Below are 226,137 nucleotides of genomic sequence, written 5' to 3'. Positions count from 1 at the left end.
CCCCAGCTCGGCGCCGAGAAGATCGCCGAGGTCCTCGCGACACGGTGGAAGGCCTGAAATCATGTTCAAGCTCGCGATGCGCCTGCTGCGCCAGCGTCCCGGCACCTCGATCGCCACCCTGGTGGCGCTGGCCGGCGGCGTGATGATCCTGATGTCCCTGGCCGTCTTCGTGCAGTCCGGCCTCCAGTTCGAGCCCGAGCCGAAGCAGTTCGCGGCGGCCGACGTCGTGGTCGCCCACCGGCACATCACCGTGTCCACCAAGGAGTTCGACGGCGGAACGACGACGAGTGAGGTGCCGCTGCCCGAGGGCACCGTCCCGGCCGATCTGGCCGACCAGATCCGTACAGTGCCCGGCGTCACCGACGTGCAGGCCGTGGACGTCCGGGACGGCCGGGCCGGCGCCATCGCGGTCAAGGCGCCGGCCGGTGCGCACGAGGCCATCGAGAAGCTGGCCGAGCAGGCCGGAGTCGAGGCGTACGCCGGCGACGAGCGCGGCTGGGCCGAGCGGTCCACCTCGATCGAGGCGCGGTCGCTGCTGGTCCAGGCCGGCTCGGCCTTCGGCGGCTACGTGGTGTTGCTGATCGTCTTCGTGGTCGCCGGCACGGTCGGCCTGTCCGTCCGGCACCGCCGTCGCGACCTGGCCCTGCTGCGGGCCATCGCCGCCACTCCCGCCCAGGTGCGCCGCCTCGTGGTGGCCGAGGCGGCAGTGGTGGGCCTGGCCTCCGCCGTGATCGGTGTGCCGGCCGGCCTCTGGTCCACCCACCGGGTGCACGACCAACTGGTCACCCGGGGCTTCCTGCCGGCTGACTTCCCGATCGCCAACCCCGCCCCGGCTGCCGTCCTCGCCATCGTGGTGACCCTGTTGGTCGCGGTGCTGTCGGCCCGGATCGCGGCCCGGCGGGTCGCCCGCATCCGGCCGGCCGAGGCGCTGGGCGAGGCCGCGGTGGAGCCGGCCCGGGGCGGACGCATCCGCCTCGCTTCCGGCCTGATCACGCTGGCCGGCGCCACGGTGTCGCTGTTCTTCGCGGCCGGACTGTCGGGCACTGCGGCGCTCGCGGCGGCGGTCGGCATGCTCTACCTGTTCGTGCTGGCGGTCGCGCTGCTCGCGCCGTGGGTCAACGGGTTCGCGGCCCGGGTGCTGGCGCCGGTTCTGCGTACGGTGTGGGGTGTCTCGGGCGATCTGGCGGCGGCCAACCTGCGGGCCAACGCGCGAGGGATGTCGGCGGTGCTGAGCGCGCTCGTGCTGTCGGTCGGGTTCGGCGGCTCGGTCTGGTTCCTGCAGGACAATCTGCAGCGCCAGAGCGTGGCCCAGAGCCGTGACGGCATGCTGGCCGACCGGGTGGTGACCGCGCCGACCGGCTTGACGCCGGCTGCCGTGGCGAAGGTGCGGCAGATCCCCGGGGTCGAGGCGGCCACGGGCGTCCGGCGTACGTCGGTGGTGGTCCGCGTCTTCGACGGCGCCGAGCCGGCCGTGGCCCGCGCGGTCGACCCGGCCCAACTGTCGTCCACGATGGACCTCAAGGTGCGCGAGGGCAGCCTGGCCGGCCTCACCGATGGCACTATCGCCGTCTCGGCCCTGCAGGCGTCGTCGTCCAGTTGGAAGGTCGGCGACACGGCCGACATGTGGCTGGCCGACGGCACCCCGGTCCAGCCGCGGGTGGTCGCGATCTACGACCGCGGCCTCGGCTTCGGCGACGTTCTGCTGCCGCAGCAGGGCGGCACGTACGACGAGGTGCTCGTCCGCAGCCAGGGCACCGCCGACCGGCAGCTCGCCGCGTTCGGCACGGTGGCCACCGCCGATCAGCTCACCGGTCAGCTCAGCCGGGACCTGGCCGTCAGCGCCTGGCTCAACAAGCTGCTCATCACCGTCATGGTCGCCTACGCGGCCCTGGCCGCCGGCAACACGATGGTCATGGCGGCGCTGGCCCGGGGCCGCGAGCTGGCGGTGCTGCGGCTGGCCGGCGTCACTCGGCGCCAGGTGCGCCGGATGGTCAACGCGGAGCAGGTGGGCCTGCTCGGAACGGCGCTCACAGTGGGTGCGGTGATCGCCGGAGCCACCCTGGTCGCCGTGGTGCACGCGCTGACCGGCACGTTCCTGCCCTACATCCCGCCGCTGGGCTGGGTGATCGTGCTGGGCGGCACGACCGTGCTGGCCCTGGTCACCACGATCCTGCCGGTGGGCCGCCTGCTGCGGGTTCCGCCGGTGCGAGCGGCCGGCGCCAAGGAGTAGCGGGGAAGATGGCCGGGTGGACAACCTTCCCGCCTGGCTCCTCGCCGAGATCGAGACCGTGCCGGCCTACGAGGCCTTCGCCGGGGTCGACGACCTGCACGCCGGGCTCCGGCGGATCGCGGACCGTCACCCCGGCGTCGCGTCGTTGCGCCGGTGCGGCAGTTCCCGTCAGGGCAACCCGCTCTGGTGCCTGACCATCGCGTCGGATGCTCCGGACGCACCGGAGGCGCTGGCCTTCGGACTGCCGCACCCGAACGAGCCGATCGGCGGCCTGACCGCCCTGCATCTGGCCGAACGGCTCTGCGCCGACCCCTCGTTGCGCGAGCGGCTGGGGCACACGTGGCGGATCGTGGACTGCGCCGACCCGGACGGGCTGCGGCTCAACGAGGGCTGGCTGGGCGGCCCGTTCACCCGGGCCCACTACGCCGAGCACTTCTACCGCCCGGCCGGGCGCGACCAGGTCGAGTGGACGTTCCCGGTCAACCACGGGGACGCGTACTTCGACGAGCCGATCCCCGAGACGCAGGCGCTGATGCGGCTGATCGACACGCACCGGCCGGCGCTGATCGCCTCGCTGCACAACAGTGAGCTGGGTGGCGCGTACTACTGGCTGAGCCGGGCCGAACCCGCGTTGCACCCGGTGCTGCAGCGGGTGCCCGAGCATCTGGGCATCCCGCTCGACCGCGGTGAGCCGGAGGCGCCCGACCTGGTGCTGCTCGACGACGCCATCTACGAGGCGACGCCGTTGGCCACCGTGTACGAACGCACGATGGCGCGCAACGAACCGTGGATCTTCGAGGGCGGCAGCACCACCTGGTACGCCGGCCAGTGGGGCTCGCTCATGCTGGTCAGCGAGCTGCCGTACTGGCTCGACGCGCGCGCCGGCGACACCACGCCGGCCGGGATGGGCTATGCCGAGGCGCTGGCCGCCAACGCGGTCGCGATCACCGACCTGGCCGAGCTCCTGACCCGCACGCTGGCCCGGGTCGAGAGCCACCTGCTGGCCCCTGCCTCGCCGTTCTGGCGGGCCGCGCGCTTCTACGCGGCCATGCTCGAAAGCACCGGCCCGGCCCGGCTGGCCCGCAGCAAGCAAGCCGACTCCGACCGGCCGGCCACAGTGGCCGAGGCCAACTCGCTGGCACTCAATGTGCACGAGTACCGCCTTCGCTACGGCGGGATCCTGCGGCGCGCGCTCCGCGGCGAGGCTGCGGTGGGCAACGTACGCGGGACGATCCGGGAGGCACTGGCCGAGGTGGAGCAGCGGTACGGGGAGTGGCTGGCCGAGGACGCCCGCGTCGCCGAGCTCGAACCGATCGAGATCCGTCGGCTCGTCGGAGTGCAGTACGCGGCGACCGTGGCCACCGCGGCCCATTTGGCGGGCCGTTTGGAATTGTGACCTGAATGGCTCTGACTTGCGGATATGGTGTTTGTCGTTAGGTTAGGCTCACCTTTGAGTCTTGATGGAGCCTTCATGCGTCTGCCATTTTCCCGCGCTCGCCGGCTGTTTCCGGTCGCCGTTCTCGGCGCCGTCGTCGCCCTCTCGGGATGTTCGACGAGCGGCACCGAGGACGACAACGCGGCCCCCGGCCCGGCCTCCTCGGCCGCGTCCCAGTTCCCGGTCACGATCACCACGGCGTTCGGCGACGTGACGGTCGGCAAGCAGCCGGAGCGGGTGGTCGCTCTCGGATGGAGCGACGCCGACGTCGCCCTCTCGCTCGGTGTCCAGCCGGTGGGTGCGGCCGACTGGCTGGCGTTCGGCGGCGACGGGCAGGGCCCGTGGAACGCGGGCAAGTACACGACCGCGCCCGAGATCCTGGGCACGCTGGAACTCGACATGGAGAAGGTGGCGGCCCTCAAGCCCGACCTGATCCTCGACACCCGCTCGAGCGGCGACAAGGCGCGCCACGACCAGCTGGCCAAGCTCGGCGTCCCGGTGGTCGACGTCCCCAAGGGCGGCGAGATGTACCTGACCACCTGGGAGCAGCAGCTCGACATGATCGGCGCCGCGCTCGGCAAGAAGACCGAGGCGGCCGAGCTCAAGAGCGGCCTGGACGCGAAGTTCACCACTGCCGCGGCCGCGAACCCGAAGTTCAAGGACGCGACGGTGGCCGCGGTCGCCCGCACCGGCGACGGCTGGGGCGCCTACGTCACCGGCGACGGCCGGGTCGACTTCCTGACCAAGCTCGGCTTCAAGAACGCGCCGGCGATCGAGGCGCTGAAGAAGGACTCGTTCTACATCCCGCTCTCCAACGAGCAGCTCGACCTGGCCGACGCCGACCTGACCGTCGTGTTCCTGATCCAGTCGACGCTCGCCCAGGTCAAGGGGGACAAGCTTTTCCAGGCGGTGCCGTCGGTGAAGGCCGGGCACGTGGCCTACATGGACAACAAGGACATCTCGAACGCGTTCTCCAGCGCGTCGGTCGGCGGTCTCTCGTACGCCGTCGACCAGGTGACGCCGCTGCTGGCCAGTTCACTCGGCTGACCACCGGTGCCGGACACGGACACCCGGCGCCGCAGGGCTGCCGTGCTCACCGCCGGACTGGTGGTGATCGCGGCGGCCCTCGCCGGCGCCGCGCTGCTGAGCCTCGCCGTCGGCGCCCGGGACGTGCCCTTCGGCACGGTGCTTCACGCCCTCGTGAACCCGGACCCGGACTCCACCGAACACCTGATCATCACCCAGTCCCGCCTGCCCCGGACGATCGTCGGCCTGCTCGCCGGGGCCGCGTTCGGGCTGGCCGGCGCCGTGATCCAGGGCGTCACCCGGAACCCGCTGGCCGACCCCGGAATCCTGGGCGTCAACGCCGGGGCCGGGCTCTTCATCGTCGTCGCGATCAGCTTGCTCGGCATCACCAACCTCACCGGGTACGTCTGGTTCGGCTTCCTCGGCGCGGCGATCACCTCGGTCCTCGTCTACACGGTCGGCTCGATCGGGCGCGGCGGCGCGACCCCGGTCAAGCTCGCCCTGGCCGGCGCCGCGGTAACGGCGGCGCTCACCTCGTTCACCACCGCCGTGCTCATCACCGACGTCGACGCCTTCGACCAGTTCCGGTTCTGGCAGGTCGGCTCGCTGGCCGGGCGGGGCACCGACATCGCCGTCCAGAGCCTGCCGTTCCTGGTCGTGGGCGCGTTGCTGGCGTTCTACTCGGCCCGCGCGCTCAACGCCCTCGCCCTCGGCGACGACGTCGCCACCTCGTTCGGGCAGAACGTGCTCGTGGCCCGGCTCATCGCGGCCGGCGCGGTGGTGCTGCTGTGCGGCACGGCCACCTCGATGGCCGGCCCGCTCGTCTTCATCGGCCTGGTCATCCCGCACATCGCCCGGTCCATCACCGGGCCCGACCACCGCTGGCTGCTGCCCTACTCGATGCTGCTGGCGCCGTTGCTGCTGCTGATCGCGGACGTGATCGGCCGGGTCGTGGCCCGTCCCGGCGAGGTGCAGGTCGGCATCGTCACCGCGATCATCGGCGCGCCCATCTTCGTGGCCCTGGCCCGCCGGGAAAGGCTGGCCGAGCTGTGAGCGCCGGCGTGGTCGAGACGACCCGGCGCCGCGAGAGCGCTCGCGCCCGTGCGGTGGCGACGGCCCTGCTGGTGGCGGCGATCGCGATGTTCGCGCTCACGCTGTCGTACGGCGACTTCCAGATCTCGCTGCCCGATGTGGTGCGCTCGCTGCTGGGGCAGCCCACCCCGCCCGGCGTCGACTACATCATGCACGACCTGCGTCTGCCCCGGGCTTCCGTCTCGGTGCTGGCCGGGCTGGCCTTCGGGCTGGCCGGGGCGATCTTCCAGCAGCTGCTGCGCAACCCGCTGGCCAGCCCCGACGTGATCGGCGTGAGCCAGGGCGCGACCACCGCGGCGGTGGTCGCGGTGCTGGTCCTCGGGGTCGAGGGCGGCATCGTTGCGGCCGTGGCGCTGGCCGGCGCGCTGGTCACGGCCCTCGTCATCTATGCGCTCTCATGGCGCAAGGGCGTGGGCGGCTATCGCTTCATCCTGGTCGGCATCGGCATCGGCACGGTGCTGACCAGCATCACCTCGTACATCTTGACCCGTTCGGACGTCAAGGTGGCGGCCGAGGCGATGATCTGGCTGACCGGCAGCGTCAGCGGCCGCACGTGGCCGCAGATCGTCCCGCTCGCCGTCGCCGTGCTGATCCTGGCGCCGATGGCGCTGACCCTCGGGCGGGTGCTGACCGGCATGCAACTCGGCGACGACCTGGCCACGGCCTTCGGCGTACGCGTGCAGCGGAGCCGCTTCGCGCTGCTGATCACGGCCGTCGGCCTGGCCGGCATGGCGACCTCGGCGGCCGGGCCGATCGCGTTCGTCGCCTTCATGTCCGGGCCGATCGCCGTCCGCCTGGTCGGCGGGGGCCGTCCCGTGCTGATCCAGGCCGCGCTGGTCGGCGCCCTGCTGGTGCTCGTCTCCGACTTCATCGGGTCGCACCTGCTCGGCTCGCGCCAGTTCCCCGTCGGCGTCGTCACCGGTGTCATCGGGGCCCCCTACCTGCTGTGGCTGCTGGCCACGGCGAACCGCTCCGGCCGAGGAGGATGACCGTGCCCGTGGATCTGAAGGCCGACCGGCTGTCGCTGGGATACGGCGAGCGGACCGTCGTCCATGAGCTCAGCATGCACGTGCCGACGGGCAAGGTGACCATCATCGTCGGTCCCAACGCGTGCGGGAAGTCGACGTTCCTGCGCGGGCTGGCCCGCCTGCTGCCGGCCTCGTCGGGCGAGGTGCTGCTGGACGGCAAGTCGATCCATGCCACGCCCAGCCGCGAGGTCGCGCTCCGCCTCGGCATCCTGCCCCAGGGCCCGATCGCGCCCGACGGCATCACGGTGACCGACCTGGTCAGCCGGGGCCGGCACGTGCACCAGGGCTGGTTCCGGCGGTGGAGCAGCCAGGACGACGACGCCGTGACCCAGGCGCTGACCGCGACCGGGACGCTGCCGCTGGCCGCCCGGCCGGTCGACGAGCTCTCCGGCGGGCAGCGGCAGCGGGTGTGGATCGCGATGGCGCTGGCCCAGCGCACCGGCATCCTGCTGCTCGACGAGCCGACCACCTACCTCGACATCAGCCACCAGGTCGAGGTGCTCGACCTGCTGACCGACCTCAACGAGGCCGAGGGCACGACCGTGGTGATCGTCCTGCACGAGCTCAACCTGGCCTTCCGCTACGCCGACCACCTGGTGGTGATGAAGGACGGCGCCGTGGTGACCGCGGGCAACCCCAACGAGGTGCTCAGCGAACAGATCATCGAGGACGTGTTCGGCATGCGCTGCCGGCTCGTCGACGACCCGATCTCGAACACGCCGATGATCGTCCCGATCGGCCGCCACCGCACCGCCAATGGGGAAGTAGATCGTCCGGAATAGGGCTTAGCCTGCGAACATGCCTGACTTCGAGCATGCGGATCTGAGCGGTTCCCGGTTCAGCTTCGTCGACCTGCGCCGGTCCGTCTTTCGCGACACCGACTTCTTCGACTCGGTGATGCGGGGCGTCTACCTGGGCAACGTCAGCATCGACGGCGAGGTCGAGAACCTGGTGATCAACGGCGTCGACGTGGCGCCGTTGATCGAGGCCGAGCTGGACCGGCGCGATCCGGACCGGCCGAGGATGCGACCGGCCGACCCGGCGGGGTTCCGCGAGGCGTGGGACATCGTCGAGCGGCTGTGGGCGGGCACGGTCGAGCGGGCCCGCAAGCTGCCACCCGATCAGTTGCACGTGTCGGTGGACGGCGAGTGGTCGTTCATCGAGACGCTGCGGCACCTGGCCTTCGCCACCGAGTCGTGGGTGAACCGCGCCATCCTGGGCGATCCGGCGCCGTGGCATCCGCTGTCACTGCCGTGGGACGGCATGCCGGACACGCCGGGGGTGCCTCGCGACCGCGAGGTGCGGCCGTCGCTCGACGAAGCCCTGGCCGTTCGGCTCGACCGGATGGCGACCGTGCGCCGGGTGCTGGACGGGCTCACCGACGAGTCGCTGGCGGCCGACACGACGCCGGTCGAGGGAACCGGTTGGCCGCCGCCGCGGGCTTTTGCCGTACGGGAATGCCTGTTGACCGTCCTCAACGAGGAGTGGCAGCACCGGCTCTACGCCGAGCGCGACCTGGACGTGCTCTTCTCCCGTTGAAAGTGCCACATGATCGCCACGGGGGAGGTGGCCGACGCCGCGTGGAAGGCCTCGGGCGCCTGGCCGATCAGGCTCCACGGCCAGGTATCCCACTCCGCGATCGGAAATCGGCTGCCGGCCGTGCCTCCGGCGCGAGGCTCGGCACACGCCCGCACTTCGAGGCCGAGGGGCAGGGCCGCAGCGAGGTAGTCGCTCGCCCGGTGCTGGTACGAGTAGATGAGCCGGGGTTCACCCGCCTCGGTGCGCACGTGCGGCATCGAACCGAGCAGCACCCGCTCGTGGTGGATGTCGGTGACGATCAGATGGCCGCCCGGCTTGAGCACGCGCGCCAGTTCGGCGAAGGCCGGCTTCAGGTCGGGCAGATGGGCGAGGGCGAGCGCACAGACCACGAGGTCGGCGTGCACGTCCGGCAGCGGCAACGCATCCAGGTCACCCTCGTGGAAAGCCGCCTGCGGCACGCGTACGCGGGCGCGCGCCAGCATGTCGGCCGAGCTGTCCACTCCGGACACCTGGAATCCACGTGCCGCCAAGAACGCGGTGTGCCGCCCCGTGCCGCAGGCGGCATCCACCGCGACCCCCGGCTCGAGTCGCTCGACGATCTCGTTGACGAACGGTTCCTCGTACGCGAAGAGGTCGTTCCCCGGTTGGTCGTAGGTCTCGGCCCACACCCGATAGCCGGTGACGGTATCGACAGCGTGAGCCTCGACCCCGTCGCCCAGTGCCGGGTCGTCGAGCAGCTTGCGGATCTCGGCCACGCGCTGCTCGGCGAAGGCCCGGTCGTGCTCACCGCCGTACGCCCGGAGCAGTGACAAGCCCTCGACGCCGAGCAGATAGTGCAGCGGGTGCTGGTAGATCACGCCCCGACGCTAGGGCGACTCCTCGGCCGCCGCTACTTCTTTATCAGCGGCGCGGTCGGAGTGGCCGAGCGAGCGGCCGGGCGCGATCCGGTCGCGCACCAGCCGCTTCAGCTCGGTCAGCTCCGGGTGGCCGCTCTCTTTGCGTGACCAGAGCAGCTCGTCGTCGAGGCGGATGTCGAACACCCCGCCGGTGCCGGGCACCAGGGCCACCTCACCCAGCTCCTTCTGGAACGTGGTGAGCAGTTCCTGCGCCGTCCACGCGGCTCGCAGCAGCCAGCGGCACTGCGTGCAGTATTCAATCTCCAACCGCGGTGTTCTCGTCACAGTTCACGAGTATCCCCCGCGACGATGTTGTGGTTGATCCGGAACGTGTTCGCCGGGTCGAAACGGTGCTTCAGGTCGCGGAGGCGGCGGAAGGAGTCATCGGGGTAGGCGAGTGCCACCGTCTCCGGGTCGGTGTCCCCGGCGAACATGAAGTTGGCGTAGCGGCGCCCGGTCGACCACGGCTTCAGAGCGTTGACGAAGGCTTCCTCGTAAGCGTGGAGCCGGGGAGCGTCTTCGGGCCCACCGACCGCGGCCGCGAAGACGGTGAACGCTGCCTCCCGGTTGCCGACCGCGTTCGGGATCGCGGGCGGGCGGCCCAGCGCCCCGCCGAGGTGCCGCAGCTCGGCCATCACCAGCGGCGAGCGCTCGTCGGCGGCGAACCGCAGGAACGTGTCCACGGCCTCGGCCGGCAGTTCCCGCAGCAGCGTCGCCTGCTCGACGATGGGCATCGGGTCGACCGGGTCGTTGTGGACCGCGGCGACCGCGGCGTACGGAAGCTCGGTGACCGCGTCGATGATCGGCTCGCCCAGCCGGCGGAACGGCTCGACCAGGCGCGCGCCCTCGGCCGCGTCACCCAGGTAGGCGAAGCGGAGGTGCACGACCCGCCGGCCGCGAAGCGGTTCCGGCACGAACGGCGCCGGCGGCAGGCTGAGCAGGCACACCGAGGCCGTCATCTCCTCGGGCAACCCGGCCACCCACTCGCGGAACAGGTGCAGAGCCTTGGCCGCGAGCTCGCCCGGCAGGAACAGCCCGCCGCCGTAGAACGACGCGATCGGGAAGAGGGTGAACTCCATGGCGACGACCACGCCGAAGTTGCCCTTCGCTCCCCGTAGCGCCCAGAAGAGGTCGGGGTCGCCGTCCGCAGTGACGTGTCGCAACTCTCCGTCAGCGGTGACGACGTCCAGTGACCACACGTGGTCGGCGGCATAGCCGTACCTGCGGCCGAACGGGCCGAGTCCGCCGCCGAGCGTGTAACCGATCACCGACACGGTCGGCGAGGAGCCGTTGAGGGCGCCCAGACCCAGCTTGCCGGTCCGCTCGATCAGCTCGGCCCAGCGCACGCCGGCCTCGACCCGCGCGGTGCGGGCGTTCTCGTCGACGGTCAGGCCGGACAGCCGGCGGGTGGTGATCAACACCGAACCGGCGGACGAGACGCTGCTGCCGTGGCCCGCGCTCAGCACGGCTACCGGCAGGTTGTGCGCGGTGGCGAAGCGGACGGCGGCCTGCACGTCGGCCGGGCTCTGAGCGCCGACCGCGACGAGCGGTGCGTGCGTGACGGCCAGGTTGAAGGTGGACAGTTCCTGCGTGTAGCCGGCGTCGTCCGGGGTGAGGACGGGACCGGCGACTTCCGAGCGCAGACCGGCGAGGTCGGCCGGCGAGATCGCGTTCACGGTGGTGACCCTTTCTGCATGGATGCTTCCGGGCACCAGTGAGCCGCACGGCGATCGACGGAGAGTTGACAAAACATAGGCGTGCAGGCGAGGAGCGGGTTTGATGGTCCGGTGACTGAGGTTCTGCGGTATTCGTTGCTGGGTCCGGTGCGTGCCTGGCGTGGGGGCGGGGAGCTCGACCTCGGATCGCCGCAGCAGCGGGCGGTGCTCGCTGTCCTGCTCATGCGCGAGGGGCGACCGGCATCGGCCGACGCGCTGGTCGACGCCGTGTGGGGCGACGACCCGCCGCGTACGGCCGTGCTGACTCTGCGGACGTACGTGTTCCGGCTGCGCAAGGTGCTGGGCGACGAAACCATCCGCACCACCGGTGGTGGTTACGCGCTGCTACTCGCGGCAGACGCTCTCGATGTGGCTGTCTTCGCCCGTGCGGTCGCGGCGGCCCGGGATGGACGCGACCCGGCCGCGTTCGCCGCGGCGGAGGCGTTGTGGCACGGGGACGCGCTGGCTGATGTCCCCGGCGCCTGGGCCGATCGTCAACGGGTGCGGTTGCAGAGCGAGCGGCAGGCCGCCGTGCGGGAACGGATAGCTCTCGACCTCGACCAGGGACGCGCCGAGACCGCCGTGGCCGAGCTGACCGGCGAGGTCGGCGCTCACCCGCTCGACGAGGGTCTGCGTGGCCTGCTGATGACGGCGCTGGCGCGATCGGGCCGCGCCGCCCTGGCTGTCACGCACTACCAGCAGATCCGCGCGCTGCTGGCCGACGAGCTGGGCCTCGATCCTGGCCCCGAGCTCCAGCGGACGTATCGCGGTCTGCTCGACGGCACGTCCGCGACCCCTGTCCCAGCCGTGACGCCGCCCGCTCCCGTCGTCCCGGCTCAGCTGCCCGCCGGCATCCGCGACTTCGTCGGGCGGGTCGAGGTGCTCGACCGTCTCGCCACTGTGCTCACTCAGGCCGGCGGCGCCGCGCCCGTCGTGGGCCTCGTCGGCCTGGGCGGGGTGGGCACCAGCACTCTGGCGATCCGGCTGGCCCACGACGTCCGGGCCTGTTTCCCGGACGGTCAGCTCTACGCCGACCTGCGCGGGGCCGGTCCGGCCGAGGTGCTCGGCCGTTTCCTGCGCGCGTTCGGTGTCGGCTGCGCCGAGATCCCGGACGACCTGACCGAGCGGGCGGCGCTCTGGCGCAGCGTGGTCAGCGGCCGCCGGATCCTGCTGCTGCTCGACCACGCGCCGGATGCCCGGCAGTTGACGCTGCTGCTGCCCGTGACCGGCGGCGCCGCCGCGATCGTCACGGGCAGCCGGCGGATGCCGGACCTGGCCGTCGACGAGTGGATCTCCCTGCCCCCGTTCACCCCGGCCGAATCGTTGGCGCTGCTCGGCCACGTGGCCGGCGCCGAACGGGTGCGGGCGGAGGCCGCCGCCGCGCAACAGGTCGCCGGCATGTGCTCGCACGTCGCGATCGGGGTTCGGCTGATCGCCGAACGCCTGCGCGCCCGTCCGCAGTGGACGATCGCCGAGGGCGCCGACCGGCTGCGGGAGGAGTTGCGGCAGCCGGTGGTGGTGCACGACGACTGCCGGCGCGCGTACCGCCCGATCGAACGCCGCCTGGCCGAGGTGCGCGCCGCCGAGCCGCTGGCCGCCGAGGCCTTCGTCCTGGCCGCCCGGGCCGACGGACCCGAGGCCGTGCTCGCCGACGTGGCCGGGCCGCTCGGCCTCGGTGAGCTGGAGGCCGAGCGGCTGATGGAGTACCTGGCCGACGTGCACCTGCTGGAGCCGGCCGGCTTCCGGCGCTACCGCTACCTCGACATCGTGCGCCGCCTGGCCCACCGCGAGGCGCCGGCCCTGTCGGCCTAGGGTCAGGCCGGCTCGAGCACCTTCTCGTCCGGTGCGGCCTCGGCCGGGCGCACCGAGCGCAGCGACCACAGCGCGATGGGGATGCCCACCGCGACCAGCGCCCCCGCCACCACCAGCGAGAACTGGTAGCCGACGAGGTAACGGTGCAGTTCGGTGCCGGTGGCCGCGTTCGAGCGGTTGGTCAGGATGGCGCCAGGCCGGGCAGATCGAGGCCCCGGCTCGTGCCGCGCCGGCCGGCCGGGATCGTCAGGCCCGCGAGCCGGCGTCCGAGGGGCAGGAGTGGCGGCGGCAGCGGCGGGTCGCGCTCGAGTGCCTGCCCGCCGACAAGTTCCCGATGATGGTGCGGTTCGGGGCCACCTACGCCGAGGAGCCCGACGTCGAGCGCTACTACGCGTTCGGCAGCGAGCTCCTGATCAACGGGGTTGAGGCGTCGGTCCGGCCTACCTCGTGAAGGTGAAGTACTTGTAGGCGCCGTAGGTCGTGGTGTTCACCGTGTCGCCCGACTTGCCGTACATGTAGGACGCCCGTACGCGATATTTGAGCCCGACCGTGTGGGTGCCGGTCAGCTCGTTGTACGCCTTGCCGTCGGTGAGCCTGGACCACGCGGACTTCCACGGCCGCCACTGCTTGCCGTCGTGGTACTGGATCTCGAGGAGGGCTGACCGGCCCGGGTAAGGCGACATGCTCGTGATGAACCGGGGATCCACCGTCGACCGCAGGAAGTGGTACGACACCGAGCCGATGTTGCCGGTGCCGTAGTGCCGGTCGAGGGCCACCGAGACGCTGACCTTGGTGGCGACCGTCGACCGGGCGGTGCGGGCCGAGGTGAAGTTGTCGCCGCGGAAGATCGCCGACATGGTCGTGGTGCGGGTCAGCTTGAACGCCGCCGTCACGACGCCCTTGCTGTTCGCGGTGGCCTTGCGCACCAGGCGGTTCGGCTGGTCGGAGCCGTACGGGTCGGCCCAGATCTCGACCGAGCGGTTCGACGAGGTGGCGCCGAGCTTGGCCGTGAAGGTCACCGTCGACCCGGCGGCGAAGGTGCTGCCGTTGCGGTCGAGGGTCAGCGTCGTCGCCTTGATCGTGCCGACCTGGAAGGACTTCGTGGCGTTGGCCGGGGAGTAGTCAGCGTTGCCGGCCAGCGCGACCGTGTAGCTGACCGTGCCGCTGCGGGCCGGCTTGTCGCTGATCGAGAACCGACCGTTCGCGGGTACGGTCTGTGGCCCGACCCGGCGACTGCCGGCCGAGTCCTTGCGGGTGATGACTACGGGCAGCCCGGCCGGAACGGGCGCGCCGAAGACGCCGGTGATCGTGGCCGTTCTGCCCAGTTCCACCTTGGCCGGCACGGTCAGCTGCACCGAGGTGGCGAGCTTGGACGGATCACCGAAGATCTGCAGGGTGTAGCTGCTGCCGCTGCTCGAGACACCGAACAGGCGCGGGCCGCCGGGCTCCCAGACCAGGCCGCCGGACTGCAGCGAGCCGCCGCCCTGCACGGTGAACTGCTTGGTGGGCGTGGCCGAACCGGGCGTGAAGACCGAGACGGCCTTGCCGGCCGTGCCGCCGATGCCGACGGCCAGGGTGCCGTCCGCCTTGACGGCCACGGCGTTGCCGTCGACGCCGGCGCTGTAGCTCTGGACCGTGGTCAGGTCGGCCGGTTTCACCGCGCGGGCGAGGCTCTGCGGGCCGGCCACCAGCAGGCGGCTGCCGTCGGCGTCGAAGACCAGGTCCCGCGTACGGCCGAGGCTCTTGGCGACGGCGACGGACGGGGTGGCGGTCGAGGCGTCGAAGACGGTGACGTCGGCGGTGGTGACCGAGGGGTCGACGGCGGCGATCAGGTTGCCGGCGGACGAGAGGGCCGGCGCCTCGTCGAACGTGGTGGTGGTGACGTCCGGGATCAGGTCGGGCTCGTCGTCGCCGCCGCGTTGCAGCCGGCCCAGCCCGCCGTCGGCCTCGCCGAACCACAGTTTGCCGCCGGCCTCGGCGAGCGTGACGGGACGCACGTCCGTGGACGCCTCGTAGGTCGCGATCCGGGTGCCGACCTCGTTGAAGGCGGTGATCGCCTTCAACCCGGGGACTGCGGCGTAGACGTCGCCGTCCTTGGCCAGCAGGAGCCCGCTCACGCCGGTCAGGCCGGTGGCGGTCGACAGGACCCGCCCCGCGTAGTCGGTGATGATCACCTTCCCGGCCGCCGGGTCGGTGATGTAGATCCGTTTGTTCGCGCCGTCGGCGAGGATGTCGCCGAACGAGGTGAGGGGCAGGGCGACCTTGAGGTCGACGGCCGAGGCCGGGCCGGGGGCGCTCAGGGCGAACGCGGTCGAGCCCGCGACGAGGGCGGCCGACAACGCTGCTCGCGTGATCCGATGAGACACGTCGGGGATCGTACGGGCGCGGGCGGCGGGCGTTGATCGGCCGAACGGATCGACGCCCGCCACCCTTTGACCAGCACCGGCCCGGCCGTTACTCCGCTGCGGCGTTGCTTTCGAGCACCCGCTCGTCACGCCGGTCGGCGGTGGTGATGGCGATGCGCCGCGGCTTGGCGGCCTCAGCCACCGGGATGGTCAGCGTCAGCACACCGTCCTGCCAGGTGGCGGCGATGTTGTCGAGGTCGAGGCCGTCGCCCAGGGTCAGCCGGCGCTCGAAGGTGCCGGTCGCCCGCTCGCGGCGCAGCCACTGCACGTCGGTGTCGGTGCGCTGCGACCGCTCGGCCCGGATCGTCAGCACGCGGCCGTCGACGCCCACGTCGACCGAGCCGGGGTCGATGCCCGCGAGGTCGCAGTGCAGGACGAAGTGGTCACCGGAGCGGTAGAGGTCGATCGGCATCGCGATCGGGGCGACGCCGCCACTGCTGGAGGCGCCCAGCATCTGTCCCGCCAGGCGGTCGAACTCACGGAACGGATCAAAAGTCAGCACCACGGGATCCACCTCCTGTTGACGGCCCGCCGGCCTTTCCGGCGGTGCACGTGGCGCTCGGCTCAGATCAATGCGCCGAGGTCGTGCGGCTCGTTCCGAGGTGTCTGATCACCGCAGTGAGCAGCAGCGACAAGTAATTTTTTAGCACTCCTGCCGAGCGAGTGCCAAGCCCTTTCGGCAAGATTTCTGTCGGTCCCGGCCGGTAGCGTCGGGGCATGAGTCGTACGCGGGCCTGGATCGCTCTGGCGGCTTTGTCGCTCGGCGCTTTCCTGTACGTCACGGTCGAGACGCTGCCCATCGGCCTGCTCGCCGCGATGGCGTCCGACCTGGGCGTCAGCGAGTCGTCGATCGGCCTGCTGGTGACGGCGTACGGCCTGGTCGTCGTGGTCGTCACGATCCCGCTGACCCGGCTCACCGCGTCCTGGCCGCGCCGTCGCCTGCTGGTCGTGCTCCTGGCCGTCTTCGCCGTCGCGACCGCCCTCTCGGCCCTGGCCGTGAACTACCCGTCCCTGCTGGCGGCCCGGGTGGCGGTCGCCGTCAGCCAGTCCGTCTTCTGGGCGGTCGTCACCCCGGCCGCCGCCGGCCTGTTCCCCCGGCATCTGCGCGGCCGCGCTCTGTCCATGGTGTTCGCCGGCAGCTCCACCGCGCCCCTGGTCGGCGTGCCGTTGGGCACGTGGCTGGGCCAGCAGGGCGGGTGGCGCCTGCCCTTCCTGGCCCTGGGTCTGCTCGGCGTCGTCGTCCTGGTCGTGGTGCTGGCCCTGCTGCCCGAGTCCCCGCCGGGCGCCGGCGATGCCGACCGCGGCACGTCCCCCGACGCCGGGCGCTACCGCACGCTCGTCGTGGCCACCGCGATCATGGTGGCCGGGGCGTTCGTCGCCTTCACCTACATCGACCCCTTCCTGACCCGGGTGAGCGGCTTCGATCCCTCGGCCCTGGGCCCGATCCTGCTGCTGCGCGGTGTGGCCGGGCTGCTCGGCGTTCTGGCCGCCGGCCTGGTCGTGAGCCGCTGGGGCTGGCCGAGCTGGCTGGCCGTCACCGCGATCCAGGCTGTGGCCCTGGGCGCCCTGTTCGCCTTCGGCACCGGTCAGGCGGCCGCGGTCGCCGCCACCGCCCTGGCCGGGTTCGCCCTCTCCGGCGCCGCGTCGATTCTGGGCGTCCGGGTTCTCGAGGTCGCACCGGGCGCGACCGACATGGCCTCGGCCGGCACGTCCACGGCCTTCAACGTCGGCATCACCGGGGGCGCCCTGCTGGGCAGCGCCCTGCTGACCACGAGCGGCCCGCGCGGCCTGACCCTGGCCGGTGCCCTGCTGACCGTCCTGGCGCTGCTGGTCGTGCTGGCCGAGCCCTGCCTGGCCTCCCAACGGCGTTCGCGATCCGCCCCGGGCGAGCCGGCCGGTACGCCGCAGCCGGACGCGGTTCTGTCGCGGCCTGATCCCGGTCAGGCCTGACCGTCTGCCCGACCCGCCCGGGTGTTGGCGGCATCACGGTCGGCGGCCCGGCCGGCGCGGCAGACTGTGAGGCATGCGCGCATTCGTGATCACCGGGCCCGGGCGGTCCGAGGTCGTCGACGTCGAACCGCCGGTGGCCGGGGACGGCGAGGTGGTCGTGGATGTGGAACGGGCCGGCGTCTGCGGCACCGACATGGAGTTCCTGGGCGGCGAGATGGCCTATCTGGCCAGCGGCGACGCCTCGTACCCGGTGCGGATCGGGCATGAGTGGAGCGGCATGGTGTCGGCGGTCGGGTCCGGGGTCGACCCGTCGTGGCTCGGCCGCCGGGTCACCGGCGACACCATGCTCGGCTGCGGCAAGTGCGCCCGCTGCACCAACGGGCGCCAGCACCTCTGCGCCGACCGCTACGAGATCGGGGTTCGCAGGGGCTGGCCCGGTGCGCTGGCGGAACAGTTGCCGGTGCCGGCGAGGGCGCTTTTCGCGTTGCCGGGCGAGGTCGACGCCACCCTGGGGGCGCTGGTCGAGCCGGGCGGCAACGCGCTGCGCGCGGTCCGGGCGGCCCAGCCCGCGCCGGGCCGGACGGTGCTGGTCATGGGGCCGGGCACGATCGGTCTGCTGGCCGCGATGTTCGCCCGGGCCGGTGGGGCCGACGTGCACCTGCTGGGCGCGACGGACGAGTCGCTCACGTTCGCCCGCACTCTCGGCTTCAATCACGCCTGGACCCGCGACGAACTGCCGTCCGGGCCGTACGACTCGATCATCGACGCCACCAACGCGGTGTCGCTGCCGGCGTTCGCACTCGACCGCGTCGAGCCCGGCGGGCGCGTCGTCTGCATCGGGCTCGCCCCCGAACCGTCCTTGGTGGACACTCGTCAGGCCGTGCTGAAGGACGTCACTGTGACGGGCATTCTGAGCGCTTCCGGCGGCCTGGCCGCGACCATCGAGGCGTACGCTTCCGGGGCTGTCGACCCGCGGCCGCTGGTCGCCGAGACGGTCGGGCTCGACCAGGCGGCCGAGGTGCTGGCCGGCCGGCGCAGCGGAACAGCACCCAAAATTCACATCGACCCCCGAGGGTGAAGCTATGAGCTACGTGGTGGTGGGTGGCGGACTGGCGGCCGCCAAAGCGGTGGAAACCCTGCGTGGCGAGGGCTACGGCGGTCCGATCACGCTGATCGGGTCCGAGACCGACCGGCCGTACGAGCGTCCGCCGCTCTCCAAGGGTCTGCTGCTCGGCACCGACGAGCCGGCGAGCGTGTTCGTGCACCCGCTCGCCTGGTACGACGAGCACAACGTCGACCTGCGGCTGGGCGCCACCGCCACCGCCGTCGACCGGAACGCCAAGGTCGTCCGGCTGGCCGGCGGCGAAGCGATCGCCTACGAGCGCCTGCTGCTGGCGACCGGGTCGAGCCCGCGGCCGCTGCCCGTGCCGGGCGGCGATCGTGCCTTGCTGCTGCGTACCCTGGCCGACTCGCACCGAATCTCCGAGGCGGTCACCGCGACCACCCGCCTCGTGGTGATCGGCGCCGGCTGGATCGGCCTCGAGGTCGCCGCGGCCATGCGTGGCCGCGGCGCGCAGGTGACCGTGGTCGGCTCGACGGCGTTGCCCCTGCAGAAGGTTCTCGGCGACGAGATGGCTTCGGTCTTCGCCGACCTGCACCGGGCCCACGGCGTCGACCTGCGTCTCGGCACGCACGTCACCGAGGTCACCGCGACCGAGGTCGTGCTGGCCGACGGCACGCGCCTGGCGGCCGACGTGGTGGTCGCGGGCATCGGTGTGACCCCGAACGTCGCGCTCGCGGCCGAGGCCGGCCTGGCTGTCGACGACGGTGTGCTCGTCTCGTCGAGCCTGGCCACCAGCGACCCCGACATCTTCGCCGCGGGTGACATCGCCAATCTCGAGCACGCCTACCTCGGGCGCCGGATCCGGGTCGAGCACTGGGACGTCGCCATCCACACCGGCCGGGCCGCGGGCCGCGCGATGCTGGGCCGCGAGGTCGCGTACGACCGCCTGCCGTACTTCTTCACCGACCAGTACGACCTGGGCATGGAGTACACCGGATCCGCTCCGCCGGAGGCCGAGGTGCTCGTCCGCGGTGATGTCGCGGCCCGCGAGTTCATCGCCTTCTGGGTGGTCGACGGGCGGGTGGTGGCCGGCATGAACGTCAACACCTGGGACGTGGCCGAGCAGATCGGCGACCTCATCCGCTCCCGCGCGGTGGTCGACCGCAAGCGCCTGACCGACCCGGCCGTCGACCTGACCGCCCTGCTCGCCTGACCCGCCGGCGGGCTGCGCACCAGGGCGCTTCGCGCAGCCGGCATGTCGCACACGTTGTCCGCCGCGCACCGGGCAGATCGTCGACGCTGACCGTGAACTCCCATGGACCGACGTCGGAGGGCAAAGGGGTGTCGACCGACTGGTGGCCGGCCGAGGTGGTGCAGCACGACCGCCGCAGCCCCGACATCGCCGTGTTCCGATGCCGGACGTTTCAGCCCCTGCCGTTCCGGGCCGGGCAGCACGTGCCGATCGAGTGCCCGTACCTGCCGTGGCGCTCGGCCTCGTACTCCATAGCCAACGCCCCGCGTCTCGACCGGGTGCTCGAGTTCCACGTGCGCGCGCCGGCCGGCCCCCTTCCGGGTCCGGACGGCCACGTCGGCCCGGTGGATCCTCGCGTGTCGGCCGCGCTGGTCCATCGGCTCAAGCTGGGCGACACGCTGCGGCTGGGCGCACCGCGGGGATCGCTGACACTGGATCCGTACTCGCGTCGTGACCTGGTTTTCGTCACGGCGGGAACGGGGCTGGCCCCGGCCAAGGCGCTGATCGAGGAGTTGTCCCGCTTCAACCGGACGCGCTGGATCCACCTCTTCCGCGGCGAGCGCGACGACCGGGACTTCTATGACCGCCGGGCGCTGGACCTGCTCGCCGGGCGTCACCCGTGGCTGACCATCGTGCGGGCCAAGACCGACGTGGCCGACCTGGTGACCGCCCACGGCCCCTGGCCCGACCACGACTTCTACGTCACCGGCCCGCCCGCGACGGTCGCCGAGATCGTCCGCCGCCTGGAATCCTGCCGGGTGCCCACTGCGCGCATCCGCTACGACGACGCCCTCAGCCGAAGGCTCGGCGCAGGTGGGGGAGCAGGGCTGCCACCACGGGGCTGAGGCGGGGCCGCCAGACGAGAGCGAGCAGCGCGGCGACGCCTACGCCGTCGATCGCGACCGCCCTGAGCCGGGGAAAAGCCGTGGCCATGGACTCGCTCAGCGCGGCCAGGCCGAGGCCCCGCGACGCCACCAGACCCTCGCTCACGATGATCTGCGACTCCAGGTTCGGCGGGGGCTCGCCGGCAACGCCGACCAGAGCGACGTCCACTGTGCTCACCCGGACGCCGGCCACCAGACGGTCGGAATTGTCCTCGACGAGATCCAATTCGATCGCCGGATGGTCGCGATGGAAGTCCGCCAACGCAGCGAAGAGCGGCTTCACCTCGCAGCCCGTCACCATCCCGACCGTGAGTTGCCCGCGGACCAGCCCGCGCACCTCGTCGACCGCCTGTCGCAGGTCGGCGACAGCGTCCAGAGCCGCTCGTGCGTGCGGGAGAGCCGCGGCGCCCGCCTCGGTCAGCCGGGCCGTCCGCCCGGAGCGGTCGAAAAGAGTCGTCCCGAGCTCGTGTTCCAGCGCCTTGACCTGCGAGCTCACGCCGGATTGGCTGATGCGCAAGATGCCGAAGGCTTGGCGCTGCTCTATGAGGAAGATGCGGTCATGGCCTATCCGCCCGGCCGGCAGACGGTGGGCCGGGCGGCAATCGAACGCTTGTGGGCAGAGGCGTTGCCCCACATGCCGGCCTTCACGCCGGAAAAGCCTCTGCCCACGTTGATCAGCGGTGATCTGGCCCTGACGTCCACCCCGCCGAGCGACGGCGCGGGGGCCCGGGCCCAGGTGGTGCGCCGCCAGCCGGACGGCAGTTGGCTGCGCGTTCTCGACCAGCCCGAATTCGTCACCCCGGCCCGGTGATGGCCGGTCTCAGAATCTGAGCCGCTGACCGGGGAAGATCCGGTGCGGGCTCGAAAGAGCGCCGCTGTTGAGGCGGTAGAGGGAGCGCCAGCCACCGGCGATGTCGGTTCGCTCGGCGATCACGGCGAGCGTGTCGCCCGGGCGTACGACATAGGTGCGCCCGGCTGGCTGAGCCCGGCTCGAGGTGATTCCGGCCGATGGCGCCAGGGTGCTCGCACGGGCCCTGCGTCCGCAGGTCGGCCAGGCGCCGATGCCCTGCCCGTCCAGCACCCGTTCGGCGATCTGGATCTGCTCGGCGCGGGTCGCCCGGTCGGCGGTGGCCGCGAAGCGCGACCCGCCGTAGGCCCGCCACGTGCGGCGGCTGAACTGCAGGCCGCCGTAGTAGCCGTTGCCGGTGTTGATGCTCCAGTTGCCCCGTGATTCACAGTGGGCGATGGCATCCCAGTTGACGTCGGCCTGAGCCGCCGTTGCGGGCATTCCCACCAGGGCGCCGGTGACCACGGCGAGAACCGCCACGAGGCGATGGAGCGGGCCAGACTTGTGGATTTGTGGCATGACAGAAAGACCCTCCACGCCTACGAGGTCAGCTGTCGGGTTCGGGCTGAGGTGCCCGGCCGCGCGAAGTGGCGGCTTCACCCCGAGGCGCGCGAGCGCGCCGAGGAACCTGGGTCCCCCGCTCCATGCCGTGAGTTGGGTGTCCGACGGGCGGCGGCAGGACTCGGCGTTCCGCCCGCGGGGTCGATCGCACATCTGTGCAGGTCATCGACCAAATGGGTACGACTGCAAACGGATCGAGACTAAACCCGCCGAGCGGCTTCGGGGGTGCTGATGGAGAATCCACCACCATGAGCGACCGCGTTCGGGATCATGAAATCGTCGTCTACGGTGCCTCCGGGTTCGTCGGCGCCTTGACCGCCCGCTACCTCGCCGAGCACGCCCCGGCGGGCACCCGGATCGCGCTGGCCGGACGGTCCGAGACCAAGCTGGCAGCCGTGCGCGACCAGCTCGGCGTCGACTGGCCCACCCTCGTGGCCGACGCCGCCGACACCGGCGCGGTCGCTCGGCTGGCCGCCTCGACCCAGGTCGTGATCAGCACCGTGGGGCCCTACCTGAAGTACGGCGCGGCGCTGACCCGGGCCTGCGCCGAGGCCGGCACCGACTACGTCGACCTGACCGGCGAGGTCGTCTTCGCTCGGCAGAGCATCGACGCCAACCACGACCGGGCCCGCACGACCGGCGCCCGGATCGTGCACTCGTGCGGCTTCGACTCGATCCCGTCCGACATCGGCGTGCACGTGCTGGCGCAGCAGGTGGCGGCGGACGGCGCGGGGGAGCTCACCGACACCACCATGGTCGTGACCAGCCTGCGGGGCGGGGTCAGCGGCGGCACGATCGACACCCTGCGCCACCAGCTCGACGTGGTCAAGAACGATCGCCGCCTGCGGCGCGTAGCTGCCGGCCCTTATTCGCTGAGCCCCGACCGCGAGAGCGAACCCGATCTGGGCCGGCAGGGCGACATGGCCACGGTGAGCGGTTCCGACGTGCACCCCTCGCTGCGCGGCACCCTGGCGCCGTTTGTCATGGCGTCGTACAACACCCGGGTCGTGCGCCGCAGCAACGCCCTGCACAACCATCGGTACGGCCGGCGCTTCCGCTACCGCGAGACCATGAGTGTCGGCCGGTCGCCGCTCTCGCCGCTGATCGCCAACGGCCTCAAGCTCGGCCTCGGCGCGTTGGTCGCCGGGATGATGCTGCCGCCGACCAGGTTCGTGCTCGACCGGGTGCTCCCGAAGCCCGGCAGCGGCCCCAGCCCGCAGGTACAGCGCGACGGCCACTTCACCTTCGACTTCTTCACCACCACGACGACCGGTGCCCACTACACGGCACGTTTTCGCGCTCAGGGCGACCCGGGCTACGCGGCCACCGCCGTCATGCTCGCCGAGTCGGCGCTGGTGCTGGTCCACGACCGCGAGTCGCTGCCGCCGTCGCCGGGCGGTGTGCTGACTCCGGCCACGGCTTTGGGTGACGCGCTGGTCAACCGCCTGCGGGCGGCCGGAATGGAGATCACCGCGCGCAAACTCTGACGCCGGCTTCGCCGTCCTCGTTGCTTGTCGGTGAGCCGGGCCGCCTGGTTGCTTGTCGGTGAGCCGGGCCGCCTGGTTGCTTGGCGGTGAGCCGGGCCGTCTCGCTGCTTGTCGGTGAGCCCGGCCGTGTCGGCGCTAGAGGTCGGCTGCGCTGGCGGTGAGGGCCAGGGCGATGCCGGTCAGGTGCTCGGCCAGGTGCTCGGAGTCGCCGGCCATGTCGTGCGAGATCCAGTCGATCAGCACTTCGCTGAGGCCGGCCACCAGCGCCAGCAACGTCCGCTCGTACCCGATCTGGTCTTTGGGCGTGCCCACCGCCCGCCTCAGCACGGCCGCGACGAACTGGGCGTCCTCGCGCAGCACCCCGCGTCGCCGGGTCTCCATGCGGGGCGCGTTCACATAGATCACGCGGGCGCTTTCCGGGTGGTTCCGCAGCATGGTGACCAGGGTGTGCAGGGCCGGCCGGAACAGCTCCGCGAGATTCGCCGGCTTCTCGGGGACGGACGCCGCGACACCACGGAGCAGCCACTCGTTCTGTTCGCGGTTGACCTTCAACAGCAGGTCGGCCCGGTCGTCGAAGTGTTCGTAGAAGTACCGTTTGGACACCTTGGCGCCGGTGCAGACGTCGGCGACAGTGACATCCTCGTAGTCGCGGGTGCCGAAGAGGTGCACCGCCGACGCCAAGATCCGAGCCCGCCTCTCGCTGGCTCGTTGCTCGCGTGAACGCCCGGCATAGGTCTCACCCCGCCGGGTCGCCGCCGTGGTTTGTTCCTCCACAGCAACTACGTTACGACTAGTCGGATCAACCCACCCGCCCACCCTCCACATTGGTCAGAGATCCTTCGATGAGGGCGGGATCCGGGCATCATCTTGCGGATCCATCGCGCAGGGTAGCGGATATCCGACGTTCCGGGCATGACCAATCACTCATCGCTTTCATATCCTGCACTACTGGCCGGAACCGGTCCTTACAGGCAGGATTCAGTGATGGCCGGAAGCCGTCTCCCTTTCCCGCTCACACTGACGGGGGATGGCATCACCCTGCGCGAATGGCGATCCGAAGACCTCGACGACCTGGTCCGCATGCTCGACGAGCCCGAGATCGCCCGGTGGTCGCCGATGCCGTCGCCGTTCGACGTCGAGGCCGGCATCGCCTATCTGAAACGCTGTTATCAGAATCGCGTCAGTGGTCAGCGGATCCAGCTCGCGATCGTCGCCGACAGCGGGCGACCGGTCGGCGAGGTCCTGCTCTTCGGTGTCGACCTCGGCCTCAAGGAGGCCGAACTGGGCTATCTGGTCGACGTCCGGGAGCGGCGGCGCGGGCTCGCGTCGGGCGCCTTGTCACTTCTTTCGGCGTACGCCCAGAACAGCCTCCACCTGGGCCGCCTTCTACTGCGGATAGATCCGCGCAACGTGAGCAGCACGGCCGTGGCCCGGCGCTGCGGCTACCGGCTCACCGGTGAGGCGCCGATCCTGCAGGAGGGCCCGCACGGTTCGAGCCGGCTGGACACGTGGGAACTGCTCGAAGGGCAGGCCGACAGCCGCCGCGATCGGCAGAAGAATGTCGCATCCCGGCGGTACGGTCGTCGCACGTAAGCATTCGAGGGGGTTGCCGTGGTCAACGTCGACCGTGCGCAAGCAATGGCCTACCGGGTGGCCGCGCTGGGCCTGGCCGAACGCAGTTCCGCCCGCCCGGCCGACCTGCCGATTCTCGATCTCGGCGTGCAGGAATACACGCCCGGGTCGGCCGAGGTCGCGCTGTCCGCGCGCACCAGCGCCGACCCGGCCGACAACCGCCTGATCACCGTCTGGGCGGCCCGCGGCGCGCCCCATCGCCATCGCCGGGCCGACCTGGCCGCCCTGGTGAAACAGCTGTGGCCGATCAGTGACGCCGACGCCTCGGCGCGCATCAAGAGCGGCCAGATTCCCGAGGGCATGAAGCTCGGCATCGAGGCGTTCCGCGTCACCGCCGAGGCGTTCCGCGCTGTCGTGCACGAGCCGATGCCCCGCGGCGAGGTGAGCACCCAGGTGAGCAAGCGGGTGCCGCGCTCCCTGACGTACGACTGCCGCAGCTGCGGGGCCCGGCACATCGCCGGCAACGTCTGGCAGCATGCCGGCCTGGCCGGCGGCGTCGAGGTCCAGTCCCGCGGCCGCGACGCGATGCTGGGCCCGATTCCCGACGCGCCACCGCGCCCGGCGGCCAACGAGGGCATCACCGATTTGATCCTTGTGTACCTGCGCTTTCTGGGCCCGGCCGGCCCGCTCGAGGTCGGAAAATACCTGGGCAGCTCCACCGCCGAGATGAAGTCCGTCTGGCCCGCCGACCAGTTGACCGAGGTCACCGTCGAGGGGCGCCGGGCCTGGCTCCCGACCGACGCGGTCAAGGCCCTGAAGTCGGCGTCCCCGCAGACCGGCGCCCGTTTCGTCCCGCCGATGGACCCTCTGCTTCAGGCGCGCGACCGCGACCTCCTGGTGCCCGACCGCGCACAGCAGAAAGAGGTCTGGCGCATTCTCGGCAATCCCGGCGCCCTCCTGCTCGACGGCGAGATCGCGGGCGTGTGGCGGGCCAAGATCTCCGGCCGCAAACGGCTTGCCCTGACCGTCACGGCGTTCGGCTCACTTCCCGCCCCGCGCCGCAAACAGATCGAAAACGAAGCGGCCGAGGTGGCCCGCGCCCGAGACGTCCCCGACGCCACGGTCACCTTCGAATAGCCGCGCCGCTCCCCGGTCCATCTGGTGGGATCGGGCGGTGCTGGTCGGGGACGTCCGGGCGGATTTGTCCCGTCCAGTGGGCGGCCCGGAATTCTGGTGGTATCCGGAAGGCAACGTGTGAGTAACAATGGCATTGATCGGAGGCGTGTCGTCCGATTGAGTGTGGCCGCGGCCCGACCAGAGGTGGCGACATGTTGAGCAGGGAAGACAGCCGACGCCTGGCGCAGCTCGAGCGCCAGCTCCGCCGTGACGACCCCGAGTTCTGCGCCCGCATGACCAGCGGCCGCCTGGAGCCCCCGCGTCCCAGACGCCCGTCTCTGTCCCTGATCCTCACCGCCACCGTCATCTGGATCGCCGCCCTGATCCTCGGCGTCCTCGGCTGGTGGATAGCAGCGGCCGCAGCCGCCTTCTTCGCCACGGTAGTCATCACGGCCGCCTTCCTCCGCCGCCCACCCGGCCGCCCGCGCCGCATCACCCCCGACCAGCTCCCGCCGGAGCTGTGACGCCGCTCCGCTGAGACTTCGCGCCGCCCGGCCGGCGTGATCAGCCGCAGGCCTCGCCGTCCGCAAGGCCAGGGCAGCGGCGTCGTGTTCGCGTGGTCCGGGTGGTATCGGCTGTGGGTTGCTGATTCGCGGATGCGGCCGGATGGCTTGTGGGAAGGCGGAAAGGCGGCGCCGGACGGGGTGGCGGCGCCGCCTTTCCTGAGGGCCGGTGCCGAGGATGCCCTCGGTCGCGGGCGCGACCTCGGCGGCAACCGGGCCTCGATCTGGGACGTTCGACGCGATGATGGTTTTTCGCGGTGCACGAGGTCAGGGCAAGTCCCCCGGCCGAGGTGGTGGACGTCGGCGGCGCGATGGTGCGGCTCAGGCCGGGTGGCGTGAGCGGAAGACCCAGATGCGGAGCAGCAGGAAGCGGACTGCCGTGGCCAGCAGATTGGCTGTCACCAGGACGGCCAGTTCCACCGGCTTGGCCGGGGCGGAGTGCAGGGCGTCCAGGATGGCCAGGGCTCCGCTGGTCAGGGCGAGGCCCACGCCGAAGACGATCAGGCCCTGGGTCTGGTGACGCCAGGCGCCGGCATTGCCTCGTACGCCGAAGGTCAGACGGCGGTTGGCTGCGGTGTTGGCGACCGCGGTCAGCAGCAGGGCTACGAAGTTCGCCCATTGTGGACCGAGCCCCAGCCTCAGCGACGCGTAGAGAGCCAGGTAAGCGAGGGTGCTGGCGACACCCACGGCGGCAAAGCGGATCAGCTGGCCGGTCAGGCCGGCGGGCACTCCGGCCATGGGCAGCGGGTCGCGGCCCAACTGGTCGCGCAGGGCGGCCAGCGGCAGCTTGCCCGAGCCGAAGGCGCGCAACAGCCGCACGATGCCCTTGAGGTCGGCCAGGGCGGTGGCGACGATGTCGACCCGGCTGTCGGGGTCGTCCACCCAGTCGACCGGGACCTCGTGGATGCGCAGTCCGGCCCGCTCGGCCAGCACCAGCATCTCGGTGTCGAAGAACCAGCCGGTGTCCTCCACCATCGGCAGCAGGCGGGCCGCCACGTCCGAGCGGATCGCCTTGAAGCCGCACTGGGCGTCGGTGAAGCGGGCGGCCAGGGTGCCGCGCAGGATCAGGTTGTAGCTGCGTGAGATGAACTCGCGCTTCGCACCTCGGACGACCCGGGATCCGCGGGCCAGGCGGGATCCGATGGCCAGGTCGGAGTGGCCGCTGATCAGGGGCGCCACCAACGGGAGCAGCGCGCCCAGGTCGGTCGACAGGTCCACGTCCATGTAGGCCAGCACGGTCGCGTCGGACTGGGTCCACACGTACTTGAGGGCGCGGCCCCGGCCCTTCTCGGTCAGGCGCACCGACGCCACCTCGGGCAGGTCGTACGCGAGCCGGCCGGCCACCGCGGGCGTCGAGTCGGTGCTCGCGTTGTCCGCGATCGTGATGCGGAAGCGGTAGGGGAACGAGGCGCTCAGGTACGCATGCAGGCGCCGCACGCACGGCTCGAGGTCGACCTCTTCGTTGTGGACCGGAACGACCACGTCGAGCACCGGGGAGTCGAATCGGATCGGGGCCGCGGCGTGCGCCGGCTGCGTCGAAAGGCTCATGCCGCAACAGTGATCTCGCCGGATAAGCGCGCTTTGTGACCACCCTGTGCCGCGCCTGTGAACCCGGCGGGCGGCGGAGGTGTGGCGCGACCTGCGAGGGGACGCGCGTTTGCGGCGGCATGAGGTTCGGGTGGCGTGTCCGAGGGCGAAAGTGGGTCGGGGCGAAGTGATCGGCCGGCTCCCGTAAGGAAGCCGGCCGATTTGGGTGATGCACATGGGGGTGGTGTGCGACCGATGAGGCGGCCGGATCCCGGGGTGCGCTGTGGGTGGTGGTCAGGCGGTTCCTGTTTGCTGGGTCAGGTCGTAGACCGTGGTTGTGCCTACGGTCTGGGCGGTGAAGTTCTCGGCGACCCAGGTCGCGATCTCGGCGCTGGCGCTGCTGCCGCCCGAGTCGCTGCGGCCGCCGGCGAAACCGCCGCCGCCGATGAAGTAGTGGATTTTGCCCTCGGCCACGTACTGCTGGAACTGGGTCAGCGTGGGGGAGGGGTCGCTGCCGTTGAAGCCGCCGACCGCCATCACCGGGTCGCCGGTCGCCAGCTGGTAGCCCGACGCGCTCTGGGATCCGACTGCGGCCGCCACCCAGGTGTACTGGTCGGCGTTCGACTCCAGCAAGGCTTTCATCTCATCGCTGACCGTCGCGGCGTCGAGCAGACCGCCACCACCGCGCATCCCGCCGCCGTTACCGCGGCCGCCGAACACGCCGCCCTGCGTACCACCGGTGCCGTTCTGGGCGCCGCCGGGGAAGCCGCCCGGGAAGCCACCCTGGAAGCCGCCCGGGAAGCCGCCCTGACCGCCCCCGGGGAAGCCACCGCGACCACCGCGGCCGGGCCCGCCGCCGAAGCCGCCCGACACCGCCGGGCCGGCCGAGGGGATGGAGCCCGTGTGCGCCTCCGACGCGGTCTGCACCGCGTACGCGGTGGGACCCGCAAGCACCGCGGCCAGCGAGATCCCCGCCGCCAGCGCGGCGAGCCGAGCCGGCAGGCGAAGGGTGCCCAGCAGCGCCGCCGCGCCAACCAGCCCGCCGATGAGCACCACCCACCGCAGCCACGGCAGGAAGTCGGCACTACGCGTGAGCAGGTGATACGACCACCATGCGGTAACCGCCACGGCCACCGCCAGCGTCACCCGGCCCAGGAAACGGCTGCGCCAGAGCAGTGCCGCCCCCATGCCGACCACGGCGCCGATCGCCGGGGCCAGGGCAACGGTGTAGTACGCGTGGAAGATGCCCTGCATGAAGCTGAACACCAGGCCGGTGATCAGCAGCCAGCCACCCCACAGCACGAGCCCGGCCCGCTGCCGGTCCGTTCGCGCCCGCCGGGCCGTGACGACCAGCCCGGCCACCAGCAGGATCAGCGCTGCCGGCAGCAACCATGAGATCTGGCCACCCTGCGAGGAGTCGAACATGCGGGTCAGCCCGGTCGAGCCCCACATCCCGCCGCCGGCCATGCCGCCGCCCCCGCCGACGCTGCCGGTCTCGTCGCCGTTGAGCCGGCCCAGTCCGTTGTAGCCCAGCGTGAGCTCGAGGAGGCTGTTGTTCTGCGAGCCGCCGATGTAGGGCCGCATCGAGGCGGGCACCAGTTCGACGATCGCGATGTACCAGCCGGCCGAGACAACGAGCGCGACGCCCGAGAGCAGCAGCTGCCCGATGCGCTTGCCCAGCTTGGGTGGCCCCGCGATCAGGTAGGCCAGCGCGAACGCCGGCACCACGAGCAGGGCCTGCAGCATCTTGGCCAGGAAGCCGAAGCCGACGAAGGCGCCGGCCAACATGATCCACTTGGTCGAGCCGTTCTCGACGGCCCGTACGGTCGCGTAGGCGCCCGCCACCATGAGCAGCACGAGCAAGGCGTCCGGGTTGTTGAACCGGAACATCAGCACGGCGATCGGGGTCAGCGCGAGGACCGCGCCCGCGATCAGTCCGGCGACCGGGCCGTACCAGCGGCGCACCGTGGCGAAGAGCACGCCCACACTGGCCACGCCCATCAGCGCCTGCGGCACCAGGATGCTCCAGGCGTTGACCCCGAAGACCCGGGCCGACAGCGCCATCACCCACAGCGCGGCCGGCGTCTTGTCCACCGTGATCGAGTTGGCGGCGTCGGACGAGCCGAAGAAGAACGCCTTCCAGCTCTCCGAACCGGCCTGCACGGCGGCCGAGTAGAAGGCGTTGGCCCAGCCGTTCCGGTTCAGGCCCCAGATGTAGAGCACGCCGGTGACCAGCAGCAATGCCAGCAGCGCGGGGCGGGCCCAGGCGGGATCGGCCGCGCGCCGGGCCGGCGGGGGCACCGGCCGGTCGGGCGCGACCGGCGGCGGGACGGGCAACGTCGTCGTCATCGAGGCTCTCCACAGAAAAGCGGACCTTTATCTCGACAAGACTCGACGCCGGCCCTGTCCCGCCGTTATGCCGACCCTGTGCCCCGGCTGTGAATCCCGGGGCCAGTCAAAGGGATCCGGCTCAGCTGAGCAGTGCGCGCCTCTTGGCCGAGGCAGTCGCAAGCCGCTCCAGCACCTCGACGGTCGGGTCCCAGCCCATGCAGGCGTCGGTCACGGACTGCCCGTACGTGAGCTCGCCGCCCAGGTTCTGCCGTCCGGGCACGAGGAAACTCTCGAGCATGACGCCGCTGATGCCACGCTGACCGGCTTCCATCTGGCCCGCGACGTCATCGGCGACCACGGGCTGGCGCAGGTGGTCCTTGCCGCTGTTGCCGTGCGAGCAGTCGATCACGAGCCGCTCCGGCAGGCCGGCCTGGCGCAGCAGGTCGAGCGCGCCGGCCACGTCGGCCGCGCTGTAGTTGGGCCGGCCGCCGCCTCCGCGCAGCACCAGGTGGGTGTCGGGGTTGCCGGCAGTGTGCAGGATCGCCGGGGTGCCCGAGTAGTCGATGCCGGGGAAGACATGCGGCACCTCGGCCGCCTGGATGGCGTCGATGGCGGTGGCGATGCTGCCGTCGGGGCGGTTCTTCATGCCGATCGGCATCGAGAGGCCGGACGCGAGCTGCCGGTGGACCTGCGACTCGACCGTCCGGGCGCCGATCGCACCCCAGGCCACGGTGTCCGCGATGTACTGCGGGGTGATCGGGTCGAGGAACTCGACGGCGGTCGGCAGGCCACGACCGACGATCTCGAGCAGCAGCTTGCGGGCGATGCGCAGGCCGGCGCCGACGTCGCCGGTGCCGTCCAGCGCGGGGTCGTTGATCAGGCCCTTCCAGCCGACGGTGGAGCGCGGCTTCTCGAAGTACACCCGCATCACGATCAGCAGGTCGTCCGCGAAGCGCTCGGCGGCGGACGACAGCAGCGAGGCGTACTCGCCGGCGGCGGCCGGGTCGTGCACCGAGCACGGTCCGACGACGACCAGCAGCCGCGGATCTCGGTGGTTGAGCACGTCTTCGACCTGGCGCCGGCCGTCGAGCACGGTGTCGTGCAACTCGCTGGTCAGCGGCAGCTCGTGGTGCAGCAGGGCCGGGCTCATCAGCGGCACGACTTTCTCGATGCGCTGGTCGCGGACGCGCTGGACCTCGGGGGCAGTCACGGTGGGTCTCCACTCCTGACGCCGGCGCCCACGGTGAGAGCCGGCGGCAAACAAAAAGGCAGCGACATCATGTCGCTGCCCGGGCCGGCTCTGGCGGGGTGTCTCAGGTCATGGCTGAGGCACCGGCGGGAGCCGGCCCACTAAACCACGAATACCAGCGAGACATGTCGGCCAGCATAGCGCCTCAGTTCGGCGGCGGAGCGATTTGCGCGAACTGCTCAGCTGGTGGGACACCGGTGGAGGGACCCGACGGCAGCTCGACGGTGAAGGTCGTACGGCCGGGCCGGCTCTCGACCGAGACGCGTCCGCCGTGCGCGGTGACCACCGCGTGCACGATCGACAGGCCCAGCCCGGTGCTGCCGGCGGCCCGGGATCGCGAGCTGTCGCCGCGGGCGAAACGCTCGAAGATGTGCGGTTGCAGCTCGGCGGGGATTCCCGGCCCGGCGTCGGTGACCCGCAGCACGGCCGCGCCGCCGGTCGAGGCGACCCCGACCGTGACCGTCGTGCCCTCGGGGGTGTGCGTGCGCGCGTTGGCCAGCAGGTTCGCCAGCACCTGGTGCAGCCGGGCGCCGTCGCCGATCACGATGACCGGTTCCTCGGGCAGGTCGAGCTGCCAGTAGTGGCGGGGGCCGGTGGCGTGCGCGTCGCTGACCGTGTCGACGACCAGCATGCTGAGGTCGACCGGGTCGTGCGCGAGCGGCCGGCCGGCGTCGAGGCGGGCCAGCAGCAGCAGGTCCTCGACGAGCCCGGTCATCCGTCGGGCCTCGGACTCGACGCGGCCGAGCACGTGGGCGATCTCGTCGGGGATCGGGGCCCGGCTGCGGCGGCTGAGTTCGGCGTACCCGCGAATGGCGGCCAAGGGCGTGCGGAGCTCGTGGCTGGCGTCGGCGACGAACTGGCGCACCTGCATCTCGCTGGCGTGCCGGGCCTCGAGCGCGTTGCCGACGTGGTCGAGCATCCGGTTGAGCGCGACGCCGACCTGGCCCACCTCGGTGCGCGGGTCGGTGTCGCGCTCGGGCACGCGCTGGGCCAGCCGCACCTCGCCGCGGTCGAGCCGCAGCTCGGAGACCTTGGTCGCGGTGGCGGCCACCCGGTCCAGCGGGGCCAGCGTACGACGGACGATCAGCGCACCGGCCCAGCCGGCGATCCCGAGCGCGATGAGCACGGCGCCCCCGGTGACCAGCGCGACGCGCAGCAGGGTGAAGTTGGTGTTCTTGAGCGACAGCGCCACGACCCGGATGTCGCCGCTGGACGTGGTCAGCGCGACGACCCGGAACGAGCCGTAGCCGTCGAGGGTGATGTCGTTCTTGGCGCCGTCGGCCGGGATGGCGGTGAGCTCGGCTGTGGCGGTGGTGCTGAGCTCCTCGTACGCGATCTCGGCGTAGCCGTCGTCCTCGATCGTGACGATCAGGCCGCCGTGCACGTCGGCCGGGTCGGAGTAGGTGACGATGATCGAGCCCTGTTCCGCGCCGCCGAACGGCTTGTCGCGGTCGAAGGACGGTGGCGGGCCACCGTTGCCGCGGTTGTGGAACGGGTTGCCGGTCTGGTCGAGCTTGGCGTCGAGCTGCGTGTAGAGCGTGTTGCGCAGGAAGAAGTAGGCCGTGCCGCCGACCGCGAGCCCGAGGACCGTGAGCAGGACGATGATGATCGCCACGATCCGGGTCCGCAGCGGCCAGCCGGCCGGACTGCGCCAGCGGGCCGGGTGCTTCTCAGTCCGCGGGCTTGAGGACATAGCCGGCTCCGCGCATTGTGTGGATCATCGGCGAGCGGCCCGCGTCGATCTTCTTCCGCAGGTACGAGATGTACAGCTCGACCACGTTGGCCTGGCCGCCGAAGTCGTAGTTCCAGACCCGGTCGAGGATCTGGCTCTTGCTCAGCACCCGGCGCGGGTTGCGCATCAGATAGCGCAGCAGCTCGAACTCGGTGGCGGTGAGGGTGACCAGGTCGCCGCCGCGGCGCACCTCGTGGCTGTCCTCGTCGAGGGTGAGGTCGCCGACGATCAGCTCCGAGTCGGTGCGAAGGGGGGAGTGGCCCATCCGGCGCATCAGGCCGCGCAGCCGGGCCACCACCTCCTCCAGGCTGAACGGCTTGGTGACGTAGTCGTCGCCGCCGGCGGTCAGGCCGGTGACCCGGTCTTCCACCGAGTCCTTGGCCGTCAGGAAGAGCACCGGCACCTCGGGCGTCTCGCCGCGCAGCCGGCGCAGCACCTCGAGACCGTCGATGTCGGGCAGCATCATGTCGAGGACGACGGCGTCCGGGCGGAAGTCGCGGGCGGTGCGCACGGCGGTCTGCCCGTCGCCCGCGCTCTTGACGTCCCAGCCCTCGTAGCGCAAAGCCATCGAGAGCAGCTCGGCCAGCGTCGGCTCGTCGTCGACCACGAGGACCCGGACGGGACCCCCGTCGGGCCGGCGGAGGTCGGCGCCGGAGTCTGAGTTCGCCATCGTCATGCCCCAACTGTCGCGGGCAACGCTATGCGCTTGCTTTCCCGTCCCTGTGTACCAGCTGTGACTCGCGCTCACCGAAAGCGCTGAGAATCAGCAGAGCCTCCGGCCCGGTGCGGGCGCGTGTCGAAGACCCGAAAGCGTATAAAACGCCCATAATGCTTGCATGGCGATCATGCGACGGGTAATGGCGATCTTGGCCGTCGTGGTGACGTCGGTCCTGGTGGCCGCGCCGGCCCGGGCCGATGACGGGCTCGTCGAGGTGGGCCTCGGCCAGAAGGTCGTTCAACTGGTGGCCGACGGCGACAGCACCTGCGCGCTGACCGAGTCGGGCGAGGTCTTCTGCTGGGGCGCGGGCTACCCGCAGCCGTACCGGCCGGGCCGGAGTCCCGTCATGCTGATCGCGCTGGGCGCACTGCTGATCGCCGGCGGGACGACGATCCTGAGCCTCAGCCGCCGCTCGCCACCACGAGCGCCGCGTCCCGAAGATCCGCCGCCCCCTGCTTGAGGCGCTCGGTGTAGTACGGCCGGGTCCAGGCCGGCCACCGCACCGGCCCGATCGCCTGATCGGTGCCCGAGGCGGTCAGCGACACCGTCACACCCGGACTGACCTGGGTGGTGAGCCTGCCGTCCTTCGGCACACCGACCCGCCGGGCCGACGGGTCGGCGAACCCGAGCATCGCCCACGGCACCCGGACGGTCAGATCGTCGCCGTCGAGCTGCCACAGCGCCCGGCTGTCCGCCTCGTCGTCGCGGGGATCCCAGGCGCCGTGCCGCAACTGGCCGGCGTTCTGCAGCTCGACCGGCAGCTTCACGCCCGTCCGGGGCATGGTCAGCGCCCGGTTGACGACCAGTTCCACGGGCTTCCAGCCGTTCGGGGCGGGGCCACGGTCGGCCGCCGGCACCTTGAAGTCCAGCTTCATCGGGTCCAGCTGATTTCGTACGTACGCCTGACCGCTGTGTCCCACCAGGTTGAGCGCGAAGACAGCGTCGGGCCGGCGGTCGCTGCTGCCCGGCATCGGCGCGCCGGTCATCCCCGGCAGCACGTCGAACATGACCATCATCGAGCCCGGCGCCGAGTCCGCCAGCTTCGCCTTCAGGTGCAGGTACTCCTCGTCGACCCGGGCCGTGACGGCGCGCGCCGGCCATCCGTCGGAGTCCAGCAACCGCTGCTCGCCGGCGTCGGGCGCGCCTTGGGCGTCCATCGCCAGCAGCCCGAAATGCTGTTCGTTGGTGAGCGGATCGTGCCAGAGCTGCCGCCGGGCCGGGTCCTGCTGACCGGCCGTGTTCCAGGTGTACCGGTACCACTCGTCGGCCCAGCTGAAGACGAACCCGCCGCCCAGGCCCTGGTCCTTGATCATGCGCAGCAACGCGGCGTTGATCCGCATCGCGTCCTGCTCGCTGTGGCCACCCTGCGACCGGCCCAGCGGCGCGTTGTGGGCCGACCCGATCGAGGACGGCACGCCGAACTCGGTGATCAGGGTGGGCATGGTGGCGTGATGCCGGCGCAGGTCGGCCAGGTAGCCGGCGTACGGGTCGGCATGCCCCGCGTACTCGTAATTGATCAGGTCCGGCTCGTGCCGCAGGAAGTCCGGATAGAACGGGTACGCGTGGTAGCTCGCGAACGTCCCGGCCGGCCAGTCCGCCGTGGGCAGCACGTGGTTGGCGTCGATCGGCAGCAGATCCTCCTGCGGGAGCGGCTCCTGCGGGTGGCGCAGCGGATCAGTCGTCGGCCAGTTCACGAACGCGATCGGCTGGCTCACCCCGTGCTGGGCGACGTACCCGGCCAGGTCGTTCATGCGCGCGGCCAGCCAGCGCTCGGTCGGCGTCGACTTGGGCGTGTTCCGGAAGTAGCGGCCGGTGAAGCGCGGCACCGAAGCGTTGCGCTGGTCGGACGCGCCCGCCGCGCCCGGGTCGATCTCGCGGCCGATGATCCAGCCGGCCAGCCACGGCGTGACGTCCGTGGTCCAGGCGCCGCCGACCTGACCGAAGGTCGCGTCCCGGGTCAGTTCGCCGGTCACCGCCTGCGCGGCCGCCCGCAGCTCGCGGCGGAAGGCGTCGGTGAACGGCTTGTCGAACAGGTTGCGCTTCTTGACGTACGTCTCGTCGGGCAGCCGGACACCCTGGACGAGGTAGAGCGGGCGGTCGGGGTTGGCCTGGTTCCAGGCGGCGAGCTGCTCGTAGAACGCGGGCGGGTGGATCTCGTAGATCCGCACGACGCGCAGGCCCAGCCAGCCCATCGCGGCAAACCAGGCCCGGTACTGCGCGGCCGCGATCGCTCCCTCGCCGGGCAGGTGACCGGGCGTGGTGTCGCCCAGGTCGACGCCGGGCAGGAAGGTCCGGTCGCCGCCCGCCGTGTGCAGCTGGAACTCCTGGCCGTCGGTGCTGGCAACCATCCGCAGCCCGTCGGCCGTGCGGGGCGACGGCGCCCACGAGGTGCCCTGCGGCGGCGACGGGATCTCCCGCACCCCTGAGATCAGAAACGCCGGCGAGGTCAGCGCCGGCGCGGCCGTGCCCCCGGCCAGCAGCAGGCACAGGCCGAACACGAAGACACCGATCACGGTCGCCCTGAATCGCCCGGATCGTGGACGGGCCGGCGCGGTCACGAGATGGCTCGGAAAGTCCCCCACATCAGGCATTGTCTGCTGGCTGGGTTGCTGTATGAGCCGTTTTGTCGGGAAGCTTGGATCATCGGAACACTCGCCGTCGGCGCGTTGTTGTGCCAGCGTTAGAGAGGCCGCCGAGGTGAGGAGCGCGCACGTGGATCTTCTCGAGGAGTACCGCCGAGCCACCTTCTTCTTCGAGTCCGGGGATCCGCTGGGCGCCGCCCGCCTGCTCGAGCCGATAGTCGAGGCCGAACCGCACAACGCGGCCGTGCGCCAGTTGCTGGCTCGCGCCTACTTCAACTCGGCCCAGCTCACCAAGGCCGAGGAACAGCTGCGGCACCTGGTCGAGCACGACCCCTCCGACCACTACGCGCACCACGTGCTCGGCCGCACCCTGGAGCGGGGCGGCCGCTTCCGCGAGGCGCTACCGCATCTGCGCCTGGCCGCCGCGATGAACCAGCAGGCCGACTACCAGGACGCCCTACGGCGGGCCGAGGAATGGCTCGGCAAGTCCGAGAACGCTTAAGGTCGAAGACGTGAAACTGAAGCTTGACCTGCACGACATCTTCAACCGGGGCCAGGAGATCGACCGTGCGCTGCGCGGGATCATCGACGAGGCGGTGCAGAAGAAGGCCAGCATGGTCGAGATCATCCCGGGCAAGGGCAGCGGCGCGCTGAAGAAGAAGGTGCTGCGCTTCCTCGACCAGAAGGAGATCAAGCAGCTCTACCACCGGGTCGAGAAGGACGGCGACAACTGGGGCCGGCTCTTCGTCCACTTCCGCCACAACGAGTCGACCGGCCGCCGCGGCCGAGGTCGCTAGTAGGTGTAGCTCTTGGCGACCGCCAGCATCTCGCTGGTGTGCGAGCCGACGATGCCGACGCCGGCCGGGCGGGGCCGGAAGCCGGGCAGCGCGCTCAGGCCGTCGCTGGCGTCCATGGCCCGGAACCGCACCGGGCCGGCCCCGCGCAGGGTCAGCTCGACCTCGATGCCGTCGGCCGGTGGGGCGTGGAAGGCGAAGCCGAAGCCGGGTGTGTGCACCGGCACCGGCCGGCCCTCGACCGTGGCCGACTCGACCTTGACGTCGCCCGGCACGTGCAGGGTGACCAGCCGGGCCGGACGCTGCGGCCGCAGGCGGAGCGTCAGGTTGCGGGTCTCGCCCGAGCGGGAGTCCGACTCGACGGTGAGCTGGGGTGCGGGCAGGTCGGCGGACTGCGCGTCGCCCGTGCGCACCTGCTCGGGACCGAAGGCGGGCATCGTGTCGTCGATCCGGTGCGGGTCGCCCGAGACGTACTGCCCGGTCCACTGCTGGACGTCGGTCTCGTCGCTGATCCAACGGGCCGCGCCGGTGTCGGCGTCCATCGCGTACATCAGCTGGGTCAGGGCGGGACGGTCGTCGTCGAACCGGTCGGTGGCGAGGCCGGCGCCGGCACACAGCAGCACCGCTACGAAGGCTGCGACCGACGGCAATGCGCCGAGCCTGCGGGCGCGCAGCGCCGCGAGGCCGAACTGACCGCCGGCCGCCACCGGGTGGAGCAGGTCGATCACCGGCAGCAGAGCGAGCCCGAGCAACACGGTGAGGAAGGCGCCGGCCGCGCCCAGGCCCATGCCGAGCGCCGGGAAAAGCATGAGGATGGTGGGCGCCAGGACGAGGGTCGCCACCGCGCCGCCGACGGTCACCGCGATCACCGGCAGCCAGCCTCGGGTGGCCACCGCGACCAGCCCGGCCAGCCCACCGGCCAGGGCGGGCAGGGCGGCCAGGTAGGAACCGCCGGGCACGAACGCGGCCAGCACCACGCCGAGCACAGCGAGCCAGCCCAGCCCGGCGACGGCCAGCGCGGCCGGGCCCAGGCGCCGGCGCAGCAGTCCGAACCAGGCGATCACCACCGCCGCGGCCAGCAGGACGACGGCCAGCCGGAAGAAGCCCGGCCGGTACGGATCGATCGGCATCGCCGAGTACTCGGGCCGGATCAGCGTGAGCAGGAACCAGAGCACCTGGGCCAGCACCGGGGCGAGCACGATCGGCGCCAGCGCCAGGACTCCTGCGCCGGCCGCGCGCCGCGCGGTGATCAGGCCCCGGCGGCGGGCCAGCCAGGCCAGCGCCGCGACCGCCAGCACGGCCAGGACGGCGATCGGCCAGACCAGCGAGCCCGGATAACGCACCAGCATGCCGGGCGCGGGAAAGTAGGTGGCGTCCTCGCCGCCGGTGACCTTCAGCGCGGCGATGTCGCGCCCGCCCAGCTCGCGCACCACCGCGAGGGTGTTGTCGCCGTGGTGCTGCAGGCTGTCGCGGTCCATGGCCGAGGGCAGGTCAGTCGGCCCGTGATAGACCGCCGCGCCGTCGATGTAGGCCGCGTTCAGCCCCGCGAAGCCGGACTTGCGGAACGCCGTGAAGTCGGTGTCGTTCGTCATGATCCGGTAGATCTCGACCGCGAACGACGTGCCGACCGGCTTGGCCGCGTGGCTGTACGCCTCGACCAGCTTCCCGTTGCCGGCCGACGTCTCGAACATGATCGCCGGGCCGCTGCTGCCGCGCGCCTCGAGATTGAGCACCACCCCGCCGTCGCGCGCCAGCGGGTGCTGGTCGACGAAGGCCTTGGCCCCGCAGAGGCAAGCCTCCTCGCCGTCGGTCAGCACCAGCACCACGTCGTTGCGCAGGCGTGGGGCCGCGAGCAGGGCCCGGGCCGTCTCGAGGATCGCCGAGGTGCCGGCCGCGTCGTCGTTGCCGCCCGGCCCGACCTGCACCGAGTCGTAGTGGGCGACCAGGAAGATGCGGCCGGTGGAGCCGGTGCCCGGGATCGTGGCGACCACGTTGCGGACCCGGGCCAGGCTCGAGCCGCCCGCGCTGGCCGAGAGCCCGGCGCCTTCGATCGACACCGTGTCCTGCACCTCGGGTGTCAGGCCCAGGCCGCGCAGGGTCGTGATCAGGTGTTCGCGCACCGCATCCTGCGCGGGGCTGCCGACCGGGTGGGGCCGGGTGGCGATCGCCTCGACCTGCTGGAAGGCGCGCTCGGCGCTGAACTCGCTGGCCGGCGCCGAGGTGGGGCGCGCGGACGGCGGCTCGACGGCCCACAGACCGGCCAGCCCGGCCAGGACGAGCACCACGACGGCGAGGAGAGCAGCCGGGGCCCGGCGGGCCGGGTCGGTGATCGCAGGAGCGCGCATGGGTGACATCTAAGCGGTTGGGTACGGCGCCGGGTAGTGGGAAGATCGTTTCCGGCGTGCCCTAGCGTTGTCCCGGTGAGCACGCCCATCGACCCCGCCGCTGTCATGGCGGCGTTCATCGACGCCGTCGAGCCGTACGACCCGTCTCCGGACGCCGACCCGGTCGCGTTGATCGGCGTGCGCACCGCGCTGGGCGAGGCCACCTTCGCGGTGGGCGACCACGTGATCCGTGCCATGTGCAAGGCCCTCGCGGCCTACCGCGACCCGGAGGACAGGGGCACCTGCGTCCAGTGCGGGGGCCGCCACCTCGACGAGAATCTGCACTGCAACGAATGCGGACGGCTGCACGGCATCCTCGGCGAGGTCATCGCCCAGCATGCCCGCCGGGTCGCCGCCGAGGACGCCCCGTGAGACCGGCCCGGTGTTGTGCGCCGCCCCTGGGTGGGGAACTATCAGCGGGTCAGCGCCGGGTGGGACGAGTGGGGGGTCGGCATGACTGAGCGCTCGGTCGCGCCGCGCGCCCGATCCGGCGCCCCGGTCTATCAGGAACGCCTGCGCGTCCTGCTGGTCGAGGACGACGAGGGCGACGCGTTCCTGGTCCGCGAGCTGCTGCACGAGGCCGACGCGCCGTTCGACCTGCGGGTCGCGACCAGCCTGCGCGAGGCCCGCGGCCTGCTGTCCGGCATCCACTGCGTCCTGCTCGACCTCGGCCTGCCCGACGCCGAGGGCCTCGACGGCCTGCGCAAGCTCCTCGCGGTGGCCGGCAGCGCCGCCGTGTGCGTGCTCACCGGCCGCTCCGACGAGCACCTGGGCGTCGCCTCGGTCGCCGAGGGCGCGCAGGACTACCTGGTCAAGGGTCAGGTCGACGGAGTTCTGCTCACCCGCTCGCTGCGCTACGCGGTCGAGCGCAAGCGCGCCGACGAGAACGCCCAGCGGCTGCGCGAGGTCGAGCTGCGCCAGGCCGAGTCGGCCCGCCTCGAACGAGGCCTGCTGCCTCAGCCGCTCATGTCCACCGAACGGGTGGCGGTGCACACGTTCTACCGCTCGGGCCGGGCCCTGGGCCTGCTCGGCGGCGACTTCTTCGACGTCGTCCAGGTCGGCTCGGACAAACTGCACGTGATCGTGGGCGACGTCTGCGGTCACGGCGTCGACGAGGCCGCGCTCGGGGTCGAGCTCCGGGTCGCCTGGCGGGCGCTGGTGCTGGCCGGGGTGCCCGACGACCGGATCCTCGGCTCGCTCGAGCAGGTGCTGATGAGCGAGCGCCGCGCCCGCGAGGTCTTCGCGACCGTCGCCTCGGTGGTGCTCGACCTGGCCGCCAAGAAGGCCGTCTTCCGGCTGGCCGGGCACCCGCCCCCGGTGCTGCTCCAGGGCGGGCTGGTCACACCGGTCGAGGCGCGCCGGGGCATCGTCCTGGGCGTGCGACCCACCCCCACCCCGGCCACCGAGGTCGACTTCCCGACGGATGACTGGTCTCTGCTGATGTATACCGACGGCCTGATCGAGGGCCACACCGGCGTGAGCAACGAGCGGCTCGACGTCGACGGCCTGTGCGGCCTGCTCGACGAGCCCGCGGCCCGCTCGGTGCCGCTCGCGGCGCTGCCCGCCTGGCTGGTCGGCCGGGCCGAACAGGCCAACGGCGGCCCGCTCGCCGACGACGTGGCGATGCTGCTCATCTCGCGTGGGAGCGGCCGGTGAGCGTCTTCTCCGTCCGCTCCTGGACCCTGCGCCGGCGAATCGTCGCGCTCTGCATCACGGTCGGTGTGGTGCTCAGCGCTCTCGGTGTGTTCGCCGCGATCACCGCTGCCGAGAACAACCGCCAGCTCGACGACGTGCTCAACCGGGCCAGCCCGATGCGGGCCGCGGGCGAGGCGCTCAACACGGCGTACGTCGACCAGGAGACCGGCATCCGCGGCTTCGCCATCATCGGCGACGAGGCCAACCTCAAGCCGTTCACCCAGGGTCGGGCCGACGAGCAGCGGCTGGTCAGCCGCATCGAAGGGCTGCTGCACCCGGAGGACACCGACATCCGCGCCGAGCTGACCGAGGTGCGGGCGCGGGCCGCCGACTGGCGCCGCGAGGTGGCCGAGCCGGTGATCGCCGTCATCAGGGCCGAGGGCACCCAGGCCGGCCAGGACAGGCTCAAGGCGACCTCGACCGAGCAGTTCGACGCCCTGCGGGTGGCCATCGCCGACATGCAGGACGACATCCAGGTGCTCCGCACGCGCTCGGCCGACGCCGCGAAACAGAGCAGCCGCACGATGGTGGCGATCCAGATCTCCGCCGCGGCGATCATCATCCTGGCCGGTTCGGCCCTGTTGCTGCTGCTCGACCGCATGGTCAGCCGCCCCGTGACCGAGCTGGCCGAGCAGGTCCGCGAGGTGGCCGGGGGCGACTACGACAAGCGCATCAGCAGCACCGGTTCGCCCGAGCTGGCCGGCCTGGCCGGGGACGTCGACGGCATGCGGCGGAAGATCGCGGCCGAGCTGGCCGAGGTGCGCGAGGCCCGCAGCCAGATCGAGTGGGTCAACGACCAGCTCAAGGTGCAGGCCGAGGAGCTCACCCGGTCCAACCGCGACCTCGAGCAGTTCGCCTACGTCGCGTCGCACGACCTCCAGGAGCCGCTGCGCAAGGTGGCGAGCTTCTGCCAGCTGCTCCAGCGCCGCTACTCCGGCCAGCTCGACGAGCGCGCCGACCAGTACATCGGCTTCGCCGTCGACGGCGCCCAGCGCATGCAGCGGCTGATCAACGACCTGCTGGCCTTCTCCCGGATCGGCCGGCTCACGGCCGGCTTCGCCGAGGTCGACCTGAACGGGGTGCTGGCCGAGGTCCGGTCGCAGCTCGAGGGCCGGGCCGGCGAGGACGCCGAGATCAGCTGGGCCGGCCTGCCGATTGTCGAGGGCGAGGAGCCGCTGCTCACCACGCTCTTCGTCAACCTGATCGGCAACTCGCTGAAGTTCCGCCGGCCCGACGTGGCCCCGGTCATCCGGGTGAGCGCCGAGCGCGCGGACGGCGAGTGGCGGATCAACGTGCGCGACAACGGCATCGGCATCGAGGCCGAGTTCGCCGACAAGGTCTTCGTGATCTTCCAGCGCCTGCACGCCCGCGACGCCTACGAGGGCACGGGGATCGGTCTGGCCATCGTCAAGAAGATCGTCGAATATCATGGCGGACGGATCTGGCTCGACCTCGACGTCGAGGACGGCACGTCGATCTGGTTCACCCTCCCGGTGCTGCCGGGCGCTCCGGGCGACGAGACTGTGGCGCCGGCACAAGAGGCGAGAGATGAGGTCACGGCATGACGGCTCCGACACGGGCCGACGGCACCCCCATCGAGGTGTTGCTGGTCGAGGACGACCCGGGCGACGTGCTGATGACCCAGGAGGCGTTCGAGGAGCACAAGGTCCGCAACCGGCTCAACGTCGTCTCCGACGGGGCCGAGGCGCTCGCCTACCTGCGGCGTGAGGGTGAGTACGCGAACGCCGTCCGCCCCGACCTGATTCTGCTCGACCTCAACCTGCCCCGGCGGGACGGCCGCGAGGTGCTGGAAGAGATCAAGAAGGATGGCGAGCTGGGCCGCATCCCGGTGGTCGTGCTCACCACGTCGGCCGCCGACGAGGACATCCTGCGCAGCTATGAGTTGCACGCCAACGCGTACGTGACCAAGCCGGTCGACTTCGATCGGTTCATCACGGTCATCCGGCAGATCGACGAGTTCTTCGTCAGCGTCGTGAAGTTGCCGCCCCGTGCTTGAGCAGGTCGGCGAGCTGATCCGGGAGGTCGCGGCCACGATCGTGCTGCCCCGGTTCCGGCATCTGGCATCGGACGAGATCGTTCAGAAGGCGCCCGGTGACCTGGTCACCGTGGCCGACAAGGAGTCGGAACAGGCGCTGACCCGCGGCCTGACCGCCCTGCTGCCCGGCTCCACCGTGGTCGGCGAAGAGGCGGTGGCGGCCGACCCGCGAGTGCTCGAGCGGGTCGGTGACGCGGGGGCGGTCTGGATCGTCGACCCGGTCGACGGCACGAACAACTTCGCCGCCGGCAAGACCCCGTTCGCGGTGATGGTGGCGCTGCTGCACGACGGTGAGCCGGCCGCCTCGTGGATTCTCGACGTGGTCGGTGACAACCTGACCGTGGCCGAGCGCGGCTCGGGGGCCTACCGGGACGGCGTACGGGTCAAGTCCCGCACCGACGACCCCGGCGCGGCCGCCCTGAGCGGCGCGGTGGCCAGCAAATACCTGCCGGAACACCTGCGCTCGGTGGCGCTCGCCCACACCTCGGCCTTCCGCGAGGTCACCAACGGGCGGCACTGCGCGGGGTGGGAGTACCCGGCCGTCGCCCTCGACGAGCAGCAGTTCGCGCTCTTCTGGCGGATCCTGCCCTGGGACCACGTGCCGGGCTCCCTGATCATCCGCGAGGCCGGTGGCACGGTGCTGCACCTGGACGGCACGCCCTACCGGCCGACGGACAGCGAGCGGGGCATGCTCGTCGCCGCGAACGACGACATCTGGCGTACGGTCCGCGACACCCTCTTCCCCGACACCTCGATCCTGTAGCCCCGTGGCGTCGTACCTGGAAAGCGTCTTCGGTCTGACCGGCCGCACGGCGATGGTGACCGGTGGCAGTTCGGGCATCGGCCGGGCCATGGCTGTCGCGCTCGGACGGGCCGGGGCGCGCATCGTGCTGGTGGCCCGCCGTTCTGAGCCGATGGCCGAGGTGATCGACGAGCTGCGCGGTTTCGGCGCCGAGGGGCAGGCGATCTCGGCCGACCTGGCCGATCGGGCAGCCGTCGCGCGGGTCGTCTCCTCCGTCGAGGCTCCGGACATCCTGGTCAACTCGGCCGCGGTCAACCGGCGTCCGCCCCTCAGTGAGCTCACCGAGGACGACTGGGACGTGACGATGGCGGCCAATTTGACCGCCCCGTTCCTGCTCGGTCAGGCCTTCGGTCCGCGGATGGCCGAGCGCGGCTGGGGACGGATCATCAACGTCGTCTCGCAGCAGGCTTTCCGCGCGTACGGCAACAGCGGCGCCTACGGTGCGTCCAAGGCCGGCCTGGTCGGGCTGACCCGGTCGCAGGCCGAGGCGTGGTCGGCCCAGGGCGTCTGCTGCAACGCGATCGCCCCCGGGGTCGTCCGCACTCCGCTGACCGAGCCCGTCTTCGCGGATCCGGCCATTGTCGCGAAACACGCGGCCCGCACGATGATCGGCAGAAACGGCGTACCCGCTGATTTCGGGGCTTGTGCTGTCTTTCTGGCCGGTGACGCAGCCGTCGCCGTCACGGGCCAGACACTCTTCGTCGACGGCGGTTACTCGGCCAGTTGATCGATCTGCCCTTCCCGTACGTATCACGGTAGAGTCTGCCCGCGCTCAACCTGGGGAGGTATTCCGTGGCGGCGGTTTTCCAGCGCCGGCTCAGCATCGTGCTCGCGGTGGTCGTGGCGTTTCTGCTGGTGGCACCCGTGGCCGCCCACGCCGACCCCGACGAGGGCGACGACAAGACGCTGCGCAACGCGCTCGAGTCCGCGGCCAAGGGCCAGGCGACGGCGATCCAGAAACTGGCCGCGTCGAAGAAGCGGGCCGTGCAGCTCCAGACGACGGTCAAGCAGGCACAGGCCGGGGCCAAGGCGATGGAGAAGCAGGTGGCCGAGATCGCCACCCGCTCGTACCGCCTGGGCCGGCCCAACACCATGTCGATGCTGCTCGACTCGACCTCGCCCGACGCCTTCCTCGAGCGCATCGAGCAACTCGACATGATGGCCCAGTTCGACTCCAAGGTCCTGATCCGCTACCGCGAGACCCTCGACAAGGCCGAGGCGGCCAAGGCGGCCATCGACAAAGAGGTGCGCGAACAGAGCAAGCAGGTCGCGGCGCTCACCAAGAAGAAGAAAGAGGCCGAGCTCGCCCTGGCCAGCGTGGGCGGGGGCGCGGTCGCGGGCGGTTTTGTCTCGGGCAACTCGCCGCTGGCCAAGCCGGCGCCACGCAACTCCGACGGCTCCTGGCCCGACGAGAGGTGCACGATCAAGGACCCGACCAGCTCGGGCTGTCTGACGCCGCGCACGCTGAACGCCTACAAGGAAGCCAAGGCGGACGGCTTCACCCGCTACACGGTCTGCTGGAGCCAGCGGAACTCCGGTGAGCATCCCAAGGGCCGGGCCTGCGACATGTCGTCCAACGCGACCACCTACAAGAACTCACCGGCAACCGGCGGGGACAGAGCGTACGGCGACCGGCTGGCCAATTACTTCGTGAAGAATGCCAACCGGCTCGGCGTGATGTACGTGATCTGGTTCCGGCAGATCTGGTTCCCGGGCGACGGGTGGCGAAGTTACAGCGGCAGCGGCGGGGCGTCGGCCGAGCACACCAACCACGTCCACGTGTCGATGCTGTAAGTCGGGTCCCAGGCGACTGCCAGGTTCGGGCGGCTAGCATCCGGCGGATGGGAAACCCGCCGCCGCGCGCTCTGCCGTCCGGCCTCGCCACCGCCCTCGTCTTCGGGTCGAGCGGGGCGGTGCTCGTCCTGGAGATTCTCGCGCTGCGCCTCGTGGGGCCCTACGTCGGCGTGACGCTGCAGGTGAGCAGCTCGGTCATCGGCATCTCGCTGGCCGCCATCGCGTACGGCTCGTGGCTGGGCGGCCGGCTCGCCGACCGCTACGACCCGCGGGTGCTGCTCGCCCCGGCGTTCCTGCTCGGCGCGATCGGCACGGCCGTGACCCTGCCGCTGGTGCGGTTCGGCGGTGAGGTGCTGCGCGGCGGGGCCGCCCCGGCGGTATTGCTGCTGGCGGCCCTGGCCGTCTTCCTGCCGGCGTTCATCCTGTCGACGATCACGCCGCTGGTGGTCAAGCTTCAGCTGAGCGACCTGAACCGGACGGGCTCGGTGGTGGGGCGGCTGTCCAGCATCGGCACCCTGGGCGCGATCACGGCCACGCTGGCCACCGGCTTCATCTTCGTGGCGGCGGTGCCGTCGAGCTGGATCATCATCTCGCTGGCGGTGCTGCTCGCGGTCGCGGGCGGTCTGCTCGGGTGGTGGCTGCGCCGGACGGGGGCGGTTCTTCCTGGCAACCCCCGGACGCGAGCCGTCCTGGCCTCGGTCGGCCTGGTCGGGGCCGGTCTGGGCGTGGCGTCGCCCAACCCGTGCGACGTCGAGACGGCCTACCACTGCGCGCAGGTGCGGACCGATGACTCCGAGCCCGGCGGCCGCGATTTGATCCTGAACTCGGCGCGGCACTCCTACGTCGACCTCGACGACCCGCGAAACCTCGAATTCGCTTACATCCAGTGGATCGGCGCGGTGGCCGACGTGCTGCCGACCGGGCCGGTGGCCGCGTTGCACCTGGGCGGCGGGGGCTTCACCATGCCCGGCTATCTGCGCGCCACCCGTCCCGGCAGCGATCAGCTGGCGATCGAACTGGATGGCGGACTGGTCGGCCTCGACCGCTCGAAGCTCGGCCTGCGGACCGGTCCCGACCTTCGCGTGAGGGTGGGGGACGCCCGTGTCGGCGTGGCCGAGCAGGCGACGGAATCCTTCGACTTCGTGGTAGGTGACGCGTTCGGTCACCTGACCGTCCCGTGGCACCTGGCCACGAAGGAGATGGCGACCGACATCGCGCGGGTGCTGCGGCCCGGCGGCATCTACGTGCAGAACGTGATCGACTACCCGCCCGACCGTTTCATCCGGGCCGAGCTGGCGACGGTGGCGGCCGCGTTTCCGCACGTGGCCGTGATCAGCAGTGCGGAGGCACTGGCGGGCGAGGTGGGTGCCAACTTCGTCATCATGGCGTCGAAGTCACCGCTGCCCGAGGCCGACGTCAGCCGACGCGTGGCCAAGGTCGCCGACCCGGCGGTGGTGCTGACCGGTGAGCCCCTGGCCGAGTTCATCGACGACGCCCGCATCCTGACCGACGACTACGCGCCGGTCGACCAGCTCCTGGCCGGATAGTTCGGCGTCGCCAGCCGGCTCACGGGGCCTGTCCCGGCGGCTGGCCGGTATGTTCGCCGTTACCTCGGCCCGGCATTCGATGCCGTCGAGGGCGAAGGCGAGCGGCAACGGGTTGTAGTCGCGATACTTGCCACGCAGCGTGAAGGACTGGAGCTTGCCGTGACCCCTCGCGGTCACCTTCCGGCCCTTCTGCGTGACAGTCTTCGAGGTGCCGGTGAGCTTCTGGGTGCCCGGGTACGAGAACTGCACCCGCCACGAGCCCGGCGCCGAGGTCGCGACCGTCAGCTGGGCCTCGTAGCGGCGCCCCGAATCCTGCCGCAGCTGATAGCGGACCGCGCACCGGCTCTCGTCGCCTGGCCCACCGGCCACCACCGCGCTGCCCGCGGCCTGCGCTCCCGGCACCTCCGTAGTTTCCCGGCTCACTGCCCAACCGACGCCGGCCGCTGCCATCACGGCCAGGGTCACCAGCGCGGCCTGGGCCCGGTGCCGCCGACGGAAGAAGCCCAGCGTGTCCCCGGTGAGCAGGCCGCCGCCGACGTGCCCACCCTCGAACAGTCCGCCGCCCAGCGGCCGCGCCCCGCGCAGCCGCAGGGCCGCCCCGACCTTCAGACCGGCCCGCAGGCGCAGCATCCGGACGGCGGGCCGCGGCCCCGGCGTACCGCCCGGCAAGCCCAGGTAGGTGAGCAGCGAGCGACCGAGTCCCGGGCGTCGCCGCGGCACCACCGCCGGCGGCCCGGCCGAGCCCCGGACGCAGGCGGGAGCGTCGGCGGCCCGCTCGACCACCGTCGGGATGATCGGCCGGACGCCGACGGTGGCTGCGAGGTCGCGGGCCACCTCGGCGGCGCCGGGACGATCAGCGGGGTCCTTGGCCAGGCAGCGCAGGCACAGCTCGGCGACGGCCGGCGGCAGCCCGGGGATGGCGGGCAGCGGATCCGGGTCGGCGTACAGGTGGGCACGCAGTGCCTCGGCGGTGTTCTCGGCCGGCCACGGGTGATGGCCGCACAGGGTGCGATAGAGCAGCAACCCGAGCGCGTAGACGTCGGTGGCCGTGGCCACCTGTGACCCACCGAGCCGCTCCGGGGCCAGGTAGGCCGGGGTGCCGAGCAGGCTGCCGTCGGGGGCGGCGTCGCGCTGGCCGACGATCGCCGAGATACCGAAGTCGACCACCTTGGCGCCGCCGCCGGTGAGCATCACGTTGGCCGGGGTGACATCACGGTGCACCACCCCGCGGGCGTGCGCCGTGGCCAGGGCCGAGGCCACCTCGACGGCGACTGTGACCGCGTCCCGCCACGGCAGCGGTCCCTGCCGCATGATCCGGGCCGACACCGACTCGCCGTCGTTCAGCTCCATCACCACGTACGGGACGGTCAGCCGATCGTCGAGCGGTGACTCGCCGAAGTCGAAGATCCCCGTGATGTGCGGGTGGCAGAGCCGGGCGGCGGCGAGCGCCTCCTGCCGCAGCCGGTCGCGGAAACTCCGGTCGTCGGCCAGCCGGGGCGAGAGCACCTTGACCGCCACGGAACGCCCGAGCGTCTCGTCGTAGCCGCGCCACACCTCGGACATGCCGCCCGTGCCGAGCTTCTCGACCAGTCGGTACCGCCCACCGATACGAAGGGAGCCGAACTGACCGTTTCGCTCCGTCCGCCCCATGTGCCGATTGTGACCCGAGGGGCGGGCCGCACGATGCCGGTCCGCCGAAACCCGTTCCGCTCGTGCCTGATTGCCGGATTCCGGCTAGGCTCGGCGCGATCAGTCCCTGCCGGACGGAGGGTTCGCATGCAGCACACCTCGGTGACGGTCTTCGCCTCGACGCGAGGGCGTCTCTCGGCCCGCTAAGTCCGCCGGCGGGCTCAAACGCTTCTCCTCGCCTCGGGGCGGTCGCTTCCGACCGTTTCTTCGCTCGAGGAGTTCCTTTTGCGTGCCCCTTTCGCCGCACCCCTGGGTGCGGATTTCTGGAAGCTCTGGACGTCGTCCGCCGTCGCCAACCTCGGTGACGGCATCACCATGGTGGCGGGCCCCCTGCTCGTCGCCTCGATCACCACCAACCCGGCCGCCGTCGCCGGCGCGGTCCTCGCCCAGCAGCTGCCATGGCTGCTGTTCGCGCTGATCAGCGGGGCCTGGGCCGATCGCCTGGACCGCCGCCGCCTGGTCGTGTCGGTCAATGCCCTGCGGGCCGGCGCCATGGCCGTACTGGCCCTGGCCGTGGGTTTCGACGTGGCCACCGTGCCGCTCATCCTGACCGTGTTCTTTCTGCTCGGCACGGGTGAGACCCTGGCCGACACGGCTTCGGCGGCGTTCGTTCCCGCGATCGTGGCCGAGCCGCAGCGGCCGCGGGCCAATTCCCTGCTGTACGCCAGTTTCAACGTCCTCAACCAGTTCGCCGCCAAGCCCCTGGGCGGTTGGTTGTTCGTCGTGGCGGGCGCGGTGCCGTTCGCCGTCAACGCCCTGACGTTCGCGCTGTCCGCCGCCCTCATCGCCACCATCCGAGCCATCACCCCGGCGCGCTCCCGACCGTCGCCGGTGGACGCGGATGCGGCGCTTGCGGCGGCCGAGCCGGACGGTGTGCGCCGGCCCGGTCTGTGGTCCGAGATCGTCGAAGGCATGCGGTGGTTGCTGAAGCACCGCCTGCTGCGCACGCTGGCGGTCACCATGGCGGTCGGCAACGTGGTGTTCTGCGCCGCCTTCGCCGTCTTCGTTCTCTACGCGACGCGCGTTCTCGGCCTCAGCGACGTCGGCTACGGCGTGCTGCTCGTGGCCTTCGCCGCCGGTGGTCTGCTCGGCACGCTGGTGGCGCCGGCCCTGATCCGCCGGGTCGCCACCCCGCTCCTGCTGCGGACCGGTCTGGCCGTCGAGTGCGCCCTGCATGCGACGCTGGCACTGAGCCGCGAGCCGTGGGCGGTCGCCGCGATGATCGTCGTCTTCGGCATCCACACCACGGTCTGGGGCGTCGTGGTCACCACGATCCGTCAGCGTGACGTCCCGGCCGCCATGTACGGCCGGGTCACGAGCGTCTATTCGTTCCTGGAACTGGGCGGGGCGGCGCTGGGCTCGCTGCTGGGCGGGGTCGTGGCCACCGCGTACGGCCTGGTGGCGCCCTATTGGCTCGCCACCGTGGCCATGGCTCTGGTGGCCGCAGCCGCCTGGCGTCCCCTCCGGGCCGCCACACTCCGCAGTTCCCCGGAGCCGGAGGCAGCGACCAGTCCCTGACCTCCATCCTCGCGCCGGTGGGCCCGATTTTCCGCTGCCTGTGGACAACGGGCCCACCTGTGGACAACTCCCCGTTCTGTCGGACGGGCCTGATAGACATGGCCCCGTGACCGAGACGATGCCAGCCGCCAGCCCAGCCGACCGAGCCGCCGTGCGCGAGCGGGCCGAGGCGGTGCTGCGCCGCCTCGCCGGCGACCGCGCGGTGCTTCGCGAGGATCAGTGGCGCGCCATCGAGGCGCTCACCGTCGACCGTCGTCGTGTGCTCTGCGTGCAGCGCACCGGTTGGGGCAAGTCCGCCGTCTATTTCGTGGCGACGGCCCTGCTGCGCCAGGGCGCCGCCGACGGCCCGCCCGCCGGCCCCACGGTCATCGTGTCCCCGCTGCTCGCCCTCATGCGCAACCAGGTCGAGGCCGCGGCCCGGGCCGGCATCACGGCCCGCACGATCAACTCGGCCAACCTCGACGAGTGGTCGCTGATCGAGGCCGAGATCCGCGCCGGCGAGGTCGACGTGCTGCTGATCAGCCCCGAGCGGCTCAACAACCCCGACTTCCGCGACAACGTGCTCCCCGGCCTCGCCGCCGAGACCGGCCTGCTCGTGGTCGACGAGGCGCACTGCGTCTCCGACTGGGGTCACGATTTCCGCCCCGACTACCGGCGCCTCCGCACGTTCCTGGCCGGGCTGCCGGGCCGCACGCCGGTGCTCGCCACCACCGCCACGGCCAACGCCCGGGTGACAGCCGACGTGGCCGACCAGCTCGGTGACGCGCTGGTGCTGCGCGGCACGCTCGAGCGCGACTCCCTGCGGCTGGCCGTGCTCGACCTGCCCAACCCGGCCCATCGGCTGGCCTGGCTGGCCGACCATCTCGACCGGCTGCCCGGCTCCGGCATCATCTACACGCTCACGGTCGCGGGCGCCACCGAGACGGCCGACTTCCTGCGGTCGCGCGGCTTCGCCGTGGCGTCCTACACGGGCCAGGTCGAGGACGCCGAGCGCCGCGCCGCCGAGCAGGACCTCCTCGACAACAAGATCAAGGCGCTGGTGGCGACGTCCGCGCTGGGCATGGGCTTCGACAAGCCCGACCTCGGCTTCGTCGTGCACCTGGGCGCGCCGCCCTCACCGATCGCGTATTACCAGCAGGTCGGCCGGGCCGGCCGGGCCGTCGAGCACGCCGAGGTGGTGCTCCTGCCGGGCGCGGAGGACGCGGCTATCTGGCGCTACTTCGCCTCGCTGGCCTTCCCTCCGGAAGATCAGGTGCGCGCCGTGCTGGCCAACCTCTCCGGCGACCGGCCGATGTCCACCCAGGCCCTCGAGCCGCTGGTCGACCTGCGCCGCAACCGCCTCGAGATGATGCTCAAGGTGCTCGATGTGGACGGTGCCGTCCGGCGGGCACGCGGCGGCTGGCTGGCCACCGGCGAGCCGTGGACGTACGACTCGGCCCGCTTGCGCCGGGTCGCCGAGGCCCGATCGGCCGAGCAGAAGACCATGATCGAGTACGCCTCGACGGATTCCTGCCGCATGGAATACCTGCGCCGGTGCCTCGACGATCCCGAGGCCAAGCCGTGCGGCCGGTGCGACAACTGCGCCACCCCGCTGTTCGACGCCGAGGTGTCGGCCGGCGCGCTGGCCGCCGCCGATGCGTTCCTGGGCCACCCGGGCGTCGTGGTCGCCCCCAAGAAGATGTGGCCGACCGGCCTGGCCGCCGTCGGCGTCGGGCTCAAGGGCAAGATCCCGGCCGGCGAGCAGATCGAGCCCGGTCGCGCCGTCGGCCGGCTCTCCGACCTGGGCTGGGGCAATCGGCTGCGCAGCCTGGTCAGCCCCGAGTCGCCCGACGCCTCGATCCCCGACGAGTTGGCCACCGCCGTGGTCGAGATCCTGAAGGACTGGGCTCACGGCGACGACGCGTGGGCGCAGCGCCCGGCCGCGGTGGTCGCCGTCGCCTCCAGCCGTCGCCCCGAGCTGATCAGCAGCCTGGCCGCCCACATCGCGAAGGTGGGCCGGCTGCCCTTCCTCGGGGCGGTCGCGGTGACCCATGCCGCCGGTTCCGACGCGCGTGGCAACAGCGCCCAGCGTGTCCGCGCCCTGCACGACGCCTTCACGGTCCCGCCCGAGGTGGCCGCCGAACTTCGCGCCGTGTCCGGCCCGGTCCTGCTGGTCGACGACCTGGTCGACTCCGGCTGGACCATGACGTTGGCCGGTCGCGCCCTGCGCCGCGCGGGCGCCGAGGGGGTGCTGCCTCTGGCGCTGGCCGTGGCGGGCTGACACCTCTCGGGCGGCACATACGGGGTGGGGGTATGCTGGCATCATGTCCGACGAGTCCGCACCGCAGCACGGTCCGCATGGTTATTCGGGTGACAAGGCTGCGCTGCTCGGCCGCCTCCGGCGCATCGAGGGGCAGATCCGTGGTCTCCAGCGCATGGTCGACGAGGACACGTACTGCATCGACGTCCTGACCCAGATCTCGGCCGCCAAGAGCGCGCTTCAGGCGGTGGCCGTGGGGCTGCTCGAGGATCACCTGGCCCACTGCGTCGTCGACGCGGCCCGGGCCGGCGACCCGACCGCCAAGGTCAAAGAGGCGTCGGACGCGATTGCCCGGCTCGTCCGTTCCTGAGCCGGAGCCCGTCGGCGAGAACCCCGTTCTGAAAGGCATAACCATGGCTGTGACCAGCACCTACACCGTGACCGGGATGACCTGCGGGCACTGCGTGCAAGCGGTGACCGGCGAACTGTCGGCCCTGCCCGGCGTGGACGACGTGCAGATCGATCTCGCCTCGGGCGCGGTCACCGTGACCAGTGAGGCCCCGCTCGCCGACGACGCGGTGCGCGCGGCGGTGGACGAGGCCGGCTACGAGCTTGCGAATGCCTGACGCCTCCCCGGGCGACGCGGGTCCGGCGGTCTCGGTCGACGAGGCCGTCGCCGCCGAGGGCCCCACCAGCGAGACCCCGGTGGGGGACAAGGCCGGTTTCCGGCTGGCCGCCTTCGGGGCGGTGCTGGTCGTGGTGCTCTTCGCCGGTTACGGGCTGGGCCGGCTGAACAACTCGACGACCTCGGCCTCGGCGCCGCCGGCGGCGGAAACGCAGACCGGGGCGGCCATGCCGGGCATGGCCATGCCCAGCACGGCTGTCGACGAGAACCAGCCGCACGCCCACAACGCGGACGGCAGCTCTGTGCAGGCAGGGGCCGCGATGCCGATGGGGGCGGCCGTGGGCGGGCTCTCGCTCAGCTCGGGCGGGCTCACGCTGGCGCCCGAGGCGACGACCTTCCCGGCCGGGCGGACGCAGCCGCTCCGCTTCCGGGTGGCCGGGGCGGGGGGCGCGCCCGTCACGACGTACGCGGTGGTGCACGACAAGCCCCTGCATCTGATCGTCGTGCGGCGCGACCTGACCGGGTTCCAGCACCTGCACCCGACCATGGCGGCCGACGGCACCTGGGAGACGGACCTCACGCTGGCCGAGCCGGGGATCTACCGGATGATCGCCGACTTCACCGCGATCGTCGGCGGGCAGCAGGTGGCGACCACCCTGGGCAGCGACCTGACTGTGGCCGGGGATTACACGCCGCGGCCGCTGCCCGCTACGGCGCGCAGCGACAACCCGGACGGCTTCACCGTCTCGTACGAGGGCACGCCCGGCACCGAGGCGACGCAGCCGCTGCTGATGACCGTGACCGGGGCCGACGGCAAGACGGCCAAGCTCGACCCTTATCTGGGCGCGTTCGGCCACCTGGTCGTCATGCGCCAGGGCGATCTCGCCTACGTGCACGTCCACCCCGAGGCCACGCTGGTCGACGGCAAGGTGAAGTTCTGGCTCACCGCCCCGAGCAGCGGCAGCTACCGCCTGTTCTTCGACTTCCAGGTGGCCGGCCGGGTCCACACCGCGGAATGGTCGCTGAAGGTCGACTAGGGCCTACCGCAGCATCTTCTCGAGGGCCGGGGTCACGCCCCACTCGCTGGTCAGCGCCTCGTACTCGGCCTGCTGGGCGGCCGTGGGCGGCGTCGATGTGCGCCGGGACCGCAGGAGCAGGTTGCGCGGGGTGTGTGCCGAGTCGATGAACTCGACGACCTCGACCTTGTAGCCGTTCAGGCGCAGCAGCGCGGCCCGCAGCGAGTCGGTCAGCACGTCGGCGAAGCGCTCCCGCATGATCGCGTGCCGGGTCAGCTCGCCGAACGGGGCCGGCGCGGGGTGGCCCTTGAGCTGCGCGGCGATGTCGTGGTGGCAGCACGGCGCGGCCAGCACCCACTGCGCCTGCCACTCCACGGCCCGGGCCAGCGCCTGGTCGGTGGCGGTGTCGCAGGCGTGCAGGGCGAGCACCAGGTCGGGCTCGAACGGCAGTGTGGCCTCCTCGATCGTGCCGGCCACGAAGGTGACGTCGTCGGCGCAGCCGAGGGAGGCGGCGACGGCGGTGTTGCGTACGCGCTGGTCTTCGCGCACATCGACCCCGACGACCTGGACCGGCACACCGCGCCCGGCCAGATAGCGGTAGGCGGCGAACGTCAGATACGCGTTGCCGCAGCCCAGGTCGACCACGCGCAGCGGCGACGGCAGCTCGTCGGGCAGCGTGGCCGCCAGCGCTCGCAGGAAGGCGTCGATCTGCCGCCGCTTGGCGGCGTTGCCGCCGATCACCTCGAACAGCGGGTCACCCGGGTCGAGCAGCCACTGCTTCGGCCGGTCGTGGCCGTCGGCAGGCACGCCCGCCGGGCTCGACGGGGCCGCCCGATGTACCTGAGCGTCACCCTTCTTGGTCACCCGGAGTTGCAGCGTGACCGAGGCGGTCTCGACGTGCCAGTTGCCGAACGGCTCCGCGAGCAGCTCATCGACGGCGGTGGCCGCCTCGTCGCCGGGGGCGACGTTACGGGTGAAGGGTCGTGCGCCGTCGTCCGTCACGATCTGGAGTCGTGGCCCACCCTTGAGTGTCACCGGCCGGATCTCGGCCCGGGTCACCGAAGGGGTGAAACCACGGCGGCGGCCCGCCGCGACGGCACGGGTCAATCCGGGCGTCAGCAGCAGATCTCGGACCTCGGACAGGGCGTCGGCGAGCTGTTGTGGCATGTCTCCATTCTGCCGCGCGCTTTCCGGAAACCCACGCGGCGTAAGATCCCGCCGCACACGCGGCGTGAGGTGCTGTCGGTGGCCGGTGGATCCACGGATAGGCTGACCAGGCCGGGAAAGAGGTGCCTGACCGATGTCGTTGATGGCCGATCCGCCGGGGACCGACCGGCTTTCCGTTCGTGTGCGCCGCAACACAGTCGGTGCGCATGACGCGGCCCAGCGCAGCGGCTTTCTCGACTCGCTGGCCGCGGGTCGGCTGCCGTGGGAGGCGTACGCCGACCTGACCGCGCAGCACTGGTTCATCTACGAGGCGCTCGAGTCGGCCGCCACCACGATGGCCGACGACCCGGTGGTCGCCACGTTCCTCTTCCCCGAACTGCGCCGGCTGCCGTCCCTCGAGGCTGACCTGCAGTTCCTGTACGGGCCGCGGTGGGCCGACCACCTGTTCGCGCTGCCCGCCACCACGACCTACTGCACGCGTCTGCGCGACGTGGCCCACCGCGCGGCCACCGGTTTCGTCGCGCACCAGTACACGCGCTACATCGGCGACCTCTCCGGCGGGCAGTATCTGGGCCCGGCGATCGCCCGGTCCTACGGTCTGCCCGCCACCGACGGCCACCGCTTCTTCGTCTTCGCCGGCGTCGACCCGATGTCGTTCAAAGACCACTACCGCGTCCTGCTCGATTCGGTGCCCTGGTCGCGCCCCGAGCAGGACGAGTTCATCGCCGAGGTCAACGAGGCCTACCGGCTCAACATCGGCGTCCTGAGTGAGCTCCAGAGCCGCTGGTCCCAGGGAGTGCAGACGTGACAGATCCGTTCCCGCCCGAGGTGGCCGAGCAGATCGCCCGGCACATGAACGACGACCACGCCGCCGACAACGTGCTGATCGTGCGCGGGCTCGGTGGCATGCCGTCGGCCACCGCGGCTCGCATGTCCGGCCTGGACGCCGACGCGATGGAGTTCCACGCGGTGGTCGACGGCATCGAGGTGCCGGTGCGCGTCCCGTTCTCCGAGCGCCTCACGGAGCGCCGTCAGGTGCGCGCCGAGGCCGTCCGCATGTACCGCGACGCCTGCGCCGCGCTGGGCCTCGAGCCCAACCATTAGAAAGCCCTCCAACCCGTCAGGGCCGAAGGGCTTTCCCGTACGAACGTCAGGCGGTCGTGCCGACGCCGGCTTCCGATCCGCCGCTCATGTCGGCCGGCGCCGCCTCGGCCGCGGCCGACTCGGAACCGGAGCCACGGCTGCCGCGCCCGCCCCGGCGCCGCCGGCGGCGAGGGGCAGTGGGGTCCGACTCGTCGGACGATTCGGGTGCGTCGCCGGATTCCGCGGAGTCGTCGGAGAACTCCGGGGTCGCCACGCGACGGCGGGACCGCGTACGCGGAGCGGCCGCCGGGGCGTCGCCCTCGGTCTCGCCCTCGGACTTGGCCGGAGCGTCAACAGCCGTCCCCTCGGCGCCGGCCGGGGCGTCCTCGGCGACACGGCGACGGCGCCGCTGCCGCTTGGGCCGCTCGCCGCCCTCGTCGTCGGCGGAGGAGGTGCCGGCGGGCCCGGACGAACCGGAGGACGCGGGTGCGGAACCGCCACGGGGCCTGCCGCCGCGGTCGTTGCGGGTCCGGCCACCGGTCTCGCGGCGACCGCGGCGGCTGGCGCCGCCCAGGTCTTCCTCGATTTCGGCGGACAAGCCCACCCGGCTGCGGTCAGCGGTCGGCAGCGTGCTGGTCACGTCGGTGGGGATGTCGAGGTCGCTGAAGAGCGCCGGGCTCGTGTGGTAGGTCTCGGGCGGCTGCGGCATGCTCAGCCCCATCGACTTGTCGATGAGGACCCAGCGCGGCATGTCCTCCCAGTCGACGAAGGTCACCGCGACGCCGGTCGCGCCGGCCCGGCCGGTGCGGCCGATGCGGTGCGTGTAGGTCTCGGGGTCTTCCGGGCAGTCGTAGTTGATCACGTGGGTGACGCCGGAGACGTCCAGGCCACGGGCCGCGACGTCGGTGGCGACGAGCACGTCGATCTTGCCGCTGCGGAACGCGCGCAGGGCCCGCTCGCGGGCACCCTGGTTGAGGTCGCCGTGCACCGCGGCCACCGCGAAACCGCGGAAGTCGAGATCCTCGGCCAGCCGGTCGGCGGCCCGCTTGGTGCGGGTGAAGATCATCGTGAGGCCGCGGTCGCGCGCCTGCAGGATGCGGGCCACCATCTCGACCTTGTTGAGCGGGTGGGTGCGGTAGACGACCTGCTTGGTCAGCGGCGACGGACCGCTGTCGGTGGTGTGGCCGGCGTGGATCGTCACCGGGTGGCGCAGGAAACGGCGCGACAGGGCGACGATCGGGTCGGGCATGGTCGCCGAGAACAGCATGGTCTGCCGCTCGCCCGGGATCATCGCCAGGATCTTCTCGACGTCCTCGAGGAAGCCCAGGTCGAGCATCCGGTCGGCCTCGTCGAGCACGAGCGTCCGGACCGTGTCGAGCTTGAGCTGCTTCTGCTTGGCCAGGTCGAGCAGGCGGCCGGGCGTGCCGACCAGGATCTCGACGCCCTTCTTGAGCACGTCGACCTGCGGCTCGTAGGCCACGCCGCCGTAGATCGGCAGGACCCGGATGCCGCGGGTGCTGCCGGCGGCGGCGAGGTCGCGGGCCACCTGGAGGCCGAGCTCACGGGTGGGGACGACGATGAGCGCCTGCGGGCGGCCGTCGGCGCCCTCGGAGGGGGCGGTCACGCGCTCGAGCATCGGCAGGCCGAAGCCGAGGGTCTTGCCGGTGCCGGTCGGGGCCTGACCGATCAGGTCGGTGCCGCGCATGGCGATCGGAAGGGCGTATTCCTGGATGGCGAAGGCGTGGGTGATCCCCGCCTTGGCCAGCGCTTCTACGGTCTCGGCGCGGACACCCAGCTCGGCAAAGGTGGGGCTGTCCGGGCGGACCGGCGCGCGGTTGGTCACTGGTACCAGTGCGGGTTCGGTGATCTCGATGTTGTCGGTCATGAAGTTTTACGGGTGCCTCTCGTGGTGCGCCCGTCGAAGTCTTTGGGCGCGGTCTGGATAGGGCGCGGGCCACACGCTCGCTGGAAAAAGCGGGCCGCACGCGCGGGTTGCCGCGGCGATCGGTAGAGATCGACGTCGACGGCAACGGCCCCAGTCTACCCGACCGGGGGATCGCGCACCTCAGAGCGGACTTCGACCGGAAAGCACGCGGAGGGCGCCCCCGATGGGGACGCCCTCCGCGACTGCGGCAACTAACTCAGCGCGTGGTGAATCCGAACGGACGCGGGTTCGAATCGGCGATCTCCACGTAGGCCACCTTGGCGATCGGGATGATCACCTTGCGGCCCTTCTCGTCGGTGAGCGACAGCACGCTGTCCTTGGCCATCGCCTCGGTCACGGCCTGCTCGACCTCCGCCGGGGTCTGCGCGCTCTCGAGCACCAGCTCACGCGGCGTGTGCTGCACGCCGATCTTGACCTCCACGGGGCCCCTCCTTCTCGCGGTACTACCGCTGGCAAGGCTATCCGATTTCGGCCGTGGTGCCGCCCGATGCACCGCCCTGGAGGGGGAAGCTGGCGATTCCCCGCCAGATAAGCGCAGCTACGAGCGCTTCGGCTTCAGCTTTAGGCGTACGCCGCCCGCTCGCCAGCCAGAACTGGGCCGACTGCCCGGCCGCTCCGACCAGGCCCGACGCGAGCAACCGCGCCGCGTCACCCGACAGGTTCGTGTCCGAGATGATGGTGTCGGTGACGGCGGCGATGCAGCCCTGCTCGACCCGTTCGACGCGCTGGCGCACCTGCGGATCGTTGCGCAGGTCGCTCTCGAAGACGAGCCGGAACGCCTCGCTCTCGTGGTCCATGAAGTCGAAGTACGCCCGGACGGCGCCCTTGACCCGTTCCTTGTTGTCGGCCGTGGCCAGCATGGCGTCGCGAACCTTGGCGATTATCGCGTCGCAGTGTGTGTCCAGCAGCGCCAGGTAGAGCTCGAGCTTTCCCGGGAAGTGCTGGTAGAGCACGGGCTTGGAGACGCCGGCACGCTCGGCGATGTCATCCATCGCCGCCGCGTGGTAGCCGTGCGCGACGAAGATCTGCTGAGCCGCCGCGAGCAACTGCTTACGGCGTGCGGAGCGAGGCAGACGGGTGGGACGCGCCGTCTGAGCTCCACCGGACGCAGCGGTCATGTCTCTCGAACCTCCAGGGGGTCGGACCCCATTCGCCGGCGCGGATTGCCCGGATCGGCGCGTGATGCTGTCGATGGGCAATTGTCGCGCCGCTGCAACTTATCGCCACTGCAAGCACACGGTAGCCTCAGCGGGGGCAAGCGAGGAGCGCGCGGTGGATGAATCAGGGCATTCCGGAGACGCCGGAGCCGCAGACAGCGGCAACGGCGCCGATTCGCGTGAGCGCGCTCGGGTGAACGGTTGGGCAACCTCAGACAGTCCCTGGTCCTACCCGGGCTCCACGGTCGACACCGAGGCCGACGTGCCGGCCTGGCGTCGCCCGGGCGCCGAGACGCGCTCGTTTCCGCGTAATCCGGCATTTCCCTCGTCGGCCGTGCCGGTCTCCGCGCTGCCCGCCTCCAGCATTCCGGCGCCCGCCCCGGCCCCGCCCGGTTTTGTCGACGCCCGGAAAAGCGGCGAGATTCCCCCGTCCGTGGAATCCGCAGCGGGCGGTTCCCGGTGGGACAGGTCCCGCTTCTCCGAGCTGCTGAACCCGACCACGCAGCCGGGCGAGCAGCCCCGCCCCGCGTCCCTGCGCCCGGCCGAGCCGGCCCCCGCGCCCGCCCCCGTCTCGCCCCCACAGTCCTCCGCCGCCCCGCGGGAACCCGGGTTGACTACGGGCGACCGCCGCGAACCGGGTTTGAACACCGGCGCCCGCCGCGAGCCCGGTTTGAACACCGGCGCCCGCCGCGAACCCGGCCTGACCACGGGCTCCCGTCGCGAGCCCGGCTTGAGCACCGGTTCCCGTCGCGAGCCCGGCTTGGGCAGCGGCAGCGTGACGCCCGGCCCGGGCAGTGACGACATTCCGCCGGCCCGGCCCGCGTCGCTGCGCGCCTATGACGTCCCGACGCCCAACAGCGCCCCGCCCTACCCGTACGAGGGCGACCTCGACGACGCGCCGCCCGAGCCGGCCTCCCCGGTCGTCCACCAGCGGGCCGCCGTCCCACTGGTGCGCCCGGCCACGCCCGGCGGCCGGCGCGCCGACTGGGGCACGGCCGAGCACTCCACGACCGAGCCGCCCCGCCATGCGCTGAGCGGCGGCACCCCCGTGCAGGGCGTGCCGCGGGTGGCTTCCGACGAGCCCGGCCCGGCCCGGCCGGCCTACGACCCGTCCAGCTTTCCGCGCCGTCTGTCGTACGAGCCGCCGGCGCCCTACGAGTCGCCGAACAGCTTCGACGCCGCCCGGCCGTACGAACCCAAGCCGTACGACCCGGCCGCGCCCTATTCGGGTTTCGGTGAGAGCCCCGCGCGTCTCGACCCCCCGGACGAGCCGAGCACCCTCGGTCTTCCCCAGCGCGTCCCGGCCCAGCCCGACGTGCCCAAGGGCGTCCCCGAGCCGCCGCTGGTGGAAGCCACCGCGGAAACTCCCGCTCTCGCCCGCATCGCCACCCATCTGCGCCGCGGCGACGTGCTGCCGGTCCAGGAAAGGCAGGAAGGTTTCGACGTGCAGGCGATCCTGGCCGCGGTGCGTGAGGTCGAGGGGGTGCGCGACGCGTCGCTGCGCCAGACCCCGACCGGTGCGCACAGCCTGCGGCTGGATCTCTCCGAGGGCGCCGACCCGGCCGAGGTGAGCCGGCGGGTGGCCCGCCTCCTGCAGGACCGCATGGGCCTCGACGCCGCGATGCCCGGCGAGGCTCCGGCCGCGCCCGCCTCCGCGCCGGTTTCGCAGTCGGCCCTCGTGCCCCGCAGCCGTCCGGCCGAACCCGCCCCGGCACCCCCGATCTCGGCCCCGCCCCTGCGGTCGTCGCTCGCCGATCTCTACGCGCCCGCCCAAGACCGGGCGGAAGAGACCGCGGCCCGCGAGCGCGAGGCTCGTGAACAGGAAGCACGCGAGACGGCCGAGCGGGAACGCGAGGCCCGCGAGAAGCGCGAGCGTGAGGCCCGCGAGACCCGCGAGCAGGAAGCCCGGGAGCGTGCCGCCCGCGAGCTCGAGGCCCGGACCCGCGAGCGCGAGACCAGGGAACGCGAGACCCGGGAACGCGAGACGAAGGAGCGCGAGGCTCGCGAGCGTGAGGCTCGCGACCGTCATGCGGCCGCGGCCCGCCTCGTCCCCGAGGCCGAGGAAGCGGCCGAGGTCGTACCCACCGGCTCCGAGTTCGGGCCGCCGCGCCCGCTCTATCCCGGCGAACACCCCGGCCCGCGCATCGTCATCGAGAACGTGCACGTCAACACGTTCGGTTCGGACGCCACGGTCGAGGTCCGGCTCACCGTCGGCGCCCGCACCGCGTCCGGCGTGGCCAGCGGACCCGCCGTCGACGGCTACCTGCTGCGCCTGTGCGCGATGGCGACGGCCGGGGCGGTCGACGAACTGCTGGCCGAGTCCGACCACCCCGACGGCCCGGCCCGCTGCTTCGTCGAGCACGCGGCCGCTGTGCCGTTCGGCGCCGCCCAGGTCGCCGTGGTCGTGCTGCTGCTCTCGTGCGGCGGCTGGGTCGAGCAGCTGGCAGGCTCGGCTGTGGTCACCAGCGACGACCGGCACGCCATGGTCCGGGCCACGCTGGCCGCGGTCAACCGCCGGCTTGAGGCACTCTTGTCTCGATGAGAGGCGCCAACCTGGCCCCCGACAGCTCGCTGCTGCCGGAGGGCGAAGCACCGGATCCCTGGCCCGCGCGACGGGTCACCGTCGGCGGGGCGATGCTCCATGTCCGCGACACCCCGGCCACGCGGCCCGAGGCCGAACCGGCCGTCTACGTGCACGGACTGGGCGGGTCCTCGCAGAATTTCACCGACTTCGCGGGCCTGCTCGCCGACCGGTTCGACGCCCGGGCGGTCGACCTGCCAGGCTTCGGCTACAGCGACCCGAGTCCGCGCTACTCGATCGGCTCGTTCGCGGGCACGCTGATCAGCTATTTCGAGCACGACGGGCGGGGGCCGGTCCACCTGGTCGGCAACTCGCTCGGGGGTTCGATCGCGGTGCGCGTGGCCGGTCTGCGGCCCGACCTCGTGCGTACGCTGACGCTGGTTTCCCCGGCCATGCCGTTTCTCGATCCCCGGCGTACGGCCCAGGCCCGTGCCCTGCCGTTGCTGGCGCTCCCGCGGGCCGACCGCGTGCTCGGGTGGGCGTTCTCGCGCCTGACCGCCGAAGAGATGGCCGAGCAGGTGCTGGCCGCCTGTTTCGGCGACACCCGCAAGGTCTCCCCGCAGCGTCGCGCCGAGGCGATGGAAGAGATCAGGCTGCGCTACACCGTGGAGCACTATCCCAAGGCCTACCTCGGCACGCTGCGCGGGCTGGTCTCCAGCTTCTTGCGTGCCTACCTGCCGGGAGCGAACTCGCAGTGGCGGCTGGCGGCCCGGGTCCAGGCGCCGACGCTGGTCGTCGGCGGGCTGAACGACAAGCTCGTCGACCCGCGGGTGCCGATGCAGGTGGCCCGCGCGATCCCGGACTCCCGCCTGCTGATGCTGCCCGGTGTCGGCCACGTCGCCCAGATGGAGGTCCCCCGCGTGGTGGCCCGGGCCGTGGTGGGCATGCTCGACGAGATCAACTCCCCGGTCGGGCGCTAGGTTCTGTTTCGTAGTTGGGGTGGGAGCGAGGCGCGACGCGGATCTCATAAGATCCAGCAGGGCCGGACACCGTTCAGCCCGATATGCGACGCTGGCGGCGATGATCGACGAAGCCGTTGCGCCACCCGCCCTTCGCCCGCCATCCGGCCCGGACCGGTGGCGTAAATGGTGGCTGGCCGCCTTCGCGCTGATCATCGTGGCCGGGGCCGGTTTCGCGGTGGGCCGGCGCATCGAGCAGGACCCGGCTCCGGTGGCGGTCCCGCCCATTGCCGTGCCGGTCATGTCGTCGCCGCCATCGCTGTCGCCGCCACCCTCGGCTTCGTCGCCGCCACCCTCGGCTTCGCCGTCGAGAACCCCGCCGAAGCCCGTCCTGCAACTGCCGGGCGCGGTGCCCACCCGCGGTTCCGGCCAGTTCGCGTACGCCGCCGGGCGGGGTCCCGTCGTGGGCAGCAAGGGCCAGCTCCGGCGGTTCCGGGTGGCCGTCGAGAAGGGCAGCAACGAGGACGCGGCCGACTTCGCCGGGCAGGTCGCGGCCACCCTCGGGGACCCGCGCAGCTGGACCGGCGGCGGGCAGTGGCGCCTGCAGAAGGTGGGCGGCGCCGACCCGGCCGACTTCACGGTGTATCTCGCCACTCGGGAAACGGCCGGCCGGATGTGCCTGATGGGCGGCACCAACATCCGGGTCGGCGGGCGCCCGTACACGTCGTGCCGGGCCACCGGAAAGGCGATCATCAACCTCGACCGGTGGCGGCTCTCGGCGACCCCGTACGTGACCGCGAAGGTTCCCCTCTCGATCTATCGGCAATATGTGATCAACCACGAGGTCGGCCACGAGCTGGGGCACCACCATCAGGGGTGCCCGCGGGCCGGCGGCCCGGCTCCGGTCATGGTGCAGCAGACCCTCACGCTGCGCGGCTGTCACGCGTACGCGTGGCCGCGCCTCAAGGGAAAGGCGCTGACCGGCCCTTCTCTGTGAACGGCCAGGAAAATTCCCGCGTCCCGCATGCCGGGCCTATGGGTAACGTCATGGCCGATCGCGGCCGTCGCGAGTGACAATGGTGGGCGATCCTTACCGTCAACCCGGGGAGTTAACGTGGCACTGCCCCCGCTCGTCGAGCCGGCCGCAGAGCTGACCGTCGATGAGATCCGCCGTTATTCGCGGCACCTGATCATCCCGGATGTCGGGATGGACGGCCAGAAGCGGCTGAAGAACTCGAAGGTTCTGGTCGTCGGCGCGGGCGGCCTCGGTTCGCCGGCGCTGCTCTACCTCGCCGCCGCCGGCGTGGGCACGCTGGGCATCGTCGACTTCGACACCGTCGACGAGTCCAACCTCCAGCGCCAGATCATCCACGGCGTCTCCGACATCGGCCGGCCCAAGGCCGAGTCCGCCGCCGCGAGCATCCGCGAGGTCAACCCGCTGGTGAACGTGGTCATCCACAACACCGCGCTCGACGTCGACAACGTCAAAGAGATCTTCAGCCAGTACGACCTGATCGTCGACGGCACCGACAACTTCGCGACGCGTTACATGGTCAACGACGCCGCCGTGCTGCTCGGCAAGCCGTACGTCTGGGGGTCGATCTACCGCTTCGACGGCCAGGCCTCCGTCTTCTGGGAGGAGCACGGTCCCTGCTACCGCTGCCTCTACCCCGAGCCCCCGCCGCCCGGCATGGTGCCGAGCTGCGCCGAGGGCGGCGTCCTCGGCGTGCTGTGCGCGTCGATCGGCTCGATCCAGGTCAACGAGGCCATCAAGCTGCTGACCGGCATCGGCGAGCCGCTGGTGGGCCGGCTGATGGTCTACGACGCCCTCGAGATGGAATACCGCAAGATCAAGGTTCGGAAGGACCCGAACTGCGCGCTCTGCGGTGAGAACCCCACCGTCACCGAACTGCTGGAAGACTACGAGGACTTCTGCGGCGCGGTGTCGCCCGAGGCCGAAGAGGCCACGCTCGACGCGACCATCACGGCCCGCGAGCTGAAGGACTGGCAGGACTCGGGCAAGGACCTGTTCCTGGTCGACGTCCGCGAGCCGGCCGAGTGGGAGATCAACCGCATCCCGGGCGCGACGCTGATCCCCAAGGGCGAGATCCTTTCGGGCGAGGCGCTGGCGCGCTTCCCGCAGGACAGGCAGATCGTGCTGCACTGCAAGTCGGGTGTGCGCTCGGCCGAGGCGCTGGCGGCGCTCAAGGCCGCCGGCTTCAAGGACGCCGTGCACGTCCAGGGCGGCATCGTCTCGTGGGTCAACACGGTCGACCCTTCGCAGCCGTCGTACTGATTCAGTGACCACATCATCACGCTGAGAAGTCGTGAGTCTGACTTCTCAGCGTGATGGGTGAGTGACGGAACGGACCTATTGGGCATGTGCCCGGACGGCACGGCGAAATGCAGCAACGGGTTGTAGCGTCACCCGGGTGGTAGACATCGACGCTGCGATTGGTTATGTCGTCGCGCACGGCGACCCCGTCGAACGGGCGCGTCTCTCCTACCTGCGCACCGGTCAGCGCCCGGATCCCCAGGTGATCGACCGGATCGTCGAGGGGCAGACCGAGGCCGGCGGCTGGCCCGCCTCGACCGACGGCGCGGTCAGCTCGATCGACGCCACCTGCTTCCGTCTCAACGAGCTCGACGACCTCGGCGGCCTGCGCGGCGAGCCGGTCGACCGGGCGCTGGCCTGGCTGGCCGCTGTGCAGCGTCCGGACGGCACCTGGCAGGAGGCGGAGGAGCTCGCCGCCGAGGCTCCCGCCTGGGCGATGCCCGGCGATCCCGAGGCCACTCTCTATCTCACCACCGTGGCCGGCTTCTGGATGACGCTGGCCGAGTATGAGGCGCACCCCCACTTCGACGTGCCGGCCCGGTACGGGCGCACGCTGGGCGCCGCCGCCACCTGGGTCGTCCACCAGATCCGGCCCGACGGCACCTGGCCCTCGTTCCTGGCCGCCGGCTGGCACGCAGCCGGGCTGCTCTACGGCCAGCAGTACTTCTACGAGTCGGCGCGAGTGCAGCTCGTGCTCGGCGACCGGCTGCCCGACATGGCCCCGGCCGACGTCGCATCGATGGCAGCGGCCCTGCGCCGCGTCAACCTGGGCGACGACTGGCTGCTCCAGAGCGCCCGCAAGCGCCTCGGCGAGACCCAGCGGACCGACGGCGGCTGGGACAGCGCCGAGGGCCCGATCTTCGACGTGAACACCACCCTGACCGTCCTGCGTGCCTGCCGCTGACCATCGCTGACGGTGATCGGCGTCAACGGTTGCAACCGATTTGCACCCTGAAATACCCGATCGGCTATGGTTCGGCTACCTGGACGACGTCACTCTCGGTTACAAAGGCGGTAGAGAGGCCGGGCACAGCTGCGGCACAGTGGGTGCAGGCCCGACGGAGGGCCTGGGCGAGACGAGGATCCGCGGGGCGATGAAGTTGGTCGCCACAGCCCGGCGGGGAGTCAGTGGCGAAACCGGCGCCTCGAAGCATCTACTTCGCCAGGAGCCCACCCATGCGTAAGTCCACCAAGCGCGCCGTCGTCATCGTCTCGACCCTCGCCCTGACCGGTGTCGCCGGCGCGGCCTGGGCCGACTGGCTGGCCAACGGCACCGGCAACGCCGCGGCCAAGGCCGGCGAGGCCCAGCAGCTCGTGGTCAAGACGGTCGAGAGCAGCACCACGCTCTACCCGCAGACCACCGGCGACGCCACCATCACGATCACCAACCCCAACGGGTACGGCGTGGCCGTCAACAAGGTCGTCTGGGCGCCGAACGACGGCGTCACGGCGACCGGCGGCAAGGGCAGCTGCATCAACACCGGCGTCTACTTCGGAGACTTCAGCGCCGGACCGGTCGGCAGCAACGGTGTCCTTTCCGGCCTCCACCTGTTCGTGAAGGGCGGCGAGACGAAGACCTTCACGCTGCCGGACGCGGTCCGCATGATCAACGGTTCCGAGGACGGCTGCCAGGGTGCGACCTTCAGCATCCCGGTCGAGGTGAGCGGTCTCAGCGCCGAGAGCTGAACCGGCTGACGCGGGGCGGGGCGCAGCGATTCGTGCCTCGCCTCACGCGTCCGATGGCACGGGCGGCGCCGGGCGAACTGTGCTTCGCTCCGCGTGTCCGATGTGTACTTCCCCGAAGGCTAAGGCGGGCCATGAGAACTCCGTTTGTGCTGACCATGGCCGGAGCCATGATTCTGGTCGCCTCTCCGGCCGCCTCGGCGTCCTGGGGCGCGACAGCCGGCGGCGCGGCTACGGCCCGAGCCGGTGCTGTGCCCGCCGTTGGCGCGCCCGTCGTCGAAACGCACGGCTCGTCGGTGACGGTCGACTGGCGGGAGAGCCCGATCCCTGTGCGGGGTTACCGGCTGTCCCGGATCAACGCGGCGACCGGTGCGACGGTCACCGTCGAGCGGGGCTGTTCGGGTGTGCTCACCGATACCTCGTGCACCGAGGGTGGCGTTCCGGCGGGCCGTTGGGCGTACGCGGTCGTGGCGCTCGTCGGCAATGACTGGCGCTCCGTGCCGGGTCCCGCCACGCCAGTGACCGTCGGCAAGCCCGATGCCGTCACCGCACCCTCGATTTCACCGACCAGCCCGTCACCCACCGTGCCCGTGCCGACGAGTTCAGCGCCGACGAGTCCAGCACCGACCAGCCCGGCACCGACCGCACCACCTTCGTCCCGCCCGGTTCCGTCGTCGAAGCCGTCCCATCCGGTTCCGTCGTCGAAGCCGACCGACCCGGTTCCGTCGTCGAAGCCGACCGGCCCGGCGCCGACCGTGAGCTCGGCGCCGTCCGCCGAGCCGACCAAGGCGCCGGCTCTGTCCACCCCGGCCGGCGAATGACTCGCACGACCCCTCGGCCCCGGCGAACCCGGGCCTGCCCGCCTCCGTGATCCGGAGAAGGCGTGAGGATCACCGTCGAATGTGGCCGTTGCCCGTCACGACGTACTTCGTCGAGGTGAGCTCGGGCAGCCCCATCGGTCCCCGGGCGTGCAGCTTCTGAGTGCTGATGCCGATCTCAGCGCCGAACCCGAACTCGCCGCCGTCGGTGAACCGGGTGGACGCGTTCACCATCACCGCGGCCGCGTCGACCCGGGCCGTGAAGTGCCGCGTGGCCGTCACCGATTCGCTCACGATGGCCTCGGTGTGGCCCGAACCGTAGCGGCGGATGTGGTCGACCGCGTCGTCGAGCGAGTCGACGATCGCCACCGCCAGGTCGGCCGACAGGTACTCGCGGCCCCAGTCCTCCTCGGTGGCCGGCACGACCGCCGGGTCGTACGCCGCCACCTGCGGATCGCCGTGCACGGTGACCCCGGCGTCGGCCAGTTCGGGCAGCACCAGCGGCAGGAACCGGTCGGCGATGGCCGCGTGCACGAGCAGCGACTCGGCCGTGTTGCAGGTGGACAGCCGCTGGGTCTTCGAGTTGACCGCGACCGCCAGCGCCTTCTCGAGGTCGGCGGCCTCGTCCACATAGACGTGACAGTTGCCGACACCGGTCTCGATCACCGGCACGGTCGACTCCTCGACCACCGTCTTGATCAACGAAGCTCCGCCCCGCGGAATCAGCACGTCGACCAGTCCGCGGGCCCGCATGAGCTCCTTGACCGAGTCGCGGCTGGTCGCGTCGAGCAGCTGAATCGTGTCGGCCGGCAGGCCGCTGTCGGCCACCGCCTTGCGCAGCACCGAGACGATCGCCGCGTTGGAGCTGAGTGCCGAGCCCGAGCCGCGCAGCAGCACCGCGTTGCCCGACTTGAGGCAGATGCCGGCGGCGTCGGCGGTCACGTTGGGCCGGCCCTCGTAGATGATGCCGACCACGCCGAACGGCACCCGCACCTGACGCAGCTCGAGCCCGTTGGCCAGGGTCGAACCCCGCACCACGTCGCCCACCGGATCGGGCAGCGCGGCCAGTTCCCGCAGTCCCTCGGCCATCGCCTCGACCCGCGCCGGGGTGAGCGTGAGCCGGTCGATCATCGCCTCGGACAGGCCGCCGGTGCGCCCGTTGGTCACGTCGACCTCGTTCGCCGCGACGATGTCGGCCGCGCGCTCGACCAGGCGGTCGGCCATCAGCAGCAGCGCCCTGTCTTTGTCGGATCGCGTGGCGGCGGCGAGGTCGATGGCTGCCACGCGTGCGTCGGCGGCCTGCTGCAGGACGGTCGTCATGGCGTACCCCAGAAAGGTTCGGTTTACAGGAGGACGAGGTCGTCGCGGTGCACGACCTCTCGTTCATATCCCGGGCCCAGAGCGGCGGCCAACTCGGGGGTGGAGCGTCCCAGCAGCGCGGGCAGTTCGACCGCGTCGTAGTTGACCAGGCCCCGGGCGACCGGCGCGCCCGACCCCGCGTCGACCAGGTCGACCGGGTCACCGGCGGCGAACGAGCCGTCGACCGCGGTGATGCCCGCGGGCAGCAACGACTTGCGCCGCGCGACGACGGCGGCCACCGCGCCCGGGTCGAGATGCAGCCGGCCCCGCGGCGCGGTCGCGTGCGCGAGCCAGAAGAGCCGGGCCGTGGGCCGGTGCTCGGCCGGACTGAACAGGGTGCCGACCTCGTCTCCGGCGAGCGCCGAACCGGCCAGGGGAGCGGCCGTGAGCACGACCGGGATGCCGAAGCCGGTGGCGATGCGGGCCGCCTCGACCTTGGTGACCATGCCGCCGGTGCCGACCCTGGACCGGCTCGGCGTGGCGATGTTGACGCCCTCGAGGTCGGAGTCGTGCACCACGTACGGGATCTTGCGGGACGACGGGTCGGACGGGTTGCCGGTGTAGAGCGCGTCGACGTCGGACAGCAGCACGAGCAGGTCGGCCTGCACCAGCGCGGCCACCAGGGCGGCGAGGCGGTCGTTGTCGCCGAAGCGGATCTCCTCGGTGGCGACCGTGTCGTTCTCGTTGACGATCGGCAGGGCGCCCAGGTCGAGGAGCTTGCGCAGCGTCCGGTACGCGTTGCGGTAGTGCGCGCGGCGGGTCACGTCGTCGACCGTGAGCAGCACCTGGCCGACGGTCAGGCCGTGCCGGGCCAGGCCCGCCGCGTACCGCCCGATGAGCAGCCCCTGCCCGACCGAGGCGGCTGCCTGCTGGGTGGCCAGGTCGCGCGGCCGGCGCGGCAGGTTCAGCGGGGCCAGGCCGGCGGCGATCGCGCCGCTGGACACCAGCACCACTTCACGCCCGCCCGAGGCGAGCCCGCCCAGCACGTCGACAAGACTGTCGACGCGCTGCTCGTCGATTCCGCCGGCGGCCGTGGTCAGCGAGGAGGAACCCACCTTGACCACGATCCGCCGCGCACCGGTCACCAGTTCGCGCACCGGCCAATTGTGCTCGGCTGTCCCCGCGTACCCGGCCTGAGATCCCATATCGTGGCCCGGGTGACACCGCAGGAGTACGTCGAAGAGGTGCTTTCACTCGTTGAGCGGATCCCGCGGGGCCGGGTGATGTCGTACGGGGCGGTCGCCGATTCCCTGGCCGACCGCTCGGGCCGCAACTCCGCCCGCCTCGTCGGTTCGATCATGGCCCGGCACGGCGGCGGGGTCCCGTGGCACCGGGTCGTGAACAGCGCGGGTCGCATGCCACCCGGGCACGAGCAGGAGGCCCGCCAGCGGTTACTGTCCGAGGGCGTTCCGCTGAAGGGGGAGTACGTGAACATGGCTCTCGCTTCGTGGCAGCCTGGTCTTTCCTGATGGAAAAAGGCCGGCCCAGCCGTACGGCGATGAGTGCGGCCCGCTATCGGGCGGCGCATCAGATCGTCGACGACGGCAAGATCTTCACCGACCCGCTGGCCGTCCGCATCCTCGGCCTGCCCGAGGACGTCCTGCTGGCGGACGCGCCGCGCCGGGCGATGCGCCTGTTCATCGCGGCCCGCACCCGCTTCGCGGAGGACGCGCTGGCCGCGGCGGTGGCCCGGGGCGTCCGGCACCTGGTCGTTCTCGGCGCCGGCCTGGACACCTTCGCCTACCGCAACCCCCATCCGAACCTGCGCGTGACCGAGGTCGACCATCCCGACACCCAGGCTTGGAAGCGCGCGCGGCTGGACGCGTCGGGCATCCAGCCGCCGTCGTCGGTCACGTACCTGGGGGTCGACTTCGAGCGCGAGTCGCCGGCCGACCGCCTCGAGCTGGACGGGCCGGCGTTCTTCCTGTGGCTGGGTGTGGTGCCCTATCTGACGCAAGAGGGCTTCGGGGCGACGCTGCGGGTGGTCGCCTCCCGCGCCGGCAACGAGGTCGTCTTCGACTACGCGCAGTCGCCGGCGCGCATGGAGGGCTCGCGGCGGGAGGCGCTCGAGGCGCGGGCCGCGCGGGTGGCCCGGCTCGGCGAGCCCTGGCTGACGTATTTCGAGCCGGACGAGATCGCCGCCCGGCTGACCGGTTTGGGCTTCAGTGAGATCGAGGATCTGGGGCCGGCGCAGCTGGCGGCCACGTTCTTCGACCGGCCCGACGTCCCGCCCGACACTCCCGGCGGGCACGTGCTGCGGGCTGCTATTCCCAGCCGATGAGGTACGCCGCGCCGCGCATCTGATATTCGAAGAAGCCGCGCCGGTCCTCGTCGACCGAATTGCTGAGCTGCCCGAACAGCTCGGCGCTGATGGCGCCGCTCATCTGCACGAAGGCCGACAGAGAGGCGGCGACCAGTCGTGGCGGCGCGCCCGGGCTGTACCGCTCGGCGACCGCGGCGAACTCCTCGGCGAACCGGCCGGTGATCGGCCGCCGGTCGGCGATGTCGCCGTTCTCGTACGCCGTCTTGACCACGTCCGCGATCAGCAGGATCACGCGCGTGGCCGGCCCGACCGTGTCCTGGGGGGCCTGGTAGCCGGGGACCGGGCTGCCGTAGATCAGGGCCCACTGGTGCGGATCGGCGAGGGCCCAATCCCGTACGGCGTGAGTCAGGGAAAGGAACCGCGCGAGCGCGTTGTCGCCGGTGGCGGCGTTTTCCGCGGTCTCGCCCACGGAGTTGTAGGCGTCGATGATCAGCGCGGTCAGCAACTCGTCGCGGCTCGCGAAGTACCGGTAGACCGCCGACGAGGCCATGCCCATGTCCCGCGCGACCGCGCGCAGCGACAGGTTCGCCCCGTCGGTGGCGAGGTGCCGGCGGGCCACCGCCTTGATCTCCTCGGTCATCTCGGCCCGCACGCGGGCCCGTACTCCGGAAGCGCTCATGCAGACCAGTGTGCCATAACGAGAGCAGTGCTCTTGCTTTCCTCGCATGCGCGTGGCATCGTTGCTCCCATAAGAGAGCAGTGCTCACAAGGGAGAACAGCATGTCGAACCACGTTGTCGTCGGCTCCGGCCCGATCGGTTCCTCGATCGCCCGTCTCCTCGCCGAGCGCGGTGAGCGGGTCCGCATGGTCACCCGCAGCGGTGGCGGCCCGACCCATCCGCTGATCGAGCGGGTTGCCGCGGACGCCGCCGATGCCCGCCGCCTCACCGAGCTCACCCAGGACGCCGTGACGCTCTACAACTGCGCGAACCCGAAGTACACGGAGTGGGAGAAGCTCTGGTTCCCCATGAACGACGCCATGATCGCCGCGACCAAGGCGGCCGGAGCGGTCTACGTCCTCACCGGCAACCTGTACGGCTACGGCCCGCAGCCCGGCGGGCACATGACCGAGAACAGTCCGCTGGCCGCGGTCGGCCGCAAGGGCCGGGTGCGCATCAAGATGTGGCAGGACGCGCTGGCCAGCGGCGTGCGCACGGTCGAGGTGCGCGGCTCGGACTACCTGGGCGCCGGGGCGGTGGGCGTCTTCTCCTCGGTGCTGCTGCCCGCGATCAACGCCGGTCGTGCCGCCTGGGCGCCCGGCGACCCCGACCAGCCGCACAGCTTCACCTACACGGGTGATCAGGCCCGCACGATGGTCGAGCTGTCGCACGACGAGCGCGCCTGGGGCAAGGCCTGGCACACGCCGACCGCCCCCGCGATCAGCATCCGCATCCTGGCCGACCGCTACTGCGCGCTGACCGGCCGGCCGCGGGTAAAGATCAACAAGCTGCCGCGCTTCGTGATGCGCACGGCCGGTCTGGTCCACCCGATGTCGCGCGAGCTGGCCGAGATGGACTACCAGTTCTATGGCCCGTTCCACCTGGACAGCTCGCTCACCGAGCAGACCTTCGGCCTCCATCCCACCAACATCGAGGTCGGCATCCGCGAGACCGTCGAGGACGCCGAGGCCATCGCCACCCGCACGATGTGACCGCGCGGATGGTTCAGAGAAGCAGGCCGACGCCGTCGCGGCGGGGATCGCCCGCCGCGCCGGCCCGGCCGACCGCGGTGACCCCGCCGAAGTAGTGATTGAGCCCAGGCCACTGCTTGATCTGCCACCCGGCCGCGGCCAGCGCGCCCAGTTCGTCCCGCGGGTAGCCCGGCTCGACGTGCACGGTGTCGTCGACGACGTGGAAGCGCGGCCGCCCGGTCGCCTCGGCCATCTCGAGCCCGTCGACCAGCACCCCCAGCAACGTGTCGACCAGGGCGGTGCGGATCCGGCTCGCTCCCGCCGACCCCGCCGCCACCGCGAGTTCCCCTTCCGGGGAAATCACCACCAGCGGGCACATGTTCGAGGACATCCGGCGGCCGGGAATCAGGTCGTCGGTCACGAGCTCACCCTCGCCCAGCATCGAGTTGAGGTTGATGCCGAGCCCCGGGAGCCAGACCCCCGAGCCCAGCCCCAGCGTCGTGGTGATCACGCAGGCGTTACCGTCCGAATCGACCACCGACACATTGGTGGTGTCGCCGATCTTCTGCCGGCCCTGGTCGCGCAGCGCTGCGGCGACTTTCACGGCCCGCCCCGGACGGGACAGGTCAGCCGGCAGCCCCGCGATCGTGTCGACAGTGCGGTTGAGGTCGTGGCGTGCGAGCACCCGGTGCCCGGCCAGCGTCGCGTGGTCGACCGGCGTGTCGAGCACCTGGTACTCCGCCAGATCGCGCCGCCCCAGGCTGCCCCCGGCCGCACGAACCGCGTCGACCATGACCCCGGCGTACTCGCCGGTGTAGAAAACCTGCGGCCCGGCCTCGGCCAGCGTGGTCATCGCCCGGCCCAGTCCATCGTGGAACAGCAGGTCACCGCCCTGGAGCCGGCGGCCGTGGGGCGTGTACACGGAAGCGCCCTCACCCCACGCCAGCGCCGGCGCGCAGGAGTCGAGGGTCAGCGCGTGCGCCGCCGGCACCGGCACGCCGCTGGTCGCCAGTTCGACCGCCGGCTGCACGACCTCGGCCCACGGCAGCCGGCCCCAGCGCCGGTGCACCTCGCCGCACCCGGCCGGCACGCCCGGGACCGCGACGCTGGCGCCCCCGATCGAGTAGACCTGCGGCATCCCGCCGAAGAACACATCGATGGCGACCATGGGACCTGCCTGCCGGTCGCCGTCGGTGCCCGGCACCGAGACGAAGAAGTCGAGGCACGTGGCCCGGCCGGTGCTCGCGTCGAAGTACGTCGCGAACCCGCCGCCGCCCAGTCCGGTGTAGATGGTCTCGGTGGCGCAGCAGGCCAGCACCGCCGCCACGGCCGCGTCGGCCGCCGTGCCCCCGTCCCGCAGAACCCGCAGCCCCGCCCCGGCCGTGGCCGGGTGGCTCGCCGCGACCCCGGCCGCAACCTTTTTCATCTGGCGAAGCGTAGGCGTCATCGCATGATCATGGTTACCATCCGCGGTCATGACGACCGCTGATCCCACTCCCGGTGTACACGCGGTGGCCGTCCTGCCACGTCGTGTTTTGGCGGGATATTCGCTGGGTTCGCTGGTCACGGGCGCCTTCGGCACCGTGCCGGGATTGCTCCTGCTGCCCTATCTGACCGATACGTTAGGTGTGGCGGCTGGCGTGGCCGGGCTGCTCGTACTGCTGCCGAAAGCGTGGGACGTGCTGGTCAACCCGATCGCGGGCCGGATCTCGGACCGCCGTGGCGATCGACGGCCGTTCCTTCTCGTCGCGGGTCTGCTGCTCGCCGTGCTCTTCGCCGCGATCTTCGCCGGGCCGGTGGGCAGCGGGGCCGGAGCCGGCGCGTACGTCGCCCTCGCCTTCCTCGCCGCCGCCACCGCGTACGCGTTCTTCCAGGTGCCCTACGTGGCGATGCCGGCCGAGCTGACCGACGGATACGCGGAGCGCACGCGCCTGATGACCTGGCGGGTCGCCGTGCTGGCGCTGGCCATCCTCATCTCGGGCGCCCTCGCCCCGCTCGTCGTCGAGCAGACCGGCGGCGGCCTCGCCGGCCACCGATGGTCCGGCGTCTTCGTCGGCGCGCTCATCGTCGTGGGCACGCTCGGCGTCTACTTCGGCACGCGCACGGCCGACTCGCGCTCGGTCGAGGCGGTGGAGCCCGACCTGCGGACGCAGATCCGGATCGCGATGGCCAACGGTCCCTTCCGGGCATTGCTGCTCCTCTGGATCATTCAGGCCGTCGGCATCGGCACGATGCTCGCCGGCGTGCAGTACTTCGCCGACCACGTCGTCGGACGCGAGTCGGGCGCCACCTTCCTCTTCGCGGCCTTCGTGGGGCCGGCCCTGCTGGTCATGCCGTTGTGGAGCCGGGTCGGCGGCCGCATCGGCAAGCCCGGCTCGCTGGCCGCCGGGTCGTTGCTCTTCGCCGTCGGCGCCCTCGCGCTGCTGGCCGCGCCGGCGCTGCCCGCCGTGGCCGTCTATTCGCTGGTGGCGGTGGTCGGCGTCGGTTACGCGGGGCAGCAGGTCTTCGCGATGGCGATGCTGCCCGACTGCATCGCCTACGACACCGAGCGCACGGGCCGCCGCCAGGCCGGCGTCTTCACCGGGTTGTGGACGGCGGGGGAGACCCTGGGGCTGGCGCTCGGGCCGGGGCTGTTCGCATTGGTGCTCCAAGTCTTCGGATACGTCTCGTCGTCGAGCGGCGAGGCCGCCCCGCAGGACGACACCGCACGGCTCGGCGTGCTGCTCGGATTCACCGTGTTGCCGGCCGTGCTGGTCGGCTTCGCGGTCGTTCTATTACGCGCCTACCGGGACGTCTCCCGATAGCGTCTTCGGTACCGGCGGGCCAGGCCCGACCCAGTACCTTCGCGGGGGCCCGGCACCGACCGAAGACGCTTATCCCCTCCGTCCGCTTCGACTAGCGTTCTCGCCATGTTCGAGGCGCTGCCCGCAGAGGGCGTTCCGAGTGACCAGATCCTTGCCGAGTTGCGGGGGCTCCGAGTCGCCGACCTGCCCACCCACGGCGGCCGTTTGTTCGCCTACGTCTACGATCCCGCGCTCGACGGTCTCGACGATCTGGCCCGCGCCGCCCACGCCATCTCCGCGCACGTCAACGGCCTCGACCCGACGGCCTTCCCGTCGCTCCTGGCGATGGAGAACGCCCTGGTCGGCGCCGCGGCCCGGCTGCTCGGCGGCGACGAGCACACGGTCGGCAGCATCACCAGCGGCGGCACCGAGTCGCTGATCCTCGCGGTGAAGGCGGCGCGCGACTCCCGGCCCGGTCTCGCGACCCCGCGCCTCGTGATCCCCTCGACCGCGCACGCAGCGTTCACGAAGGCCGCCCACTATCTGCGCGTCGCTCTCGACGTGGTTCCGGTCGGCGACGATCTGCGGGCCGACCCGGGGGCGATGGCCGCGGCCATCAGCCCCGACACCGTGCTGGTGGCGGCGTCCGCGCCCTCCTACGCCCACGGCGTGGTCGACCCGATCGCCGGGATCGCGGCGGCCGCGGCCGAGCGGGGCGTGCGCTTCCACGTCGACGCCTGCTTCGGCGGCTGGGTGCTGCCCTACCTGCGCCGCCTCGGCGCCGACCTGCCGCCCTTCGACTTCGCCGTCCCCGGGGTCACCAGCATCTCGGTCGACCTGCACAAATACGCGTACGCGCCCAAGGGCGTCTCGATCCTGCTGCACCGCGACGAGGCGTTGCGCCTGCCGCAGTATTTCGCGTACGCCGGCTGGCCCGGCTACACCATGATCAATCCGGTCATCTCGTCCACCCGGTCCGGCGGTCCGATCGCCGCGGCCGTGGCCACCCTCCGCCATATCGGCGACGCGGGTTACCTCGAGCTCGCCGCCCGCACCCGCGAGGCCGTGTCCGTCCTGGCCGAGGCGGTGCGCACCACCGAGGGCGTGCGGTTGTTCGCCCCACCCGAGACCAGCGTCGTCTGCCTCGCCTCCGAGGGTGTCGACCTCTTCGTGCTGGCCGACGAGCTGGCCGCCCGCGGCTGGCACACCCAGCCCCAGATGGCCTACGAGAAGATGCCCGCCACCATCCACCTGACGGTGACCGCCTCGGTGGCCGCCACCGCTGCCGAGTTCGGCCCCGACCTGGTCGCCGCGGTGGCCGCGGCACAGGCCTCCGGCCCGGCTGACATCCCGGCGCAGCTGCTCGAAGCGGCGGCCGTGCTCACCCCCGAGATGGTGACCCCCGAGCTGATCGGCGGCCTGGCCGATGGCTTGGGGCTCGGCGCCGGCGACTTCACCCGCATGGCCGCGGTCAACTCGCTGCTCAACGTCGCCCCGCCCGCCCTGCGCGAGGCGCTGCTCACCGGCTTCCTCAGCCTGCTGCAACGCCCGGCGCCGCCGTTGCCGGGCAATCCGCCGGCCGAGCCCCCGCCCGCATCGGGCAGCCCGTTCTTCGGCCATCCGCTGCACGGGCAGCGCTCCGCGACCACACCCCCCGCGGCCGCGGAGTAGGTTGACGTCGTGGCCGGTCTGCCAGGAGTGCTCGGGGAACCCATCAAGTTCGTGCTGAACTGGGGCCGGCGCTACTCCCTCTGGGTGTTCAACTTCGGGCTGGCGTGCTGCGCGATCGAGTTCATCGCGTCCAGCATGAGCCGGCACGACTTCATGCGCATGGGGGTCATCCCGTTCGCGCACGGTCCGCGCCAGGCCGACCTGATGGTCGTGTCGGGCACGGTCACCGACAAGATGGCCCCCGCCATCAAGCGGCTCTACGACCAGATGCCCGAGCCGAAATACGTCATCTCGTTCGGCTCCTGCGCGAACTGCGGCGGCCCCTACTGGGATTCCTACTCGGTGACCAAGGGCGTCGACCAGATCATCCCGGTCGACGTCTATGTGCCGGGCTGCCCGCCGCGGCCCGAGGCGCTGCTGCACGGCATCCTGCGCCTGCAAGAGAAGATCGCCGCCGAGCAGTCCGGTCCGGGCGGAGTGTCCCGACCCGACCCACTTGCCGCGGGCCGAACGGCTGGTGCCGGCCGCGATGCGGCGGCACTGACTTCCCCGTTGGTGGCTCCGCCCGCCCCGATGGTGGCCCCGCCGGCGGCAAGTGGGGACTAGTCTCCGCACTATGAGCGATCAGTCGCGGGCCGACTTCATCATCGACGTTCTGACCAGGGAATTCGGCGAGTTGATCGCCGTCGATCCCCCCGCCTTCCGGCGCAAGTTCCGCAAGATGGCCGCGTCGCCCTTCGCCTTCTACCGGGGCAGCGCCTCGCTCTTCTACGCCGACCTCACCGGCGCGTACGCGGACTCGAGCTTCCTCGACGAGCGGACCAGCCGGGTGTGGATCCACGGCGACCTGCACGCCGAGAACTTCGGCACCTACATGAACTCGTCGGGCCAGCTCGTGTTCAACGTCAACGACTTCGATGAGGCGTACGTCGGACCGTTCTCGTGGGATCTCAAGCGGTTCTCGGCGAGCCTGGCGCTGATCGGCTACCAGAAGGCCCTCTCCGACGACGACATCTCGCAGCTGGTCACCGGCTTCGCCCAGTCCTACCTGACGGAGCTGCGGGCCATCGCGCACGGCGGCGACGACGCGATCGGCTCGATCACCCTCGGCACCGCGGCCGGGGTGTTGCGCCGCGTGCTCCAGCAGGCGCGGCTCAACACCCGCATCGACCTGCTCGCCGCGCAGACCACGATCGAAGACTACGAGCGCCGCTTCGCCCTGGCCGACGGCGTGTTCGAGGTCGACGAGACCACCGGCGCCGCGGTGCGCGAGGCCTTCGACCGCTATCTCGAGACGCTGCCCGCCGTCGGTCGTCCGGTGGCGACCAACATCAAGGACATCAAGCTGCGCAAGGGTGTCGGCATCGGCTCGGCCGGCCTGCCGTCCTACAACCTGCTGCTCGAGGGCCACACCCAGGCGCTCGAGAACGATGTCGTCATCTACATGAAGCAGGCCCAGGTGCCGGCGGTCGCGCGCTGGATCGACGACGACCGGGTGCGGTCGTACTTCAAGCACCAGGGCCACCGCACCGCCGAGTCCCAGCACGCGTTGCAGGCGCACGCCGATCCGTGGGTCGGCTACACCACTCTCGAGGGTGTCGGCCAGCTGGTCGCCGAGGTCTCCCCGTACGCGGCCGACCTCGACTGGTCCGATGTCAACGAGGCCGACGAGCTGCGCGGGGTCATCAACGACCTGGGCCGGGCCGTGGCCCGCATGCATTCGGTGGCCGACGACGAGTCCAGCCACGACCTGGTCGACTTCTCGACCGAGGAGGCGATCGTGGCCGAGATCGACAAGGACGAGCCCGGCTTCGTACGGCACCTGGTCGAGTTCGCCCACCGCTACGGCGACCAGGCCCGCGAGGACCACCAGGACTTCGTCGACGTGTTCCGCAACGGCCGCCTGCCCGGTCTCTGATCCCACACCCCGCTGCGGGGACTGCGGGCGGCCGGTCGGATCATAAGATGAGCCCATGACGCCTGAAGAGGTCGGTGAGCGCCTGGTGGCGTTGCTGACGGACGACTCCCCGGACGCGCCGCCGGGCGAGATCGTCGCCGGCCTCTCCGGTGGCGGCCCCGGGCACGAGCGTGCGGTGGTCGACGTCCCGGTCGCCCGGTGGTGGGAAACTGTGGGGACGGCCAAGCACAACGGCGCTCTGGGCTGCGACTACTTCGACTGGCTCTCGGCCGTCGACGAGCTCGACGAGGGCTTCCGGGTGGTCGCCCACCTCTACTCCACACGCCGCCGGCACGCCCTGCTGCTGCGCACGCTCGTTCCCCGCGACAACCCGGTGATCGAGTCGGTGATCGAGCTGTTCCCCGGGGCCGCGTGGCACGAACGCGAGACGTACGAGATGTTCGGCATCGCGTTCGCCCGCCACCCCGACCTGCGGCCGCTGCTGCTGCCGCCCGGGTTCGAGGGCCACCCGCTGCGTAAGGAGTTCGTGCTCGCCTCCCGAGTGGCCAAGGCCTGGCCCGGCGCCAAGGAGCCCGGCGAGTCCGAGGCCGGCACGACGAAGCGCGCTCCCATGCGCCCACCCGGCGTCCCCGACCCGAACGAGTGGGGTCCCAAGGCCGGGCAGGCGCCACCCGCTCCGGCCCGCCCGCGACGTCCCGGGACTCCGCGCACGCCCACTCCGGCGCCCGACGAGGCCGGGGACGGCGCCTGATGCCGGTCTGGCTCGATCTCATTGTGCGGGTGGTCGCCGTGGTGGCCGCCTTTCTCGTGCTGCCGCTGGTGGTGGGGCAGGCCGAACACAAGGTGATGGCCCACATGCAGGGGCGGCTCGGCCCGATGTACGCGGGGGCCTTCCACGGCTGGGCGCAGCTCGTCGCCGACGGGGTGAAGTTCGTCCAGAAGGAGGACGTCACGCCCGGGGAGGCCGACCGGCGGGTCTTCCGGCTGGCCCCGATCGTGGCCCTGTTCCCGTACCTGCTGGTTCTGCTGGTCATACCGCTCGGCCCGAACGGTCTCGTCGCCCAGGCGCTCGACGTCGGGCTCTTCTTCGTGCTGGCCGTGCTCGGCGTGGGCGTGCTGGCCGTGCTCATGTCGGCCTGGGCCTCCGCCAACAAGTACAGCCTGCTCGGTGGCCTGCGCGGGGCGGCTCAGCTGCTGGGGTACGAGCTTCCCCTCGTGCTCGCCGCGGCCAGTGTCGCCATGGCGGCGGGGACGCTGAGCCTGCCCGGCATCGTCGAGGCGTGGCGCCCGTGGTGGCTGCTCTGGCAGGCCCCGGCGGCGATCGTCTTCTTCATCGCCGGGCTGGCCGAGATCCGCCGCCCGCCGTTCGACATGCCGATCGCCGACTCCGAGCTGGTCTTCGGCTACATGACCGAGTACACCGGGCTGCGGTTCGCGTTCTTCCTGCTCGCCGAGTACGTGGGCATCGTCGTCATCGCCGCCCTGACCACCGTGTTGTTCCTGGGCGGCTGGCACGGCCCGTTCGCCGACCAGCTCGGCTGGCTGTGGACGCTGGTCAAGATCTTCGCCGTCTCGTTCGTGATCATCTGGTTCCGCGTGAGCTACCCCCGGCTCCGCGAGGATCAGCTGCAAAGGCTCTGCTGGCTGGTCCTGGTGCCGGTGGCGCTGGGTCAGCTCGTGCTGACCACGGTGGTCAAGGTGATCATGTGACCGAGGGTCAGAGGAAGCGCGGCGTGAGCTTCTTGATCGAGATGGCGATCGGCCAAGGCTCGGGCACCGCGATCTCGGCCTCGAAGGTTCCGGCCGGACGATAGATCCCGGCGCCGGCGTCGAGCTGGTAGGCCTGCACGGCCAGACCGGGATCGCTCTCGACGATCCAGTAGTGCGGGATGCCCGCGGCGGCGTAGAGCGCGGGTTTGGTGATGCGATCCATGCTCACCGACGTGGGCGACACGATCTCGACCGCGAGCACCACCTCGTGCGGCGCATAGATGCCGGAACGCCGGCGGGCGGCCTGCTCGGTGGCGACCAGCACGTCGGGGATGAAGGACCGCCGTGTGCTCAGGCGGACCTCGACCCCTTGAGTGACCTGGAACTCGGGCGGACAGGAGTCCTCCAGCGCGACGCCGAGGCGCATCGCGATGATCTGATGAACGTCGGTGGGGGAAGGTGACACGAGGAGCACTCCGTCGAGCAACTCGCGACGCACGCCGTCATCCGGCAGGGCATCGAGATCATCGGTGGTCCAGCCGTCCGCGTGCGGCATGTCGCTCATCGCAGCGGTCATCGGATCCTCCAGGGCGCCTCGTGATTTCACCGTACCGGAAGATCCGAATCGCCGAGCCGAGCCTCTGCGTCAGAGGTTGCGCGGCCGAATGGACGTCAGCGGGATCTCGATCTGCCAGGGGCGGTCGAGCCTGATCGTGTCGTCGCCGCTGAACGTCTCCAGCGGCTCGTAGATCCTCTCGTCCGTGTTCAGCTCGTACACGCTCACGGTGATCCCGTCGTTGGTCTCGATCAACCAATAGAACGGGATTCCAGCGTGGGCGTAGAAGGCCGGCTTCGTGAGCGAATCGATGCTCTTGGTGCTGGGCGACACGATCTCGGCCGCCAGCACCACTTCATCGGAAGTAAATTTTCCGGTCTTCGATTTCGCCGCTTCGAAGGTGACCACCAGGAGGTCGGGCACATAGCGCCGCTGCGGACTGAGGATCACGTCGTTGGCCTGGCTGACAAACAGATGGTCGGGGCACGATCTCACCAGAGCCGAGCCCAGCAGCAGGGCGAGCGTCTGGTGGACGCTCGAGGGGGAGGGGGTCACGTGGAGAATTCCATCGATGATCTCGCGACGGACGCCGTCCTCGGGGAGACGATCAAGATCGTCTGAAGTCCAGTCGCCCTGAGGTGGCATGTCGCTGGTGGCAGCGGTCATGAGAGGCCTCCCGGGCGCCGGCTCTCGTACTCGGCTGCAAACCTACCGCAAGATCTGATGGGGGTGTGCTCGCATCAAATGGGGTGACGGGGCAGGATATGCGTTTGTGAGTGACGACGGGGAGCGCGGCATGCCCGGCAAGGGGCTGGTGCAAGGGCTCGCCGTCACGCTCAAGACGATGACCCAGCGGTCGACCACCCAGCAGTACCCGGATGTCGAACCCGAGTTGCCGCCGCGCAGCCGTGGGGTCATCGCCCTCTCCGAGGAGAACTGCACGGTCTGCATGCTGTGCGCCCGCGAGTGCCCGGACTGGTGCATCTACATCGACTCGCACAAGGAAGAAGTCGTCGTCCCCGGCGCGGCGCGGTCGCGGCAGCGCAATGTGCTCGACCGGTTCGACATCGATTTCTCGCTCTGCATGTACTGCGGCATCTGCATCGAGGTCTGCCCGTTCGACGCGCTGCACTGGACGCCCGAGTTCGAGTACGCCGAGACCGACGTCCTCGACCTGCTGCACGACAAGGACAGGCTGGGGGAGTGGATGCGCACCGTGCCTCCGCCGCCGGCCCACGACGTGCTCGGCGAGCCCTCGAAGGAGGAGGCCACGGCGGCGCGCAAGGCAGCCGGTCCAGGTGCGGCCACGGCCGCCAAGACCGCAAGGCCTCCCGTACGCCGCCCCGCCGCTCCCGCCGCTGCCGAGCCGGCCGCGGCTGAGCCTGTTGAAAAGGCGGCGCCGGCCGAGAAGGACGAACCGGAGACGGGCCGGTGACCGTAGCGGACGCGCTGATGCTGGCTCTCGGCGCGATCGCGGTCGGTTCCGCCGTCTTCGTCGTCACCAGCGCGCACCTGGTCCGCGCCGGTTTCTATCTGGTGGTCAGCCTGGGCGCGACCGCCGGCCTCTACCTCGTGCTGGGCGCCGAGTTGGTCGCCTGGGTGCAGATCCTGGTCTACGTCGGCGCGGTGGTCGTGCTGCTGTTGTTCGCCGTCATGCTGACCCGGGCCCCGATCGGCCCGTCCCCGGATCTCGACCGCCCCGCACTGCCGGCCGCCCTGGTCGGCGGCGGCGTAGGGCTCGGCCTGACCGTCCTGCTGATCGACGCGTTCCGCTGGACGGAGTTCGAACTGCCCCCGGCCGGCACCGGCCGCCGCGTCGGCGAGCAGATCTTCGGCGCCTGGGTGCTGCCGTTCGAGGTGCTGTCGATCCTGCTGCTGGCCGCACTGGTCGGCGCGATCGTTCTCTCCCGCCCGGACATCGGGGCCCGTCCCGACCCGAACGCCCCGGCCGACTCGGACGTGCCTCCGCCCGGCCCGGTCGACGAATCGGACGAGGTGAAGGCCCGGCTCGAGCGCATCGCCGCCCGCCAGGCCGCCGCGCAGGATCGGCTCCGGGCTCAGCGCGCGGCCGAGAACGCCGGCGCCCCGCCGACCGAGACCGCCGGTGTGAAGACCCGCGAGGACGTCCTCAGGGAACAGGCCCACGACGTCGTCTTCCGCGCGCGCGAGGCCGGCCCCACCCTGGGTGGCCCACCGGAAAATCCGGAAACATCCCAAGAGGGCCGACCGCGGGTCATCGAGGGCACCAGCCACGAGAACCCGGCCCGCACGCTGCCAACCGGCAACGACCGGGCGCTACCACGAGGCACCGACCGGGCGCTGCCGCGCGGCAACGACCGGGCGCTGCCCGCAAGCGCGGACAAAGGGCCGGCGCTGCCGAAGCCCCCCGCCCAGGACGACGAGGAGACCTGATGCACGCGGTCATCCCGTACGTCATCGCCGGTTTGCTCTTCGCGCTCGGCGTCTACGGCGTCCTGCGCCGGCGCAACGCCATCCTCGTCCTGATGGCCGTCGAGCTCATGCTCAACGCGGTCAACCTGATCCTGGTCGCCGCCGACGCCACCATCAAGTCCGCGCTCGCCGGCGTCCAGCCCGAGGCCTGGGCCTATCCGGTCCCCGAGCCGAGGGCCGGCGCGATCTTCGCCCTCTTCGTCATCGTGCTGGCCGCGGCCGAGGTCGGCGTCGGCCTGGCGATCATCCTCCAGTACTACCGCCTGCGCCGGGACGTGGTGCTCGACGACGTGGCGCTGCACGAGCACGACCACGAGCGGGTGTCCGGGTGAACGCCGCCGTCCTGATTCCCGCCGTACCGCTGCTTCTGGGTCTGGCCGGCCTGCTCCTGCCGCCCGGCGATGACACACAGCGTCGCCGCCCCGCCGCGACCCTCGGTATTGCCGGCGCCGCCGTCTCACTGCTCGTGACGCTCGGCGTCCTACTCTTCGCTACCAAGCCGGTCGAGCTGTCGGCACACTGGGTCAGCCTCGGCGATATCGACCTCACGCTCGGCATCTCGGTCGGGCACGCCGCCCTCTACGTCGCTCTGGCCGTGGCCACGGTGGCTCTCTTCGTGCAGATCTACTCGGTGGCCTACCTGCACGACGACCCGCGCTACGCCCCGTACGCAGCGCAGATCAGCCTGTTCACCGGAGCCATGCTCCTGGTGGTGACCAGCGGCGACCTGATCGGTGTGGTCGTCGGCTGGGAGATCATGGGCGCCTGCTCCTACCTGCTCATCGGCCACGACCGCCGCCTGCCCGAGGCGCCCGCCGCGGCCGTGAAGGCGTTCGTGGTCACCCGTGTCGGCGACATCGGCTTCCTGCTCGGCGTGGCCTTCCTGATCGTCGACGCCGGCAGCAGCCGCCTGGCCGACGTCCTGGCCCAGCCGCCGCACACCGCCGCGCTGCTGCTGATCCTGGCCGGGGTGGCCGGCAAGAGCGCCCAGTTCCCCCTGCACACGTGGCTGCCCGACGCGATGGCCGGCCCCACCCCGATCTCGGCCCTGATCCATGCGGCCACGATGGTCGCGGCCGGCGTCTACGTGGTCTTCCGCCTGTACCCGCTCTTCGAGCAGTCTCCGGCCGCCCTGGCCGTGCTCGGCGTGATGGCCGCGATCACGATCCTGCTCGGCGCGTTCAGCGCGATGGCCCAGGACGACCTGAAGCGTGTTCTCGCCTGGTCGACGGTCAGTCAGATCGGGTACATGACCGGCGCCCTCGCCGTCGGCTCTCCCGCCGCCGCGCTGTTCCACCTGCTGACACACGCGGCGTTCAAGGCTCTGCTCTTCCTCGCGGCCGGTGCGGTCATCCACGCGGTCGGCACCAACTACCTCTCCCGCATGGGCGGCCTGCGCGAGCACATGCCGGTCACGTTCTGGGCGTTCGTCGCCGGGCTGGGCGCGCTGGCCGGCCTCCCGCCGCTGGCCGGCTTCTGGTCGAAGGAGAACGTTCTGACCGCGGCCGCGCACGCCACCGAGGGCGGCGAGACAGCGCCGGTCTGGGTCGGCTGGGTGGTCTGGATCGCCGCGCTCTTCGCCGTCGGGATCACCGCCTGGTACGCGACCCGCCTGCTGCTCTGGGGATTCCTCGGCCACTCCCGCGCGCACGGCGCCGACGGTCCGGACTGGGAGGTGGGCTTCGACGACGCCCGCTACACCCGGCCCGCGGCCCCGCACGATCCGCCGGGCGCGATGCGCTGGCCGATCCTGCTGCTGGTGATCCCCTCGGTGCTGCTCGGCCTGGCCGCGTACGCCCCCGGCTTCCGTACGGCCCTGGAACTGGACGAACCCCATCTCAGCGTGGCCGTCGTCCTGCCGTTGATCCTGCTCGCGGCCGGTGCGACGGCCGCCTGGTGGCTGTGGCGCGCGGTGCCCGGCGTCGATCCCGCGATGGCCCTGGGCCGCACGCGCCCCCTGCTGGCGGCCGGTTTCCGCCTCGATGACATTCAAAATCGTCTTCTTGTACGACCCGTGCGGGCGCTCGCTCGTGCGGTCCTCACCGTCGACACCCGGGTGGTGGACGCCGCCGTCGAGGGCACCGGCACCACCACCTCCCGCGTCGGCGCCGCGCTCGCCTACGCCCACCGCATCCCGCTGCCCGCCGCCGCGGCAGCCGTCCTCGCCGGCGCTCTGCTCCTCGGCGCCGTAGCCGTTCTGTTCGGAGCCGCCGCATGACCGTGGCCCTGCTCGCCGTCCTGCTCGTCCCGGCTGTCGGCGCGGGCGTCCTCGCGCTGTTCCCGGCACGCCTCGACAGCGCGGCCCGCCTCACCGGCACGATCTTCGCCGCGGTCACCCTGATCCCGATCGCGCTGCTGGCGTTCGCCCGCGACGAGGCCTGGTCGGCCTATTCGGCCACCCCTCTCGCCGTACGGCCGTGGGCCGAATTCGACGTGTCCTGGGTCCCCGCGCTGCGCCTCGACTTCCACCTGGGCGTCGACGGCGTCTCGTACCCCCTGGTCGCGCTGACCGGCCTGCTCACGGTGCTCTGCTGCGCGTACACGATGTGGCGGGTCCCGGCCGGCGGCTCCGGTCGTACGCTGGTCGCCCTGTTGCTGGTCCTCGAAGCCGGCATCCTCGGCACCTTCCTGGCCCTCGACCTGATCCTGTTCTTCCTGTTCTTCGAGGTCGTGCTGCTGCCCATGTACGCGGTGATCGCGGGCTGGGGCGGCGAGGACAGACGCCGGGCCGCGCGCAAGTTCGTGCTCTACACGCTGTTCGGCTCGGTGTTGCTGCTGCTCGGCGTCATCACCGTCACCGTCGCGGCCGGCACCGGCGACCTGGCCCGGCTCGCCGGTGGCGCCGATCTCAGCCGTTCGACGCAGTACGCCGCGTTCGCCCTGTTCGCTCTCGCGTTCGCCGTGAAGGCCCCGCTCTGGCCCCTGCACACCTGGCTGCCCGACGCCCACACCCAGGCCCCGACGGTCGGCTCGGTGATCCTGGCCGGCGTCCTGCTCAAGATGGGCACGTACGGCCTGATCCGGGTCGGTGTCGGCGTCGCCCCGCTGGGCGCGGAGTGGGCCGCGCCGCTGCTCGGCATCCTGGCCGTGGCCGCGATCCTGGCCGGAGCGCTGATCTGCCTGCGCCAGACCGAACTGAAGCGCCTGATCGCCTACTCGAGCGTCGGCCACATGGGCTTCGTGCTGCTCGGCATCGCCGCGCTCAACGCGACCGGCCTGCAGGCGGCGCTGCTCGGCAACGTCGCACACGGGCTGATCACCGGCCTGCTGTTCTTCCTGGCCGGCGCGATCAAGGACAGGGCGCACACCGGTGAACTGGCCGACCTCGGCGGCCTGCGCGAGACCGCACCGCGGCTGGCCGGCCTGCTCGGCTTCGCCGCCATCGCGTCGCTGGGCCTGCCCGGCCTGGCCGGCTTCTGGGGCGAGGCGTTCGCCGTGGTCGCGGCCGTGCAGCGCGGCGGCGGCCTGTGGGTGACGCTGGCTGTGCTGGCCGCGATCGGCGGCGCGCTGACCGCGGCGTACTTCCTGCGTCTGCTCCGCAAGGTCACGCACGGCCCGGCGGTGGCGGTGGCGGAGCCGTACGCCGTCACCCGCGCCGAGTGGCTGGCCTGGTCACCTCTCGTGGTCCTCACGCTCGCCGTGGGCGTGGCGCCCAGCCTGGTGCTGGCCGCGACGAGCGCTCCCGTACGAGCCTTGACGGAGGCACTCCGATGAGGGCCCAGACCGTGGATCACATCTCACTGCTGCCGCTGTACGCCGCGGCCGGCACCGCCGTGCTGGTGTTGCTGGCCGACCTGCTGATCGCCCGCCGCGCCGCCACCATCGGCACCCTGACCGCGGGCGGCCTGGCCACCGTGGTCGCCGCGATCGTCACCGGCGCCCGGGCGGGCACGTTCTGCGATCCGAACGGCAGCGCCTGCTCGTGGGTCCCGACCCCGCTGGCAGCCACCTCGGCCGTCGTGTTCGCCCTGCTCACCGTCGGGGTGCTGGCCCTTTCGAGCCCCTCGCTGCGCCTGGGCACGGCGCCGGTCGGCGAGTTCTGCTTCCTGCTGGCCGCCTCGATGACCGGTGGCGTCGTGGTCGCGTACGCCGGAGATCTGATCACCCTGATCGTCGGCCTGGAGACGCTGACCCTGCCGCTCTATCTGCTGGTGGGCCTGCGCCGCTTCGCCCCCGGGGAACGCGTCACGACGTCGGGCGCCTCCGCCTCGGTCACGTTCTTCCTGATCAGCGTCGTCTCCACGGCCATCGCCCTGCTGGGCGCGGCCCTGAACTACGCCGCCACCGGAGCCCTGCACTTCGACCGCCTGATCGAGGGCGCCGGCGTGACCGCCCCCGTGGCCACGGCCGGCGTGGCCCTGCTGGTCATCGGCCTGGCCTTCAAGGTCGCGGCCGTGCCCCTGCACGCCTGGGCCCCGCCCACCTACGAGGGTTCTCCGCTGCCGGTCGCTGCCTACCTCTCCACCGCCTCCAAGCTGGGCGGCGTCCTGGCCCTGGCCGCGATCGTCAGCCGCCTCGACGCGGCCGCCCTGACCGCCTTCCTGGCCCTGCTGACCATGACCGTCGGCAACCTGGTGGCCCTGCGCCAGACCCGCATGGTCCGCCTGCTGGCCTGGTCGTCGATCGCCCAGGCGGGATACATCCTGGCCCCCTTGGCGCTGGGCGCCGACGGCCTGGAGGCAGCGGCCGCGTACACCGTCTTCTTCGTGGTTCTCGAGTTCATCGCCTTCGGCGTGGTCGCGGCGCTGCGCCCGCCCGGCGCCGACGGCGGCGAGATCGCGGCCTACCGCGGAGCCGGCCGTCGTTCCCCCTGGCTGGGCGCGGCCCTGGTGCTGGCCCTGGCTGGTCTGGCCGGACTGCCACCCGGCCTGGCCGGCCTCTTCGCCAAGGTCACCGTGGTCGACGCCCTGATCGAGAACGACCAGACCTGGCTGGCCGTGGCGGTGGCCCTCAACGCGGTGATCGCCCTGGCCTATTACGTACGGGTGGGAGCCCTGCTCTACGCCGCCCCGCCCCGGGTGGGCGTTCCCGTGGCCGACCCCGACCTGCTGGAAGCGGCCCTGCACCCGCGCCTGCCGGTGACCCGCTCCGTGGCCGCGGCCCTGATCACCGCCGCGGCGGCCGCCATCGCCCTCGGCTTCGCTCCGCAACTCCTGTTCAACGCGCTCACCTAGGGCGTGACCACCTGATCGCCTACAGCGAACTCACAGCGCAACCCGGATGAAACCGCAGGCCGGCGACGTTCCATCGATGCGTGGCCCCCACCGGGCCGCAGATCGAAGGAGTTCCTGTTGCACAGCCATCACAACGGTCTCAAAACGGCCGCTCTGCTGGGTCTGCTGACGGCCATCATCCTGGGCGCCGGCTATTGGCTCGGCGGCAGTGGCGGTCTCGTGTTCGCGGTCTTCCTCTCGCTGGCCATGAACGCCGGCTTTTACTTCTTCTCGGACAAGCTGGCTCTGCGGGCGATGCGCGCGCAGCCGGTCAGCGAGGCCGAGGCGCCCTGGCTCCATCAGACGGTGCGCGAGCTGGCGACCAGTGCGGGGCAGCCGATGCCGCGCCTCTACGTCTCGCCGACGATGCAGCCGAACGCGTTCGCGACCGGCCGCAACCCGGAGCACGCGGCGGTCGCCGTGACCACCGGCATCACCCAGCTGCTCAGCCAGCGTGAGCTGCGCGCCGTGATCGGGCACGAGCTGTCGCACGTCTACAACCGCGACATCCTGATCTCGAGCGTGGCCGGCGCCCTGGCCGGCATCGTCACCAGCCTGGCCCACCTGGCGATCTTCCTGCCGCTCGGTGGTTCGGACGACGAGGACAGCCCCAACCCGGCGGCCCTGCTGCTGATGTTGATCCTCGGCCCGCTGGCCGCGACCATCATCCAGCTGGCCATCAGCCGCAACCGCGAGTTCCAGGCGGACGCCGACGGCGCGACGCTGACCGGTGACCCGCTGGCCCTCGCCAGTGCTCTCGAGAAGATCCAGTACGGTGCCCAGCGTCTGCCTCTGCCGGCCGACAACCAGCTGACCAGCGCGGCGCACCTGATGATCGCCAACCCGTTCCGGGCCGGCGGCATCTCGAAGCTGTTCTCGACCCACCCGCCGATGGAACAGCGCGTCGCCCGCCTGCGCGAGCAGGCCGGAGCCATCCAGTACGTCCGCTGACCTCCGTCCAAGAGGGGCCGTCCGACAGGGCGGCCCCTCTCTGTGTTTCCGAACACCACCCCCCGTATTCCGGATGTGTTGCGCGCGGCCCCGGCGTTAAGGTCCGAAGGCCTGTTGACTCATTACCGAGGAGAGTGTGAAGTGACCGCGCTGCGTCAGTACCTGGGCGTTTGGCATCTGCCGGGCGGGCGGGTTCTTCTGAGCGTCGGGATCTTGGCCCGTCTCGGCATCGGCATGACCCCGCTCGCGCTGCTGTTGCTGGTCGAGCAGGCCACCGGCAGCTACGCCGTGGCCGGCCTGGCGGGCGGCCTCTACGCCCTCGCGGGCGCGGCGATCAGCCCGGTCGCGGGCCGGCTGGCCGACCGCATCGGCCCCGCACCGATCCTCGTCACCACCGCGGTGCTGCACCCGCTCGCCCTCATCGCCCTGGTGCTGATCAGCGCGCAGTCCGCGATCTTCGTGGCCGCCGCCGTAGCCGGCGCCACCTACCCGCCCCTGACCGCCGCGATCCGTCGCGCGTGGACAGACATGACCGAGCCGGGCAGCGGTCAGCACCACCTGCGCGGCGCCGCCATCGCCGCCGAGACCTCGCTGTTCGAGCTGGTCTTCGTGCTCGGCCCCATCCTGGTGGCCGGCTTCGTCGTGGTCGCCAGCCCGGCCGCCGCGCTGGTCGGAGCCGCGGTGGCGACCCTGATCGGCACCCTGGTGATCTCACGGCTGCCGGTCATGCGGCGCCACCACCGGCACGCGCACACCAACGAGGCCCGCGGTCTCGGCCCGCTGAAGGTCTCCGGCTTCCCGGCCCTGCTCGTCTGCGTCATCGCGCTGGGCATCGGCTTCGGCGCGGCCGGCGTCATCGTTCCCGCCTACGCGAGCCAGCACGGCGGCGGCGACGGCATGGGCGGCGTACTGCTCGGAATCTGGGGCGTAGGCAGCGCCCTCGGCGGCATCTGGTTCGGCACCCGGCGCCCCGCGATGGCCCTGCCGCGACAGTTCGCCTGGCTGCTGGGCGGCGTGGCGCTGAGCTTCCTGGTGCTGGCCTTCATGCCCAGCCCTCTCTGGCTCGGCATGGCCCTGGTCCTGGGCGGCGCCGTGATCGCTCCGGCCCTGACCGTCGAAACCAACCTGGTCGGCCGCCTGTCCCCGCCCGCGATGCTCAACGAGGCCTACACCTGGGTCGTCACCGTCTCGGTGGCCGGCAGCGCCGCCGGCGGCGCCCTGGCCGGCGCGATCGTCGACCAGCCGGGCGGCCTCAGCTGGGCCTTCGCCCTGGTCGCAGGCGTACTGACGGTGGCTGCCCTGGTCGCCGCGGTGCCCCACGGCTCGATCGCCCGAGCCGACGAGCGCGCCAGCGACCGCCTGCGCGTGGCCCTGGCCGCCGAGTCGATGTAGCCGAATCGGCCACGTTCAGGGACGGCCTTGACGGCTGCTCTGGTCTCATGACAAGGTGCTTGGTGACCAGCGGTGTCGACCGACTGGCTCGGCGAGGTGGCAGGTCAGACCGCAGATGCGGCCGCACAGGTCGCCTGGGTAGCGCTTGACTTGGCGCGCCGGGGGCAACACCCGCCGACAGGTTGGGCGATCCGATGGGCATGGCATTGCTGGAGCATCCGGAACCGTGGAGCGAGGACGAGTTCTTCGCGCTGGGCAAGACCTCGAACCGGGTCGAGCTGGTCGATGGGAGCCTGTGGGCCGGTCCCGCACCGAGCAAGCGTCACCAGCACATCGCTTTCCTGCTGGCGATGGGCCTTTGTGGCGCAGCCGAGCGGGCCGGGCTCCTGGTGCTGCAGGACGTCAACCTGCGGTTGGCCGGCGGTCGCATACTGCAGCCGGACCTACTCGTGGCCGATACGGACGACGTCGGTACGACGGTGGAGGCCGCCGAGACCGAGCTGGTCGTCGAAGTGGTCTCACCGAGTAACGCCGGAACGGATCGGTTGCTCAAGCCTCAGTTGTATGCGGCGGCGCGGATCGGCTGGTACCTGCGGGTGGAACAGCCCCAGGACTCGGTGGAGCTGCACCTTCAACGCCTGGACGGCGACCACTACGCCTCGGTCGAGGTCGTGGGTCCCGGCCAGGTACTGGCCCGCGAGGAGCCATTTCCGTTCCAGCTCGAAGTCGCGTCTCTGCTGCGCCGCCGCATCGGTTGACCGGCCGCTCGACCGCGGCGTGAGCGATCATTTGGCGGGCTGAGCGCCCTGCTGGGGCGATCAGGAACCACCGGTTGACGCGGCGGCCGGCTTGACCAGGGTGAGCGCCTGGAAGCGCAGGTCGGCGGCGTCGTGGATGTGGAAGTCGAGGATTTCGAAGGCGCGCTCGGCGTGCGTCAGCAACTGCTTGTCCGAGCGGAACGAGAAGAACCGCGGCGGCACGTGGACGTCCTCGAGGGCTACGCCCTCCTCGTCCTCGCCGCCGTAGACGCCCAGATAGAACAGCCCGCCCGGCACGAGGACCGTCCGGATCGCCCGGAGCGCGGCGTCGAGGTCCGCGTTCGGGACGTGCAGCAGGGTGTTGAGCGAGTAGACCGCGTCGAAGGTGGACTCCGGAAAGCCGAGATCCAGAACGTCCCGTACGGAAGCCTCGATCCCTTTGGCCCGGGTGCGCTCGACCATCGCGGGCGACACGTCGACGGCCCTGACTTCCAAACCCTCCTGCTGGAAGTAGAGGCTGTCCTGACCGGTTCCGCAGCCCACTTCGAGCAGGGTTCGGGCGCCGGCGGCGCGCAACCGGTCGAGGAAGGCCGCCCGTTCGTCCAGTTTCCAGTGGTCTTTGGTGCGCGTGTCGCGGTCGGCGGCGGCGCTCCGGTCGTATGCGCTCCGATGGCGCTCGACCACATCGCCGTACCTCTGCTGACGAAGGTTTTCGAGGCGCAATCTCATGGTTTTCCCCCTGCCGGGCGCTCGTGCGACTCGGATAGCCTGACGCGATCGACGGGGTGCGTAAAGGAGCGTCCGATGACGAAAGATGTCCGGGCTGACATCGAGACGATGCGCGCCGCCGACACGGATCGGCAGAAGGTCGCCGACCAGTTGAAGACCGCGCTCGACGAGGGCCGCCTGACCCTGCACGAGTACGACGAGCGGGTCGGCCTGGCGTACGCGGCCAAGACCTACCAGGAGCTGCTGATGCTCCTCACCGACCTGCCCCGTCCGGGCCTCAGCGCGCACGAGGTGCGCTCCCGGCACGAGTCCGAGCAGCGTCGCCGCGCCCGCCGGCTGCCCACCGCGATGCTCGTGCTGTGGACCATCTGGGCCGCCCTGGCCGTGGTCAACCTGGTGGTCTACGCGCTGGTCGCGGTGAGCGTCGAGACCGACATCTACCCGTGGCCGGTGTGGCTGGCCGTGCCCGGCGCCGCCCTGGCCGCGGTGACCGTCGGCGTTCAGGTCATCCGCGCCCAGCAGCGCCGCTAGCGGCGGGGGAAGATCGCCCGCTCGACCACCGGGGCGATCGCCTGGGCGTAGGCGACGGTCAGGTGGCTGTTGTCCTTGTAGACCAGCGTGTTGCCCACGATGACCGGGCACTTGCCCTGGCCGCACAGCCACGGCGTCGGGTCGATCACCCGCAGGCCCGAGGCGCGTGCGGCGTCCGCGACCAGGTCGCGCCGGGGCCGCTCGCTGATCGCCCGCGCGATCGGGCGGGCGCACTTCGCGAGACGGCGCGCGTTCACCGCCGCGCACTCGGGGGCGTTGCCCTTCGGCAGCGGCGTGTCCTGCAGCAGCACCATCGGCGTGCCGCTGAACAGGTGCCAGGTCTGCTGCCAGCCGCGCACCCAGAGCGGGTCGGCCGGGCGGGCCATGGTCCGGCCGCCGGGGCCGATCAGGCCGCCGTTGTCGAGGTCGTTGGAGGCCATCACGATCAGGTCGGGCTTGTCCCGCACGATCCGCTGCGCCACCTGGTTCCGCCAGGTCACGCATTCGGTGTAGGGGCGTTTGAGCACCTCGTTCCAGGTCAGCACCTGGGGCAGCTGGCAGGCAGCCTTGGTCAGCGCCACCAGCCGCCAGCCGTGGTTGCGGGCGGCCGCCTCGACGGCCGGGAACCAGTGCGCGGCGTGCGAGTCGCCGATCAGGTACATCGTTCGGGCGCCGTCGGGGTCGCCGTAGACGCAGGGCCGGTTCGGCCGCGCCTGGGTGTAGTTCGAGTGGCACTGGTCCTGATAGATCCGCGGGCTCTGGCTCAGCGCGTCGGCGAGCCGGGGCGTGAGGTTCCGCGGCAGCCGGGTACGGCCGAGCGAGGCGGTGATCAGCTGGGTGAGGCGGGCTTGCGGCTCGTACGCGGTGGCCAGTTCGGCCCGTACGTCGGGCGCAGCGGGCCCGGTCGGCAGGGCGGGGGTGAACTGGCCGGCGATCAGCGCGAGCACGGCGGCCGAGGCCGACAGGATCAGGCCCATGGCCACTCCCCGCCGGGCCCGGCGGCGCAGCCACGGCCGCGTCCGGACCGGGTTCTCGACCAGGTGATAGGTGACCCAGGCCAGTCCGAGGGTGGCCGCGGCGAAAGCCAGGTTGGACTTGACGCCCGGGTCACGCCCGAGGGCGAGCGGCCAGATCATCAGCACCGGCCAGTGCCACAGGTACCAGCCGTACGAAAGCTTGCCGACGAACCGGAACGGGCCGGTCCCGATCACGCGGCTCGCACCCCAGCCGCCGCTCGAGGCGCCACCGGCGATCACCGCGGCGGTGCCGAGGACGGGCAGCAGCGCGGCGTAGCCGGGGAACGGCGTCGACTTGTCGAAGGTGATGGCGGCCGCGACCACAGCCAGTAAGCCGGCCCATGTGAGCAGGGCGGCCACACCCTTGGGCGTACGCCGCAGAAAGCCCCCGGCGATGGCCACGAGCGCGCCGATGCCCAGTTCCCAGGCGCGCGTGTGCGATCCGAAGTAGGCCCACGGCGCGGCGGCCACGGTCTGCTGCACGCTGATCGCCAGCGACACCACGACCAGGACGGTCAGCGCGACCAGCACGCGGCGGCGGGCCCAGAAGGCCAGCAGCAGAAGCGGCCAGAACAGATAGAACTGCTCCTCGACCGCGAGGGACCACAGGTGCTGCAGCGGCGAGGGCGCCGCGGTCGCGTTGAGATAGTCGGTGCCCTCGTACGCGAGCCGCCAGTTGATCCCGTAGAAGGTGCTGAACAGGGCATCGCTCGAGATCGACGCGAACCGGGTGGCCGGCAGCCAGAACCAGGCCGCCACGACCGTCGCCACCAGCACCACGGTCGAGACCGGCAGCAGCCGGATCGCCCGCCGCGCGTAGAAGGCCCGCAACGAGACCGTTCCCGTCCGGTCCAGCTCCTTGACCAGCAGCGTCGTGATCAGGAAGCCCGAGATCACGAAGAAGACGTCCACCCCGACGTACCCGCCGGCGAACCGGTCGATCCCGGCGTGGCTGAGCACCACCAGGATCACCGCGATGGCCCGCAGCCCCTCGATGTCCGGCCGGAAGCCGATGTGCGTCCCCTCGGCGGGACGCGTGCCGGCTCCCTTGCCGTCGAGGCCCGGGGACGGCCGGCGCTGGCCGACGATGGTGGTGTGGACTGAGTAGCTCATGGTCTCCGTCTGTGCTGGCGAGCTGCGCGCTAGGGTCGAGTCGTGACGCCGCCCGACCGTGTCCCCCTGTCCGTTCTCGACCTGGCCACGGTCCGCGAGGGGCACTCCAGTGCCGATGCGCTGCGCGGCACGATCGACATCGCACGCACCGCCGACGAGCTCGGCTACCAGCGCTTCTGGGTCGCCGAGCACCACAACATGCCGGCGGTCGCCTCGACCGCGCCGCCCGTTTTGATGGCATCGGTGGCGGCACAAACTGCAACGATTCGGGTGGGATCGGGTGGCGTGATGCTGCCCAACCACATGCCTTTCGTGGTCGCCGAGCAGTTCGCGTTGCTCGAGGCGCTGCATCCCGGGCGTATCGATCTGGGCATCGGGCGCGCCCCCGGCACCGACCAGGCGACGGCGGCCGCGCTGCGCGGGGTCTCGCCCTATCTGACCGTCGAGCAGTTCCCCGACCACCTGCGGACGGTGCTCGCGCTCCTCGGCGACGACCGGATCGACGTCGGGGCGGCCGCCCGGCTACGCCCCACGCCGGTGGCCGAGAGCTTCCCCGAGGTCTGGATGCTCGGTTCCTCCACGTACGGGGCTCAGGTCGCGGCTGCCCTGGGTCTGCCCTTCTGTTACGCGTATCACTTCGCGACCGGCACCGACGTGGCCGCCGCACTCCAGCTCTACCGGGCCGGGTTCCAGCCGTCGCCGCGCTTCCCGCAGCCCCACGCGATGGTCAGCGCCTCGGTGATCGCGGCCGAGACCACAGAGGAGGCCCACTATCTGGCCGGGCCGAGCCGGGTGATGCTCCAGAGCCTGCGTACGGGCCGTCTGGGCCCCATCGTCTCGCCGGAACAGGCCGCCGCGATGGGCGTCGACGAGACCTTCGGAGGCACCCAGTACGCGGGCACCGCCGAAGAGGTGGTCGCCGACCTCGACGCGCTGGTCGCGCGCACCGGCGTGCAGGAACTGATGCTCGCCGGCACGGTCTACGACCCGGCCACCCGCCAGGAGTCCCTCGCCCGCATAGCCAAGGTGTGGGGCCTTTAAGGGGTCGCGCCTGACGCAAAGCGACGACATGATCGCGCTATGGCATGGCAACTGACCGAGGACGTCGAGACCTTCCACGCCACCGCGGGCCGCTTCCTGCGCGCCCGCCCGATCGAGCACACGAATCTGCTCACGATGGTCGAGGCGCTGCGGCACGACCTGCGTTCGTACGGCCCGGAAGCCCCGATCTTCGGCTGGTGGAGCACGCCCGCCGGTCAGGTCGCCGGAGTGCTGATGCAGACCCCGCCCTATCCGGTGATCTTCAGCGAGCTGCCGACCCCGGCCGTGCCCGCGGCCGTGCTGGCGCTGGCCGGCCGCCCGCTGCCCGGCGCCAACCTGCCCGCCAGCGCGGTCGACGGGTTCTCGGCGGGCTGGCGCAGCCGGGCCCGGGTGCGCGCCCACGTGGTCCGGCGCACCCGCCTCTACCGCCTGGCCACGCTCGTGCTGCCGCCCACACCGCCGCCGGGCAGTGCCCGCTACGCCGGCCCGGACGACCGTGAGCTGCTGCGAGGCTGGCTGCGGGCCTTCCACGACGAGATCGGGGAGCGCCGCTCCGACGATCCGGACCGCTTTCTCGCGTACGGCGGGATCCTGCTCTGGGACGACGGCCGGAGCCCCGTTTCCATGGCGATCCGGTCCCAGCCCGCTGTCGGTACGGTCCGGATCCAGATGGTCTACACGCCGCCCGTGCAGCGCGGCCGCGGCTACGCCGGCGCGGTAACCATCGCCGCGACCCAGGCCGCCCTCGGATCCGGCGCCGAAAGCGTGGTGCTCAACACAGACCTGGCCAACCCGACCAGTAATGCTTTGTATCAGCGACTGGGCTTCCGTCCGGTCGAGGACCGAGTGATCGTGGAGTTCACGGCATGACAGATGGCAAGGTGCTCTCGGTGAACGTCGGCGTGGCCCGGCCCAACCCGGCCAAGCGTTTCGGCGGCAACACCGGCATCGACAAGCTCCCGGTCGAGCACGCGGTCGACGTGCGCGCCCCCGGCCCCAAGACCACCGGCCTGCACAGCGGCGTGGTCGGCGACCCGATCGGCGACGTCAAGCACCACGGCGGCGACGACCAGGCCGTGTACGCCTACTCCCGCGAGGACTACGACTGGTGGGAAGCCGCGCTGGGCCGCCCGCTGGCCAACGGCTGGTTCGGCGAGAACCTCACCACCGAGGGCCTCGACCTCAACGCCACCCGGATCGGCGAGATCTGGCGCATCGGCGACACCCTGGAACTCCAGCCCACGTTCGGCCGCGTCCCCTGCATGACGTTCCAGGCCAAGATGGGCGAGAAGAAGTGGCTGAAGCGCTTCGCCGAGGCCGCCCGCACCGGCACCTACCTGCGAGTGCTCACCCCCGGCCCGCTGCAGGTGGGCGACCCGATCGAGGTCGTACACCGCCCGGCCCGCAGCATCGGCGTCTCCGAGGCCTTCGACATCTACATGCACCGCTCCGAAGACCTGGCCCGCATCCTCGAGGCCGAAGCCCTCCCCGCCGACCTGCGCGAGGAACTGGAACACCGCCTCTCCCGCGGCACGTCCTCCGGCAGCTGATCAGGGCACAAGGGGGCCGCGCAACACCTCGCGAGCGCTCGCCTCATCGCCGGACAGGCTGTCCCACGGGACGGGCCGTCGCCCCCAGAGCATCAGCAGCAGGTCCGCGGCGGTCCCGGACAGCTCGGCGACCGGGTCGCCGTGCCCCAGCAACCAGCACGCTCGCAGGTCGGTGGCGGTCAGCCGGACCGCGGCCCGGAACGGACTCATCCGGCCGAGCCGAATCTGTCTCGGCACGAAACCGTCGACGACCTCAGCGATACCGTCGCCGCTCAACTCGGGGTTCAGCATGCCCGGCCGGTTGAGGGCGTGCTCGGCGTCCCAGCGGTGCACGAGCGTCTCGAGGCAGCGGCGGCGTCGCCAGAAGCCGACCGTGCGCGGCGGGAAGAACGTCCACGCCTCGGTTGCCGGGTCCACAGCGAGCGTGGCGGTGAGCGTGCGGGCCGTGTCGGCGAACCACGACACGACGTTCGCCGGTGGCGGATCCGCGACGTAATCGCCCCGGCGCTCACGGACTGCGGCGGCCGCCCACAGGTTCTCCTGACCCAGATGGACGACCAGGTCGTGCAGTGTCCAGTCACCACAGTGCTCGATGGGTGTGGAAAGGTCGCCGGTCAGACAGTCCTGGAAGGCGGCAAGCTCCTGCTGCAGGAGCGCCAGATGGTCGAGGGCCATGCCGTCGAGGATCTCGCGTGCGGGCTCCCGATCACAACGAGAACGGCCCCGGAGCGCGTTTCCGCGGCTCTCGGGGCCGTTCTGACTGCCTGTGGCGGGTAGAGGATTCGAACCTCTGTAGCTTTCGCGACGGATTTACAGTCCGCTCCTGACGCCGCCACTGAGCAGGTAAAAGACGACTGAGTGACCGCTCCGGGGGACGCATGGGGGAGATTGGCCTCAACGGTGGCTGAAACATTGGGGTTGGCCAGCCACCCTGTTTCAGCCGCTGTTTGTCGGCCCGCCCCTTGGGGCCCGGGGGCAACCGCGTCCGGCCGCATTGGCGCAGGACTAGCTTCGGGAGCACCGCCGCCGGCCGCCTCTACACCCTCGCCCGTGACCTGCCGGTCGCCGAGATGCCCGGCTGGCTCGCCGAACGCCTCGCCCCCGCGCCGCTGCCGCCGCAACGGCCGGTCGTCGATTGAACGTCGCGGAACACGCCGGGGGACAGCTGGCGTGACGGGTGTCCCCCGGCGTGTTCCCTGTTCAGTCGGCTGTGGGGGACGGTAGGGACAGCGGGGACAGGCGCCGCCAGCTCGGGAACCGTACAAAGCCGCGTAGTCCTGCCCACCGTAGGTGAGCCTGAGGAGTTCTCCCCGAAAGCCCATCGGTGGACCGGTCAGGCGGGGGGTACGTCCGGCTCGAATATTGCTCTCAGCGGCGGGCACCTCGACGCTCGGTAGCTGACGATGGTTCAATGAGGACATGCCGACCGTGCTGGTTCCGATCACTGGCTCGGTGCTGGCTTGGGCCATAAGCGAGGCTGGCCTAAGCATCGCTGACGTAGCGAACGAGGTGGGAGTAAGCCAAACCCTGGTCGCAGACTGGATCGCTGGGACGGCACAGCCGAGTAAGACGAAGTTTGATCAACTCAGAAAGACTCTTGATCGACCCGAGTCGTTCTTCTTCCTTGCTGCCCCGCCGCCCCCTTCTGTCAGCACGACCCGGTTCCGCAGCCACAGTGGGCGAACTGGACCCCACACCCCTACCCCGGAAGACCTCAAGGCCATAAAGCTGGCCCAGAACCTTCAGCGCCTCATGCGGTGGCTGGGACAGGAACACGAACGTCCGGTCATACCCCGAGCGTCGATCGGGGACCCTCCGGAAGTCGTTGCCGAGGATGCACGCAAGTGGCTCGCTTGGTCGACTCGTGAGCAGATCAGCGCCAAGGACAATGAGGTAGCGAAGCTGCTCAGAGGGCGGATAGAGGCACAAGGGATCACCGCGCTTAACCTCACCTTGAGCGAAGACGGATTCCGAGGTTTCTCTCTACCTGACGCGATCGCTCCAGTTATAGCTGTCAACACCAGGGATGACATTCGAGCGAGATCATTCTCCTATCTGCACGAATGCTCTCACCTTATGCTCGGTGACGAGTCCATCTGTGACGCACTGCCGGAGAGCGGCACGGAGAGATGGTGCGACAGCGTTGCGGCAGCATTCTTAATGCCTCGCCGTGTCCTTGCAGGGTATGTTGACCGGAGATTCAGGCGGCAGAAGGTTGATAGTTTCGAGCAGGTTCGCTGGGCCGCAAATCAGCTCAACGTAAGTCTTCGTGCGATGGCGCTCCGCTTCGAGTCCGTGGGAATGGCTGCCCCAGGACTTTACGGCAAAGTCAACAAGATTGCCTCGACGATTTCGAGAGGCGGAGGGATAGGCGGACCGCCTCAAACCAGGGCTAGGCGCAAGCTCCAGCGATACGGTGCGGGCGTCGTTGGTCGCCTCATGGTGGCCGAGGAGGAAGGCGAGTTAGACAAGGCTGACCTTACAGACCTGCTTAACCTATCGCGTGCCGAGCTTAAGGAACTGCGCGGTCTGCTTGACGAAAGCGCCCAGTAGTGAGCAGCCCAGTTTATCTGCCGGATGACCGCGCGCTGTTCTCCTTAATCGAGGCAGCTCCGCGAAAGAAGCAAGTTGCGCTTTGCAGTGCCATGACCAAGCTGGTGCGAGGCCGGCTGCTGCGGTTCCCGCCAGAAGTCGCTACCGATGTGGAGCGTCGCGCCGATCCCGAAACGGACACCGAGCTACTGATATGGCTTGAGGCTGTGCAGAGCGGCATGGATTGTGCCGTCTCGTATGGGCATAAGCGTAGGGCGCAGGGCTGGGCGCAGAACAACGGATATGCCGAAGGCTTAGACTTCGTTATTGAAGGCCGTGAGGGCACCTGCATTGTCGCCGTTGTAGGTTACCTGCTAGAACTTCAGGATGCCGGGGTGGCGTGCACTGTAGTTACGAATGACCATCGTCCGAGGCCTGGTCGAGCCCCACTCGGCGAAGTGTGTAAGAAGCTGGCGGTGCCGACCATAAGCCCGCTGGACTTCTTTTCCACCGTTCTCAAGCCTCTGATTCCTCCTCCAGTGTTGCCGGCACGCTGACTATTTTCATATTTGCTCAATGTCGCGGTATGGGGGTCGCAAGTAGTAGGTAAGCGTTGGCATCTTTCTGCCACTACTTTTGACCGTCATTCTGATTAAAGTCTCGCAGAACAGAAGCAAAGCGCGTGAAGGATCGCTTAAGAAAGGTTCGTCGATAAAGTCGACAACGGGAAATAGTGCTCCCTCGTGATGCTGTCTTTGCAGATTGCCGTTAGGGTCAGCTTTGATGTACCGTCCCCGTTCCCTCTCGCCGCTCTCGTTTAGGGCATGCAGTAACGTAACGCCGTAGGCGAAGGCGTCAGAATTGCTGGCAGGGTCTAGTATCCCTTGCGGGCCTGCAATAAAGCCTGGATCGAGGACGCACGTAAGATCGGGTCTGATCTCGGGCGCGAGCGAAACTAAGTGCTCTGCCACCGTGGCCGGTGAAGAGACGGCATCATAGGCGAACAGGGCGAACATCGGACGCTGAAAACCCTCGACCGGTACTAGCTCGTTTATCGATGCACGTTTTTGGCCAGAGTCTTTGACGCCATCCAAGCTCAATCGGCTCTTTACCTCAATCGCCAGTTGAATTTCTTCGACTGGGTGAAGTAGCTGGTTAGTCTGCGCTAGCACCGTTGGTGAATCGATCTGGTCGTAAAGTAATAGATCCATCTGCTTCGAGTATTGGCCAGCCGAATCGAACATTAGCCCGGTTCCCACCCCAAGTCTGCCCGGCAGCAACCTTTCTAGGATCCTGGCTAAGGCCAGTTCGTTTTCGCGGCCGCGCTCTCCTTGGTGGGCAATTAAGCGATTGAAGACCTCGACTTCGGCATGCAGTCGCTGTAGCGCACCCGTCCAGTATTGGTCGATGATTCCCAATCGATGCTCCCTATCCTGGCGTCTGACTGTCCCCTCGCATCTCGCAATTCAATCCCCCTCAGGAGACAGCGGGGACACGGGGGACACGGGGGACAGCGCTTCGGCTATCTCGCCCATCGACGTCACGACGATGTCGGCCGACGCGAAGGCGTCGACCTTCCACACCTTATTGGCGTAGCCGATCGCGGCAACTCCGGCGGCACGAGCAGCCTCGATGTCGGAGAGCGAGTCACCGACCAGCACGCAGTCGCCCGCCTCGACCCCGAGGGCACGTACTGCGTCGAGCACCGGCGCGGGATTCGGCTTCATGAGGCTCGGATCCCCGTATGCCCGACCGACGACTGGCGCGACGTAGGCGGCAAGATCGTGGGCTTTCAAATACGCCTCGACCGCCGCCGCCGAGTTGTTGCTGACCACGGCGACTGGCACTCCGCGGGTGGTCGCGCGGAGGATCACCTCACGCCCGAATGGCGTCGGCGCTGCGACGGCAGCGGCGCGTAACTCAGCCGCGCATAAGGCTTCCTCGACCGCTGCCGTGAGGCCGTACGAGCACGCTTCGCCGACCCAGCGCAGTACGGCGAGGGGATCGCTTTCCTTACGCACTTCCCGCGGCAAGGTCACGCCTTTGACGTCGAGCAGGGCGACCAACTCGGAGGCGACGCGTAGGGCCGGGTATCCGGCAAAGATCGAGCACACTGGCCCGTCGAAGTCCAGTAGTAGCGGCCCGGTGCCGACTAGATCGGCCAGTGTTGGGCCGCTCACGACCGGTACTCGCGCGCGACGCTGTCCCACACGGAGTCGAACCACAAGCGGGCGGACTCTACGAACTGCGTGCCGTGTGACGCCTCGTCGTCGTCGACCGCGTAGTGGAAGAGGGTTGCGTCCCTGCCCATCAGGTCGAAGATCTCGACCGGTTCGCCGCCAATGGTCACCTCACGCTTGATCGCTGGGTAGAAGCCGAAGAACGCCTCTCGGCCGTTCAACATGTAGAGCTTGAAGGTTGGAGCGATGCTGTGCATCCGCACGTCGACCGTCGCAGACTTCACCAGGCCCAGCTCGGCGAGTTCCAGCACTTGGTCAACGATGCCGTCTGCGGCCCGCCGGGTGATGCGTTCTGCCCGCTTCCTGACAGCAGGATCGTCGGCGCCGGTTGCGGCCAGCGCCGGCAGGGCCATGGGCACGGACATGTCGCAGATCAAGAGTCGTACGGCGATCGTCTCCGGCGCGATTCGGCCAGCACGCACCATGTCCAGCGCCTCGGCGATCGCATCGCGCAGAGTCTCGCCTGAGAAGCCCGAGAAGTCGATTGCTACATGTGCGTGCTCGAATGCCGCCTCGATCAGCGGTCGTAGCTCTACGGGGCGTTGGGTTTGAGCGCGTACGTAGATGCCGCTGCCCTGCCGGCTGACGACTAGGCGCTCCGCTCGTAGACCCTCAATCGCACGCTTGATTGTTTCTCGTGCGACGCCGAATCGGTCGGCGAGGTCGCGTTGTGAAGGCAGCTTCTCGCCCGGTGCCAGCTTCCTGGTCAAGATCGCCGCGCGCAACAGGTTCGCGATCTGCTGTGACGCCTGGCGGGAATCGTCGGGGTCGAGGTCGCCAAGAAAGTCCAAGTCAACGGCCATCGGGCCACCTTACACCGGACTAGCCCAGCGCGGTTAGTTCGGGTTTTGGCATTGACTGGACTAGCCCACCTAGCCTACGGTCAGGGCATTGCTACTGGACTAGCCCAGTACATCCAGTCTTGGAGGTTCCGCAGTGCGAACGCACATGCTCCGACTCGCCGAGCCGACGGCGGGCGACCTGTCCGCGATCGAAGCCGAATGGCCGCTGATCGACGCGGAACTGACGGTGTTGGACGCCGAGATCACCCTTATCAACGCCGCCGACCACGGCGGCCCATCGCCGTTGGACTGGCGGCGGCTGCGTCGGGCCGAGGCCCGCGTCACCCGCGTTGCCGCCGAGCTGGCCACGCGTCCCGCCGCCCGGAAGGCGGTCGCGTGATGACTCAGGACCTCGCGAGCCTCAAGCGCGTCAGTTGGGGAGTCCGCGCCGTATTCGTGCTCGGCATCGCGGCGTCGCTGGCGGGCAACGTGCTGCACGCTGCCGACAACGCGATCAGTCAGGCGATCTCCGCGTGGTCGCCGCTCGCGCTGCTGCTGACGGTGGAACTGATCTCCCGGATTCCGGCACAACGTGGCGTGAAGTCGATCGTGCGGCTGGCTGCCGCCGCTGTGATCGCGGGCATCGCGGCGTGGGTGTCGTACTGGCACATGGTGGGCGTCGCCACTCACTACGGCGAGACCGGTGCCTCGCCTTACCTGCTGCCCCTCAGCGTGGACGGCCTGATCGTGGTTGCCTCGATCTGCATGGTCGAGATCGGCGGCCGGATCCGCACTCTCACCGACACCACACCGCAGACCGTGCCAGCCGTGCCACCCGCGCCGGCCGCCACCCCGGCGCCAACTCCCGAGATGCCCGCCGCGCCGGTCGTGGCCGGGGCCCTCGCGCCGACCCCGGCGGTCAAGAAGGCACCCGTCAAGCGCGTCACCCCGCGCCCCGCATCAGCCGAGAAGGTCGCCAAAGTCGCCGCCAAAATGCCCGGCGCGCCGGTCGCCCAGATCGCCGCCAAGGCCGGTGTCTCCCCGTCGACCGCCCGGCGTCACCTCGCCGCCCTGAACGCCACCGACGCGTCACCATCTGCCCCAGTTCCTGCGGAAACGCCCGACCTGATCGCAGCCTAGCTCCGCCCGGCGGCACGGCTCCCAACCACCAAGTCAAGCGCCGTACCGCCGGTCTCCCACCAGTCACGAGAACCGTCAGGAGAGCACCCAGTATGGCAAGCAGTCTCTTCGGCCCCGGCACCAAGGCCGAGCCCAGCGCACAGGACATCAAGGCCGCTCAGGACGCCGCCCGGGCCGCCGACGCGCGACAGGCCATCATCGACTCTCGCCGCGCCGCCGCTGCCACCCGCGACCGCCGCTCGATCGGCACCACGCGATGACCACCACCGACCACACCGCCACCTTCGCCGCCGTCTTCGCCGCCCTGTTCGTCGCCCACCAGGTCGCCGACCACTGGATCCAAACCGACCACCAAGCCCTGACCAAAGGCCGCCCGGGCTGGCCCGGCCGGATCGCCTGTGCCGCGCACGTCGCCAGCTACACGGCAACCGCGATGCTCGCGCTGAACGCCCTGCACTCCGGCCTCGGCCTTCCGCTCAACCCGTGGCAAGTCGCCGCCGGCCTCGGCGTCTCCGCGGTCACGCACTACATCGCCGACCGGCGCACACCACTGACCGCGCTCGCACGGCTGGCCCGGCTGGACGGGTTCCTCGCCCTCGGCCGCCCGCGTCCCGGCCACGACGACAACCCCTGCATGGGCACCGGCACCTACGCCCTCGATCAGTCCTTCCACTACCTGTTCCTGTTCGTCGCCGCCCTCATGATCGCCGCCTGAAGCTCGGAGGACAGACACCGTGAGCACCCAACCGCACCACGACCCCGACGACTTCCACACCACCGCCCGCGACGCCACCGAGGCCGAGGTGCTCGACCTGGAAGCGGCCCGCACCCGCCGCGTCGCCGCGACGCCCGCCCCGGCCGACGACACCGACGGCGAGGACGCCGAGACCGTTGACGACACCCCGGCCGCCGACGGCGGTCCGGTCGACGCGGCCGAGGACATCCCGCACGAGATCCAGCTTCGCCAGCGTGAGCGCCGGCCGATCCTGGCCGACTGGGCACGCTCGTGGCGCGGCATCAAGGCCGCCGCGAAGCACCAGACCAAGGACGCCGGATACGTTGCGGCGTACCACGGCGTGCGGCTGCCCAAGTACGCCGCCAAGACGGCGGTGTGGGCACCGGTCGGCCTGTTCCGCGGCCTCGGTCAGGCTCTGCACTGGGCTACCGCCGAGGAGGGCAACTGGCACCTGCGGCAGGCCGCCGCCGCCCGGGGCGAGGCCGACGTCTGGTTGAAGCTGGACGCCCGGCGCCAGCGTCAGACCGCGTGGCGCTGGTGGGTCCTCGCCCTGGCCGGAGCCCTGATCGTGACGGCCGTCGTGGTGCTCGCCCTCGGTCCGGCCTGGTGGCGGTGGGCGGCGCTGGCCGTGGTGGTGCCGTTCCTGGCCACCCGAGGCCGCCCGGCTGACAAGCCGCTCACCGACCGGGTGAACGAGGGCACCCGCTACCGCAAGCTCACCGCCGAGCTGGTGCGCCGCGCTTTGACCTCGCTGCAGATGGCCGCCATCAACTCGGCGGTGGCCAAGGACGCCAAGGCCATCACGTTCCCGGTGGACATCCACCGCGACGGCCCCGGGCACCTGGCCATCGTGGACCTGCCGTACGGGGTGGAAGCGTCCGAGGTGATCGCCCGCCGGGGCAAGCTCGCCTCAGCGATGCGGCTCCCGCTGGATCAGGTGTGGCCCGAGCCCGCGCCCGGTCACACCGGCCGGCTGGCCCTGTGGGTCGGCTACGAGCCCGCCTCGCAGATGACGGCACCGCCCTGGCCGCTGCTGGCCGAGAGCGCGAAGGTGGACGTGTTCAAGGCGTTCGCGTTCGCCACCACGCCCCGGCTCGACACCGTGAGCGTGGACCTGATGTACCGCAACTTCCTGTTCGGCGGGCAGCCCGGTAGCGGTAAGACGTTCGCCCTGCGCGACCTGGTCCTCGCCGCCGCCCTGGACCCGCGGACCGAGATCCGGGGCTACGAACTCAAGGGCGTCGGTGACTTCGCCGTGCTGGAGTCGGTGATGGCCGAGTACGGCAACGGCTTCGATGACGAGACCCTGGCCAAGGCGTTCGCGTTCATCGAGTGGCTGTACGAAGAGGCCCGGCGCCGGTCCAAGCGGATCGAGCACTACGCCCGGATGGGCAAGGCCCCGGAGAACAAGGTCACGCCCGAGCTGGCCTCGCTCAAGGGATCCGGGCTGCACCCGCTGGTGGCGTGGTTCGACGAGTTGCAGGAGCTGATGACCAGCAAGTACGGCAAGGACGCCGGGGAGATCCTGGAGAAGGTCATCAAGCTCGGCCGGGCGCTGGGGATCATCATCCTGATCGGCACGCAGATCCCCGACAAGGACAGCCTGCCGACCGGGATCACCCGCAACGTCAACTCCCGGTTCTGCCTCAGCGTCGCGGACCAGACCGCCAACGACATGATCCTGGGCACCTCGGCCTACAAGCAGGGTTACCGGGCGACCGTGTTCCGGCCGGTCGATGAGGCCGGGTGGGGCATCCTGCGCGGCTTCGGCCCCGGCGCCACCGCCGTGCGCTCGTACTACGTGGACACCAACGCCGCCGCCCGGATCGTGGCCCGCGCGGTCGCGCTGCGCACGGCGGCCGGCAACATCCCGACCTTCCCGGCCGAGCGGGAGATGGGGCCGCAGCACAGCGTGCTGGACGACCTGGCGCGGGTGTGGCCGGGCGACGAGAAGTCGGCGTGGAACGAGACCTTGTGCGCCGGGCTGGCCGAGCTGCGGCCCGAGACGTACGGCGGGTGGGAGGCCGCGCAGCTCACCGCAGCGCTCAAGCCCCACGGCGCGATCAAGGTCGCCGACGTCGGCCGCCGTGTCGACGGCAAGTCGGTCACCCGGCGCGGGATCAAGCACACCGACCTCCTGACCGCGATCGCGGAGCGTGACCGCAAGCGGTCCGCCGACTGAGCCCGCCAGGGCTGCTAGCGCTAGCACCTCGCCCTGCTAGCGCTAGCAGACCCGCTAGCACCTGATCAAGATTCTGAGCTGCCCGCTAGTGGCTAGCAGCTCACGGCCCCGCACACCCAAAAACTGGCCCTGGAGGCTGTTGTGGACCCCCAGCTCACCGCCACTATCACTCTCACCCTCGCCCTGCTGACCGTCACCCTCGGTTACTCCGCTGCGTGCTGGATCTGGCCGTTCAAGGCGTGCCGCAAGTGCGACGGCACCGGCAAGCGCCGCTCCCCGTCGGGCCGGGCGTTCCGGCTCTGCCGCCGCTGCGACGGCACCGGCCGCCGCCTGCGCGCCGGCCGCTGGATCTACAACCGGCTCAACGGCATCCGCCGGGACGCCCGCTGATGGCCGCCCGGACCATGGCCCGCTTCCACCGCGAGCCCACCGAACACACAACCTGGTGTACCCGCGACCACCGCTGCGGGATCGCTGAGCACCGCTCCGCCGACCTGATCGCCGACGCCATCGGCGGCCGGACCGTCATCACCCGCGTCCGCGCCGGCGACACCGAGTACCTCGAAGTGCGCGCCCGGATCCCGTTGCACCACACCGAAACCGGCGCCCGCTGGCAGCTCGCCACCACGTTGCGGCTCATGCGCGAGCTGCTGACCGCGGTCGCGATCCGGCGCGGCGTGCTGCACGGCCGGACCGAGCGGCCCGCGATCAGGCGGAGGGCCGCGTGATGCGCCCGGTCGCTGCAACGCCGCTGCGCGCCGGGTCGCTGTGCTCGGGTTACGGCGGGCTGGAGCTGGGTGCCGCTCTGGCCCTCGGCCCGATCGAGCCGGCATGGCACGGCGAGTACGACGCAGTGCCGTCGCGGGTGCTCGCGGCGCGCTGGCCGGGCGTGCTGAACCTCGGCGACATCGCCGCCGTCACCGCCGCCGACGGCTGGGCCGGCCTCGGCCCGATCGATCTGCTGCTGGCCGGCTACCCCTGCCAGCCGTTCAGCTTCGCCGGACACCGGAAGGGCTTCGATGACCCCCGCAACCGCTGGTACGACGTCTGGTCAGCCATTCGCGTACTACGACCCCGACTCGTCGTCCTGGAAAACGTCCGCGGGCACCTGGCCCTCGGCTTCGACGTCGTCACCGCCTCACTGGCCGCCATCGGGTACGTGGGACGGTGGAGCTGCGTACGAGCTTCCGACGCCGGAGCGGCCCACCGCCGCGAACGCCTCTTCGTCGCCGCGTGGCCGCAGGAGGAAGCCGCTCCCTGGCTGCGAGGAACCGACCCTGCCGGGCCTGTAGCCGAGCTGCGCGTCCTGCCCACACCGAAGGCCAGCGACGCCCGGCGCAACGGTTCCCCAGGCGAGCAGGCCCGCAAGTCGCCGGGGCTGACAGCCGTCGAGCACCTGCTACCCACGCCGGTCTCCACCCTCGGCCGCGGCTCCGGGTTCCCGTCACCGGCAACGGCCGTCGCCCGGCTCAACAGCCCCGATCGCACGTTCGGGCTGGACGACGCGGTCGCGCTGCTGCCCACGCCGAAGGTGACCGACTCGGGTACCGAGGGCCGCCGTGCTGGCGAGGGCTTCCGGCCGCCGCTGTCGCGGGTTGTGTTCGACCAGGTGGACCGGCTGTTGCCCACCCCTCGGGCGACGGACGGCACCAAGGGCGGCCCGAACCAGCGTGGCAGCGCCGGTGACCTCGCGCTGCCCGCCGCCGTGCAACCCAACCGGTGGGGCGCCTACGCGCCCGCAATCGCCCGCTGGGAGCAGGTCACCGGCCGGGCCGCACCCGAGCCGACCGTGCCCGGCCGTAACCGGCGACAGCTCTCTCCCGTGTTCGTCGAGTGGCTGATGGGCCTGCCTGCCGGCTGGGTCACCGACGTACTCCCCAAGCGCACCGAAGCGCTGAAGGTGCTCGGCAACGGCGTCGTCCCGCAGGCAGCCGGCCTCGCCCTGCGGCTGCTGCTCACCGAGCCGGCCTCGGCGGCACACGCCCAACCTGATCTGTTCTGCCCACGACAGGAGGCCGCCTGATGGCCCTCGCACCCGAATACACCCTCGGCGCCACCCGCAGCTCGCACCGGTGGACCGAGATGCCCGGCAACTGGGATCGGCTCAATATCCGTGCGCTGTTCCCCAGCTCGAACCCGTGGGGAATCCCCGACCTCCCGCCCGCCGCGTGCGAACCTGCACGGTTGCTGCCCTACACCGACCGCCGGGCCGTCGCCGCGGCCGGCCCGGCCGACGCGGTGCATTTCTTCCTGGATGACTACCGGTTCGAGACCGTGTGGACCAAGCCCGAGCGTGGCCTTTCGCGCTGCGCCTCGGTCGGTTCCGCGCTGACCCCGGATTTCAGCCTGTGGACCACGATGCCGCTGGTCATGCAGCAATGGCAGGTCTACCGGTCCCGGTGGTGCGGCGCGTGGCTGCTCGCCCACGGCGTGACCGTCATCCCGACCGTGTCGTGGTCGACGCCGGACAGCTACCCCTTCGCGTTCGCCGGTATCGCGCCCGGCTCGATCGTGGCCGTGTCCACCGTCGGCATCGTCCGTGACCGCGAGGCCAGGACCCTGTTCGCGGACGGCTACGCCGCGATGTGCAACCGGATTCGTCCTTCGCTCGTGCTCGTCTACGGCACCGCGCTGCCAACCTGCACGGTTGGTGACACACCGGTCCGGTCGTACCCGTCGCGATGGGCGGCCCGATGATGGGCGGCCGGGGAAGCCGCGGCAGAGCACTGCCGCAAACCGGCTACGGACCGGGCGCCGAAACCGCCGCAGAAAAGGCCGCACGGGAAGCAGCAAGCGAGCAAGTCGCCACGCCACCGGGCGGACCTGGCGACCGGATCCGTGACGTGTACGCCGAGCTGGCCGAGACCGGTGCCGGGCCGAAGGGCCGGTGGATCGACCTCGCCGACCTGCGTGAGCAGCTTGGTGACCTGCCCCGCGCCGAGGTCGACCAGGCACTCCGGGGCCTGATTGACGACGACCGGGTGCGGCTCGAACCCGAACCGCATCGGCACCGGCTCGGCGACCGCGAACGTGACGCCGCGATCCGCATCGGTGGCGAGGACCGGCACAAGCTCTGGATCGGGCCGGACCGGTCATGACCACCAACCGAGCAGGTCGGCCGGGCGGGAGTCATTGGATCGCCGCGAGCAAGGCCCTCGGCCGGTTCGTGCCGGTCGAAGGACCGTACCCGCACATCTGCGACCGGACCGTCGCCGCCGAGGACACCCTTTCCGGCCAGCCGTTGCAAGTCGCCGGCTGGGAAAAGGCCCGCTACTGCGCTGCCTGCGCCCACGACAACCGCCCGTCCGCACCCGAAATCAGGAGGCCGGAACCCATGTACGACAACGAATTCTTGCGCGATGTGGCCCTCGCCGCCGCCGCGCGCGGCTGGCACGTCTTCCCCCTGCGGCCCGACGACAAGCGGCCCGCCTTCCCCGACCACGCGGCCGACGCCTGCACTCACACGGACCCGCGCTGCCGCGACGGGCACACCGGGTGGGAAGCCCGCGCCACCACCGACCCCGACCGGATCCGGCGCGGGTGGGCCAGCGTGCCGTACGGGGTCGGCATCGCCTGCGGCCCGTCCGGGCTAGCCGTCATCGACCTGGACGTGCGCAAGCCCGACCAGACGCCGCCGCCCGGCTCGCAGGCCCGCCACGGTGCCGAGGTGTTCGCCGCCCTGTGCGAGGCCGCCGGACAGCCCGTGCCCGTCGACACGTACACCGTGATGACCGGCCGGGGCGGCACCCACCTCTACTTCCGGCACCCGACCACCGGTCCCGCCCTGCGCAACACGGCAGGGGAGCGCGGCAACGGCCTCGGCTGGCTGGTCGACACCCGCGCCCACGGCGGCTACGTCGTCGCCGCTGGCAGCACCGCCGCCGGACGGCCCTACACCCTCGCCCGTGACCTGCCGGTCGTCGAGCTGCCCGACTGGCTCGCCGAACGCCTCGCCCCCGCGCCGCTGCCGCCGCAACGCCCGGTCGTCGTCGACCTGCCGACCGGGCGGGCCGGGACCTACCTAGACGCCGCGATCGGTCGCCAGCTCGACCACCTGCGCCGGGCGGGCGAGGGCGAGCGCAATCACACGCTCTACGTCTCCGCGGTGGCCCTCGGCCAGCTCGCCGCCGGGGGAGCCCTGCCGGAAGACCAGGCCGCCGCCGTGCTCGAGGAAACCGCGTTGTCGATCGGCCTCACCCGGTTCGAGACGCTGCGCACGATCCGCTCCGGCCTCGCCGCCGGTGCCCGCCGCCCCCGGACGGTGGCCGCGTGAGCGCCGTGCCGGCCGACCGGCCGAACCTGCGTGTCGCCGGGCCGGACGACGCCGCCGAGATCCTGTCGTCTGAGCAGGAGCGGCCCGCCCGGATCCGCACCTCGTGGTCCGCCGCCGACATCATGGCGATGGAGTTCGCCCCACCCAAGTGGGCCGTACCCGGCGTGCTGTCGGAGGGCTGCAACCTGCTCTGCGGGCCACCCAAGGTCGGCAAGTCCTGGATGTCCCTTGGCCTCGGCGTGGACGTCGCCACCGGCGGCAAGGCGTTCGGCGCGATCGACGTCGACGCCGGGCCGGTGCTCTACCTCGCCCTAGAAGACACCGCCCGCCGCCTGCAAAACCGGCTCCGCAAGGTCCTCGGCCCTCGGCCCGCCCCGGCCGGGCTCACACTGGCCACCGAATGCCCGCCCCTGCCGCAAGGCGGCGACCAGGCCATCGCCGCCTGGCTCGACCGGCACTCCAACGCCCGCATGGTCATCATCGACGTGTTCGCCAAGCTCCGAGGCAACTCCGCCCCCGGGGCCTCGGCCTACGACGCCGACTACGCCGCCGTGGGCCGGGCCAAGAAGGTCGCCGACGACTACGGCGTCGCGTTCGTCCTGGTCCACCACGTCCGCAAGGCAGGATCCGACGACTTCCTCACCGAAGTGTCCGGCACCAACGGCCTCGCCGGGGCCGCCGACGCCACCCTCGTACTTAAGCGGGCACGCAACCAGGGCGACGGGGTGCTGCACGTGACCGGCCGCGACGTCGACGAGAACGAGTACGCCCTCACGTTCGACCCGGCGGCCGGGGCGTGGCAGATGCTCGACGGCCCGGCCGAAGACCACCAGATCGGCGAGACCCGCGCGACCATCCTGCGCTTCCTGCGTACCGCGCCCGGCAGCACACCCAAGGTCATCGCCGACGGGGTCGGCCTCGCCTACGACAACGTCAAGCGCACCTGCCAGCGGATGCTCGCCGACGGGCAACTCGCCGCCGACACCGGCGGCCGGTATCGCGTCCCCGGTGTCCCTGCTGTCCCCGGAGTCCCCCAAACGCCTCTGACCAGCGGAAACGAGGGGGACAGCTCGGGGACAGCGGGACTGCGGTCATGAACGGGACGGACAGGCTGAAACAGGGAGCTAAGTGGCTGTTTCAGCTCAGACTCATACGAAGGCACCAGGTAGCCCGAGATCTTGGCTCAGCGTGGCTCTCAGCGGGCCGCTCTCCGCCTCTCTGCCGAGGCACTGCATCGACTGTCAGCCCGACACGCGCGGACGGCCGTACGGCCAGCACAGCGCCACTCAGACCCGCAGGACCCAGGCCAAGGGAGGCCGGAACCCGTGGCAAGCCGATCACTGACCCTCGCTGAGTTCCTGGAAGAAGAGCAGGTGCCTAGGTCGACCTTTTTCAAGTGGAAGGCGCTCGGCCTGGCACCGGCCACCTACAAGCTGCCGAACGGTCAGATCCGCATCCGTCGAGCCGTCTACGAGGCGTGGCTCGCCACCCTTGAGGAGTCGCAAGCCGCATGAACACCACCTACGACGTGCAGGTCTACAAGATCGAGGATCGGAAGTACGCGCCGACAGCCGGCGGCAAGTCGCGGACCTCGTATCGAGTGCGGTGGGCGGTCGCCGGACGCAAGTTCGGCGACACCTTCAAGACCAAGGCCCTCGCAGAGAGCTTCCGCTCCAAGCTGATCACCGCGCAGCGCGAGGGCACCGCGTTCGACACGGCCACTGGGCTACCCGAGCCGATGGCCCGCGCTCTCAACGCTCGCTCGTGGCACGACCAGGCCATCGCCTATGTGGACCTCAAGTGGCCGCGAGCCTCGGCCAAGCACCGCAAGGACATCGCCGAGGCGCTCACTACCGCGACGATGGCACTGCTGTCCACAAAGCGGGGCGCGCCACCCACCGAGCAGATCCGTGCGGCCCTCTACCGCTGGTCGTACAACAAGGGCCGCCGGGCCGCCGGGCAGCGCCCAGCGGAGCTGGCGAACGCCCTGCTCTGGCTGGAGTCCAACACCGTGGACCTGGCCGCCCTGTCCGATCCAGCGCTGACCCGCAAGTTGCTCGATGCCCTCGCCTTACGGCTGGACGGCAAGGCAGCCTCGGCCAGCACGGTGCATCGGAAGCGAGCGATCGTCAGCGGTGCCCTGCGGTACGGGGTCGAGACCGGGCACATGCCCTCGCATCCGTTCGAGCGGGTGCGGTGGGAGGCCCCGAAGCTCAGCACCGAGGTAGACCGGCGGGCGGTCGTCAACCAGGGGCAGGGCCACCGGCTGCTGATCGGTGTCCGGCAGACCACGCCCGAGCTGGAGGCCCTGTTCGGGACGATGTACTGGGCAGCGCTGCGGCCCGAGGAGAGCCTGAACCTGACCGACTCGGAGTACGAGCGACCACGGAAGAAAGGTGGGTGGGGCCGCCTGCACCTGACCGGAGCGCTCAGCGAAGCGGGCGCCGGGTGGACCGACACCGGGGACTCGATCGAGGAGCGCGGGCTCAAGCACCGGCCCGACAACGCGGTGCGCGACGTGCCAGCCGCGCCGCCGCTGTGCGCCCTGCTGGACCGCCACATCGAGCAGTGGCCGCCCGGACCGACGGGCCGGATCTTCGCCAGTCGCCGCGGGCCGGGCGGCATCTACGTCGCCGCGCGAGGCCGGCCGGTCACCCGCAACGCGATCAGTACGGCGTTCCACAAGGCGAGGGCCGCGGCGTTCACGCCGGCCGAGCAGGCGTCACCGGTGGCGCGCCGGCCGTACGACCTGAGGGCTGCGTGCGTGTCCTACTGGCTCTCCCGCGGGATCTCCCCGGCGCTGGTCGCCCGGTGGGCGGGACACAGCATCAAGGTCCTGTTGGAGATCTATGCAAGCTGGATCTTCGGCGAGGAGGCGGCGGCGATACAGCGCATCGAAGAGGGGTTCGAGACCTTCCCCGACATGGACGACATGGCCGCCTGATCAACCCCAAAGTTCGGGGGACGTATGGGGGACAGATAGCGAGATCAATCGGGACCGACTGAGACCGAGTGAGACACACGAAAGAGGCCCCCGACCGGCATAACGCCTGGTCGGAGGCCTCTTTGTGCCTGTGGTGGCGGGTAGAGGATTCGAACCTCTGTAGCTTTCGCGACGGATTTACAGTCCGCTCCCATTGGCCGCTCGGGCAACCCGCCTGGGCACGCAACCACGGTCTCCCGTGGCAGCGGAGAACAGCTTAACCGTACCGCCGACCGGTTTTGCAACCGGGTACGGTCGGCATGTCAAAGCCCGTTTCAGTGGCCTGACGCCCCATCGACGAGAGCCAGCATCGCAGGAGTTCTGATCATGGCAGCGAGCCCGTCCTTCGACATCGTGAGCAAGGTCGACCAGCAGGAAGTGGACAACGCTTTCCACCAGGCGGAAAAGGAGCTCGGCACCCGGTTCGACTTCCGGGGCACCGGCACCACCGTCGCCAAGTCGGGCGACAACGGGGTCACCATCACCTCCGAGACCGAGGAGCGGGCCACCGCCGCGCTCGACGTCTTCAAGGAGAAGCTGGTCAAGCGGAACATCTCGCTGAAGGCCCTGGACGCGGGGGAGCCCCGGCAGTCCGGCAAGACCTACAAGATCGACTGCAAGGTGATCGAGGGCATCGAGACCGACAAGGCCAAGGCGATCAGCAAGAAGATCCGGGACGAGGGGCCCAAGGGCGTGCAGGCCCAGATCCAGGGCGACCAGCTGCGCGTCACCGGCAAGAAGCGCGACGACCTCCAGGCCGTGATCGCCCTGCTCAAGGCCGAGGACTTCGGGGTCGCCCTCCAGTTCACGAATTACCGCTGACGGGAACCGCCGGAGGCACAGACTGGGGCGATGAGCACCAGTAGCTGGACCATGCTGGCGGGTGGGGTGGCCGGGGCCGTGCTGGCGCTGTACGGCCTGGTCATCCTGGTGACCGGCCGGGCGCCGGAGCCGACCGCGCGGGCCTTCCGCTCGGTGCGGGACGCCGGCTTCTACCACTTCCTCTTCGGCGTGGCCCTGGGTCTCGTGGTGATCGCCACGGGCATCAACCAGGGGGTCGTCACCGTCACGATCACCCTCCTGGCGATCGTCATGGCCGGGGTGGCGCTCGTCCGGTTCCGGCCGCGGGGCCGGCAGCGGCCGGTCAACAGATAGCAGCCCCGCGAGTGCTCCGAGCCGGTCGTCGGCGTCACCGGCCTTCCGGCGGCCACGTCCTGGGCAGCACGTCCTCGGCGCGGGTGGCGCGTTGGAAGCGGTGGTGAAGGCGCATCAAGCACGTGAATTGCCCTCACTTCTCCCACTATTTCGGACATAAAGTCGCCATTCTGCGCTGTTACGTGGGGGTAGGAACTCAACCGTTCGGTCAGGATTTCGGAATGCGCGGTTTCGACCCGCCGATGGACACTGCCAGTCGCACACACCGTGTGGCACCATCATGGAACCCCACCCGGAGCGCGTAACAAAACGCAGGAGTCAAACATGTTCGCAAGGAAGCTGGGCCGTCTCGCGGGCTTGGTTTTCGTGCTCACCGTCGTCTTCGGTGGCGTCGGTGCCGCGGCTGCAAATGCCGCGGAGCCGCAGCCTCAGGCCGCGCGCAGCACCGACTCCAGCCACACGCTGAACATCGGCACTGAGTGGGAGTAGGGCGTTTCGTCCTGCTCGACGTGAGGCGTCGCTAGCACGTTCGAATGACGAGGAGCGCAATGGCCGAGCGTCCCCAAGCGCGGCCGCGCTCCGCGCAATACGCGTGGCTGCTGACCGGCCCGCTGGGCGCTTTTACTCTGGCCTCATTCATCGGCTTCTGGCTCGCCGATCGCGAATGGTACGACGAGTGGCCCGCCGGCCTGCTGGCATTGGCTGGCATCTGCCTCGTCTATGTCGGCGTCTTCCACGTCGTCATCCGCCGCAGCACCTACGGGATCGTCCTGGTCGAGGTCCCGTTCGTCCTGGTGCTCTATTACCTGCCGGCGCCGATGGTGATCTGCGTCGTCGCGCTGGCCACCCTCATCACCCAGGTGCTCCGGTCGGCCGTGATCATGCCGACCAAGCTGTGGTTCAACGTCGCCAAGAACTCGGCCAGCATCACGTTGGCCTCGATGGTCGTCGCGGCGCTGCCCGGTTTCGACGGTGGCGGCCCCCGCACCTGGCTGATCCTCGCCGCGGCCCTGGCCGTCTACACGTTCGCCGACCTGCTCGGCACGGCGGGCGTGATGAGCGTGGTCAACAGTGTGCGCGCGGGTCAGGATGTGTTGCGGGGCGGCGGTCCGGCGCTGATCATCGCCGGCGTCAACGTGGTGATCGGCCTGGTCTTCCTGGTCGCGCTCGAGGCCACCCGCTGGTCGGCCGTCCTGCTGGTCGTGCTCGTCGCCGCGCTGATCCTGATGCTGCGCTCGTTCGCCGAGTTCTTCCGGCAGCACCGCACGCTGGCTGAGGTCTACGAGCTGACCAAGGCGGTGCGGGAGGTCGGCGCCGACTCGGGCCTGCCCGACGTGCTGCTCGGCCGGGTCCAGACCCTGATGCGGTCGGAATACGCGACTCTCTATCTGTCTCCGCAGGGCCGGCACCCCGAGGTGCTGCTCACCGCCCGCGTCGAGAACAAGGGCCTGCTCGACCTCTCGCCGACCCCGCCCGAGATCCGCGAGCGGGCCATCGCCGACGGCGTCAGCATGGCGGTCGGCCCCAGCTTCGGCGGCACCGAGGAACTGCGCAAGCAACTCCGGGCATCCAAGATCAAGGACGTGGTGATCGTTCCGCTGCGGTCGGGGCAGATCACGATCGGCAGCCTCGAGGTGGTCAACCGGCTCGGCGACGCTCGGTCGTTCCGGGCGGCCGACATCCAGGTGCTCGAGACCATCGCCGCGCACGCCGCGGCCGCGGTCGAGAACTCCCGGCTGGTCGACCGCCTGCGCCACGACGCCTACCACGACCGCCTCACGGCGCTGCCCAACCGGCGGCGGATCACCGACGCGCTCGCCGAGTCGGTCAAGGTGCGGGCCGAGGACGAAGTGGTCGTGGTGCTGCTGTTCGACGTCGACGGCCAGCGTGACGTCAACGAGTCGATGGGCCACGCCGCCGGCGACAAACTACTGGCCGAGGTGGCCGGCCGGCTGCGGGCCATCGCCGGGCCGGGCGCGCTGGTCGGCCGCATCGGCGGCGACGAGTTCGTGGTCACCCTGCGGGCCGAGAGCACGGACGCGACCGTCCAGCTGGCCACCGACATGCGCGAACAGCTGCGGGGCTCGATGACGGTCGGCACGCTGACCCTCGACGTCGACACGGCGGTGGGGGTGTCGGTCTATCCCGACCACGGTGGCGACCCCGACACGCTCCTGCAGCGGGCGGAGCTCGCGGCGAACGCGGCCAAGGTCCTTCCGTACGGTGTGCAACTCTTCCACCCCGCACTCGAGTCCCGGGCCGTGCGCCGGCTGGGCATCGCGGCCGACCTGCGGACGGCGCTCGACAACGGCGCCCTCGACGTCTACTTCCAGCCCAAGGTCACGCTGACCGACCGCCACCTGGTCGGCGTGGAGTGCCTCGCCCGCTGGCAGCACCCGGCCCAGGGCGAGGTGCTGCCGGAAGACTTCATCGCGGTCGCCGAGCACACCGGCCAGCTCTCCCGCCTGACCGAGGTGGTGCTCACCGAGGGCCTGCGGCGCTGCCGCGAGTGGGCCGACCAGGAACGCCCGCTCTCGATCGCGGTCAACCTGTCGGTGCGCACACTGCTCGACTCCCGCTTCCCCGACAAGGTGAGCGCGCTGCTCGAGCACTACGGCGTGAACGCGGCCCAGGTGACCTTCGAGATCTCCGAGCCCGGCATGCTCGGCGACATCGAACGCGTGCTGCCCACCCTCTATCGCCTGCGCGACCTCGGGGTGCGGCTCAGCGTCGACGACTTCGGCACCGGCGCGTCCTCGTTGTCCTACCTGCGTCAGTGGCCGGTCCACGAGGTGAAGATCGACGACAGCTTCGTGCAGGGCATGGCGACCGACACCGGCGACATGGCGATCGTCCGCGCGGTGATCAGCCTGGCCCGTGAGTTCGGTCTCACCGTGGTCGCCGAGGGCGTCGAGAGCGAGCTCACTCTCGACCTGCTGGAAGAGATGGGCTGCGAGATCGGCCAGGGTTACCTGTTCAGCCGCCCGCTTCCGTACGAGCGGTTGGAGGCCTGGTTCAACGCTCAGACCGAGCCGGCCACCACCGAGACAGGCGAGGTCCGCAGGCTCCGAGCGGTGATCTGACCTGCCCCGACACGGCTTTGGGGGAGTCGATTTCACCCCCGCCGACGGGCCGTGTAAGCTTTCGACTGCGCAACAAGCGAGAGATCGCGCGCAAGCCCCCTTAGCTCAGTCGGCAGAGCGTCTCCATGGTAAGGAGAAGGTCTACGGTTCGATTCCGTAAGGGGGCTCTACCGGGTTCGTTCCCGCCTCAGGCGCTGGACTTGAGCCTGGCTCTGGCGGTGTAGCTCAGATGGCAGAGCAAGCGGCTCATAATCGCTGTGTCGCCGGTTCAAGTCCGGCCACCGCTACTGGTAACGAGGGATCCCACCCGGGGTCCCACTTTGCATGTCGACGCTCCCAGGGCGTAATCTGGAGCGTCGTTAAGATTTCCCGTTAGCAGGAAGGCAACCCGTCGTGGCCAAGGCGACCGACGTCCGTCCGAAGATCACCCTGGCTTGTACGGAGTGCAAGGAGCGGAACTACATCACCCGGAAGAACCGTCGTAACGACCCCGACCGCGTCGAGCTGAAGAAGTTCTGCCCGCGCGACGGCCGTCACACGCTTCACCGCGAGACCCGCTGACAACACCCCTCAAGCTTTCCGCTCTGCGCCGCCCGGTCACGACCGGGCGGCGCAGAGTCGTTCACGGCTCCAGTAGGTTGGCCTCATGCCCCTCGACCAGTCCTTCGTCGGCCGCAGCTGGCCGGCCACCGAGCCCTACCAGGTCGGCCGCGAGAAGATCCGCGAGTTCGCCCGCGCGATCGGCGCCACCGACGTCGAATATCACGATCCGGCCGCGGCCCGGGCCCTCGGCTACGCCGACGTGGTGGCCCCGCCCACCTTCCCCGTCGTGATCACGATGGCGGCCAGCCGGCAGATCGTCGAGGACCCGGCACTCGGCCTCGACTACAGCCGCGTCGTGCACGGCGACCAGCGGTTCGCCTACTCGCGCCCGGTCGTGGCCGGCGACGAGCTGGTCTGCGTCAACTCGGTCGACGAGATCACCTCGCGGGGCGGGCACGACTTCCTGACCACCCGCACCGAGGTCACCACCGTGGCCGGCGAACCGGTCGTGACGGTCTGGTCCAAGCTCGTGCAGCGAGGGGAGCACTGACATGGGTGACACACTCGAGCCTCAGACGTTCCGGGTCACCCGGGCCGACCTGGTGCGCTACGCGGGCGCCTCGGGCGACTTCAACCCGATCCACTGGAGCGACCGCGTCGCCACCGGTGTCGGGCTGCCCGGCGTGATCGCCCACGGCATGTTCACCATGGCGCTGGTCGGCCGGGCCGTCACCGCCTGGGCCGGCGCCGCCGACGCGGTGGTGGAATACAGCGTGCGGTTCTCCCGCCCGGTGCCGGTGCCCGACACCGACGAGGGCACCGAGGTCGTCGTCACCGCCACGGTCAAGGAGACCACCGACGAGGGCCTGACCAAGCTGGTGCTCACCGCCACGTGTCAGGGCGAGAAGGTGCTCTCCCTCGCCCAGGCGACTGTCCGCAAGCGCTAGGGTCTGTTTCGTAGTTGGGACGGGGCTGCGGCGCGGTCCAACTACGAAACAGACCCTGGGCGAGCCCGGGTTGGGCAAGGCCGGTGTGAACCCGTACACTGGTGCGCCGTGGGGCAATGACCCCTCTGAGGCACGCTGCCTCGGGGGAGTTCACGGCCTCGCACAGGGGTGTAGCTCAATTGGCAGAGCAGCGGTCTCCAAAACCGCAGGCTGCAGGTTCAAGTCCTGTCACCCCTGCGCAAACCTCCTAGACGTGCCCGCCCGGTGCGCGGTCACCACCTCCGCGCCCCGGTCCCGAGCGCCGACGGGGGACCCATCACCACCGATGACGGAAGTAGGGCGCCATGGCCGAGAGGAACCGACCCGGTGACGCCGGCGACCCGGCCGACGACGAGGTGTTCGACGACGACGCCGTCGACAACGACAAGGACGCCGCCGACGACGACGCCGAGCCGGTAGGCCGCGGCGGCACCGCCGTTGCCGAGCGTTCGGCGAAGCCCAAGAACGAGGTCCGCCGCACCGGCTTCTTCGGCCGCATCGGTGGGTTCTTCCGTGAGGTCGTCAGCGAGCTGCGTAAGGTCATCTGGCCGACGCGCAAGGAGCTCCTGACCTACACGATGATCGTGATCGTCTTCGTGGTGGTCGTGACCACCATCGTCGGCCTTCTCGACCTCGGCCTGGGCAAGGTCGTCCTCTGGGCGTTCGGCGGCTGACCCCGCATCTGAGCAAGACTGATCTGGAAGTGAGCGAGCGTGCCTGAGTACGACGACGAGACCGCGCAGGCCGTCGACGAGCAGTCGTCCGTGGCCACGGCGGAAACCGACGAGTCGGTCGAGGCCGCGGCACCCGAGACCACGCCCGAGGCGGCCCCCGAGGTTGAGGCCGAGGCGGCTGCTCCCGCCGAGCCCGACGAGGACTTCGACCCGGTGCAGGAGCTGCGGCAGAAGCTGCGCTACGCCCCCGGCGACTGGTACGTGGTGCACTCCTACGCGGGCTACGAGAACAAGGTCAAGACCAACCTCGAGACCCGCATCACCAGCCTCGACATGGAGGATTTCATCTTCCAGGTCGAGGTCCCGACCCGCGAAGAGGTCGAGGTCAAGAACGGCAAGCGTCTCCAGGTCAACAACAAGGTCTTCCCCGGCTACATCCTGGTCCGGATGGATCTGAGCCCCGAGTCGTACTCCTGCGTCCGCAACACCCCCGGGGTGACCGGCTTCGTGGGTGCGACCGACCGGGTCGACCGTCCGGCCCCGCTCTCGCTCGACGAGGTGCTGAAGTGGCTCGCTCCCGCCGTCGAGCAGGAGGAGAAGAAGGCCAAGCCCGAGATCAAGGTCCTCGACTTCGAGGTCGGCGACTCGGTCACGGTCACGGACGGCGCGTTCGCGTCGCTGCCGGCCTCGATCAGTGAAATTAATGCCGACCAGCAGAAGTTGAAGGTTCTGGTCTCCATCTTCGGCCGTGAGACGCCGGTGGAGCTGAACTTCAACCAGGTCACCAAGATCTGACAAGCACGTCAGTGGGAGGGCCTTCAACCACAGGGCCCGCCATCTACCACAGGAGTTAGTGAACATGCAGCGCAGCAAGGGCTACCGCAAGGGCGCCGAGCAGATCGACCAGAACAAGCTCTACGAGCCGGCCGACGCGATCAAGCTCGCCAAGGACGCCAGCCCCACCAAGTTCGACGCGACCGTCGAGGTCGCGATGCGTCTGGGCGTCGACCCCCGCAAGGCCGACCAGATGGTCCGCGGCACGGTCAACCTGCCCCACGGCACCGGCAAGACGGCCCGCGTGATCGTCTTCGCCCAGGGCGCCAAGGCTGAAGAGGCCGTCGCGGCCGGCGCCGACGAGGTCGGCACGGACGAGCTCGTGGCCCGCATCCAGGGCGGCTGGCTCGACTTCGACGCCGCGATCGCCACCCCCGACCAGATGGCCAAGATCGGTCGGATCGCCCGCATCCTCGGCCCGCGTGGTCTCATGCCCAACCCGAAGACGGGCACGGTGACCATGGACGTCACCAAGGCCATCAACGAGATCAAGGGCGGAAAGATCACCTTCCGCGTCGACAAGCACTCGAACCTGCACCTGATCATCGGCAAGGCCTCGTTCTCCGAGGAGCAGCTGGTGGACAACTACGCGGCGGTGCTCGACGAGGTGCTGCGGTCCAAGCCGTCCGCGGCCAAGGGCAAGTACCTCCGCAAGGTCGTCGTCACCACCACCATGGGCCCCGGCGTGCCGGTCGACCCGAACGTGGTCAAGGGCCTCACCAGCGCCGAGAGCTGAGTCCTCGGCAGAGCACTGCGAACGGCCCCCGGGGTACATCCCCGGGGGCTTTTCTGTGGCAGGCTTCGCCTCGTGCGTTTCGACGGGGTGTGGTTCCGCTACGGCCGCCGGGCCGATTGGACCCTGCGCGAGGTGACCCGTGGCATCGAAGCAGGCCAGACGGTCGTCGTGCTGGGCCGTAACGGCGCCGGCAAGTCCACTCTGCTGCAACTGGCCGCCGGCGTCCTGCGGCCTTCCCGCGGCGCCGTGCTCGACCGGCCGGCGATCGTCGGCTGGGTTCCGGAACGTTTTCCGGCCGACCAGCCCTTCACAGCCGGCGACTACCTCCACCGCATGGCGTCGCTGCGGGGCCGTGCCGCGTCCGAGGCCGACGCCTGGATGGAACGGCTGCTGCTCACCGAGCACACCGGCACGCGTCTGCCCGATCTCTCCAAGGGCACCGCACAGAAGGTCGGGCTGGCCCAGGCGCTGATCGCGCGGCCCGGCCTGCTGATTCTCGACGAGCCCTGGGAAGGTCTGGATTCGGTCGCCCGCACGCTGATCCCCGAGATCGTCGCCGAGGTGACCGCCGCCGGCGGCATGGTCCTGGTCAGCGACCACCGCGGCGAAGTGGCGGGTTTGGCGGATGCCACTCATTGGCAGGTGTCCGACGCGCTCGTGTCGGAGGCGTCGGCGCCCGCCGCGACCGCGCTCGACGAGGTGATCATCGAGGTCAAGGTCCGGCGGGCCGAGTCACCCCGGGTGGTGGCCCAGCTCGAAGCCGAAGGGCATCAAATCTTGGAGGTACGCGGTGTCGCCGCGGCACAACCGCAACAAGGCCGTTCCGGGCCTGGGCTGACTATCGCCCCAGGTGGGTTTTCGGCCCGAGAGGCCGGCGGCGGCTCATGAGAGCGGAGCAGCAGGGGCTCATGAGAGCGGAGCGGCGGGGGTGCCGGCGATGACGTCGTTGGTCCGGATGCGGCTGACGGGTTTTCTGCGGGGTGGGCGGATTCTGGCGCCGGCCATCGCGGTGCTGGTCGTGCTCGGCGTCATCTACGGCGGGGGAGCGTCTCCGGCCGCCATCGCGTACGGATATTCGGCGGCCGCGGTCTTCCCTGTGCTGGCGTGGCAGTCGAAGCTGCTGCTCGACACCGAACCCGACACGCAACGCCGGCTGGCCCGCGTCGCCGTGGGTGGCCGTCGCGAGGCGCTGGCCGGGCTGCTGGCCGCAGGCGTGCTCGCGCTGCTGGTCTGCGCCCTGGCGATGGGCGCGCCCTGGATCTTCAACGGCATCGACACCGGCCAGGCCGTGGTCAGCGGCACGCTGCTGGGCGTGCTGGCCCATCTGCTGGCCGTCCCGCCCGCGGTGGCCCTCGGCGCCCTGGCGAGCCGGGCTGTCACCCGTGGCGCCCGCAACGGCATCGCTGTCCTGGTCACCGCGGCCGTCCTGGTGGTCGTGCTGGGCCTGCAAGGCTCGGTCGCCCCGTGGCTCGTCCCGCCGGTCATGGCCACGGCCCGCGCCCTCAACGACGTCAAGCCGCCGCCTGTGGCCACCGTGGCCGTGCTCGTCGTCTGGGCCGTCCTCTGGTGCGGCGTCGCCTTCGGCGCCTACGCTCGCCTGCGCCGCACGCGCACCTGATTCGGCGCTCGCCTGCGGGTCGCGTACCTGATTTGGCGGTCGCGGGCGGGTCGCGTACAGTTGCTTCTCGAAGTTCCACCCACAGACCGCTGGTCGTCGTGGTGCCGTCGCAAGACGAGCGCCACGTCCGAAGGTCCCGCAAATGCGGGCGACCCGCGCAGGGAAGAACGGTTCGCGATCAGGCCGCCGATCAGTCGTGCTCCTGCTCCGCCCCGTGCGCCCTGCGCCGGGGCGTTTCTCATTCTGCCCCTCCTTCGCTCTCGACCAGTGGTTCGAGCACTGAGAGAGGAGGGACATGGCGGACAAGCCAGTCCGGGCCGACAAGGCCACGGCGGTCGCGGCGCTGACCGACAACTTCCGTAACTCGTCGGCCACCGTGCTGACCGAGTACCGCGGTCTCACGGTCAAGCAGCTCACCGAGCTGCGGCGTTCGCTGGGCGGCGACACCAAGTACGCGGTGTCGAAGAACACCCTCGCGAAGCGCGCAGCCACCGACGCCGGCATCGAAGGCCTCGACACGCTGTTCACCGGTCCTACCGCGCTCGCCTTCATCAACGGCGACCCGGTCGAGGCGGCCAAGAGCCTGCGGGCTTTCGCCAAGGCCAATCCCGCCCTGCAGATCAAGGGCGGCGTTTTCGAGGGCAAGGCGATCTCGGCGGCCGACGTCAACAAGATCGCTGACCTCGAGTCGCGTGAGGTTCTGCTGGCCAAGCTGGCCGGCGCCATGAAGGGCAACCTGACCAAGGCTGCGGGTCTGTTCCAGGCCCCGCTTTCGCAGGTGGCGCGCCTCGCGGCCGCTCTTCAGGAGAAGCGCGAGAAGGACGGTCCCGCGGAGGCCTGAGCCACCGCGCACCAGCACGACTTTTTCATCAGAAGCTAGGAAAGGTTGCCAGATATGGCGAAGCTCAGCACCGACGAGCTGCTCGGCGCGTTCAAGGAAATGACGCTCATCGAGCTGTCGGAGTTCGTGAAGCAGTTCGAGGAGACCTTCGAGGTCACCGCCGCTGCTCCGGTTGCCATCGCGGCCGCCGGCGGCGCTGCGGCCCCGGCCGAGGCCGAGGCCGAGAAGGACTCCTTCGACGTTGTCCTTGAGGGCGACGGTGGCAAGAAGATCCAGGTCATCAAGGTCGTGCGTGAGCTGACCGGCCTGGGCCTCAAGGAGGCCAAGGACGCCGTCGAGTCCGCCCCCAAGGCGATCCTCGAGGGTGTCAACAAGGAGAAGGCCGAGGCCGCCAAGGCCAAGCTCGAGGGCGAAGGCGCCAAGGTCACCCTCAAGTGATCTAACGCTCCACTGCATTCTCTTGCGAATGGCGAGGACCCGTGTGCGGGTCCTCGCCATTTGTATATTTCCACTGTTGTACCTGGTCAGATGGTTCCGGTCCGCTGTCGGACGGCCGACGCACAAAGCGGGTCCAATCGGGCAAGGCGTGGAGTAAGGTCGCTAGGGCGCGCCGGGCAACGGGCGGCGCGGGGCCGACCCGCCTCGCAGCCCTTGACTGTGTGTCCGCTGACAGGCACGCTGACAGCAGCAAGTTTCCGCGCTTGCGACAGCCGCTCCGTGGGTAAGCCGGTGACACCGGTTCCCCGCGGCGGGGCACCGAGGGAGAGTTGCCGCGTTCCGAGCGGCCCCGCACCACAGGCCCTGGCCCTTCGAGGCGCAGGTCAGAGGCCGGCGGGGGCACGTTCCGCAGGCACCCTCAGGTGTGGGCTGGACAGCGGTTAGCCGAGCGGCTACACTGCTAGTTTGCGCTGCCTTCTGTCTTGAGCCCTGCCAGGACATCCATTCGGATGACTTCCTGGGGGCTCGTTGGAGTGCACGCAGACAGTTGCATACCGCAGCTGCAGCCGCATCAGCAGCACCGGTCCTCGGAAGGACGCATCTTGGCAGCTTCCCGCCCTGCGAAGACCAGCCGTACGTCGAGCGCTTACGCACCCCGCCGTGTCTCTTTCGGCAGGATCACCGAGCAACTTGAGGTCCCCAACCTCCTCGCCCTCCAGACGGAGTCCTTCGACTGGCTGGTCGGGAACGAGGCTTGGCAGGCCCGGTCGACGGACGACCCGCACGCCCACTCGGGCCTCGCAGAGATCCTCGAAGAGATCAGTCCCATTGAGGACTTCTCCGGCACTATGTCGCTGTCCTTCTCGTCTCCCCGATTCGACGAGGTCAAGGCCTCGATCGAGGAGTGCAAGGAGAAGGACCTGACCTACTGCGCGCCGCTGTTCGTGACCGCGGAGTTCACCAACAACACCACTGGCGAGATCAAGAGCCAGACCGTGTTCATGGGTGACTTCCCGATGATGACCCCCAAGGGGACGTTCGTCATCAACGGCACGGAGCGCGTCGTGGTGAGTCAGCTCGTCCGCTCGCCGGGCGTGTACTTCACCAAGGAGCCGGACAAGACCTCCGACCGCGACCTCTCCAGCGTCAAGGTCATCCCGAGCCGGGGCGCCTGGCTCGAGTTCGACATCGACAAGCGCGACACCGTGGGTGTCCGGATCGACCGCAAGCGCCGGCAGGCCGTCACCGTCCTGCTCAAGGCCATCGGCTGGTCGGCCGACCAGATCCGTGAGCGGTTCGGCTGGTCCGAGCTCATCATGACCACGCTCGAGAAGGACCACATCGCCGGGCAAGACGAGGCCCTGCTCGACATCTACCGCAAGCTCCGCCCTGGCGAGCCCCCGACCCGGGAGAACGCGCAGACCCTGCTCGACAATCTCTTCTTCAACCCGAAGCGGTATGACGTAGCCAAGGTCGGCCGATACAAGTTCAACAAGAAGCTCGAGATCGACGTCCCGATCGTCCGGGGCACGTTGACCGAGGAAGACATCGTCAAGACCGTGGACTACCTCGCCCGGCTGCACGCCGGTGAGGAGGGCTACGAGGCCGACGACATCGACCACTTCGGCAACCGCCGTCTGCGTACGGTCGGCGAGCTCATCCAGAACCAGGTCCGCGTGGGCCTGTCCCGGATGGAGCGCGTCGTCCGCGAGCGCATGACGACCCAGGACGTCGAGGCGATCACGCCGCAGACCCTGATCAACATCCGTCCCGTGGTGGCGGCGATCAAGGAGTTCTTCGGCACGTCGCAGCTCTCGCAGTTCATGGACCAGACCAACCCGCTGGCTGGTCTGACCCACCGTCGCCGCCTCTCGGCGCTGGGCCCCGGCGGCCTGTCGCGTGAGCGGGCCGGCTTCGAGGTCCGTGACGTGCACCCGTCGCACTACGGCCGGATGTGCCCGATCGAGACGCCGGAAGGCCCGAACATCGGCCTGATCGGCGCCCTTTCGACGTTCGCCCGCGTCAACCCGTTCGGCTTCATCGAGACGCCGTACCGGAAGGTCGAGAACGGCGTCGTCACCGACGAGGTCGACTACCTGACGGCGGACGAGGAAGACCGGTACATCAAGGCGCAGGCGAACGCCACGCTGAAGAGCGACGGCACCTTCGCCGACGATCGCGTCCTGGTCCGCCGTAAGGGCGGTGAGGTCGACTACGTGCCCGGCACCGAGGTCGACTACATGGACGTGTCGCCGCGGCAGATGACGTCGGTCGCGACCGCGATGATCCCGTTCCTCGAGCACGACGACGCCAACCGTGCCCTCATGGGCGCGAACATGCAGCGTCAGGCTGTGCCGCTGGTCAAGGCCGAGGCGCCGCTGGTCGGCACCGGCATGGAGTACCGTGCCGCGGTCGACGCCGGTGACGTGGTCGTCGCCGAGGTCGGCGGCGTGGTCGAAGACCTGTGCGCCGACTACGTGACGGTGCACCAGGACGACGGTCACCGCCGTACGTACCTGCTGCACAAGTTCCGCCGCTCCAACGCCGGCTCCTGCGTCAACCAGAAGCCGGTCGTGTTCGAGGGTGACCGGGTCGAGGCCGGCCAGGTCATCGCCGACGGCCCGTGCACCGACGAGGGGGAGATGGCCCTCGGCCGCAACCTGCTCGTCGCGTTCATGTGCTGGGAGGGTCACAACTACGAGGACGCGATCATCCTGTCGCAGCGCCTCGTCCAGCAGGACGTCCTCACCTCGATCCACATCGAGGAGCACGAGGTCGACGCCCGCGACACCAAGCTCGGCCCGGAAGAGATCACCCGCGACATCCCGAACGTCAGCGAGGAAATGCTCGCCGACCTCGACGAGCGCGGCATCATCCGGATCGGCGCCGAGGTCGTTCCCGGCGACATCCTGGTCGGCAAGGTCACGCCCAAGGGCGAGACCGAGCTGACCCCCGAGGAGCGGCTGCTCCGCGCGATCTTCGGTGAGAAGGCCCGGGAGGTCCGGGACACCTCGCTGAAGGTGCCGCACGGTGAGACCGGCACGGTCATCGGCGTCCGCACGTTCTCGCGTGAGGACGGCGACGAGCTGCCCCCGGGCGTCAACGAGCTGGTCCGGGTGTACGTCGCCCAGAAGCGCAAGATCCAGGACGGTGACAAGCTCGCGGGCCGCCACGGCAACAAGGGCGTCATCTCCAAGATCCTGCCCGTCGAGGACATGCCGTTCCTCGAGGACGGCACCCCCGTCGACATCGTGCTCAACCCGCTCGGTGTGCCCTCGCGCATGAACATCGGCCAGGTTCTGGAGACCCACCTCGGGTGGATCGCCAAGACCGGCTGGTCGGTCGAGGGCGAGGACGAGGAGTGGAAGCGCCAGCTGCGCGCGATCGAGGCGCACGAGTCCGTGGCGGACTCGAACGTCGCGACCCCCGTCTTCGACGGTGCGCAGGAGGAGGAGATCAAGGGCCTCCTCGAGTCGACGCTGGTCAACCGCGACGGTAAGCGGCTGGTCAACGGCGACGGCAAGGCGCAGCTGTTCGACGGCCGCTCCGGCGAGCCGCTGCCGGACCCGATCTCGGTCGGGTACGTCTACATCCTCAAGCTGAACCACCTGGTCGACGACAAGATTCACGCTCGGTCGACCGGCCCGTACTCGATGATCACGCAGCAGCCGCTGGGTGGTAAGGCGCAGTTCGGTGGCCAGCGGTTCGGCGAGATGGAGTGCTGGGCGATGCAGGCCTACGGCGCCGCTTACGCGCTGCAGGAACTGCTCACCATCAAGTCCGATGACGTCCTGGGCCGCGTGAAGGTCTACGAGGCCATCGTCAAGGGCGAGAACATCCCGGAGCCGGGAATCCCGGAGTCCTTCAAGGTGCTCCTCAAGGAGCTGCAGTCGCTGTGCCTGAACGTCGAGGTGCTTTCCAGCGACGGTGTGGCCCTCGAGATGCGCGAGACGGACGACGAGGTCTTCCGGGCCGCGGAGGAACTCGGCATCGACCTGTCCCGGCGCCCGAACGAGGGCGTCAGCAGCGTCGAAGAGATCTGACGGAAAGCGTCCCGCGGGGTCACCCGCGGGACGCTCCCCGCCGGCCTTGAATTCACCCGAGCAACGAAACACGAGGGATAGTCCAAGTGCTCGACGTCAACTTCTTCGACGAGTTGCGCATCGGCCTTGCTACCGCTGACGACATCCGGCAGTGGTCGCACGGCGAGGTCAAGAAGCCCGAGACGATCAACTACCGCACCCTCAAGCCCGAGAAGGACGGACTCTTCTGCGAGAAGATCTTCGGTCCTCAGCGGGACTGGGAGTGCTACTGCGGCAAGTACAAGCGGGTCCGGTTCAAGGGCATCATCTGTGAGCGCTGCGGCGTCGAGGTGACCCGGTCCAAGGTCCGCCGTGAGCGCATGGGTCACATCGAGCTGGCCGCGTCGGTCACGCACATCTGGTACTTCAAGGGTGTGCCGAGCCGGCTGGGCTACCTGCTCGACCTGGCGCCCAAGGACCTCGAGAAGATCATCTACTTCGCCTCGTACGTCGTGACGAGCGTGGACGCCGAAGCTCGGCACCGCGACCTCTCGACCATCGAGAACGAGATCTTCGCCGAGAAGCGCCAGTCGGAGAACAGCCGCGACTCGGAGATCGAGAAGCGCGCTGCCAAGCTCGAGCAGGACCTGTCCGAGCTCGAGGCCGAGGGTGCCAAGGCCGACGTTCGCCGCAAGGTCAAGGAAGCCGGCGAGCGCGAGATGCGCCAGATCCGGGACAAGGCCCAGCGCGAGATCGACCGCCTCGACGAGGTGCTCGACACCTTCCGCAAGCTCGACTCCAAGCAGCTGGTCACCGACGAGCTGCTCTACCGCGAGCTGCGGGACCGCTTCGGTGAGTACTTCACCGGTGGCATGGGCGCCGAGGCCATCAAGGCGCTGCTGCAGAACATGGACCTGGACGCCGAGGCCGAGAACCTGCGCGAGATCATTCGCACCGGTAAGGGCCAGCGGAAGATCCGTGCGCTCAAGCGCCTCAAGGTCGTCGCCGCGTTCCTGAACACCCGCAACTCGCCGCTCGGCATGGTGCTCGACTGCGTCCCGGTCATCCCGCCGGACCTGCGCCCGATGGTGCAGCTCGACGGTGGCCGCTTCGCGACGAGCGACCTGAACGACCTGTACCGCCGGGTCATCAACCGGAACAACCGGTTGAAGCGCCTGATCGACCTGGGCGCGCCCGAGATCATCGTGAACAACGAGAAGCGGATGCTGCAGGAGGCCGTCGACGCGCTGTTCGACAACGGCCGCCGCGGCCGGCCGGTCACCGGTCCGGGTAACCGCCCGCTGAAGTCGCTGTCCGACATGCTCAAGGGCAAGCAGGGCCGGTTCCGTCAGAACCTGCTCGGCAAGCGCGTCGACTACTCCGGCCGTTCGGTCATCGTCGTCGGCCCGCGCCTGAAGCTGCACCAGTGCGGTCTGCCCAAGCAGATGGCGCTGGAGCTGTTCAAGCCGTTCGTGATGAAGCGCCTGGTCGACCTGAACCACGCGCAGAACATCAAGTCGGCCAAGCGCATGGTCGAGCGTCAGCGGCCGGTCGTGTGGGACGTCCTCGAAGAGGTCATCAGCGAGCACCCCGTGCTCCTGAACCGCGCGCCGACCCTGCACCGCCTGGGCATCCAGGCCTTCGAGCCGCAGCTGGTCGAGGGCAAGGCGATCCAGATCCACCCGCTCGTCTGTACGGCGTTCAACGCCGACTTCGACGGTGACCAGATGGCGGTGCACGTGCCGCTGTCGGCCGAGGCGCAGGCCGAGGCCCGGATCCTGATGCTCTCGTCGAACAACATCCTCAAGCCGGCCGACGGCAAGCCGGTCACCATGCCGACCCAGGACATGGTCATCGGTCTCTACTACCTGACGCACCAGACTGCCGGTGCCAAGGGTGAGGGCCGGGTCTTCAGCTCGGACGCCGAGGCTCGGATGGCCTTCGACAACGGCGAGCTGCACCTGCAGGCGACGGTCAAGATCCGGCTCCGTGAGGTCATCGGTGTCGACAACGGCGCCAAGGGCCCGGCCTGGACCGCGCCGGAGGAGTGGGTCGAGGGTGACCCGCTGCTCGTCGAGACGACGCTCGGCCGCGTCCTGTTCAACGAGACGCTGCCCCCGGGCTACCGCTTCGTGAACTACGAGATCCGCAAGGGTCAGCTGTCGGCGATCGTCAACGACCTCGCCGAGCGCTTCCCCAAGGTCGCCCTCGCGGCGACCCTGGACGCGCTCAAGGAGGCCGGCTTCCACTGGGCCACCTGGTCCGGCGTGACGATCGGCATGGGCGACGTCATCGGTCCCCCGCGCAAGCCGGAGATCCTGGCCAAGTACCAGACCGAGGCCGACCGGATCGACAAGCAGTACCAGCGTGGTCTGATGACCGCCGAGGAACGTCGCGGCGAGCTGATCGAGATCTGGACCAAGGCGACCAACGAGATCTCCAAGGAGATGGAGAGCGCGCTGCCGCAGGAGAACCCGCTCTGGGTGATGATCAACTCCGGCGCTCGCGGTAACCTCCTCCAGCTCCGGCAGATCGCCGCGATCCGCGGCCTGGTGGCCAACCCCAAGGGTGAGATCATCCCGCGGCCGATCACCTCGTCGTACCGCGAGGGTCTGACCGTGCTGGAGTACTTCATCTCCACGCACGGCGCCCGCAAGGGTCTGGCCGACACCGCGCTGCGTACCGCCGACTCGGGTTACCTGACCCGTCGTCTGGTGGACGTCTCGCAGGACGTCATCATCCGCGAGGAGGACTGCGGCACCGACCGCGCGATCCCGATGCAGGTGGGCGAGCGCGAGGCGGACGGCACGCTGGTCGTGCACGTGCACGCCGAGACCGGTGTGCACGCGCGGACGCTGGCCGACGACATCAAGGACGCCAACGGCAACCTGGTCGTCGCCCGCGGCTCGGACCTCAACTCGATCCTGGTCGACAAGCTCGTCGCGGCCGGTGTCGAGAACGTCCGGGTGCGCTCGGTGCTGACCTGCGAGTCGAAGCTCGGCGTGTGCGCGGCCTGCTACGGCCGCTCGCTGCCGACCGGCAAGGGCGTCGACATCGGCGAGGCGGTCGGCATCATCGCCGCCCAGTCCATCGGTGAGCCGGGCACGCAGCTGACGATGCGTACCTTCCACACCGGTGGTGTCGCGGGTGAGGACATCACCCAGGGTCTGCCCCGTGTGCAGGAGATCTTCGAGGCCCGTGTGCCCAAGGGCAAGGCGCCCATCGCCGACACCCCGGGACGCATCCGCATCGAGGACGGCGAGCGCTCGCGGAAGATCATCGTGGTGCCGGACGACGGCAGCGAGGAGATCGTGTACGACAAGATCTCCAAGCGCGTCAAGCTCCGGGCTCACGACGGCGACCACGTCGGCGTCGGCGAGAAGCTGACCGAGGGCACCATCGACCCGCACGAGCTTCTGCGGATCATGGGTCCGCGGGCGGTCCAGGTCCACCTGACCTCCGAGGTCCAGGAGGTCTACCGCTCGCAGGGTGTGCTCATCCACGACAAGCACATCGAGATCATCATCCGCCAGATGCTCAAGCGGGTGACGGTCATCGACTCCGGCGCGGCCGAGTTCCTGCCGGGCGTGCTGGTCGACCGGGCGCTCTTCGAGTCGGAGAACCGCCGGCTCGTCGGCGAGGGTGGCGAGCCCGCCGCCGGTCGTCCCGTGCTCATGGGTATCACCAAGGCCTCGCTGGCCACGGATTCCTGGCTCTCGGCGGCCTCCTTCCAGGAGACCACCCGGGTGCTGACCGACGCGGCGATCAACTCGCGCAGCGACTCGCTGGTCGGCCTCAAGGAGAACGTGATCATCGGTAAGCTCATCCCGGCCGGTACCGGTATCTCCAAGTACCGCAACATCCGGGTCGAGCCGACCGAGGAGGCCAAGGCCAAGGTGTACTCGATGACCGGGTACCCCGAGACCGACTACGGCTTCGGGCCGGCCAGCGGGCAGGCTGTGCCGCTGGACGACTTCGACTTCGGGTCGTACCGCTAAAAGGTCTTCCCCGTTCGCGGGGTCGACTACTGACAAGATCGGTCCGGAAGGCGGTCGCGCATGGCGCGGCCGCCTTCCGGCCTTTCTAGAATGGTTCTCGTGACGCTTCCGGCCGCAGTTCCCACCCGCCATCCGATGGACCCGGATCCGGCGCCCTCGTCGAAGGCGCGGGCGGTCTTCGCGCTGGGTCTGGTGGGCTTTCTGACCGGCGCGTTCATCGGCGGTGTGATTCCCGCCACCGTCGCCCTGCTGCTCGCCCGTCAGACGGCCCGGCAGGCGTACGACTCGAAGGGCTATCTGACCGGCTCGGCCTGGATCCGCCGGGGCCGCCGGCTGGCCTGGACGGGCATCGTCCTGGCCCTCACCTCGCTGGTCATCGCGTCCATCGCCGGCCTGTTGCACCTGGCCGGAGCGCCCGGCGGGCCCGACTTCGCACCCGGCACCGACTGAGGCGGGATGCGGCTCGCCCCGTACGGGTGACATGCTCTTCTCATGACCGTCCCACCCCCGCCGCCGGCGCAGTTTCCCGCCGCTGTGCCTCCGCCGCCGCCCTCGGGCCGGTGGCGGCCGGAACGGGTCGATGCCATGCCCGGCACCGAGTTCGGTCTGGTGCAGCTGCGGGTCGAGCCGATCACGTCGGGCCTGGCCATCGGCTCGCTCATGGCCGGCATCGGATCGATCCTGGTGTCGCTGCTCGTGGTCTGCTTCGGCCTGGCCGGCGCGTCCGAGGGCTGGGGCGGCTGGGTGGCCGGCGCCTTCACGCTGCTCTGTGTGGCCGCCGGCGGGGGAGCGGTCGCCCTCGGTGTGGTGTCGCGCCGGCAGATCCGCCGCTCGGGCCAGACCGGCCAGGTGCGGTTCACCGGCGCCGGGCTGGGTATGGCAGGAATCGTATGCGGGTCCATCGGCGCGGGAATTGCTCTTCTGTCCCTCGCGTTGACCCTGGTGTTGCAGATTTCGGTGTAAGGGCTATGGGGCTCCCAAGACCTAGTCGGCCACCGCGGCGTTGCCACCGTCAGGCACCCGGTACACTTGTATCGGAGATATCCGTCGCGTGGCTTCAGCGTTCATTTTGACCTGGGTGCTCGTGGTGGGTAGGCTTTCCCCTCGTGCCCGGGCTTGCCCGGGCAACTCGTGCGTGCGCCCGAGTCGGCAGTTGACGACGAGGCGGCGCTACGCCGAGCCGGCGCCCCAGATCAGGGGCGTCGACCAAGACAAGACCCGGTGCGCGTTGACCAACGCGCGGCGGGACCGTGAGCCGGACGACACGCCCGACCGCGGGTGCCGGACAACTCCCCGGGATCGGGGAGGGACCGGTGCACACAGGCTTATTGAAGACGGTGCGGCCGCCTAGGAAGCGGCCGAAGGGAGCGGAGAAACCCGGTGCCCACGATCCAGCAGCTGGTCCGAAAGGGCCGTCAGGCGAAGACGAGCAAGACCAAGACGCCGGCGCTGAAAGGTAGTCCTCAGCGGCGCGGCGTGTGCACGCGCGTGTACACCACCACCCCCAAGAAGCCGAACTCTGCGCTGCGCAAGGTCGCTCGTGTGAAGCTCAGCAGCCAGATCGAGGTGACGGCGTACATCCCGGGCGTCGGCCACAACCTGCAGGAGCACTCGATCGTGCTCGTGCGTGGTGGCCGTGTGAAGGACCTCCCCGGCGTCCGCTACAAGATCGTCCGTGGTTCGCTGGACACCCAGGGTGTCCGCAACCGCAAGCAGGCCCGCAGCCGTTACGGCGCGAAGAAGGAGAAGAGCTGATATGCCGCGTAAAGGCCCCGCTCCGCGCCACCCAGTGGTTGCGGACCCGGTTTACAACTCGCCGCTGGTCACCCAGCTGATCAACAAGATCCTGATCGGCGGCAAGCGGCAGCTCGCTGAGCGCATCGTCTACGGCGCCCTCGAGGGTGCCCGCGAGAAGAGCGGCACCGACCCGGTCGTGACCCTCAAGCGCGCGATGGACAACGTCAAGCCGACCCTCGAGGTCCGCAGCCGCCGCGTCGGTGGCGCGACCTACCAGGTTCCGGTCGAGGTCCGTACGCCGCGCCAGACCACCCTCGGTCTGCGCTGGCTGGTCCAGTACTCCAAGGCCCGCCGCGAGAAGACCATGATCGAGCGCCTCCAGAACGAGCTGCTCGACGCCAGCAACGGCCTCGGCGCTGCTGTCAAGCGCCGTGAGGACACCCACAAGATGGCGGAGTCCAACAAGGCCTTCGCGCACTACCGCTGGTAAGACCCCGCTGCTGTGGGCCCGGCTCCGGCCGGGCCACAGCGCAAGTCGTACCGGTCCACGAGACGACGACGAAGAAAAGTAGGGATTGAAGTGGCCGCCGCAGACGCGCTTGCCAACGTACGCAACATCGGCATCATGGCGCACATCGATGCCGGTAAGACCACGACTACTGAGCGAATCCTGTTCTACACCGGTATCACGTACAAGATCGGTGAGGTTCACGACGGCGGCGCTGTCATGGACTGGATGGAGCAGGAGCAGGAGCGCGGTATCACGATCACTTCCGCCGCCACCAAGTGCGAGTGGAAGGGCCACACGATCCAGATCATCGACACGCCCGGCCACGTCGACTTCACGGTCGAGGTGGAGCGGTCGCTGCGGGTGCTGGACGGTGCGGTTGCGGTCTACGACGGTGTTGCCGGCGTGGAGCCGCAGACCGAGAACGTGTGGCGTCAGGCGGACAAGTACCACGTTCCCCGGATGTGCTTCGTCAACAAGCTCGACCGGACCGGCGCGGACTTCTTCCGCTGCGTTCAGATGATGATCGACCGGCTCAACGCCACCCCGCTGGTGCTGCAGATCCCGATCGGGCTCGAGGCCGACCACATCGGTGTCGTCGACCTGATCGGCATGCGCGCGCTCACCTGGCGTGGTGAGACCCAGAAGGGTGACGACTACGCGATCGAGGAGATCCCGGCCGACCTGGTCGACTCCGCGACCGAGTGGCGCGAGAAGCTGATCGAGACCCTGGCCGACGTCGACGACGCCGTCATGGAGAAGTACCTCGAGGGCGAGGAGCTCTCGCAGGACGAGATCAAGGCCGCCATCCGGCGCGCCACGATCGCCAGCAAGGCCAACCCTGTGCTGTGCGGTTCGGCGTTCAAGAACAAGGGCGTTCAGCCCATGCTCGACGCCGTGATCGACTTCCTGCCGTCGCCGCTGGACATCCCGGCCATCGAGGGCACTGCGACCGACGGCGAGACGCCGCTGCTGCGCAAGCCGTCGAACACCGAGCCCTTCTCCGGCCTGGCCTTCAAGATCCAGACGGACAAGCACCTCGGCAAGCTCACGTACGTCCGGGTCTACTCCGGCACGCTCGAGTCCGGTTCCCAGGTGGTCAACTCCACCAAGGACCGCAAGGAGCGGATCGGCAAGATCTACCAGATGCACGCGAACAAGCGTGAGGAGCGCGCCACCGCGCAGGCCGGCGACATCATCGCCGTCCAGGGTCTGAAGCAGACCACCACCGGTGACACGCTCAGCGACCCGGCCAACCCGGTCATCCTGGAGTCGATGACCTTCCCGGAGCCGGTCATCCAGGTCGCCATCGAGCCGAAGACCAAGTCGGACCAGGAGAAGCTGGGCACCGCGATCCAGCGCCTGGCCGAGGAGGACCCGACCTTCCGCGTCTTCAACGACGAGGAGACCGGCCAGACGATCATCGCTGGCATGGGCGAGCTCCACCTGGACATCCTGGTGGACCGCATGCGCCGCGAGTTCAACGTCGAGGCCAACATCGGTAAGCCGCAGGTGGCGTACCGCGAGACGATCCGCGGCACCGTGGAGAAGCTCACGTACGTCCACAAGAAGCAGACCGGTGGCTCGGGCCAGTACGCGAAGGTTGTCATCAGCGTCGAGCCGTTGTCGCTCGAGGCGGACGGCCCCACGTACGAGTTCGTCAACGCGGTGACCGGCGGTCGCATCCCCAAGGAGTTCATCCCCTCGGTGGACGCGGGCGCGCAGGACTCGCTGCAGTACGGCGTTCTCGCCGGGTACCCGCTGGTCGGCGTGAAGTTCACGCTGGTCGACGGTCAGTACCACGAGGTCGACTCGTCCGAGATGGCGTTCAAGATCGCCGGCTCCATCGCGATGAAGGAGGCGGCCCGCAAGGCCGACCCCGCGCTGCTCGAGCCGATGATGTCCGTCGAGGTCACCACGCCCGAGGACAACATGGGCGACGTGATCGGCGACCTCAACTCCCGCCGTGGCATCATCCAGTCGATGGAGGAGCGCTCCGGCGCCCGCGTCATCAAGGCTCTGGTGCCGCTCTCGGAGATGTTCGGCTACGTCGGCGACCTGCGGTCGAAGACGGCCGGCCGGGCCAGCTACAGCATGCAGTTCGACTCCTACGCCGAGGTTCCGCAGAGCGTCGCGAAGGAGATCATCGCGAAGGCCACCGGCGCCTGATGCGGTGAGGCGCGTGCGGTCCGTCGAGGACCGCACGCGCACGAGCAGTCGACAGAGTCCCCATCGCCTTATCGGGCGTGCCGGGAAAAAGTTATTCCACAGTCCACAGGAGGACACCAGTGGCGAAGGCGAAGTTCGAGCGGACTAAGCCGCACGTCAACATCGGCACCATTGGTCACATCGACCACGGTAAGACGACGCTGACTGCGGCCATCACGAAGGTCCTGCACGACGAATACCCGGACCTGAACCCGTACACCCCGTTCGACGAGATCGACAAGGCGCCTGAAGAGAAGGCCCGTGGTATCACGATCTCGATCGCGCACGTCGAGTACCAGACCGCGACGCGTCACTACGCGCACGTGGACTGCCCCGGCCACGCCGACTACATCAAGAACATGATCACCGGTGCCGCCCAGATGGACGGCGCGATCCTGGTGGTCGCCGCGACCGACGGCCCGATGCCGCAGACCAAGGAGCACGTGCTCCTGGCCCGCCAGGTCGGCGTTCCGTACATCGTCGTCGCCCTGAACAAGAGCGACATGGTGGACGACGAGGAGCTCCTCGAGCTCGTCGAGCTCGAGGTCCGCGAGCTGCTCAGCACCTACGAGTTCCCGGGCGACGACCTTCCGGTCGTGCGCGTCTCGGCGCTCAAGGCGCTCGAGGGCGACAAGGAGTGGACCGGCAAGCTCCTCGAGCTGATGAACGCGGTCGACACCGCGATCCCGCAGCCCGAGCGTGACGTCGAGAAGCCGTTCCTCATGCCGATCGAGGACGTCTTCACGATCACCGGTCGTGGAACGGTCGTCACCGGTCGCGCCGAGCGTGGCATCCTCAAGCCGAACGAGGAGGTCGAGATCGTCGGCATCCGCGAGAAGTCGACGAAGACCGTCTGCACCGGCATCGAGATGTTCCGCAAGCTGCTCGACGAGGCCCGCGCGGGTGAGAACGTCGGTCTGCTTCTCCGCGGCATCAAGCGCGAGGACGTCGAGCGCGGCATGGTCGTCGTGAAGCCGGGCACCACGACTCCGCACACGGAGTTCGAGGGCCAGGTCTACATCCTCTCGAAGGAAGAGGGCGGCCGGCACACCCCGTTCTTCCAGAACTACCGCCCGCAGTTCTACTTCCGCACCACGGACGTCACCGGCGTCGTCACGCTGCCCGAGGGCACCGAGATGGTCATGCCGGGCGACTCCACCAGCATGTCGGTCAAGCTGATCCAGCCGATCGCCATGGAGCAGGGCCTGAAGTTCGCGATCCGCGAGGGTGGCCGCACCGTCGGCGCCGGCACGGTCACGAAGATCAACGTCTGAGCAAGGGTGACCCCGATTAGCATTGCCGGCGTCAATCCGGCATACTAGTCAGGTTGCGTCCGAGCGGGGTGGTCAGCTGCCTTGTGCAGCTGGCCACCCTCGCCGGGTGTCTGGGTGTGTTTGTTGGCCATCCGTAAGACACCTCAAGATCCCCGTGATCTGGAGTGCTGCCGTGCGCAGCTTTCTGAGAGTTAACGCGACACGCCCGACCGCGGGGGTCGGACAACGCAGGATCAACGGTCCTGCGGGCATGCGAGAGCCACCGCTTTCGCACGTAGCGGCATCGAGAGAAGGAAACAGAAGCCACCATGGCGGGACAGAAGATCCGCATCCGGCTCAAGGCCTATGACCACGAGGTCGTCGACTCCTCGGCGCGCAAGATCGTCGAGACGGTCACGCGTACCGGTGCGTCGGTCGCAGGCCCGGTGCCGCTGCCCACGGAGATCAACCGTTTCTGCGTCATCCGTTCGCCGCACAAGTACAAGGACTCGCGCGAGCACTTCGAGATGCGCACGCACAAGCGGCTGATCGACATCATCGACCCGACCCCGAAGACGGTCGACTCGCTCATGCGCCTCGACCTGCCGGCTGGCGTCGACATCGAGATCAAGCTGTAGGGATCGCGACTGATGGACAGGCAAGTGAAGGGGATCCTGGGCGCCAAGCTCGGCATGACCCAGGTCTGGGACAACAACAAGGTTGTCCCGGTGACCGTGGTGCAGGCCGGCCCTTGCGTCGTGACCCAGGTCCGCACAGATGAGAAGGACGGCTACGCGGCCGTCCAGCTGGCGTACGGCGCGATCGACCCGCGCAAGGTGAACAAGCCCGAGGGCGGTCACTTCGCGAAGGCCGGTGTGTCGCCGCGGCGTCACGTCGTCGAGCTGCGCACCACCGATGCCGGTGAGTACGAGCTCGGCCAGGAGGTCACCGTCGAGGCGTTCGCGGTCGGTTCGCCGATCGACGTCACCGGTAAGACCCGAGGCAAGGGCTACGCCGGTGTCATGAAGCGGCACGGCTTCCACGGCCTCAAGGCCAGCCACGGTGTCGAGCGCAAGCACCGCTCGCCCGGTTCCATCGGCGCCTGCGCGACCCCCGGTCGCGTCTTCAGGGGCACGCGGATGGCCGGTCGAATGGGCAACAAGCGCTTCACCGTGCAGAACCTGGTCGTGCAGGCGGTGGACACCGAGAACAACCTGATCCTGATCAGGGGCGCGGTGCCCGGTCCCAAGGGCGCGCTCATCCTGGTCCGTACAGCGGCTAAGAAGGGCGGTGCCAAGTGAGCTCGGTTGACGTGATCAACATCGAGGGCAACAAGGCCGGCTCGGTCGAGCTGCCGGACGCGATCTTCGACGTGCAGGCGAACATCCCGCTGATGCACCAGGTCGTCGTGGCCCAGCTCGCCGCCGCCCGCCAGGGCACGGCGAAGGCCAAGACGCGCGGCGAGGTCGCCGGTGGCGGCAAGAAGCCGTACAAGCAGAAGGGCACCGGTCGCGCCCGTCAGGGCTCGATCCGCGCGCCGCAGTTCACCGGCGGTGGCGTCGTGCACGGTCCCGTGCCGCGCGACTACAGCCAGCGGACCCCCAAGAAGATGAAGGCGGCCGCGCTGCGTGGCGCCCTCTCCGACCGGGCCCGCGACGGCCGCGTGCACGTGGTCGAGGCGTTCGTCAGCGGCGACAAGCCGTCGACCAAGGCCGCGATCGCCACGCTGCGCAAGGCCACCGAGTCCACCAAGGTCCTGGTCGTGCTGAGCAGCACCGACGAGCTGAACTGGCTGTCGCTGCGCAACGAGGCGACCGTGCACCTGCTCGAGGCGGGCCAGCTCAACACGTACGACGTGCTGGTGGCCGACGAGGTGGTCTTCACCAAGGACGCGCTCGACGAGTTCCTGGGCGCGCCGGCGACCGCCGAGGGGGAGAACAAGTGAGCACCATCGCCGACCCGCGCGACATCATCGTCCGCCCGGTTGTCTCCGAGAAGAGCTACAGCGTTCTCGACCAGAACTGGTACACGTTCCTCGTCCACCCGGACGCGAACAAGACCCAGATCAAGATCGCGATCCAGCAGATCTTCAACGTCCGCGTGCTGTCGGTGAACACCGCGAACCGCGAGGGCAAGCGCAAGCGCACCCGGACCGGCTTCGGTCAGCGCAAGGCGACGAAGCGCGCGATGGTCAAGCTGGCTGACGGTGACCGTATCGAGGCCTTCGGCGGCCCGGTCAGCTAAGGGGTTGTAAAACAATGGCTATCCGTAAGTACAAGCCGACCACGCCGGGCCGTCGCGGCTCCAGCGTCGCCGACTTCGCCGAGCTGACCCGGTCCACGCCGGAGAAGTCGCTCCTGGTTCCGCTGCCCAAGAAGGGTGGACGCAACGTCCACGGCCGCATCACCACGCGGCACCAGGGCGGCGGCCACAAGCGGCAGTACCGGCTCATCGACTTCAAGCGGGTCGACAAGGACGGCGTGCCGGCCAAGGTCGCGCACATCGAGTACGACCCGAACCGCACGTCGCGCATCGCGCTGCTGCACTACGCCGACGGCGAGAAGCGCTACATCCTCGCGCCGAAGGACCTCAAGCAGGGCGACCGGGTCGAGTCCGGCCCCGGTGCGGACATCAAGCCGGGGAACAACCTTCCCCTGCGCAACATCCCGGTCGGTACGACGGTCCACGGTGTGGAGCTTCGTCCCGGCGGTGGCGCCAAGCTGGCCCGCTCGGCCGGTGTCGGTATCCAGCTGCTCGGCCGTGAGGGCGCGTACGCCACGCTGCGTATGCCCTCCGGTGAGATCCGCCGGGTCGACATCCGTTGCCGGGCCACGGTCGGCGAGATCGGCAATGCCGAACAGTCGAACATCAACTGGGGCAAGGCCGGCCGTATGCGCTGGAAGGGCAAGCGCCCGACCGTCCGCGGTGTCGCCATGAACCCGATCGACCACCCGCACGGTGGTGGTGAGGGTAAGACCTCCGGTGGTCGCCACCCGGTCAATCCGGCTGGTAAGCCCGAGGGTCGTACCCGCCGCAAGGGCCAGGAGAGCGACAAGCTGATCGTTCGCCGCCGCTACGCCACCCGCAAGCGCGGGTAACGGGAGTTAAAAGATGCCACGCAGCCTGAAGAAGGGCCCGTTCGTCGACGACCACCTGCTCAAGAAGGTGGAAGTCCAGAACGAGAAGAACTCGAAGAACGTCATCAAGACCTGGTCGCGGCGCTCGATGATCATCCCCGACATGCTCGGGCACACGATCGCGGTGCACGACGGTCGCAAGCACGTCCCGGTGTTCATCACCGAGGCCATGGTCGGTCACAAGCTCGGCGAGTTCGCTCTGACCCGCACGTTCAAGGGTCACGAGAAGGACGACCGCAAGAGCCGTCGTCGCTAGTCAGTCCACGGATAAGAAAGGGGTCACAGCGATGCCAACAAAGAACGACGCACCGGCGCTTCCGGGCAGTCGTGCGGTTGCGAAGCACGTCCGCATCTCGCCGAACAAGGCACGCCGTGTGGTCAACCTCGTCCGCGGTCTGCCCGCGAAGGAGGCTCTGACCGTCCTGCAGTTCGCGCCGCAGGCCGCGAGCGAGCAGGTCTACAAGGTGCTGGCGAGCGCGATCGCGAACGCGGAGAACAACGAGCGGCTCGACCCGGACGCGCTCCTCGTGAGCGAGGCGTTCGTCGACGAGGGTCCGACGCTCAAGCGGTTCCGTCCGCGTGCGCAGGGCCGGGCGTACCGGATCCGCAAGCGCACCAGCCACATCACGATCGCCGTCGAGGCGGTCCAGGTCGCCCGGCCGGCCAAGAAGGCCGCCGCGGCGAAGAAGGCGACGCCGGCCAAGAAGGCTGAGCCGGCCGCCGCGCCCCAGACGACGGAGGAGTCCGAGTAATGGGCCAGAAAGTTCACCCCACCGGATTCCGCCTCGGTATCTCCACCGACTGGAAGTCCCGGTGGTTCGCCGACAAGCTCTACAAGGACTACATCGGCGAGGACGTCAAGATCCGCCGCATGATGTCCAAGGGCCTCGAGCGGGCCGGCATCTCCAAGGTGGACATCGAGCGGACCCGTGACCGGGTCCGGGTCGACATCCACACCGCCCGGCCGGGCATTGTCATCGGTCGCAAGGGCGCGGAGGCCGACCGGATCCGCGGCGAGCTCGAGAAGCTCACCGGCAAGCAGGTCCAGCTCAACATCCTCGAGGTGAAGAGCCCGGAGTCGGACGCTCAGCTGGTGGCGCAGGGCGTCGCCGAGCAGCTGTCCTCCCGGGTCAGCTTCCGCCGGGCGATGCGCAAGGCCATGCAGTCGGCCATGAAGAACCCGATCTGCAAGGGCATCCGGGTGCAGGTCTCCGGTCGCCTGGGCGGCGCGGAGATGAGCCGCACGGAGTTCTACCGTGAGGGTCGCGTCCCGCTGCACACGCTGCGCGCCAACATCGAGTACGGCTTCTTCGAGGCCCGTACGACGTTCGGCCGCATCGGTGTGAAGGTCTGGATCTACAAGGGCGACGCCGTGCCGGGTCGCGAGGTTGCCCCCGAGGCGCCCGCCCGCCCGCGCCGTGACCGCGCCGACCGGGCCGAGCGTCCGCGCCGTGGCCGTTCCGGTTCGTCCGGCACGACCGCCGGTGGGACCGAGGCCGGCCGCGCTGCCGCCGCCGCCCAGGCCAAGGGCGACACCCCGACCGGCGACAACGCCAACGACGCGGCGGTCGCCGCGGCGCCGGCGGTCGCCGAGACGCAGCAGGAGGGCTGACACATGCTGATGCCGCGTAAGCCCCCGAAGGGCTTCCGCAAGCCGCACCACCCGGACCGCCACGGCGCGTCCAAGGGCGGCAACCGGGTTGTCTTCGGTGAGTTCGGTATCCAGGCTCTGGAGCCGGCGTACGTGACCAACCGGCAGATCGAGTCGGCCCGTATCGCGATGACCCGTCACATCAAGCGTGGTGGCAAGGTCTGGATCTCGGTCTTCCCCGACAACGCTCTGACCAAGAAGCCGGCCGAGACCCGCATGGGTTCCGGTAAGGGTTCTCCCGAGTGGTGGGTGGCGAACGTCAAGCCGGGACGCATTCTCTTCGAGATGTCGTTCCCGAACGAGACGATCGCGCGCGAGGCGATGCGCCGCGCTATCCACAAGCTCCCGATGAAGTGCCGCATCGTGACACGCGAAGTGGGTGAAAGCTGATGGCAGCGGGCGTTAAGGCTTCTGAGCTGCGCGAACTCTCCGGTGAGGAGCTGGTTTCGCGACTGCGGGAGGCCAAGGCGGAGCTGTTCAATCTTCGCGTGCAGGGCGCGACCGGCCAGCTCGACAATCATCGTCGGCTGCAGGTCGTCCGTAAGGACATCGCGAAGATCTATACGATCATGCGTGAACGTGAGCTCGGGCTCTCGGTTGCGCCGGATGAGGTGACAGCATGAGTGACGAGAGCACGGCCACTGTCCGCGCGAACCGCAAGGTTCGCGAGGGGCTCGTGGTCAGCGACAAGATGGACAAGACCGTCGTCGTCGAGGTCGAGGATCGTGTGAAGCACGCCCTCTACGGCAAGGTTCTGCGGCGCACCCGCAAGCTCAAGGTGCACGACGAGCAGAACGCGTGCGGTGTCGGCGACCGGGTTCTGCTCATGGAGACCCGCCCGCTGTCGGCCACCAAGCGGTGGCGTGTCGTGGAGATCCTCGAAAAGGCCAAGTGAGTGCGCGGGGCCGGTCAAGGCCGGCCCCGCCCCCCTCCAACCACCCCGCCCCCCGCCCCTAAAAAGGCCTAAAGGCGGACCCCACGTTCCGCCAAGCTTCGCGAAGTTCAGCGGAGAACTGGCAGACATAGGAGACAGACGTGATTCAGCAGGAGTCGCGACTGCGCGTCGCTGACAACACGGGTGCCCGGGAGATCCTGTGCATCCGTGTGCTCGGTGGCTCCGGTCGCCGTTACGCGAGCATCGGCGACGTCATCGTGGCCACGGTCAAGGACGCCATTCCGGGCGCCGGTGTGAAGAAGGGTGACGTCGTCAAGGCGGTCATCGTCCGCACCGCCAAGGAGCGTCGCCGTCCCGACGGCTCGTACATCCGCTTCGACGAGAACGCCGCCGTCATCATCAAGGACGGCGGGGACCCCCGCGGTACCCGCATCTTCGGCCCGGTCGGGCGCGAGCTGCGCGACAAGCGGTTCATGAAGATCATCAGCCTGGCGCCGGAGGTGCTCTGACCGTGAAGATCAAGAAGGGCGACACGGTCGTCGTCATCGCCGGCAAGGACAAGGGCGCCAAGGGCAAGGTCATCGCGGCCTACCCGACGCGTGACAAGGTCCTGGTCGAGGGCGTCAACCGCGTCAAGAAGCACGAACGCATCCGCACCACCCAGCGTGGTTCGAAGACCGGTGGCATCGTCACCCAGGAAGCCGCGATCCACATCTCGAATGTGCAGATCGTTGACGACCAGGGCAAGCCGACGCGCATCGGTTACAAGGTCGACGAGAACGGCAACAAGGTCCGTATCGCTCGTACGACCGGTAAGGAACTCTGATGACTGCCGCCACCGAGACCAAGACGCTGCCGCGCCTGAAGCAGAAGTACCGCAGCGAGGTCATCGCAGCGCTTCAGGAGCAGTACAAGTACGGCAACCCCATGCAGGTTCCCGGCCTGGTCAAGGTCGTCGTGAACATGGGTGTGGGCGAGGCCGCCCGCGACGCCAAGCTGATCGACGGCGCCGTGCGTGACCTGACCACGATCACCGGTCAGAAGCCGCTCGTGCGGCGGGCGACCAAGTCCATCGCGCAGTTCAAGCTGCGTGAGGGCATGCCGATCGGCGCGAAGGTTACCCTGCGCAACGACCGGATGTGGGAGTTCCTCGACCGGCTGCTGTCGATCGCGCTGCCCCGTATCCGTGACTTCCGCGGCCTCGACGGGCGCAAGCTCGACGGGCACGGTAACTACACCTTCGGCCTGACCGAGCAGTCGGTGTTCCACGAGATCGACCAGGACCGGATCGATCGCACGCGGGGCATGGACATCACGGTGGTCACGACCGCCGACACCGACGACGAGGGCCGGGCGCTGCTGAAGCTCCTGGGCTTCCCGTTCAAGGAGAACTGAGCATGGCTAAGAAGGCGCTGATCCTCAAGGCGGCCGCGAAGCCGAAGTTCGCCGTGCGCGCGTACACCCGCTGCCAGAAGTGCGGTCGCCCGCACTCGGTCTACCGCAAGTTCGGCCTGTGCCGCGTTTGCCTGCGGGACATGGCTCACCGTGGTGAGCTGCCCGGCGTTTCCAAGGCCAGCTGGTAACCCCCTTCCAACCGCCCCACCCTCCGCCCAAGTGCGGACCAAAGGCTGGATTACTAGCAACACCGCTTCGCCGTAGGCCCGCCTCGGGTGGGAACCCCGGCGAGAAAGGTTGACGAACACCCATGACGATGACGGACCCGATCGCAGACATGCTGACGCGTCTGCGCAACGCCAACCAGGCGTACCACGACAAGGTGACCATGCCCTTCTCGAAGATCAAGGCGAACATCGCCGAGGTCCTCAAGGCTGAGGGTTACATCGCCTCCTGGTCGGCCGAGGAGCCCGAGGAAGGCGCTGTCGGCAAGCGTCTGGTCGTAGAGCTCAAGTACGGCCAGAGTCGCGAGCGCAGCCTCGCCGGCATCAAGCGCGTCTCGAAGCCCGGCCTCCGGGTTTACGCCAAGTCCGACGAGCTCCCGCGGGTGCTCGGCGGCCTCGGTGTCGCGATTATTTCGACGTCCCAGGGACTGCTGACCGACCGGCAGGCCCGCAAGCGGAGCGTTGGCGGGGAAGTCCTCGCCTTCGTCTGGTAACTGGAGACTGAGAAACCATGTCGCGAATCGGACGTAAGTCGATCCCGGTCCCGGCCGGCGTCGATGTCACCATCACGGGCCAGACCGTCAAGGTCAAGGGCCCCAAGGGCGAGCTCTCGCACACCGTCTCCGAGCCGATCACGGTCGAGCAGGAGGGTGGCGAGCTGCACGTCAACCGCCCCAACGACGAGCGCAAGGCCAAGGAGCTCCACGGCCTCTCCCGTACCCTGGTCGCCAACATGATCGTCGGCGTCACCGAGGGCTACAAGAAGACGCTGGAGATCAACGGCACCGGTTACCGTGTCACGGCCAAGGGCAAGGACCTCGAGTTCGCCCTCGGCTTCTCGCACCCGGTGAACGTCGTGCCGCCCAACGGCATCACGTTCTCGGTCGAGCGGCCGACGCAGTTCACGGTCGCGGGCATCGACAAGCAGCTCGTCGGCGAGGTAGCCGCCAACATCCGGAAGATCCGCCCGCCGGAGCCCTACAAGGGCAAGGGCGTCAAGTACCAGGGCGAGGTCATCCGCCGCAAGGCCGGAAAGGCAGGTAAGAAGTGACCGCCACGCTGCTCAAGCGTCGCAATGGCGCGGGTGTCTCCGCCAAGCGGGCTGTCGGAAAGGCGCGTCGGCACTTCCGGGTCCGTCGGAACGTCCGCGGCACCGCCGAACGTCCCCGCCTGGTCGTCACCCGGTCGTCGCGGCACATCACCGCGCAGATCATCGACGACCTCAAGGGCCACACGCTGGCCTCGGCTTCCACGCTCGACACCTCCCTGCGGGGTGGCGAGGGTGACAAGAGCGCTCAGGCCGGCAAGGTCGGCGCTCTCCTCGCCGAGCGGGCCAAGGCCGCGGGCGTGTCCAAGGTCGTATTCGACCGCGGTGGCAACAAGTACGCGGGGCGCATCGCCTCGCTTGCGACTGCCGCGCGCGAAGCCGGACTCGAGTTCTAGGAGGAATTGACCAATGCCTGGTCAGCAGCGCCGAGGCGGCGGGTCCGGCGGTAACACCGAGGGTGGCAACCGCCGGGACAACCGCCGTGAGGGCGGCCGCGGCAACGCGCCCGTCGACAAGACCCCGCATCTCGAGCGGGTCGTCGCCATCAACCGTGTCGCCAAGGTCGTCAAGGGTGGTCGTCGCTTCAGCTTCACCGCCCTGGTGATCGTGGGCGACGGCGACGGCACGGTCGGCATCGGCTACGGAAAGGCCAAGGAGGTGCCCGCGGCCATCGCCAAGGGCGTCGAGGAGGCCAAGAAGCACTTCTTCAAGGTTCCGCGGATCGCCGCGACGATCCCGCACCCGATCATCGGCGAGGCTGCCGCGGGTGTCGTGCTCCTCAAGCCGGCCTCCGCCGGTACCGGCGTCATCGCCGGTGGCCCGGTGCGTGCCGTGCTGGAGTGCGCGGGCATCCACGACATCCTGTCGAAGAGCCTGGGTTCGTCGAACCCGATCAACATCGTGCACGCGACCGTGGCCGCTCTGAAGGGCCTCGAGTCGCCGGAGGCAGTCGCGGCTCGCCGTGGCCTGCCGGTCGAGGATGTGGCGCCGGCGGCCATGCTGGCGGCGCGCGCGGAAGCGGCGGTGCGCTGATGGCACGCTTGAAGGTCACCCAGATCCGGTCCCACATCGGCCGCAAGCAGAACCAGCGGAACTCTCTGCGGTCGCTGGGCCTCAAGCGGATCAATGATGTGGTGGTCAAGGAGGACCGCCCCGAGATTCGGGGCATGATCTTCGCCGTGAGCCACCTCGTGACTGTTGAGGAGGTCGAGTAATGGCGATCAAGGTTCACCACCTGCGCCCGGCGCCCGGTGCCAAGACTGCCAAGACCCGCGTGGGTCGTGGTGAGGGCTCCAAGGGCAAGACCGCCGGCCGCGGCACCAAGGGCACCGGCGCCCGCAAGAACACCCCGGCGGCGTTCGAGGGTGGGCAGATGCCCATCCACATGCGCCTGCCGAAGATCAAGGGGCTCAAGAACCGGCCCCGCAACAAGGTCGTCTTCCAGGTCGTGAACCTGGACCGTCTCGCCGAGCTGTTCCCGAACGGCGGCGAGGTCGGACCGGACGAGCTGTTCGAGGCCGGCGCGGTTCGCAAGAACCAGCCGGTGAAGGTCCTGGGCTCGGGCGAGCTGGGCAGCGTGTCGCTCACGATCAAGGCGCACGCGTTCAGCGAGTCGGCCAAGGAGAAGATCGCTGCAGCCGGTGGTTCCACCACCGAGCTGTGAGGCTTGCGGGGGTGCCTGCCCGGGCGGTGCAAATGCGTCGCTCGGGCAGTCATCCCCTTTGTGGCGTCTGACCTGGCCTTTTGTCGGCAGGCCAAATGCCTACGCGCGGTGCAGGCTACCGTGACACACCGCGCTCCAATAAGACTGTTAGAGTCCGTTCCCAGCTAGGGATATCGGTCGTCCGGACCGATGCCTTCCCCCACCCGCCGATTGCGGCGGTAACCTCGCGCAGGAGGAAGAAGTTGCTCTCCGCCTTTACCAGTGCGTTCCGGACGCCTGACCTGCGCAAGAAGCTGCTGTTCACGGTCTTCATCATTGCGTTGTACCGGCTCGGCGCCACCTTGCCCAGCCCCGGTGTCTCTTACACCAACGTGCGACGCTGTCTCGACATCGTGAACTCATCGAACGCCGACGGTGGCGTGCTCAACCTGTTGAACCTCTTCTCAGGTGGCGCGCTGCTCCAGTTGTCGGTGTTCGCGCTGGGCATCATGCCGTACATCACGGCCTCCATCATCTTGCAGCTGCTGACCGTGGTCATTCCCCGCCTCGAACAGCTGCGCAAGGAAGGCCAGTCCGGCCAAGCCAAGATCACCCAGTACACCCGGTACCTGACGCTCGGCCTCGCCGTCCTCCAGTCCTCGGCGTTCGTCGCCCTGGCCCGGACGGGGCAGCTGTTCGGCAACGCGTGCGACCAGAACGATCCGACGCTCCAGATCATCCCGGAGAACACCGGGCTGCCGATGTGGCTCACGCTCTCGATCCTGGTGCTGACCATGACGGCCGGCACGGGCATGGTGATGTGGCTCGGTGAGCTGATCACCGACCGTGGCGTCGGCAACGGCATGTCCGTCCTCATCTTCACCTCGATCGCGGCCCGCCTTCCCGGCGAGGGTTGGACGATCAAGGAGTCGAGCGGCGTCGGCAAGTTCGTTCTGGTGATCGTGCTGGTACTGGTGATCATCGGCCTCGTGGTGTTCATCGAGCAGGCGCAGCGACGCATCCCCGTGCAGTACGCCAAGCGCATGATCGGCCGGCGTATGTACGGCGGCACCTCGACGTACATCCCGCTCAAGGTCAACCAGGCGGGTGTCGTCCCGGTCATCTTCGCGTCGTCGTTGCTCTACCTGCCGCAGCTCTACTTGCAGTTCTTCGACCCGAACAACCTCAAGGGTTACCAGGTCTGGATCCAGAAGTGGCTGGCCGACCCGACGAGTGAGCTGTACATCGGGGTCTACTTCCTGATGATCATCTTCTTCACGTACTTCTACGTCTCGATCACGTTCAACCCGACCGAGGTCGCAGACAACATGAAGAAGTACGGTGGCTTCGTGCCGGGTATCCGCCCGGGCAAGCCCACCGCGGATTATCTGGACTTCATCCTCAGCCGGATCACCCTCCCCGGTGCGCTGTACCTTGGTCTGATCTCGGTTTTGCCGAACTTCTTCTTCATCTGGCTGGACGCGCAGCAGTACCAGAACTTCCCGTTCGGTGGTACGGCAGTGCTGATCATGGTGGGTGTGGGTCTGGAGACGGTGAAGCAGATCGAGAGCCAGCTGATGCAGCGCAACTATGAAGGGTTCCTGCGGTAGTGGCGGCGCGGAGCCGGGGGGCTCTTGCGTCGGCGATGTCAACAACTCACCTAAGCGAGGCGATGTAGGTGCGGCTGGTTCTGGTGGGCCCTCCGGGGGCCGGCAAGGGGACCCAGGCTGAGTTCATCGCCGCCCATCTCGCCGTACCGAAGATCTCGACCGGTGACATCTTCCGGGCCAACGTCTCCCAGGGCACGCCCCTGGGAGTCGAGGCGAAGCGCTACATGGACGCGGGTCAGCTTGTCCCGGACGAAGTGACCATCAACATGGTCCGGGACAGGCTGGCCGAGCCCGACGCCGGCGACGGCTTCCTGCTCGACGGCTTCCCGCGGACGGTGCCCCAGGCCTCGGCCCTCGACAAGTTGCTGGCCGACCTGGGCACCGCGCTCGACCTGGTGATGGAGCTCGTGGTCGACGACGACGAGGTCATCCGGCGGCTGTCGGGCCGCCGCACCTGCCGTGGCTGCGGCAAGATCTGGCACGTCGAGTTCGACCCGACCAGCAAGGAGAACATCTGCGACCGTTGCGGGTCGGAGCTGTTCCAGCGGGACGACGACAAGGCCGAGACGATCGCCAACCGTCTGGTCGAGTACGCCGACAAGACCGCTCCGCTGGTCGACTTCTTCGGCGCTCAGGGCAAGCTGGTGGGGATCGACGCGACCGGACCGGTCGAGGACGTCACGGTGCGCGCCATCGACGCCCTGCGGTCCTACGGGGGCTGACGTGCGCCGTCCCCAGCTGGACATTCAGCTGAAGACTCCGGAGCAGATCGGGAAGATGCGCGGCGCCGGCCTCGTCGTCGCCGCCGCGCTGCAGGCCATGCGTGAGGTCGTGGCCCCCGGTGTCTCGACCGCCGACCTCGACGCGATCGCCGAGAAGGTGATCCGCGACGCCGGTGCGGTCCCGTCGTTCAAGGGCTACCACGGCTTCCCGGCCTCGATCTGCGCCTCGGTCAACGAGCAGGTCGTGCACGGCATCCCCAGCGCCGGGCAGGTGCTGCGCGAGGGCGACCTGATCTCGATCGACTGCGGCGCGATCCTCGACGGCTGGCACGGCGACTCGGCGATCACCGTCGGCGTCGGCGCGACCGACCCGGCACTGCTCAAGATGGCCGAGGTCGCCGAAGAGGCGATGTGGGCCGGCATCGCCGCCGCGGCCCGCGGTTCGGCCAACGGCCGGGGCAGGCTCACCGACATCTCGTTCAACGTCGAGAAGACGGTCCGCAAGGCGGGCCGGTACGGCATCGTCGACGGCTACGGCGGGCACGGCATCGGCACCGAGATGCACCAGGACCCGCACGTGCTCAACCACGGCAAGCCCGGCAAGGGCCCGCGCCTGGTGCCCGGCCTGTGCCTGGCCATCGAGCCGATGATCACGCTGGGCTCGCCGCGGACGGCCGAACTGGCCGACGGCTGGACCGTGGTCACCCGCGACAACTCGATCGCAGCCCATGTCGAGCACACGATGTGCCTGCTGGAGGACGGCGTCTGGGTGACCACCGCGGTCGACGGCGGCCGGGCCCGGCTCGGCGATCTGGTCACCGCACGCCAGTCCTGACTACCGGGGGATGGTTCTCTCGGGCATGCTGGGACGCATGGGTCGGGATGACATGCGTGCCGGTGACGGCGACCGCAAGGCAGTCGCGGAACAGCTGAAGACCGCGCTCGACGAGGGCCGTCTCGACCTGCACGAGTACGACGAGCGCCTGCAGCGCACCTATGCGGCCAAGACTTACGGCGACCTCGACGGCCTGCTCGACGACCTGCCCGGCACCATCCCCGTGCAGCGCGCGCAGGTGCAGCCGGCCACCTCGGCGCCCTCGCCGGTAGCCGCCAAGGGCGCCGGCCCGGGCCGGCAGAACCAGCACTGGGTGGGCCCCTACGCGGGCGTGGTGCTCGTCTGCACGCTGATCTGGTTGGTGACGAGCATCGCGTCGGGCGAACTGCTGTACTTCTGGCCGGTCTGGATGCTGATCCCGCTGATCCTCGGCTTCTTCGGTCAGCGGCACGGCGGCGGCCGCGAGCGCTGACTGGGCGGACTGGATCGGAAGTGCCACCATGGCTGATGTGAGCCGGGAGCAGATGCGCGCCGCCGACGACGACCGCCGGCAGGTCGCCGACCAGTTGCGCCTCGCGCTCGAGGAGGGTCGCCTCGACCTCACCGAGTACGACGAGCGCATCCAGGGCGCGTACGCGGCCAAGACGTACGCCGAGCTCGACCGGCTGCTGACCGACCTGCCGAACACCGCTCCGCTCGTACCGACCCAGCCGGCCGCGGTGGCCGTGCCGGCGTCCGAGGGCCTGCGGTCAGCCTGGCTGGGGCACGTCTGGGTCCCGTGGGCCAAGGCCGCGACGTTCTTCACCCTGATCTGGGGTGTCACCGCGCTGGCAAGCACCGAGGCCATCTTCTACTGGCCGGTCTGGATCATCGGGCCGTGGGGCGTCGTGCTGGTGTTCCGCACGATCGGCGGCCTGGCCTCGGGCGAGCCCCGCAAGCACGCCGCCGAGGCGGAACACCGCCGCCGGCTGCGGGAGCACAAGCGCGACCGCAAAGCGCTCTACTCCCGGGCCATCGCGGCGGGGGAGCTGCCCGACAAGCCGACCAAGGAGCAGCGTAAGGCGTTCATCGCCGAGGCAGTGGCCCGCGGCGACCTGCCGCCGAAGCCTCGACGGGAGCAATAACGCTATATGTCCGGTTTTCCGGGCAGCGACACACCCGACCACGGGTAACGGCGACCTCGGTTTGGTGTCGCCGTGCAGGCGCGCGTACACTGGCTAGCTGGCGCGCAGCGCCCACTCCCGCATGTCCTCAGCGCTTCGAGGGCGAGTGGGAGCCGCGGCTGGTCCGGGTCGGTGACGACCCGGGTAAGGCGTTGTGCAGCTAACCCCGAACCCCAGTGTCAGGTAGCGGAGGACATGCCTAAGAAAGACGGAGCCATCGAGATCGAGGGCCGCGTGATCGAGCCCCTGCCGAACGCAATGTTCCGCGTTGAGCTCGCCAATGGTCACAAGGTACTTGCACACATCTCAGGCAAGATGCGGCAGCACTACATCCGCATCCTTCCCGAGGACAGAGTCGTCGTCGAGCTTTCGCCGTACGACCTCACCCGTGGGCGAATCGTCTACCGCTACAAGTAACCGGGGGACGGGAAGGATCCAGTGAACCCGTCCGACTGAGAGTTAAGGCAAACCGTGAAGGTCAAGCCGAGCGTCAAGCGGATCTGCAACAACTGCCGGGTCATCCGGCGGCATGGCCGCGTCATGGTCATCTGCAAGACCGACGCGCGCCACAAGCAGCGCCAGGGCTGAGTCCCGCAACGCTGCCAGATCCGGCATCACGAACAAGCTCGTCCCAGCCACGCAAGTGGCACACCCCCGGCGCGGAGGCCGGGGCCCGTCCGGGCAGACGGGGTGGGAGGGGCACAGACCTCCGAACGATTCTGAGGAGTACGCCCGCTTATGGCACGTCTCGTCGGCGTTGATCTTCCCCGTGAAAAGCGGATGGAGATCGCGCTCACCTACGTCTACGGAATCGGTCGCACCCGCGCTGTCGAAGCACTGACCGCCACCGGGATTGACCTGAACAAGCGCGCCAAGGACCTCACGGACGAGGAGCTGGTCCAGCTCCGCGACTACATCGAGGGCAATTTCAAGGTTGAAGGTGACCTTCGCCGCGAGGTCGCCGCGGACATTCGCCGCAAGGTCGAGATCGGCTCTTACGCCGGCATCCGCCACCGCCGGGGTCTCCCCGTGCGGGGTCAGCGCACCCGGACCAACGCGCGTACGCGCAAGGGCCCGAAGCGCACGGTTGCAGGTAAGAAGAAGCCGGGTCGGAAGTAATAGGAGCGCACTGACTTATGCCACCGAAGGCACGCGCTGGGGCCGCCGTCAAGAAGGTCCGGCGCAAGGAACGCAAAAACGTCGCCCACGGGCAGGCGCACATCAAGAGCACCTTCAACAACACCATCGTGTCGATCACCGACCCGACCGGTGCGGTCATCTCCTGGGCCTCGTCCGGCCAGGTGGGCTTCAAGGGCTCCCGCAAGTCGACCCCGTTCGCCGCGCAGCTGGCCGCCGAGGCCGCCGCTCGCCGGGCGATGGAACACGGCATGCGCAAGGTCGACGTCTTCGTCAAGGGTCCCGGCTCCGGCCGTGAGACCGCGATCCGCTCGCTGCAGGCCGCCGGCCTCGAGGTCGGGCAGATCAGTGACGTCACGCCGCAGCCGCACAACGGTTGCCGTCCGCCGAAGCGCCGCCGGGTCTAAGGGAGAGACAAGAAGCATGGCTCGTTACACAGGGGCGGACTGCAAGCGCTGCCGCCGCGAGAAGATGAAGCTGTTCCTCAAGGGCAGCAAGTGCGACGGGCCCAAGTGCCCGTTCGAGTCGCGTCCCTTCCCGCCCGGCCAGCACGGCCGTGGCCGGACCAAGGAGACCGAGTACCTGCTCCAGATGCGCGAGAAGCAGAAGGCTCGCCGCGTCTACGGAGTGCTCGAGAAGCAGTTCCGCGGTTACTACGAGGAGGCTGTCACCAAGCCCGGCAAGACCGGTGAGGTGCTGCTGCAGATCCTCGAGTCGCGTCTCGACAACGTCGTCTACCGGGCCGGCCTCGCGCAGTCCCGGGACATGGCCCGCCAGCTGGTCAAGCACGGCCACTTCCTGGTCAACGGCGTCAAGGTCGACATCCCGTCGTACCGCGTCAAGGAGCACGACATCGTGACCACGCGCGAGAAGTCGAAGGAGATGACCCCCTTCGTCGTCTCTCAGGCTCAGGCCGGGCAGCGTCCCGTGCCGGCGTGGCTCGAGCCCATCCCGAGCGAGATGAAGGTTCTCGTTCACTCGCTCCCGGCCCGGGCTGTCATCGACACCCAGGTCCAGGAGCAGCTGATCGTCGAGCTCTACTCCAAGTAGCGCTCTGCCGGGGGCGCCGTCGGGCGCCCCCGGTGCATCAACGGAAGGCCATCAAATAGCGGATGGCCCGACAGAAAGAAGAACAGCGTGCTCATCAGCCAGCGGCCGTCCCTCTCCGAGGAGTCGATCAGCGAGACCCGCTCCCGGTTCACCATTGAGCCTCTGGAGCCGGGCTTCGGTTACACCCTCGGCAACTCGCTGCGGCGGACCCTGCTGTCGTCCATCCCGGGCGCGGCGGTCACCAGCATCAAGATCGACGGCGTCCTGCACGAGTTCACCACGATCCCCGGTGTCAAGGAGGACGTGGTCGAGCTGGTCATGAACGTCAAGGAGCTGACCGTCAGCTCCGAGCACGACGAGCCGGTCAGCATGTACCTGCGCAAGCAGGGGCCGGGCGACGTCACCGCCGGTGACATCCAGCCCCCGGCCGGCGTGTCCGTGCACAACCCCGACCTCAAGCTGGCCACGCTCAACAGCAAGGGCCGGCTCGACATGGAGCTCACCGTCGAGCGGGGCCGTGGCTACGTCACGGCGGCGCAGAACAAGAGCGCCGGCGCCGAGATCGGCCGCATCCCGGTCGACTCGATCTACTCGCCGGTCATGAAGGTGACCTACCGCGTCGAGGCGACCCGTGTCGAGCAGCGCACCGACTTCGACCGCCTGATCATCGACGTCGAGTCCAAGGCTTCCATCTCGCCGCGCACCGCGCTGGCCTCGGCCGGCTCCACGCTGGTCGAGCTGTTCGGCCTGTGCCGCGAGCTGGACGAGACCGCCGAGGGCATCGACATCGGCCCGTCGCCGCAGGACGCGCAGCTCGCTGCCGACCTGGCCCTGCCGATCGAGGAGCTGGACCTCACCGTCCGGTCGTACAACTGCCTCAAGCGCGAGGGCATCAACGCCGTGGGTGAACTCATCGGGCGGACGGAGGCCGACCTTCTGGATATAAGGAATTTCGGTCAGAAGAGCATCGACGAGGTCAAGATGAAGCTCGCCGGTATGGGCCTGGGCCTCAAGGACAGCGCGCCGTCCTTCGACCCCGCGCACGTCGTGGACTCGTTCGGCGACGTGGATTACGACACCGACGATTACCGCGAGACCGAGCAGCTCTAAGAGCCCGGCCGCCCCGCCTTAACAAGGAGCATTAAGAAATGCCCACGCCCACCAAGGGAGCCCGCCTCGGCGGCAGCCCGGCGCACGAGAAGCTCATCCTGGCCAACCTGGCCACCGAGCTTTTCCGGCACGGGAAGATCAAGACCACCGAGGCCAAGGCGCGCCGGCTGCGCCCCCTGGCTGAGCAGCTCATCACCAAGGCCAAGCGTGGCGACCTGCACAACCGTCGCCGGGTGCTGGCCACGGTGAAGGACAAGGACGTCGTGTACGCCCTGTTCGAGCAGATCGCTCCGCGTTACGGCAACCGGCCGGGTGGCTACACCCGCATCACCAAGACCGGCCCGCGCAAGGGTGACGCCGCTCCCATGGCCGTCATCGAGCTGGTCGAGGAGCTGCAGGTGGCGGCGACCACCGCGCCCGCCAAGAAGGCGGCCCGCAAGGCCACCGCCCAGCAGGACAAGGTGGAGGCGCTGGCCCGCGAGGACGAGGCTCCGGCTTCGACCTCGACCGCGGTGGGCACCGAGGCCACCACGGATCAGGACGCCGAGCCGCCGGTGAGCGCTTCCGGCGACAAGGGCGCCGAGGGCCCTGGCGACAAGGCCGAAGGCGAAGACACCGACGCCAAGTAGTTTCGCGAATTGAGCCCGGCACCCGTTGGTGTCGGGCTCTTTTCATGTACGAGTTCTGGTGCACACAAATTTGGCGGAGTGGTCCCCGGCGCCGTTGGTGGTTCGGGCCGAGGAGGGGTGCGGCGGCTCATGAAATCCATCCGCTTGCGACTGGACGTCTCGTACGACGGTGCGGACTTCTCGGGGTGGGCGGTCCAACCCGGCCGGCGGACGGTGGCCGGCGTGCTCGTCGAGGCGCTGGGGCGGCTGGTCGGTGTGGACACTGCCCTCGGGCTGACGGTCGCCGGACGTACGGACGCGGGTGTTCATGCCTCGGGTCAGGTGTGCCATGTGGATCTGCCGCTCGATGCCTGGGAGCAGCTCGAATCGTCGTTGTTGCGGCGGCTGGCGGCTCTGATGCCGGGGGACGCCCGGGTGAAGGCGATCGCGCCGGTGCCGGAAACGTTTGACGCTCGGTTCTCGGCCACGTATCGGCGGTACGAGTACCGGGTGGCGGACACCGTGTGGGGGCCGGAGCCGTTGCGGCGGCACGACACCATTCACTGGGTGCGGCCGCTCGACGTGGATCGGCTCAGCGCCGCCTCGTACGGGCTGACCGGGGAACACGACTATGCGGCGTACTGCAAGCGCAAGGAGCACGCGACGACCGTCCGGGCGATCACCAGCCTCGACTGGCGGCGTGATCCGGACGGGGTCGTCGTGGCCACCGTGCAGGCCGACGCGTTCTGCCAGTCGATGGTGCGCAGCCTGGTCGGGGCATTGCTGGCCGTGGGCGACGGGCGGCGCGACCCGGGATGGCCGTCGACGCTGCTCACCCTGTCGGAACGCTCCAGCGCGGTCACGGTGGCGCCGGCGCACGGCCTCACGCTGATCGCGGTCGGCTACCCGGACGAGAGCGACTACGCCGTACGGGCCGAAGCCACCCGACGCCTCCGGGCTTAGGAAGCTTTCAGGAAGCGGCGAGCACGCCGGGCGGCTGTGGGGGAGCCGCCTGGTGGCCCAGCACCGAACCGCTGAGGTGGGTGTCGACAAGCTCGGCGGTGATCCGGGCCGCGTACGGATCGTCGGCCGGCACGACCTGCCCGTCGGGCCGGGTGATCACGCAGTAGAGCAGGAAGTTGCCGCGGGTGCGCCAGCCGACCTGCGCGGTCGACGAGTCGCCGGGGCCGGCCGGGATCGAGGTGAACCCGCCGTCCCCGCTCTCGACCAGCCCGCGCACCAGGTCGTCGACCGCGGCGGCGCCGGCCGCGTCGGCCAGGGTGAACACCCCGGCGGTGACCTGGTAGCCGCCGTACGGCGCGGTGATCCCGGCCCGTACCACCTCGCTGCAGCCGCGCCCCACGAGCGCCGCGCCCAGCTTTCCGGACGTGGCCGTGCGGCAGTCGGCGTCGAGGTGGCGCATCTCGATCCGGTAGGCCCCCGTGGCGCCCGCCGGTCGGAGTTCGTCACCCGGGAAGACCTCCCCGCGAGCCGGCGTGGCCGGCGCCATCGGAATCACCGACTGCCGCTGATGCCGGTCCGAGGCGAGCACCAGGAAGCCGATGGTCAACGCGAGGCCGAGCAGGATCACGCCGGCGATGCCCTGGGTGAGCCAGAGCACCGCCCGCTGCGGTTCGACGGCGGACCGGCGCCGGGCGGTGATGCGCCGAACCCGTGGCCGGGGCGACGCCACCCGCCGCTTGCGTGGGGGCGGTGCCACCACCCGCCGGCCGCGCAGCTGGGGCAGCGCCACCCGCAGGAGGCCCGAATGGGGTGGCGCCGGCGGCGGCCGGTGCTGGCCACCCGATCCGATGCCGCGGACCAGGAGCACCAGGCCGCCGTCGGCGGTCGCGCGGTGGGCTGGACGAGGAGGGGTGCCGTACCGCATGGCGACCACGCTAGGAGCGCACCGTGATCTATGAACGCACAGATTGTGCGGCACCCCGCCGAACGTCCGCGCGTTATCCGGCGGCAGACTGGTGCGGTGACCGCCGACCATTACTTCAGCGCCGAGCCCGCCGCGCCCGAGGTGCGCAGTGAGATCGTGTTCAACGTCGCGGGCCGCGACTACCGGCTGACCGTCGCGGCCGGGGTGTTCAGCGCGGGCCGGCTCGACCCGGGCACCGCCGTGCTGCTGCGCAAGGGTGACCTGCCGACTGCCGCGATCGCCGGCACGTTCCTCGACCTCGGCTGCGGCTACGGGCCGATCGCCTGCGTGCTGGCGTCCGAGGCGCCGCGGGCCGTGGTGCACGCGGTCGACGTGAACTCGCGCGCCCGCGAGCTGACCGCGCTGAACGCCGGGGCGCTGGGCCTGGCCGACCGGGTGCGGGTGGCCGCGCCCGACGACGTGCCGGCCGACGTGACGTTCGACCAGATCTGGAGCAACCCGCCGACCCACGTGGGCAAGGCCGAGTTGCGGGCGCTGATGGAGCGCTGGTTGCCCCGGCTCGCGCCGGACGGGGTGGCCTGGCTGGTGATCAACCGGAATCTCGGTGGTGACTCGCTTCACGCCTGGCTCGTCGACAGCGGCTGGTCGGTCGAACGTATCGCCAGCCAGCGGGGCTTCCGCGTGCTCCGGGTCGAACGAAAAACCGACTGACGTTCCCGGCCGCGGCCGGGATGATGACGGCCATGGGTTACGTGGATGTCGCTGGGGCCGGATTTGTGCTGCCCGACGGGCGCCGGCTCTTCGCCGACGTCGCGTTCCGGGTCGGTGAGGGAGCCAAGGTCGCGCTGGTCGGGCCGAACGGCGCGGGCAAGACGACGCTGCTGCGCATGGTGGCGGGTGACCTCGCGCTGCCCGAGGGCACGATCGCGCGGTCCGGTGGGCTCGGCGTGATGCGCCAGTTCATCGGCATGATCGGCGACGACCGTACGCTGGAGGATCTGGCCCTGTCGCTGGTGAAGCCCGAACTCGGGGCGGCAGGCGACCGGCTGGCCCGGGCCGCGGCTGCGCTCGACGAGACCGAGCGCACCCAGTTGGCGTACGCGAATGCCCTGGCCCATTGGGGTGAGGCCGGGGGCTACGACATCGAGGTGCTCTTCGACACCGTGGCTGTGGCCATCCTGGGCAAGCCGTGGGACGAGGTGCGGCACCGTCCGGTTCGGACCCTCTCGGGCGGCCAGCAGAAGCGTTTCGCGCTCGACCTGCTGCTGCGCGGCGACGACGAGGTGCTGCTGCTCGACGAGCCCGACAACTTCCTCGACGTGCCGGGCAAGCGCTGGCTCGAGACGCGGCTGCGTGAGTCGTCCAAATCTGTGCTCTATGTCTCGCACGACCGGGAACTGCTCGCTCAGACGGCCGACCGGGTGGTGGCGGTCGAGGGCGGCAGCGCGTGGACCCATCCGGGCGGCTTCGCGTCGTGGCACGAGGCCCGCGTGCACCGTCACGACCGGATGGAGGAGAACCGCCGCCGCTGGGACGAGGAACACCAGAAGCTCAAGGATCTGGTGCTGTCGCTCAAACAGAAGGCGACCTTCAACGACGGCATGGCCTCGCGCTACCAGGCCGCACAGACCCGCCTGCGCAAGTTCGAAGAGGCCGGCCCGCCGCCGACGCCACCCAAGGAGCAGTCGCTGCGCATGAACCTGCGCGGCGGCCGTACGGCGAAGCGCGCGGTGATCTGCGAGCAGCTCGAGATGGAAGACCTGACGTTCCCGTTCGACCTGGAGATCTGGTACGGCGACCGGGTGGCCGTGCTGGGGGCCAACGGCACCGGCAAGTCGCACTTCCTGCGCCTGCTGGCGGCCGGCGGCAGCGACCCCGAGGCCGAGAACAAACCGGTCGACGGCGCCCCGCTGGCCCACGTCGCGCACAACGGCGTCGCGCGGCTCGGTGCCCGGGTCCGGCCGGGCCACTTCTCGCAGACCCACGACCGGCCCGAACTACTCGGACGCACGCTGGTCGAGATCCTGTGGCGCGGCGACGACCACCGGTCCGGAATGGATCGGGCGGGCGCGATGAAGGCGCTCAACCGGTACGAGCTGGCCGAGCAGGGCGACCAGCGGTTCGGCACGCTCTCGGGCGGTCAGCAGGCGCGTTTCCTGGTGCTGCTGCTGGAGCTGTCGGGCGCGACCGTGCTGCTGCTCGACGAGCCGACGGACAACCTCGACCTGGCCTCGGCCGAGGCCTTGGAGGAGGGGCTGCGTCTGTTCGAGGGCACTGTGATCGCGGTCACTCACGACCGCTGGTTCACCCGCTCGTTCGACCGCTTTGTGCTCTTTCAGAACGACGGTGAGGTCGTCGAGACCCCCGAACCAGTTTGGGACGTGCGCTAGCGCGCAGAGCGACGGACCGGTTATGGTCCGAGACGAACAACCCCACGGGAGTCCGGTGCACCGGGCTGAGAGGGGGGCTGACGCGGCCCCCGACCGTCGAACCTGATCCGGATCATGCCGGCGCAGGGAGGAGCGTCCGTTGTCGTTTCCGCGTTTACATATCGTCACCGACTCGCTCGACGTCGTCCGGGGCGTGCTCGGGCACGGCCCGGTGGCCGTCCAGATCAGAGTCAAGACCAACGACCGCGCGGCGTACGCCCTGACGGTCGCCGCTCTCGAGCTGTGCCGCCCGGCCGGGGCGCCCTGCCTGGTCGACGACCGGGTCGGGGTGGCGCTGGCGGCCGGCGCCGACGGGGTCCACGTGGGCGCCGACGACCTGCCGGTGGCCGCCGCCCGGCGCGTGCTCGGGCCGCATGCGATCCTCGGCGCGACCTGCCGCAACCCCTCCGCCGCCCGCGCCGCCGTCGCGGACGGCGCCTCGTATCTCGGCGTCGGGCCGACGTTCACGACGACCAGCAAGAGCGGGCTGCCCGATCCGATCGGTCCCGAGGGGGTCGCGGCGATAACGCGGGCCGTGCCGGGAACGCCGGTGATCGCGATCGCGGGCATCACACCGGAACGGGTGGCTCAGCTCGACTGCTACGGCGTGGCCGCGATCTCGGCGGTCGCCGCGGATCCCGCGGGCGTGACAGCGGAGTTCCTGAAGGCGCTGGCGTCCGATGAGTGACATCGCGATCATCGGGGGCGGCATCATCGGGCTGGCCATCGCCTCGCGGCTGGTCGACCGGGGCGCCGACGTGACGGTGTTCGACGGCGGCGACGAGGGCGCCTGGCACGTTGCGGCCGGCATGCTCGCGCCCGGCGGCGAATCCGAGCACGAGGACCCGCGGCTGATCCGGCTGTTCGAACGGTCGGCCGAGCTGTGGCCGGGCTTCGCGGCCGGGCTGGGCGTCGACGTCGGCTACGACGACACCGGCACGCTCGGCCTCGCCATGACGGCCGACGACGTGGCCGAGCGGTCGCGCCTCTGGAGCGGGCAGCAACTGCCCCTGCTGCGCCCGTCCCAGCTGCGCGAGCTGGAACCGGCGCTTTCTCCCCGCGTACGCCTGGGGACTCTCGCCCGGGCCGAGCGCCAGGTCGACCCGCGCAAGGTGGTGGCCGCCCTCCGCGACCGCCTCGGCTCGCGGGTGGTCACCAAGCGGGTCGACTCGCTGTCCGATGTAGAGGCGCAGACGGTGGTCGTGGCGGCCGGCTGCGGCACCGCCGCGCTCACCGGGTTGCCCGTGCGGCCGGTGAAGGGTCAGGTGCTGCGGTTGCGGGGTGAGCCCGGGCTGCTGCGGCACGTGCTGGACGCGGCGGTCGACGGTCGCGAGGTCTACCTCGTGCCGCGCGCGGACGGCGAGATCGTGGTCGGCGCGACCCAGGAGGAGCGCACCGACCGGCTGATCACCGCGGGTGGCGTCCACGAGCTGCTGCGCGCCGCCCTCGACCTGGTGCCGGCGCTGGCCGAGTTCGAGCTGACCGAGACCACCGTCGGGCACCGGCCCGGTAGCCCCGACAACGCGCCCCTGCTGGGCCGCCTGGACGAGCGCGTGATCGTGGCGGCCGGGCATTTTCGCAACGGCATCCTGCTGACGCCGGTCACCGCCGAGCTCGTCGCCGACCTGGTGCTCAACGGCGAGGCCGATCCCATGCTGGCCGACTTCTCACCCCGGAGGTTCTGATGCGGCTGACGGTGAACGGGCGCAGCTCCGACGGTTTCGTGCGCGATCTGTCCGTACGGGAACTGGTCGAGACGATCACCGAGGCCCGGCGCGGCGTGGCGGTCGCGGTCAACGGCGAAGTGGTGCCCCGCTCGACGTGGGAGGCCATGGCCCTGGCCGAGGGCGACTCGGTCGAAGTGCTCACCGCGGCGCAGGGAGGCTGACGATGCTGTTCGGCAAGTCACGACTGATCCTCGGGACCGGCGGGGCGAACAGTCTGGCCGCGCTCGAGCAGGCGATCGTCGCCTCCGGAACCGACCTGGTGACGGTGGCGCTCCGCCGGGTCGACGCAGCCGGCCCCGGGCTGCTGCCGATGCTCGACCGGCTCGGCGTGCGGGTGCTCCCCAACACGGCCGGCTGCTACACGGCGGGCGACGCGGTGAAGACCGCCCACCTGGCCCGGGACGCCTTCGAGACCGACCTGATCAAGCTCGAGGTGATCGGCGACGAGCGGACCCTGCTGCCCGACGGGATCGAGCTGCTGCGGGCCGCGGAACAGCTGGTCGGCGACGGCTTCACTGTGCTGCCGTACACCAGCGACGACCCGATCCTGGCCCGCCGCCTGGCCGACGTGGGCTGCGCGGCGGTGATGCCGGCCGGGTCGCCGATCGGCTCCGGGCTGGGCATCTCGAACCCGCACCACATCCGCCTGATCCGGCAGAGCGTGGACGTTCCGGTGGTGCTCGACGCGGGCATCGGCACGGCCTCGGACGCGGCGCTCGCCATGGAACTGGGCTGCGACGCGGTGCTGATCGCGAGCGCGATCACCCGCTCCGAGGACCCTGGGGCGATGGCTGAAGCCATGCGGCACGCGGTGATCGCGGGCCGGCTGGCCTTCACGGCGGGACGGATCCCGCGACGGTTCCACGCTCTGGCCTCCACTTCGGACGACGGGCTGGCCCAGTGGTGACGCTTCGCGGGCCCGTGGTGCTGACCGATTCCGTCGAAGGGCCGGTGCGGTGGTCGACGCCTAGCGGGCCCGTGGTGCTGACCGGTTCGGTCGAAGGGCCGGCGCGGTGGTGACGCCGGGCGGGCTCGTGGTGCTCACCGATCGGCGGCTCGCGGCCGGGTCTGTCGTCGAGGTGGTGCGGGCTGCGGTTCGCGGGGGTGCGTCGTGGGTCATCCTGCGCGAACGAGACCTGCCGTACGAGCCTCGGCTGCGGCTGGCGACGGAGCTGCGCGACGTTGTTCCGGCCGGGCGGTTGATCGTCGCCGGGCCTGACCCGCTGGGCGGTGACGCGGTTCATCTGGCCGAGCGCGACCCGCTGCCGACCGGCGGTGTGCGGTTGGTCGGGCGTTCACGGCACGGTCGGCTGTCCGATGAGGACTATGCGACGCTCTCGCCGATCTGGCTGACGGAAACGAAACCGGGGTACGGCCCGGCGTTGGGCCCAGCGGCTGCGGCTCGGCTGGCAGGTGGTGTGCCGTGGCTGGCCCTCGGGGGGATCGACTCGGCGGCCCGGGCCGCGGAATGTGCGGCGGTGGGGGCGGCCGGGGTCGCTGTGCTGGGCGCGATCATGCGATCCGGTGATCCGGAACGGACGGCGGCTGAGTTGACCGAGGGGTTCGCTTCCGGCGTTGCCGGCCCGGGCCGTTCGGGCTGCGATTCGCTGGTCGACGCCGCCGCCCCACCCAGGGTGGGGAGACTATCGGGGCGCGCTGGAAAACGGCTGAAGTTGTCCACAGGCTCGACGGGGCGCCGGTCGGTGAGGTCGAAGTGACGCCGCCGGTGGTGTTGACGATCGCCGGGTCCGATTCCGGTGGGGGAGCGGGGATTCAGGCCGACCTCAAGACGTTCGCGGCGCTCGGAGCGTACGGCGTCTCGGTCATCACGGCCGTAACAGCGCAGAACACGCTCGGCGTCACCGCCATCCACCCGATCCCGATCGACGTGGTGGCGGCTCAGTTGAACGCGGTGCTCGACGACTTCCCGCTGGCGGCGGTCAAGGTCGGCATGATCGGCGACCCGGCGGTGGCCGAGCTGATTCTGGACCGGGCCGACCGGCTGCCCAACCTGGTGGTCGATCCGGTGCTGGTCGCCACGTCGGGAGCCCGGCTGGCTGAGACCGCCTCGGTGGCGCCCCTGGTGGCGTACCCGTGTCTGTTGACTCCGAACCGGCACGAAGCCGCCGCCCTGGTCGGAAGGGTGATCGAGACGGCCGAGGAGATGGCCGTCGCGGCGGAGGAGCTGGTCGGGCGGGGCGCGCGGGCGGTGGTGGTGACCGGTAGCGAGGGGGCGGTCGACGTTCTGCGCTTCGACGGGACGACCGAGGTCTTGCGTGGGGAGCCGGTGCGTACGGAGAACAACCACGGATCGGGCTGCACCTTCTCGTCGGCGATCGCGGTGCGGCTGGCCGCTGGTGATCCGGTGCCGACGGCCGTACGGAATGCCAAGTCCTATGTGACCGCAGCGCTCCTCGGTGGGCGCGACTGGCGGCTGGGCGACGGACACGGGCCGCTGGACCACTTCGTTTTCTAGGGAGTCGGCAAGAGGCGGCGCCGGGGTTTCGTACGCCCGAACGCTGTCTGGTTTGTACCTATAGGGGAGGAATCATGAGGCGCAAGACGTACGTCGAGGGACCGCGGCCCGACATCCAGGTGCCGTTCGTTGAGGTTGAGCTGAGCGGCGGCAACGAGCCCGTCCGGCTCTACGACACGTCCGGTCCGGGCAGCGATCCCGAGGTCGGGCTGCCGCCGCTCCGCAAGCCGTGGGCGAGCGGCCGTACCCAGCTGGCGGCGGCCCGGGCCGGCGAGGTGACCCCCGAGATGGAGTTCGTGGCGGTCCGCGAGAACGTGCCGGTCGAACTGGTGCGCTCGGAGATCGCGGCGGGCCGGGCCGTGCTGCCGGTCAACCGCAACCACCCGGAGTCGGAGCCGATGATCATCGGGTCGCGGTTCCTGGTGAAGGTCAACGCGAACATCGGCACGTCGGCGGTGACGTCGTCGGTGGCCGAGGAGGTCGAGAAGCTGACCTGGGCCACGCGGTGGGGCGCCGACACGGTGATGGACCTGTCAACCGGGCCGCGCATCCACGAGACGCGCGAGGCGATCATCCGGAATTCGCCGGTGCCGATCGGGACCGTGCCCATTTATCAGGCGCTCGAGAAGGTCAAGGGCGACCCGGTGAAGCTCACCTGGCCGCTGTTCAAGCAGACCATCCTCGAACAGGCCGAGCAGGGCGTCGACTACATGACGATCCACGCCGGCGTGCTGCTGCCGCACGTGCCGCTGGCCGCGGACCGGGTAACCGGCATCGTCTCCCGCGGTGGCTCGATCATGGCGGCCTGGTGCCTGGCCCACCACGAGGAGAATTTCCTCTACACGAACTTCGCCGAGCTGTGCGAGATCTTCGCGGCGTACGACATCACGTTCTCCCTCGGCGACGGCCTGCGCCCCGGCTCCATTGCCGACGCCAACGACGAGGCCCAGTTCGCCGAACTTCGTACGCTGGGCGAGCTGACCCACCTGGCCTGGGAACACGACGTGCAGGTGATGGTCGAGGGCCCGGGCCACGTGCCGATGCACAAGATCAAAGAGAACGTGGACCTGCAGGTCGAGCTGTGCGGCGGCGCCCCGTTCTACACGCTCGGGCCGCTGACGACCGACATCGCCCCGGCCTACGACCACATCACGTCGGCCATCGGCGCCGCGATGATCGGCATGTTCGGCACCGCGATGCTCTGCTACGTGACTCCCAAGGAACACCTCGGCCTGCCCGGCAAGGACGACGTGAAGGCCGGGATGATCGCCTACAAGATCGCGGCGCACGCGGCCGACCTGGCCAAGGGGCACCCGGGCGCCCAGGCCTGGGACGACGCCCTGTCGAAGGCCCGGTTCGAGTTCCGGTGGGAGGACCAGTTCGAGCTGGCGCTGGACCCGGGAACGGCCCGCGCCTATCACGACGAGACGCTGCCGGCCGAGCCCGCGAAGACGGCCCACTTCTGTTCGATGTGCGGCCCGAAGTTCTGCTCCATGAAGATCAGCCACGACCTCAAGGCACAGGGCATGGGCCTGAAGTCCGCCGAGTTCGTGGCGGGCGGGAGCAAGGTCTATGTGCCGGTGACCCCGGTCAACGGCCCAGGCCGCTGACCCAGTCCGAGATCTCGCCGTCCGGCTTCTGTGCCTGCGGCGGGGTGAACCCGTCGAACGGGGGCATCGTGATGACGCCCGTGTCGGACGGGCGCAGCTCGTCGTCGGTGCGCTGGGCGGCCACCGCGGCGCGGGCGGCGACGGCGGCCCTCGGGGCCACCGTCGCGCGTCCGGTGGCCGCGAGGGGCGTGCCGCCACCGGGCAGGCCCGGACCGGCCTTGGTGGCCGCCTTGGCGATCGCCGACTCGGGCTGGGCGTCGCGCTGCGGCAACGGCGGGCGGTCGGGAGCGGGCTCGGCGGCGGCCGGCCGGCGGGGGCGGTCGGTTTCCGGGCCGCGGCCCAGCACGGCGGCGAGCACGGAGCCGAGGACGCCGGCGCCGGTGGCGGTGGCGGCAGCCCAGTACGGCAGTTCCTGCGCCCGGGTCGAACCGGGGCCGGCGATCAGGTAGGCGACGGTGAACAGCGCCGGACCGGGCAGGCCGGCCAGCGCGATGGACACTGTGGACAGCTGCCGGCGGCGGGCGATCAGACCCACCGCGACGCCGGCGATCAGGGCCAGCGCGGGCATGGTGAACAGCGAGGCCTGCTCGGCCAGGCCGTCGGGCACGAACCCGGCGTCGAGCACTCCCAGCCGTACGGCGGGAACCTGCCCACCCGACCGCAGCGACGGCGCCACCGACACGATCGCGAACAGCCAGGCCACCGCGCTCATCGTCAGCAGGCTCCAGCGGGCGGCGTTGCGACCCAGGGCAGCCCAGGCGGCGAAGATGCCGGCCGCCGCGCCGAGCACCGCGCAGGCGCCGATCACGAAGACAGCGTCCACGCCGGCAATCTGCGCGCTGCGCGCCGGTTGCATGGTGAGCGGGACGATCGCGGCCGCGCCCAGGCCCGCCGCGACGCCGCCGATCAGCCTGGTGCCGGCGCCCGCTTTCGGGGTGAGGTGCGACCGGGCGGCCAGCCCGCCGGCCGCGGCCGCGGTCAGCGCGAACCACGAGACCCAGGCCAGCTGGGTGGTCCATACGTCACGCGTGGTGACCTCGACAACACGGGAGAAGCTCAGCACGCCCAGCCCGTAGGCCAGGCCGAGCTGTCCGGCCCCAACCAGCGCAGCGGCGCCGAATGCGGTTCCCACCAACTTCGCCCAGGTGCGAAAAGCCATGCCCGGCACGTTACGGTTTCCTCGCCTACGCGCTCAACAGCGGGGGTCGATTCTTAAAATCCCGCTTAGGTATTTATACGGAGAGTGAGTTGTCGGTCAGGCCATCAGGAGGTCGTGGAGAAGGGCGCTGGAACGCGCCACCTCGTCGGAGTGCGCCGTACGCCCCAGGGTGCGGGGGCGGGGGATGCGCACGTCGACGATCTCGCGGACCCGGCCCGGTCGAGGGCTGAGCACGACGACCCGGTCGGCCAGCAGCACGGCCTCGTCGATCGAGTGGGTGACGAAGACGGTGGTCGCTTCCTGCTCCATGTGGATGCGCTGCAACTCGATCGAGAGCTCCTCGCGGATCAGCGGGTCGAGCGCCGAGAACGGCTCGTCCATCAGCATCACCTGAGGCTTTCCGATCAACGCGCGGCACAGCGCCACCCGCTGTTGCATGCCGCCCGAGAGCTCGTGCGGCAGCCGCTTCTCGAAGCCGGTCAGGCCGGTCAGGGCAAGCAGTTCGTGCGCTCGGTCCCGGTACTGCGCCTTGCGCCAGCCGAAGATCTGCACCGGCAGCAGAACGTTGTCGAGCACCGAACGCCAGGGCAGCAGAGCCGGTCGCTGGAACATCATGGACACGTCCCGCCGCGGCTTGACCACCTGCTCGCCGCCCACGTCGACGCGGCCGGCGGTCGGCGGCAGCAGGCCCGCGATCATCCGCAGCAGCGTCGACTTGCCGCAACCGGAACGGCCGACCACGGCCACGAACTCGCCGTTGCCGACCTCGAGGCTGACGTCGCGCAGCGCCTCGACCGTGCCCGAGCGCCCGCTGAACGTGCGGGACACCTGGTCGACCCGGATCATGACGCGAGCCGCCAGCGACCGCTGCGCGCCACCAGCAGGGTCAGCGCCTGCGGCATCAGACCGGAGTGGTTGTCCGGCGTGAGGCGGATCGGGCCGGAGAGCCCGTCGATCTGCGAGGTCTCGAGGATCTCGCGGATCCGCGGGCGGTCGGCGCCGACCCGGGCCACCGCGTCGGCGATCAGGTCGGCCGCGTCGGCGGCGAACGAGGCCACGCCCGAGTAGCTGCCGTACCGGGACGTGTAGTCGCGGAACCACTGCTTGCGGGAGGACTTGGCCGGGGTCGTCGCGATCACGTCGTCGATCGCCAGGATCTGGGTGAACACCATCGTCGCGTTGTTCGTCGCGCTCGCGGCGCTGCGCGGGATGAACAGGTCGCCGGCCGCGGCCGAGTCGAAGTAGATGCGGCCGCCGAAGCCCGCGGCCCGGGCGTCGGTGGCGGCCTGCTGGGCCAGATCGGGCGGGGTGAGCACGACCAGCGCGTCCGGTTCGGTGTCGGTCAGGGTGCCCACCGACTGGGCGATGTCGCTGGCCGCCGGCTTGACCGAGCGGGTCGCCGTCCTCGTGGTGGCGGTGCCGCGCAGCGCGCCGGTCAGCGCCGCGTCGGCGCCCCGGCCGTAGAGATCGTTGGTGTGCAGCACGGCGATCTTCTTGTGGCCGGCGCGGGTGAACTCGGTGACCAGCGCGGCGGCGCTGTCGCCCGAGTTGGGGCCGAGCTTGAAGACGTACTGCCGCTCGCCGACCGGGTTGGTGATCTCGTCCGCGGCGGCCAGCGCGATCGTCGGGATCGTCTTGTCGTTGATCGTCTTCGCCGCGCCGACCACGCACTGGTCGCAGGTGCCGGTGATGATCGCGGCGACGGCCGGGTCGTCGGCGAACGTGCTGATGTTGCGCAGCGACGACGTCGGGTCGTTCCGGTTGTCCTGGGTGCGCAGTTCCAGCTTGCGGTCGCCCAGCTGGCCCGAGGCGTTGATCTGCTCGATCCGCAGCTGGAGGGCGCGAGCGTACGCGGTGTCGACCGCCGACGAGTTGTTGAGGTCGGCCGCGATCACGACGGTGTCACCGCTTGCGGCGGCGTCGTCGTCGTCGGAAGTGCAGCCGGCCGCGCCGGCGAGAAGCATCGATGCCACGGCAGTAGCCGCGGTGATGCGGGGGAGCCGCACTGGAGTCCCTCCTAGAGGGGCGGAAGGCGAAGGGGACGGCAGCATCGTGGTCCGGCGACGGGCACGCCGACACGGACAGCGTGTCCGTTCGATCGCGCCAAACCTTGCCAACGTGAAGGCCCCTGGTCAAGCGGGGCTCCATCGATGGAGCGAGACGCTTGTCTCACATACTGGTAGAAATATGAAGGGTATGCGGTGACCGGCTCGTCACTGAATGTCGTGGTCGACATATTCGTGCACGTCAAAGCGCCATGCCTGTCGAAAGTAGAACTGTCGAGATTGCTTGCAGTCGGACACGAAGTTCGTTTCCGGGTGTTTCCAGACTTCCCAAAGGGACGGCCGTTCTGATGAAATTCCCGGGCCGCGCGACGTCCTGCGGGCGAAAAGCCATGGGGAAGACCACGGAGGAAAAGTCTTGAGCACCGGATCCTCGACCCAGGTGGCGCGTCGTGGTGTCTTTCCTCGTCTGAGAGACGCCCGCATTCGCGCCAAGCTGGCTCTGATCCTGGTCGTTCCTCTGGTCGCCGTCATCGCACTCGCCACCGCCCGCCTGGTCGACGTCGGACAGCGCGCCTCCGAGGCGGGCACGGTCGAGGAACTGACCAAGCTGGAGACCGACATCTCGGGGCTCACCCAGCTGCTGCACGTCGAGCGCATGGCCGCCGCCGCCTACGTGGGCAGCCCGGGCAGCCGGCCGGACAGCTACCAGGCGGCCGTGGGTGCGAGCGACGCCCAGATCCAGGTCTACCGCGCGCATCGGGCCGACATCGAAGACCCGCCGGGCGCCGTACGCGACCGCCTCGCCCGCATCGACGACCACCTGAACACCATGGACGCCACGCGCACGGCGGTCGGCGACCGCAACGGCATCGCCGTCGCCGAGGCGGTGTCCCGCTACAGCGTGGTGATCACCGACCTGGTGGCCTACGGCGAGGCCGTCAGCCAGTACGCCGGCGACGGCGAGGTGGCCGACCGGCTGCGCGCGATCTCGGCGTTCGCCCGGGCCAAGGCCGGCACCGCCGACCAGGAAGCAGTCTCGTACGCCGCCCGGATCACGAACGACCTCAGCGCCGAGCAACGCACCGCGTTCATCGCCAGCCAGACCAGTCAGCAGGAGGCGCTGCTCGCCTTCTCGCTGGTCGCCGATCCGAGCCAGCGCTCCCTCGTCGACAACGTGGTCAGCGGCGACGCCGTCAACCTGGTCGACGGCGTGGCCAGCCGGCTCAGCCGGGCCGGCGGCGGCTCGGTCGAGGCGGCCGAGATCACCCAGTCCTTCGGCGCCGTGGTCGACCTCATGCGCTGGGCCGAGCAGGAGCTCGAGGCCGACGTCGTCGACCAGGCCACGTCCGACCGCGACGGCGTCGTCCGCCAGGCCGCGATCGAGTCGGCGCTGGTCGTGCTCGTGCTGATCGTGGCCGTGGTGCTCGCGGTCATCCTGGCCCGTTCGCTCAACCTGTCGCTGCGCCGGCTGCGCGAAGGCGCGCTGGCTGTGGCCAACCGCGACCTGCCCGACGCCGTGGCCCGGCTGCGCGACGCGCGCAACCTCGGTGAGGGCGGCGCCGACGACATCGTCCGTCAGGTCCGCGACCCCATCAGGCTGCCCAACCGCGACGAGATCGGCCAGGTCGCCCAGGCGTTCAACGTGGTCCACCGCGAGGCCGTCCGCATCGCGGCCGAGCAGGCCGCCCTGCGCACCAGCGTCTCGACGATGTTCCTCAACCTGGCCCGGCGCAGTCAGTCGCTGGTCGACCGGATGATCGGCGAGCTCGACCAGATCGAGCGCACCGAGGAGGACCCGAAGCGGCTCGCGCAGCTCTTCGAGCTCGACCACCTGGCCACCCGGATGCGCCGCAACGACGAAAACCTGCTGGTGCTGGCGGGCGCCGACTCCAGCGCCCCCCGCCGCGAGGACGCACTGCTGGTCGACGCGCTGCGCGCCGCCCAGTCCGAGGTGGAGCTCTACAACCGCATCGAGTTCGGCACCGTCGACACCGACATCTCGATCGCCGCGCTCGCCGTCAACGACGTGGTGCGCCTGGTCGCCGAGCTGCTCGACAACGCCACCCGGTTCTCCCCGCCCAACACCATCGTGGTGGCCGACGGCCGGCGGATCCGCGACTACGTGGTGATCCAGGTGGAGGACCGCGGCCTCGGCATGTCCGAGGAACAGATGGACCAGCTCAACCGCCGCCTGGCCGAGCCGCCGAGCGTCGACGTGGCCGCGTTCCGGCTGATGGGTCTGGCCGTGGTCGGCCGGCTCGCCTCGCGCTACGGCATCCGCGTCGAGCTGCGGGCCAACATCGAGGGCGGCACCGTCGCCCAGGTCACCCTGCCGAGCTCCATCGTCGTGCTGCCCAGCCGGCGCCTCGACCCGCCGGCGCGGCCGCAGGAGCTGGGCACCTCGCCGTACGGTGGCGGCAGCTGGGACGCGCAGGCCGGGCGGGCCGCCACGGCGACGCTGCCGACGATCGCCCCCGAGCCGTGGCGCGAACCGGCCCCGCAGCCAAACACCGCGCACCCGCAGCTGCCGATGTTCCCCTCGCAGCGGCCCCCGTCCGACCCGGACGTGCAACCGACCCCGAACCGGCCGCCGCTGCCGACCCGCGTCACCAAGACCATCGACGCCACGGCCGCCTCGACGACCATGAACGGCTTCGCCGCCGCCTCCACCGTGCCCGCACCGGCGCCGGTCGCACCCGAACCGGTGTCGCCGCCGCCTCCGCCGACCGGCAGTTCCTGGGGCGCCGCGCTGGCCGCGATGCCGCCGGTGCCCGCGCCGACGGCCTCCCCGACGCCGGACGAGCGCAACGACGCTCCGATCTTCGTGAAGATGCAGCAGAGCTGGTTCCGCGATCACGACGCGGCGAGCCAGGAGGAGTGGGGGATGCCGACCGCCGGCTACGCCCCGCCACCGAACAGCTCGTCGGGTCAGGCGAACCCGGCTGCGGCCCCGGCCCCGGCCACGGAGACGGCGGCACCCGCGCCCGCGCCCGTGTCGCCGCCGGCCTCACCGCCGCCCGCACCGCCCGCCGCAGCGGCCCCGGCGGCCGCACCGACGGGCACCGGGCACAATGGACCGTCCGTGCCGAAGCCGCGCCCCGCGGCCGAGGACCGGTGGAGGACATCGGCCGACGAGGGGTGGCAGAGGGCAATGGCAGCGGCGGAACCCGTCGACGCCGGCACCACACGGTCCGGTCTCCCCAAGCGAGTCCCTCAGGCACAGCTGGTGCCCGGCGGCGTACAGCCCGGGCCGCGCAACCAGAACAAGCGCAGTCCCGACGAGGTTCGTGGTCTGCTCTCCGCATACCACCGAGGTGTGCAACGTGGACGGACGGACGGTTCCGCCGAGTCCGCCACCCAGGCTAAGGAGATCTAACGGTGACCAGGCCCCCCACCATGCAGGACATGGGCTGGCTGCTCAACAACTTCGCCAACAGCGTCGCCGGCATCGCCCACGTCGTGGCGGTGTCCGCCGACGGCCTGCTGCTGGCGGCGTCGCGCGACCTGCCGGCCGACCGCGCCGACCAGCTCGCCGCCATCACGTCCGGCGTGGTCAGCCTGACCGACGGCGCCTCCCGCATGTTCAACGCGGGCGCGGTCAACCAGACGATCATCGAGATGGACAGCGGATACCTGTTCCTGATGTCGATCAGCGACGGCTCCTCGATGGCCGTGCTGGCCGCCCGCAGCTGTGACGTCGGCCAGGTCGGCTACGAGATGGCGCTGCTGGTCGAGCGGGTCGGCGCCTCGCTGTCGCCGGTGGCACGCGAAGCAGTCAGTCATTAGTCGCCGGTTCGACGGAAGGGGGTGAACGCGCGTGGGCCAGCCACAGGACCCGAGAGGCAACCTGGTGCGCCCGTACGCGGTCACCCGCGGACGGACGGAGCCGCGTCGGGACATCCCGATCGAGGCCGTTCTGGTGGCCAGCCAGGCCGGTCTGCAGGAAGCCCGGTTCGCCGGGCATGACAAATACCGCATCGCCGTGCTGTGCGAGGCGAAGGCGCAATCGCTGGCCGAGCTCTCGGCGCTGACCCGGCTTCCGCTGGGTGTGGCCCGGGTGCTGGTCGCGGACATGGTGGCCGACGGGCTGCTGTCGTTGCACAGCGCCGCTCCCAAAACTGGGTTCACGGAGCGGATGGATCTGCTGGAAAGGGTGTTGAGTGGACTTCGCAAGCTCTGAGCGGGCGGGGGCGCAACCCAAAGAGATCACTTCGGCGAAGATCGTCGTCGCCGGAGGTTTCGGCGTGGGGAAGACGACGCTGGTCGGAGCGGTCTCCGAGATCGAGCCGCTGACCACCGAGGCCGTGATGACCTCGGCCGGGCAGGGGATCGACGACGCGTCCAAGGTGCCCGGCAAGGGGACCACCACGGTGGCGATGGACTTCGGCCGCATCACGATGGCCGACGACCTGATCCTCTACCTTTTCGGCACCCCCGGACAGACCCGTTTCTGGTTCATGTGGGACGAGCTGATCCGCGGTGCGGTCGGCGCGGCCGTGCTGGTCGACACGCGGCGCATCGCCGACGCGTTCGCCCCGCTCGACTACTTCGAGAACCGTCATCTGCCCTATCTGGTCGCGCTGAACTGCTTCGACGGCGCGCCCCGGTACGAGCCGGACGAGGTGCGGGAGGCGCTGGCCATCCCGGCCCACGTGCCGCTGGTCATGTGCGACGCCCGCCACCGCGACTCGGTGAAGCAGGTGCTGGTGGGGGTTGTGGAGCACGCGATGGCGACGTTGGTCGCCGAGCAGAGCGGTGGATATCGGACGCCGGTTGGTTGACGATCAACCTCAAGGTCAAGGTCCAGACGTCGTAGCGGGGTGGTGGGAGTGTTTTGCTGCTCCTGCCACCTCTCGCTTTCAAGGTCAAAGGCCCGATGTCGTGGCTGGGTGGTGGGTGCAGACCGCTGCTCCCGCCGAGGGCCGCGGCAGGGCGAGCTGGGCGCTGGCGCGCCCATAACGCTCGCCCCGCCACGGCGACCTGCGTGAGCGGTTGCGCTCAAAAGCGGAAACCGGCCGATCCGCACGAATTCGGTGGACGGCTGAGAAACGCCGGCAGCTGTCAGACGGGTAGGCGGTAGCCGCTGTCAGACGGGTAGGCGGTAGCCGCGTTTTACTACTGTCTGGATGACGCCGGGGGCGCTCAGGCCGGCGCGGAGGCGGGCCACGGCCATTTCGACGGCGTGTTCGTCGGCGCCGCGGGGAAGGGCGTGCAGCAGCGCAGCCCGGGAAAGGACGCGGCCGGGAACGGTGGCAAGGGCGCGCAGCACGGCCATGGGCGCGGGCGCCAGGGGGCGCAGCTCGCCGTCGACGATGGCGGCGTGGCCGCGCAGGGTCAGCGAGTGGCCGGCCACCTCGAGCGAGAGCGCGCGCTGCGGCAGCTCGTCGACGATCGTCCGGACCAGCGAGCTCAGCCGGGCCCGGGTCGGCGTGACCACCGGCACGTTGTGGCGGCGCAGCGGTGCGGCCGTGACCGGGCCCACGCACGCGGCCAGGACGTCGCCGCGCAGGGCCTCCAGCACGGCGTCGGAGCCGGGGCCGGCTGTGCGCAGCAGGGCTTGGACGGCCGGGGCGGCGGTGAACGTGACCGCGTCGACCAGCCGGGCGGTGATCAGGTCGACCAGGCGGTGCAGCGGCGCGGGGTCGGTGGGCGCCGCCCAGCGATAGACCGGCACCTCGATCACCCGGGCCCCCGCCAGCTCCAGAGCCTCGGTGTATTCGGGCTGGCTCTCGCCGTGCAGCTGCATGGCCACAGTGAGGCCACTGATGCCACGCGACCGCAGGTGGTCGGCGACCTCCTCGTAGCTCTCACCCTCGGGCGACCACTGGTCGTGCAGGCCGGCCGCCCGGACAGCGGCGCGGGCCTTGGGGCCCCGAGCCACCAGATATGAGCCGGCGAGCACGGCCCGCAGCGGCTCGGCCAGGCCCCAGCCCTCGGCCGCCTCGAGCCAGCCGCGCATGCCGATGCCCGTGTTGACCAGCACGATGTCGGGCGGGGTGTCGAGGCAGGCCCGGGTGGCCGCCTTGAGTTCGGCGTCGTCGGCGATCGGGACGATCCGCAGGGCGGGAGCGATCACCACCCGGGCGCCGCGGCTCTCGAGCAGGTGGGCCAGCTCGTCGCGGCGGCGGTCGGCGGTGACGCCGACCGTGAAGCCGGAGAGCGACGCGGCCGGCTCGGACAGGGCGGCCGCCGTGATGACCGTCCGCTCCGTCATCGGGGCTCTTTTTCCAATATCAGAAGTCGTGGCGCGGCCGTCCGGTCCACCGAAGGGCACGCTCGGAGTACGCCGTCCTCAGCGTCGACCCGCTCCCATGTCACGCCTGCGTTCTCCGCCATACCTCCGGCCGGCGCGCGCCACGACTCCTCTTCGCCGAACCGGGAAGCCGGTCCGGCGGTCACCGTCAGGTCCGTCCTCAACCCTGACGGTGGCTTATCCATAGTGCGTCCTCCGCGCACGCCCGAGCCACGCTGGGCCCGCGTCGTCGAGGTGTCAGCACCATTGGCCATGACGGAAGCGTGCCGGTGAGGAATTTCGCCCTTGCGTCCCGTTTGTTTCGAGCCTGCTAAGAGGTATCGACCTGTGACCTTCCCAACCGCCGATCCCGGTGTCGGGCGCGTCCTCGGGAGCGGGTATGCTTGGCAACGGTTATTCTTGGAGGTCGCGTCCGTACCCACCGGGGTTCGTGTGCGGGGCCACCGATCGTGTTGCTCCGTTGCACGTTTTGACCACGCGCCGCGCAGCCGGGTATTGTTGCCTGCTGTTGTGCGACAGCTGCGAGCCCGCTCCCCGGGGGTAGGCTTGATGCTCGCGTTCGCCGCGACCAGCGCGCGACCCCAGACCGACGACAAGACAAGGTAATTCTGTGCGTACGTACAGCCCGAAGCCGGGTGAGATCGAGCGTCAGTGGCACATTATCGACGCTTCTGACGTCGTTCTGGGCCGGCTGGCCACCCACACCGCGACTCTCCTGCGCGGCAAGCACAAGCCGACCTTCGCCCCGCATGTCGACACCGGCGACTTCGTGGTGATCATCAACGCCGGCAAGGTCGCCCTGACCGGCAACAAGCGGCAGACCAAGGTCGCTTACCGCCACTCGGGTTACCCGGGCGGCCTCAAGCAGGTCGGCTACGAGGAGCTGCTGAGCAAGCGCCCCGAGAAGGCGATCGAGCTGGCCGTCAAGGGCATGCTCCCGCACAACAAGCTCGCGCGGCAGATCATCAAGAAGCTGAAGGTCTACCCGGGCGCTGAGCACCCGCACGCGGCGCAGCAGCCCCAGCCGTTCGAAATCACCCAGATCGCGCAGTGAGCGCGGGAGAAGGCAGCAGCATGTCCGACGTTATCGAGCCCGAGGTCGTCGAGACCGTCGAGGAGCCCGCTGAGACGGTCGTTGTGGTCGAGACGCCCGCGCCGGCCCCGGTCCGCGCCCCGCGTCCCGGTGACCGTCCCATCCAGACCGTCGGCCGCCGCAAGGAGGCCATCGTCCGTGTGCGCCTCGTGCCCGGCACCGGCAAGATCACCTGCAACGGTCGCGACCTCGACGCCTACTTCCCCAGCAAGGTGCACCAGCAGCTCATCCGTGAGCCGCTCGTCACCGCTGAGAAGGAAGAGCAGTTCGACGTGATCGCCAACCTGCGTGGCGGCGGCATCACCGGCCAGGCCGGTGCGCTTCGCCTCGGCATCGCTCGGGCGCTCATCACGAACGAGCCCGACGACCGCCCCGCTCTCAAGAAGGCCGGCTTCCTGACCCGGGACTCCCGCGTCAAGGAAAGCAAGAAGTACGGTCTCAAGAAGGCCCGCAAGGCTCCGCAGTACTCGAAGCGCTGATTTTGCGCCGAGTCTGACACGGCCGGGTTGCGCCCCCTGGTGTTCTTCAGGGGGCCGGCCCGGCCGTTTTGCGTTCCCTCCCCTTCTCAACGCACCCGGCTCGCCTCCCCTGGAGGGGTGAACCGGCGAAAGGAAGCCTCCATGGGGCGTCTGTTCGGCACCGACGGCGTACGCGGGCTCGCGAACGGCGAACTTCTCACCCCGGAACTGGCCCTCAGCGTCGCCGTCGCGGCCGCGCGGGTGCTGGTCGAGAGCGACAGCAGCCACCAGCCGCTCGCGATCGTCGGGCGTGATCCGCGGGCCAGCGGCGAGATGCTCGAGGCGGCCGTGGTCGCCGGGCTGACCAGCGCCGGGGCCAACGTGGTCCGGGTCGGCGTGCTGCCCACCCCGGCCGTGGCCTTCCTGGTCGGCCAGACCAACGCCGACCTCGGCGTGATGCTCTCGGCCTCGCACAACCCGATGCCCGACAACGGGATCAAGCTCTTCGCCGCCGGCGGCACCAAGCTGCCGGACGAGCTGGAGGAGCGGATCGAGCAGGCGGTCAAGGACGGGCACGGGCTGATCGGCCGCCCGACCGGCGCCGGCATCGGGCGGGTCCACGACCTGCTGGACGGCGCCGAGCACTACGTGAAGCACCTGGTCGGCTCGGCCCCGCACAGCCTCGCGGGCATCAAGGTCGTCGTCGACTGCGCGAACGGCGCCGCCAGCGAGGTCGCGCCGGTGGCCTACGAGGAGGCCGGCGCCGAGGTCATCGCGATCCACGCCGACCCGGACGGCCTGAACATCAACGACGAGTGCGGCTCGACCCACCTCGACAAGGTGCGCGACGCCGTGCTGGCCGAGGGGGCCGACCTGGGCCTGGCTCACGACGGCGACGCCGACCGCTGCCTGGCCGTGACCGCCTCGGGCGACGTGGTCGACGGTGACCAGATCATGGCGATCCTGGCCCTGGCCATGCGCGACGCGGGCACGCTGACCGACGACACTCTGGTCGCGACCGTGATGAGCAACCTGGGACTGCGGATCGCCATGAAGCAGTCCGGTATCAAGCTGATCGAGACCAAGGTCGGCGACCGCTACGTGCTCGAAGAGCTGGCCGCCAAGGGGCTGGCGCTGGGCGGCGAGCAGAGCGGGCACATCGTCATGCCCGCCTTCGCCACAACCGGCGACGGCGTGCTGACCGGCCTGCACCTGATGGCCCAGCTCGCGTCGACCGGCAAGTCGCTGGCCGACCTGGCGTCGGTCGTGCACCCGTTGCCGCAGGTGCTGATCAACGTCCGCGTCGGTGACCGGGCCGCGGGCGCCTCGGCCCCGGCCGTGCAGGCGGCCGTGGCGCTGGCCGAGAACGAGCTGGGCGAGACCGGCCGGGTGCTGCTGCGCCCGTCGGGCACCGAGCCGCTCGTCCGGGTGATGGTCGAGGCCGCCACCGAGGAACAGGCCCGCGAGGTCGCCGAGCGCATCGCCGACGAGGTCCGTTCGGCATCCCCCGCCTGACAGCAACGTCGAACACGGGCCGGTCCTTCGCGGGCCGGCCCGTTTCTTCATCCGCCGCGCAAGCGTGGCAATGCTTAACCGCCGCGCAAGCTTGGCAACGCTCATCCGCCGCGCAAGCTCGGCAATGCTTAACCGCCGCGCGGCTTGGCGAGGCTTATCCGCGGCCCAGCTTGGCGAGGCGCTGAGCGGCCTCGTCGATCACGGATTCGCGCTTGCAGAAGGCGAAGCGGATCAGATGGCGGCCCGCGGCCCGGTCGTCGTAGAACACCTGCGTGGGCACGGCGACCACGCCGCAGCGTTCGGGCAGCTCCCGGCAGAACTCGATGCCGTCCGTCCCACCCAGCGGCCGGATGTCGGCCGTCACGAAGTAGGTGCCGTCCGAGGGCTGCACCGCGAAGCCGGCCTCGGCCAGCCCGGCGGTCAGGTGGTCGCGCCGGGCCTGCAACTCGTCGCGGAAGCCGGTGAAGTAGTCGTCGCCGAGGCCCAGCGCCACCGCCACGGCCGGCTGCAACGGGCCCGCGTTGACGAAGGTCAGGAACTGTTTCACCCGCGTCACCGCGGACACCAGGCGCTCCGGCCCGGTGGCCCAGCCCACCTTCCAGCCCGTGCACGAGAACGTCTTGCCGGCCGACGAGATGCGCAGCGTGCGCTCCCGCATGCCAGGCAGACCGGCCAGCGGCACATGCGGCTCGGCGGCGTCGGTGAAGACCAGGTGCTCGTATACCTCGTCGGTGACGGCGTACGTGTCGTGCTGCCGGCACAAGTCGGCGATCAGGCCCAGTTCGGACCGGGTGAACACCTTGCCGGTCGGGTTGTGCGGCGAGTTGAGCAGCACCAGACGGGTGCGCGGGCCGAACGCCGCCCGCAGCTCGGCCTCGTCGAAGCCGTAGCGGCCGCCCGCCACCGGGCGCAGCGTCACCGGCCGCCGGACCGCGCCGGCCAGCGTGATCGAGGCCGCGTAGGAGTCGTAGTACGGCTCGAACGTGACCACCTCGTCGCCCGGCTCGCAGAGCGACAGGATGGCGGCGGCGACCGCCTCGGTGGCGCCGGCGGTGACGACCACCTCGCGGCCGGGATCGCGCGGTAGGGCCCAGAAGCGCTGCTCATGTTCGGCGATGGCCTCGCGCAGCGCCGGGATGCCGGGCAGGGGCGGGTACTGATTGGCGCCCCCCTGAAGGGCGCGCGCGGCGGCGGCCAGCATCTCGGCCGGGCCGTCGGTGTCGGGGAAGCCCTGGCCCAGGTTGATCGACCCGGTGCGCGTGGCCAGGGCGGACATCTCGGTGAAGATCGTGGTGCCGAACGGGCGCATCCGCTCGACCAGTGGGTCACTCGTCATCTGCTCGCCTTGGTCTCTGCTCGCCTGATGTCTGTTCTGCCCGCTCAGCCGGTCGCGCTCAGTCGATCGCGAAGTGGGTGCACGAGGCCGTGGCCACGTTGCTCGCGCTGGACGTGCGCTGCTTGACCTCGGCCCCGTCGACCAGGGCCCGGCAACTGATCGTGCCCTCCGACGTGCCGATCCGCATCGCGACGACCGACACCAGGGCGGGCGTCTCCATCTTGGTGCTGAACTTCCACGGCAGGTCGACGTTCTCGATCCGCTTGGGAGTGTCGCCGAGCTTCTCCACGTACAGGATCTGCGACGCCTTGCCCTCGCCGCTCACCTCGTACGTCACCGAGATCTGGCGACTGTCGAGGCCGGGCCCGGCCGGCAGGCTGGGCAGCTCGGTGGGCAGGTCGGGGATCTGCGGCGCGTTCGAGGGCAGATCCGGGAGCTGGGGCGCGGCCGACGGCAGGTCGGGCAGGGCGTCGACCGCTCGCTCGGCCCGGTCGGCCACGTTGCGCGCGATCAGCACGCCCGCGGTGGCGACGCCGCCGCAGAGCAGCAGCGTGATCGCCACGAGCACCGCCACGATCGGCAGCTTGCTCTTGCGCGGCGGGCGCCCGGGTGGACCCGGCTGGGGCTGCTGCGGCTGATGGCCCGGCGGCGCGTACCCCGGCGGTGGATAGCCGGGCTGGGCGTACTCCGGCGGTGGATAGCCGGACTGGGCGTACTCCGGCGGTGGATAGCCGGACTGGGCATACTCCGGCGGCGCGTAACCGGGCTGGGCGTAACCGGGCGGGGTGTAGGCCGGCGGCGGGAATTGATCCGTCGGGGTGGCCGGGAACTCCGACGTCGGTGGGTAGTCGGGATTCGGCGGCTGCGGTAGCGGCGCGGATCCAGGCGTGAACGACGGCGGGTGCCACGCACCCGGCTCAGAGGTGCCGTCCGGCTGCCGATTGTCGGGCTGATTGCTCAACATGTCTCCCGAAGCGAGCGCGCTGTCGTGGCGCGGTAGCCGACGGTACGCCAATGACGCCAGCCGTCCGAGGGCGCCGTCGGCCTTTCGGTCTGTTCTGCGCAGTCCGTGTGCTCGAAAGGGTGCTTCTCGCGCATGACGGGTGAGCGGTCGTGGGCTAGAGTCACCGCCATGTGTGGCATCGTGGGGTACGTCGGCGGTCGTCCGGCGCTCAGCATCGTTATTGACGGACTGCGCAGGCTGGAATACCGCGGGTACGACTCCGCCGGTGTCGCCGTAGTCGACGACGGCGCGCTTCTGACCGAGAAGAAGGCGGGCAAGCTCGCCAACCTCGAGAAGGCGCTCGCCGAGGCGACCCAGCCCGGCATCGCCGTCGGCAACACCGGCATCGGGCACACCCGGTGGGCGACGCACGGCGGCCCGACCGACCGCAACGCGCACCCGCACGTCTCGCAGGACGGCCAGGTCGCGGTTATCCACAACGGCATCATCGAGAACTTCGCCCGCCTGCGCGCCGAGCTCGAGGCGACCGGCGTCGAGTTCACCAGCGACACCGACACCGAGTGCGCCGCCCACCTGCTCGCGGCCGAGGTGCGTGCGCTGCGCGAGTCCGGCCACGCCGAGGGGCCGCAGCTGCTGGCCGAGGGCATGCGCCGCACGGTGCGCCGGCTCGAGGGGGCCTTCACCCTGCTCGCCATCGACGTGCGGACGCCCGACGCGGTCGCCGCCGCCCGGCGCAACTCCCCGCTGGTCGTGGGCCGCGGTGAGGGCGAGAACTTCCTGGCCAGCGATGTCTCGGCCTTCATCGAGTACACCCGCGAGGCGATCGAGCTGGGCCAGGACCAGGTTGTCCTGATCACGCCGGCCGGCATCGAGATCACCGGCTTCGACGGCTCCGCCCAGCAGGGCAAGGAGTTCCACATCGACTGGGACGCCTCGGCCGCCGAGAAGGGCGGCTTCGACTACTTCATGCTCAAGGAGATCGCCGAGCAGCCCCAGGCCATCGCCGACACGCTGCTGGGCCGGCTCTCCGACCGCGGTGAGATCGTCCTCGACGAGGTGCGGCTCACCGATCAGGACCTGCGCGACGTCGACAAGATCTTCATCATCGCCTGCGGCACGTCCTACAACGCGGGCATGGTCGCCAAGTACGCCATCGAGCACTGGGTGCGCCTCCCGTGCGAGGTCGAGCTGGCCAGCGAGTTCCGCTACCGCGACCCGATCCTCGACCGCTCGACGCTGGTGATCGTGATCAGTCAGTCCGGCGAGACGATGGACACGCTGATGGCGCTGCGCCACGCCAAGGAGCAGAAGGCCCGGGTGCTGGCCATCTGCAACACCAACGGCTCGACGATCCCGCGCGAGTCGGACGCGGTGCTCTACACGCACGGCGGCCCCGAGATCGCGGTGGCGTCGACCAAGGCGTTCCTCACCCAGCTGGTCGCCTGCTACCTCATCGGCCTGCACCTGGCCCAGATCCGCGGCGTCATGTACGCCGACGAGGTCGCCGCCGTGGTCGAGAAGCTGCAGACCACCCCGGACAGCCTGCGCACCCTGCTCGGCTCGATGGAGGAGGTGCGCGCGCTCGGCCGCGACCTCAAGAGCGCCTCGACCGTGCTCTTCATCGGCCGCCACGTCGGCTACCCGGTGGCGCTGGAGGGCGCGCTCAAGCTCAAGGAGCTCGCCTACATGCACGCCGAGGGCTTCGCCGCCGGCGAGCTCAAGCACGGGCCGATCGCCCTGATCGACGAGGGCACGCCGGTGGTCTGCGTGGTGCCGTCGCCGGCCGGCCGCGGCGTCATCCGGGACAAGGTCGTCTCGAACATCCAGGAGGTGCGCGCCCGCGGCGCCCGCACCATCGTGATCGCCGAGGAGGGCGACGACAGCGTCGCCGCCTACGCCGACCACCTGATCCCAGTGCCGGCCACACCGACGCTGCTGGCGCCGCTGATGACCACCGTGCCGCTGCAGATCCTGGCCTGCGAGATCGCCTCGGCCCGCGGCCACGACGTCGACCAGCCCCGCAACCTGGCGAAGTCGGTCACCGTCGAATAGCCCGTCGCACCCCGTGGCCGTCATCGCGCTGTGCCCAGCGTGATGGCGGCCATCGTGTCGAGCGAGGGCGTTCCTCTCTCCCAGTAACCGACGTGGCCGCTGGCCGGATCGCTGGCGAACACCCGGGCGCCGAACCCGGGGTCGCTCGGGTTGGTGCCGAACCACAGGTCGCGCTCGGGTCTTCCGAAGGCCAGCCACGGCCCGGTCACCGGCGCCCCGCCCGCCACCACCAGGTCACGGACGAGCCCGCCGGGGGCCACCGCCGCGTACTGGACGACGTCGCTGCGTGCAGTGGTCGACCACACCTCGCCGTCGGGCATGCGCAGTTCCCGGGCCGATCCGGCCCCGACGCCGGGCGAGCCCACGAAGACGACGCCGTCAGCCGCGAACCCGCCCGCGGCCGCCGCCCGGCCGACCACCAGCGACCCGTAGCTGTGGCCGAGTACCACCTGCCGGGCGGGCGGGCCCTCGTGACCGGCCCGCAGCCCCTCCTGGAACTGCCGCAGCGCGGGCGCCGCGGCCTCGGCCCGGCGCGCGCTCGCTGCCTCGCCGACAAAATCCGGGGCGTCGTAGTCGAGCCAGAGCACCGCGCTGGTCGACGACCGGGGGCTCAGCTCGGCGGCGCGCTCGGCGACCCGCTCGGCGCGGGCCAGTTCGCCGCCGAACGAGGCCAGATCGGCGGTCATGCCCGGCACGTGGGTGAGCACGTTGGTGGCCCGGCCGGGATCGCCGAGCGCCACCACCGCCCGGCCCTCCTCGCCGATGTCGAGGCTCAGCAGATAGGCGCGGGGGCCGTTCTCGTCGGTGAGCCGGTCGCTCAGCGTGGCCAGCCCGTCGCGCACCTCACGCAGGCGATCGCGGTCGCGGCCGGTGGCCGCGGCGATCGCCCGGTCGAGCTCGGCCCGGCGGTCGTCCAGCAGCAGCCGGTTGGCGATGTCGCGGTCGGCGGCCGGCAGCCCGTCGAGCCCGGAGAGCCAAACGGCCTCGGTCGCCAACAGCCAGTTGCGCTCCCCGGCCGCGAGCGCGGACCACCAGCGGCGAACGTCGGCCGGCGGTGTGGTGCAGTCGGGCCGGCCGGCTGCGGGTGGTGGCTGGGCCGGGGTTTGCATGGCCTCGGCCAGCCGAATCAGCCGGTCGGTGGCCTCGGCGTCGGCCCGGGCCGCCAGCGCGAGCGCAGCCGCACGATCCTGGCCGAGCAGCGCACGGGCCCGGGCCAGGGCCGCGGCGAACTCGCTGGCCGCCTGGTCGGCGAGCCAGCAATGCAGCCGGAACAGGGTGAGCCGGCGCCGCAGCTCGCCGAGACGGTGCGCCGCTGCCATCGACGCGGCGCCCCGCCAGACACCGCCGACGGCGGCCACCCGCGTACCGAACTCGGCGGCCAACCGGCCCGCGAGTGCCGCCCAGCGCCGCCAGGACAGGGCGAGCGCCCGCCAGCGCGCCGGGTCGGTGACACGCAGGCGGGCGTGCACGGCCGCGGTGGTCATCGGGTGAGCCGCAGACGGGTGACGGCCCGGGCGTCGGCCAGCTCGTAGGCCGCGGCGGACTCGCTGACCCGGCGAGCGGTCTCGCCGACGTCGGCGCCGAGCAGCGCGAGCTGGGCGCGGGCGGCCTCGGCGGCCTGCTGGGCCGCGTCGGCGGCGGCCCAGCGCGGGATGGCCGGGGCCGGCGGTTCCTCCGCGGTCGCGGCGGTGACCCGGTCACCGGTGGCGGCCATGTCGGACGCGGCGCGCCGCAGCGCTTCGGTGTCGACTTCGAGATCGGGGTTCATCGGACGCCCTCCCTGGATCCGGCGATGGGATGCGCCGACGTTAGGGGTCGCGAGGCGGCTGTGGGGCGACCTGTGGACGACGGCCGCCGGCTGTCCACAGGCCGGGTACGCCGCTCGCCCCCGTGCTAAAGGGCGGCGCCCGATAGGGTTGTGGCCGTGATCGTGGCTGTCGGCATCGATGTGGTCCTGGTGGAGCGCTTCGCCCGTGCCCTCGACCGGACGCCGTCGCTGGCGGTGCGGCTCTTCACCGAGGGCGAGCGGCTGAGCGGCTCCGGAAATCCGCGGTCGGCGGAGTCGCTGGCCGCCCGTTTCGCGGCCAAGGAAGCGGTGGCCAAGGCGCTCGGGGCGCCCGCGGGCATGCTGTGGCACGACTGCGAGATCGTCGCCGATCCGGACGGGCGGCCCTGGCTCACGGTTTCCGGCACCGTCGCCGCGGTGGCCGTCGAACGCGGGATCAACCGGTGGCATCTCTCGCTGTCGCACGACGGCGGCATCGCCTCGGCGATGGTGGTCGCGGAATCCTGACACCGTTCTGACCTGCGCGGGCGCGAAAATGTCGCCCCTGTGCGCTAGAACAGTCGGCATCGTCTCGTCGGAAAAGGCTGGAGGACCGATGCGGCAGGCATGGCGGGTCGCGGATGTGCGCGCGGCGGAACGAACCCTGATGGCGGCGCTGCCCGAGGGCACGCTGATGCAGCGGGCGGCGGCCGGGCTGGCGCGGCGGTGTGCCCTGCTGCTCGACGAGTCCGGTGGCGTCTACGGCGCGCGGGTGCTGCTGCTGGTCGGCAGCGGCGACAACGGGGGCGACGCGCTCTATGCGGGCGCTGCCTTGGCCCGGCGGGGCGCTCAGGTCCGTGCGCTGCTGCTGCGGCCCGACCGCGTTCATCTTGCCGGCCTGCAGGCGTTGCGCGCGGCCGGCGGTTTCACCGTGCGTGAGCTGCCCGAACGCGCTGACCTGGTGCTCGACGGCATCGTCGGCATCGGGGCCAGCGGTGGTCTGCGCCCGCCGGCGGCGGCTCTGGTGCGGCAGCTGGGCGATCTGCGCGGCCGGGCGGGTGTACGGCCCGCCGTCGTCGCCGTGGACGTGCCGAGCGGCGTGGCCGTCGACACCGGCGACGTGCCCGGCGAGGCCGTGTCGGCCGATGTCACTGTCACCTTCGGCTGCCTCAAGCCGGCCCATGTGGTCGGTCCGGCCGCGGTGCGCTGCGGTCAGGTCGAGCTGGTCGACATCGGCCTCGGGCCGGCGCTGCGGATCGACCCGGCGCTGTCCGTGCCCGACTCGGGTGACGTCGCGCGGTGGTGGCCGCAGCCCGGCCCCGAGTCCGACAAATACACCCGCGGCGTGGTGGGCATCGCCACCGGTTCCGCCACCTATCCGGGCGCCGCGCTGCTCGGGGTCAGCGGTGCGCTGGCCGGCCCGGCGGGCATGGTCCGCTACGCGGGCAGCGCCCACGCCGAAGTCGTCCGCGCCCACCCCTCGGTGGTCGCCGCGCCCCGGGTGGCCGACACCGGGCGGGTGCAGGCCTGGGTGTGCGGCTCCGGTCTGGGCACCGACGAACAGGCGCGCACCACCCTGCGCAGCGTGCTGGCCACGTCGCTGCCCGTGGTTCTCGACGCCGACGCGCTGACCATGCTGATCGACGGTAAGCACGCCGAAGACCTGCGCCGGGACGCCCCGATGGTGCTCACCCCGCACGACGGCGAGTTCAAGCGCCTGGCCGGCGAGGCGCCCGGCTCCGACCGGGTCGGCGCGGCCCTCAAGCTGGCCGCCTGGACCAACGCGGTGGTGCTGCTCAAGGGCGACCGCACGATCGTGGCCACCCCGGCCGGCGAGGCGCTGGTCAATCCGAGCGGCACGTCCGCGCTGGCCACAGCGGGCAGCGGCGACGTGCTGGCCGGGTTGCTGGGATCGCTGCTCGCCGCGGGTCTGCCGCCCGAGCAGGCGGCGGCCGCCGCGGCGTACGTTCACGGGCTGGCCGGGCGCCGGGCCGCTGCCGGCGGCCCGGTGACCGCGCCCGACATCGCCGCGGCACTGCGCCCGACCGTCCGGGATCTCGCCTCCGAGCTGCCGTAACAGAATTCGTCATACCGATCAGTAGGCTGGGAACCATGTGGCAGGCCGAGGTCCGGGTTGATCTGGACGCCATCCGGGACAACGTCGCGTTGCTGCGCGCCGGCACCACCGCCGAGGTCATGGCGGTGGTCAAGGGCGACGGTTACGGGCACGGCATGCTGCCGTCGGCGCGGGCCGCGCTGGCCGGCGGCGCGAGCTGGCTCGGGGTGGCGACCCTCGACGAGGGCCTGGCCCTGCGCCGGGCCGGGTTCGAGGTGCCGGTGCTGGCCTGGCTGCACTCGCCCGGTCTGCCGCTCCACGAGGGCGTCGCCGCCGACATCGATCTCAACGCGGGCAGCCTCGAGCTGCTGGGCGAGCTGGTGGCCGCAGCCCGCCGGGCCGAGCGGACGGCCCGGGTCCACCTCAAGATCGACACCGGCCTGGCCCGGGGTGGCGCCACCGCGGCCGAGTGGCCCGCGCTGCTCGAGGCCGCGGCCAAGGCCCAGGTCGACGGCGACATCGAGGTCGTCGGCGTCTGGAGCCATTTCGTCTACGCCGATGAGCCGGGCCACGAGACCGTCGACCACCAGCTGGCCGCGTTCGCCGACGGGCTGGCGGTCGCCGAGCGTCACGGCATCACGCCGCGCTACCGGCACATCGCCAACTCGGCGGCCACGCTGACCCGGCCCGACTCCCACTACGACCTGGTGCGACCGGGCATCGCGGTCTACGGGCTGTCGCCGGTCGCGGGCGAGACTTTCGGGCTGCGGCCGGCGATGACCGCCCGGGCCCGGGTCGCCCTGACCAAGCGGGTGCCCGCCGGTCAGGGCGTCTCCTACGGGCACACCTACGTCACCGAACGCGAGACGACGCTGGCGCTGGTGCCCCTGGGCTACGCCGACGGGGTGCCGCGGGCCGCCTCCAACGCCGGGCCGGTGCAGCTCGGCGGCAAGCGCCGCACGGTCGCCGGCCGGGTCTGCATGGACCAGATCGTGCTCGATGTCGGCGACGACCCGGTGGCCGCGGGGGATGTGGCGACGCTGTTCGGCCCGGGCGACGACGGCGGCCCGACCGCCGACGACTGGGCCGGCGTGGTCGGCACGATCAACTACGAGATCGTGACCCGCTTCGGCAGCACCCGAGTGCCCAGGGTCTACGACGGTGACCCGGGCGGTGCGGCATGAGTCCGGCGAGAAAACCGGCGCCGGTGTCGTCGCGGCGGGCGAAACAGGTTGGCATCGCCGGTGCCGCCGTCGGTGTGCTGGCGGCCGGCCTGGCCACGGCGTTCGCGGTCGAGCGGGTGCTGGTGCGCCGCTCGGTCAACGCACCCGGCGACCCGCACATCGACGAGCCGTTCGGCGATCAGCCGTTCGACAGCGAGCTGACCGTCACCGCGGCCGACGGCACCGAACTGCACGTCGAGATCGTCGAGCCCACGCAGCCCGGCCCCCAGCCGACGATCGTCTTCGTGCACGGCTTCGCGCTCGACATGGGCACCTTCTATTTCCAGCGCAAGGCGCTCACCGAGCAGGGCGACCACCGCCTGGTCTTCTACGACCAGCCCGGGCACGGCCGGTCGAGCCGGCTCCAGTCCGGCGACTACGACATCGCCGCCCTCGGCAAGTCGCTGGCCGCGGTGCTCGACGCGACGGTGCCGGACGGGCACATCATCCTCGTCGGACACTCCATGGGCGGCATGACGATCATGGCGTTCGCCGAGCAGTACCCGGAATGGTTCGGCCGGCGGGTCACCGGCGTCGTGCTCATGTCCACCTCGGCCGGTCTGATCGACAAGACCAGGCTGGGGCTGCCGACGCTCGTGGCCAGGGCCAGCGCTCCGTTCTTCCCGCTCTGGGGCAAGGCGGCCCACCTGGGCGGCACCACGATCGACCGGGCTCGGGTGGTGTCGTCCGACCTGGCCTGGTTGCTGACCCGGCGCTACGGGTTCGGTGAGCCGAAGCCCAGTCCCTCGTTGGTCACGTTCGTGGAGAACATGAACTCCAAGACCTCGGTCGAGACGCTGACGAAATACCTGCGCACGCTCTACACCCACAACCGCTTCCCGGCTCTGTCGGCGCTGCGCGGGGTGCCGGTGCTGGTGATCGTGGGCACGAAGGACTATCTGACCCCGGTGACCCACTCGGAGGAGATCCTCCGGCACCTGCCCGAGGCCGAACTGGTCAAGGTGGACAACAGCGGCCATGTGGTGATGCTCGAGAAGGCCGACGAGGTCAACGCCGCGCTGCTGCCGTTCCTGGAGAAGATCTCGTGAAGCTGCCCACCGTCGACGACACCCGCGAGTTCGGGCGGCGGCTCGCATCGATCCTGCGCCCGGGCGACCTGGTGCTGCTGACTGGCCCGCTCGGGGCCGGCAAGACCGCGATGGTGCAGGGCATCGGGGCCGGCCTCGGGGTGGCCGGGCCGATCACCTCGCCGACGTTCGTCATCGCCCGGGTGCACCGGGGCCGCACGCCGCTGGTGCACGCCGACGCGTACCGGCTGGGCGACAGCCCCGATCCGCGGGCCGAGATCGACGACCTCGATCTGGACGCCTCGGCCGACGACGCGGTCACCGTGGTGGAGTGGGGCGCCGGCCTGGTCGAGCAGCTCAACGACGAATACCTGCAGGTGCGGATCGACCGCCTCGACGACGACACCCGGGTGGTCGAGCTGGTGCCGCACGGCGGCGACTGGGCAGTGCGCCTGTCGCGGCTCACCGGGAAACACTCAGCCGGCTGAGGCAGCGACGCCGTGCGCTCGCGCGGCGGAACAAGGGCCGTGCGCTCGCGCGGCCGACACCGGAAAGGGCGACTGTGAATCTGGCGGAGATGCTGCCGGCCGACTGGCGGGCCGAGCTGGCCGGCTTTCTCGACGAGAAGGCGACGACCGCGCTGGGCGAGTTCGTGGCCGCGGAGTACGCGGAGCACACCATCTATCCGCCGATCGAGGATCTCTTCGCGGCCTACCGGCTCTGCTCGCCCGAGCAGACTCGAGTGCTGATCCTCGGCCAGGACCCGTACCACGGCCCGGGGCAGGCGCACGGGCTCAGCTTCAGCGTGCGCGAGGGTACGCGGATCCCGCCCTCGCTGCGCAACGTCTTCAAGGAGCTGGCCGCGGACGTCGGGGTGGCCCCGCCGAAGGCCGGCGACCTCACGGGCTGGGCCCGGCAGGGCGTCCTGCTGCTCAACGCGGTCTTGACGGTCCGGGCCGGGGCGGCAGCCTCGCACAGCGGCAAGGGCTGGGAGGCCTTCACCGACGCCACGATCCGCGCCCTCAACGCCCGCGACGACCGGGTGGTGTTCCTGCTCTGGGGCGGCTACGCCCGGAAGAAGGCCGCGCTGATCACCAACCCGGCCCACGTGGTGCTGGAGGCCGGCCATCCAAGCCCGCTCAACCGGGTGGGCTTCCTGGACTCCCGCCCCTTCAGCGCGGCCAACAAGGCATTGGCCGACGGTGGCCGCCGCCTCATCGACTGGGACCCGCGGACCGAGCCGGCCGCCGGCTGACCGCGGTGAGGTGGGCGATTACCCAGCACTGACCGGGTGGTCGGTGCGTCGGGCGAGGGTGGCAGCGCGTTAGGGTCGGTGCGTGCTTGTGCTGGCTCTTGACACCGCGACCCCTGCCTCCACCGCCGCCCTGGTCGAGGTGACTGCTGACGGGCTGGTCGGGGTGGCCGAGCGGCGTACCGTCGACCCCCGGGCGCACGGCGAGAAACTCGCTCCCGAGATCGAGGGCGCCCTGGCCGAGGCCGGGGTGCGCCCGGCTGACCTCGGCGCCATCGTCGCGGGCCTGGGGCCCGGGCCTTACACCGGGCTGCGCGTCGGGCTGGCCACGGCGGCAAGCATGGGCCAGGCGCTCGGCATCCCGACGTACGGCGTCTGCTCCCTGGACGGTCTGGGCCGGGCCGCCGGGCCGGGGCGGGTGCTGGTCGCGACCGACGCGCGGCGTCGTGAGGTCTACTTCGCCACCTACCTCGACGGCGTCCGTGTCCTCGGTCCCGACGTGGCCCGCCCAGCCGATGTGGCCGCCGGGATCGTGCGGGCCGGCACCGCGACCACCAGCCGTGCCCGTAACCGCCGGGCCACCGAGGCCGCAGCCTTGGCCGAGTCCGAGATCCTCGAGGCCGCCACGGCACTGGCCGGCGCCGACGCCGCCCGGGTGGCCGCCGCGCTGGCCCGCGCCGAGGCCGACAACCTGATCGGCCAGGCCACCGCCCGCGACGACGGTGTCGACGTGACCGGCCGCGAGCCGGTGGTCCGCGAGTCGAACGTCCACGGGCTGGTCGACCGGGCCGCGGGCGAGGGCGCCCTCAAGTACGGCGAGATCTTCGGCGTACCGGTCGAGGAGCACCTGCTGTACCCGCCCGGCGCCGCCCTCGTCGCGCTCGCCGCCGACCGGATCCGGGCGGCCGCGCCCAGCGAGGCGCTCACCCCACTTTATCTGCGCCGGCCCGACGCGGTCGAACCGGCGGGCCGCAAGCCGGTGCTGACCTGATGCTGATCGAACGTTTCCGCTGGTGGCACATCGCCGAGGTGCTGCCGCTGGAGGCGGATCTGTTCGGCGACGAGAAGTGGTCGGGCGCCATGTTCTGGAACGAACTGGCGCAGCGCAACTTCTACGTCGTCGCCACCGAGGGCGAGGAGCTTCTCGGGTACGCCGGTCTGGCCGCGACCCAGGACGAGGCCTGGGTGCAGAACATCGCCGTCCGCCGCACCGGCCAGCGCCGCGGCACCGGACGCGCCCTGCTCGAGGCGCTGCTGGCCGAGGCGGGCCGGCTCGGAATCAAACAGACCCTGCTCGAGGTCGCGGTCGACAACGCCCCGGCCCAGCACCTCTACGCGATGTACGATTTCGAGCCCGTCGGAGTCCGGCGCGGCTATTACCAACCCAGCAACACCGACGCCCTGGTGATGATGCGCAATGGCTGACGAACCCCTCGTTCTCGGCATCGAGACGTCCTGCGACGAGACCGGTGTCGGCATCGTGCGTGGGCACACCTTGCTGGCCGACGCGCTCGCGTCCAGCGTGGATCAACACGCCCGGTTCGGTGGCGTGGTGCCCGAGGTGGCCAGCCGCGCCCACCTCGAGGCGCTCGTCCCGACCATGCAGCGCGCCCTGGCCGAGGCGAAAGTGACCCTGGCTGACGTCGACGCCATCGCGGTGACCAGCGGGCCGGGTCTGGCCGGGGCGCTGCTCGTCGGGGTCGCGGCGGCCAAGGGGTACGCCCTGGCCGCCGAGAAGCCGATCTATGGCGTCAATCACCTCGCCGCCCATGTGGCCGTCGACACCCTCGAGCACGGCCCGCTGCCCGAGCCGGCCATCGCGATGCTCGTCTCGGGTGGACACTCCTCGCTGCTGCTGGTCGACGACCTCACCAACGGCGTCACTCCGCTCGGGGCCACGATCGACGACGCCGCGGGCGAGGCGTTCGACAAGGTGGCGCGCCTGCTGGGGCTCGGTTTCCCCGGTGGTCCGATCATCGACCGTACGGCGGAAGAGGGTGACCGGCGGTCGATCGCCTTTCCCCGCGGCCTCACCGCGCCGAAAGACCTCGCCGCCCACCGGTTCGACTTCTCGTTCTCGGGGCTCAAGACCGCGGTCGCCCGCTGGGTCGAGGCACGCGAGCGCGCCGGCGAGCCGGTGCCGATCGCCGACGTCTCGGCCTCGTTCCAGGAAGCAGTGTGCGATGTGCTCACGGCCAAGGCGATCGACGCGTGCCGGGCCAACGGCGTCCGGACGCTGCTGATCGGTGGTGGCGTCGCGGCCAACTCGCGACTGCGGGTGCTGGCCGGGGAGCGCGCGGCCAAGCACGGCATCGAGGTGCGCGTGCCCCGGCCGTCGCTCTGCACCGACAACGGCGCGATGGTGGCCGCTCTCGGTTCCCGTCTGGTCGCCGCCGGGGTCGCCCCGAGTCGTCTCGATCTGCCGGCCGATTCGTCCCTGCCATTGACCGCGGTCAGCGTGGCGGGGTAGGAAGCTCGCATGATCGCTCGGATGTGGGAGATACGGGCCTCGCGCAGCGGCTTCGACGATCTGCTGGCGTGGGTCTGCGACGTGGCGGTGCCCCGCATCGAGGTGCTGCCGCAGCACGTGTCGAGCGACATCTACTCGTCCACCGACAACCGCATCGTCGTGATCTCGAAGTGGCGCAACACCCCGCAGGATCTGCCGGCCCCACCGGCCAAGCTGATTGCCCGCGCGCCCCATGTCTGGGACTTCACACCGGTCGATCGCTAGGTCCTTCGTGCGGGCGGAAAAGCCGTCGCAAACTGTCGGACCCCGCCCGTAACGTCGGGGCCACGATGCGAAATCTCCCCGACGCCGACCCCGGCGTCCCCGACGAACGGTCCGCCGTCGCCTACCTGCGATGGCTGATCCGCCGTGCCTGGCGGCCGCTCTACGCGGCTGTCGCGCTCGCCGTCCTCTGGATGCTCTGCCAGGCCCTGGTCCCGGCCATCGTCGGCCGGGCGATCGACGCCGCCACCGGCCGCGACCGCCGCGCCCTCCTGGTCTGGAGCCTGGCGCTGCTGGCGGCCGGCATCGGGCAGGCCGCGTTCGGCATCGCCCGGCACCGGTTCGCGGTGGTCAATTTTCTGGGCGCCATGTTCACCACGGTGCAGGTCACGGTCCGCCACGCCGGGCGGCTCGGGTCGGCGCTCTCCCGCCGCCTCGACACCGGCGAGGTCGTGGCGATCGGCACGTCCGACATCCGCCAGATCGGGTCCGCGATCGACATCACCGCCCGCGGCACGGGCTCGCTCGTCGCGGTCGTCACGGTGACGGTCGTCCTGCTCACCACCTCGGTGCCACTCGGCCTCGTGGTGGTGCTCGGTGTGCCGCTGCTGATGGCGGTGGTCGGCCTGTTGATCCGTCCGCTGCACCGCCGCCAGGCGGCCTCGCGGGAACAGCAGGGCGTTCTCACCGGCCGGGCGGCCGACCTGGTCGGTGGTCTGCGGGTGCTCCGCGGCATCGGCGGCGAGGCGGTGCTGGGCGAGCGCTACCGGCACGAGTCGCAGAAGCTCCGCGCGGCCGGGGTGCGCACGGCCCGGGTCGAGTCGCTGCTCGAGGCGGCCCAGGTGCTGCTGCCGGGCGTCTTCCTGGTGCTGGTCACCTGGCTGGGGGCCCGGTTCGCGCTCACCGGCCGGATCACCGTGGGTCAGTTGGTCTCCTTCTACGCGTACGCGGCCTTCCTGGTCACACCGCTGCGGCAGCTCACCGAGGCGATCGACAAGCTGACCCGCGGCCACGTCTCGGCCCGCCGGGTCGTGGGCATGCTGCGGACAGCTACCGATCTGCCCGATCCCGCGGTGGCTGCCCCGGCCGAGCGGTTCCGGGGCGAACTGGCCGACCCGTCGTCCGGCGTGACAATCCGCCCCGGCGAGATCACCGCGATCGTCGCCTCCGTGCCGGCCGAGGCGGCCGCCATCGCCGACCGGTTGGGCCGCTACGCCGACGGCGCCACCGTCGGTGGCGTTCCGCTGAGCGAATTCGAGCTGGCCACCGTCCGCGAACGCGTGCTGGTGGCCGACAACGACGCCCGCCTGTTCACCGGTCCGCTGCGGGCCGACCTCGACCCGTACGACAGTGGCCGGTTGCCCGCGGCGCTGTACACCGCTGCCGCCACTGACATCGTCGAGGCGCTGCCCGGCGGTCTCGACGGCGAGGTTGCCGAGCGGGGCCGCACGTTCTCGGGCGGCCAACAGCAGCGGTTGCGGCTGGTGCGGGCACTGGTCGCGGATCCCGATGTGTTGATCCTGGTCGAGCCGACCAGCGCCGTCGACGCGCACACCGAGGCGCGCATCGCCGACCGGCTGATCACCGCCCGAGCCGGCCGCACGACGGTTATCTGCACATCCAGCCCGCTGGTGCTCGACCGCACCGACCGCGTGCTCTTCGTCGAGCACGGCCGTGTGGCGGCCGACGGCAGCCACCACGCTCTGCTGACGAACGAGCCCGGCTACGCCCGCACGGTGCTGCGCGAGGAGGACAAGTGACCAACCTGCTGCCGGTGGCCGACAGCACCCAGGTGCGGCGCTATGCCCGCGAGCTGATCCGGCGTTATCCGCGCGCGCTCGGGATCACCCTCGGGCTGCACGTGCTGGCGGCCGTCGCCGGGCTGGTCGGGCCGAAACTGCTGGGCGACCTGGTCGAGGCGATCCGGCACGACGAGGGCGTCGGGGTGGTCGACCGGCTGGCCGTTGCCATCGCCGGCTTCGTGGTGCTGCAGGCGGTGCTGACCAGGTTCGCCCATCTGGCCTCGGCCCGGCTCGGCGAGCGGGTGCTCGCCCGCCTGCGCGAAGAGTTTGTCGACCGGGTGCTCACCCTGCCGCTCTCCACTGTCGAACGCGCGGGGTCGGGCGACCTGCTGACCCGCACGACCCGGGACGTCGACGCGCTGTCGCGGTCGGTGCGCCTCGCCGTGCCCGAGACGATGATCGGCCTGATCACGGTTGTGCTGGTGGTCGCGGCGATGGTGATCACCAGCCCGGTGCTCGCGGTCCCGCTGCTGATCGCGGTGCCGATCATCGTCGTCGGCACGAGGTGGTATCTGCGCCGGGCGCCCGCGGCCTACCTGCGGCAGAACGCGGTCTATTCGACCGTGACCGACGGGCTCGCCGAGACGGTCGAGGGCGCGCGCACGGTCGACGCGCTGCGCCGCCGCCAGCAACGTACAGACCGGTCCGACGCCGACCTGCGCCGGTCCTGGGTCGCCGAGAAATACACGCTGTTCCTGCGCACGGCGTACTTCCCCGTCATCGACATCAGCTATGTGCTGCCCGTGTTCGCCACGCTGCTGGTCGGCGGGTGGCTCTACCTGCGTGGCTCCGTGTCGCTGGGGCAGCTGACGGCGGCGGTGATCTACGTGCAGATGCTGATCGACCCACTCGACCGGCTGCTCGGCTGGCTCGACGAGGTGCAGATCGGGGCCGCGTCGCTGGCCCGGTTGCTCGGGGTCGCGGCCGATGCCGCCGAGCCGGAACCGCACGGGGCCGAGGCGGTGGGCGCCCGGATCGAGGTGCGGGGAGTCCGATTCTCCTATGTGGCGGGTCGTGAGGTGCTGCACGGCATCGACCTGACTCTCGAACCGGGGGAGCGGCTCGCCGTGGTCGGCCCGTCCGGGGCGGGCAAGTCGACACTGGGCCGGCTGCTGGCCGGCGTGCACGAGCCGACCGGCGGCACCATCCGGGTCGGCGGCGTGCCGCTGCACGACCTGCCGCTCGACAGGCTGCGCACCGAGGTGGCGCTGGTGACGCAGGAGCATCACGTCTTCATCGGCACGGTGCGCGACAACATCGCCATGGTGCGGCCGGGCGCCGGCGACGACGAGGTGCGCGCCGCGCTGGCCGCCGTGCACGCGCTCGACTGGGCCGAGGCGCTGCCGCAGGCGCTCGAGACCATGGTCGGTGTCGGCGGGCATCCACTCTCGGCGGCGCAGTCACAGCAGCTGGCACTGGCCCGGCTGGTGCTGGCCGACCCGCACACGCTGGTGCTCGACGAGGCGACCTCGCTGATCGACCCCCGCGCGGCTCGCGACCTGGAACGCTCCCTGGCCGCCGTCCTGCACGGGCGCACGGTGGTGGCCATCGCGCACCGTCTCTTCTCGGCCCACGACGCCGACCGTGTCGCCGTCGTCGAGGACGGCCGCATCACCGAGCTGGGCTCGCACGCCGAGCTGGTCGCGGCCAACGGTCCCTACGCTGCCCTGTGGCGCTCCTGGCACGGCGAGCGTGTCGCCGATCCGGACGATGCCCCGGCGGAACGCACGGCGCAGGCCCCGGCCAGCCGTTGACGGCAGGCCGTCGCGCGCGGCGCTGGCCCGGCCAGCCGCTGACGCCAGGTCGGTTGCGCGTGTCGTGATCGTGGCTCGTTGCGGGGCGTGCGCCGCTTCCGGGCCGGGCCGCGTCGGGTCGGCCGGTCAGGTGCGGATCATGGCGATGAAGACGCCGAGCAGGATCAGGGTCGCGGCGGCCACGGCGAAGAGGATGAGCAGGTCGCGGCCGGGTTCGGCGGCGACGGCGCCACCCGTCGTCTCGGCCGGCAGGTCGCCGGTGATCGCGGCCAGCTCGTCGAGCGTGCGAGCGCTGTGGGCGACCTTCGCCCGCTCGGCGAACTCGTCCAGCGTCAGGCGCCCGGCGCCCGCGTGCCGTTCGAGCGCGGCCACGGTCCGCTGCCGGTCGTCATCGGATGCCCGGATGTCCACGGCCGCACTCTACCGCCGCGGCGCGACCCCCGGCACGCAGCGGAAGTGCGCCCCCGCGCGCAGCGGAAGGCCGCCCCGGCGCGTAGCGGAAGGGTGCCCCGCGCGCAGCGGAAGGCCGCCCCGGCGCGTAGCGGAAGTGCGCCCCCGGGCGCGTAGCGGAAGGGTGCCCCCGCGCGCAGCGGAAGTGCGCACAGGTGGCGATCCAGGCGCGCAGCGAAAGGGGGCACCGGGCGCGACTCTCGGTACACAGCGAAAGGGCGCGTCCCGCACGGGGCGCGCCCTTCCTTGGCGTTACTGGCGGGTCAGAAGCCCGGGCCGTGCTGGTGGCCGTGGCCACCGTGGCTGTGCCCGTGGCCACCGGCCGCGGCCGGCTCCGGCTCGGCCGGCTTGTCGACCACGAGGCTTTCCGTGGTCAGCAGCAGGCCCGCGATCGACACGGCGTTGGAGACCGCGTTGCGGGTCACCTTCACCGGGTCGATGATGCCGGCCGCCGCCAGGTCGACGTACTCGTCGGTGGCGGCGTTCAGGCCGTGACCCCACCCGAGCTCGCCGACCTTGCCCACCACGACGTAGCCGTCGTGGCCGGCGTTCTGCGCGATCCACCGCAGCGGCTCGACCAGCGCCTTGCGGACGATCGACACGCCGATCGCCTCCTCGCCGGTGAGGCCCAGACCGCCGTCGAGCTCCGTGGCCACCTGGGCCAGGGCGGCGCCGCCGCCGGGGACGGTGCCCTCCTCGACCGCGGCCTTGGTCGCCGCGATGGCGTCCTCGATGCGGTGCTTGCGCTCCTTCATCTCGACCTCGGTGGCCGCGCCGACCTTGATCACCGCGATGCCGCCGGAGAGCTTGGCGAGGCGCTCCTGGAGCTTCTCGCGGTCCCAGTCGGAGTCGGAGGCCTCGATCTCTTTCCGGATCTGCTGGACCCGGTCGGTGACCTCGGAGGACTGGCCGCCGCCGTCGACGATCGTGGTGTTCTCCTTGTCGACCACGACGCGCCGGGCGGAACCCAGCATGTCGAGGGTGACCTGGTCGAGCTTGTAGCCGAGCTCGGGGGCGACGAGCTCGCCGCCGGTGGCGATCGCCATGTCCTGGAGCATCGCCTTGCGCCGGTCACCGAAGCCGGGCGCCTTGACGGCGGCCACCTTCAGCGTCTTGCGCAGGGCGTTGACCACCAGGGTGGACAGGGCCTGGCCCTCGACGTCCTCCGCGATGATCAGCAGCGGCTTGCCCGACTGCAGAACCTTCTCGAGCAGCGGCAGCATCTCTTCGATGCTGGAGATCTTCTGAGTCGTGATCAGGATGTGCGCGTCCTCCAGGACGGCCTCCTGCGACTCGGCGTCGGTCACGAAGTTCGGGGAGATGAAGCCCTTGTCGAACTGCAGACCCTCGGTGACCTCGAGCTCGGTCGCCATGGCCGAGCCCTCCTCGACGGTGATGACACCGTCGCGGCCGACCCGGTCCATCGCCTCGGCGATGAGCTCGCCGATGGTGGAGTCCTGGGCCGAGATGGTGGCCACGTTGGCGATCGCCTTGTGGTCGGCGACCTCGACGGCCTTGCCGAGCAGCGCCTTGGAGACGGTCTCGGACGCCTGGTCCATGCCCCGCTTGAGCGCGATCGGGTTGGCGCCCGCGGTCACGTTGCGCAGGCCCTCGCGCACCAGCGCCTGGGCGAGCACCGTGGCGGTGGTGGTCCCGTCGCCGGCGACGTCGTTGGTCTTGGTCGCCACCTCCTTGACCAGCTGCGCGCCGAGGTTTTCGTACGGGTCGGTGAGCTCGATCTCCTTGGCGATGGTGACGCCGTCGTTGGTGATCGTGGGCGCGCCGAACTTCTTGTCGAGGACGACGTTGCGACCGCGCGGGCCGAGGGTGACCTTGACCGTGTCAGCGAGCGCGTTGACGCCGTGCTCGAGCAGGTGGCGCGCGTCGTCCGAGAAGCTGAGAATCTTCGCCATTGTTCAATAGCCCTTCACGCACCACCGCCCTGGCCCGTTCGCACGGGCCAGGGCGATTAGCACTGTCAGTAGATCACTTCTCGATGACCGCGAGGACGTCGCGGGCGGAGAGCACCAGGTACTCCTCGCCGGCGTACTTGACCTCGGTGCCGCCGTACTTCGAGTAGAGAACCGTCTCGCCGACCTTGACGTCAACCGGGATGCGGTTGCCCTTGTCGTCGATGCGGCCGGGGCCGACAGCGAGGACGGTGCCCTCCTGCGGCTTCTCCTTGGCGGTGTCGGGGATCACGATGCCCGACGCCGTGGTCGTCTCAGCCTCGTTCGCCTGGACCACGATGCGGTCCTCGAGCGGCTTGATCGCAACCTTGGTCGCGGTAGTCACGGGCATACCCTCCTGGGTATCGTTTCGCCGGCCAGAGATTGGCCGGCCAGAGCAAACAAGAACTCTGCTGCCTCATGCCACCGGGCGGGGCCGTCGTCGCGGGTGCCGGTCCGCCTGGTGCCTACCGATCGCCCGGGACGGGCGCTCGGCTGGCACCCTCATGTTGAGAGTGCTAATCGGAGATTAGGCCGGAACTAGCACTCCGTCAACCAGAGTGCTAGTTCTGGTGTGCCGTGGAGAATGCCTGCGTGACCGCCGAGTCGACTGCCCGTTTCCGTACCCCCGAAGGGGTGACCGCCCTGGCCCTGGCGGCCGAGACCGCCGGCCGGGACCCGCTCGTCGCCGCCTCGGCGCTGCGCTCGGCCGGGGTCGAGCCCGACCTTGCCGCCGCCGCGCTGACGCAGGTCGATCTGCGCCGCCGTGCGGCCGCGAAGTTCGGCCCCGATGCCGCCGGCATGTTCTTCACCCGGGCCGGCCTCGAGCAGGCGACCCGGGCCGTCGTCGCGAACCGCCGCGCCGCCCGGCTGGCCTCCGCCGGCGTCAGGACCCTGGCCGACCTCGGCTGCGGGCTGGGTTCGGACGCGCTCGCTGCGGCGCGGGCCGGGATCGCCGTGTACGCCGTCGACGCCGACCCGGTGACGGCGGAGTTCGCGGCGGCCAACGCCCGGGCGCTCGGACTGGCCGACCGGATCACGGTGGAGTGCGCCGACGCGACAACCGTGCGCGTCGAGGACTTCGACGCGGTCTTCGCCGACCCGGCGCGGCGGAAGGCCGGCCGCGGGCGGGTCTTCGACCCCCGGTCGTACTCGCCGCCCTGGGATTTCATCGCCGGCCTGGCCGAGCGGGTGCCCCGCACGGTGCTGAAGCTGGCCCCCGGCATCGACCATGACCTGCTGCCGCCCGGCGCCGAGGGGGAGTGGGTGAGCGTGGGCGGCGACCTGGTCGAGGCCGCGTTCTGGTGCGGCCCCCTCGCGGAAGTGCCCCGCCGCGCGTCGCTGGTGCCCGCCGCGAAAGAAGGCGCCGCGAAAGAAGGCGCTGCGAGAGAGGACGCCGCGAAAGAAGACGCTTCGAAAGAAGTTGCCGCGGGAGGGGTGGAGCTGACCGGAAGTGGCGAGCGGACGGCGGAGGTGGGTGGTGTCGGGACGTACCTCTACGACCCGGATCCGGCCGTGGTGCGCGCGCACCTGGTCGCCGAGTTCGCTGACACCGTCGGCGGCCGGCTGGGCGACCCGTCGATCGCTTACGTCTACACCGACCACCCCGTCGATACGCCTTTCGCTCGCCGCCTGGCGGTCACCGACGTGCTGCCGTTCTCGCTGAAGCGCCTGCGGGCACTGCTCCGCGAGCGCGGCGTGGGCCGCCTGGAGATCCGTAAGCGCGGCTCCGCCCTGGAACCGGACCAGCTCCGCAAGGATCTGCGTCTGTCCGGCCCGCAGGCGGCCTCGTTGGTGCTCACCCGAGTGGCAGGCGCGCCGACGGTGATTCTCTGCAGGGCTTGAGGGGGAGCGGAGGCGCGGGGCCCGAGGAGCCGCGAGTACCGTGCGCGGCATGGCTAAGAAGGCCGCGGCCGGCACGCCGGCCACCGCGTTGCTGACCGCCCAGATGGTCGAGCACACCCTGCATCCGTACGACGTCTCGCCCGACGCCCCGAACTACGGCGCGCTGGTCGCGGAGGCTCTCGGGGTGGCGCCGGAGCGTGTCTTCAAGACGCTGGTCGCCGAGGTGGACGGCGGGCTCGTGGTCGGTGTGGTGCCGGTGACCGGCGAACTCGACCTCAAGGCGCTCGCGCAAGCGGCCGGGGGTAAACGGGCAGTCCTGGCCGATCGTGCCGCCGCCGAGCGCAGCAGCGGTTACGTGCGGGGTGGGATCAGCCCGTTGGGCCAGCGCAAGAAGCTGCCCACGGTCGTCGACGACTCGGCGCTGGGTCTCGATCGGATGTACGTCTCGGCGGGCCGGCGGGGTCTTCAGGTCAGTCTGAGACCGGCCGATCTTCTTCTCCTCACCGACGCCGTCGCCGCCACGATCCGGACATAGAGCCCGAAATAGCAAGATGGCCGCGAGCCGTTACGACAACGTTACGCGCCGGGAGGATCTTTCTCTCGAGAACGGGGCGAACCGGTCACGGAGCTGACTTAGCGTCACATGGTGAGCCACGTCAGCGATCGGCCGGAGACGGGGGAACGGGCGTCACCAGGGCCGTTCGACTCCTGTCACCGCCGTGTTGCCGGATTGTTATGCCGGGTTACGAGATCGCCCGCCGACATCGCTTGTGTAACCGGCCGCAACGGGAATACGTTGCCGGACACAACAAACTAGCTCCTGATCACTCTCGATCACTTGGCGTCTCGGGGAGCGACACTCCCGCAGCGCACACCATCGAATCCGATGTAGGCCCGGATTTACCCGAAAGGACACTAGGAATGCGTAAGGGACTGTTCGCCCTTGCCGCGGTCAGCCTGCTGGCGACCGGCAGCATTGCCGCTTGCGGCGACGACAGTGGCAGCGACTCCGGCAGCTCGGGTGGCAGCAGCGCTGCCGCCGCCGGCAAGGTCGGCATCATTCTGCCCGACACCAAGAGCTCGCAGCGCTGGGGCACCGACGACCCGAAGTTCCTGAAGGCGGCGTTCGACGCGGCCGGCGTTCCGGTTGAGATCCAGAACGCGCAGGGCGACAAGACGCAGTTCCAGACCATCGCCGACGGCATGATCTCGAGCGGCGTCGCCGTCCTCATGATCGTCAACCTCGACTCCGGCACCGGTAAGGCCGTCCTCGAGAAGGCCAAGAAGGCCGGTATCGCGACGATCGACTACGACCGTCTGACCCTGAGCGGTGGCGCCGACTACTACGTGTCGTTCGACAACGTGGCGGTAGGCAAGCTGCAGGGCGAGGGCCTGGTCAAGTGCCTCGAGGACAAGAAGCTCACCAAGCCGGTCGTGGCCGAGCTCAACGGCTCGCCGACTGACAACAACGCCACCCTGTTCGCCGAGGGCTACGACAGCATCCTCAACCCGAAGTACGCGGACGGCACCTTCGTCAAGGGCCCGAACCAGGACGTTCCGGACTGGGACAACGCGCAGGCCGGCACGATCTTCGAGCAGATGCTGACCTCGAACAAGAACATCAAGGGCGTTCTCGCCGCGAACGACGGTCTCGGCAACGCGGCCATCTCGGTGCTGAAGAAGAACAAGCTCAACGGCCAGGTCCCGGTCACCGGCCAGGACGCCACCGTTCAGGGCCTGCAGAACATCCTCGCCGGCGACCAGTGCATGACGGTCTACAAGGCGATCAAGAAGGAGGCCGACGCGGCCGCCGAGCTCGCGGTTGCCCTGGCCAAGAAGCAGAAGCCGACCACGGCCACCGGCACCACCAAGGACCCGGAGTCGGGCGCCGACGTCCCCTCGGTGCTGCTCGAGCCGCAGTCGATCACCAAGGAGAACGTCAAGGACGTCATCGCCGACGGCTTCGTGACCAAGGACGCGGTCTGCACCGCTGACTTCGCCAAGGCCTGCACCGACGCGGGAATCAGCTGAGAATCCTCAACTGATCACGGGCTAGACCCGAACTGACGACGGCGCCGCTCACCTCCCCAAACGGGGCTGGGAGCGGCGCCGGAGTTGGGTTTCCCCCCAACCCGCCGCCCCGGCTGTGCCGTGGGCGGCAACCCGGTCACTCAGCGAAGGAGAACCACCGTGGCCGCGACACCCCTCTTGGAGCTAAACGGGATCAACAAGGCCTTCGGTCCCGTTCAGGTCCTGCATGACGTCAGCCTGAGCGTCTATCCCGGTGAAGTCACCGCCCTCGTGGGCGACAACGGCGCGGGCAAGTCGACGATGGTCAAGTGCATCAGTGGCATCTACCAGATCGACTCGGGAACGGTGACCTTCGAAGGTAACCAGGTGGCCATCCACGCCCCGAGCGACGCGTCTGCCCTGGGCATCGAGGTCGTGTACCAGGACCTCGCTCTCTGCGACAACCTGGACGTCGTCCAGAACATGTTCCTCGGCCGTGAGAAGAAGCGCGGCATCGTGCTCGACGAGCCGACCATGGAACAGATGGCCGGCGACGCCCTCGCCAGCCTCTCGGTGCGCACCTTGAAGTCGCTGCGGCAGCTCGTCGCCAGCCTTTCCGGTGGGCAGCGACAGACCGTGGCGATCGCCAAGGCCGTGCTGTGGAACTCGAAGGTCGTCATCCTCGACGAGCCGACCGCCGCCCTCGGCGTCGCGCAGACCGCGCAGGTGCTCGAGCTTGTCCGCCGCCTGGCTGACAACGGCCTCGGCGTCGTGCTGATCTCGCACAACATGAACGACGTGTTCGCGGTCTCGGACCGCATCGCGGCGCTCTACCTCGGCCGGATGGCGGCCCAGGTCAAGACCACCGACGTGACCCACTCCCAGGTGGTCGAGCTCATCACCGGCGGCCGCAGCGGCAACATCGGCCTGCCTCCCGAGAAGCCGGCTGACTTCGGCGGGGACGTCGTCGACATCACGCCGGGAGGCGACAAGTGACCACCACGACCACCACGGCGGGCGGCGTCAAGGTCGTCAAGCCGACCGTCAGCAGCTACATCAACGATTACTGGGGCCGGGTGCGCGGCGGCGACCTCGGTAGCCTTCCGGCCATCCTCGGCCTCATCGTCCTCAGCCTGATCTTCGCCATCGCCCGGGACACGTTCGTCAGTGGGCTGAACTTCGCGAACCTGTTCAATCAGAGCGCGCAGGTCGTGTTCATCGCGATGGGCCTGGTCTTCGTCCTGCTGCTGGGTGAGATCGACCTCTCGGCCGGTTTCGCCAGCGGCGTGTGTGGCGCGGTCGTCGCGATCCTGCTGACGAACCACGGGTGGGACTGGTACACGGCCATCCCGGCCGCCCTGGTCACCGGGCTCGTGATCGGGTTCGTCCTGGGCTTCCTGGTTGCGAAGATCGGCATCCCGTCGTTCGTCGTCACCCTGGCCGCGTTCCTCGGCTTCCAGGGTCTGCTGCTGGTCCTGCTCGGCGGCGGCACCAACATCTCCACCCGCAACGAGTTCTTCAACTCGCTGAACAACGACAACCTGTCGGTGACGTGGAGCTGGATCCTGGCTGTCGTCGCGGTGGCCGGCTACACCTTCGCGCAGTTCAACCAGATGCGCACCCGGGCCAAGCGTGGCTTGGTGACCGACCCGCTGGGCATCGTGCTGATGCGCGTCGGCGGCCTGGCCGTGCTGATCTTCGTGGCGACCGCGATCCTGAGCCAGGAGCGCGCGATCAACCCGGCGATCAACTCGCTCAAGGGCGTGCCGATCGTCGTTCCGATCATCGGGTTCTTCCTGGTGCTGTGGACCTTCGTGCTCGGCCGCACCAGCTACGGCCGGCACGTCTACGCGGTCGGTGGCAACACCGAGGCGGCCCGTCGCGCCGGCATCCCGGTCGACCGGATCCGCATCTCGGTCTTCGTCATCGGCTCGTTCATGGCCTCGATCGGCGGCATCATGGCCGTCAGCCGGGCCAGCTCGGTCGACCCGAACACCGGTGGCAGCAACATCCTGCTGTACTCGGTGGGCGCGGCCGTCATCGGCGGCACGAGCCTCTTCGGCGGCAAGGGCAAGATCATCAACGCCGTCATCGGTGGCGCGGTGATCGCCGTCATCGACAACGGCATGGGTCTGCTCGGCTTCAGCTCCGGTCAGAAGTTCATCTTCACCGGCGTCATCCTGCTGATCGCCGCGAGCGTCGACGCCCTGGCCCGGCGCAGAGCGGCCACAACCGGCAACCGATGAACGAGATCCACCTGGTTCTGGGGACGGCACGCTGATGCGGGCCGGCCCCAGCCAGGAGGAGGTTCGCCGGCACAACCTGGGGACGCTGCTGCGGTACGTACACGTGCACGGCGCCACCTCCCGGGCGGAACTCACCAGCCGGCTCGGCCTGAACCGAAGCACCATCGGGGCCCTGACCGCCGACCTGACCACCGCTGGGCTGGTCACCGAGGCGGCACCACGAGAGACCGGCCGGGCCGGACGGCCATCGCTGGTCGTCCGGCCCGAGTCGTCCAAGGTGTACGCGTACGCGCTGAGCATCGAGGTCGACCGCCTGCGGGCGGCCCGGGTCGGGCTGGGCGGCCGCATCCTGGATCGCCGCGAGACCGACCGGCCCCGCGGCATGCAGGTGCTGGACGCGGTGCAGCCGCTGGCCGGTTTCGTCCACGAGATGCGGGCCGACGTGCCCAGCGACGCCCGCTACGTCGGCACCGGCGTGGCAGTGGCCGGCATGGTGCGCCGGGCGGACGGGATGGTCCGCCTGGCCCCCACGATCGGCTGGGTCGAGGAACCGGTCGGCGCCGCGCTCGGCGCCGAACTCGGTGACGCGGGAAAGCTGACGGTGGGCAACCACGCCGACGTCTCCGCGCTGGTCGAGCACAGCCGCGGCGCCGCGGCCGGCTCCGACAACGTCATCTACCTGTACGGCGACGTCGGGGTGGGCGCCGGCATCATCGCCGACGGGCGCCGGGTGGCGGGTCACGGCGGCTACGGCGGCGAGGTCGGCCACATGGTGGTCAACCCCTACGGCCGCGAGTGCAGTTGCGGCTCGCGCGGCTGCTGGGAGACCGAGATCGGCGAGTACGCGCTGCTCAAGCACGCCGGCCGAGCCGACCGGACGGGACGGGAGGCGGTGTTGGACGTGGTCGAGGCGGCGATGCGCGGCGACAGCCAGGCCCAGTTCGCCGTGCGCCAGGTCGGCGAGTGGATCGGCTTCGGCGTCGGCAACCTGGTCAACATCTTCAACCCGGAGTCCGTCATCTTCGGCGGCACCCTCCGCGATGTCTACCTGGTCGCCGCGGCCCAGATCCGCAGCCGGCTCACTGCCATCGCCCTGCCCGCCTGTCGCGAGCACATCCGTCTGCGCACCCCCGAACTCGGCAACGACGCGGCCCTCATCGGCGCGGCCGAGCTGGCCTTCGAACACCTCCTCGAAGATCCACTGCTGAACTAGACGTACGGGGCCACGTGCTCACCCGAGGCGCCAGGCTGCCGGCGACGCCGGTGGGACACGCGGCACCCGTCAAGATCGTCTATGCTCCCCGCCCGTGACTGTCCTTTTCGACCCTGCGGACGCCTATCCCGAGGTGGCCGCTGTGCGAGCCCGGCTGGCCGCCCACGACTGGGCCGGCGTCCGCGCCTTGCTCGACGGCCTGTCCCCGGCCGGCCGCACCATGGTCATCCGGCACGGCGGGTCCACCGCCGGTGTGGAACCGTTTCTGCGCGAGGTCCTCGACCGCGACCCGGCCGACGGGTCGGCGGCCGCGATGCTGGGCTCCTGCCTCATCGACATCGGCTGGGCGATCCGCTCGTCGGCCCGGGCCGAGTACGTGAGCCCGCAGCAGTTCGCCGAGTTCCACGAGTGGCTGCGCAAGGCCGAGGCGGTGCTGATCGAAGGGGCCGCGCGCAGCCCACGTGACCCGGCGATCTGGGCCGTCCGCCTGGTGTCGGCCCGCGGGCTCGAGGTCGGGTCGGCCGAGACTCGCCGCCGCTACGACCGGGTCAAGGCGCTTGACCCGCACAACATCTCGGCGCAGTCCCAGATGCTGCAGCAGCTGTGTCCCAAGTGGAGCGGCAGCTGGGAGCTGCTGCACCCGTGGGCCCGCGAACAGATGCTGGCGGCACCGCCCGGGGCCGTGCAGGGTGTGCTGGTCGCCGAGGCACACATCGAGCACTGGCTGGAGCTGCCGGCCGGCACGGACACGGCCTACCTCAACGGCGGACCGGTCCGTGCCGAACTGCGCGAGGCGGCCGAACGCTCGGTGCTGCACCCGGACTTCGGCCGCGACTTCGGCTGGGTCGCGGCGGCCAGCACCTTCGCCTTCGTCTTCAGCCTGATCAACGACCGCCGCTCGGCCGCTCCGCTCTTCGCCATGCTGGGCGATCGGGCCACCGAGTACCCGTGGCAGTACCTGGGTGGCGACACCGCCGAGCACGTACGCAACCACCGCCGGCGCGCGCTGGCCGGAGCGGCCCGATGATCAAGCAGACCGAGATCGACGGGGTGCCGGCCCTGCTGTCGCCGGCGACCGGGCCCGGGCACGCCGGGTTGGCCTTCCGGGTCGGGTTCGCCGACGAGCCGCTGGCCCGGCGCGGCATCACGCATCTGATCGAGCATCTGGCGCTCTTCTCGACCGGGGTCGCCGACTACCACTACAACGGCGCCACCGGCGTCGAGTACACCTACTTCCACGTGCACGGCTCGTCCGACGAGCTGGGCGAGTTCCTCACCGCGGTCTGCGCCTCGCTGAGCGACCTGCCGATGCATCGGCTGGCCGTCGAGAAGGACCTGCTGCGGGTCGAGGCGAACGGGCGCAACCCGGGCGCGGCCGATCAGATGGCGCTGTGGCGGCATGGGGCGCGTGACTACGGCCTGCCCAGTTATTCCGAGTACGGACTGCCGGCGATCACCGAGGACGACCTGCGGGACTGGGTGGGGCGTTACTTCACGCGTGAGAACGCCGTGCTCTGGGTGGCCGGCGACGAGGTGCCGGCCGGCCTGCGGCTGGATCTGCCCACCGGCGTACGGCGCGAGCCGCCGGCGATGTCTTCGGCGCTGCCCGACACCCCGGCCTGGTTCCCGGGCACATCCGGCATGCTGGCCTGGGATGCTCTCGTACCGCGGGCGCCGCGTTCTGCCGTCTTCGCCGGAGTGCTGGAACGGGTGATGTTCCGCGAGCTGCGGCAGGAGGGCGGGCTCTCGTACGCGGCCCACGCCGTGTACGAGCCGTTCGGTGTCGACCGGGCGCACGTGACCGCCGTGGCCGATGCGCTGCCCGGCAAGCAGGGCGCCGTCCTCGGCGGATTCGTCGACGTGCTGGCCGGGCTGCGGGTGGGCCGGGTCGACGAGGCCGACGTGGCCGCTGTGGTCAAGAAGCAGACCGAGACGTTGCGGCACGCCGAGGAGCAGGGCGCGCGGCTGCCGGGGCAGGCGCTCAATCTGCTTTCCGGGCGCGAGGTGCTCGACGTCGACGAGGTGGCCGACGGCTTGCGCGCGGTGACGGCGGCCGAGGTCGCGCAGGTGGCGGCCGAGGCCTGGAACGCCGGCCTGCTGATGACGCCGCAGGCCCGGGCCGACTGGGCCGGCTTCACCGCCGCCCCCACCGGCTCCGACCACGCGGTGAGCGGCACGGAGTACCGCTCGCTGGAGACACCGGGCGAGAAGCTGATCCTCGGCGCCGAGGGCGTCAGCGTCGTCGGGGAGGGCAACTGCGCGACCGTACGCTTCGACGCCTGCGCCATCGTGCGGGCCTGGCCCGACGGCGGTCGCCAGCTGGTCGGCGACGACGGCATCGTGCTCTTCTTCGAGCCCACCCTGTTCGAGGGGGCCGCGGGCGTGGCAGCCCGGATCGACGCCGCTGTGCCGCCGGCCGTCCGGGTCGCCCAGCCCGCCCGCGACCCCGGCCGGATCCCGCAGCCGGCGCCGCCCGGACCGCAGGACACCGAGGAAGTGATCGACCGCCGCGTCTCCGGCGTGCTGGGTCTGCTCATCCGGGTGCCGCTGACGCTGCTCGGGCTGATCGTCACGCTGCTCATGGCGTACACCCTCACGTTCGACACCGAGGACGCCTGGCTCACCATCGCCGTCGTGATCGTCGGCGCCGGCCTCACCGCGTACGGCGTTGTCGGCGTACGTCGCTCGTACCGCAACTACCGCGGACGCTGATCGAGCATGTGGCGTTGCTTACGGGTTGCTTACCCGATGGCCTGAGCCGTCGCCATCGGCCCGGACCGGGAGCACGATGGGAACGTGAAGCTTTCGGTGGGTGCCGGGCTGGCCGGGGTGGCCGCCGCGGCGGTGGCTGTGGGCACGTCCGAAGTCGTGGCCGTGCTGACCGGGCCGTTGACCGCGCCCGTGCCGGCGGTGGGCGGCGTCGTCATCGACAACGTGCCCGGCCCGGTCAAAGACTTCGGGATCAGCGTGTTCGGGGTGCACGACAAGACGGCGCTGATCGTGGGCACGGGAGTGTTGCTGGCGATCTACGCGTACGGCGTCGGCGTGGTTGCCCGGCGGTCGTGGCGCCTGGGCCTGGCCGGGATCGGGCTGTTCGCGGCCGTCGGCGTGGCCGCCGCGCAGACCAGGCACGACGCGAGTGTCTTCGCCTGGCTGCCGACGGTGGTGGGGGCGGCCCTGGCGGTCTGGGTGCTGCGCCTGCTGCTCGACCGGGCCGGCGCCGGCTCGGCCGCGCCGGTGGTGGCTGAGCCGGTCGTCGCCGGCGTGGCCGGCCGCGGTCCGACCAGCGCGCCGGGCGGCGCAGGGGCCACCGGGCCGGGTCGCGATGCGACCGGCGGGCCCGACGGCGGAGCCACCGCTGGAGCGCCGATCGGTCCTGCGTACGTGGAGGATCGCCGGTATTTTCTGAAGCTGCTCGGCATCGCGTTCGGGGCGGCGGCCGCGACCGGCTTCGGCGGGCGTTGGCTGGCCTCGCGCCGCGCGGTGACCGCGGCCCGTAACGACGTGGTGCTGCCCGCGCCCCGGCAGACCCCGCCGCCGCTGCCGGCCGGCGTGCAGGTGCCGGGCGTGACGCCGTACATCTCGCCCAACAAAGACTTCTACCGCATCGACACCGCGCTCATCCCGCCCCAGGTGGATCCGTCGACGTGGCAGCTGCGCATCCACGGCATGGTCCGCAACCCGATCACCCTCACCTGGGAACAGCTGCTGCAACGGCCCATGATCGAGCGGTACGTGACGCTCGCCTGCGTGTCCAACGAGGTCGGCGGCGACCTGATCGGCAACGCGCTGTGGCTGGGAACGCCGATCCGTGAGCTGCTCGAGGAGGCCGGTCCGCTGCCCGGCGCCGACCAGGTCGTGCAGCGCTCGGTCGACGGCTGGACCTGCGGCAGCCCGACGTCGGTGCTGATGGACGGGCGGGACGCGCTGCTCGCGGTCGGCATGAACGGGGAGCCGCTGCCGGTCGACCACGGCTTCCCGGCCCGGATGGTGGTGCCCGGCCTGTACGGCTACGTCAGCGCGTGCAAGTGGATCACCGAGATCGAGCTGAGCCGGTTCGCCGACTTCGACGCCTACTGGGTGCCGCGCGGGTGGGCCGCGCAGGCGCCGATCAAGACGGCATCCCGGATCGACACGCCGCGCGACGGCGCCTCCCGCAAACCCGGCAGTGTGGTTGTCGGCGGCGTGGCCTGGGCCCAGCACCGCGGCATCGATAAGGTCGAGGTGCAGGTCGACGACGAGCCCTGGGCCGAGGCGACGCTGGCCGCCACGGTGTCGAGCGACACCTGGCGCGAGTGGAGCTTCGGGTGGCCGGCGACTCCGGGTCAACACCGGCTTCGCGTACGGGCCACCGACGGCTCAGGGGTGACGCAGACGAGCACACCGGCCGCGCCGGCGCCGGACGGAGCCTCCGGGTGGCACAGCATCAGCGTCCGGATCGATTGAGTGCCGATTGGTTGAAGGCCGCACCAGCGGTCCGTCGTTCGTGTTCAAGTCGCTCATACGGTGGCTTGCATGTCCACCGATGCGGTTGATGAAGAGCCGTCGAACAACTCGACCCGGCCCCCGACAGGGGACCGGATCATCATGGTGATCCCGGGGCGCCGGCGTCAGGCAGCAGGCGCCTGTCGCTGTGCCGGAACCGCAGACTTGTGGGGCCGGCCCAGCCGGGCCTCGAGCCGGGCAAGGTCGACACGTCCGTGATGGCGGTCGGCGGTGTCCTCCCAACCGACAGCGAGCAGCCGCAGCCGCTCAGCCTCGGTGAGGCCACCCCAGACCCCGTACGGCTCGCGAACCGCGAGGGCGTGGGCGGCGCACTCGGCCCGTACCGGGCACGCGCCGCACATGCTCTTGGCTTTGGCCTCTCGGCGGTTGCGGGACGACCCGCGCTCGCCGTCCGGGTGGAAGAACTGCGCGCTGTCCCGGCCTCGGCACAAACCGAGTCGTTGCCAGTCCCAAAGATCGGCGATGGGCCCGGGCAGTCTGCGAACGTTCGACATGGAACACCCTCCTCCCGCGCGGCACCGCGGAGTGTCGTCATGAGGGGCCTTGCTCAGGCCTGTCGGCGTGTTACCCCGGGAAATCCCGGCTCACACGCAACTTGTCGATGTCTTCTGAAGCCGCATGACATCGGCCTGGCCAGTCATACCGATCTTTCCCATTTTTTCCATCTAAAGCGCGTAATGCTGCGGCCCTCGCGTGATCTCCTCTGAGAGAGAAGGAGGATCACTGTGCGTACCGTCCTCGTGTGCGTCCGTACCCCGCTGGCGGCCCAGACCGTCGCGTCCACCGCGGCCCGGCTCGGTATGACCGGCGTCGTCCGGACGGCGGTCAGCGAGACCGAGGCCATGATCCGCCTGGCTGAACGGCCGGCTGAAGTGGTTCTGGCTGACACCGCCGTGACCCGTCCCGACAGCGTCGGCTTCACCCGGCGCGTCCTGGCCCGCGCGCCACAGGCCCAGGTAGTGCTCTTCGGCGCCGAAGACCCCCGGGTGGCTGCGGCAGCTGTCGCAGCCGGCGCCCGTGGCGTCATCCGCGGCGTCGAGCACGATCTGGTCAGCGTCGTGGCCAAGGCACTGCTCCTGCTGCTGCTCCCGGTACGCCCGCAGGGCATGCCGATCAACGGGGCCAACGCCCAGCCCGCCACCGTGGCCGGCGGGGCCCGCAACAACAACTCGACCGCGGCCCGGGCCGCCTATCAGAACGGCGGGCTCGGCATGAGCGCGCCGAACGCGGCCTCCGTGCCGGCCGTGCTCGGGCCCAACGCGCCGATGGTGCCGGCCCAGCGTGGTGACGCCCCGATCGACCCGGCCACCGGCCGGCCGATGGTGGCCTGGCCCGGCAACGAGACCCAGGTCGGCGTGGCCGACCCGGCGCCCGCGGGGCGGCGGCTCACGCTCACCGAGCGTGAGTTGCAGGTGCTGCGGGGGATGGCCGACGGCAAGAGCAACGCGGAGATCGGCCGCGAGCTCTTCGTCTCGGAGGACACCGTCAAGACCCACGCCCGGCGGCTCTTCCGGAAACTGGGGGCCAGGGACCGTGCACACGCGGTGGCCGCCGGCTTCCGAGCCGGTCTGGTGGCGTAAACGAAAAGGGGGGCCTTCGGGCCCCCTTTTTCAATCTTTGTCTTCCTCGTTGCCCTCGGTCAGTGTGTCGTGCACGCCGTCGGCGTAGCCGCGCGCGTACTCCCACGTGACGTAGTGCTCAGGGTCGGGGTCGTAGGCCGGCTCGTGCACGCGCGGCCGCCCGCTGCTGAGCAGATGGCGCAGGTTGCCACGGAGCAGGTCCCAGTCGAAGTAGTGCGGCTCGTGGCAGTCCTCACACTCGATCACGAGGCCACGGATGCCGGTCGGGCTCAGGAGCGCCTGATAGATCTCGAGGTCGGAAAGATCCTCGATGACGTCCTGCCGTTCGGCGTCGGTCAGCGGTTCGGCCTCGGCGTCCTCGTCGAGGTCGTCGAGCCCGGCCGCCGGGTCGGTGGGATCGCCGTTGAACGGGTCGATCGGCTCATCTTGCACCCCCTTACCGTACTCACTCCGGCCTGATGTGTGCTGGCCCGCACGTGCAGTCCGTCGTGCGAGGGCGCGGCGAGCGGATGGGTACGATGAACCATTCGTCTTCCATCTTTGAGGGATGCTCCGTGGAATCTGACTCGGCCCGCACGGTACCGCTCGGTCTGACCTTCGACGACGTGCTCCTCCAGCCCGGCGAATCGGACATCGTGCCGAGCCGGGTCAACACCCGCACCCGGCTCACCCGGAACATCGAGCTGACCATCCCGCTGCTGTCCGCGGCGATGGACACGGTCACCGAGGCGCGCATGGCCATCGCCATGGCCCGTGAGGGCGGCATCGGGGTGCTCCACCGCAACCTCTCCGCCGACGACCAGGCGGCCCAGGTCGACCTGGTCAAGCGGTCCGAATCCGGCATGATCACCAACCCGGTGACCTGCAGCCCCGAGGCCACGCTGCGCGAGGTCGACCAGCTCTGCGGCCGCTACCGCATCTCCGGCGTGCCGGTCACCGATGGTGACGGCACCCTGGTCGGCATCGTGACCAACCGCGACATGCGCTTCGTCACCGACGAGAACGCCAAGGTCCGCGACGTCATGACCAAGATGCCGCTGATCACCGCGCCGGTCGGCGTGAGCAAGGACGACGCTCTCGGCCTGCTGCAGCAGCACAAGATCGAGAAGCTGCCGCTGATCGACGACAGCGGCCGGCTCCGCGGCCTGATCACCGTTAAGGATTTCACCAAGAGCGAGCAGTACCCCGACGCGACGAAGGACGCGCAGGGCCGCCTGCGGGTCGCGGCCGCGGTCGGCGTGGGCGACGACTCCTACAAGCGGGCCCGCGGGCTGATCGACGCCGGCGTCGACGTGATCATCGTGGACACCTCGCACGGTCACCAGCGCCAGGTGCTCGACATGATCGCCCGGCTCAAGCGCGACACCGCGACCGACATCGTCGGCGGCAACGTGGCCACGTACGCCGGGGCCAAGGCGATGGCCGAGGCCGGGGCCGACGCGGTCAAGGTCGGCGTGGGCCCGGGCGCCATCTGCACCACCCGCATCGTCGCCGGGGTCGGTGTGCCGCAGATCACCGCCGTCATGGAGGCCCAGCGCGCCTGCGCCCCGTTCGGCGTGCCGGTGATCGCCGACGGCGGCATCCAGTACAGCGGCGACATCGCCAAGGCGATCGTGGCCGGCGCCGAGACGGTCATGCTCGGTGGCCTGCTGGCCGGCTCGGAAGAGAGCCCCGGCGACCTCATCTTCGTCAACGGCAAGCAGTACAAGTCCTACCGGGGCATGGGCTCGCTGGGCGCCATGCAGTCGCGGGGTCAGGCCAAGTCGTACTCGAAGGACCGCTACTTCCAGCATGATGTGCCGGAGGAGAAGCTCGTTCCCGAGGGTGTCGAGGGTCAGGTGCCCTACCGCGGCCCGCTCTCGCGCGTGGTGGCTCAGTTGGTCGGTGGCGTGCGGCTGGCGATGGGCTACGCCGGCGCCGAGACGATTCCCGACTTGCAGCAGCGTGGTCAGCTCATCAGGATTACCGCGGCGGGTCTGAAAGAGAGCCACCCGCACGACATCCAGATGACCGTAGAGGCCCCGAACTACCACTCCCGCTAGCCCCAGCAGAGCCTTCCACCCACCCCACCCGCCGCCCAAGAGGCGACCTGAAGGACTGAGTCATTATGCGCGACGTCGTGGAGATCGGTCTCGGCAAGACCGCCCAGCGGGGGTACCACCTGGACGAGATCGCCATCGTCCCGAGCCGGCGCACCCGCGACGTGGACGACGTGTCCACCGAGTGGCGCGTCGACGCCTACCCCTTCAAGATCCCTTGCGTCGCGCACCCCTCCGACGCGACCATGAGCCCGGAATCCGCGATCGCCCTGGGCCGCCTCGGCGGCCTGGGCGTGCTCAACGCCGAGGGCCTGTGGACCCGCTACGAGGACCCGAGCAAGATCCTGGAGGAGCTGGCCTCGCTCGACGAGGACGCCGACGCCACCCGGCGCCTGCAGGAGGTCTACTCCGAGCCGATCCGGCCCGAGCTGATCGCCGAGCGGGTGCGCACGATGCGCGAGGGCGGCATCACCGTCGCCGTCCGGGTGTCGCCGCAGCACACGCTCGCGCTGGCCCCGGTGGTGCTCGACGCAGGCGTCGACCTGCTGGTCATCCAGGGCACCCTGGTCAGCGCCGAGCACGTGTCCACGACGGACGAGCCGCTGAACCTCAAGGAGTTCATCGCCGACCTCGATCTGCCGGTCATCGTCGGCGGCTGCACCGACTACAAGACGGCCTTGCACCTCATGCGCACGGGCGCGGCCGGCGTCATCGTCGGGGTCGGCGCCGACGAGTGGTCGACGACCGACACCGTGCTGGGCATCCGGGTGCCGATGGCGACCGCGATCGCCGACGCGGCCGCGGCCCGCCGCGACTACCTCGACGAGACTGGCGGCCGCTACGTCCACCTGATCGCCGACGGTGGCATCTCCACCTCGGGCGACATCGCCAAGGCGATCGGCTGCGGCGCCGACGCGGTGATGCTGGGCGAGCCGCTCTCGCTGGCCGAGGGCGCTCCGGCCGGCGGCGCGTGGTGGCACTCGTCGGCGAGCCACCCGCAGCTTCCGCGCGGCGGCTTCTGCATCGCCGGCGAGCCCGACGGCACGCTGGAGGAGCTGCTGTTCGGCCCGGCCGACCGCCCCGACGGCCAGCTCAACCTGTTCGGCGGCCTGCGGCGCGCGATGGCCAAGTGTGGCTACCGCGACGTCAAGGAGTTCCAGAAGGTCGCGCTGGTCCTCGATCGCTGAGGTCCTTACCGCGTCCTTACCGCGTCCTTTCCGCGTCCTTTCGGACGACAGCGCTAATCTCGCGCCTATGAGGCGTACGGGTGTTGCTGGAGTTCTTTGTGTCGCGCTGGCGGTGACCGGCTGTTCGGCGGACAACGAGCCGGCCCCGGCCTCGACCCCGTCCTCCGCGCCGGCGTTCGCCCCTGGCGCGGAGGGCATCGGCGACGCCTACTTCCCCAAGTACGGCAACGGTGGCTACGACGTGGCCGGCTACGACCTGAAGCTGCGGTTCGACCCGAAGACCGACGAGCTGAGCGGCACGGCGACGATCACCGCCACGGCCACGCAGGATCTCTCCCGGTTCAACTTCGACCTGTCCAAGCTGGCCGCCCGGAACGTGACGGTCGACGGCGTCCGGGCCTCCTCGAAGGCCGAGGGCACCGAACTGGTCGTCACCCCGGCCCGGGGCATCGTCGACGGCCGCCCGTTCACCGTGGTCGTGGAGTACGGCGGAAAGCCGGGCCAGCTCGGCAACGCCGTCCTGGGCGAGGGCGGCTGGCTCGAGAATCCGGACGGCGCGATCGCGCTCGGCCAGCCCGAGTCGGCCAGCACCTGGTTCCCGGTCAACGACCACCCGTCCGACAAGGCCACCTTCAAGCTCGAGATGACCGTGCCCGAGGGTGTCGAGGCGATCAGCAACGGCGTGCCGGGCCCGTCCACCACCACCGCCGGCTGGACCACCTGGAACTGGGCCGAGAGCGCGCCCATGGCCAGCTATCTGGCCATGGTCGTGGTCGGGCAGTACCGGATCACGACGACCACGCACAACGGCAAGCCGATGGTGCTGGCCGTCGCTGAGTCCCTGCCCGCCAACGGCCCGGCCGCGCAGTCGCTGGCGAAGACCGGTGAGATCACCGACTTCCTGGCCACGAAGTTCGGGCCGTACCCGTTCGACGCCAACGGCGGGGTGGCGGTTGACGACCGGAACATCGCCTACGCGCTCGAGACGCAGAGCCGGCCGGTCTACGGTCCTGCGTTCTTCAACGGCGGCCCGAACGAGTCGGTGATCACCCACGAGCTCGCCCACCAGTGGTTCGGCGACAGCGTGGCCCTCGAGAAGTGGCAGGACATCTGGCTCAACGAGGGCTTCGCCACGTATTCCGAGTGGCTTTGGGACGAGCACAAGGGCCGGCAGACGGTCGAGCAGAGCTTCAACGACGTCTACAACTCGTTCCAGTGGAACCAGCCCGGCGAGGCCGGCGACCCCGGCGCCGCGCGGATCTTCGGCGCGGCCGTCTACCAGCGCGGCGGCATGACCGTCTACGCGCTGCGCAAGACGATCGGGGACCCCGCCTTCGACCAGTTGCTCAAGCGCTGGACCAGCGAGCACAAGGACGGCAACGCGAGCACCGACGACCTGATCGCCCTGGCCGAAGAGGTTTCCGGCAAGCAGCTGGATGACCTCTTCCAGTCCTGGCTCTTCACCACCGGCAAGCCGGCCAAGCCCTGATCACTTGTCGACCAGCTTGGGGTGCTTCGCCAGGTAGGCGGCGGCCCGGCCGTCGGCCACGGCGTCGACGAAGCCCTTGCCCTCGGCGGTGAGCTGCTCGCCGAGATAGCCGCTGCCCCGGCCGACTCCGCGGCCGGGCAGGCTGACTCGGGTGATCTTGTCGGGCGACAGGTTGCGCAGGGCGTACGCGTACTCGAGCGGCTTGCGCCCGCCCACGTAGACGAAGGTGTCGCCGAGCGCCTCGATCAGCGGGCCGACCTTGGCCGGATCGGTGTCGAACCCCTCGCCGAGCGCCTTGGTCAGCAGCGCGCCGACCAGTTGGCGCTGGTGCCGCTGCCGGTCGTAGTCGCCGTCGGGCAGCCCGTAGCGCTGGCGGGCGTAGTCGATCGCCTGCCAGCCGGTCAGGTGCCGGCGGCCGGGCTGGTAGACGGCCTGCGGACCGATGTAGTCGCCGCCGCGCAGCGGGCGCAGCGAGCCGTCCGGCTTGCGGTGCCGCGACTCGACCCGCTGGTCGATCACCAGGTCGATGCCGCCGAGCTCGTCGGTCAGCTTGTCCAGCCCGCCGAAGTTGAGGATCGCGCCCGCCTGGAACTGCTTGATCCCGGTGTACCCGCTGAGCGACCTCGAGAGCAGCTGGTAGCCCTTCTCGGTGCTCGGCTGCTTGCTGCCGGACACCCGGGAGCCGACGCTCATGGCCTCGGTGACCTTGCGGTTGCCGTGGCCGGGGACCTTCACCCGCAGGTCGCGGGGGAGCGAGTAGAGGTACGCCTTCTCCAGCCCGCGCTCGACGTGCAGCAGCATGATCGCGTCGGCGTGCGGCTCCCAGCCGGGGATCGAGACCCGGGTATCGACCCCGATCAGCAGCAGGTCGAGCGGCCCGTCGATGTCGGCGCCGGGCGACGGCGGTGGCGTGGTGGGCTCGGCCGACGGCGTCGGCGGTGCCGCCGGAGCGGGCGTTGCTGTAGGTTTGTCCGACCCCGAACGCACTGCCCAGGCGATGCCCCCGCCCGCGAGCAGCGCCACGGCCACCGCGCCGGCGACCGCGATACCGACCCTCTTGTTCCGCATGCCGGAACAGTAGGGCAGCGGGATCGGCAGCTCAATCATCCGAGATCTCGCAATGTGAAACGGGTCCGTACTTTCCTCGGTTTCGCCGTACGCTGACCGCCGCCAATCAACGGGGGAGGCACGCGCTTCAATGAAGCTCACCAAGCGACGGGTAACCGTCGGTCTCATCTCCACCGCCGTCGTCGTGTCGATGACGAGCGTGACCACCTGGGCCCTGGCCGCCGAAGAGGCCGGCACGACCTCGGCCGCCGCCAACACGCCCGTCCAACTCATCGTCGGTTACAAGGCCGGGATCGCGAAGGCCGCCGCGACGCGCAGCCTGTCCGCGGCCGGTCTGCAGGCCACCGACTCCGGCACCTCGCAGTCGACGCTCGCCGAGATCAACGCCACGCGCGTGACGGTGGCGAGCAGCCGCAGCGCGTCGGCCATGGCCGCCCTGCTCAGCGACCCGAACGTCGCCTACGTCGAGAAGGACGTCCAGGTCAAGGAGTTCGACACCACGCCGAACGACCCGTATTTCGTGCTGCAGAACGAGATGCACTCGGTCAAGGCCCCGGCCGCGTGGGACACCACCACGGGCTCCGGCGTGGTCGTCGCCGTCATCGACACCGGCGTCAACGCCCGGGGCGATCTGGCCGGCGCCACCGTGCCCGGCCATGACTTCGTCAACGACGACTCCAGCGCGACCGACGACCGCGGTCACGGCACGGCGGTCGCCGCGCTGATCGCCGCCCGCGGCAACAACGGCAGCGGCATGGCCGGTGTCTGCTGGTCCTGCAAGATCATGCCGGTCAAGGTGCTCGACAGCAGGGGTTCGGGCACGGCCAGCGACGTCGCCCAGGGCATCATCTGGGCGGTCAAGAACGGCGCCCGGATCCTGAACCTCTCGCTCGGTGGGCCCGGCGCCAAGGTCCTCCAGGACGCGGTCGCCTACGCCAACATCAACAACGCTGTGGTGGTCGCCGCCGCGGGTAACGCGGGCAACACTGCCTTCCAGTACCCGGCTGCCTACCCCGACGTGGTGACGGTCGCCGCGACCCGTCGCTGCACGGCCTACGAGACCCAGCCGACCTGCACCGTCGGCCACCAGACCCTGACGTCGTACTCGTCCCGCAACGCGTCCGGCGCGACGTGGGTCGACGTGGCGGCTGTGGGCGACGTGACGACGATGACCAACGACGGCACCTACGTCGACGCCAGCGGCACGTCCTTCTCGGCGCCGATCGTCGCCGGTGTGGCTGCTCTGGTGAAGACCAAGAACCCGAGCTACACCGGTTGGTCGATCGCCAGCTCGATCTACAAGGCGGCCTCGGCCCGAAAGGTCTCGGGGGTCACGTACGGCCTGGTCAACGCCTCGACGTCGTTCGACATCCCGACCGACACGACTGCGCCGACCGCGACCGGCATCTCGCCCAACGGTGGCTTCGCCCGGGGCAGCATTCCGGTGCGCCCGGTGAACCTGAAGGACGACCGTTCCGGCATTCAGAAGTCGCTGCTCTATGTGAACGGCGTCTACAAGAGCTACAGCCGTAACGCGCCCTACGGGATCACCTTCAACACCGCCGGCTACTCGGGCAAGACGAACATCGAGCTGCGGATCTTCGACAAGGCCAACAACCAGAAGGTCGTCAAGGGCGTAGTCACCGTCGACAACAAGGCCCCGGCCACGAAGATCACGTACGCCCCCAAGAGCGGCACCAAGCTCAAGGGCACGGTGACGATCAAGTTCAGCGGCTCCGACGCCAACGGCATGGGCAAGTGGCTGTTGCTGATCAACGGCAAGGCCACGCAGTCCCGCACCGTCGTCAAGCCGTTCACCTTCGCCACCACCTCGGTGCCGAAGAGCTTCACGGTGCAGGTGCGCGGCTACGACAAGGCCGGCAACTACACCAACTCGGTCAAGTTGACCTACACCCGCTAGCACCCTGACCGCTCCGGACAACAAACCGGACGGTCAAGCAACGGACCGAAAGTGAAGGAGCCGGCCATCGTGGCCGGCTCCTTCACCGTTGCGAGGTCCTCAGCATGCGCAAGCTGGTCGCCGGTCTGCTCGTGGGCGCGTCGATGCTGGTCGCGGCGCCGGCTCAGGCCGCACCGGTCCGCCCCGCCGACCCCGGCTTCGCCGGCCAGTGGGGCCTCACCCAGACCCGGGTCGACGAGGCCTGGTCGTCCACCCGCGGCTCGTCCCGGGTGATGGTCGCGGTGCTCGACACCGGTGTGAGCCCGCTGCCCGATCTGGCCGGGCGCCTGCTGCCCGGGCGGGACTTCGTCAACCACGACAACAACGCGTCCGACGACAACGGGCACGGCACTATGGCCGCCACCGTGATCGCCGCTGCCGGCAACAACCGCACCGGCATCGCCGGTGTCTGCTGGTACTGCCGGATCCTGCCGGTCAAGGTGCTCAACGCCAAGGGTGGCGGCAGCTACACCGACATCGCCCTCGGCATCCGCTACGCGGCCGACCGCGGCGCCGCCGTCATCAGCCTCTCGCTGGGCGGCTCGGACGACAGCCCGCTGCTGCGCGACGCCGTCGGCTACGCCGAGAGCAAGGGCGCGCTGGTCGTCGCCGCGGCCGGCAACCGGGGCGTCTCGACCGCTCACTACCCGGCGGCCATCCCGTCGGTACTGGCCGTCGGCGGCATCACCCCGTCCGGCAGCCGCTACGAATGGTCCAACTACGGCAGCTGGGTCGATGTGACCGCCCCCGGCTGCAACTCGGCGCAGGGACCGACCGGGCTGATCGGGCAGTACTGCGGCACCTCATCGGCCACACCGTTCGTGGCCGGAGTGGCAGGCCTGCTCGCGGCCACCCACCCGGCGCCCTCGGCCGCGCAGATCCGGACCGCGCTCGTCGCCTCGCGGGTGATCCGGTCCGGCCGGATCGATGTGCCGTCCGCGCTGCGGGCCCTGCCCATCGACGGTGACGTCACGCGGCCGGCGGTCGCCTTCGGCCCGGTCGGGACCCTCGTCCGCGGCCGGGTGACGATCACGGCCGCCGCGGCCGACCAGCACGGCGTCTCACGGGTCCAGCTGTACGCCGGGGGCCGCCTGGTCGCCACGGACACCACCGCGCCGTACTCGTTCGCGTGGCAGTCCGCGCCGAACACGGCCACCGTGCCGCTGGAGCTGCGTGCCTACGACCGTCGCGGCAACCTGACCGTGGTGCGCCGCCACGTGCGCGCCGACAACACCGGACCGGCCGTGCGGCTCGCGAAGGCCGGCCGCACCCTGACCGCCCGGGCCACCGACCCGGCCGGCGTGGCCCGGCTGGAACTGGTCGTCAACGGCCGAATCACCGTGCGTAAGGCCGGGGCTTCGGGCCGGTTCGTCGTGCCCGCGAAGGCCCGCCGCGTACTGGTCCGGGCGTACGACCGGGCCGGGAACCTGCGGGTCGTCAACGGTAAACTCGGCGGGTGAGTACTCCCCGCCCGGTTCTCGTCGTCGACTTCGGCGCGCAATACGCCCAGCTGATCGCCCGCCGCGTGCGTGAGGCGCGGGTGTATTCAGAAATCGTCCCGCACTCGATGCCCGTCGCCGAGATGCTGGCCAAGAATCCCGCCGCCATCATCCTGTCCGGCGGCCCGTCCAGCGTCTACGAGCCCGGCGCCCCCGTGCTCGATGCGGGCCTGTTCGACAACGAGGTCCCGGTCTTCGGTATCTGCTACGGCTTCCAGGCCATGGCCCAGGCGCTCGGCGGCACGGTGGCCCACACCGGCTCGCGGGAATACGGCCGCACCCACCTGACCGCTCAGGGCGGCACGCTGCTGCGCGAGCTCCCCGACGACCTGCCGGTCTGGATGAGCCACGGCGACAGCGTCGCGGTCGCGCCCGAGGGCTTCGCGGTCACCGCGTCGACGCCGGGCGCCCCCGTGGCCGCCTTCGAAGACCTGACCGCCAAGCGGGCCGGCGTGCAGTTCCACCCCGAGGTGGCGCACACCGAGCAGGGCCAGCGCATGCTCGAGCGCTTCCTCTACGACATCGCCGGCCTCGAGCCCACCTGGACCCCGAGCAACATCATCGACGACCAGGTGGCCGCGATCCGCGCCCAGGTCGGCGACAAGCAGGTGATCTGCGGTCTCTCCGGCGGTGTCGACTCGGCGGTGGCCGCCGCGCTCGTCCACAAGGCCGTCGGCGACCAGCTGACCTGCATCTTCGTCGACCACGGCCTGCTGCGGTCGGGCGAGGCGGAACAGGTCGAGAAGGACTACGTGGCCGCCACCGGCATCCGGCTCAAGGTGGTCGACGCGTCCGACGTCTTCCTGGGGCACCTGGCCGGCGTCACCGACCCCGAGCAGAAGCGCAAGATCATCGGTCGCGAGTTCATCCGCACGTTCGAGGCCGCGGCCCGCGAGCTCGACGACGAGCGCCACATCGAGTTCCTGGTGCAGGGCACCCTCTATCCCGATGTGGTCGAGTCGGGTGGCGGCACGGGCACGGCCAACATCAAGTCCCACCACAACGTGGGCGGCCTCCCCGACGACCTGCAGTTCGCGCTGATCGAGCCGCTGCGCACCCTGTTCAAGGACGAGGTACGCGCACTCGGGGCCGAGCTGGGCCTGCCGGAAGAGATGGTTCAGCGGCACCCGTTCCCCGGCCCCGGCCTCGCCATCCGCATCATCGGCGCGGTCGACCGCGAACGGCTCGATCTGCTGCGCGCGGCCGACCTGATCGCCCGGGAAGAGCTGACCGCAGCCGGCCTCGACCGCGACGTCTGGCAGTTCCCGGTGGTGCTGCTGGCCGACGCGCGCAGCGTCGGCGTGCAGGGCGACGGTCGCACGTACGGCCACCCGGTCGTGCTGCGCCCGGTCTCGAGCGAGGACGCGATGACCGCCGACTGGTCACGCCTGCCCTACGAGACGATCGCCAAGATCTCGACCCGCATCACCAACGAGGTGCGCGAGGTCAACCGGGTCGTCCTCGACGTCACGAGCAAGCCCCCGGGCACCATCGAGTGGGAATGAGTCAGGCGGGCTGCTAGGCCCAGGGCGCGGGCGCTGTCTCCTCCGGCATCAGGAACCACATGATGGGGTAGGCGAGCAGCGCCGTGCCCAGGGTGACCACCGCCAGCAGGGCGAAGGCCACCCGCACGAGCACCGGGTCGATCTCGAAGTAG

General features: G+C 70.5%; 226 protein-coding genes, 4 tRNA genes, 5 pseudogenes and 2 riboswitches (2 of these 237 cut by a window edge). Of the genes and pseudogenes, 186 read left to right on the top strand and 49 right to left on the bottom strand.

The features are described 5' to 3' along the window. The 8 genes from KXC43_RS16840 to KXC43_RS16805 all read left to right on the top strand — a co-directional run. Positions 1–57: the 3' end of an ABC transporter ATP-binding protein gene (locus tag KXC43_RS16840; RefSeq protein ID WP_221377116.1), read on the top strand. Its footprint begins 669 nt before the window's first position; only the last 57 of its 726 coding nucleotides appear in the window; its start codon lies beyond the left edge, outside the window; the stop codon is at positions 55–57. Positions 58–61: 4 nt separating this feature from the next. Next, complete coding sequence (locus KXC43_RS16835; protein WP_221376976.1) at positions 62–2,230, top strand: ABC transporter permease; 2,169 nt, start codon at positions 62–64, stop codon at positions 2,228–2,230. Positions 2,231–2,246: 16 nt separating this feature from the next. Then, positions 2,247–3,626: a M14 family zinc carboxypeptidase gene (locus KXC43_RS16830; RefSeq protein ID WP_221376975.1), complete on the top strand. Its 1,380-nt coding sequence runs from the start codon at positions 2,247–2,249 to the stop codon at positions 3,624–3,626. Between the two features lie 75 nt (positions 3,627–3,701). Then, positions 3,702–4,712, top strand: coding sequence for an iron-siderophore ABC transporter substrate-binding protein (locus KXC43_RS16825; RefSeq protein ID WP_221376974.1), 1,011 nt, complete (start codon positions 3,702–3,704; stop codon positions 4,710–4,712). Between the two features lie 6 nt (positions 4,713–4,718). Continuing rightward, positions 4,719–5,744: a FecCD family ABC transporter permease gene (locus tag KXC43_RS16820; RefSeq protein ID WP_308129109.1), complete on the top strand. Its 1,026-nt coding sequence runs from the start codon at positions 4,719–4,721 to the stop codon at positions 5,742–5,744. After that, the gene (locus KXC43_RS16815) at positions 5,741–6,772 is read left to right on the top strand and encodes a FecCD family ABC transporter permease (RefSeq protein WP_308129108.1); all 1,032 of its coding nucleotides are present in this window, start codon (positions 5,741–5,743) and stop codon (positions 6,770–6,772) included. Before KXC43_RS16820 ends, KXC43_RS16815 begins: the two co-directional genes overlap by 4 nt. Continuing rightward, positions 6,769–7,593 (top strand): ABC transporter ATP-binding protein, encoded by an 825-nt coding sequence (locus KXC43_RS16810; protein WP_221376973.1) that lies wholly within the window; start codon positions 6,769–6,771, stop codon positions 7,591–7,593. The genes KXC43_RS16815 and KXC43_RS16810 overlap by 4 nt, the downstream gene beginning before the upstream one ends. Before the next feature lie 16 nt (positions 7,594–7,609). Next, on the top strand, positions 7,610–8,350 hold the full coding sequence (locus tag KXC43_RS16805; protein WP_221376972.1) for a DinB family protein: 741 nt from the start codon (positions 7,610–7,612) through the stop codon (positions 8,348–8,350). On the opposite strand, the gene KXC43_RS16800 is transcribed toward KXC43_RS16805, so the two are convergent. From KXC43_RS16800 to KXC43_RS16790, 3 genes are read right to left on the bottom strand one after another with little or no spacing between them, the layout of a single operon-like run. Continuing rightward, entirely contained in the window at positions 8,311–9,207 is an 897-nt protein-coding gene (locus KXC43_RS16800; protein WP_221376971.1) for a class I SAM-dependent methyltransferase, read from the bottom strand. The genes KXC43_RS16805 and KXC43_RS16800 overlap by 40 nt on opposite strands. Positions 9,208–9,216: 9 nt before the next feature. Further along, the gene (locus KXC43_RS16795; RefSeq protein WP_255644141.1) at positions 9,217–9,513 is read right to left on the bottom strand and encodes an Rdx family protein; all 297 of its coding nucleotides are present in this window, start codon (positions 9,511–9,513) and stop codon (positions 9,217–9,219) included. Between the two features lie 14 nt (positions 9,514–9,527). Next, on the bottom strand, positions 9,528–10,922 hold the full coding sequence (locus KXC43_RS16790) for an FAD-binding oxidoreductase (RefSeq protein ID WP_221376969.1): 1,395 nt from the start codon (positions 10,920–10,922) through the stop codon (positions 9,528–9,530). A 111-nt stretch (positions 10,923–11,033) separates the two neighbouring features. Between KXC43_RS16790 and KXC43_RS16785 the strand changes: the two genes are divergently transcribed. Then, on the top strand, positions 11,034–12,773 hold the full coding sequence (locus tag KXC43_RS16785) for an AfsR/SARP family transcriptional regulator (protein ID WP_221376968.1): 1,740 nt from the start codon (positions 11,034–11,036) through the stop codon (positions 12,771–12,773). Between the two features lie 440 nt (positions 12,774–13,213). Here KXC43_RS16785 and KXC43_RS16775 read toward each other — a convergent pair whose 3' ends face one another. Next, a complete protein-coding gene (locus KXC43_RS16775; RefSeq protein ID WP_221376967.1) occupies positions 13,214–15,139 on the bottom strand; it encodes a hypothetical protein in 1,926 nt (641 codons plus the stop codon). A gap of 88 nt (positions 15,140–15,227) precedes the next feature. Further along, complete coding sequence (locus KXC43_RS16770; protein WP_221376966.1) at positions 15,228–15,683, bottom strand: Hsp20/alpha crystallin family protein; 456 nt, start codon at positions 15,681–15,683, stop codon at positions 15,228–15,230. A gap of 212 nt (positions 15,684–15,895) precedes the next feature. On the opposite strand from KXC43_RS16770, the gene KXC43_RS16765 reads away from it, so the two are divergent. From KXC43_RS16765 to KXC43_RS16750, 4 genes are all read left to right on the top strand, one after another. Further along, positions 15,896–17,128, top strand: a complete 1,233-nt coding sequence (locus tag KXC43_RS16765; protein WP_221376965.1) for an MFS transporter — start codon at positions 15,896–15,898, stop codon at positions 17,126–17,128. 73 nt (positions 17,129–17,201) lie between these two features. Beyond that, positions 17,202–18,206 (top strand): zinc-dependent alcohol dehydrogenase, encoded by a 1,005-nt coding sequence (locus KXC43_RS16760; RefSeq protein ID WP_221376964.1) that lies wholly within the window; start codon positions 17,202–17,204, stop codon positions 18,204–18,206. Between the two features lie 4 nt (positions 18,207–18,210). Then, positions 18,211–19,404: an NAD(P)/FAD-dependent oxidoreductase gene (locus KXC43_RS16755; RefSeq protein WP_221376963.1), complete on the top strand. Its 1,194-nt coding sequence runs from the start codon at positions 18,211–18,213 to the stop codon at positions 19,402–19,404. Between the two features lie 128 nt (positions 19,405–19,532). Continuing rightward, the gene (locus KXC43_RS16750) at positions 19,533–20,288 is read left to right on the top strand and encodes a ferredoxin reductase domain-containing protein (RefSeq protein ID WP_221376962.1); all 756 of its coding nucleotides are present in this window, start codon (positions 19,533–19,535) and stop codon (positions 20,286–20,288) included. Here the strand turns inward: KXC43_RS16750 and KXC43_RS16745 are convergent. Continuing rightward, positions 20,236–20,823, bottom strand: a complete 588-nt coding sequence (locus tag KXC43_RS16745) for a LysR family transcriptional regulator (RefSeq protein WP_308129107.1) — start codon at positions 20,821–20,823, stop codon at positions 20,236–20,238. The genes KXC43_RS16750 and KXC43_RS16745 overlap by 53 nt on opposite strands. Between KXC43_RS16745 and KXC43_RS16740 the strand changes: the two genes are divergently transcribed. Then, positions 20,794–21,138: a YybH family protein gene (locus KXC43_RS16740; RefSeq protein ID WP_221376961.1), complete on the top strand. Its 345-nt coding sequence runs from the start codon at positions 20,794–20,796 to the stop codon at positions 21,136–21,138. The two genes, KXC43_RS16745 and KXC43_RS16740, sit on opposite strands and share 30 nt — an antisense overlap. Before the next feature lie 9 nt (positions 21,139–21,147). On the opposite strand, the gene KXC43_RS16735 is transcribed toward KXC43_RS16740, so the two are convergent. Then, on the bottom strand, positions 21,148–21,654 hold the full coding sequence (locus tag KXC43_RS16735) for a transglycosylase family protein (protein WP_308129106.1): 507 nt from the start codon (positions 21,652–21,654) through the stop codon (positions 21,148–21,150). A gap of 44 nt (positions 21,655–21,698) precedes the next feature. Beyond that, positions 21,699–21,842, bottom strand: a riboswitch (cyclic di-AMP (ydaO/yuaA leader). Between the two features lie 141 nt (positions 21,843–21,983). Between KXC43_RS16735 and KXC43_RS16730 the strand changes: the two genes are divergently transcribed. Beyond that, complete coding sequence (locus KXC43_RS16730) at positions 21,984–23,222, top strand: saccharopine dehydrogenase family protein (RefSeq protein WP_221376959.1); 1,239 nt, start codon at positions 21,984–21,986, stop codon at positions 23,220–23,222. 135 nt (positions 23,223–23,357) lie between these two features. Here KXC43_RS16730 and KXC43_RS16725 read toward each other — a convergent pair whose 3' ends face one another. Then, the gene (locus KXC43_RS16725) at positions 23,358–23,996 is read right to left on the bottom strand and encodes a TetR/AcrR family transcriptional regulator (protein WP_308129105.1); all 639 of its coding nucleotides are present in this window, start codon (positions 23,994–23,996) and stop codon (positions 23,358–23,360) included. 210 nt (positions 23,997–24,206) lie between these two features. On the opposite strand from KXC43_RS16725, the gene KXC43_RS16720 reads away from it, so the two are divergent. From KXC43_RS16720 to KXC43_RS16710, 3 genes are all read left to right on the top strand, one after another. Beyond that, complete coding sequence (locus tag KXC43_RS16720; RefSeq protein WP_221376957.1) at positions 24,207–24,815, top strand: GNAT family N-acetyltransferase; 609 nt, start codon at positions 24,207–24,209, stop codon at positions 24,813–24,815. An 18-nt stretch (positions 24,816–24,833) separates the two neighbouring features. Next, positions 24,834–25,931 (top strand): DNA glycosylase AlkZ-like family protein, encoded by a 1,098-nt coding sequence (locus tag KXC43_RS16715; protein WP_308129104.1) that lies wholly within the window; start codon positions 24,834–24,836, stop codon positions 25,929–25,931. Positions 25,932–26,122: 191 nt separating this feature from the next. Next, a complete protein-coding gene (locus tag KXC43_RS16710) occupies positions 26,123–26,434 on the top strand; it encodes a DUF3040 domain-containing protein (protein ID WP_221376956.1) in 312 nt (103 codons plus the stop codon). Positions 26,435–26,794: 360 nt separating this feature from the next. On the opposite strand, the gene KXC43_RS16705 is transcribed toward KXC43_RS16710, so the two are convergent. The 5 genes from KXC43_RS16705 to KXC43_RS16685 form a co-directional block, all read right to left on the bottom strand. Next, positions 26,795–28,021 (bottom strand): bifunctional glycosyltransferase family 2/GtrA family protein, encoded by a 1,227-nt coding sequence (locus KXC43_RS16705; RefSeq protein WP_221376955.1) that lies wholly within the window; start codon positions 28,019–28,021, stop codon positions 26,795–26,797. A gap of 273 nt (positions 28,022–28,294) precedes the next feature. Then, positions 28,295–30,349 carry a glycosyltransferase family 39 protein gene (locus KXC43_RS16700; RefSeq protein WP_221376954.1) on the bottom strand — a complete coding sequence of 685 codons (2,055 nt, stop codon included), beginning with the start codon at positions 30,347–30,349 and terminating at the stop codon, positions 28,295–28,297. A 121-nt stretch (positions 30,350–30,470) separates the two neighbouring features. Then, positions 30,471–31,541 carry a 3-deoxy-7-phosphoheptulonate synthase gene (locus KXC43_RS16695; RefSeq protein WP_221376953.1) on the bottom strand — a complete coding sequence of 357 codons (1,071 nt, stop codon included), beginning with the start codon at positions 31,539–31,541 and terminating at the stop codon, positions 30,471–30,473. 184 nt (positions 31,542–31,725) lie between these two features. Then, entirely contained in the window at positions 31,726–33,273 is a 1,548-nt protein-coding gene (locus KXC43_RS16690; protein ID WP_221376952.1) for a sensor histidine kinase, read from the bottom strand. Then, on the bottom strand, positions 33,251–33,988 hold the full coding sequence (locus KXC43_RS16685; RefSeq protein WP_221376951.1) for a response regulator transcription factor: 738 nt from the start codon (positions 33,986–33,988) through the stop codon (positions 33,251–33,253). The genes KXC43_RS16690 and KXC43_RS16685 overlap by 23 nt, the downstream gene beginning before the upstream one ends. Before the next feature lie 160 nt (positions 33,989–34,148). Between KXC43_RS16685 and KXC43_RS16680 the strand changes: the two genes are divergently transcribed. After that, positions 34,149–34,490 carry an RCC1 domain-containing protein gene (locus KXC43_RS16680; RefSeq protein WP_221376950.1) on the top strand — a complete coding sequence of 114 codons (342 nt, stop codon included), beginning with the start codon at positions 34,149–34,151 and terminating at the stop codon, positions 34,488–34,490. Here the strand turns inward: KXC43_RS16680 and KXC43_RS16675 are convergent. After that, complete coding sequence (locus KXC43_RS16675) at positions 34,432–36,543, bottom strand: hypothetical protein (protein WP_308129103.1); 2,112 nt, start codon at positions 36,541–36,543, stop codon at positions 34,432–34,434. The two genes, KXC43_RS16680 and KXC43_RS16675, sit on opposite strands and share 59 nt — an antisense overlap. A 199-nt stretch (positions 36,544–36,742) precedes the next feature. Between KXC43_RS16675 and KXC43_RS16670 the strand changes: the two genes are divergently transcribed. Together KXC43_RS16670 and KXC43_RS16665 are read left to right on the top strand one after the other, a co-directional pair. Beyond that, positions 36,743–37,114, top strand: coding sequence for a tetratricopeptide repeat protein (locus KXC43_RS16670; protein ID WP_221376948.1), 372 nt, complete (start codon positions 36,743–36,745; stop codon positions 37,112–37,114). Positions 37,115–37,124: 10 nt separating this feature from the next. Then, a complete protein-coding gene (locus tag KXC43_RS16665; RefSeq protein WP_221376947.1) occupies positions 37,125–37,409 on the top strand; it encodes a Smr/MutS family protein in 285 nt (94 codons plus the stop codon). Here the strand turns inward: KXC43_RS16665 and KXC43_RS16660 are convergent. Beyond that, positions 37,406–39,751, bottom strand: coding sequence for a M28 family peptidase (locus KXC43_RS16660; RefSeq protein ID WP_221376946.1), 2,346 nt, complete (start codon positions 39,749–39,751; stop codon positions 37,406–37,408). The genes KXC43_RS16665 and KXC43_RS16660 overlap by 4 nt on opposite strands. A gap of 75 nt (positions 39,752–39,826) precedes the next feature. Between KXC43_RS16660 and KXC43_RS16655 the strand changes: the two genes are divergently transcribed. The 8 genes from KXC43_RS16655 (at position 39,827) to KXC43_RS50860 (ending at position 47,684) form a co-directional block, all read left to right on the top strand. Continuing rightward, positions 39,827–40,162, top strand: coding sequence for a hypothetical protein (locus KXC43_RS16655; RefSeq protein ID WP_221376945.1), 336 nt, complete (start codon positions 39,827–39,829; stop codon positions 40,160–40,162). Between the two features lie 81 nt (positions 40,163–40,243). After that, entirely contained in the window at positions 40,244–41,446 is a 1,203-nt protein-coding gene (locus tag KXC43_RS16650; RefSeq protein ID WP_221376944.1) for a PP2C family protein-serine/threonine phosphatase, read from the top strand. Then, on the top strand, positions 41,443–43,050 hold the full coding sequence (locus KXC43_RS16645) for a sensor histidine kinase (protein ID WP_221376943.1): 1,608 nt from the start codon (positions 41,443–41,445) through the stop codon (positions 43,048–43,050). Before KXC43_RS16650 ends, KXC43_RS16645 begins: the two co-directional genes overlap by 4 nt. Beyond that, positions 43,047–43,502: a response regulator gene (locus KXC43_RS16640; RefSeq protein ID WP_221376942.1), complete on the top strand. Its 456-nt coding sequence runs from the start codon at positions 43,047–43,049 to the stop codon at positions 43,500–43,502. Before KXC43_RS16645 ends, KXC43_RS16640 begins: the two co-directional genes overlap by 4 nt. Next, positions 43,495–44,304, top strand: coding sequence for an inositol monophosphatase family protein (locus KXC43_RS16635; RefSeq protein ID WP_221376941.1), 810 nt, complete (start codon positions 43,495–43,497; stop codon positions 44,302–44,304). The genes KXC43_RS16640 and KXC43_RS16635 overlap by 8 nt, the downstream gene beginning before the upstream one ends. 4 nt (positions 44,305–44,308) lie before the next feature. Further along, positions 44,309–45,070, top strand: a complete 762-nt coding sequence (locus KXC43_RS16630) for an SDR family NAD(P)-dependent oxidoreductase (protein WP_221376940.1) — start codon at positions 44,309–44,311, stop codon at positions 45,068–45,070. 65 nt (positions 45,071–45,135) lie between these two features. Then, a complete protein-coding gene (locus KXC43_RS16625) occupies positions 45,136–46,137 on the top strand; it encodes a coiled-coil domain-containing protein (RefSeq protein ID WP_308129102.1) in 1,002 nt (333 codons plus the stop codon). A gap of 47 nt (positions 46,138–46,184) precedes the next feature. Beyond that, positions 46,185–47,684 carry a fused MFS/spermidine synthase gene (locus KXC43_RS50860; RefSeq protein WP_255644137.1) on the top strand — a complete coding sequence of 500 codons (1,500 nt, stop codon included), beginning with the start codon at positions 46,185–46,187 and terminating at the stop codon, positions 47,682–47,684. Between the two features lie 606 nt (positions 47,685–48,290). On the opposite strand, the pseudogene KXC43_RS50855 reads toward KXC43_RS50860, so the two are convergent. Further along, a pseudogene (locus KXC43_RS50855) lies at positions 48,291–49,334 on the bottom strand (serine/threonine-protein kinase); the annotation flags it as partial. 264 nt (positions 49,335–49,598) lie between these two features. On the opposite strand from KXC43_RS50855, the gene KXC43_RS16615 reads away from it, so the two are divergent. The 5 genes from KXC43_RS16615 (at position 49,599) to KXC43_RS16595 (ending at position 54,792) form a co-directional block, all read left to right on the top strand. Beyond that, a complete protein-coding gene (locus KXC43_RS16615; RefSeq protein WP_221376938.1) occupies positions 49,599–50,891 on the top strand; it encodes an MFS transporter in 1,293 nt (430 codons plus the stop codon). 118 nt (positions 50,892–51,009) lie between these two features. Continuing rightward, on the top strand, positions 51,010–53,151 hold the full coding sequence (locus KXC43_RS16610) for a RecQ family ATP-dependent DNA helicase (RefSeq protein ID WP_221377110.1): 2,142 nt from the start codon (positions 51,010–51,012) through the stop codon (positions 53,149–53,151). Positions 53,152–53,194: 43 nt separating this feature from the next. After that, entirely contained in the window at positions 53,195–53,500 is a 306-nt protein-coding gene (locus KXC43_RS16605) for a metal-sensitive transcriptional regulator (protein ID WP_221376937.1), read from the top strand. A gap of 43 nt (positions 53,501–53,543) precedes the next feature. Continuing rightward, positions 53,544–53,756 carry a heavy-metal-associated domain-containing protein gene (locus KXC43_RS16600; RefSeq protein WP_221376936.1) on the top strand — a complete coding sequence of 71 codons (213 nt, stop codon included), beginning with the start codon at positions 53,544–53,546 and terminating at the stop codon, positions 53,754–53,756. After that, positions 53,749–54,792 (top strand): DUF8832 domain-containing protein, encoded by a 1,044-nt coding sequence (locus tag KXC43_RS16595; protein ID WP_255644136.1) that lies wholly within the window; start codon positions 53,749–53,751, stop codon positions 54,790–54,792. Before KXC43_RS16600 ends, KXC43_RS16595 begins: the two co-directional genes overlap by 8 nt. 3 nt (positions 54,793–54,795) lie before the next feature. On the opposite strand, the gene KXC43_RS16590 is transcribed toward KXC43_RS16595, so the two are convergent. Continuing rightward, positions 54,796–55,938: a class I SAM-dependent methyltransferase gene (locus KXC43_RS16590; RefSeq protein ID WP_221376935.1), complete on the bottom strand. Its 1,143-nt coding sequence runs from the start codon at positions 55,936–55,938 to the stop codon at positions 54,796–54,798. A gap of 133 nt (positions 55,939–56,071) precedes the next feature. On the opposite strand from KXC43_RS16590, the gene KXC43_RS16585 reads away from it, so the two are divergent. Together KXC43_RS16585 and KXC43_RS16580 are read left to right on the top strand one after the other, a co-directional pair. Next, positions 56,072–56,746 (top strand): biliverdin-producing heme oxygenase, encoded by a 675-nt coding sequence (locus KXC43_RS16585; RefSeq protein ID WP_221376934.1) that lies wholly within the window; start codon positions 56,072–56,074, stop codon positions 56,744–56,746. Further along, positions 56,743–57,042, top strand: a complete 300-nt coding sequence (locus KXC43_RS16580; protein WP_221376933.1) for a DUF2470 domain-containing protein — start codon at positions 56,743–56,745, stop codon at positions 57,040–57,042. Before KXC43_RS16585 ends, KXC43_RS16580 begins: the two co-directional genes overlap by 4 nt. A 46-nt stretch (positions 57,043–57,088) precedes the next feature. Here the strand turns inward: KXC43_RS16580 and KXC43_RS16575 are convergent, their stop codons facing one another. From KXC43_RS16575 to KXC43_RS16565, 3 genes are all read right to left on the bottom strand, one after another. Then, the gene (locus KXC43_RS16575; protein ID WP_221376932.1) at positions 57,089–58,906 is read right to left on the bottom strand and encodes a DEAD/DEAH box helicase; all 1,818 of its coding nucleotides are present in this window, start codon (positions 58,904–58,906) and stop codon (positions 57,089–57,091) included. A 256-nt stretch (positions 58,907–59,162) separates the two neighbouring features. Further along, positions 59,163–59,387 (bottom strand): DUF3107 domain-containing protein, encoded by a 225-nt coding sequence (locus KXC43_RS16570; protein ID WP_221376931.1) that lies wholly within the window; start codon positions 59,385–59,387, stop codon positions 59,163–59,165. 37 nt (positions 59,388–59,424) lie between these two features. Beyond that, positions 59,425–60,084, bottom strand: a complete 660-nt coding sequence (locus tag KXC43_RS16565; RefSeq protein WP_221376930.1) for a TetR/AcrR family transcriptional regulator — start codon at positions 60,082–60,084, stop codon at positions 59,425–59,427. Positions 60,085–60,316: 232 nt separating this feature from the next. Between KXC43_RS16565 and KXC43_RS50850 the strand changes: the two genes are divergently transcribed. From KXC43_RS50850 to KXC43_RS16530, 7 genes are all read left to right on the top strand, one after another. Beyond that, positions 60,317–62,665 (top strand): hypothetical protein, encoded by a 2,349-nt coding sequence (locus tag KXC43_RS50850; protein WP_308129101.1) that lies wholly within the window; start codon positions 60,317–60,319, stop codon positions 62,663–62,665. Continuing rightward, the gene (locus KXC43_RS16555) at positions 62,662–63,624 is read left to right on the top strand and encodes an alpha/beta hydrolase (RefSeq protein WP_221376929.1); all 963 of its coding nucleotides are present in this window, start codon (positions 62,662–62,664) and stop codon (positions 63,622–63,624) included. Before KXC43_RS50850 ends, KXC43_RS16555 begins: the two co-directional genes overlap by 4 nt. 100 nt (positions 63,625–63,724) lie before the next feature. After that, on the top strand, positions 63,725–64,600 hold the full coding sequence (locus tag KXC43_RS16550; RefSeq protein ID WP_221376928.1) for a DUF3152 domain-containing protein: 876 nt from the start codon (positions 63,725–63,727) through the stop codon (positions 64,598–64,600). 117 nt (positions 64,601–64,717) lie between these two features. Further along, positions 64,718–65,899: an adenylyltransferase/sulfurtransferase MoeZ gene (gene moeZ, locus KXC43_RS16545; RefSeq protein WP_221376927.1), complete on the top strand. Its 1,182-nt coding sequence runs from the start codon at positions 64,718–64,720 to the stop codon at positions 65,897–65,899. A gap of 136 nt (positions 65,900–66,035) precedes the next feature. Further along, a complete protein-coding gene (locus tag KXC43_RS16540) occupies positions 66,036–66,842 on the top strand; it encodes a prenyltransferase/squalene oxidase repeat-containing protein (RefSeq protein WP_221376926.1) in 807 nt (268 codons plus the stop codon). A 272-nt stretch (positions 66,843–67,114) separates the two neighbouring features. Then, positions 67,115–67,624, top strand: a complete 510-nt coding sequence (locus tag KXC43_RS16535) for a COG1361 family protein (protein WP_221376925.1) — start codon at positions 67,115–67,117, stop codon at positions 67,622–67,624. 131 nt (positions 67,625–67,755) lie between these two features. Continuing rightward, a complete protein-coding gene (locus KXC43_RS16530; protein ID WP_221376924.1) occupies positions 67,756–68,442 on the top strand; it encodes a hypothetical protein in 687 nt (228 codons plus the stop codon). 69 nt (positions 68,443–68,511) lie between these two features. Here KXC43_RS16530 and KXC43_RS16525 read toward each other — a convergent pair whose 3' ends face one another. Together KXC43_RS16525 and proB are read right to left on the bottom strand one after the other, a co-directional pair. Beyond that, complete coding sequence (locus KXC43_RS16525) at positions 68,512–69,759, bottom strand: glutamate-5-semialdehyde dehydrogenase (RefSeq protein ID WP_221376923.1); 1,248 nt, start codon at positions 69,757–69,759, stop codon at positions 68,512–68,514. 23 nt (positions 69,760–69,782) lie between these two features. Beyond that, positions 69,783–70,895 (bottom strand): glutamate 5-kinase, encoded by a 1,113-nt coding sequence (gene proB / locus KXC43_RS16520; protein WP_221376922.1) that lies wholly within the window; start codon positions 70,893–70,895, stop codon positions 69,783–69,785. Between the two features lie 60 nt (positions 70,896–70,955). Between proB and KXC43_RS16515 the strand changes: the two genes are divergently transcribed. Continuing rightward, a complete protein-coding gene (locus KXC43_RS16515; protein ID WP_221376921.1) occupies positions 70,956–71,267 on the top strand; it encodes an MGMT family protein in 312 nt (103 codons plus the stop codon). Next, complete coding sequence (locus KXC43_RS16510) at positions 71,267–72,079, top strand: class I SAM-dependent methyltransferase (RefSeq protein ID WP_221376920.1); 813 nt, start codon at positions 71,267–71,269, stop codon at positions 72,077–72,079. Before KXC43_RS16515 ends, KXC43_RS16510 begins: the two co-directional genes overlap by 1 nt. On the opposite strand, the gene KXC43_RS16505 is transcribed toward KXC43_RS16510, so the two are convergent. Further along, the gene (locus tag KXC43_RS16505; protein ID WP_221376919.1) at positions 72,063–72,740 is read right to left on the bottom strand and encodes a TetR/AcrR family transcriptional regulator; all 678 of its coding nucleotides are present in this window, start codon (positions 72,738–72,740) and stop codon (positions 72,063–72,065) included. The genes KXC43_RS16510 and KXC43_RS16505 overlap by 17 nt on opposite strands. Positions 72,741–72,841: 101 nt before the next feature. Between KXC43_RS16505 and KXC43_RS16500 the strand changes: the two genes are divergently transcribed. Further along, the gene (locus KXC43_RS16500) at positions 72,842–73,771 is read left to right on the top strand and encodes an NAD-dependent epimerase/dehydratase family protein (RefSeq protein WP_221376918.1); all 930 of its coding nucleotides are present in this window, start codon (positions 72,842–72,844) and stop codon (positions 73,769–73,771) included. Positions 73,772–73,784: 13 nt separating this feature from the next. On the opposite strand, the gene KXC43_RS16495 is transcribed toward KXC43_RS16500, so the two are convergent. Then, complete coding sequence (locus KXC43_RS16495; RefSeq protein ID WP_221376917.1) at positions 73,785–75,176, bottom strand: gamma-glutamyltransferase; 1,392 nt, start codon at positions 75,174–75,176, stop codon at positions 73,785–73,787. Between the two features lie 49 nt (positions 75,177–75,225). Between KXC43_RS16495 and KXC43_RS16490 the strand changes: the two genes are divergently transcribed. From KXC43_RS16490 to KXC43_RS16465, 6 genes and pseudogenes are all read left to right on the top strand, one after another. Continuing rightward, on the top strand, positions 75,226–76,554 hold the full coding sequence (locus KXC43_RS16490; RefSeq protein ID WP_221376916.1) for an MFS transporter: 1,329 nt from the start codon (positions 75,226–75,228) through the stop codon (positions 76,552–76,554). Positions 76,555–76,659: 105 nt separating this feature from the next. Further along, positions 76,660–78,084, top strand: a pseudogene (locus KXC43_RS16485) (pyridoxal phosphate-dependent decarboxylase family protein); the annotation flags it as partial. Between the two features lie 129 nt (positions 78,085–78,213). Then, complete coding sequence (locus tag KXC43_RS16480) at positions 78,214–78,810, top strand: NADH-quinone oxidoreductase subunit B (protein ID WP_221376914.1); 597 nt, start codon at positions 78,214–78,216, stop codon at positions 78,808–78,810. 10 nt (positions 78,811–78,820) lie between these two features. Beyond that, on the top strand, positions 78,821–80,122 hold the full coding sequence (locus tag KXC43_RS16475; RefSeq protein WP_221376913.1) for a DUF2252 domain-containing protein: 1,302 nt from the start codon (positions 78,821–78,823) through the stop codon (positions 80,120–80,122). 55 nt (positions 80,123–80,177) lie between these two features. Continuing rightward, a complete protein-coding gene (locus tag KXC43_RS16470; RefSeq protein WP_221376912.1) occupies positions 80,178–80,873 on the top strand; it encodes an NADH-quinone oxidoreductase subunit C in 696 nt (231 codons plus the stop codon). Next, positions 80,873–81,832: a complex I subunit 1/NuoH family protein gene (locus KXC43_RS16465; protein ID WP_221376911.1), complete on the top strand. Its 960-nt coding sequence runs from the start codon at positions 80,873–80,875 to the stop codon at positions 81,830–81,832. The genes KXC43_RS16470 and KXC43_RS16465 overlap by 1 nt, the downstream gene beginning before the upstream one ends. Before the next feature lie 7 nt (positions 81,833–81,839). On the opposite strand, the gene KXC43_RS16460 is transcribed toward KXC43_RS16465, so the two are convergent. Together KXC43_RS16460 and KXC43_RS16455 are read right to left on the bottom strand one after the other, a co-directional pair. Next, the gene (locus tag KXC43_RS16460; RefSeq protein ID WP_221376910.1) at positions 81,840–82,409 is read right to left on the bottom strand and encodes a Uma2 family endonuclease; all 570 of its coding nucleotides are present in this window, start codon (positions 82,407–82,409) and stop codon (positions 81,840–81,842) included. A 69-nt stretch (positions 82,410–82,478) separates the two neighbouring features. Beyond that, a complete protein-coding gene (locus KXC43_RS16455; protein ID WP_221376909.1) occupies positions 82,479–83,054 on the bottom strand; it encodes a Uma2 family endonuclease in 576 nt (191 codons plus the stop codon). A gap of 130 nt (positions 83,055–83,184) precedes the next feature. On the opposite strand from KXC43_RS16455, the gene KXC43_RS16450 reads away from it, so the two are divergent. The 9 genes and pseudogenes from KXC43_RS16450 (at position 83,185) to KXC43_RS16410 (ending at position 93,153) form a co-directional block, all read left to right on the top strand. Beyond that, entirely contained in the window at positions 83,185–83,823 is a 639-nt protein-coding gene (locus KXC43_RS16450) for a NuoI/complex I 23 kDa subunit family protein (protein ID WP_221377108.1), read from the top strand. Beyond that, positions 83,820–84,320 (top strand): annotated as a pseudogene (locus KXC43_RS16445) (NADH-quinone oxidoreductase subunit J family protein); the annotation flags it as partial. The gene KXC43_RS16450 and the pseudogene KXC43_RS16445, both read left to right, overlap by 4 nt. A gap of 479 nt (positions 84,321–84,799) precedes the next feature. After that, the gene (gene nuoK, locus KXC43_RS16440; protein WP_221376908.1) at positions 84,800–85,171 is read left to right on the top strand and encodes an NADH-quinone oxidoreductase subunit NuoK; all 372 of its coding nucleotides are present in this window, start codon (positions 84,800–84,802) and stop codon (positions 85,169–85,171) included. After that, on the top strand, positions 85,168–87,057 hold the full coding sequence (locus tag KXC43_RS16435) for an NADH-quinone oxidoreductase subunit 5 family protein (RefSeq protein WP_221376907.1): 1,890 nt from the start codon (positions 85,168–85,170) through the stop codon (positions 87,055–87,057). Before nuoK ends, KXC43_RS16435 begins: the two co-directional genes overlap by 4 nt. After that, positions 87,054–88,553 (top strand): complex I subunit 4 family protein, encoded by a 1,500-nt coding sequence (locus tag KXC43_RS16430; RefSeq protein ID WP_221376906.1) that lies wholly within the window; start codon positions 87,054–87,056, stop codon positions 88,551–88,553. Before KXC43_RS16435 ends, KXC43_RS16430 begins: the two co-directional genes overlap by 4 nt. After that, the gene (locus tag KXC43_RS16425) at positions 88,550–90,013 is read left to right on the top strand and encodes an NADH-quinone oxidoreductase subunit N (protein WP_221376905.1); all 1,464 of its coding nucleotides are present in this window, start codon (positions 88,550–88,552) and stop codon (positions 90,011–90,013) included. Before KXC43_RS16430 ends, KXC43_RS16425 begins: the two co-directional genes overlap by 4 nt. A 117-nt stretch (positions 90,014–90,130) precedes the next feature. Further along, the gene (gene htpX, locus KXC43_RS16420) at positions 90,131–91,003 is read left to right on the top strand and encodes a zinc metalloprotease HtpX (protein WP_221376904.1); all 873 of its coding nucleotides are present in this window, start codon (positions 90,131–90,133) and stop codon (positions 91,001–91,003) included. A gap of 141 nt (positions 91,004–91,144) precedes the next feature. Next, the gene (locus tag KXC43_RS16415; RefSeq protein WP_221376903.1) at positions 91,145–92,395 is read left to right on the top strand and encodes an MFS transporter; all 1,251 of its coding nucleotides are present in this window, start codon (positions 91,145–91,147) and stop codon (positions 92,393–92,395) included. A 182-nt stretch (positions 92,396–92,577) separates the two neighbouring features. Continuing rightward, complete coding sequence (locus tag KXC43_RS16410) at positions 92,578–93,153, top strand: Uma2 family endonuclease (protein WP_255644134.1); 576 nt, start codon at positions 92,578–92,580, stop codon at positions 93,151–93,153. A 60-nt stretch (positions 93,154–93,213) separates the two neighbouring features. Here KXC43_RS16410 and KXC43_RS16405 read toward each other — a convergent pair whose 3' ends face one another. Beyond that, complete coding sequence (locus KXC43_RS16405) at positions 93,214–93,882, bottom strand: class I SAM-dependent methyltransferase (protein ID WP_221376902.1); 669 nt, start codon at positions 93,880–93,882, stop codon at positions 93,214–93,216. 108 nt (positions 93,883–93,990) lie between these two features. Here KXC43_RS16405 and KXC43_RS16400 point away from each other — a divergent pair, with 108 nt between their 5' ends. Then, the gene (locus KXC43_RS16400; RefSeq protein WP_221377106.1) at positions 93,991–94,413 is read left to right on the top strand and encodes a DUF1707 SHOCT-like domain-containing protein; all 423 of its coding nucleotides are present in this window, start codon (positions 93,991–93,993) and stop codon (positions 94,411–94,413) included. On the opposite strand, the gene KXC43_RS16395 is transcribed toward KXC43_RS16400, so the two are convergent. After that, the gene (locus KXC43_RS16395) at positions 94,410–96,542 is read right to left on the bottom strand and encodes an acyltransferase family protein (protein WP_221376901.1); all 2,133 of its coding nucleotides are present in this window, start codon (positions 96,540–96,542) and stop codon (positions 94,410–94,412) included. The two genes, KXC43_RS16400 and KXC43_RS16395, sit on opposite strands and share 4 nt — an antisense overlap. Positions 96,543–96,584: 42 nt before the next feature. On the opposite strand from KXC43_RS16395, the gene KXC43_RS16390 reads away from it, so the two are divergent. From KXC43_RS16390 to KXC43_RS16380, 3 genes are read left to right on the top strand one after another with little or no spacing between them, the layout of a single operon-like run. Beyond that, the gene (locus KXC43_RS16390; RefSeq protein ID WP_221376900.1) at positions 96,585–97,583 is read left to right on the top strand and encodes an LLM class flavin-dependent oxidoreductase; all 999 of its coding nucleotides are present in this window, start codon (positions 96,585–96,587) and stop codon (positions 97,581–97,583) included. A 39-nt stretch (positions 97,584–97,622) separates the two neighbouring features. Continuing rightward, positions 97,623–98,453: a GNAT family N-acetyltransferase gene (locus KXC43_RS16385; protein ID WP_221376899.1), complete on the top strand. Its 831-nt coding sequence runs from the start codon at positions 97,623–97,625 to the stop codon at positions 98,451–98,453. Continuing rightward, on the top strand, positions 98,450–99,133 hold the full coding sequence (locus KXC43_RS16380) for an MOSC domain-containing protein (RefSeq protein WP_221376898.1): 684 nt from the start codon (positions 98,450–98,452) through the stop codon (positions 99,131–99,133). The genes KXC43_RS16385 and KXC43_RS16380 overlap by 4 nt, the downstream gene beginning before the upstream one ends. Here the strand turns inward: KXC43_RS16380 and KXC43_RS16375 are convergent, their stop codons facing one another. Next, positions 99,134–99,808 carry a maleylpyruvate isomerase family mycothiol-dependent enzyme gene (locus tag KXC43_RS16375; RefSeq protein ID WP_221376897.1) on the bottom strand — a complete coding sequence of 225 codons (675 nt, stop codon included), beginning with the start codon at positions 99,806–99,808 and terminating at the stop codon, positions 99,134–99,136. 338 nt (positions 99,809–100,146) lie between these two features. Between KXC43_RS16375 and KXC43_RS50845 the strand changes: the two are divergent. From KXC43_RS50845 to KXC43_RS16365, 3 genes and pseudogenes are all read left to right on the top strand, one after another. Further along, a pseudogene (locus KXC43_RS50845) lies at positions 100,147–100,266 on the top strand (bifunctional DNA primase/polymerase); the annotation flags it as partial. A 286-nt stretch (positions 100,267–100,552) separates the two neighbouring features. Continuing rightward, the gene (locus tag KXC43_RS16370; RefSeq protein WP_221376896.1) at positions 100,553–101,686 is read left to right on the top strand and encodes an XRE family transcriptional regulator; all 1,134 of its coding nucleotides are present in this window, start codon (positions 100,553–100,555) and stop codon (positions 101,684–101,686) included. Beyond that, a complete protein-coding gene (locus KXC43_RS16365; RefSeq protein ID WP_221376895.1) occupies positions 101,686–102,222 on the top strand; it encodes a hypothetical protein in 537 nt (178 codons plus the stop codon). The genes KXC43_RS16370 and KXC43_RS16365 overlap by 1 nt, the downstream gene beginning before the upstream one ends. A gap of 6 nt (positions 102,223–102,228) precedes the next feature. On the opposite strand, the gene KXC43_RS16360 is transcribed toward KXC43_RS16365, so the two are convergent. The 3 genes from KXC43_RS16360 to KXC43_RS16350 are packed head-to-tail and all read right to left on the bottom strand — an operon-like array spanning position 102,229 to position 104,708. Beyond that, the gene (locus KXC43_RS16360) at positions 102,229–103,083 is read right to left on the bottom strand and encodes a DUF6602 domain-containing protein (protein ID WP_221376894.1); all 855 of its coding nucleotides are present in this window, start codon (positions 103,081–103,083) and stop codon (positions 102,229–102,231) included. 48 nt (positions 103,084–103,131) lie between these two features. After that, positions 103,132–103,845, bottom strand: coding sequence for an HAD family hydrolase (locus tag KXC43_RS16355; protein WP_308129100.1), 714 nt, complete (start codon positions 103,843–103,845; stop codon positions 103,132–103,134). Next, positions 103,842–104,708 (bottom strand): GntR family transcriptional regulator, encoded by an 867-nt coding sequence (locus KXC43_RS16350; RefSeq protein ID WP_221376892.1) that lies wholly within the window; start codon positions 104,706–104,708, stop codon positions 103,842–103,844. The genes KXC43_RS16355 and KXC43_RS16350 overlap by 4 nt, the downstream gene beginning before the upstream one ends. 145 nt (positions 104,709–104,853) lie before the next feature. Between KXC43_RS16350 and KXC43_RS16345 the strand changes: the two genes are divergently transcribed. The 14 genes from KXC43_RS16345 (at position 104,854) to KXC43_RS16280 (ending at position 115,962) form a co-directional block, all read left to right on the top strand. Continuing rightward, positions 104,854–105,087, top strand: a complete 234-nt coding sequence (locus tag KXC43_RS16345; RefSeq protein WP_221377105.1) for a DUF6284 family protein — start codon at positions 104,854–104,856, stop codon at positions 105,085–105,087. Then, positions 105,087–105,827, top strand: coding sequence for a DUF2637 domain-containing protein (locus KXC43_RS16340; protein WP_221376891.1), 741 nt, complete (start codon positions 105,087–105,089; stop codon positions 105,825–105,827). Before KXC43_RS16345 ends, KXC43_RS16340 begins: the two co-directional genes overlap by 1 nt. A gap of 92 nt (positions 105,828–105,919) precedes the next feature. Then, positions 105,920–106,087 (top strand): hypothetical protein, encoded by a 168-nt coding sequence (locus tag KXC43_RS16335; RefSeq protein ID WP_221376890.1) that lies wholly within the window; start codon positions 105,920–105,922, stop codon positions 106,085–106,087. Next, entirely contained in the window at positions 106,084–106,542 is a 459-nt protein-coding gene (locus KXC43_RS16330) for a DUF3307 domain-containing protein (protein WP_221376889.1), read from the top strand. The genes KXC43_RS16335 and KXC43_RS16330 overlap by 4 nt, the downstream gene beginning before the upstream one ends. Positions 106,543–106,561: 19 nt before the next feature. Next, complete coding sequence (locus KXC43_RS16325; RefSeq protein ID WP_308129099.1) at positions 106,562–108,745, top strand: cell division protein FtsK; 2,184 nt, start codon at positions 106,562–106,564, stop codon at positions 108,743–108,745. 141 nt (positions 108,746–108,886) lie between these two features. Next, complete coding sequence (locus KXC43_RS16320) at positions 108,887–109,135, top strand: hypothetical protein (RefSeq protein WP_221376888.1); 249 nt, start codon at positions 108,887–108,889, stop codon at positions 109,133–109,135. Then, a complete protein-coding gene (locus KXC43_RS16315) occupies positions 109,135–109,473 on the top strand; it encodes a hypothetical protein (RefSeq protein ID WP_221376887.1) in 339 nt (112 codons plus the stop codon). Before KXC43_RS16320 ends, KXC43_RS16315 begins: the two co-directional genes overlap by 1 nt. Continuing rightward, positions 109,473–110,768, top strand: coding sequence for a DNA cytosine methyltransferase (locus KXC43_RS50840; RefSeq protein WP_255644205.1), 1,296 nt, complete (start codon positions 109,473–109,475; stop codon positions 110,766–110,768). Before KXC43_RS16315 ends, KXC43_RS50840 begins: the two co-directional genes overlap by 1 nt. Next, positions 110,768–111,442 (top strand): DUF4417 domain-containing protein, encoded by a 675-nt coding sequence (locus KXC43_RS16305; protein ID WP_221376886.1) that lies wholly within the window; start codon positions 110,768–110,770, stop codon positions 111,440–111,442. Before KXC43_RS50840 ends, KXC43_RS16305 begins: the two co-directional genes overlap by 1 nt. Continuing rightward, positions 111,427–111,843 carry a hypothetical protein gene (locus tag KXC43_RS16300; protein WP_221376885.1) on the top strand — a complete coding sequence of 139 codons (417 nt, stop codon included), beginning with the start codon at positions 111,427–111,429 and terminating at the stop codon, positions 111,841–111,843. Before KXC43_RS16305 ends, KXC43_RS16300 begins: the two co-directional genes overlap by 16 nt. Beyond that, positions 111,840–113,018, top strand: coding sequence for a bifunctional DNA primase/polymerase (locus KXC43_RS16295; RefSeq protein ID WP_221376884.1), 1,179 nt, complete (start codon positions 111,840–111,842; stop codon positions 113,016–113,018). Before KXC43_RS16300 ends, KXC43_RS16295 begins: the two co-directional genes overlap by 4 nt. After that, positions 113,015–114,115 carry an AAA family ATPase gene (locus KXC43_RS16290; protein ID WP_221376883.1) on the top strand — a complete coding sequence of 367 codons (1,101 nt, stop codon included), beginning with the start codon at positions 113,015–113,017 and terminating at the stop codon, positions 114,113–114,115. Before KXC43_RS16295 ends, KXC43_RS16290 begins: the two co-directional genes overlap by 4 nt. Positions 114,116–114,343: 228 nt before the next feature. Beyond that, positions 114,344–114,532: a helix-turn-helix transcriptional regulator gene (locus KXC43_RS16285; RefSeq protein ID WP_221376882.1), complete on the top strand. Its 189-nt coding sequence runs from the start codon at positions 114,344–114,346 to the stop codon at positions 114,530–114,532. Further along, positions 114,529–115,962: a tyrosine-type recombinase/integrase gene (locus tag KXC43_RS16280; RefSeq protein WP_221376881.1), complete on the top strand. Its 1,434-nt coding sequence runs from the start codon at positions 114,529–114,531 to the stop codon at positions 115,960–115,962. The genes KXC43_RS16285 and KXC43_RS16280 overlap by 4 nt, the downstream gene beginning before the upstream one ends. 131 nt (positions 115,963–116,093) lie before the next feature. On the opposite strand, the gene KXC43_RS16275 is transcribed toward KXC43_RS16280, so the two are convergent. Further along, a tRNA-Tyr gene (locus tag KXC43_RS16275) sits at positions 116,094–116,177 on the bottom strand. Positions 116,178–116,328: 151 nt separating this feature from the next. Between KXC43_RS16275 and KXC43_RS16270 the strand changes: the two genes are divergently transcribed. From KXC43_RS16270 to truA, 59 genes are all read left to right on the top strand, one after another. Continuing rightward, positions 116,329–116,823: a YajQ family cyclic di-GMP-binding protein gene (locus KXC43_RS16270; RefSeq protein WP_221376880.1), complete on the top strand. Its 495-nt coding sequence runs from the start codon at positions 116,329–116,331 to the stop codon at positions 116,821–116,823. Between the two features lie 30 nt (positions 116,824–116,853). Beyond that, the gene (locus tag KXC43_RS16265; protein ID WP_221376879.1) at positions 116,854–117,156 is read left to right on the top strand and encodes a hypothetical protein; all 303 of its coding nucleotides are present in this window, start codon (positions 116,854–116,856) and stop codon (positions 117,154–117,156) included. A gap of 324 nt (positions 117,157–117,480) precedes the next feature. Continuing rightward, entirely contained in the window at positions 117,481–117,645 is a 165-nt protein-coding gene (locus KXC43_RS16260) for a hypothetical protein (protein WP_221376878.1), read from the top strand. A gap of 59 nt (positions 117,646–117,704) precedes the next feature. After that, positions 117,705–120,239: a putative bifunctional diguanylate cyclase/phosphodiesterase gene (locus tag KXC43_RS16255; protein WP_221376877.1), complete on the top strand. Its 2,535-nt coding sequence runs from the start codon at positions 117,705–117,707 to the stop codon at positions 120,237–120,239. A gap of 94 nt (positions 120,240–120,333) precedes the next feature. After that, positions 120,334–120,406, top strand: a tRNA-Thr gene (locus KXC43_RS16250). A gap of 47 nt (positions 120,407–120,453) precedes the next feature. Beyond that, positions 120,454–120,526: transfer RNA gene (locus tag KXC43_RS16245), tRNA-Met, on the top strand. 106 nt (positions 120,527–120,632) lie between these two features. Then, the gene (gene rpmG, locus KXC43_RS16240) at positions 120,633–120,800 is read left to right on the top strand and encodes a 50S ribosomal protein L33 (protein WP_203803251.1); all 168 of its coding nucleotides are present in this window, start codon (positions 120,633–120,635) and stop codon (positions 120,798–120,800) included. A gap of 85 nt (positions 120,801–120,885) precedes the next feature. Next, a complete protein-coding gene (locus tag KXC43_RS16235; RefSeq protein ID WP_221376876.1) occupies positions 120,886–121,332 on the top strand; it encodes a MaoC family dehydratase N-terminal domain-containing protein in 447 nt (148 codons plus the stop codon). Position 121,333: 1 nt separating this feature from the next. After that, positions 121,334–121,729, top strand: coding sequence for a MaoC family dehydratase (locus KXC43_RS16230; protein WP_221376875.1), 396 nt, complete (start codon positions 121,334–121,336; stop codon positions 121,727–121,729). 164 nt (positions 121,730–121,893) lie between these two features. Further along, positions 121,894–121,966: transfer RNA gene (locus KXC43_RS16225), tRNA-Trp, on the top strand. Positions 121,967–122,073: 107 nt separating this feature from the next. Beyond that, the gene (secE, locus tag KXC43_RS16220) at positions 122,074–122,442 is read left to right on the top strand and encodes a preprotein translocase subunit SecE (RefSeq protein WP_221376874.1); all 369 of its coding nucleotides are present in this window, start codon (positions 122,074–122,076) and stop codon (positions 122,440–122,442) included. Positions 122,443–122,481: 39 nt separating this feature from the next. Further along, positions 122,482–123,237 carry a transcription termination/antitermination protein NusG gene (gene nusG, locus KXC43_RS16215; protein WP_221376873.1) on the top strand — a complete coding sequence of 252 codons (756 nt, stop codon included), beginning with the start codon at positions 122,482–122,484 and terminating at the stop codon, positions 123,235–123,237. Between the two features lie 64 nt (positions 123,238–123,301). Then, a complete protein-coding gene (gene rplA / locus KXC43_RS16210; protein ID WP_221376872.1) occupies positions 123,302–124,012 on the top strand; it encodes a 50S ribosomal protein L1 in 711 nt (236 codons plus the stop codon). A 72-nt stretch (positions 124,013–124,084) separates the two neighbouring features. Further along, positions 124,085–124,900: an ATP-binding cassette domain-containing protein gene (locus KXC43_RS16205; protein ID WP_221376871.1), complete on the top strand. Its 816-nt coding sequence runs from the start codon at positions 124,085–124,087 to the stop codon at positions 124,898–124,900. A 49-nt stretch (positions 124,901–124,949) separates the two neighbouring features. Further along, positions 124,950–125,630, top strand: coding sequence for a hypothetical protein (locus KXC43_RS16200; protein ID WP_221376870.1), 681 nt, complete (start codon positions 124,950–124,952; stop codon positions 125,628–125,630). Between the two features lie 295 nt (positions 125,631–125,925). After that, entirely contained in the window at positions 125,926–126,471 is a 546-nt protein-coding gene (gene rplJ, locus KXC43_RS16195) for a 50S ribosomal protein L10 (RefSeq protein ID WP_221376869.1), read from the top strand. Between the two features lie 54 nt (positions 126,472–126,525). Further along, positions 126,526–126,909 (top strand): 50S ribosomal protein L7/L12, encoded by a 384-nt coding sequence (gene rplL / locus KXC43_RS16190; RefSeq protein ID WP_221376868.1) that lies wholly within the window; start codon positions 126,526–126,528, stop codon positions 126,907–126,909. A gap of 602 nt (positions 126,910–127,511) precedes the next feature. Next, positions 127,512–130,952 (top strand): DNA-directed RNA polymerase subunit beta, encoded by a 3,441-nt coding sequence (gene rpoB / locus KXC43_RS16185; RefSeq protein ID WP_221376867.1) that lies wholly within the window; start codon positions 127,512–127,514, stop codon positions 130,950–130,952. Between the two features lie 86 nt (positions 130,953–131,038). Next, positions 131,039–134,929, top strand: coding sequence for a DNA-directed RNA polymerase subunit beta' (locus KXC43_RS16180; RefSeq protein ID WP_221376866.1), 3,891 nt, complete (start codon positions 131,039–131,041; stop codon positions 134,927–134,929). A gap of 90 nt (positions 134,930–135,019) precedes the next feature. Next, positions 135,020–135,379, top strand: a complete 360-nt coding sequence (locus KXC43_RS16175; RefSeq protein ID WP_221376865.1) for a hypothetical protein — start codon at positions 135,020–135,022, stop codon at positions 135,377–135,379. Positions 135,380–135,421: 42 nt separating this feature from the next. Beyond that, entirely contained in the window at positions 135,422–135,892 is a 471-nt protein-coding gene (locus tag KXC43_RS16170) for a hypothetical protein (RefSeq protein ID WP_221376864.1), read from the top strand. A 417-nt stretch (positions 135,893–136,309) separates the two neighbouring features. After that, positions 136,310–136,684 carry a 30S ribosomal protein S12 gene (gene rpsL, locus KXC43_RS16165; protein ID WP_014440718.1) on the top strand — a complete coding sequence of 125 codons (375 nt, stop codon included), beginning with the start codon at positions 136,310–136,312 and terminating at the stop codon, positions 136,682–136,684. Position 136,685: 1 nt separating this feature from the next. Then, positions 136,686–137,156 (top strand): 30S ribosomal protein S7, encoded by a 471-nt coding sequence (rpsG, locus tag KXC43_RS16160; RefSeq protein WP_127499794.1) that lies wholly within the window; start codon positions 136,686–136,688, stop codon positions 137,154–137,156. Positions 137,157–137,246: 90 nt separating this feature from the next. Continuing rightward, entirely contained in the window at positions 137,247–139,343 is a 2,097-nt protein-coding gene (fusA, locus tag KXC43_RS16155) for an elongation factor G (protein WP_221376863.1), read from the top strand. A gap of 119 nt (positions 139,344–139,462) precedes the next feature. Then, a complete protein-coding gene (gene tuf, locus KXC43_RS16150; RefSeq protein ID WP_221376862.1) occupies positions 139,463–140,656 on the top strand; it encodes an elongation factor Tu in 1,194 nt (397 codons plus the stop codon). 308 nt (positions 140,657–140,964) lie between these two features. After that, positions 140,965–141,273, top strand: a complete 309-nt coding sequence (rpsJ, locus tag KXC43_RS16145) for a 30S ribosomal protein S10 (protein ID WP_097322778.1) — start codon at positions 140,965–140,967, stop codon at positions 141,271–141,273. Between the two features lie 12 nt (positions 141,274–141,285). Continuing rightward, complete coding sequence (gene rplC / locus KXC43_RS16140) at positions 141,286–141,936, top strand: 50S ribosomal protein L3 (protein ID WP_221376861.1); 651 nt, start codon at positions 141,286–141,288, stop codon at positions 141,934–141,936. Next, positions 141,933–142,580, top strand: a complete 648-nt coding sequence (gene rplD, locus KXC43_RS16135; RefSeq protein ID WP_221376860.1) for a 50S ribosomal protein L4 — start codon at positions 141,933–141,935, stop codon at positions 142,578–142,580. The genes rplC and rplD overlap by 4 nt, the downstream gene beginning before the upstream one ends. Continuing rightward, positions 142,577–142,879 carry a 50S ribosomal protein L23 gene (rplW, locus tag KXC43_RS16130; protein WP_221376859.1) on the top strand — a complete coding sequence of 101 codons (303 nt, stop codon included), beginning with the start codon at positions 142,577–142,579 and terminating at the stop codon, positions 142,877–142,879. The genes rplD and rplW overlap by 4 nt, the downstream gene beginning before the upstream one ends. Before the next feature lie 14 nt (positions 142,880–142,893). Next, the gene (gene rplB, locus KXC43_RS16125) at positions 142,894–143,733 is read left to right on the top strand and encodes a 50S ribosomal protein L2 (protein WP_097322774.1); all 840 of its coding nucleotides are present in this window, start codon (positions 142,894–142,896) and stop codon (positions 143,731–143,733) included. 13 nt (positions 143,734–143,746) lie between these two features. Next, positions 143,747–144,028: a 30S ribosomal protein S19 gene (rpsS, locus tag KXC43_RS16120; protein ID WP_097322773.1), complete on the top strand. Its 282-nt coding sequence runs from the start codon at positions 143,747–143,749 to the stop codon at positions 144,026–144,028. 31 nt (positions 144,029–144,059) lie between these two features. Continuing rightward, the gene (gene rplV, locus KXC43_RS16115; RefSeq protein WP_221376858.1) at positions 144,060–144,524 is read left to right on the top strand and encodes a 50S ribosomal protein L22; all 465 of its coding nucleotides are present in this window, start codon (positions 144,060–144,062) and stop codon (positions 144,522–144,524) included. Continuing rightward, entirely contained in the window at positions 144,524–145,384 is an 861-nt protein-coding gene (rpsC, locus tag KXC43_RS16110) for a 30S ribosomal protein S3 (RefSeq protein ID WP_221376857.1), read from the top strand. Before rplV ends, rpsC begins: the two co-directional genes overlap by 1 nt. A 3-nt stretch (positions 145,385–145,387) precedes the next feature. Continuing rightward, entirely contained in the window at positions 145,388–145,813 is a 426-nt protein-coding gene (rplP, locus tag KXC43_RS16105) for a 50S ribosomal protein L16 (RefSeq protein ID WP_097322770.1), read from the top strand. After that, positions 145,813–146,046 carry a 50S ribosomal protein L29 gene (gene rpmC / locus KXC43_RS16100; RefSeq protein WP_133873221.1) on the top strand — a complete coding sequence of 78 codons (234 nt, stop codon included), beginning with the start codon at positions 145,813–145,815 and terminating at the stop codon, positions 146,044–146,046. Before rplP ends, rpmC begins: the two co-directional genes overlap by 1 nt. After that, complete coding sequence (gene rpsQ, locus KXC43_RS16095) at positions 146,043–146,318, top strand: 30S ribosomal protein S17 (protein WP_133873220.1); 276 nt, start codon at positions 146,043–146,045, stop codon at positions 146,316–146,318. Before rpmC ends, rpsQ begins: the two co-directional genes overlap by 4 nt. 140 nt (positions 146,319–146,458) lie before the next feature. After that, positions 146,459–146,827, top strand: coding sequence for a 50S ribosomal protein L14 (gene rplN, locus KXC43_RS16090; protein WP_023358185.1), 369 nt, complete (start codon positions 146,459–146,461; stop codon positions 146,825–146,827). Beyond that, complete coding sequence (gene rplX, locus KXC43_RS16085) at positions 146,824–147,144, top strand: 50S ribosomal protein L24 (RefSeq protein WP_203730306.1); 321 nt, start codon at positions 146,824–146,826, stop codon at positions 147,142–147,144. The genes rplN and rplX overlap by 4 nt, the downstream gene beginning before the upstream one ends. After that, a complete protein-coding gene (rplE, locus tag KXC43_RS16080) occupies positions 147,144–147,713 on the top strand; it encodes a 50S ribosomal protein L5 (RefSeq protein ID WP_221376856.1) in 570 nt (189 codons plus the stop codon). Before rplX ends, rplE begins: the two co-directional genes overlap by 1 nt. Positions 147,714–147,715: 2 nt before the next feature. After that, positions 147,716–147,901: a type Z 30S ribosomal protein S14 gene (locus tag KXC43_RS16075; RefSeq protein ID WP_203681340.1), complete on the top strand. Its 186-nt coding sequence runs from the start codon at positions 147,716–147,718 to the stop codon at positions 147,899–147,901. Between the two features lie 122 nt (positions 147,902–148,023). Next, positions 148,024–148,431: a 30S ribosomal protein S8 gene (gene rpsH / locus KXC43_RS16070; RefSeq protein ID WP_127499781.1), complete on the top strand. Its 408-nt coding sequence runs from the start codon at positions 148,024–148,026 to the stop codon at positions 148,429–148,431. 17 nt (positions 148,432–148,448) lie between these two features. Next, complete coding sequence (gene rplF, locus KXC43_RS16065; RefSeq protein WP_221376855.1) at positions 148,449–148,988, top strand: 50S ribosomal protein L6; 540 nt, start codon at positions 148,449–148,451, stop codon at positions 148,986–148,988. Continuing rightward, positions 148,985–149,380 (top strand): 50S ribosomal protein L18, encoded by a 396-nt coding sequence (gene rplR, locus KXC43_RS16060; protein ID WP_438862184.1) that lies wholly within the window; start codon positions 148,985–148,987, stop codon positions 149,378–149,380. The genes rplF and rplR overlap by 4 nt, the downstream gene beginning before the upstream one ends. 13 nt (positions 149,381–149,393) lie before the next feature. Then, complete coding sequence (gene rpsE, locus KXC43_RS16055) at positions 149,394–150,017, top strand: 30S ribosomal protein S5 (protein WP_221376854.1); 624 nt, start codon at positions 149,394–149,396, stop codon at positions 150,015–150,017. Next, positions 150,017–150,199 (top strand): 50S ribosomal protein L30, encoded by a 183-nt coding sequence (gene rpmD / locus KXC43_RS16050; RefSeq protein ID WP_221376853.1) that lies wholly within the window; start codon positions 150,017–150,019, stop codon positions 150,197–150,199. The genes rpsE and rpmD overlap by 1 nt, the downstream gene beginning before the upstream one ends. Further along, the gene (gene rplO, locus KXC43_RS16045) at positions 150,199–150,648 is read left to right on the top strand and encodes a 50S ribosomal protein L15 (RefSeq protein ID WP_221376852.1); all 450 of its coding nucleotides are present in this window, start codon (positions 150,199–150,201) and stop codon (positions 150,646–150,648) included. Before rpmD ends, rplO begins: the two co-directional genes overlap by 1 nt. A gap of 242 nt (positions 150,649–150,890) precedes the next feature. Further along, complete coding sequence (gene secY / locus KXC43_RS16040; RefSeq protein WP_221377103.1) at positions 150,891–152,237, top strand: preprotein translocase subunit SecY; 1,347 nt, start codon at positions 150,891–150,893, stop codon at positions 152,235–152,237. Positions 152,238–152,305: 68 nt separating this feature from the next. Then, on the top strand, positions 152,306–152,959 hold the full coding sequence (locus KXC43_RS16035; RefSeq protein ID WP_221376851.1) for an adenylate kinase: 654 nt from the start codon (positions 152,306–152,308) through the stop codon (positions 152,957–152,959). A 1-nt stretch (position 152,960) separates the two neighbouring features. Next, positions 152,961–153,794: a type I methionyl aminopeptidase gene (gene map / locus KXC43_RS16030; RefSeq protein WP_221376850.1), complete on the top strand. Its 834-nt coding sequence runs from the start codon at positions 152,961–152,963 to the stop codon at positions 153,792–153,794. Between the two features lie 37 nt (positions 153,795–153,831). Then, positions 153,832–154,266, top strand: coding sequence for a DUF1707 SHOCT-like domain-containing protein (locus tag KXC43_RS16025; protein ID WP_255644133.1), 435 nt, complete (start codon positions 153,832–153,834; stop codon positions 154,264–154,266). A 28-nt stretch (positions 154,267–154,294) separates the two neighbouring features. Beyond that, complete coding sequence (locus KXC43_RS16020; RefSeq protein ID WP_255644132.1) at positions 154,295–154,918, top strand: DUF1707 SHOCT-like domain-containing protein; 624 nt, start codon at positions 154,295–154,297, stop codon at positions 154,916–154,918. A 234-nt stretch (positions 154,919–155,152) separates the two neighbouring features. Continuing rightward, positions 155,153–155,374 carry a translation initiation factor IF-1 gene (gene infA / locus KXC43_RS16015; RefSeq protein WP_007073013.1) on the top strand — a complete coding sequence of 74 codons (222 nt, stop codon included), beginning with the start codon at positions 155,153–155,155 and terminating at the stop codon, positions 155,372–155,374. Between the two features lie 54 nt (positions 155,375–155,428). Then, on the top strand, positions 155,429–155,545 hold the full coding sequence (rpmJ, locus tag KXC43_RS16010; protein WP_015619018.1) for a 50S ribosomal protein L36: 117 nt from the start codon (positions 155,429–155,431) through the stop codon (positions 155,543–155,545). Positions 155,546–155,695: 150 nt separating this feature from the next. Then, entirely contained in the window at positions 155,696–156,076 is a 381-nt protein-coding gene (gene rpsM, locus KXC43_RS16005; protein WP_221376849.1) for a 30S ribosomal protein S13, read from the top strand. A 17-nt stretch (positions 156,077–156,093) separates the two neighbouring features. Then, positions 156,094–156,501 carry a 30S ribosomal protein S11 gene (rpsK, locus tag KXC43_RS16000; protein WP_014440747.1) on the top strand — a complete coding sequence of 136 codons (408 nt, stop codon included), beginning with the start codon at positions 156,094–156,096 and terminating at the stop codon, positions 156,499–156,501. A 16-nt stretch (positions 156,502–156,517) separates the two neighbouring features. Then, entirely contained in the window at positions 156,518–157,144 is a 627-nt protein-coding gene (rpsD, locus tag KXC43_RS15995; RefSeq protein WP_221376848.1) for a 30S ribosomal protein S4, read from the top strand. 87 nt (positions 157,145–157,231) lie between these two features. Beyond that, complete coding sequence (locus KXC43_RS15990) at positions 157,232–158,254, top strand: DNA-directed RNA polymerase subunit alpha (protein ID WP_221376847.1); 1,023 nt, start codon at positions 157,232–157,234, stop codon at positions 158,252–158,254. Positions 158,255–158,292: 38 nt separating this feature from the next. Continuing rightward, positions 158,293–158,883 carry a 50S ribosomal protein L17 gene (rplQ, locus tag KXC43_RS15985; RefSeq protein WP_221376846.1) on the top strand — a complete coding sequence of 197 codons (591 nt, stop codon included), beginning with the start codon at positions 158,293–158,295 and terminating at the stop codon, positions 158,881–158,883. Between the two features lie 129 nt (positions 158,884–159,012). After that, positions 159,013–159,825 (top strand): tRNA pseudouridine(38-40) synthase TruA, encoded by an 813-nt coding sequence (truA, locus tag KXC43_RS15980; RefSeq protein WP_221376845.1) that lies wholly within the window; start codon positions 159,013–159,015, stop codon positions 159,823–159,825. Between the two features lie 7 nt (positions 159,826–159,832). Here the strand turns inward: truA and KXC43_RS15975 are convergent, their stop codons facing one another. Then, a complete protein-coding gene (locus KXC43_RS15975) occupies positions 159,833–160,750 on the bottom strand; it encodes a hypothetical protein (protein WP_221376844.1) in 918 nt (305 codons plus the stop codon). A gap of 96 nt (positions 160,751–160,846) precedes the next feature. Between KXC43_RS15975 and KXC43_RS15970 the strand changes: the two genes are divergently transcribed. The 9 genes and pseudogenes from KXC43_RS15970 to thiC all read left to right on the top strand — a co-directional run bounded on the left by KXC43_RS15970 (position 160,847) and on the right by thiC (position 168,992). Then, positions 160,847–161,461 (top strand): class I SAM-dependent methyltransferase, encoded by a 615-nt coding sequence (locus KXC43_RS15970; protein WP_221376843.1) that lies wholly within the window; start codon positions 160,847–160,849, stop codon positions 161,459–161,461. Between the two features lie 32 nt (positions 161,462–161,493). Beyond that, the gene (locus KXC43_RS15965; RefSeq protein WP_221376842.1) at positions 161,494–163,140 is read left to right on the top strand and encodes an ABC-F family ATP-binding cassette domain-containing protein; all 1,647 of its coding nucleotides are present in this window, start codon (positions 161,494–161,496) and stop codon (positions 163,138–163,140) included. Between the two features lie 34 nt (positions 163,141–163,174). Further along, positions 163,175–163,286: riboswitch (TPP riboswitch) on the top strand. Positions 163,287–163,300: 14 nt separating this feature from the next. Then, the gene (locus KXC43_RS15960) at positions 163,301–163,867 is read left to right on the top strand and encodes a thiamine phosphate synthase (protein WP_308129123.1); all 567 of its coding nucleotides are present in this window, start codon (positions 163,301–163,303) and stop codon (positions 163,865–163,867) included. Further along, positions 163,860–164,864, top strand: a complete 1,005-nt coding sequence (thiO, locus tag KXC43_RS15955) for a glycine oxidase ThiO (RefSeq protein ID WP_221376840.1) — start codon at positions 163,860–163,862, stop codon at positions 164,862–164,864. The genes KXC43_RS15960 and thiO overlap by 8 nt, the downstream gene beginning before the upstream one ends. Continuing rightward, a complete protein-coding gene (thiS, locus tag KXC43_RS15950) occupies positions 164,864–165,067 on the top strand; it encodes a sulfur carrier protein ThiS (RefSeq protein WP_221376839.1) in 204 nt (67 codons plus the stop codon). The genes thiO and thiS overlap by 1 nt, the downstream gene beginning before the upstream one ends. Before the next feature lie 2 nt (positions 165,068–165,069). Beyond that, the gene (locus KXC43_RS15945; protein ID WP_221376838.1) at positions 165,070–165,813 is read left to right on the top strand and encodes a thiazole synthase; all 744 of its coding nucleotides are present in this window, start codon (positions 165,070–165,072) and stop codon (positions 165,811–165,813) included. 106 nt (positions 165,814–165,919) lie between these two features. After that, positions 165,920–166,471 (top strand): annotated as a pseudogene (locus KXC43_RS15940) (thiamine phosphate synthase); the annotation flags it as partial. 149 nt (positions 166,472–166,620) lie between these two features. Next, positions 166,621–167,382: a bifunctional hydroxymethylpyrimidine kinase/phosphomethylpyrimidine kinase gene (thiD, locus tag KXC43_RS15935; RefSeq protein ID WP_221376836.1), complete on the top strand. Its 762-nt coding sequence runs from the start codon at positions 166,621–166,623 to the stop codon at positions 167,380–167,382. A gap of 74 nt (positions 167,383–167,456) precedes the next feature. After that, positions 167,457–168,992, top strand: a complete 1,536-nt coding sequence (gene thiC / locus KXC43_RS15930; protein WP_221376835.1) for a phosphomethylpyrimidine synthase ThiC — start codon at positions 167,457–167,459, stop codon at positions 168,990–168,992. Here thiC and KXC43_RS15925 read toward each other — a convergent pair. The 3 genes from KXC43_RS15925 to KXC43_RS15915 form a co-directional block, all read right to left on the bottom strand. Beyond that, a complete protein-coding gene (locus KXC43_RS15925) occupies positions 168,973–170,151 on the bottom strand; it encodes a hypothetical protein (RefSeq protein WP_221376834.1) in 1,179 nt (392 codons plus the stop codon). The two genes, thiC and KXC43_RS15925, sit on opposite strands and share 20 nt — an antisense overlap. 96 nt (positions 170,152–170,247) lie before the next feature. Then, a complete protein-coding gene (locus tag KXC43_RS15920) occupies positions 170,248–170,997 on the bottom strand; it encodes an ABC transporter ATP-binding protein (RefSeq protein ID WP_221376833.1) in 750 nt (249 codons plus the stop codon). Then, positions 170,994–172,157 (bottom strand): ABC transporter substrate-binding protein, encoded by a 1,164-nt coding sequence (locus tag KXC43_RS15915; protein ID WP_308129098.1) that lies wholly within the window; start codon positions 172,155–172,157, stop codon positions 170,994–170,996. Before KXC43_RS15915 ends, KXC43_RS15920 begins: the two co-directional genes overlap by 4 nt. Before the next feature lie 415 nt (positions 172,158–172,572). On the opposite strand from KXC43_RS15915, the gene KXC43_RS15910 reads away from it, so the two are divergent. The 4 genes from KXC43_RS15910 to KXC43_RS15895 are packed head-to-tail and all read left to right on the top strand — an operon-like array spanning position 172,573 to position 176,938. Continuing rightward, entirely contained in the window at positions 172,573–175,533 is a 2,961-nt protein-coding gene (locus tag KXC43_RS15910) for a sensor histidine kinase (protein WP_221376831.1), read from the top strand. Positions 175,534–175,535: 2 nt separating this feature from the next. After that, positions 175,536–175,943 (top strand): roadblock/LC7 domain-containing protein, encoded by a 408-nt coding sequence (locus KXC43_RS15905; protein ID WP_221376830.1) that lies wholly within the window; start codon positions 175,536–175,538, stop codon positions 175,941–175,943. A gap of 31 nt (positions 175,944–175,974) precedes the next feature. Then, positions 175,975–176,337 (top strand): DUF742 domain-containing protein, encoded by a 363-nt coding sequence (locus tag KXC43_RS15900; protein ID WP_127499757.1) that lies wholly within the window; start codon positions 175,975–175,977, stop codon positions 176,335–176,337. Further along, on the top strand, positions 176,318–176,938 hold the full coding sequence (locus KXC43_RS15895) for a GTP-binding protein (RefSeq protein ID WP_221376829.1): 621 nt from the start codon (positions 176,318–176,320) through the stop codon (positions 176,936–176,938). Before KXC43_RS15900 ends, KXC43_RS15895 begins: the two co-directional genes overlap by 20 nt. Before the next feature lie 305 nt (positions 176,939–177,243). On the opposite strand, the gene KXC43_RS15890 is transcribed toward KXC43_RS15895, so the two are convergent. Continuing rightward, the gene (locus KXC43_RS15890) at positions 177,244–178,371 is read right to left on the bottom strand and encodes a uroporphyrinogen-III synthase (protein WP_221376828.1); all 1,128 of its coding nucleotides are present in this window, start codon (positions 178,369–178,371) and stop codon (positions 177,244–177,246) included. A 649-nt stretch (positions 178,372–179,020) separates the two neighbouring features. Here KXC43_RS15890 and rplM point away from each other — a divergent pair. From rplM to glmM, 3 genes are all read left to right on the top strand, one after another. Continuing rightward, positions 179,021–179,464, top strand: coding sequence for a 50S ribosomal protein L13 (gene rplM / locus KXC43_RS15885; protein WP_215792927.1), 444 nt, complete (start codon positions 179,021–179,023; stop codon positions 179,462–179,464). 20 nt (positions 179,465–179,484) lie between these two features. Beyond that, entirely contained in the window at positions 179,485–179,982 is a 498-nt protein-coding gene (gene rpsI / locus KXC43_RS15880; protein WP_255644130.1) for a 30S ribosomal protein S9, read from the top strand. Between the two features lie 141 nt (positions 179,983–180,123). After that, positions 180,124–181,476: a phosphoglucosamine mutase gene (gene glmM, locus KXC43_RS15875; protein ID WP_221376827.1), complete on the top strand. Its 1,353-nt coding sequence runs from the start codon at positions 180,124–180,126 to the stop codon at positions 181,474–181,476. A gap of 154 nt (positions 181,477–181,630) precedes the next feature. Here glmM and KXC43_RS15870 read toward each other — a convergent pair whose 3' ends face one another. Further along, positions 181,631–182,812: a pyridoxal phosphate-dependent aminotransferase gene (locus tag KXC43_RS15870; RefSeq protein WP_221376826.1), complete on the bottom strand. Its 1,182-nt coding sequence runs from the start codon at positions 182,810–182,812 to the stop codon at positions 181,631–181,633. A gap of 58 nt (positions 182,813–182,870) precedes the next feature. Beyond that, positions 182,871–183,776 carry an MmpS family transport accessory protein gene (locus KXC43_RS15865; RefSeq protein WP_221376825.1) on the bottom strand — a complete coding sequence of 302 codons (906 nt, stop codon included), beginning with the start codon at positions 183,774–183,776 and terminating at the stop codon, positions 182,871–182,873. Between the two features lie 168 nt (positions 183,777–183,944). Here KXC43_RS15865 and glmS point away from each other — a divergent pair, with 168 nt between their 5' ends. After that, complete coding sequence (glmS, locus tag KXC43_RS15860) at positions 183,945–185,828, top strand: glutamine--fructose-6-phosphate transaminase (isomerizing) (RefSeq protein ID WP_221376824.1); 1,884 nt, start codon at positions 183,945–183,947, stop codon at positions 185,826–185,828. A gap of 20 nt (positions 185,829–185,848) precedes the next feature. Here glmS and KXC43_RS15855 read toward each other — a convergent pair whose 3' ends face one another. Together KXC43_RS15855 and KXC43_RS15850 are read right to left on the bottom strand one after the other, a co-directional pair. After that, positions 185,849–187,312, bottom strand: a complete 1,464-nt coding sequence (locus KXC43_RS15855; protein WP_221376823.1) for an alpha/beta hydrolase — start codon at positions 187,310–187,312, stop codon at positions 185,849–185,851. Beyond that, positions 187,309–187,596: a hypothetical protein gene (locus KXC43_RS15850; protein WP_221376822.1), complete on the bottom strand. Its 288-nt coding sequence runs from the start codon at positions 187,594–187,596 to the stop codon at positions 187,309–187,311. Before KXC43_RS15850 ends, KXC43_RS15855 begins: the two co-directional genes overlap by 4 nt. 156 nt (positions 187,597–187,752) lie before the next feature. On the opposite strand from KXC43_RS15850, the gene KXC43_RS15845 reads away from it, so the two are divergent. The 12 genes from KXC43_RS15845 (at position 187,753) to KXC43_RS15790 (ending at position 199,439) form a co-directional block, all read left to right on the top strand. After that, positions 187,753–188,121, top strand: a complete 369-nt coding sequence (locus tag KXC43_RS15845; RefSeq protein WP_221376821.1) for a holo-ACP synthase — start codon at positions 187,753–187,755, stop codon at positions 188,119–188,121. Between the two features lie 88 nt (positions 188,122–188,209). Continuing rightward, positions 188,210–189,670: an NAD(P)H-hydrate dehydratase gene (locus KXC43_RS15840; protein ID WP_221376820.1), complete on the top strand. Its 1,461-nt coding sequence runs from the start codon at positions 188,210–188,212 to the stop codon at positions 189,668–189,670. Positions 189,671–189,705: 35 nt separating this feature from the next. Continuing rightward, on the top strand, positions 189,706–190,833 hold the full coding sequence (gene alr, locus KXC43_RS15835) for an alanine racemase (RefSeq protein WP_221376819.1): 1,128 nt from the start codon (positions 189,706–189,708) through the stop codon (positions 190,831–190,833). Further along, positions 190,830–191,921 (top strand): alpha/beta fold hydrolase, encoded by a 1,092-nt coding sequence (locus KXC43_RS15830; RefSeq protein WP_221376818.1) that lies wholly within the window; start codon positions 190,830–190,832, stop codon positions 191,919–191,921. Before alr ends, KXC43_RS15830 begins: the two co-directional genes overlap by 4 nt. Further along, entirely contained in the window at positions 191,918–192,388 is a 471-nt protein-coding gene (tsaE, locus tag KXC43_RS15825) for a tRNA (adenosine(37)-N6)-threonylcarbamoyltransferase complex ATPase subunit type 1 TsaE (RefSeq protein ID WP_221376817.1), read from the top strand. The genes KXC43_RS15830 and tsaE overlap by 4 nt, the downstream gene beginning before the upstream one ends. An 89-nt stretch (positions 192,389–192,477) precedes the next feature. Beyond that, positions 192,478–193,155: a uracil-DNA glycosylase gene (locus KXC43_RS15820; protein ID WP_221377099.1), complete on the top strand. Its 678-nt coding sequence runs from the start codon at positions 192,478–192,480 to the stop codon at positions 193,153–193,155. Positions 193,156–193,237: 82 nt separating this feature from the next. Beyond that, the gene (tsaB, locus tag KXC43_RS15815) at positions 193,238–194,143 is read left to right on the top strand and encodes a tRNA (adenosine(37)-N6)-threonylcarbamoyltransferase complex dimerization subunit type 1 TsaB (protein WP_221376816.1); all 906 of its coding nucleotides are present in this window, start codon (positions 193,238–193,240) and stop codon (positions 194,141–194,143) included. Further along, entirely contained in the window at positions 194,143–194,577 is a 435-nt protein-coding gene (rimI, locus tag KXC43_RS15810) for a ribosomal protein S18-alanine N-acetyltransferase (protein ID WP_221376815.1), read from the top strand. Before tsaB ends, rimI begins: the two co-directional genes overlap by 1 nt. Then, the gene (gene tsaD / locus KXC43_RS15805) at positions 194,570–195,622 is read left to right on the top strand and encodes a tRNA (adenosine(37)-N6)-threonylcarbamoyltransferase complex transferase subunit TsaD (RefSeq protein WP_221376814.1); all 1,053 of its coding nucleotides are present in this window, start codon (positions 194,570–194,572) and stop codon (positions 195,620–195,622) included. The genes rimI and tsaD overlap by 8 nt, the downstream gene beginning before the upstream one ends. Positions 195,623–195,631: 9 nt before the next feature. Next, complete coding sequence (locus tag KXC43_RS15800; protein ID WP_221376813.1) at positions 195,632–195,886, top strand: hypothetical protein; 255 nt, start codon at positions 195,632–195,634, stop codon at positions 195,884–195,886. 65 nt (positions 195,887–195,951) lie between these two features. Beyond that, positions 195,952–197,643, top strand: a complete 1,692-nt coding sequence (locus KXC43_RS15795) for an ABC transporter ATP-binding protein (protein ID WP_221376812.1) — start codon at positions 195,952–195,954, stop codon at positions 197,641–197,643. Next, a complete protein-coding gene (locus KXC43_RS15790; RefSeq protein ID WP_221376811.1) occupies positions 197,640–199,439 on the top strand; it encodes an ABC transporter ATP-binding protein in 1,800 nt (599 codons plus the stop codon). The genes KXC43_RS15795 and KXC43_RS15790 overlap by 4 nt, the downstream gene beginning before the upstream one ends. Before the next feature lie 126 nt (positions 199,440–199,565). Here KXC43_RS15790 and KXC43_RS15785 read toward each other — a convergent pair whose 3' ends face one another. From KXC43_RS15785 to groES, 3 genes are all read right to left on the bottom strand, one after another. Further along, positions 199,566–199,850: a DUF1707 SHOCT-like domain-containing protein gene (locus tag KXC43_RS15785; RefSeq protein WP_221376810.1), complete on the bottom strand. Its 285-nt coding sequence runs from the start codon at positions 199,848–199,850 to the stop codon at positions 199,566–199,568. A gap of 302 nt (positions 199,851–200,152) precedes the next feature. Beyond that, positions 200,153–201,802, bottom strand: coding sequence for a chaperonin GroEL (gene groL / locus KXC43_RS15780; RefSeq protein ID WP_221376809.1), 1,650 nt, complete (start codon positions 201,800–201,802; stop codon positions 200,153–200,155). A 73-nt stretch (positions 201,803–201,875) separates the two neighbouring features. After that, the gene (groES, locus tag KXC43_RS15775; RefSeq protein ID WP_015619077.1) at positions 201,876–202,184 is read right to left on the bottom strand and encodes a co-chaperone GroES; all 309 of its coding nucleotides are present in this window, start codon (positions 202,182–202,184) and stop codon (positions 201,876–201,878) included. Between the two features lie 248 nt (positions 202,185–202,432). On the opposite strand from groES, the gene KXC43_RS15770 reads away from it, so the two are divergent. The 9 genes from KXC43_RS15770 to KXC43_RS15730 all read left to right on the top strand — a co-directional run bounded on the left by KXC43_RS15770 (position 202,433) and on the right by KXC43_RS15730 (position 213,598). Next, positions 202,433–203,683 carry a class I SAM-dependent methyltransferase gene (locus KXC43_RS15770; RefSeq protein WP_221376808.1) on the top strand — a complete coding sequence of 417 codons (1,251 nt, stop codon included), beginning with the start codon at positions 202,433–202,435 and terminating at the stop codon, positions 203,681–203,683. Positions 203,684–203,732: 49 nt separating this feature from the next. Then, positions 203,733–204,218, top strand: a complete 486-nt coding sequence (gene ybaK / locus KXC43_RS15765) for a Cys-tRNA(Pro) deacylase (protein WP_221376807.1) — start codon at positions 203,733–203,735, stop codon at positions 204,216–204,218. Positions 204,219–204,604: 386 nt separating this feature from the next. Beyond that, a complete protein-coding gene (locus KXC43_RS15760; protein ID WP_221376806.1) occupies positions 204,605–205,714 on the top strand; it encodes a sugar ABC transporter substrate-binding protein in 1,110 nt (369 codons plus the stop codon). A 159-nt stretch (positions 205,715–205,873) separates the two neighbouring features. Next, positions 205,874–206,689: an ATP-binding cassette domain-containing protein gene (locus tag KXC43_RS15755; protein ID WP_133873167.1), complete on the top strand. Its 816-nt coding sequence runs from the start codon at positions 205,874–205,876 to the stop codon at positions 206,687–206,689. Beyond that, the gene (locus KXC43_RS15750) at positions 206,686–207,939 is read left to right on the top strand and encodes a sugar ABC transporter permease (protein ID WP_221376805.1); all 1,254 of its coding nucleotides are present in this window, start codon (positions 206,686–206,688) and stop codon (positions 207,937–207,939) included. The genes KXC43_RS15755 and KXC43_RS15750 overlap by 4 nt, the downstream gene beginning before the upstream one ends. A 34-nt stretch (positions 207,940–207,973) precedes the next feature. Beyond that, positions 207,974–209,152, top strand: a complete 1,179-nt coding sequence (locus KXC43_RS15745) for an ROK family transcriptional regulator (protein WP_221376804.1) — start codon at positions 207,974–207,976, stop codon at positions 209,150–209,152. A gap of 94 nt (positions 209,153–209,246) precedes the next feature. Then, positions 209,247–210,179: a hypothetical protein gene (locus KXC43_RS15740; protein WP_221376803.1), complete on the top strand. Its 933-nt coding sequence runs from the start codon at positions 209,247–209,249 to the stop codon at positions 210,177–210,179. After that, positions 210,176–211,864, top strand: coding sequence for a peptidase M16 family protein (locus KXC43_RS15735; RefSeq protein WP_221376802.1), 1,689 nt, complete (start codon positions 210,176–210,178; stop codon positions 211,862–211,864). The genes KXC43_RS15740 and KXC43_RS15735 overlap by 4 nt, the downstream gene beginning before the upstream one ends. 84 nt (positions 211,865–211,948) lie before the next feature. Then, a complete protein-coding gene (locus KXC43_RS15730) occupies positions 211,949–213,598 on the top strand; it encodes a molybdopterin-dependent oxidoreductase (protein WP_221376801.1) in 1,650 nt (549 codons plus the stop codon). A gap of 164 nt (positions 213,599–213,762) precedes the next feature. Here KXC43_RS15730 and KXC43_RS15725 read toward each other — a convergent pair whose 3' ends face one another. Continuing rightward, complete coding sequence (locus KXC43_RS15725) at positions 213,763–214,152, bottom strand: WhiB family transcriptional regulator (RefSeq protein ID WP_184953664.1); 390 nt, start codon at positions 214,150–214,152, stop codon at positions 213,763–213,765. A gap of 231 nt (positions 214,153–214,383) precedes the next feature. Here KXC43_RS15725 and KXC43_RS15720 point away from each other — a divergent pair, with 231 nt between their 5' ends. Next, the gene (locus KXC43_RS15720; RefSeq protein ID WP_221376800.1) at positions 214,384–215,238 is read left to right on the top strand and encodes a helix-turn-helix transcriptional regulator; all 855 of its coding nucleotides are present in this window, start codon (positions 214,384–214,386) and stop codon (positions 215,236–215,238) included. Positions 215,239–215,268: 30 nt separating this feature from the next. Here the strand turns inward: KXC43_RS15720 and KXC43_RS15715 are convergent, their stop codons facing one another. Then, positions 215,269–215,670: a DUF5319 domain-containing protein gene (locus KXC43_RS15715; protein ID WP_221376799.1), complete on the bottom strand. Its 402-nt coding sequence runs from the start codon at positions 215,668–215,670 to the stop codon at positions 215,269–215,271. Between the two features lie 122 nt (positions 215,671–215,792). Between KXC43_RS15715 and guaB the strand changes: the two genes are divergently transcribed. The 3 genes from guaB (at position 215,793) to KXC43_RS15700 (ending at position 219,953) form a co-directional block, all read left to right on the top strand. Further along, entirely contained in the window at positions 215,793–217,280 is a 1,488-nt protein-coding gene (gene guaB, locus KXC43_RS15710; protein WP_308129097.1) for an IMP dehydrogenase, read from the top strand. A 65-nt stretch (positions 217,281–217,345) separates the two neighbouring features. Beyond that, on the top strand, positions 217,346–218,464 hold the full coding sequence (locus KXC43_RS15705; RefSeq protein WP_221376797.1) for a GuaB3 family IMP dehydrogenase-related protein: 1,119 nt from the start codon (positions 217,346–217,348) through the stop codon (positions 218,462–218,464). A gap of 67 nt (positions 218,465–218,531) precedes the next feature. After that, positions 218,532–219,953, top strand: coding sequence for a M1 family metallopeptidase (locus tag KXC43_RS15700; RefSeq protein WP_221376796.1), 1,422 nt, complete (start codon positions 218,532–218,534; stop codon positions 219,951–219,953). Here KXC43_RS15700 and KXC43_RS15695 read toward each other — a convergent pair whose 3' ends face one another. After that, the gene (locus KXC43_RS15695) at positions 219,954–221,021 is read right to left on the bottom strand and encodes an LCP family protein (RefSeq protein ID WP_221376795.1); all 1,068 of its coding nucleotides are present in this window, start codon (positions 221,019–221,021) and stop codon (positions 219,954–219,956) included. It abuts the gene before it with no gap. A gap of 130 nt (positions 221,022–221,151) precedes the next feature. On the opposite strand from KXC43_RS15695, the gene KXC43_RS15690 reads away from it, so the two are divergent. The 3 genes from KXC43_RS15690 (at position 221,152) to guaA (ending at position 225,985) form a co-directional block, all read left to right on the top strand. Further along, complete coding sequence (locus KXC43_RS15690; RefSeq protein WP_221376794.1) at positions 221,152–222,942, top strand: S8 family serine peptidase; 1,791 nt, start codon at positions 221,152–221,154, stop codon at positions 222,940–222,942. A gap of 104 nt (positions 222,943–223,046) precedes the next feature. Beyond that, positions 223,047–224,441 carry a S8 family serine peptidase gene (locus KXC43_RS15685; protein WP_221376793.1) on the top strand — a complete coding sequence of 465 codons (1,395 nt, stop codon included), beginning with the start codon at positions 223,047–223,049 and terminating at the stop codon, positions 224,439–224,441. After that, a complete protein-coding gene (gene guaA / locus KXC43_RS15680; protein WP_221376792.1) occupies positions 224,438–225,985 on the top strand; it encodes a glutamine-hydrolyzing GMP synthase in 1,548 nt (515 codons plus the stop codon). Before KXC43_RS15685 ends, guaA begins: the two co-directional genes overlap by 4 nt. Positions 225,986–225,998: 13 nt before the next feature. On the opposite strand, the gene KXC43_RS15675 is transcribed toward guaA, so the two are convergent. Continuing rightward, positions 225,999–226,137: the 3' portion of a PspC domain-containing protein gene (locus KXC43_RS15675; protein ID WP_221376791.1), read on the bottom strand. It continues 101 nt past the right edge of the window; 139 of the gene's 240 nt are visible here — the last part of the coding sequence; the start codon falls outside the window, past its right edge — the gene reads right to left on this strand; its stop codon occupies positions 225,999–226,001.

The organism is Paractinoplanes polyasparticus (genome assembly GCF_019710575.1).
Lineage (GTDB): Bacteria > Actinomycetota > Actinomycetes > Mycobacteriales > Micromonosporaceae > Actinoplanes > Actinoplanes polyasparticus.
This window is presented reverse-complemented; position numbering and strand designations above follow the sequence as displayed.

Bases quoted from the DNA above. Each gene is read 5' to 3' on its own strand.
- KXC43_RS15855 (WP_221376823.1), bottom strand. From the start codon at position 187,312: ATGACCACCGCGGCCGTGCACGCCCGCCTGCGTGTCACCGACCCGGCG.
- KXC43_RS16300 (WP_221376885.1), top strand. From the start codon at position 111,427: ATGGGCGGCCCGATGATGGGCGGCCGGGGAAGCCGCGGCAGAGCACTG.
- KXC43_RS16705 (WP_221376955.1), bottom strand. From the start codon at position 28,021: ATGAGCCTTTCGACGCAGCCGGCGCACGCCGCGGCCCCGATCCGATTC.
- KXC43_RS16425 (WP_221376905.1), top strand. From the start codon at position 88,550: ATGAGGGCCCAGACCGTGGATCACATCTCACTGCTGCCGCTGTACGCC.
- KXC43_RS16375 (WP_221376897.1), bottom strand. From the start codon at position 99,808: ATGGCCCTCGACCATCTGGCGCTCCTGCAGCAGGAGCTTGCCGCCTTC.
- KXC43_RS16270 (WP_221376880.1), top strand. From the start codon at position 116,329: ATGGCAGCGAGCCCGTCCTTCGACATCGTGAGCAAGGTCGACCAGCAG.
- rpsQ (WP_133873220.1), top strand. From the start codon at position 146,043: ATGAGTGACGAGAGCACGGCCACTGTCCGCGCGAACCGCAAGGTTCGC.
- KXC43_RS15830 (WP_221376818.1), top strand. From the start codon at position 190,830: ATGAGTCCGGCGAGAAAACCGGCGCCGGTGTCGTCGCGGCGGGCGAAA.
- rpsK (WP_014440747.1), top strand. From the start codon at position 156,094: ATGCCACCGAAGGCACGCGCTGGGGCCGCCGTCAAGAAGGTCCGGCGC.
- KXC43_RS16175 (WP_221376865.1), top strand. From the start codon at position 135,020: ATGGTTCTCGTGACGCTTCCGGCCGCAGTTCCCACCCGCCATCCGATG.
- rpmD (WP_221376853.1), top strand. From the start codon at position 150,017: ATGGCACGCTTGAAGGTCACCCAGATCCGGTCCCACATCGGCCGCAAG.
- ybaK (WP_221376807.1), top strand. From the start codon at position 203,733: ATGGCTAAGAAGGCCGCGGCCGGCACGCCGGCCACCGCGTTGCTGACC.
- KXC43_RS15865 (WP_221376825.1), bottom strand. From the start codon at position 183,776: ATGTTGAGCAATCAGCCCGACAATCGGCAGCCGGACGGCACCTCTGAG.
- KXC43_RS16340 (WP_221376891.1), top strand. From the start codon at position 105,087: ATGACTCAGGACCTCGCGAGCCTCAAGCGCGTCAGTTGGGGAGTCCGC.
- KXC43_RS16565 (WP_221376930.1), bottom strand. From the start codon at position 60,084: ATGACCGCTGCGTCCGGTGGAGCTCAGACGGCGCGTCCCACCCGTCTG.
- KXC43_RS16755 (WP_221376963.1), top strand. From the start codon at position 18,211: ATGAGCTACGTGGTGGTGGGTGGCGGACTGGCGGCCGCCAAAGCGGTG.
- rpsJ (WP_097322778.1), top strand. From the start codon at position 140,965: ATGGCGGGACAGAAGATCCGCATCCGGCTCAAGGCCTATGACCACGAG.
- KXC43_RS15920 (WP_221376833.1), bottom strand. From the start codon at position 170,997: ATGATCCGGGTCGACCAGGTGTCCCGCACGTTCAGCGGGCGCTCGGGC.
- rplC (WP_221376861.1), top strand. From the start codon at position 141,286: ATGGACAGGCAAGTGAAGGGGATCCTGGGCGCCAAGCTCGGCATGACC.
- KXC43_RS16170 (WP_221376864.1), top strand. From the start codon at position 135,422: ATGACCGTCCCACCCCCGCCGCCGGCGCAGTTTCCCGCCGCTGTGCCT.
- rpmC (WP_133873221.1), top strand. From the start codon at position 145,813: ATGGCAGCGGGCGTTAAGGCTTCTGAGCTGCGCGAACTCTCCGGTGAG.
- KXC43_RS16555 (WP_221376929.1), top strand. From the start codon at position 62,662: ATGAGAGGCGCCAACCTGGCCCCCGACAGCTCGCTGCTGCCGGAGGGC.
- glmM (WP_221376827.1), top strand. From the start codon at position 180,124: ATGGGGCGTCTGTTCGGCACCGACGGCGTACGCGGGCTCGCGAACGGC.
- KXC43_RS16315 (WP_221376887.1), top strand. From the start codon at position 109,135: ATGGCCGCCCGGACCATGGCCCGCTTCCACCGCGAGCCCACCGAACAC.
- rplQ (WP_221376846.1), top strand. From the start codon at position 158,293: ATGCCCACGCCCACCAAGGGAGCCCGCCTCGGCGGCAGCCCGGCGCAC.
- rpsM (WP_221376849.1), top strand. From the start codon at position 155,696: ATGGCACGTCTCGTCGGCGTTGATCTTCCCCGTGAAAAGCGGATGGAG.
- KXC43_RS16470 (WP_221376912.1), top strand. From the start codon at position 80,178: ATGACGCCTGAAGAGGTCGGTGAGCGCCTGGTGGCGTTGCTGACGGAC.
- KXC43_RS16640 (WP_221376942.1), top strand. From the start codon at position 43,047: ATGACGGCTCCGACACGGGCCGACGGCACCCCCATCGAGGTGTTGCTG.
- KXC43_RS16510 (WP_221376920.1), top strand. From the start codon at position 71,267: ATGGAAAAAGGCCGGCCCAGCCGTACGGCGATGAGTGCGGCCCGCTAT.
- KXC43_RS16200 (WP_221376870.1), top strand. From the start codon at position 124,950: ATGACGTCGTTGGTCCGGATGCGGCTGACGGGTTTTCTGCGGGGTGGG.
- KXC43_RS16395 (WP_221376901.1), bottom strand. From the start codon at position 96,542: ATGAGCTACTCAGTCCACACCACCATCGTCGGCCAGCGCCGGCCGTCC.
- nuoK (WP_221376908.1), top strand. From the start codon at position 84,800: ATGCACGCGGTCATCCCGTACGTCATCGCCGGTTTGCTCTTCGCGCTC.
- KXC43_RS15685 (WP_221376793.1), top strand. From the start codon at position 223,047: ATGCGCAAGCTGGTCGCCGGTCTGCTCGTGGGCGCGTCGATGCTGGTC.
- KXC43_RS16350 (WP_221376892.1), bottom strand. From the start codon at position 104,708: ATGGCCGTTGACTTGGACTTTCTTGGCGACCTCGACCCCGACGATTCC.
- rpsG (WP_127499794.1), top strand. From the start codon at position 136,686: ATGCCGCGTAAAGGCCCCGCTCCGCGCCACCCAGTGGTTGCGGACCCG.
- KXC43_RS16535 (WP_221376925.1), top strand. From the start codon at position 67,115: ATGCGTAAGTCCACCAAGCGCGCCGTCGTCATCGTCTCGACCCTCGCC.
- rplV (WP_221376858.1), top strand. From the start codon at position 144,060: ATGCCAACAAAGAACGACGCACCGGCGCTTCCGGGCAGTCGTGCGGTT.
- KXC43_RS16235 (WP_221376876.1), top strand. From the start codon at position 120,886: ATGCCCCTCGACCAGTCCTTCGTCGGCCGCAGCTGGCCGGCCACCGAG.
- KXC43_RS16500 (WP_221376918.1), top strand. From the start codon at position 72,842: ATGTCGAACCACGTTGTCGTCGGCTCCGGCCCGATCGGTTCCTCGATC.
- KXC43_RS16680 (WP_221376950.1), top strand. From the start codon at position 34,149: ATGGCGATCATGCGACGGGTAATGGCGATCTTGGCCGTCGTGGTGACG.
- rplA (WP_221376872.1), top strand. From the start codon at position 123,302: ATGCAGCGCAGCAAGGGCTACCGCAAGGGCGCCGAGCAGATCGACCAG.
- KXC43_RS16765 (WP_221376965.1), top strand. From the start codon at position 15,896: ATGAGTCGTACGCGGGCCTGGATCGCTCTGGCGGCTTTGTCGCTCGGC.
- rpsI (WP_255644130.1), top strand. From the start codon at position 179,485: ATGTCCGACGTTATCGAGCCCGAGGTCGTCGAGACCGTCGAGGAGCCC.
- KXC43_RS15695 (WP_221376795.1), bottom strand. From the start codon at position 221,021: ATGCGGAACAAGAGGGTCGGTATCGCGGTCGCCGGCGCGGTGGCCGTG.
- KXC43_RS16610 (WP_221377110.1), top strand. From the start codon at position 51,010: ATGCCAGCCGCCAGCCCAGCCGACCGAGCCGCCGTGCGCGAGCGGGCC.
- KXC43_RS16495 (WP_221376917.1), bottom strand. From the start codon at position 75,176: ATGAAAAAGGTTGCGGCCGGGGTCGCGGCGAGCCACCCGGCCACGGCC.
- KXC43_RS16810 (WP_221376973.1), top strand. From the start codon at position 6,769: ATGACCGTGCCCGTGGATCTGAAGGCCGACCGGCTGTCGCTGGGATAC.
- KXC43_RS15800 (WP_221376813.1), top strand. From the start codon at position 195,632: ATGATCGCTCGGATGTGGGAGATACGGGCCTCGCGCAGCGGCTTCGAC.
- KXC43_RS16505 (WP_221376919.1), bottom strand. From the start codon at position 72,740: ATGAGCGCTTCCGGAGTACGGGCCCGCGTGCGGGCCGAGATGACCGAG.
- KXC43_RS15725 (WP_184953664.1), bottom strand. From the start codon at position 214,152: ATGTCGAACGTTCGCAGACTGCCCGGGCCCATCGCCGATCTTTGGGAC.
- KXC43_RS16385 (WP_221376899.1), top strand. From the start codon at position 97,623: ATGGCATGGCAACTGACCGAGGACGTCGAGACCTTCCACGCCACCGCG.
- KXC43_RS16730 (WP_221376959.1), top strand. From the start codon at position 21,984: ATGAGCGACCGCGTTCGGGATCATGAAATCGTCGTCTACGGTGCCTCC.
- KXC43_RS16400 (WP_221377106.1), top strand. From the start codon at position 93,991: ATGCGCGCCGCCGACACGGATCGGCAGAAGGTCGCCGACCAGTTGAAG.
- truA (WP_221376845.1), top strand. From the start codon at position 159,013: ATGAAATCCATCCGCTTGCGACTGGACGTCTCGTACGACGGTGCGGAC.
- KXC43_RS15890 (WP_221376828.1), bottom strand. From the start codon at position 178,371: ATGACGGAGCGGACGGTCATCACGGCGGCCGCCCTGTCCGAGCCGGCC.
- KXC43_RS16405 (WP_221376902.1), bottom strand. From the start codon at position 93,882: ATGAGATTGCGCCTCGAAAACCTTCGTCAGCAGAGGTACGGCGATGTG.
- KXC43_RS16465 (WP_221376911.1), top strand. From the start codon at position 80,873: ATGCCGGTCTGGCTCGATCTCATTGTGCGGGTGGTCGCCGTGGTGGCC.
- KXC43_RS16330 (WP_221376889.1), top strand. From the start codon at position 106,084: ATGACCACCACCGACCACACCGCCACCTTCGCCGCCGTCTTCGCCGCC.
- KXC43_RS16490 (WP_221376916.1), top strand. From the start codon at position 75,226: ATGACGACCGCTGATCCCACTCCCGGTGTACACGCGGTGGCCGTCCTG.
- infA (WP_007073013.1), top strand. From the start codon at position 155,153: ATGCCTAAGAAAGACGGAGCCATCGAGATCGAGGGCCGCGTGATCGAG.
- rpsS (WP_097322773.1), top strand. From the start codon at position 143,747: ATGCCACGCAGCCTGAAGAAGGGCCCGTTCGTCGACGACCACCTGCTC.
- KXC43_RS16530 (WP_221376924.1), top strand. From the start codon at position 67,756: ATGAGAACTCCGTTTGTGCTGACCATGGCCGGAGCCATGATTCTGGTC.
- rplJ (WP_221376869.1), top strand. From the start codon at position 125,926: ATGGCGGACAAGCCAGTCCGGGCCGACAAGGCCACGGCGGTCGCGGCG.
- rpsE (WP_221376854.1), top strand. From the start codon at position 149,394: ATGCCTGGTCAGCAGCGCCGAGGCGGCGGGTCCGGCGGTAACACCGAG.
- KXC43_RS16265 (WP_221376879.1), top strand. From the start codon at position 116,854: ATGAGCACCAGTAGCTGGACCATGCTGGCGGGTGGGGTGGCCGGGGCC.
- KXC43_RS15745 (WP_221376804.1), top strand. From the start codon at position 207,974: ATGCGGGCCGGCCCCAGCCAGGAGGAGGTTCGCCGGCACAACCTGGGG.
- rplF (WP_221376855.1), top strand. From the start codon at position 148,449: ATGTCGCGAATCGGACGTAAGTCGATCCCGGTCCCGGCCGGCGTCGAT.
- KXC43_RS16590 (WP_221376935.1), bottom strand. From the start codon at position 55,938: ATGCCACAACAGCTCGCCGACGCCCTGTCCGAGGTCCGAGATCTGCTG.
- KXC43_RS16280 (WP_221376881.1), top strand. From the start codon at position 114,529: ATGAACACCACCTACGACGTGCAGGTCTACAAGATCGAGGATCGGAAG.
- KXC43_RS16305 (WP_221376886.1), top strand. From the start codon at position 110,768: ATGGCCCTCGCACCCGAATACACCCTCGGCGCCACCCGCAGCTCGCAC.
- KXC43_RS16600 (WP_221376936.1), top strand. From the start codon at position 53,544: ATGGCTGTGACCAGCACCTACACCGTGACCGGGATGACCTGCGGGCAC.
- KXC43_RS16460 (WP_221376910.1), bottom strand. From the start codon at position 82,409: ATGACCGCTGCGATGAGCGACATGCCGCACGCGGACGGCTGGACCACC.
- rpsH (WP_127499781.1), top strand. From the start codon at position 148,024: ATGACGATGACGGACCCGATCGCAGACATGCTGACGCGTCTGCGCAAC.
- KXC43_RS15795 (WP_221376812.1), top strand. From the start codon at position 195,952: ATGCGAAATCTCCCCGACGCCGACCCCGGCGTCCCCGACGAACGGTCC.
- KXC43_RS16255 (WP_221376877.1), top strand. From the start codon at position 117,705: ATGGCCGAGCGTCCCCAAGCGCGGCCGCGCTCCGCGCAATACGCGTGG.
- KXC43_RS16720 (WP_221376957.1), top strand. From the start codon at position 24,207: ATGGCCGGAAGCCGTCTCCCTTTCCCGCTCACACTGACGGGGGATGGC.
- KXC43_RS16380 (WP_221376898.1), top strand. From the start codon at position 98,450: ATGACAGATGGCAAGGTGCTCTCGGTGAACGTCGGCGTGGCCCGGCCC.
- KXC43_RS15820 (WP_221377099.1), top strand. From the start codon at position 192,478: ATGCTGCCGGCCGACTGGCGGGCCGAGCTGGCCGGCTTTCTCGACGAG.
- rplE (WP_221376856.1), top strand. From the start codon at position 147,144: ATGACTGCCGCCACCGAGACCAAGACGCTGCCGCGCCTGAAGCAGAAG.
- KXC43_RS16335 (WP_221376890.1), top strand. From the start codon at position 105,920: ATGGCAAGCAGTCTCTTCGGCCCCGGCACCAAGGCCGAGCCCAGCGCA.
- rplO (WP_221376852.1), top strand. From the start codon at position 150,199: ATGGCGATCAAGGTTCACCACCTGCGCCCGGCGCCCGGTGCCAAGACT.
- KXC43_RS16230 (WP_221376875.1), top strand. From the start codon at position 121,334: ATGGGTGACACACTCGAGCCTCAGACGTTCCGGGTCACCCGGGCCGAC.
- groL (WP_221376809.1), bottom strand. From the start codon at position 201,802: ATGGCGAAGATTCTCAGCTTCTCGGACGACGCGCGCCACCTGCTCGAG.
- KXC43_RS16585 (WP_221376934.1), top strand. From the start codon at position 56,072: ATGTCGTTGATGGCCGATCCGCCGGGGACCGACCGGCTTTCCGTTCGT.
- KXC43_RS15705 (WP_221376797.1), top strand. From the start codon at position 217,346: ATGCGCGACGTCGTGGAGATCGGTCTCGGCAAGACCGCCCAGCGGGGG.
- rplB (WP_097322774.1), top strand. From the start codon at position 142,894: ATGGCTATCCGTAAGTACAAGCCGACCACGCCGGGCCGTCGCGGCTCC.
- KXC43_RS16475 (WP_221376913.1), top strand. From the start codon at position 78,821: ATGAGCGATCAGTCGCGGGCCGACTTCATCATCGACGTTCTGACCAGG.
- KXC43_RS16075 (WP_203681340.1), top strand. From the start codon at position 147,716: ATGGCTAAGAAGGCGCTGATCCTCAAGGCGGCCGCGAAGCCGAAGTTC.
- KXC43_RS15690 (WP_221376794.1), top strand. From the start codon at position 221,152: ATGAAGCTCACCAAGCGACGGGTAACCGTCGGTCTCATCTCCACCGCC.
- KXC43_RS16700 (WP_221376954.1), bottom strand. From the start codon at position 30,349: ATGACGACGACGTTGCCCGTCCCGCCGCCGGTCGCGCCCGACCGGCCG.
- KXC43_RS16345 (WP_221377105.1), top strand. From the start codon at position 104,854: ATGCTCCGACTCGCCGAGCCGACGGCGGGCGACCTGTCCGCGATCGAA.
- KXC43_RS16835 (WP_221376976.1), top strand. From the start codon at position 62: ATGTTCAAGCTCGCGATGCGCCTGCTGCGCCAGCGTCCCGGCACCTCG.
- rpsD (WP_221376848.1), top strand. From the start codon at position 156,518: ATGGCTCGTTACACAGGGGCGGACTGCAAGCGCTGCCGCCGCGAGAAG.
- alr (WP_221376819.1), top strand. From the start codon at position 189,706: ATGTGGCAGGCCGAGGTCCGGGTTGATCTGGACGCCATCCGGGACAAC.
- KXC43_RS16525 (WP_221376923.1), bottom strand. From the start codon at position 69,759: ATGACGACCGTCCTGCAGCAGGCCGCCGACGCACGCGTGGCAGCCATC.
- KXC43_RS50840 (WP_255644205.1), top strand. From the start codon at position 109,473: ATGCGCCCGGTCGCTGCAACGCCGCTGCGCGCCGGGTCGCTGTGCTCG.
- secE (WP_221376874.1), top strand. From the start codon at position 122,074: ATGGCCGAGAGGAACCGACCCGGTGACGCCGGCGACCCGGCCGACGAC.
- KXC43_RS16450 (WP_221377108.1), top strand. From the start codon at position 83,185: ATGCCCGGCAAGGGGCTGGTGCAAGGGCTCGCCGTCACGCTCAAGACG.
- KXC43_RS16760 (WP_221376964.1), top strand. From the start codon at position 17,202: ATGCGCGCATTCGTGATCACCGGGCCCGGGCGGTCCGAGGTCGTCGAC.
- KXC43_RS15870 (WP_221376826.1), bottom strand. From the start codon at position 182,812: ATGACGAGTGACCCACTGGTCGAGCGGATGCGCCCGTTCGGCACCACG.
- KXC43_RS16295 (WP_221376884.1), top strand. From the start codon at position 111,840: ATGACCACCAACCGAGCAGGTCGGCCGGGCGGGAGTCATTGGATCGCC.
- KXC43_RS16260 (WP_221376878.1), top strand. From the start codon at position 117,481: ATGTTCGCAAGGAAGCTGGGCCGTCTCGCGGGCTTGGTTTTCGTGCTC.
- KXC43_RS16690 (WP_221376952.1), bottom strand. From the start codon at position 33,273: ATGTCCTCAAGCCCGCGGACTGAGAAGCACCCGGCCCGCTGGCGCAGT.
- thiS (WP_221376839.1), top strand. From the start codon at position 164,864: ATGCGGCTGACGGTGAACGGGCGCAGCTCCGACGGTTTCGTGCGCGAT.
- rimI (WP_221376815.1), top strand. From the start codon at position 194,143: ATGCTGATCGAACGTTTCCGCTGGTGGCACATCGCCGAGGTGCTGCCG.
- KXC43_RS16805 (WP_221376972.1), top strand. From the start codon at position 7,610: ATGCCTGACTTCGAGCATGCGGATCTGAGCGGTTCCCGGTTCAGCTTC.
- KXC43_RS16020 (WP_255644132.1), top strand. From the start codon at position 154,295: ATGGCTGATGTGAGCCGGGAGCAGATGCGCGCCGCCGACGACGACCGC.
- KXC43_RS16430 (WP_221376906.1), top strand. From the start codon at position 87,054: ATGACCGTGGCCCTGCTCGCCGTCCTGCTCGTCCCGGCTGTCGGCGCG.
- KXC43_RS16455 (WP_221376909.1), bottom strand. From the start codon at position 83,054: ATGACCGCTGCCACCAGCGACATGCCACCTCAGGGCGACTGGACTTCA.
- KXC43_RS16710 (WP_221376956.1), top strand. From the start codon at position 26,123: ATGTTGAGCAGGGAAGACAGCCGACGCCTGGCGCAGCTCGAGCGCCAG.
- KXC43_RS15945 (WP_221376838.1), top strand. From the start codon at position 165,070: ATGCTGTTCGGCAAGTCACGACTGATCCTCGGGACCGGCGGGGCGAAC.
- KXC43_RS16595 (WP_255644136.1), top strand. From the start codon at position 53,749: ATGCCTGACGCCTCCCCGGGCGACGCGGGTCCGGCGGTCTCGGTCGAC.
- KXC43_RS16605 (WP_221376937.1), top strand. From the start codon at position 53,195: ATGTCCGACGAGTCCGCACCGCAGCACGGTCCGCATGGTTATTCGGGT.
- KXC43_RS16650 (WP_221376944.1), top strand. From the start codon at position 40,244: ATGACTGAGCGCTCGGTCGCGCCGCGCGCCCGATCCGGCGCCCCGGTC.
- KXC43_RS15965 (WP_221376842.1), top strand. From the start codon at position 161,494: ATGGGTTACGTGGATGTCGCTGGGGCCGGATTTGTGCTGCCCGACGGG.
- KXC43_RS16025 (WP_255644133.1), top strand. From the start codon at position 153,832: ATGGGTCGGGATGACATGCGTGCCGGTGACGGCGACCGCAAGGCAGTC.
- KXC43_RS16660 (WP_221376946.1), bottom strand. From the start codon at position 39,751: ATGCGCGCTCCTGCGATCACCGACCCGGCCCGCCGGGCCCCGGCTGCT.
- rplL (WP_221376868.1), top strand. From the start codon at position 126,526: ATGGCGAAGCTCAGCACCGACGAGCTGCTCGGCGCGTTCAAGGAAATG.
- KXC43_RS15850 (WP_221376822.1), bottom strand. From the start codon at position 187,596: ATGAACCCCGATCTCGAAGTCGACACCGAAGCGCTGCGGCGCGCCGCG.
- rpsC (WP_221376857.1), top strand. From the start codon at position 144,524: ATGGGCCAGAAAGTTCACCCCACCGGATTCCGCCTCGGTATCTCCACC.
- KXC43_RS16685 (WP_221376951.1), bottom strand. From the start codon at position 33,988: ATGACGATGGCGAACTCAGACTCCGGCGCCGACCTCCGCCGGCCCGAC.
- KXC43_RS16825 (WP_221376974.1), top strand. From the start codon at position 3,702: ATGCGTCTGCCATTTTCCCGCGCTCGCCGGCTGTTTCCGGTCGCCGTT.
- KXC43_RS15925 (WP_221376834.1), bottom strand. From the start codon at position 170,151: ATGGCTTTTCGCACCTGGGCGAAGTTGGTGGGAACCGCATTCGGCGCC.
- rplP (WP_097322770.1), top strand. From the start codon at position 145,388: ATGCTGATGCCGCGTAAGCCCCCGAAGGGCTTCCGCAAGCCGCACCAC.
- KXC43_RS15975 (WP_221376844.1), bottom strand. From the start codon at position 160,750: ATGCGGTACGGCACCCCTCCTCGTCCAGCCCACCGCGCGACCGCCGAC.
- thiO (WP_221376840.1), top strand. From the start codon at position 163,860: ATGAGTGACATCGCGATCATCGGGGGCGGCATCATCGGGCTGGCCATC.
- KXC43_RS16370 (WP_221376896.1), top strand. From the start codon at position 100,553: ATGCCGACCGTGCTGGTTCCGATCACTGGCTCGGTGCTGGCTTGGGCC.
- KXC43_RS15840 (WP_221376820.1), top strand. From the start codon at position 188,210: ATGCGGCAGGCATGGCGGGTCGCGGATGTGCGCGCGGCGGAACGAACC.
- tsaD (WP_221376814.1), top strand. From the start codon at position 194,570: ATGGCTGACGAACCCCTCGTTCTCGGCATCGAGACGTCCTGCGACGAG.
- KXC43_RS15700 (WP_221376796.1), top strand. From the start codon at position 218,532: ATGAGGCGTACGGGTGTTGCTGGAGTTCTTTGTGTCGCGCTGGCGGTG.
- KXC43_RS15735 (WP_221376802.1), top strand. From the start codon at position 210,176: ATGATCAAGCAGACCGAGATCGACGGGGTGCCGGCCCTGCTGTCGCCG.
- thiC (WP_221376835.1), top strand. From the start codon at position 167,457: ATGAGGCGCAAGACGTACGTCGAGGGACCGCGGCCCGACATCCAGGTG.
- KXC43_RS15760 (WP_221376806.1), top strand. From the start codon at position 204,605: ATGCGTAAGGGACTGTTCGCCCTTGCCGCGGTCAGCCTGCTGGCGACC.
- KXC43_RS16550 (WP_221376928.1), top strand. From the start codon at position 63,725: ATGATCGACGAAGCCGTTGCGCCACCCGCCCTTCGCCCGCCATCCGGC.
- KXC43_RS50860 (WP_255644137.1), top strand. From the start codon at position 46,185: ATGGGAAACCCGCCGCCGCGCGCTCTGCCGTCCGGCCTCGCCACCGCC.
- KXC43_RS16575 (WP_221376932.1), bottom strand. From the start codon at position 58,906: ATGACCGACAACATCGAGATCACCGAACCCGCACTGGTACCAGTGACC.
- glmS (WP_221376824.1), top strand. From the start codon at position 183,945: ATGTGTGGCATCGTGGGGTACGTCGGCGGTCGTCCGGCGCTCAGCATC.